The organism is Micromonospora tulbaghiae (assembly GCF_900091605.1).
Lineage (GTDB): Bacteria > Actinomycetota > Actinomycetes > Mycobacteriales > Micromonosporaceae > Micromonospora > Micromonospora tulbaghiae.
The window spans coordinates 1-191,736 of the sequence record NZ_FMCQ01000011.1 but is presented as its reverse complement, the minus strand read 5'-3'; the positions used below and the strand labels follow the sequence as shown (position 1 = coordinate 191,736).

Annotated in this window: 184 protein-coding genes and 2 pseudogenes; 102 read left to right on the top strand and 84 right to left on the bottom strand. The window is 73.8% G+C overall.

Annotation, left to right across the window (positions count from 1 at the left end):
- A pseudogene (locus GA0070562_RS27545) lies at positions 1–777 on the bottom strand (hypothetical protein); the annotation flags it as partial.
- Positions 778–974: 197 nt separating this feature from the next.
- Between GA0070562_RS27545 and GA0070562_RS27540 the strand changes: the two are divergent.
- Positions 975–2,795 carry an acyl-CoA dehydrogenase gene (locus tag GA0070562_RS27540; RefSeq protein ID WP_091427344.1) on the top strand — a complete coding sequence of 607 codons (1,821 nt, stop codon included), beginning with the start codon at positions 975–977 and terminating at the stop codon, positions 2,793–2,795.
- Positions 2,796–2,974: 179 nt separating this feature from the next.
- On the opposite strand, the gene GA0070562_RS27535 is transcribed toward GA0070562_RS27540, so the two are convergent.
- On the bottom strand, positions 2,975–4,033 hold the full coding sequence (locus GA0070562_RS27535; RefSeq protein ID WP_091427342.1) for an aldo/keto reductase: 1,059 nt from the start codon (positions 4,031–4,033) through the stop codon (positions 2,975–2,977).
- Between the two features lie 88 nt (positions 4,034–4,121).
- Between GA0070562_RS27535 and GA0070562_RS27530 the strand changes: the two genes are divergently transcribed.
- From GA0070562_RS27530 to GA0070562_RS27520, 3 genes are all read left to right on the top strand, one after another.
- Positions 4,122–4,727 (top strand): TetR/AcrR family transcriptional regulator, encoded by a 606-nt coding sequence (locus tag GA0070562_RS27530; RefSeq protein WP_091427339.1) that lies wholly within the window; start codon positions 4,122–4,124, stop codon positions 4,725–4,727.
- A gap of 76 nt (positions 4,728–4,803) precedes the next feature.
- Entirely contained in the window at positions 4,804–5,430 is a 627-nt protein-coding gene (locus GA0070562_RS27525; RefSeq protein ID WP_091427337.1) for a VOC family protein, read from the top strand.
- 39 nt (positions 5,431–5,469) lie between these two features.
- Positions 5,470–5,955 (top strand): GNAT family N-acetyltransferase, encoded by a 486-nt coding sequence (locus GA0070562_RS27520; RefSeq protein WP_091427333.1) that lies wholly within the window; start codon positions 5,470–5,472, stop codon positions 5,953–5,955.
- 153 nt (positions 5,956–6,108) lie between these two features.
- Here the strand turns inward: GA0070562_RS27520 and GA0070562_RS27515 are convergent, their stop codons facing one another.
- Complete coding sequence (locus GA0070562_RS27515) at positions 6,109–6,684, bottom strand: HD domain-containing protein (RefSeq protein ID WP_091427330.1); 576 nt, start codon at positions 6,682–6,684, stop codon at positions 6,109–6,111.
- 57 nt (positions 6,685–6,741) lie between these two features.
- On the bottom strand, positions 6,742–7,488 hold the full coding sequence (locus GA0070562_RS27510) for a GntR family transcriptional regulator (RefSeq protein WP_091427328.1): 747 nt from the start codon (positions 7,486–7,488) through the stop codon (positions 6,742–6,744).
- Positions 7,489–7,664: 176 nt separating this feature from the next.
- Here GA0070562_RS27510 and GA0070562_RS27505 point away from each other — a divergent pair, with 176 nt between their 5' ends.
- From GA0070562_RS27505 to pyrE, 4 genes are all read left to right on the top strand, one after another.
- Positions 7,665–8,855 carry a helix-turn-helix domain-containing protein gene (locus tag GA0070562_RS27505; protein WP_091427326.1) on the top strand — a complete coding sequence of 397 codons (1,191 nt, stop codon included), beginning with the start codon at positions 7,665–7,667 and terminating at the stop codon, positions 8,853–8,855.
- Positions 8,856–9,078: 223 nt separating this feature from the next.
- The gene (locus GA0070562_RS31010) at positions 9,079–9,519 is read left to right on the top strand and encodes a hypothetical protein (protein ID WP_393353410.1); all 441 of its coding nucleotides are present in this window, start codon (positions 9,079–9,081) and stop codon (positions 9,517–9,519) included.
- A gap of 94 nt (positions 9,520–9,613) precedes the next feature.
- Complete coding sequence (locus tag GA0070562_RS30410) at positions 9,614–9,787, top strand: hypothetical protein (protein WP_166456489.1); 174 nt, start codon at positions 9,614–9,616, stop codon at positions 9,785–9,787.
- Positions 9,788–9,813: 26 nt separating this feature from the next.
- Positions 9,814–10,338, top strand: a complete 525-nt coding sequence (gene pyrE / locus GA0070562_RS27495) for an orotate phosphoribosyltransferase (RefSeq protein WP_091427325.1) — start codon at positions 9,814–9,816, stop codon at positions 10,336–10,338.
- 14 nt (positions 10,339–10,352) lie between these two features.
- Here pyrE and GA0070562_RS27490 read toward each other — a convergent pair whose 3' ends face one another.
- Positions 10,353–10,943: a GIY-YIG nuclease family protein gene (locus GA0070562_RS27490; RefSeq protein WP_091427322.1), complete on the bottom strand. Its 591-nt coding sequence runs from the start codon at positions 10,941–10,943 to the stop codon at positions 10,353–10,355.
- Between the two features lie 115 nt (positions 10,944–11,058).
- Here GA0070562_RS27490 and GA0070562_RS27485 point away from each other — a divergent pair, with 115 nt between their 5' ends.
- Entirely contained in the window at positions 11,059–11,487 is a 429-nt protein-coding gene (locus GA0070562_RS27485) for a YunG family protein (RefSeq protein WP_225853098.1), read from the top strand.
- Between the two features lie 348 nt (positions 11,488–11,835).
- Complete coding sequence (locus tag GA0070562_RS27475; protein WP_091427320.1) at positions 11,836–12,804, top strand: AEC family transporter; 969 nt, start codon at positions 11,836–11,838, stop codon at positions 12,802–12,804.
- 14 nt (positions 12,805–12,818) lie between these two features.
- Here the strand turns inward: GA0070562_RS27475 and GA0070562_RS27470 are convergent, their stop codons facing one another.
- The 3 genes from GA0070562_RS27470 to GA0070562_RS27460 all read right to left on the bottom strand — a co-directional run bounded on the left by GA0070562_RS27470 (position 12,819) and on the right by GA0070562_RS27460 (position 14,673).
- The gene (locus tag GA0070562_RS27470; RefSeq protein WP_091427318.1) at positions 12,819–13,472 is read right to left on the bottom strand and encodes a Type 1 glutamine amidotransferase-like domain-containing protein; all 654 of its coding nucleotides are present in this window, start codon (positions 13,470–13,472) and stop codon (positions 12,819–12,821) included.
- Positions 13,473–13,604: 132 nt separating this feature from the next.
- Complete coding sequence (locus tag GA0070562_RS27465; protein WP_091427316.1) at positions 13,605–13,967, bottom strand: nuclear transport factor 2 family protein; 363 nt, start codon at positions 13,965–13,967, stop codon at positions 13,605–13,607.
- A gap of 112 nt (positions 13,968–14,079) precedes the next feature.
- A complete protein-coding gene (locus GA0070562_RS27460; RefSeq protein WP_175438894.1) occupies positions 14,080–14,673 on the bottom strand; it encodes a CGNR zinc finger domain-containing protein in 594 nt (197 codons plus the stop codon).
- A 132-nt stretch (positions 14,674–14,805) separates the two neighbouring features.
- On the opposite strand from GA0070562_RS27460, the gene GA0070562_RS27455 reads away from it, so the two are divergent.
- From GA0070562_RS27455 to GA0070562_RS30090, 4 genes are all read left to right on the top strand, one after another.
- Positions 14,806–16,002 carry an MFS transporter gene (locus GA0070562_RS27455; protein WP_175438893.1) on the top strand — a complete coding sequence of 399 codons (1,197 nt, stop codon included), beginning with the start codon at positions 14,806–14,808 and terminating at the stop codon, positions 16,000–16,002.
- A 154-nt stretch (positions 16,003–16,156) separates the two neighbouring features.
- A complete protein-coding gene (locus tag GA0070562_RS27450) occupies positions 16,157–16,996 on the top strand; it encodes a helix-turn-helix domain-containing protein (protein ID WP_254663878.1) in 840 nt (279 codons plus the stop codon).
- A gap of 66 nt (positions 16,997–17,062) precedes the next feature.
- Positions 17,063–17,674 carry a dihydrofolate reductase family protein gene (locus GA0070562_RS27445; protein WP_091427310.1) on the top strand — a complete coding sequence of 204 codons (612 nt, stop codon included), beginning with the start codon at positions 17,063–17,065 and terminating at the stop codon, positions 17,672–17,674.
- Positions 17,675–17,719: 45 nt separating this feature from the next.
- Positions 17,720–18,331 (top strand): DUF6000 family protein, encoded by a 612-nt coding sequence (locus GA0070562_RS30090; RefSeq protein ID WP_139135504.1) that lies wholly within the window; start codon positions 17,720–17,722, stop codon positions 18,329–18,331.
- Positions 18,332–18,358: 27 nt separating this feature from the next.
- Here the strand turns inward: GA0070562_RS30090 and GA0070562_RS27430 are convergent, their stop codons facing one another.
- Positions 18,359–19,339, bottom strand: coding sequence for a hypothetical protein (locus GA0070562_RS27430; RefSeq protein WP_091427304.1), 981 nt, complete (start codon positions 19,337–19,339; stop codon positions 18,359–18,361).
- 85 nt (positions 19,340–19,424) lie between these two features.
- On the bottom strand, positions 19,425–19,913 hold the full coding sequence (locus GA0070562_RS27425; protein WP_091427387.1) for a DinB family protein: 489 nt from the start codon (positions 19,911–19,913) through the stop codon (positions 19,425–19,427).
- A 340-nt stretch (positions 19,914–20,253) separates the two neighbouring features.
- Here GA0070562_RS27425 and GA0070562_RS27420 point away from each other — a divergent pair, with 340 nt between their 5' ends.
- The 4 genes from GA0070562_RS27420 (at position 20,254) to GA0070562_RS27405 (ending at position 23,253) form a co-directional block, all read left to right on the top strand.
- Entirely contained in the window at positions 20,254–21,006 is a 753-nt protein-coding gene (locus GA0070562_RS27420) for a GNAT family N-acetyltransferase (RefSeq protein ID WP_091427301.1), read from the top strand.
- Positions 21,007–21,172: 166 nt separating this feature from the next.
- On the top strand, positions 21,173–21,859 hold the full coding sequence (locus tag GA0070562_RS27415; RefSeq protein ID WP_225853100.1) for a hypothetical protein: 687 nt from the start codon (positions 21,173–21,175) through the stop codon (positions 21,857–21,859).
- Between the two features lie 113 nt (positions 21,860–21,972).
- Entirely contained in the window at positions 21,973–22,716 is a 744-nt protein-coding gene (locus tag GA0070562_RS27410; RefSeq protein ID WP_091427299.1) for an SDR family NAD(P)-dependent oxidoreductase, read from the top strand.
- Between the two features lie 159 nt (positions 22,717–22,875).
- Positions 22,876–23,253: an MmcQ/YjbR family DNA-binding protein gene (locus GA0070562_RS27405; protein ID WP_175438892.1), complete on the top strand. Its 378-nt coding sequence runs from the start codon at positions 22,876–22,878 to the stop codon at positions 23,251–23,253.
- A 38-nt stretch (positions 23,254–23,291) separates the two neighbouring features.
- Here GA0070562_RS27405 and GA0070562_RS27400 read toward each other — a convergent pair whose 3' ends face one another.
- Positions 23,292–23,789, bottom strand: a complete 498-nt coding sequence (locus tag GA0070562_RS27400) for a DinB family protein (RefSeq protein ID WP_091427295.1) — start codon at positions 23,787–23,789, stop codon at positions 23,292–23,294.
- A 96-nt stretch (positions 23,790–23,885) separates the two neighbouring features.
- Entirely contained in the window at positions 23,886–24,290 is a 405-nt protein-coding gene (locus GA0070562_RS27395; protein WP_091427294.1) for a winged helix-turn-helix transcriptional regulator, read from the bottom strand.
- A gap of 78 nt (positions 24,291–24,368) precedes the next feature.
- Between GA0070562_RS27395 and GA0070562_RS27390 the strand changes: the two genes are divergently transcribed.
- Positions 24,369–25,166: an SDR family NAD(P)-dependent oxidoreductase gene (locus tag GA0070562_RS27390; RefSeq protein ID WP_225853101.1), complete on the top strand. Its 798-nt coding sequence runs from the start codon at positions 24,369–24,371 to the stop codon at positions 25,164–25,166.
- Positions 25,167–25,192: 26 nt separating this feature from the next.
- On the opposite strand, the gene GA0070562_RS27385 is transcribed toward GA0070562_RS27390, so the two are convergent.
- Complete coding sequence (locus tag GA0070562_RS27385; RefSeq protein ID WP_091427292.1) at positions 25,193–25,660, bottom strand: SAM-dependent methyltransferase; 468 nt, start codon at positions 25,658–25,660, stop codon at positions 25,193–25,195.
- 29 nt (positions 25,661–25,689) lie between these two features.
- Positions 25,690–26,067, bottom strand: coding sequence for a DUF4267 domain-containing protein (locus GA0070562_RS27380; RefSeq protein ID WP_091427290.1), 378 nt, complete (start codon positions 26,065–26,067; stop codon positions 25,690–25,692).
- A 105-nt stretch (positions 26,068–26,172) separates the two neighbouring features.
- Between GA0070562_RS27380 and GA0070562_RS27375 the strand changes: the two genes are divergently transcribed.
- The 4 genes from GA0070562_RS27375 to GA0070562_RS30405 all read left to right on the top strand — a co-directional run bounded on the left by GA0070562_RS27375 (position 26,173) and on the right by GA0070562_RS30405 (position 28,678).
- On the top strand, positions 26,173–26,772 hold the full coding sequence (locus tag GA0070562_RS27375) for a TetR/AcrR family transcriptional regulator (protein WP_091427289.1): 600 nt from the start codon (positions 26,173–26,175) through the stop codon (positions 26,770–26,772).
- A gap of 2 nt (positions 26,773–26,774) precedes the next feature.
- A complete protein-coding gene (locus GA0070562_RS27370) occupies positions 26,775–27,632 on the top strand; it encodes a PhzF family phenazine biosynthesis protein (protein ID WP_091427287.1) in 858 nt (285 codons plus the stop codon).
- A 133-nt stretch (positions 27,633–27,765) separates the two neighbouring features.
- Positions 27,766–28,134: a YciI family protein gene (locus GA0070562_RS27365; RefSeq protein ID WP_091427285.1), complete on the top strand. Its 369-nt coding sequence runs from the start codon at positions 27,766–27,768 to the stop codon at positions 28,132–28,134.
- Positions 28,135–28,216: 82 nt separating this feature from the next.
- Positions 28,217–28,678 (top strand): hypothetical protein, encoded by a 462-nt coding sequence (locus tag GA0070562_RS30405; RefSeq protein ID WP_091427283.1) that lies wholly within the window; start codon positions 28,217–28,219, stop codon positions 28,676–28,678.
- Positions 28,679–28,714: 36 nt separating this feature from the next.
- Here the strand turns inward: GA0070562_RS30405 and GA0070562_RS27355 are convergent, their stop codons facing one another.
- Positions 28,715–29,119, bottom strand: coding sequence for a nuclear transport factor 2 family protein (locus GA0070562_RS27355; protein ID WP_091427281.1), 405 nt, complete (start codon positions 29,117–29,119; stop codon positions 28,715–28,717).
- Positions 29,120–29,202: 83 nt separating this feature from the next.
- On the opposite strand from GA0070562_RS27355, the gene GA0070562_RS27350 reads away from it, so the two are divergent.
- The 3 genes from GA0070562_RS27350 (at position 29,203) to GA0070562_RS27340 (ending at position 31,127) form a co-directional block, all read left to right on the top strand.
- Complete coding sequence (locus GA0070562_RS27350) at positions 29,203–29,721, top strand: TetR/AcrR family transcriptional regulator (RefSeq protein ID WP_244253853.1); 519 nt, start codon at positions 29,203–29,205, stop codon at positions 29,719–29,721.
- Between the two features lie 225 nt (positions 29,722–29,946).
- Positions 29,947–30,678 carry an alpha/beta hydrolase gene (locus GA0070562_RS27345; RefSeq protein WP_091427279.1) on the top strand — a complete coding sequence of 244 codons (732 nt, stop codon included), beginning with the start codon at positions 29,947–29,949 and terminating at the stop codon, positions 30,676–30,678.
- Between the two features lie 50 nt (positions 30,679–30,728).
- Complete coding sequence (locus GA0070562_RS27340; RefSeq protein WP_091427278.1) at positions 30,729–31,127, top strand: VOC family protein; 399 nt, start codon at positions 30,729–30,731, stop codon at positions 31,125–31,127.
- A 22-nt stretch (positions 31,128–31,149) separates the two neighbouring features.
- On the opposite strand, the gene GA0070562_RS27335 is transcribed toward GA0070562_RS27340, so the two are convergent.
- Entirely contained in the window at positions 31,150–31,539 is a 390-nt protein-coding gene (locus GA0070562_RS27335; RefSeq protein ID WP_091427276.1) for a VOC family protein, read from the bottom strand.
- A gap of 4 nt (positions 31,540–31,543) precedes the next feature.
- Positions 31,544–31,738, bottom strand: coding sequence for a helix-hairpin-helix domain-containing protein (locus tag GA0070562_RS27330; RefSeq protein WP_091427275.1), 195 nt, complete (start codon positions 31,736–31,738; stop codon positions 31,544–31,546).
- Positions 31,739–31,938: 200 nt separating this feature from the next.
- Between GA0070562_RS27330 and GA0070562_RS27325 the strand changes: the two genes are divergently transcribed.
- Positions 31,939–33,345 (top strand): alpha/beta hydrolase, encoded by a 1,407-nt coding sequence (locus GA0070562_RS27325; protein WP_091427273.1) that lies wholly within the window; start codon positions 31,939–31,941, stop codon positions 33,343–33,345.
- A 12-nt stretch (positions 33,346–33,357) separates the two neighbouring features.
- Here GA0070562_RS27325 and GA0070562_RS27320 read toward each other — a convergent pair whose 3' ends face one another.
- The 4 genes from GA0070562_RS27320 to GA0070562_RS27305 are packed head-to-tail and all read right to left on the bottom strand — an operon-like array spanning position 33,358 to position 36,119.
- Positions 33,358–34,425, bottom strand: coding sequence for a hypothetical protein (locus GA0070562_RS27320; protein ID WP_091427272.1), 1,068 nt, complete (start codon positions 34,423–34,425; stop codon positions 33,358–33,360).
- Between the two features lie 33 nt (positions 34,426–34,458).
- Positions 34,459–34,779 (bottom strand): PadR family transcriptional regulator, encoded by a 321-nt coding sequence (locus GA0070562_RS27315; protein ID WP_091427270.1) that lies wholly within the window; start codon positions 34,777–34,779, stop codon positions 34,459–34,461.
- A gap of 41 nt (positions 34,780–34,820) precedes the next feature.
- Positions 34,821–35,318 carry a YcxB family protein gene (locus GA0070562_RS27310; protein ID WP_091427268.1) on the bottom strand — a complete coding sequence of 166 codons (498 nt, stop codon included), beginning with the start codon at positions 35,316–35,318 and terminating at the stop codon, positions 34,821–34,823.
- Positions 35,319–35,375: 57 nt separating this feature from the next.
- Positions 35,376–36,119, bottom strand: coding sequence for an SAM-dependent methyltransferase (locus tag GA0070562_RS27305; RefSeq protein WP_091427267.1), 744 nt, complete (start codon positions 36,117–36,119; stop codon positions 35,376–35,378).
- Between the two features lie 92 nt (positions 36,120–36,211).
- Between GA0070562_RS27305 and GA0070562_RS27300 the strand changes: the two genes are divergently transcribed.
- Entirely contained in the window at positions 36,212–36,715 is a 504-nt protein-coding gene (locus GA0070562_RS27300) for a ribonuclease FAU-1 family protein (RefSeq protein WP_091427265.1), read from the top strand.
- 47 nt (positions 36,716–36,762) lie between these two features.
- On the opposite strand, the gene GA0070562_RS27295 is transcribed toward GA0070562_RS27300, so the two are convergent.
- Positions 36,763–37,539, bottom strand: a complete 777-nt coding sequence (locus GA0070562_RS27295; RefSeq protein WP_244253854.1) for a hypothetical protein — start codon at positions 37,537–37,539, stop codon at positions 36,763–36,765.
- Positions 37,540–37,652: 113 nt separating this feature from the next.
- Between GA0070562_RS27295 and GA0070562_RS27290 the strand changes: the two genes are divergently transcribed.
- Positions 37,653–38,117, top strand: a complete 465-nt coding sequence (locus GA0070562_RS27290) for a MarR family winged helix-turn-helix transcriptional regulator (protein WP_091427263.1) — start codon at positions 37,653–37,655, stop codon at positions 38,115–38,117.
- A gap of 14 nt (positions 38,118–38,131) precedes the next feature.
- On the opposite strand, the gene GA0070562_RS27285 is transcribed toward GA0070562_RS27290, so the two are convergent.
- Positions 38,132–38,356 (bottom strand): hypothetical protein, encoded by a 225-nt coding sequence (locus tag GA0070562_RS27285; protein WP_091427261.1) that lies wholly within the window; start codon positions 38,354–38,356, stop codon positions 38,132–38,134.
- A 116-nt stretch (positions 38,357–38,472) separates the two neighbouring features.
- Here GA0070562_RS27285 and GA0070562_RS27280 point away from each other — a divergent pair, with 116 nt between their 5' ends.
- Entirely contained in the window at positions 38,473–39,348 is an 876-nt protein-coding gene (locus tag GA0070562_RS27280) for an alpha/beta fold hydrolase (RefSeq protein WP_091427259.1), read from the top strand.
- Between the two features lie 62 nt (positions 39,349–39,410).
- Positions 39,411–40,649, top strand: a complete 1,239-nt coding sequence (locus tag GA0070562_RS27275) for a low temperature requirement protein A (protein WP_208576360.1) — start codon at positions 39,411–39,413, stop codon at positions 40,647–40,649.
- 2 nt (positions 40,650–40,651) lie between these two features.
- Here GA0070562_RS27275 and GA0070562_RS27270 read toward each other — a convergent pair whose 3' ends face one another.
- Genes GA0070562_RS27270 through GA0070562_RS27260 form a run of 3 tightly spaced genes read right to left on the bottom strand, consistent with a single transcriptional unit; the run spans position 40,652 to position 42,152 of the window.
- Positions 40,652–41,257, bottom strand: a complete 606-nt coding sequence (locus GA0070562_RS27270) for a YdeI/OmpD-associated family protein (protein ID WP_091427257.1) — start codon at positions 41,255–41,257, stop codon at positions 40,652–40,654.
- Positions 41,258–41,286: 29 nt separating this feature from the next.
- Positions 41,287–41,787 (bottom strand): diguanylate cyclase, encoded by a 501-nt coding sequence (locus GA0070562_RS27265; protein WP_254663877.1) that lies wholly within the window; start codon positions 41,785–41,787, stop codon positions 41,287–41,289.
- Positions 41,784–42,152: a winged helix-turn-helix transcriptional regulator gene (locus GA0070562_RS27260; protein WP_307800035.1), complete on the bottom strand. Its 369-nt coding sequence runs from the start codon at positions 42,150–42,152 to the stop codon at positions 41,784–41,786. The genes GA0070562_RS27265 and GA0070562_RS27260 overlap by 4 nt, the downstream gene beginning before the upstream one ends.
- A gap of 61 nt (positions 42,153–42,213) precedes the next feature.
- On the opposite strand from GA0070562_RS27260, the gene GA0070562_RS27255 reads away from it, so the two are divergent.
- Positions 42,214–42,867: an NAD(P)-dependent oxidoreductase gene (locus GA0070562_RS27255; protein ID WP_091427255.1), complete on the top strand. Its 654-nt coding sequence runs from the start codon at positions 42,214–42,216 to the stop codon at positions 42,865–42,867.
- Here the strand turns inward: GA0070562_RS27255 and GA0070562_RS27250 are convergent, their stop codons facing one another.
- A complete protein-coding gene (locus GA0070562_RS27250) occupies positions 42,868–43,524 on the bottom strand; it encodes an HAD family hydrolase (RefSeq protein WP_091427254.1) in 657 nt (218 codons plus the stop codon). It abuts the gene before it with no gap.
- 62 nt (positions 43,525–43,586) lie between these two features.
- On the opposite strand from GA0070562_RS27250, the gene GA0070562_RS27245 reads away from it, so the two are divergent.
- The 3 genes from GA0070562_RS27245 (at position 43,587) to GA0070562_RS27235 (ending at position 45,899) form a co-directional block, all read left to right on the top strand.
- Positions 43,587–44,168 carry a carboxymuconolactone decarboxylase family protein gene (locus GA0070562_RS27245; protein ID WP_244253855.1) on the top strand — a complete coding sequence of 194 codons (582 nt, stop codon included), beginning with the start codon at positions 43,587–43,589 and terminating at the stop codon, positions 44,166–44,168.
- A 73-nt stretch (positions 44,169–44,241) separates the two neighbouring features.
- Positions 44,242–45,216 carry a DUF1152 domain-containing protein gene (locus tag GA0070562_RS27240; protein WP_091427252.1) on the top strand — a complete coding sequence of 325 codons (975 nt, stop codon included), beginning with the start codon at positions 44,242–44,244 and terminating at the stop codon, positions 45,214–45,216.
- A gap of 38 nt (positions 45,217–45,254) precedes the next feature.
- Positions 45,255–45,899, top strand: coding sequence for an alpha/beta fold hydrolase (locus GA0070562_RS27235; protein WP_091427375.1), 645 nt, complete (start codon positions 45,255–45,257; stop codon positions 45,897–45,899).
- Here the strand turns inward: GA0070562_RS27235 and GA0070562_RS27230 are convergent.
- A complete protein-coding gene (locus GA0070562_RS27230) occupies positions 45,884–47,155 on the bottom strand; it encodes an MFS transporter (RefSeq protein ID WP_091427250.1) in 1,272 nt (423 codons plus the stop codon). The genes GA0070562_RS27235 and GA0070562_RS27230 overlap by 16 nt on opposite strands.
- A 114-nt stretch (positions 47,156–47,269) precedes the next feature.
- Here GA0070562_RS27230 and GA0070562_RS27225 point away from each other — a divergent pair, with 114 nt between their 5' ends.
- Positions 47,270–48,196, top strand: a complete 927-nt coding sequence (locus GA0070562_RS27225) for a LysR family transcriptional regulator (protein ID WP_175438891.1) — start codon at positions 47,270–47,272, stop codon at positions 48,194–48,196.
- Here the strand turns inward: GA0070562_RS27225 and GA0070562_RS27220 are convergent, their stop codons facing one another.
- The 3 genes from GA0070562_RS27220 to GA0070562_RS27210 are packed head-to-tail and all read right to left on the bottom strand — an operon-like array spanning position 48,197 to position 50,319.
- On the bottom strand, positions 48,197–48,964 hold the full coding sequence (locus GA0070562_RS27220) for a class I SAM-dependent methyltransferase (protein WP_091427249.1): 768 nt from the start codon (positions 48,962–48,964) through the stop codon (positions 48,197–48,199). It abuts the gene before it with no gap.
- 33 nt (positions 48,965–48,997) lie between these two features.
- Positions 48,998–49,768, bottom strand: coding sequence for a maleylpyruvate isomerase N-terminal domain-containing protein (locus tag GA0070562_RS27215; protein ID WP_091427246.1), 771 nt, complete (start codon positions 49,766–49,768; stop codon positions 48,998–49,000).
- On the bottom strand, positions 49,765–50,319 hold the full coding sequence (locus GA0070562_RS27210) for a P-loop nucleotide/nucleoside kinase family protein (RefSeq protein ID WP_091427244.1): 555 nt from the start codon (positions 50,317–50,319) through the stop codon (positions 49,765–49,767). The genes GA0070562_RS27215 and GA0070562_RS27210 overlap by 4 nt, the downstream gene beginning before the upstream one ends.
- A 37-nt stretch (positions 50,320–50,356) precedes the next feature.
- On the opposite strand from GA0070562_RS27210, the gene GA0070562_RS27205 reads away from it, so the two are divergent.
- A complete protein-coding gene (locus GA0070562_RS27205) occupies positions 50,357–51,121 on the top strand; it encodes a class I SAM-dependent methyltransferase (protein ID WP_091427241.1) in 765 nt (254 codons plus the stop codon).
- 4 nt (positions 51,122–51,125) lie between these two features.
- On the opposite strand, the gene GA0070562_RS27200 is transcribed toward GA0070562_RS27205, so the two are convergent.
- The 10 genes from GA0070562_RS27200 to GA0070562_RS27155 form a co-directional block, all read right to left on the bottom strand.
- Complete coding sequence (locus GA0070562_RS27200) at positions 51,126–52,217, bottom strand: winged helix DNA-binding domain-containing protein (RefSeq protein WP_091427371.1); 1,092 nt, start codon at positions 52,215–52,217, stop codon at positions 51,126–51,128.
- 84 nt (positions 52,218–52,301) lie between these two features.
- Complete coding sequence (locus GA0070562_RS27195) at positions 52,302–52,520, bottom strand: hypothetical protein (RefSeq protein ID WP_139135502.1); 219 nt, start codon at positions 52,518–52,520, stop codon at positions 52,302–52,304.
- A gap of 48 nt (positions 52,521–52,568) precedes the next feature.
- Positions 52,569–54,248, bottom strand: coding sequence for a long-chain-fatty-acid--CoA ligase (locus GA0070562_RS27190; RefSeq protein ID WP_091427236.1), 1,680 nt, complete (start codon positions 54,246–54,248; stop codon positions 52,569–52,571).
- Between the two features lie 101 nt (positions 54,249–54,349).
- Positions 54,350–54,529: a hypothetical protein gene (locus GA0070562_RS27185; protein ID WP_091427234.1), complete on the bottom strand. Its 180-nt coding sequence runs from the start codon at positions 54,527–54,529 to the stop codon at positions 54,350–54,352.
- Positions 54,530–54,601: 72 nt separating this feature from the next.
- Positions 54,602–55,312 (bottom strand): polyamine aminopropyltransferase, encoded by a 711-nt coding sequence (locus tag GA0070562_RS27180; protein ID WP_091427232.1) that lies wholly within the window; start codon positions 55,310–55,312, stop codon positions 54,602–54,604.
- 81 nt (positions 55,313–55,393) lie between these two features.
- Positions 55,394–56,002, bottom strand: a complete 609-nt coding sequence (locus GA0070562_RS27175) for a class I SAM-dependent methyltransferase (RefSeq protein ID WP_091427230.1) — start codon at positions 56,000–56,002, stop codon at positions 55,394–55,396.
- Positions 55,941–56,837 carry a sulfite exporter TauE/SafE family protein gene (locus GA0070562_RS27170; RefSeq protein WP_091427228.1) on the bottom strand — a complete coding sequence of 299 codons (897 nt, stop codon included), beginning with the start codon at positions 56,835–56,837 and terminating at the stop codon, positions 55,941–55,943. The genes GA0070562_RS27175 and GA0070562_RS27170 overlap by 62 nt, the downstream gene beginning before the upstream one ends.
- Positions 56,834–57,418 (bottom strand): rhodanese-like domain-containing protein, encoded by a 585-nt coding sequence (locus GA0070562_RS27165; RefSeq protein ID WP_091427226.1) that lies wholly within the window; start codon positions 57,416–57,418, stop codon positions 56,834–56,836. Before GA0070562_RS27165 ends, GA0070562_RS27170 begins: the two co-directional genes overlap by 4 nt.
- Before the next feature lie 81 nt (positions 57,419–57,499).
- The gene (locus tag GA0070562_RS27160) at positions 57,500–58,900 is read right to left on the bottom strand and encodes an MBL fold metallo-hydrolase (protein WP_091427224.1); all 1,401 of its coding nucleotides are present in this window, start codon (positions 58,898–58,900) and stop codon (positions 57,500–57,502) included.
- A gap of 138 nt (positions 58,901–59,038) precedes the next feature.
- On the bottom strand, positions 59,039–59,308 hold the full coding sequence (locus GA0070562_RS27155) for a metal-sensitive transcriptional regulator (protein ID WP_091427369.1): 270 nt from the start codon (positions 59,306–59,308) through the stop codon (positions 59,039–59,041).
- Positions 59,309–59,542: 234 nt separating this feature from the next.
- On the opposite strand from GA0070562_RS27155, the gene eccB reads away from it, so the two are divergent.
- Entirely contained in the window at positions 59,543–60,952 is a 1,410-nt protein-coding gene (gene eccB, locus GA0070562_RS27150) for a type VII secretion protein EccB (protein WP_091427222.1), read from the top strand.
- Positions 60,953–60,974: 22 nt separating this feature from the next.
- Here eccB and GA0070562_RS27145 read toward each other — a convergent pair whose 3' ends face one another.
- Genes GA0070562_RS27145 through GA0070562_RS27125 form a run of 5 tightly spaced genes read right to left on the bottom strand, consistent with a single transcriptional unit; the run spans position 60,975 to position 65,451 of the window.
- Positions 60,975–61,580 carry a class I SAM-dependent methyltransferase gene (locus GA0070562_RS27145; protein WP_091427220.1) on the bottom strand — a complete coding sequence of 202 codons (606 nt, stop codon included), beginning with the start codon at positions 61,578–61,580 and terminating at the stop codon, positions 60,975–60,977.
- A 32-nt stretch (positions 61,581–61,612) separates the two neighbouring features.
- A complete protein-coding gene (locus GA0070562_RS27140; RefSeq protein WP_091427217.1) occupies positions 61,613–62,215 on the bottom strand; it encodes a phosphatase PAP2 family protein in 603 nt (200 codons plus the stop codon).
- Between the two features lie 22 nt (positions 62,216–62,237).
- Positions 62,238–63,104: a carbohydrate ABC transporter permease gene (locus tag GA0070562_RS27135; RefSeq protein WP_091427216.1), complete on the bottom strand. Its 867-nt coding sequence runs from the start codon at positions 63,102–63,104 to the stop codon at positions 62,238–62,240.
- The gene (locus GA0070562_RS27130; RefSeq protein WP_091427214.1) at positions 63,104–64,063 is read right to left on the bottom strand and encodes a carbohydrate ABC transporter permease; all 960 of its coding nucleotides are present in this window, start codon (positions 64,061–64,063) and stop codon (positions 63,104–63,106) included. Before GA0070562_RS27130 ends, GA0070562_RS27135 begins: the two co-directional genes overlap by 1 nt.
- Positions 64,060–65,451, bottom strand: coding sequence for an ABC transporter substrate-binding protein (locus tag GA0070562_RS27125; protein ID WP_091427212.1), 1,392 nt, complete (start codon positions 65,449–65,451; stop codon positions 64,060–64,062). Before GA0070562_RS27125 ends, GA0070562_RS27130 begins: the two co-directional genes overlap by 4 nt.
- 121 nt (positions 65,452–65,572) lie before the next feature.
- On the opposite strand from GA0070562_RS27125, the gene GA0070562_RS27120 reads away from it, so the two are divergent.
- Genes GA0070562_RS27120 through GA0070562_RS27110 form a run of 3 tightly spaced genes read left to right on the top strand, consistent with a single transcriptional unit; the run spans position 65,573 to position 68,762 of the window.
- Positions 65,573–66,610 carry a zinc-binding dehydrogenase gene (locus tag GA0070562_RS27120; protein ID WP_091427210.1) on the top strand — a complete coding sequence of 346 codons (1,038 nt, stop codon included), beginning with the start codon at positions 65,573–65,575 and terminating at the stop codon, positions 66,608–66,610.
- Positions 66,610–67,428, top strand: a complete 819-nt coding sequence (locus tag GA0070562_RS27115; RefSeq protein WP_091427208.1) for a sugar phosphate isomerase/epimerase family protein — start codon at positions 66,610–66,612, stop codon at positions 67,426–67,428. Before GA0070562_RS27120 ends, GA0070562_RS27115 begins: the two co-directional genes overlap by 1 nt.
- Positions 67,425–68,762 carry an MGH1-like glycoside hydrolase domain-containing protein gene (locus tag GA0070562_RS27110; RefSeq protein WP_091427206.1) on the top strand — a complete coding sequence of 446 codons (1,338 nt, stop codon included), beginning with the start codon at positions 67,425–67,427 and terminating at the stop codon, positions 68,760–68,762. The genes GA0070562_RS27115 and GA0070562_RS27110 overlap by 4 nt, the downstream gene beginning before the upstream one ends.
- Before the next feature lie 47 nt (positions 68,763–68,809).
- On the opposite strand, the gene GA0070562_RS27105 is transcribed toward GA0070562_RS27110, so the two are convergent.
- Together GA0070562_RS27105 and GA0070562_RS27100 are read right to left on the bottom strand one after the other, a co-directional pair.
- A complete protein-coding gene (locus GA0070562_RS27105; protein WP_091427204.1) occupies positions 68,810–69,514 on the bottom strand; it encodes a CBS domain-containing protein in 705 nt (234 codons plus the stop codon).
- 95 nt (positions 69,515–69,609) lie between these two features.
- A complete protein-coding gene (locus GA0070562_RS27100) occupies positions 69,610–71,724 on the bottom strand; it encodes a molybdopterin-containing oxidoreductase family protein (protein ID WP_091427202.1) in 2,115 nt (704 codons plus the stop codon).
- Positions 71,725–71,869: 145 nt separating this feature from the next.
- On the opposite strand from GA0070562_RS27100, the gene GA0070562_RS27095 reads away from it, so the two are divergent.
- From GA0070562_RS27095 to GA0070562_RS27050, 10 genes are all read left to right on the top strand, one after another.
- A complete protein-coding gene (locus GA0070562_RS27095; RefSeq protein ID WP_091427199.1) occupies positions 71,870–72,262 on the top strand; it encodes a DUF2267 domain-containing protein in 393 nt (130 codons plus the stop codon).
- Positions 72,263–72,591: 329 nt separating this feature from the next.
- Positions 72,592–76,053 carry an AMP-binding protein gene (locus GA0070562_RS27090; protein ID WP_091427197.1) on the top strand — a complete coding sequence of 1,154 codons (3,462 nt, stop codon included), beginning with the start codon at positions 72,592–72,594 and terminating at the stop codon, positions 76,051–76,053.
- Positions 76,050–79,160, top strand: coding sequence for a thioesterase domain-containing protein (locus GA0070562_RS27085; protein WP_091427195.1), 3,111 nt, complete (start codon positions 76,050–76,052; stop codon positions 79,158–79,160). The genes GA0070562_RS27090 and GA0070562_RS27085 overlap by 4 nt, the downstream gene beginning before the upstream one ends.
- Positions 79,157–81,463, top strand: coding sequence for a lantibiotic dehydratase (locus GA0070562_RS27080; RefSeq protein WP_091427192.1), 2,307 nt, complete (start codon positions 79,157–79,159; stop codon positions 81,461–81,463). Before GA0070562_RS27085 ends, GA0070562_RS27080 begins: the two co-directional genes overlap by 4 nt.
- Positions 81,460–84,963, top strand: a complete 3,504-nt coding sequence (locus GA0070562_RS27075) for a non-ribosomal peptide synthetase (RefSeq protein WP_091427190.1) — start codon at positions 81,460–81,462, stop codon at positions 84,961–84,963. The genes GA0070562_RS27080 and GA0070562_RS27075 overlap by 4 nt, the downstream gene beginning before the upstream one ends.
- A gap of 29 nt (positions 84,964–84,992) precedes the next feature.
- Complete coding sequence (locus tag GA0070562_RS27070; protein WP_091427187.1) at positions 84,993–90,443, top strand: type I polyketide synthase; 5,451 nt, start codon at positions 84,993–84,995, stop codon at positions 90,441–90,443.
- 31 nt (positions 90,444–90,474) lie between these two features.
- The gene (locus GA0070562_RS27065) at positions 90,475–91,428 is read left to right on the top strand and encodes a TauD/TfdA family dioxygenase (protein WP_091427185.1); all 954 of its coding nucleotides are present in this window, start codon (positions 90,475–90,477) and stop codon (positions 91,426–91,428) included.
- 1 nt (position 91,429) lies between these two features.
- Positions 91,430–91,618 (top strand): MbtH family protein, encoded by a 189-nt coding sequence (locus GA0070562_RS27060; protein ID WP_013285950.1) that lies wholly within the window; start codon positions 91,430–91,432, stop codon positions 91,616–91,618.
- On the top strand, positions 91,615–94,740 hold the full coding sequence (locus GA0070562_RS27055; protein ID WP_091427183.1) for a non-ribosomal peptide synthetase: 3,126 nt from the start codon (positions 91,615–91,617) through the stop codon (positions 94,738–94,740). Before GA0070562_RS27060 ends, GA0070562_RS27055 begins: the two co-directional genes overlap by 4 nt.
- Complete coding sequence (locus tag GA0070562_RS27050; protein WP_091427181.1) at positions 94,740–100,226, top strand: non-ribosomal peptide synthetase/MFS transporter; 5,487 nt, start codon at positions 94,740–94,742, stop codon at positions 100,224–100,226. The genes GA0070562_RS27055 and GA0070562_RS27050 overlap by 1 nt, the downstream gene beginning before the upstream one ends.
- Positions 100,227–100,285: 59 nt before the next feature.
- On the opposite strand, the gene GA0070562_RS27045 is transcribed toward GA0070562_RS27050, so the two are convergent.
- Positions 100,286–100,735 (bottom strand): hypothetical protein, encoded by a 450-nt coding sequence (locus GA0070562_RS27045; RefSeq protein ID WP_139135501.1) that lies wholly within the window; start codon positions 100,733–100,735, stop codon positions 100,286–100,288.
- A gap of 48 nt (positions 100,736–100,783) precedes the next feature.
- Between GA0070562_RS27045 and GA0070562_RS27040 the strand changes: the two genes are divergently transcribed.
- Positions 100,784–102,433 carry a DUF885 domain-containing protein gene (locus GA0070562_RS27040; protein WP_091427179.1) on the top strand — a complete coding sequence of 550 codons (1,650 nt, stop codon included), beginning with the start codon at positions 100,784–100,786 and terminating at the stop codon, positions 102,431–102,433.
- Here the strand turns inward: GA0070562_RS27040 and GA0070562_RS27035 are convergent.
- Positions 102,379–103,593, bottom strand: coding sequence for a hypothetical protein (locus GA0070562_RS27035; RefSeq protein WP_091427177.1), 1,215 nt, complete (start codon positions 103,591–103,593; stop codon positions 102,379–102,381). The two genes, GA0070562_RS27040 and GA0070562_RS27035, sit on opposite strands and share 55 nt — an antisense overlap.
- A 43-nt stretch (positions 103,594–103,636) precedes the next feature.
- The gene (locus tag GA0070562_RS27030) at positions 103,637–104,149 is read right to left on the bottom strand and encodes an NUDIX hydrolase (protein WP_091427175.1); all 513 of its coding nucleotides are present in this window, start codon (positions 104,147–104,149) and stop codon (positions 103,637–103,639) included.
- Positions 104,150–104,218: 69 nt separating this feature from the next.
- Here GA0070562_RS27030 and GA0070562_RS27025 point away from each other — a divergent pair, with 69 nt between their 5' ends.
- Positions 104,219–104,713: a type II toxin-antitoxin system PemK/MazF family toxin gene (locus GA0070562_RS27025; protein ID WP_091427174.1), complete on the top strand. Its 495-nt coding sequence runs from the start codon at positions 104,219–104,221 to the stop codon at positions 104,711–104,713.
- Positions 104,714–104,795: 82 nt separating this feature from the next.
- Here the strand turns inward: GA0070562_RS27025 and GA0070562_RS27020 are convergent, their stop codons facing one another.
- Positions 104,796–105,431 carry a GGDEF domain-containing protein gene (locus GA0070562_RS27020; protein ID WP_091427173.1) on the bottom strand — a complete coding sequence of 212 codons (636 nt, stop codon included), beginning with the start codon at positions 105,429–105,431 and terminating at the stop codon, positions 104,796–104,798.
- Between the two features lie 226 nt (positions 105,432–105,657).
- Here GA0070562_RS27020 and GA0070562_RS27015 point away from each other — a divergent pair, with 226 nt between their 5' ends.
- The 4 genes from GA0070562_RS27015 to GA0070562_RS27000 all read left to right on the top strand — a co-directional run bounded on the left by GA0070562_RS27015 (position 105,658) and on the right by GA0070562_RS27000 (position 109,335).
- The gene (locus tag GA0070562_RS27015) at positions 105,658–105,912 is read left to right on the top strand and encodes a DUF397 domain-containing protein (RefSeq protein ID WP_091427172.1); all 255 of its coding nucleotides are present in this window, start codon (positions 105,658–105,660) and stop codon (positions 105,910–105,912) included.
- A 105-nt stretch (positions 105,913–106,017) separates the two neighbouring features.
- Complete coding sequence (locus GA0070562_RS27010) at positions 106,018–106,905, top strand: helix-turn-helix domain-containing protein (protein WP_091427171.1); 888 nt, start codon at positions 106,018–106,020, stop codon at positions 106,903–106,905.
- A gap of 76 nt (positions 106,906–106,981) precedes the next feature.
- Entirely contained in the window at positions 106,982–107,830 is an 849-nt protein-coding gene (locus tag GA0070562_RS27005) for an SAM-dependent methyltransferase (protein WP_091427364.1), read from the top strand.
- 62 nt (positions 107,831–107,892) lie between these two features.
- Positions 107,893–109,335, top strand: a complete 1,443-nt coding sequence (locus GA0070562_RS27000; RefSeq protein WP_091427170.1) for a serine/threonine-protein kinase — start codon at positions 107,893–107,895, stop codon at positions 109,333–109,335.
- Positions 109,336–109,338: 3 nt separating this feature from the next.
- On the opposite strand, the gene GA0070562_RS26995 is transcribed toward GA0070562_RS27000, so the two are convergent.
- A complete protein-coding gene (locus GA0070562_RS26995) occupies positions 109,339–110,031 on the bottom strand; it encodes a carbon-nitrogen hydrolase family protein (RefSeq protein ID WP_091427169.1) in 693 nt (230 codons plus the stop codon).
- Between the two features lie 66 nt (positions 110,032–110,097).
- On the opposite strand from GA0070562_RS26995, the gene GA0070562_RS26990 reads away from it, so the two are divergent.
- Complete coding sequence (locus tag GA0070562_RS26990; protein ID WP_091427168.1) at positions 110,098–110,877, top strand: DedA family protein; 780 nt, start codon at positions 110,098–110,100, stop codon at positions 110,875–110,877.
- Between the two features lie 8 nt (positions 110,878–110,885).
- Here GA0070562_RS26990 and GA0070562_RS26985 read toward each other — a convergent pair whose 3' ends face one another.
- A complete protein-coding gene (locus tag GA0070562_RS26985; protein WP_091427167.1) occupies positions 110,886–112,244 on the bottom strand; it encodes a hypothetical protein in 1,359 nt (452 codons plus the stop codon).
- A gap of 151 nt (positions 112,245–112,395) precedes the next feature.
- Complete coding sequence (gene gdhA, locus GA0070562_RS26980; RefSeq protein ID WP_091427362.1) at positions 112,396–113,727, bottom strand: NADP-specific glutamate dehydrogenase; 1,332 nt, start codon at positions 113,725–113,727, stop codon at positions 112,396–112,398.
- A 92-nt stretch (positions 113,728–113,819) separates the two neighbouring features.
- On the opposite strand from gdhA, the gene GA0070562_RS26975 reads away from it, so the two are divergent.
- From GA0070562_RS26975 to GA0070562_RS26960, 4 genes are read left to right on the top strand one after another with little or no spacing between them, the layout of a single operon-like run.
- The gene (locus tag GA0070562_RS26975; protein ID WP_091427166.1) at positions 113,820–114,161 is read left to right on the top strand and encodes a MazG-like family protein; all 342 of its coding nucleotides are present in this window, start codon (positions 113,820–113,822) and stop codon (positions 114,159–114,161) included.
- A gap of 30 nt (positions 114,162–114,191) precedes the next feature.
- Positions 114,192–115,028, top strand: coding sequence for a hypothetical protein (locus GA0070562_RS26970; RefSeq protein WP_091427165.1), 837 nt, complete (start codon positions 114,192–114,194; stop codon positions 115,026–115,028).
- 15 nt (positions 115,029–115,043) lie between these two features.
- Positions 115,044–116,015 carry a pirin family protein gene (locus GA0070562_RS26965; RefSeq protein WP_091427164.1) on the top strand — a complete coding sequence of 324 codons (972 nt, stop codon included), beginning with the start codon at positions 115,044–115,046 and terminating at the stop codon, positions 116,013–116,015.
- A gap of 44 nt (positions 116,016–116,059) precedes the next feature.
- Positions 116,060–116,728, top strand: coding sequence for a hypothetical protein (locus GA0070562_RS26960; RefSeq protein WP_091427163.1), 669 nt, complete (start codon positions 116,060–116,062; stop codon positions 116,726–116,728).
- A gap of 332 nt (positions 116,729–117,060) precedes the next feature.
- On the opposite strand, the gene GA0070562_RS26955 is transcribed toward GA0070562_RS26960, so the two are convergent.
- Complete coding sequence (locus tag GA0070562_RS26955) at positions 117,061–117,330, bottom strand: DUF2795 domain-containing protein (protein WP_091427162.1); 270 nt, start codon at positions 117,328–117,330, stop codon at positions 117,061–117,063.
- Between the two features lie 177 nt (positions 117,331–117,507).
- On the opposite strand from GA0070562_RS26955, the gene GA0070562_RS26950 reads away from it, so the two are divergent.
- Complete coding sequence (locus GA0070562_RS26950; RefSeq protein WP_091427161.1) at positions 117,508–117,915, top strand: DUF2267 domain-containing protein; 408 nt, start codon at positions 117,508–117,510, stop codon at positions 117,913–117,915.
- Positions 117,916–117,931: 16 nt separating this feature from the next.
- On the opposite strand, the gene GA0070562_RS26945 is transcribed toward GA0070562_RS26950, so the two are convergent.
- The gene (locus GA0070562_RS26945; protein WP_091427160.1) at positions 117,932–119,119 is read right to left on the bottom strand and encodes a CaiB/BaiF CoA transferase family protein; all 1,188 of its coding nucleotides are present in this window, start codon (positions 119,117–119,119) and stop codon (positions 117,932–117,934) included.
- A gap of 244 nt (positions 119,120–119,363) precedes the next feature.
- Here GA0070562_RS26945 and GA0070562_RS26940 point away from each other — a divergent pair, with 244 nt between their 5' ends.
- The 4 genes and pseudogenes from GA0070562_RS26940 to GA0070562_RS30815 all read left to right on the top strand — a co-directional run.
- Positions 119,364–120,398, top strand: a complete 1,035-nt coding sequence (locus tag GA0070562_RS26940) for a TerC/Alx family metal homeostasis membrane protein (RefSeq protein ID WP_091427159.1) — start codon at positions 119,364–119,366, stop codon at positions 120,396–120,398.
- A gap of 50 nt (positions 120,399–120,448) precedes the next feature.
- On the top strand, positions 120,449–121,048 hold the full coding sequence (locus GA0070562_RS26935) for a sulfite oxidase-like oxidoreductase (protein WP_091427158.1): 600 nt from the start codon (positions 120,449–120,451) through the stop codon (positions 121,046–121,048).
- Positions 121,049–121,088: 40 nt separating this feature from the next.
- Positions 121,089–121,808, top strand: a complete 720-nt coding sequence (locus tag GA0070562_RS26930; protein ID WP_175438896.1) for a ferredoxin reductase — start codon at positions 121,089–121,091, stop codon at positions 121,806–121,808.
- A 16-nt stretch (positions 121,809–121,824) separates the two neighbouring features.
- Positions 121,825–122,025: pseudogene (locus GA0070562_RS30815) on the top strand (DUF6510 family protein); the annotation flags it as partial.
- Here the strand turns inward: GA0070562_RS30815 and GA0070562_RS26925 are convergent.
- A complete protein-coding gene (locus GA0070562_RS26925; protein ID WP_091427156.1) occupies positions 121,951–123,759 on the bottom strand; it encodes a glycosyltransferase family 2 protein in 1,809 nt (602 codons plus the stop codon). The pseudogene GA0070562_RS30815 and the gene GA0070562_RS26925 sit on opposite strands and share 75 nt — an antisense overlap.
- A 207-nt stretch (positions 123,760–123,966) precedes the next feature.
- Positions 123,967–124,623 carry a C39 family peptidase gene (locus GA0070562_RS26920; RefSeq protein ID WP_091427155.1) on the bottom strand — a complete coding sequence of 219 codons (657 nt, stop codon included), beginning with the start codon at positions 124,621–124,623 and terminating at the stop codon, positions 123,967–123,969.
- A gap of 590 nt (positions 124,624–125,213) precedes the next feature.
- On the opposite strand from GA0070562_RS26920, the gene GA0070562_RS26915 reads away from it, so the two are divergent.
- Positions 125,214–125,777 (top strand): GNAT family N-acetyltransferase, encoded by a 564-nt coding sequence (locus GA0070562_RS26915; protein WP_091427360.1) that lies wholly within the window; start codon positions 125,214–125,216, stop codon positions 125,775–125,777.
- Between the two features lie 10 nt (positions 125,778–125,787).
- On the opposite strand, the gene GA0070562_RS26910 is transcribed toward GA0070562_RS26915, so the two are convergent.
- Positions 125,788–127,233 (bottom strand): M20/M25/M40 family metallo-hydrolase, encoded by a 1,446-nt coding sequence (locus tag GA0070562_RS26910; RefSeq protein ID WP_091427154.1) that lies wholly within the window; start codon positions 127,231–127,233, stop codon positions 125,788–125,790.
- 100 nt (positions 127,234–127,333) lie between these two features.
- Here GA0070562_RS26910 and GA0070562_RS26905 point away from each other — a divergent pair, with 100 nt between their 5' ends.
- Entirely contained in the window at positions 127,334–128,632 is a 1,299-nt protein-coding gene (locus tag GA0070562_RS26905; RefSeq protein WP_091427153.1) for an NAD(P)/FAD-dependent oxidoreductase, read from the top strand.
- A 27-nt stretch (positions 128,633–128,659) separates the two neighbouring features.
- Here GA0070562_RS26905 and GA0070562_RS26900 read toward each other — a convergent pair whose 3' ends face one another.
- From GA0070562_RS26900 to GA0070562_RS26890, 3 genes are all read right to left on the bottom strand, one after another.
- Positions 128,660–129,823, bottom strand: a complete 1,164-nt coding sequence (locus tag GA0070562_RS26900; RefSeq protein WP_225853363.1) for an AI-2E family transporter — start codon at positions 129,821–129,823, stop codon at positions 128,660–128,662.
- A 41-nt stretch (positions 129,824–129,864) separates the two neighbouring features.
- Positions 129,865–130,653: a spermidine synthase gene (locus GA0070562_RS26895; protein WP_175438889.1), complete on the bottom strand. Its 789-nt coding sequence runs from the start codon at positions 130,651–130,653 to the stop codon at positions 129,865–129,867.
- 71 nt (positions 130,654–130,724) lie between these two features.
- Positions 130,725–131,696 carry a DUF2267 domain-containing protein gene (locus GA0070562_RS26890; RefSeq protein ID WP_091427151.1) on the bottom strand — a complete coding sequence of 324 codons (972 nt, stop codon included), beginning with the start codon at positions 131,694–131,696 and terminating at the stop codon, positions 130,725–130,727.
- A gap of 183 nt (positions 131,697–131,879) precedes the next feature.
- Between GA0070562_RS26890 and GA0070562_RS26885 the strand changes: the two genes are divergently transcribed.
- Complete coding sequence (locus GA0070562_RS26885) at positions 131,880–132,194, top strand: hypothetical protein (protein ID WP_091427150.1); 315 nt, start codon at positions 131,880–131,882, stop codon at positions 132,192–132,194.
- A 95-nt stretch (positions 132,195–132,289) separates the two neighbouring features.
- Here the strand turns inward: GA0070562_RS26885 and GA0070562_RS26880 are convergent, their stop codons facing one another.
- Positions 132,290–132,637 carry an STAS domain-containing protein gene (locus GA0070562_RS26880; protein ID WP_225853364.1) on the bottom strand — a complete coding sequence of 116 codons (348 nt, stop codon included), beginning with the start codon at positions 132,635–132,637 and terminating at the stop codon, positions 132,290–132,292.
- A gap of 43 nt (positions 132,638–132,680) precedes the next feature.
- Positions 132,681–133,016: an STAS domain-containing protein gene (locus GA0070562_RS26875; protein WP_091427148.1), complete on the bottom strand. Its 336-nt coding sequence runs from the start codon at positions 133,014–133,016 to the stop codon at positions 132,681–132,683.
- A gap of 253 nt (positions 133,017–133,269) precedes the next feature.
- Between GA0070562_RS26875 and GA0070562_RS26870 the strand changes: the two genes are divergently transcribed.
- The 5 genes from GA0070562_RS26870 (at position 133,270) to GA0070562_RS26850 (ending at position 137,619) form a co-directional block, all read left to right on the top strand.
- Positions 133,270–135,030 (top strand): PP2C family protein-serine/threonine phosphatase, encoded by a 1,761-nt coding sequence (locus GA0070562_RS26870; protein ID WP_091427147.1) that lies wholly within the window; start codon positions 133,270–133,272, stop codon positions 135,028–135,030.
- Positions 135,027–136,073 (top strand): cobalamin B12-binding domain-containing protein, encoded by a 1,047-nt coding sequence (locus GA0070562_RS26865; protein ID WP_091427146.1) that lies wholly within the window; start codon positions 135,027–135,029, stop codon positions 136,071–136,073. The genes GA0070562_RS26870 and GA0070562_RS26865 overlap by 4 nt, the downstream gene beginning before the upstream one ends.
- A 76-nt stretch (positions 136,074–136,149) precedes the next feature.
- Positions 136,150–136,497 (top strand): STAS domain-containing protein, encoded by a 348-nt coding sequence (locus GA0070562_RS26860; protein WP_091427145.1) that lies wholly within the window; start codon positions 136,150–136,152, stop codon positions 136,495–136,497.
- A 71-nt stretch (positions 136,498–136,568) separates the two neighbouring features.
- Entirely contained in the window at positions 136,569–137,015 is a 447-nt protein-coding gene (locus GA0070562_RS26855) for a response regulator (protein ID WP_013285990.1), read from the top strand.
- Positions 137,016–137,133: 118 nt separating this feature from the next.
- Entirely contained in the window at positions 137,134–137,619 is a 486-nt protein-coding gene (locus GA0070562_RS26850; RefSeq protein ID WP_091427144.1) for an ATPase, read from the top strand.
- 11 nt (positions 137,620–137,630) lie between these two features.
- Here GA0070562_RS26850 and GA0070562_RS26845 read toward each other — a convergent pair whose 3' ends face one another.
- On the bottom strand, positions 137,631–138,467 hold the full coding sequence (locus GA0070562_RS26845; RefSeq protein ID WP_208577141.1) for a hypothetical protein: 837 nt from the start codon (positions 138,465–138,467) through the stop codon (positions 137,631–137,633).
- A gap of 363 nt (positions 138,468–138,830) precedes the next feature.
- Between GA0070562_RS26845 and GA0070562_RS26840 the strand changes: the two genes are divergently transcribed.
- Positions 138,831–139,769, top strand: a complete 939-nt coding sequence (locus GA0070562_RS26840) for an endonuclease/exonuclease/phosphatase family protein (protein ID WP_225853365.1) — start codon at positions 138,831–138,833, stop codon at positions 139,767–139,769.
- A gap of 4 nt (positions 139,770–139,773) precedes the next feature.
- On the opposite strand, the gene GA0070562_RS26835 is transcribed toward GA0070562_RS26840, so the two are convergent.
- Together GA0070562_RS26835 and GA0070562_RS26830 are read right to left on the bottom strand one after the other, a co-directional pair.
- Positions 139,774–140,202, bottom strand: a complete 429-nt coding sequence (locus GA0070562_RS26835; RefSeq protein ID WP_013285994.1) for an OsmC family protein — start codon at positions 140,200–140,202, stop codon at positions 139,774–139,776.
- An 80-nt stretch (positions 140,203–140,282) separates the two neighbouring features.
- Complete coding sequence (locus GA0070562_RS26830; protein ID WP_091427142.1) at positions 140,283–141,233, bottom strand: serine/threonine-protein kinase; 951 nt, start codon at positions 141,231–141,233, stop codon at positions 140,283–140,285.
- Between the two features lie 128 nt (positions 141,234–141,361).
- Between GA0070562_RS26830 and GA0070562_RS26825 the strand changes: the two genes are divergently transcribed.
- On the top strand, positions 141,362–141,586 hold the full coding sequence (locus tag GA0070562_RS26825; RefSeq protein ID WP_091427141.1) for a hypothetical protein: 225 nt from the start codon (positions 141,362–141,364) through the stop codon (positions 141,584–141,586).
- Between the two features lie 27 nt (positions 141,587–141,613).
- Here the strand turns inward: GA0070562_RS26825 and GA0070562_RS26820 are convergent, their stop codons facing one another.
- A complete protein-coding gene (locus tag GA0070562_RS26820; RefSeq protein ID WP_091427140.1) occupies positions 141,614–142,411 on the bottom strand; it encodes an alpha/beta fold hydrolase in 798 nt (265 codons plus the stop codon).
- Positions 142,408–143,301, bottom strand: a complete 894-nt coding sequence (locus GA0070562_RS26815) for an SDR family oxidoreductase (protein WP_091427139.1) — start codon at positions 143,299–143,301, stop codon at positions 142,408–142,410. The genes GA0070562_RS26820 and GA0070562_RS26815 overlap by 4 nt, the downstream gene beginning before the upstream one ends.
- 136 nt (positions 143,302–143,437) lie before the next feature.
- Here GA0070562_RS26815 and GA0070562_RS26810 point away from each other — a divergent pair, with 136 nt between their 5' ends.
- The 5 genes from GA0070562_RS26810 to GA0070562_RS26790 all read left to right on the top strand — a co-directional run bounded on the left by GA0070562_RS26810 (position 143,438) and on the right by GA0070562_RS26790 (position 150,198).
- Complete coding sequence (locus GA0070562_RS26810) at positions 143,438–144,184, top strand: response regulator transcription factor (protein ID WP_393353362.1); 747 nt, start codon at positions 143,438–143,440, stop codon at positions 144,182–144,184.
- Positions 144,162–145,694, top strand: a complete 1,533-nt coding sequence (locus tag GA0070562_RS26805; RefSeq protein WP_091427138.1) for a sensor histidine kinase — start codon at positions 144,162–144,164, stop codon at positions 145,692–145,694. The genes GA0070562_RS26810 and GA0070562_RS26805 overlap by 23 nt, the downstream gene beginning before the upstream one ends.
- Positions 145,695–145,739: 45 nt before the next feature.
- Positions 145,740–148,097 carry an ArnT family glycosyltransferase gene (locus GA0070562_RS26800; RefSeq protein ID WP_091427137.1) on the top strand — a complete coding sequence of 786 codons (2,358 nt, stop codon included), beginning with the start codon at positions 145,740–145,742 and terminating at the stop codon, positions 148,095–148,097.
- A 3-nt stretch (positions 148,098–148,100) separates the two neighbouring features.
- Entirely contained in the window at positions 148,101–149,324 is a 1,224-nt protein-coding gene (locus GA0070562_RS26795) for a dolichyl-phosphate beta-glucosyltransferase (RefSeq protein ID WP_091427136.1), read from the top strand.
- Positions 149,325–149,451: 127 nt separating this feature from the next.
- Entirely contained in the window at positions 149,452–150,198 is a 747-nt protein-coding gene (locus GA0070562_RS26790; RefSeq protein ID WP_393353365.1) for a helix-turn-helix domain-containing protein, read from the top strand.
- A 34-nt stretch (positions 150,199–150,232) separates the two neighbouring features.
- Here GA0070562_RS26790 and GA0070562_RS26785 read toward each other — a convergent pair whose 3' ends face one another.
- On the bottom strand, positions 150,233–150,634 hold the full coding sequence (locus tag GA0070562_RS26785; protein ID WP_091427134.1) for a VOC family protein: 402 nt from the start codon (positions 150,632–150,634) through the stop codon (positions 150,233–150,235).
- Between the two features lie 181 nt (positions 150,635–150,815).
- Here GA0070562_RS26785 and GA0070562_RS30400 point away from each other — a divergent pair, with 181 nt between their 5' ends.
- The 4 genes from GA0070562_RS30400 (at position 150,816) to GA0070562_RS26770 (ending at position 155,902) form a co-directional block, all read left to right on the top strand.
- The gene (locus GA0070562_RS30400) at positions 150,816–150,974 is read left to right on the top strand and encodes a hypothetical protein (RefSeq protein ID WP_018787270.1); all 159 of its coding nucleotides are present in this window, start codon (positions 150,816–150,818) and stop codon (positions 150,972–150,974) included.
- Positions 150,971–152,386 (top strand): methyltransferase domain-containing protein, encoded by a 1,416-nt coding sequence (locus GA0070562_RS26780; protein WP_091427133.1) that lies wholly within the window; start codon positions 150,971–150,973, stop codon positions 152,384–152,386. Before GA0070562_RS30400 ends, GA0070562_RS26780 begins: the two co-directional genes overlap by 4 nt.
- The gene (locus GA0070562_RS26775; RefSeq protein ID WP_091427132.1) at positions 152,379–154,442 is read left to right on the top strand and encodes a sulfatase-like hydrolase/transferase; all 2,064 of its coding nucleotides are present in this window, start codon (positions 152,379–152,381) and stop codon (positions 154,440–154,442) included. The genes GA0070562_RS26780 and GA0070562_RS26775 overlap by 8 nt, the downstream gene beginning before the upstream one ends.
- A gap of 176 nt (positions 154,443–154,618) precedes the next feature.
- Positions 154,619–155,902, top strand: a complete 1,284-nt coding sequence (locus tag GA0070562_RS26770) for a citrate synthase (protein ID WP_091427131.1) — start codon at positions 154,619–154,621, stop codon at positions 155,900–155,902.
- Positions 155,903–156,117: 215 nt separating this feature from the next.
- Here the strand turns inward: GA0070562_RS26770 and GA0070562_RS26765 are convergent, their stop codons facing one another.
- On the bottom strand, positions 156,118–157,515 hold the full coding sequence (locus GA0070562_RS26765) for a glycosyltransferase family 4 protein (RefSeq protein WP_091427130.1): 1,398 nt from the start codon (positions 157,513–157,515) through the stop codon (positions 156,118–156,120).
- 315 nt (positions 157,516–157,830) lie between these two features.
- Between GA0070562_RS26765 and glgX the strand changes: the two genes are divergently transcribed.
- Genes glgX through treZ form a run of 3 tightly spaced genes read left to right on the top strand, consistent with a single transcriptional unit; the run spans position 157,831 to position 163,985 of the window.
- On the top strand, positions 157,831–159,951 hold the full coding sequence (gene glgX, locus GA0070562_RS26760; RefSeq protein WP_091427129.1) for a glycogen debranching protein GlgX: 2,121 nt from the start codon (positions 157,831–157,833) through the stop codon (positions 159,949–159,951).
- Between the two features lie 3 nt (positions 159,952–159,954).
- The gene (gene treY / locus GA0070562_RS26755) at positions 159,955–162,255 is read left to right on the top strand and encodes a malto-oligosyltrehalose synthase (RefSeq protein ID WP_091427128.1); all 2,301 of its coding nucleotides are present in this window, start codon (positions 159,955–159,957) and stop codon (positions 162,253–162,255) included.
- Complete coding sequence (gene treZ, locus GA0070562_RS26750; protein WP_091427127.1) at positions 162,252–163,985, top strand: malto-oligosyltrehalose trehalohydrolase; 1,734 nt, start codon at positions 162,252–162,254, stop codon at positions 163,983–163,985. Before treY ends, treZ begins: the two co-directional genes overlap by 4 nt.
- Before the next feature lie 5 nt (positions 163,986–163,990).
- On the opposite strand, the gene GA0070562_RS26745 is transcribed toward treZ, so the two are convergent.
- Entirely contained in the window at positions 163,991–166,813 is a 2,823-nt protein-coding gene (locus tag GA0070562_RS26745; protein ID WP_091427126.1) for an AfsR/SARP family transcriptional regulator, read from the bottom strand.
- Positions 166,814–166,936: 123 nt separating this feature from the next.
- A complete protein-coding gene (locus GA0070562_RS26740) occupies positions 166,937–167,560 on the bottom strand; it encodes a calcium-binding protein (protein ID WP_091427125.1) in 624 nt (207 codons plus the stop codon).
- A 237-nt stretch (positions 167,561–167,797) separates the two neighbouring features.
- Between GA0070562_RS26740 and GA0070562_RS26735 the strand changes: the two genes are divergently transcribed.
- Positions 167,798–168,445, top strand: coding sequence for a maleylpyruvate isomerase family mycothiol-dependent enzyme (locus tag GA0070562_RS26735; protein WP_091427124.1), 648 nt, complete (start codon positions 167,798–167,800; stop codon positions 168,443–168,445).
- A 54-nt stretch (positions 168,446–168,499) separates the two neighbouring features.
- Here GA0070562_RS26735 and map read toward each other — a convergent pair whose 3' ends face one another.
- Complete coding sequence (gene map, locus GA0070562_RS26730; protein WP_091427123.1) at positions 168,500–169,273, bottom strand: type I methionyl aminopeptidase; 774 nt, start codon at positions 169,271–169,273, stop codon at positions 168,500–168,502.
- A 66-nt stretch (positions 169,274–169,339) separates the two neighbouring features.
- On the opposite strand from map, the gene GA0070562_RS26725 reads away from it, so the two are divergent.
- The 3 genes from GA0070562_RS26725 (at position 169,340) to bla (ending at position 171,399) form a co-directional block, all read left to right on the top strand.
- Positions 169,340–169,630 (top strand): helix-turn-helix domain-containing protein, encoded by a 291-nt coding sequence (locus GA0070562_RS26725; protein WP_091427122.1) that lies wholly within the window; start codon positions 169,340–169,342, stop codon positions 169,628–169,630.
- A gap of 49 nt (positions 169,631–169,679) precedes the next feature.
- The gene (locus GA0070562_RS26720; RefSeq protein WP_091427121.1) at positions 169,680–170,288 is read left to right on the top strand and encodes a DUF6518 family protein; all 609 of its coding nucleotides are present in this window, start codon (positions 169,680–169,682) and stop codon (positions 170,286–170,288) included.
- A 184-nt stretch (positions 170,289–170,472) separates the two neighbouring features.
- Positions 170,473–171,399, top strand: a complete 927-nt coding sequence (gene bla, locus GA0070562_RS26715; RefSeq protein WP_091427120.1) for a class A beta-lactamase — start codon at positions 170,473–170,475, stop codon at positions 171,397–171,399.
- A 13-nt stretch (positions 171,400–171,412) separates the two neighbouring features.
- Here bla and GA0070562_RS26710 read toward each other — a convergent pair whose 3' ends face one another.
- Entirely contained in the window at positions 171,413–172,891 is a 1,479-nt protein-coding gene (locus tag GA0070562_RS26710; RefSeq protein WP_091427119.1) for a glutamate-cysteine ligase family protein, read from the bottom strand.
- A gap of 156 nt (positions 172,892–173,047) precedes the next feature.
- Here GA0070562_RS26710 and GA0070562_RS26705 point away from each other — a divergent pair, with 156 nt between their 5' ends.
- The gene (locus tag GA0070562_RS26705; RefSeq protein WP_091427118.1) at positions 173,048–173,419 is read left to right on the top strand and encodes a DUF3817 domain-containing protein; all 372 of its coding nucleotides are present in this window, start codon (positions 173,048–173,050) and stop codon (positions 173,417–173,419) included.
- Here GA0070562_RS26705 and GA0070562_RS26700 read toward each other — a convergent pair.
- Together GA0070562_RS26700 and GA0070562_RS26695 are read right to left on the bottom strand one after the other, a co-directional pair.
- Complete coding sequence (locus GA0070562_RS26700; protein ID WP_091427117.1) at positions 173,400–174,290, bottom strand: alpha/beta fold hydrolase; 891 nt, start codon at positions 174,288–174,290, stop codon at positions 173,400–173,402. The two genes, GA0070562_RS26705 and GA0070562_RS26700, sit on opposite strands and share 20 nt — an antisense overlap.
- A 36-nt stretch (positions 174,291–174,326) precedes the next feature.
- A complete protein-coding gene (locus GA0070562_RS26695) occupies positions 174,327–174,866 on the bottom strand; it encodes a hypothetical protein (protein WP_091427353.1) in 540 nt (179 codons plus the stop codon).
- Positions 174,867–175,017: 151 nt separating this feature from the next.
- Between GA0070562_RS26695 and GA0070562_RS26690 the strand changes: the two genes are divergently transcribed.
- Genes GA0070562_RS26690 through GA0070562_RS26680 form a run of 3 tightly spaced genes read left to right on the top strand, consistent with a single transcriptional unit; the run spans position 175,018 to position 178,981 of the window.
- On the top strand, positions 175,018–176,142 hold the full coding sequence (locus tag GA0070562_RS26690) for a baeRF2 domain-containing protein (RefSeq protein ID WP_091427116.1): 1,125 nt from the start codon (positions 175,018–175,020) through the stop codon (positions 176,140–176,142).
- On the top strand, positions 176,135–177,883 hold the full coding sequence (locus GA0070562_RS26685; protein WP_091427115.1) for a thiamine pyrophosphate-binding protein: 1,749 nt from the start codon (positions 176,135–176,137) through the stop codon (positions 177,881–177,883). Before GA0070562_RS26690 ends, GA0070562_RS26685 begins: the two co-directional genes overlap by 8 nt.
- A 51-nt stretch (positions 177,884–177,934) precedes the next feature.
- Positions 177,935–178,981 (top strand): iron-containing redox enzyme family protein, encoded by a 1,047-nt coding sequence (locus GA0070562_RS26680; RefSeq protein WP_091427114.1) that lies wholly within the window; start codon positions 177,935–177,937, stop codon positions 178,979–178,981.
- A 105-nt stretch (positions 178,982–179,086) separates the two neighbouring features.
- Here GA0070562_RS26680 and GA0070562_RS26675 read toward each other — a convergent pair whose 3' ends face one another.
- Positions 179,087–179,311: a CDGSH iron-sulfur domain-containing protein gene (locus GA0070562_RS26675; RefSeq protein ID WP_091427113.1), complete on the bottom strand. Its 225-nt coding sequence runs from the start codon at positions 179,309–179,311 to the stop codon at positions 179,087–179,089.
- Positions 179,312–179,499: 188 nt separating this feature from the next.
- On the opposite strand from GA0070562_RS26675, the gene GA0070562_RS26670 reads away from it, so the two are divergent.
- Positions 179,500–180,915 (top strand): hypothetical protein, encoded by a 1,416-nt coding sequence (locus GA0070562_RS26670; protein ID WP_091427112.1) that lies wholly within the window; start codon positions 179,500–179,502, stop codon positions 180,913–180,915.
- A gap of 244 nt (positions 180,916–181,159) precedes the next feature.
- Positions 181,160–182,293 carry a SigB/SigF/SigG family RNA polymerase sigma factor gene (locus GA0070562_RS26665; protein WP_091427111.1) on the top strand — a complete coding sequence of 378 codons (1,134 nt, stop codon included), beginning with the start codon at positions 181,160–181,162 and terminating at the stop codon, positions 182,291–182,293.
- 97 nt (positions 182,294–182,390) lie between these two features.
- Here GA0070562_RS26665 and ctaD read toward each other — a convergent pair whose 3' ends face one another.
- The 5 genes from ctaD to GA0070562_RS26640 form a co-directional block, all read right to left on the bottom strand.
- On the bottom strand, positions 182,391–184,394 hold the full coding sequence (gene ctaD / locus GA0070562_RS26660; RefSeq protein WP_091427110.1) for an aa3-type cytochrome oxidase subunit I: 2,004 nt from the start codon (positions 184,392–184,394) through the stop codon (positions 182,391–182,393).
- A gap of 87 nt (positions 184,395–184,481) precedes the next feature.
- Positions 184,482–185,213 (bottom strand): ATP-binding protein, encoded by a 732-nt coding sequence (locus GA0070562_RS26655; RefSeq protein ID WP_091427109.1) that lies wholly within the window; start codon positions 185,211–185,213, stop codon positions 184,482–184,484.
- Between the two features lie 135 nt (positions 185,214–185,348).
- Positions 185,349–185,801, bottom strand: a complete 453-nt coding sequence (locus tag GA0070562_RS26650) for a DUF4383 domain-containing protein (protein ID WP_091427350.1) — start codon at positions 185,799–185,801, stop codon at positions 185,349–185,351.
- A gap of 107 nt (positions 185,802–185,908) precedes the next feature.
- Positions 185,909–187,063 carry a glycosyltransferase gene (locus tag GA0070562_RS26645; protein WP_091427108.1) on the bottom strand — a complete coding sequence of 385 codons (1,155 nt, stop codon included), beginning with the start codon at positions 187,061–187,063 and terminating at the stop codon, positions 185,909–185,911.
- 28 nt (positions 187,064–187,091) lie between these two features.
- Entirely contained in the window at positions 187,092–188,120 is a 1,029-nt protein-coding gene (locus tag GA0070562_RS26640) for a glucosyl-3-phosphoglycerate synthase (protein WP_175438886.1), read from the bottom strand.
- A gap of 202 nt (positions 188,121–188,322) precedes the next feature.
- On the opposite strand from GA0070562_RS26640, the gene GA0070562_RS26635 reads away from it, so the two are divergent.
- From GA0070562_RS26635 to GA0070562_RS26625, 3 genes are all read left to right on the top strand, one after another.
- A complete protein-coding gene (locus tag GA0070562_RS26635) occupies positions 188,323–189,345 on the top strand; it encodes a Gfo/Idh/MocA family protein (RefSeq protein ID WP_091427107.1) in 1,023 nt (340 codons plus the stop codon).
- Positions 189,338–190,426 carry a zinc-dependent alcohol dehydrogenase gene (locus tag GA0070562_RS26630; protein WP_091427106.1) on the top strand — a complete coding sequence of 363 codons (1,089 nt, stop codon included), beginning with the start codon at positions 189,338–189,340 and terminating at the stop codon, positions 190,424–190,426. Before GA0070562_RS26635 ends, GA0070562_RS26630 begins: the two co-directional genes overlap by 8 nt.
- Positions 190,427–190,661: 235 nt before the next feature.
- A complete protein-coding gene (locus GA0070562_RS26625) occupies positions 190,662–191,717 on the top strand; it encodes an IS110 family RNA-guided transposase (protein ID WP_091415896.1) in 1,056 nt (351 codons plus the stop codon).
- The last annotated feature ends 19 nt before the right edge of the window (positions 191,718–191,736 follow it).

Here is a 191,736-nt window from a genome sequence, read left to right as displayed (position 1 = left end):
GTCGCGGAGGTAGAAGGTGGAGTTGCTGGGTCGGAAGACGCCGACGGTGTCGATGCCGTCGTTGTTCCAGTCACCCGAGATCGGCACATCCTCCGAGCGAGGGCCGGCGGAGTTCCAGAGCGAATCGACGATGATCTGCGCGTCCGCCGCCTGGGCCTGGTAACGGTCGGGGTAGGCCGACACCTGCACCGCCTGGCAGACGTCGCCGATCGGGGCGTTGGCCCAGCTGCCGTTGGGATACTTCCTCACCATCGCGTCGAGGAAGGCGTTCGTCGCGTAGGCCGGGTTGAGCCGCTCCGCCCGGGTGCCCCACCACTCCTGCTGCTGGAACAGGCCGAGGCTGGTGTGGTCCACCTCCTCGCTGATGTTCTGCAGGTGGGTCTCGACGATCACCGTGGTGATCGCGATGACCGCAGCGCGCGAAGCGAGGCCTCGTGCCCGCACCGCCTCGACCACCTCTCGCGCGCAGGACACGCGGTACGCCGTCATGTAGCCCCGCATGTCCGAGTTCAGCCGCGAGTTCAGTTGGGTGGCGAGGGTCGCGTCACTCCCGGTGGGCCCGGCGGGGTCGCACGCGACCGTCTGGTAGAGCGCGGTCATCGGAGCGAGGGCCGGCGGCAGGTCCGAGCCCGGCTCCGCGGCCAGGGCGGGGGACGCCCCGAGCAGCGCGGTCGTGGCCAGCGTGACCGTGACGCCGAGGGTTACCGCCTTGGAGGAGAGGTCTTTCACCAGTGACAATCCAATCGCCGAGGTACTCGATGACATGCCCGGCTCCATCGGCCGGGCTTGTTCCCAGAGATTCGCGTATGCCGCTGGCCGAACGCTGACGCGTCGCTGTCAGGACCGAACCTGTACCTGGCCGGCGTCCGGGGGTTCCGGAGGTGGCGGAGGGTGCGCCCGCGGCCCGGATCGGTCAGGATGACCACGGGAGGCCGTCGCCGGGTTGCGCCGCGGCTGACCGGAAGGAGTCCACGTTGTCCTCGTCCGATCTGCTGCTGTCCCGTCGTGACCTCGCGTTCCTGCTGCACGACTGGCTGGACGTGACCCGGCTGACCGAGCGGTCCCGCTACGCCGAGCACTCCCGGGAGACATTCGACGCGGTGCTGGACCTCGCCGCCCAGGTCGCCGCCGAACGGTTCGCTCCGCACAACCGGGCCGCCGACACCGGCGAGCCCACGTTCGACGGGCAGCGCGTGCGGACCATCCCGCAGGTCAAGGCCGCCCTGGAGACGTTCGCCGGCACCGGGCTGCTCGCCGCCACCATGGACGAGTCGGTCGGCGGCATGCAGCTCCCGCACGCCGTGGCCGCCGCCGCCTTCACCTGGTTCCAGGCCGCGAACGTGGGCACGGCGGCGTACCCGATGCTCACCCTCGGCAACGCCAACCTGCTGCTCGCGCACGGCAGCGCCGAGCAGATCGACACCTGGGTCCGCCCGATGGTCGAAGGGCGGTTCTTCGGCACCATGTGCCTGTCCGAACCGCAGGCGGGCAGCTCACTGACCGACCTCACGACCCGCGCCGAGCCGCAGGACGACGGCACCTACCGGATCGTCGGCACCAAGATGTGGATCTCCGGTGGTGACCACGAACTGGCCGAGAACATCGTCCACCTGGTCCTCGCCCGCATCCCCGGCGCGCCGCCCGGCGTGAAGGGCCTGTCGCTGTTCATCGTGCCCAAGGTGCTGCTCGACGACGACGGGAGGCCCGGGCCGCGCAACGACGTGGTGCTGGTCGGGCTCAACCACAAGCTCGGCTACCGGGGCGCCACCAACACGCTGCTCAACTTCGGCGAGGGCGTGCACCGGCCGTACGGGCGGGCCGGGGCGGTCGGCTACCTGGTGGGACAGCCGCACCGGGGACTCGCGGTCATGTTCCACATGATGAACGAGGCGCGCATCGGCATCGGGGCCGGCGCCACAGCGCTCGGCTACACCGCGTACCTGAAGTCCGTCGCATATGCCCGGCAGCGCCCGCAGGGCCGGCCGGTCGCCGACAAGGACCCCACCACGCCGCAGGTGCCGATCGTGGCCCACCCCGACGTACGCCGGATGCTGCTGGCCCAGAAGAGCTACGTGGAGGGCGCGCTCGCGCTGGTGCTCTACTGCGGACGGCTGCTGGACGAGCAGAAGACCGCGCCCGCCGAGGCCGACCGCGAGCGGGCGCACCTGCTGCTGGACCTGCTCACCCCGATCACCAAGAGCTGGCCGGCGCAGTGGTGCCTGGCCGCGAACGACCTGGCCATCCAGGTGCACGGCGGGTACGGCTACACCCGCGACTACGACGTCGAGCAGCACTGGCGCGACAACCGGCTCAACGCCATCCACGAGGGCACCCACGGCATCCAGGCGCTCGACCTGCTCGGCCGCAAGGTCACCATGCGCGACGGCGCCGCGCTGGAACTGCTGCTGGACACCATCCGAGGCACCGTCACCCGGGCCTGGAAGGCGGAGGGGTTCGCCTCGGAGCTGGCCGGTCAGCTCGGCGCGGCGGTGGACCGGATCGCCGTGGTGACGCGGCGGTTGTGGGCTCCGGGTGATCCGGAGCTGGCGCTGGCGAACGCCTCGGTGTACCTGGAGGCGGTCGGGCACGTGGTGATCGCGTGGATGTGGCTGGAACAGGTCCTGGTGGTGGAGGCGCTGGGGACGCCGGAGGGAGCCGAGGGGGAGTTCCTGGCGGGGAAGAGGCAGGCGGCGCGGTACTTCTACCGGTGGGAGCTGCCGAAGGTGGCGGCGCAGTTCGACCTGCTGGAAGGGCTGGACCGGACCACGCTGGACATGCGTGAGAGCTGGTTCTGAACTGCTAGGGGTTGCGTGAGGCGGACGGGTGCCGTCACCACTAGAGCCACTGCCACATACCTCAGCGAGCCGTGGATCTTGTTAAGGACCCGTCCAATCTGCGTGCCGGGTTACGCGGGGGTGCCGGGTTACGCGATCGTCACCGCGGTCGACGCACAGTTCGCTGGTCTCGTGGTCGATCAGGCGGCGCCACGCTCGCTGACCGGCCGGCGGCGCAGGTTCGGGTTCAGCAGGGCCGGGGGCAGGTAGGCCTGGTCGAGCCGGGTGACATCGGTGCCGGGCGCGACGATCTCGTCGATCCGGTCGAGGATCTCGTCGGTGAGGGTCACGTCGACGCCGGCGAGCAGGTCGTCGAGGTGCTCCATCGTGCGCGGGCCCAGGATCGCGCTGGTCACGCCGGGGTGTGCGACGGCGAATGCCATGGCGAGGTGGGTCAACGGCATGCCTGCCTCGTCGGCGAGCGGGACGAGTTGTTCGACGACGTCGATCCGGCGCTCGTCGGTGAGGTGCTTGGAGAAGCGGGCGCGGCGCAGGTCGTTCTGCTCGCCCTTGCGGACCCGGCCGGTGAGCATTCCCTGCCCGAGCGGGCCCCACACCAGCGTGCCCATCCCGTAGCGCTGTGCGGCCGGCAGCACCTCGCTCTCGATGCTGCGGTTGAGGATCGAGTAGGGCGGCTGCTCGGTGTGGAAGCGTTCCAGCCCGCGTCGTTCGGCGACCCACTGCGCCTCGATCATGTCGGATGCGGGCATCGTGGACGACCCGATCGCCCGGACCTTGCCACTGCGGATCAGGTCGGAGAGCGCGGAGAGGGTTTCCTCGATGTCGGTGTCGGGGTCCGGACGCTGGATCTGGTAGAGGTCGATGTGGTCGGTCTGCAGGCGGCGCAGCGAGCTCTCGACCGCGGTCATGATCCAGCGGCGGGATGCGCCTCGCTGGTTGGGGTCGGTGGCCGCGGTTGCGCCCGGCGTCCGGGGCAGCGTGTTCAGCCTCGGAAGGCCCACCTTGGTCGCGAGGACGACGTTGTCCCGGCGCCCCTTGAGGGCCCGGCCCACGATCTCCTCCGAGTCGCCGTACGCATCGGCGGTGTCGACGAGGTTGATCCCCGCGTCCAGCGCCTTGTGAATGACCTTGATCGAGTCGTCAGGATCGGGGTTCCCGATCACCGTGGCGAACATCAGCGTGCCGAGCGCGTACGGGCTGACCTTCATGCCCGTCCGGCCCAGGGTGCGGTACTGCATGCGCGTCTCCCTGCGGTATCGTCGTATGCGGAATCTCTTTCCGGAACTATACGGAAAGCCTTTCCGGAAAAGCAAGGGAGGCGTAGCTGTGTCCGACGACACATCAGACTTCGTTGTTCGCGAACGCGCCCCGCGTCGGAAGCGCACTGACGCACGCCGCAACATCGAGTCCCTGCTCGAAGCGGCGAAGACGGTCTTCAGCACCGTCGGCGTCGACGCCCCCGCCAAAGAGATCACCGATCTGGCCGGCGTCGGCGTCGGCACGCTCTACCGGCACTTCCCGCAGCGCTCGGACCTGATCAAGGCCGTCATCGAACGCGAGATCGACGCCTGCGCCGACGCGGCCCCGGCGCTGGCCGCCGAGCACGAGCCGGGGGTCGCCCTCGCGAAGTGGCTCGATCGGTTCACCGCGTTCGTCGCGACCAAACGCGGCTTCGCCGCGGCCCTGCACTCCGGCGATCCGGCGTTCGACGGCCTGCCCGGCTATCTCATGCAGAAGCTGGGACCGGCCCTCGAGTCCTTGCTCAAAGCCGCGACGGCCAGCGGCGAGATCCAGGCCCGGATCACTGCCCAGGACCTGCTGTACGCCGTGGCGAAACTCTGCGCGCCCATGCCGAACGAGGACCCCGACTACGGCCGGCGCATGGTCGCACTCCTCGTCGACGGACTACGGTCCGGCGAATCCCCGCACTGACGTATTCACCGTCGGCCGGCCATGCGTGAAGCGCCACGGTGCGCTCCGTCGCGCAGCCGATGCTAGGTTCGCCGGCATGACGGGGCAGATCACGGCCGGGCAGTTCCACGAGGCCGACGGTGTCGAGGACTGGCGCTGCCTCTACCACGTGGTCTCGGCGTATTTCCGCACCGCCTCGCTGGCCAAGGGCATAGCGTTCGTCGATGAGGTCGGTCGGCTCGCCGGTGGCGCGGAGCAGCAGTACGTCAGCATCGATCTGCGTCATGCCGGCGTCACGGTGTCCCTGTTGTCGCGCGACGTGGCGCTGGCCCGGCGGATCTCGGCTGCCGCCAGGGAGCTGGACATCCCCGCCGATCCGACCGCCGTGCAGCTCGTCAACGTCACCCTCGACGCCCTGGTCGGCGCGGACGTGCTGCCGTTCTGGCGCGCGCTGCTGGGTTACCGCCAGATCGATGACGACTATCTGGCCGACCCGGCGCGCAGGGGTCCGGGCTTCGGGGTGCAGCCTATGGATGCCCGGCGTCCACAACGCAACCGCATGCACCTTGATGTCGCCGTCCCACATGACCAGGCAGAGGCCCGCATCGCCGCCGCATTGGCTGCGGGTGGCCAGCTGGTCTCGGATGCGCACGCACCGAAGTGGTGGATCTTGGCCGACGCCGAGGGCAACGAGGCGTGCGTCGCCACGTGGGTCGGCCGATGACAGCGGCCCAATGGCTCGACCGTCGGCCACACTTACGGCATGACAACGACGATCGTGCCGGTAGCCCCCGCCCACCCGGCGTTCGATCAGGTAGCTGCTCTGTTCGACGACTACCGGGCGCACTACGGCCAACCGTCAACCCCGGAGATCACCCGCTCCTGGCTGCACGACCAGATCGCACAACACCGGATCTGCGTCGCTGCCGCCATCCGAGCTGACCGCGTCCGCGGCTTCATCACGGTCACGGTCACGCCGGCATCGCTCAGGCTGGGCACCTCATGGTCGATCCGCGACCTCTACGTGGCCCCGCACCATCGCCGAAGCGGTATCGCGAACGCCCTGCTCCAGCACGTCATCCGCAACGCCCGTGCCGCCGGTGCGCATCGCGTCTCACTCCAGACCGAGACCGACAACATCCCCGCCCTGACGCTCTACACCGAGATCGGCTTCCAACCCGTCACCGGCCTGGAACTACTCAACCTCACCTTCGATCCCACCCACCAGAATCCAGGAGACACGGCCTGACTGTTCCACCGCCCGGCCTCGATCGAGGACGTACAGGGATGCGGTCGCAGACACCTACCTCGGAGCCCTCCCATCGCGGTCCGCGACGACAGCATGTAACGCACGCTCATCGGCAGGTGTGAAAGCTGGCGAGGGCTGGGCGGCATCCGGCGTCTATGCCGGGGCGGGCGGGCTCAGCCACGCCATCGGTGCGCCGGTGAGGGCGGCGTCGGCGAGGCGGTGAGCGGAAGCGGTCTTGAGCGCCGCCCGCGAGCTGTCGATCCAGCGCTGAACGTCCGCGACTCCCTGATGCCGGTACTCGACCGCTTGGACGAGGCACTCCAGCTTGTCCGCGTCCCGGGCCACGACCGCTTCCAGAGTTTCGCCGGCCTCGTACTCGGCGACGGCAGCGTTGATCACGTCGGCAACGGCGGGCGGGCAGGCGGCGACCTGGTCGGCGGTGACGGCGGTATTGGGTGCGGCCGTGAGATAGCGCTTGGCGATGTGGGGGATGTCGGTGATCCGGGTCTCCTGCGTGTCGTGCAGGACGCACAACATCGAGACGCGAGCCGGATCGGCGCCCTCCATGGCCGCGAGCATCATGCCGATGAGCGCCGTGCGGAACGAGTGCTCGGCGATCGACTCGGGGTGCTTCACACCGGCGAACCACCATCCGGTACGGGCGGCGCGCTTGAGCACGCCTGCCTCGAAGATGAAGCTCATGGCTCCTGCATGAGGATCGTTGCCCATCGGAAGTGTCCTCTCATCCGGCAAGCTTGTCGACAGCGCATCGCTCGTGCCGACTCGTCAGTCGATGGGAAGGCGGTAGACGAGTTCGTACCGGCCGCCTGGTAGCACGATGTCGGCGGTCTCCACCGGCGTACCGCCCGCCGTGTAGGTCCGCTCGATGGTGTGCACGAACGTGCGGGCCGGCAGGTGGAGCGCCTCGACCTCGTCGGCCGTCGCTGATCGAAGGCTGACGCGCTCCACGACCTCGTCGACCCGTATGCCGATGGCGTCCATGCGTGCGAGGACGCCCTTCACGTCGCTGTCCTCCGGCCACTCGATCGGAGTGCCCCTGGTGAGGGCAAGCGGCTCGTACGACACGGAGAGCTGTATCGGCTCGCCGTCGGAGAGGAAGCGGTACGACGTCCGCATCACCGGCGCTCCCGGTTCGACGCCGAACCGGGCGGCAATCCGCTCATCGGCCTGCTCGCGTCGGCTGTCGTGCTCCCAGGTGCCCTGCTGCCTGGCACCGGCTGCGTCGCGGGCGAACGGAGAAGTCGGGCCGTCGGCGGAGGGGACGTCGCGGCCTCGGGCGTGACGGACCAGCCGGGTGGCGTCCCGGACGTACACGCCGGATCCGGCGCGACCCTCCACGATGCCCTCGCCCTTGAGGACGGCGATCGCCCATTTGGCGACGGTCCGGCTCACCTCGTACTGGCGCATCAGGCCGGACTCGGACGGCAACTTGGCTCCAGCGGGGAGTTCTCCGGACAGGATCGCGGCGCGTAGGTCGGCGGCGATAGCCAAGTAGGCAGGCGGCGTTGGCATGTCGGCGGCACCTCCGGTCAGCCCAACCAGTCGATCACAGAGTGCGGGGGAGCGGCAGGGAGCAACCGCCTCGACGTCAATACAAGAGCAGCGATCCACGTACACTGGCGAACGGGCATGCCGACTCACCGGCCGATGCCGCAGTCCCAGCCCTCGTCCTGGGAGGCAGGCGAGACATGGCGAGCAAGGCCGACACGATCGGCGCCCGGATCCGCTACTGGCGGATGCGCCGTGGCGGAATGAGCCAGGCCGTCCTCGCCGGGCTCGCCGGAGTCAGCCAGTCCTACATCTCCCAGGTCGAGTCCGGTCGCAAGACGATCGACAGGCGCTCCACCCTGGTCGCCGTCGCCGCCGCGTTGCAGATCACGGTCGCGGACCTGCTCGGTCAGGGCACCGAGACGGGCGATCCGGCGCGTGAGCGTGCGGCCGAGTGCGTGCCGGCGATCTGGTCCGCGCTGATCGAGATCGAGGACGGCGAGCGGCGGCCATCGATCCTCACCCGGGAGGAGTTGGCAGCGGGTATCGCGCGCAGTGAGCAGCTTCGCCACCGCTCGAACTTCCCGGCCATGGCCCAGATGCTGCCCGGCCTGCTGCTGGAGGCTGCTGCGGCGAGCGGACCGGCGCTCGCTCAGGTGGCGTACCAGGCGTCGGCCTGCCTGCGGCACCTCGGGTACCGCCACCTGGCGTTGAACGCGGCGCGGGTCGCGGTCGCGGCGGCCGAGGACGTGGAGGAAGCGGCGTGGCTTGGCGCGACCCGTTTCGCGTACGCGCAGAGCCTGCCGATCGAGTCCGCTCCGCTCGCCGCGCGGGCGGCTGACCGCTCCCTTGCAGAGCTGCAGTCCGCCGCCTCCGACGAGCGGGTCCGGCAGATGCTCGGTCAGTTGCACCTGTCGGCGGCTCTCGCCTCGACAGTCAGCGGGCGCCCGGACGTCGCGCGTGACCATCTGACCGAGGCTGCCCGGGAAGCGGCGACCCTCGGCGACCCGGCGGACGGCATGGGATTCAACGGCTGCGGGTTCGGGCCGACGAACGTGACGCTGTGGGAGATGTCCATCGCCGCCGAGTCCGGCGAGCCCGGCCGGGTGATCGAGCTGTCCCGCACGGTGCGGCCGCAGGTGTTGGCGGCGTCGATCCGGCAGATGTCGTACTGGCTCGACCTCGGACGGGCGCTGGCCGATTCCGGTCGCCGGGACAACGAGGCGATCGCGGCGTTCGTACGCGCGGAGCAGGCTGCCCCGGTGCCGTTCTCCCTCAACCCGCTCGCCCAGGACGCGGTCGTCGCGATGGCGCAGCGGGCCAAGCGCCGGGCCGTGCCCAACGAACTGCGCCTGCTGGCCGGGCGGCTGGGCATAAGCCTGGCGGCATAACCAGCGGTAATTTCTCCATCACCAGGCGGCCCTAGTGTCCGTTTTCGGGTGAGGAGACGCCTCATCCTGCCGGCGCGACGTCGCACTCCCTTGTGAAGTGATCCGTCGCGCCGGAGCGGACGGAGGTGGTGATGGGCGGTCGGAACGGCTGGCGCCGAACAGGCCAGGAGGCACAGAGGGCCGAATGGGAGGCGGCGAAGCGGCGGATCCTCGCGCTGGCTGAATCGGATCACGCGCAGGCAGCGCCCGGCGAGTCGACAGCGGGCCAAGCGCCGCACCGGGACGCCGACGTCGTCGCACCCGCCGAGCGGCGCCTGCCGTACGAGGGCTACCTCCTCGCCGTCGCGTCGACGCTCGTACGCCGGCATCGCCCGGCCTGGTCGTGGCGGAAGTGGCGGTGGGTGTGCCGCTGCGGTGCGGACCTGCCGTGCCGGAACCGCCACCGCGTACCGATCAATCGCGGTCACTGGCCGCCGCAGGAGGACCAGTGAGTACTGCGGAGCAGGCGATTCTGGCGGTGCACGTACGGGGTCTGGACGGGATGTGCGTGGGTTGTCGGCTGTGGTGGGCGCGGCTGACTCCGTACCCCTGCTGGCAGGTCGCGTGGGCGACCAGCAGGCAGGCGCGCGCGAGCGTCGCCCGCTTCCTGGGGGTGCGCGGGTGAGCACCCACGGGCCGATGCTGCCGGTCTGGTCGTGCGGTGGGTGCGGTGCGCCCTGGCCGTGCGCGTTGCACCGGCGGTTCCTGGGGTGGCTGCGGTGAGCGTGCTGCGGGCCGGCGACGAGAAGTTCCACTACAGCGACGGGTCGCACCGGTGGACGGCGCCGGATCCGGAGTACGACCAGGAGGTGTGGGAGGAGCAGGTCCGCCAGCACAAGCTGGGTCACCTGCGCAACGAGCGCCCGAGGGTACGCATCCGGCGGATCGGGTGACGCCGGCCTGGTGCGAGACTGGGCCGGTGACTCACCTGCTCGCGCGCCGTGTCTATGACACCTGCCACCTCACCGGAGAGTTCCGTCTCAGGTCGGGGCAGGTCAGCGACGAGTACTTCGACAAGTACCTGTTCGAGGGGAAGCCGGAGCTGTTGCGCGACGTCGCCGAGGCGATGGTGGCTCTGTTGCCGGAGTGCGACGTGCTGGCGGGGATGGAGATGGGCGGCATCCCGCTCGCCACGGTGATGTCGCAGCTGACGGGTCTGCCGACGGTCTTCGTGCGCAAGCAGGCCAAGGAGTACGGCACCGCGAAGGTGGCCGAGGGCGGGCCGGTGAACTATCTGCGGGTCGTGGTGATCGAGGACGTCGTGACCACGGGAGGCGCGCTCCTGGCCTCGTGCGGACACCTGCGGTCCGTCGGCGCGCAGGTCGAGACGGTGGTCTGCGCCATCGACCGCGAGCAGGGCGGCCGGGAGAACCTGGCGGCCGAAGGGCTGCACCTCCGCTCCGCCCTCACCCGCCGGGATCTGGACGCCTCACTGGTGGCGTGAGGCTCGCACCCCACCTACAGCTGGGGCTGCGCCGGGCCGCTGCTGATGTTGTACGAGTTCTTGGCGGCGACCACGGCCGCCTGGATGTGCTCGGGGTCGACGCCGTGGACGTTGAGCGGCGGGTGCAGACGCCGGACGAGTTCGGCCTCGATGTCCGCCGGCTCGGGGTCCTCCGCCCAGGTCAGGCGCAGGTGTTCGTGCATCCAGGCGGTCAGCCGCGTCTCGTCCTCGGGGATGAGGACGACGCGGTCGGTCCAGGTCGTCCGATAGCCCTCGGACACGAGGAGACCGGCCAGCGTGCGGCGCAGCGTCGAGCTGCCCGACCGTCGCAGGTGGTTGCGCAGGATCCGGCCCCGCAGACTGGTCGCCCGGCCGAGATAGAGCATCCGCCGCGACGGGTCGCTGTCGTTCGGTGGCCCGGGGAGGTCGGGGAGGACCGAGGGTGGGGCCCACCAGGCGTAGACGCCGCTGCCACGGGCGAGGCGCTTGACGGCGACGTCGAGCGCGACCGGCGGGCCGGAGAGCAACCGCAGGGCCTCGTCGACCCGTTCTTCGTCGGTCGGGACGTCGGCGGATCGCCGTTCGGGGAAGGTCACCGGGACCATCCTAGGCGCTTGGCGGGTCGAGGCCGGAGGCTCTCCCCGCAAGGCCCCGTCATGCAGCGGCAGATGGACACGCCCGACTTGACTCTCGACCCGGTCGAGGGCCGACCCTTCCCGGGTGACATATGAGGAGCGCGACAAACGATCAGTCCCTCTCTCGATCGACCTGGAGATGCTGCGGCCGGTGCTGCGCGCCGGCTGGGGAGCGGACACCTGCGACCCGCACGATGTGCAGGATTGGCATGCCGGCAACGCAGCCCGTGGTCAGTGCGGGGTGACCGCACTGATCATCCAGGATCTGCTCGGCGGGGAGCTGATCCTCGGCGAGGTCCACGCCGGAGACGCCAAGGTCGGCTACCACTACTGGAATCGACTGGCCGACGGCCGCGAGGTGGACCTGACGGCTGACCAGTTCCAGCCACCGGAAGTCGTCGTCGGCGGTCAGGTTCAGCAACGCCCGCCGGGCCCACCTGTGCGATGCCGCCGGCAGTACGAGATCCTGCGGGACCGCGTCTTCGCAGCTCTCTACGGCGGGAGGTCAAGGTAACTGATCTGATCTCAACCGCGGTTGAGGTTGCAGGAAGCAAGGCCGAAGCGCGCATGAGCGGTGTTCCCACCTGCACCGTCGTCCGCGAGGTCGGTCCCGGACCACAGCGTCTCGACGCCTGACCAGGAGGTGTGGCGCCGGGACCAGGAACAGCAGGGCCCGCTCGGCGGCCCTCGCCGTGCGAGGCTGAACGTGTGGCTTCCCGATCGGCGTGCGCGTGGAAAGCCCGGTTGTCCGGCGGCTCGGTACGCGCCTCGGGCGCGTCGCTGCATCTGAAGACCGGCGAGAGCGCGGTGACTGGTATGCCCCAGTCCCTCAGTCGGCGCGGCGCCTGCCGGTGACGCCCGGATGAGCCTGGCGTCGGCGTTCGTACCGATCTGGATCCTCACCGCGGTCGGCTACGCGGCCTGCCGCTGGGGCCTGCTGGGCGAGGCGGCGGCGTCGGTGCTCGGCCGGTTCGTGTTCCACCTCGCGATGCCGGCCGCCCTGTTCCTGGCCCTGTCCCGGATGCCGCTGTCCGCGTTCGCCGGCCGTTCGCTGCTCGCCTTCGGGGTGAGCACCGCAGCGGTGGTCGGGTTCGGGTGGGCCGGCGCGAGCCGGCTGTTCGGTCGCGAGCCCGGCGAACGGCCGATCTGGGGCATGGCCGCCGGGTACGTGAACTCGGCGAACCTCGGCATCCCGATCGCGACGCAGGTTCTCGGCAGCGTGTCGTTCCTGGCCGAGGTGGTGCTGCTGCACGTGCTGGTGGTGACGCCGGTGATCCTGGTCGCGCTGGACCGGCACCGCGACCCGCACGGGCGGGTGAGGGTGCGCCGGATCGCCTCCCTGCCGGTACGCAATCCGGTGATCCTGGCGTCGCTGCTCGGTGTCGCGTGCTCGGCTGCCGGCCTGCAACCACCGTCGGCGGTCGCCGCGCCGCTCACCCTGCTGGCGGGCGCCGCGGTCCCGGCCGCGCTGGTCGCGCTCGGCGCGTCGCTGCACCACACGGCGCCGTCGCGGGCAGAACCGGCAGAGCCAGCAGAGCCAGCAGAGCCAGCAGAGCCAGCAGAGCCGGCCGGGCCGGCCGAGCTGGCCGCGATCAGCGCGCTGAAGCTCGTCGCGCAGCCGGTCATCGCGTACGCGGCCGGGCTGGCCCTGCACCTGTCCGCGCCGCAGTTGCTCGCCGTGGTGGTGTGCGCGGGCCTGCCGACAGCGCAGAACACGTTCATCTACGCCCAGGAGTACGGCGTCGCCGAGGCGGTGGCCAACCGTGCGGTGGTGGTGACCACGACGCTGTCGCTGGCCACAGTGGCCGCGGCGGCGACGCTGCTCGGGTAGCCCGGCGATCACCGCTACGAGGGGAACCGCCTCCAGTGCCCCTCGGAGACGACCTCGACGGCGCCGTCGGTCACCTTGATGGCCGTCTGGTCGTCGATCGCGTACGCCGGACCGGCGATCTCGGCTGCCCATCTCTCGGCATGAGCCATGGTGTTGTCCGGCTCGAGGCCCAGATGCGGGAAGATCGAGAAGTCGACGAGCCCCAGCGTGCGGTCGTCGGGCGCGGACTGCCATTCGACGAATCCCTTGCCGACCCGTGGGGTCAGCACCATGCTGCCGGCACTCAACCCCACCCAGACGGTGTCGCGAAGCGACGGCAGGAGGTCCGCCAGCCCGGACTGCCGCATCCAGTGGCACAGGTACGTCGCATCGCCGCCGTGCACGAGCATGACGTCGGCCTCGCGGACCCAGGGGACCCACCGCTCCTCGCCGATGCTCGGCAGCGCCGTCAGCTCGAGGACGCCCAGCGACTTCCAGCCCAGCCCGCTCATGGGTAGCGGCGTCTGACCGGTGATGAAGCGCCAGGCCGAGGCCGGTCCGCCCATCGGGTAGGCCGCGGTCGGGACGCACAGGGCGCTGGAGTCGGCGATCGGCTTGCCCAGCAGATCGACCAGCGCATCCTGGATGCTCGGATTCTGGACGCCCGCGGATGTGAGAAGAAGCTTCACGCTTGCCTCCTGTACGTGGCGGTCATGACGCTCTCCCGGGAGTCGGGGGATCGGGTGCACGGCAATACAGACCGGAAGCCGTAACGAAACTCATCGCCGTTGCGACCCCTCAGGCCCTCCGAGGACGTGGCGTCACTCGCGGATCTCCATCTCTGCGACCAAGCCGTCGTCGAGGCGGTAGACGTGCGTGACGACGTGGTCGGCGATTTTCGCTCCGGCTTTGTCGTGGACGACCTGATGAACGGTGACGGCGATGCGGCCGTCGGCCTCCGTGCCGAACGCGGTCGGCGTGACGACGGGCTCGAGCTGGTCCCACTGCCGGCGCCAGTAGGCACTCACCTGGTCGCGGCCGCGAACGACACCTCCCTCCCAGCCGTTGGGCCACGAGACATCCGGCGTCATGGCGGCCAGCAGCGTGGGGATGTCACGCCTGTTGAACGCCGCGTAGAGGTTCGTGAGCAGGGCCTGGGAGGTAGGGCGTCCCGGTGAATCCACCGAGCCAGCATGGCCGGTGGACGAGGGCGCATGAAGACCTCTTCGCGGTCAGCAGAACGCGAGCAGCGCCGGACGGTAGGGGGAGCGGTGTCGTCGACGTGGCCACGTGTGCTCACCGTTTTGTGCGAATGCGTCGTACCTCGACGTAGCGGCGGATCTTCTCTGCGGTTCCGCAGTCGTCCATGCTGCACCAACGACGGCTGCGGTTCTTGCTCTCGTCGATGAACAGGAAGCGGCAGCCCGCGCATCGCTTGATCCGGTCGAGCGCACCCGTGGTGAGAAGCTGGACCGCCGCATGGACCACCGGACGTAAGGGCCGGGCAAGCGTGTGGTCGTCTCGCCAGGACCATGCGAATGTCTTCCCGCGCATGAGCTGTGCGTGGGCGAGCGCGTCGGCTTCGTCGTCGCGCAGCCGGGTCAGCGCCGCGACGCCCGGGTCCTCGCCGGCGGCCAGTGGCCGGAACACCTCGTCCAGGTAGTCACGGGTGCGCAGTGCTTGTGCGAAGGCGGTGTCGGTGCTGTCCGGACTGCCGCGGGACAGCCGGCGCAACGCCGCCGCTTGCGTTTCGGTGAGGGTGCCCGCGTACACGCTCCAGGCGATCAGCTCGGTGTAACCGGTGAGCACGTCGTCGTCCGGAGGCCCGACGGGTGGGCCGGCGCGGGTGTTGAGGAAGTCCAGCGCGAGGTCGCCGCCGACCAGGCGCATCCGCGTGACCCCTGCTGTTTCCATCAAAGTCCACTTTACCAGTTGCCCCGCGACAGGAACGTTCCTAGAGTGTTTCCGTCATAGCCGGTTTAGGGGGTAACGATGGGTCAGGCGCATGCACACCGGCGGGCAGTGGGAGCGCTGATCGGCCTCGCCGGCGGAACGTTCCTCTACACCGCGGCCGAGGCGCTGCCGATCGGGCTGCTGTTGCCGATGGCCGTGGACCTGGCCGTGTCGCCGTCCCAAGTGGGCATGCTCGTCACCGTGTACGGCGCAGTGGTGATGGTCGCCTCGGTCCCGTTGACGGCGCTGGTGCGCAGAATCCCTCGCCGGCGGTTGCTGTCGGTGCTCCTGGCGGGCTTCGTCGTGAGCAACGCGATCACGGTGTTCGCGAGCACGTTCACCATGCTGATGGCAGCCAGGATCGCCACTGCGGCCACTCATGCGTTGTTCTGGGCGGTCGTTGTGCCGACCGCGGCTGAGCTGTTCCGGCCCGGGCTGCAAGGACGGGTGGTCGCGGTCGTGTTCGCCGGCGGCAACGTCGCTCTGGTCCTGGGCGTGCCCGCGGGCACCTGGCTGGGTGAACGTGCCGGCTGGCGGGCATCGTTCCTGGCGGTGGCCGGGCTCGGTGCGCTCGTCCTCGCCGTGGTGGCCTGGTTGCTGCCGTCGACGGGGCCGGCGCAGGAGCACGCCGGCCGGGGCAGAACCCCCGACTCCCGCCGATTCTGGCTCTTGGTCGTCGTGGCCGTCCTGTCGACCGCCGGTGCCATCGCCGCCTACACCTACATCGCCCTGTTCGTCACCGAGGTCACCGGATTGCCTGCCGCGTCGATCGCGACCATCCTGCTGGCGCGCGGCGTCGCCAGTGTCCTCGGCATCCTCGCCGCCGGACCGATCGTCGACCGCAGCCCGTGGTCCGCCCTGGTCGCGACGGTCGCACTGCAGTGCGTGGCGCTGCTCGGACTGTACGCGTTCGGCCACCACCCGGCGGTCGCCGTCGTCCTGATCGCAATCGCCGGACTGGGGTTCGCCGCGTTCACCGCGGCGCTCGGCGGCCTCGTCCTCCAGGTAGCGCCCGGCCGCTCCGACATCGCCGCCGCGACGCTGTCCGCCGCCGTCAACGTCGGCATCACCGGCGGCGCCTTCTTCGGGGCCCTCATGCTGGAGAGCCACGGTGCCGCCAGCACGATGTTGATCGGCGCCCTGCTCGGCGCTGTCGCCCTAGCACTTGCCCTCGGCGAACGACTCATTCCGCCGCCGCACAACAAGGGCGGCGCGGCGACGCCCGCGTCCGTGGCCGCGCCTCCCGACCCGCGTCCTGCCCAATAGGTGAGGACGTCAACTGATCGCGGGCGTGAGCGTGCCGGCAGCGCAAGCCACCCATGCCGACCTGGTGATCGGTTCCGCCCGCGGCGCCGCCTTTCGCGAGTCGATCCCGGCGGGGCGCCGGCGGTGACGGCGGGGCGTCCGCGATGCTGTGGGCGTGGAGTACGTCTCCAGAGTGCCTCGACCGCCGCTGGACGGGCTCGTCGACGACCTCTACTACCTGGCGGGCACACCGCCGTACGCCCGGCTGACGCTGCCGCCGATGCCGGCTGCGCTGCTCGTCGTCAACCTCGGGGCGCCGTTCCGCATCCGCGGCGGCACCGACATCCAGACGGCCGAGTACGCCGACGGCTGCGTGATCACCACACCCACCCGCGCGTTCGAGTTCGGCTACCCACGCCCCACCCGGTCTGTCGGCGTGCACGTCAAGCCGTGGGGCCTGGCGCCGTTCCTGCCGATGCCCGCGGCCGAGTTGTGTGACCGGCCGGTGACACTGGAGCAGGTCTGGGGCCGGCCCGCAGTCGCCGAGCTGCGCGACCGGCTGGCCACGGCGGACGGACCGCACGAGATGCTGACGCTGCTCGAGGAGGAGCTGATGCGACGGCTGCGCGAAACCGCGGGCCTGCGGCTGATCCGCCATACGAGCGGCGTCATCGCGGCGACCAGCGGTGCGGTGGCGATCGGCGACCTGAGGACGGCAGCCGGCGTCAGCAGCACCCATCTGGCGCAGCGGTTCAAGGAGCTCGTCGGCGTCACGCCGAAGCGGATGGCCCGCACCTATCGCTTCGCGGCCGCCGTGTTCGCGATCGACCCCGCCGGCCCTGTCGACTGGGGCCGGCTCGCCATTGGGGCGGGCTACTTCGACCAGGCCCACTTCGGCCACGAGTTCCGGGCGTTCACCGGGCTCACACCGACCCGGTACGTCGAGGTCCGGCGGCGGTTCCTGCGCGAACACCCCGGCCACGCGATGGACGGCTGGCCGCTGCCGGCCGATTGATTTCATACAAGAACGGCAGCTCACGGGACGCTAGCTTGGGGGCACCCAAGACAGAGGAGAGCCGGTGTGGGCACTGTGGTCCTGTACAGCTCGGTGTCGGTGGACGGCTTCGTCGCGGACGGGAACGACCAGCCCGGACCGCTGTTCGACTGGTTGACAAGCGGTGACGTCCCGTTGGACGACAGCGGCGCGTTGAAGGTGTCGCAGACGTCCTACGACTACATCCGGCCGTACTGGGACCGGATCGCTGTGACAGTCGTCGGCCGGCACGTCTTCGACCTGACCGACGGCTGGGACGGGACGCCGCCGAGCGGGATCGACCACGTGGTCGTCGTGACGCACCGGCCCGCGCCCGAGGGCTGGGACGCCGAGGCGCCGTTCCACTTCGTCGAGGGCGTCGAGGCAGCCGTGGCCAAGGCGCAGGAACTCGCGGGGGACCGCGTCGTCGAGGTCGCCGCCGGCGACGTCGGAGGCCAGGTGCTCGCCGCGGGCCTGGTCGACGAGGTACGCATGGACGTCGTACCCGTGGTGTTCGGGTCCGGGAAGCGCTACTTCGGCTCGGTCGACGCGCAGCATCTGCTGGAGGATCCGGACGTGGTGCTCCAGGGCGATCGGGTGCTGCACCTGCGCTACCGGGTGCGCCACGGTGTTCGCGCTGCGGGCGACAGATCCGGATGACCGTCGGGCTGCCGGGTAGTGTGTCGAGGCGGGGATGATGTCGGCGTGGACTATCCGCCGCCGCTACCGGATCCAGCCGACGGCACCATCCGCCGCTACGTCATCGTCGCGGCAGAGCCGGAAGGCCCTCGCTACCTGCATCTCCTTCACGGCGGAATCGGCCGGCCGGACGCGCAGCAGAACGTCCCGGTTGTGCAGGCCCTGCGCCAGGATTCTCGACGCATCAGCGATGAGGAACTTGTCTTCCTGCTCCAACCGGGCAGGATGCCGAACTGGCGATCGCGGTTGGTCGCCGCCTATCTCATCGGGATCGATAGACGTACCCGGTTCCGGGAGACCGTCGGCCACCTGCTCCTGTCGAGCGAGGTCTGCTTCAGCGGGCAGGCCTACTGTTTCGCCCTCGCCGCCTTCGGTGACCACCACGACGCCGAGATGCTGACCGCCTACCTCGACCGCTACCTGCCCAGACTCGACCTCCGCTACGACCAGCACTGGGCGCTGGGTGCCCTGCAGTACATCGACCTGCGACTCGGGACGAGCCACGCCGACCGCTACCTCGCCCCGGACGGCATGTGGGAACGCTGGGCCGGCGCTGTCTCCCACCCACCGGCCGTCGACAACTGCCGAGACCTGATCGTCAACCTGTGCGCCCTGTGAGCATGCGCGATGCCATGACCGACGCGGTCAGAGCAGTGCGAGTTGGCCCGGCATCGGCTCGTCGTCGAGGCGGGCGTCGAGCTGCCACAGCCGGAGCTGATCGTCCTCGTGATGACGGGTGAGCCATCGGCCTGGCTGGTACGACGGGTGGACAGCGCCGGATTCGTCCTGGTGCGGGTAGCGCACCTGGGATCGGCACCGGAGGCTGAGCGCCGACAGCAGTAGATGGCCCTCGGCGTCGTCCGGCAGGTCTGCGGCGTTCACGGCGACGAGGATCAGTCCCTCGCTCAGGAACACGGCACGGTCCACGTGTCGGCAGCCCGCGAGGCCTGACGGCGCGCCTGGCAGATCTTCGAGGTGTCGTGCCGTGATCACGGCGTCGGAGGCGACGTCGCGGACGGACAGGAACCCGTCGAGCGTCAGTGTCAGGTAGCGGCCGCCTGCCGGGCTGAAACCGGCAAGATCGCCACCGGCCAACGGTCGCAACACGATGTGCTCGGCGTCAAGCCTGATGAGCAAGGCGCGAACCTGGTCAGGATCGGCCAGCGTCAAGCCGGTCCAGACGCCTTCGGGTGTGTGCAGGAACCAGGCGGTCTCGGGACCGGGCAGCGGCACGCGACGGATCTCCGCGCCGCTCGCACCGTTGACGGCGACAAGTTCCTCGTTATCGGCCAGACGGATCCAGAGGACGCGGTCACCGTCGAGGTGGAAGTCGGCGCCTGCGCCCCCGCCGAGCCGACCCCAGCTGGTGCGCCATCGAACCACGCCGTCGTGGTCGAGCACGACGATCTGATGCTCGTCGCCCGCCGCGACGAGTCGACGGGTGGCGCTGACCTTCATCTGCGGGCCGTCGAGAGGCGCCGCAAGTCGCGCCACGCGACGTAGTTCGTGGTCGAACAGGTTCACAGCGGGACGGTCTTGTTCAGTGACCACCCAGCCGAGACCGGTTGCCTGCGCGACATGGCGAATGCCGGGAAGCCGCACCTGGTTGATCAAGCGGGGTCGCATCGCGGCAGCATAGAGCCACCTCGGCGAGCCCGTCGGGCCGCCTGCGCGGCCGCCCCTGCCGTATGGCGCATCCGTCGGACTCGGTTCAGCGTGGTCCGAGCCCGGTGCGCCCGTCGATCAGCTCGCGCACGGCGTCCAGGTGACCGGCGTGCCGAGCGGTCTCCTCGATGACGTGCAGAATGATCCGTCGCAGGTCGGTGGTCTGCGACGCCAGCGTCTCGTCGGGATGCCGGCCGGCGGGTGTCGCCGACAACGGGGCCGCGGCGATGATCGCGTCGGAGATGTCGCACTGGTCGCGATAGAAGCCGAAGACCTGAGACGGCGATCGAGTCGTGCGGAGTGGTGTGTTCTCGTCCGGCCAGGGCAACGGCTCTACGGAACCGCGAAAGACCTCCTGGAACCAGTGGCGTTCCGCATGCCCGAGGTGCTCCACCAGCCCGAGCGGCGACCACCCGGAGGGCAGGACAGGCGCGCGCAGCGAGGCCACGTCCAGACCCGCCAGGATGGCTCGGACGCTGACACGCTGGTATTCGAGGAACTCACACAGCGTGGCCTTCTCCAGATCGACCTTCATCACGCCCGCAGGCTAGCGGCCGGCACCGACAGTTCCGCTGCCCTCACCTCAGTCGATCGACGAGCCGGCAAGCACACGCTCAGTCCGCTTACGTTCTCGACGCCCGGTCGTATGCGATTGACACGTCCAGGTCGGCAAGGGCAAGGTTGCGGTCGGCCACGCGCACCGCGTGGGCACTCTGCATGAGGGAATGACGCCTGTGATCCGGGTAGGCCGAGCGGCCGCCTGAGTGTCGACCACGCGACGGATGACCGTCGCGTGCCTGCGACACGGCGGGGCGGCCCGACGTTTTCCTCCGCCCGTCGCAGCTTCTCTCATGCATCGAGGTTTCCCGTTGAACATGGATGCCCGCATCCAACAGTCCGTCGTCGCCAACCTGTCGCGCCGGCCCGCGCCCGTCGAGGTGGGGCCGTTCGTGATCGGGCTGGACCCGACGACGACCAGCCCATACGTCAACTACGCCACGCCGCGTCCCGGCGCCGCCGTCACCGCGGCCGACGTCGCCGCCCTGGTCGCGGCGTTCCACGCCGCCGACCGCAAGCCCCGCCTGGAGTACGTCACCAGTTGCACCCCCGGCCTGGAGGCGCTGCTGAAGGCGGCAGGCTTCACTGTGGAAGCCCGGCACACCTACCTGGTCTGCGTACCGGGCACGCTGGCGTCCCCACCCGTGCCGCACCACCTGAGGCTGTGCGAACCGCGTGGTGATTCCCAGCGAGCCGTGCTGATCAGCGTGCAGAACGAGGCGTTCGGCGGCGATCCGGTCGCCTCCGAGGCCGACGTGGCTCGCCTGCAGCGCCAGCAGGACGCCGGCGGCGTGGTCGTCATGGCCGTCACCGAGGACGGTGGCTGCGCGGGCGGCGGCGGTGCGGCTGCGCCTGTCGGCGCGGTCAGCGAGGTGGCCGGCATCGCCGTTCGCGTGCCCTACCGCCGCCGGGGACTGGCGTCTGCGATCACCGCCGACGTCACCCGGCGGCTGTTCAGCGCCGGCACGGAGGTCGCCTGGCTGGAGGCCGGCGGCGAGGATTCGTGGCGGGTCTACGAGCGCGTCGGCTACCGGCCCGCCGGTCAGCGGCTCTACATCGCGATGAACTGAGCCCAGGCGAGGTGCCCGGGCTGAGGTTCGACGACCGAGGCCCGGGCCACGGCGGCAAGCCGACCTTCGGACCCTGCGCCGGTTTCTGCTCCCGATCGCGGCCACCGGGACCGGCCGGTACGGTGCGCCGTCGCGTCTCCCCGGTCACCGCGAAGATGTGCAGCTCGTGCTGCTCGGGCGGGTCGTGGCCGGTGCGTACCGAATCGTGGCGGCGGCCGGAGCGAACGGTGCCCCGCTGCGCGGCCGGCTCGGGAGCCCTTATCGGCTGGCGGCCGCCGCGCGCTCCGGGTACACCTGGTCGGTGATCCTCATTCAGCGGGTCCGCGTCCGGTGGACCGCCGCTGCCCGCGGTGCGCCCGCGGCGAACGCCCGCCGCGGCCTCGTCCGGGCGATGCCGCCGCCCCGGTCGCTGCCGGACGCCGAGGTGGTCGTCCACGACGTGCTCGCCGACCAGGAGGCCGGCTACGAACACCGAGACGGGGTACGCGCCGGAGGCGTCGCGCTGGCCCGCGAGGTCGGACTGTGGCTCGGGCACGATCGGGTGTCGGTCGTCGTGGACCGGCTACCCGGGTCCGCGGCGTATCCGCGTGCGCCGGCCTCGGCGCGGCTGTTCACGCTCGCACCGGGGCAGGTCGGCCGCTACCGGGCCAACTTCCGGTTCACCGGATGCGCGTGCAACCCGAGCTGGTACTACGAGGAATGGCTGGTGCACGTGTGTCACGGCACGGGGGCGGCTTTCGGGTACGGCGAGCCGGACCGCGACGTCGACCACCGCGTCCGGCTGTACGGGGGTGCGATCGCGCGGCTGCGAGACCCTCCGGGTGACTCACCCCGCGCACGCCGGAGTGAGTGAGCGGTGATCAAGCGGTCCGCTGGTTCGGCCGCTCGCGACTTCCCTGCGGTGTCACGAACGCGGCGTCCGATCCCCGCCGGACAACCGGTCCATCTTTGACCAGGCTTTCCACCATGAACAACGCACTTGACGGCAAGGTAGCTCTGGTCACCGGTGGTGGCCGTGGCATCGGCGCGGCGGTGGCCCTGCGCCTGGCCGAGGACGGCGCCGATGTGGCGCTGACGTTCCAGCAGAATCAGCGTCGCGCCGACGACGTGGTGGAGCAGATCGAGGCTGTGGGACGGCGCGCGATCGCCGTGCGGGCCGACAGCGCCGATTCGGCAGCGGTGGTCGCGGCGGTGGACCGGGCAGCCGGTGAGCTGGGCCGGTTGGACATCCTGGTCAACAACGCGGGCGCGTTCCTGCTCGGGCCGCTGGAGCAGTTGAGTCTCGACGAGTTCGAGCAGACAGTCGCGGTGAACGTCCGGGCGCCGTTCGTCGCCTCGCAGGCAGCGGTGCGCCACATGTCCGCGGGCGGACGGATCGTCAACATCGGCAGCAACACGGCCGAGCGGGCGGTCTTCCCGGGCTTCTCGCTCTACGCGATGAGCAAGACCGCCCTGATCGGTCTGACCAAGGCGCTCGGGCGCGAACTCGGCGGTCGGGCGATCACGGTGAACCTGGTGAACCCCGGTGCCACGGACACCGAGCTGAACCCGGCCGACGGGCCGAACGCGGACGCGATCAACGGGTTCACCGCCCTCGGCCACTACGCGCAGCCGGCCGACGTGGCCGCGGCGGTGGCGTTCCTGGCCGGCCCGGGCGGGCGTTACGTCACGGGCGCGACGGTGAACGTCGACGGCGGATTCACCATCTGACCGGCTCCCTTCCTGGCACACGGCCGCGGCCCGTCCCCACCCGCTTCACCGGGGACGGGCCGCACCCCGTGCAGGCGCGAGTCGGGCACCGTCACCACCACCCACCAGGCGGCAGCTAGGCTGTGCCGGTGCGGAAGGCGGTGTACCGGGATGACCGCCATGGCTGACGCGGACGACGTCCGCCGGGTGGCGCTGTCGCTGCCGCACGTGGTCGAGATCGACAGTGACGGCTTCGACTTCCGGGTCGCCGGCAAGGGGTTCGTCTGGTCGTATCCCGAGCGCACGCCCGGCAGGCCGCGGCGCATCCGCACCGACATCGCCGTGCTGTACGTGGGCGACGAGGCGGAGAAGCAGGCGTTGCTCCTCGGCGAGCCCGACCTGTTCTTCACCACGCCCGCGTACGACGGGTCACCCCTGGTCATGCTGCGGCTGGCGCACGTCGGCGTCGAGCGCCTGACGGAACTGGTCACCGACGCGTGGCGGATGCGTGCCCCCGATTCGCTGATCGGTGACCCCGAGGAGGGCGCCGGCGCGTGACGTCGGCCGTCTCGACGACGGGCCACGCCGGCCGCTCGCTATCCGTCGAGGATCTGCTCCCGCAGGATGTCCGCGTGCCCGCAGTGCTGGGCGAGTTCGCGCAGGACGTGGAGATACACCCAGCGCAGCGGAAGCGGGCCCCGTCGGTGCCCGGTGAGGATGTCGTCCAGACCTCGCGTGGAGGTCGCCCGGCGTGACGCGTCGCGGGCGTCGCGGTAGGCCCGCCGGACGCCGGCGATCGTGTCGCCGTCGTCGAGGAGGAACGAGTCCTCCGACCGCTCGGGGATGCCGATCTCGGCACGCGACCGGCCCGTGACGGCCTCGTCGAACCAGACCTTCTCGACGAAGGTCGCGTGCTTCACCAGACCCAGCAGCGTGGTCCGGGAGGCCACCAGTGACTGGCGTGCCTGCTCCTCGGTCAGCCCGTCCAGGCAGCGGTCGAGCGCGTCGCGGTGTTCATCGAGAAACGCTTCGAACTGGGGCTGCGCCGGCTGCGCGACGACCTCGGCGGAGAAGGTGGGCGGGAAGGAAGGCATGGGCGAAGCATTCCAGATCGACGCCCGCCGCCCGGCGGACAGACGCCGGGCCGGTGTCGCGGGTGCCCCCGTGCGTCCGGACGAGCGCGGGGCGTCTCAAGCGGTCCGCTGACGTACCGCGACGATCTCGGCGTGGTGAGCGACCGCCCATTCGGCCAGCGCGGAAAGCGGCTCCAGAAGGCTGGCACCGAGTGGCGTCAGCCGGTACTCCACGCTCGGCGGCAACGTCGGAAACACCTCACGTTCGACCAGGCCGTCGCTCTCCAGCACACGCAATGTCCGGGTGAGCATGCGCGGGCTGAGGCCCTCCACGGCCCGGTGCAACTCGTTGAACCGGTGCGGATGTCGGCCGAGCAGGGTGATCAGTAACAGCGTCCACTTGTCGCTCACCCGCCGCAGCACGTCGGTGACCGGACAGCGATCGTACTCGCCGACCGGAACCGGCATCGGTAGCCGATGATCGTGCAGCGAGGCACTCACACCGGTGTCACCTGTGGACATGAAAGTGCCTTCTTTCGCCTCCGCCGACCCGCTGCCCAGGATGAGGCAGGTCGATGAGCAAACGATAAGGGGGGCGACGTGGGCGTCGTGGTGGTCAGTGGCGGTACGAACGGGATGGGACGTGCGTTCGCCCTGGGGCGGGCCGAACGTGGCGACCGCGTCCTGGTGCTCGGCCGCAACCGTGAACGTGGCGAGGCGATGGCCGGCGGCCTGATCGCCTTCCTTCCCGTCGATCTGTCCAGCATGGCCGAGACGCGGCAGGCCATCGAGCACATCCTCGGCGAGCACCAGGTCGTGGACGCGTTGGCGCTGTTCGCCAATGCCGTGGCGCCGCGTCGCATCGTGACGGGGGAGGGACTGGAGCGCACGTTCGCGCTCTACTACGTCAGTCGCTACCTGCTCAGTTTCGGTCTGCGTCCGGCGCTGGACCGGGCGGCTGCGCCGGTGATCGTGAACGTCGCCGGTGTCGGGGTCACGAAAGGCGGGGTGAGATGGGCCGATCCACAGATGACGGCGGGCTGGTCGGCCGTCGCCGCGCAGTTGCAGGCCGGTAGGGCCAACGACCTGCTCGGCGTGGGCTTCGCCCGGCGGTCCGGTAGCCGTGCCCGATACGTGCTCTACCATCCCGGGTTCACCAGGAGCGGTGACCGTAGCGCGCTCCCGTTCGTGGTGCGGGGGCTGCTCGCGGTGGCGGCGGCGGTCGCAGCCCGGTCCGTCGCGGACGCGGTGGCGCCGATTCACCGGTTCCTGGACGCGCCGCCGACCACGCCGGTGACCGCCGTCGACCGGGGGAAGCCACTTCCGCTCGATTTCCCGACCCTCGACCCCCATGACGCCGAGCGGTTGATGGACCTCACGGAGAGGCTCCTGCGGTGAGCGCATGCACGCGCGGCGCGCCGACGCTACGGCTGGAAGTACTCGGACATCATGTCGCCGACCCATTCCGGCTGCCGGACGTCAGCGGGGACGAACTCCTTCAGCACCGGCTTCAGGTCGATGACGGGCGTGCCCGACACCGCGTCGAGGCCCACCACCGTCAGCTCGCGGCCGTCGACGGACTCGATCCGGCAGCAGGTCACGCCGATGCGGTTCGGCCGGCGGGGGCCACGACCGGCGAACACGCCCATCGGCGGGAGGTCGGTCCGGCCCCGGTAGGGGCGGGGCTCCCGGAAGTCACCGCCGTCCGGGAACCGGTCGAAGACGAAGAAGACCTCCACGTGGGAGAACTCCTCCAGGCCCTGGAGGCACGCCTCGCCGAAGCGCTCGTCGACGACGATCGTGCTGCGGACGGCGCCCCAGTTGTCGCTGTGCTGGATGTCCGTCCGGTCGTTGCGGACGGTCCCGATGGAAGTGATCTCGAAGCTGCGCATGATCGGATTCTCCGTTCCGTGGTGGCCGGTCAGGCGGCGAGCAGGAGGGCGCTGATCACCAGCATCACCAGGGCGGTGGCGCCGTGAACGCCGTAGACGGCGGTCGCGGGGCCGTTGCTGCGGCGCACGATCAGCGCGTCTCCGACGGGTATGCCGGTGGCGGCGAGCATGAACCAGCCCAGCAGATGGGGTGTCGCGCCGGCCACCAGGATGAGGAGGAAGACGCCCGAGGCGATGTCGCGTACGGCCTTGACGGTCAGCCAGGCCCGGAAGGTGGGGTCCTCGGTCGGCGTGTCGGGAATGCCGAAGCCGGCGGCAGCCTGCGGCGCCCGGAAGGCGAGCAGTCCCATGAGGACGCAGCCTGCGCCGATCAGTCCGGCGAGCACCGTGGCGACTGTGGTGAGCATGGATGGCATCCCTTCGGTGACGGCGGCGGTCTGCTAGCGGCGCTAGCAGTGAGAGCGACGATAGATTGCCGTCGACAGGATGTCTAGCGCTGCTAGGATCCGGTCATGTCCGCAATCAGCGAGCGCCGCGAACGTGAACGGGCGCAGCGTCATCGACTGATCGTCGCCACCGCGCGCGAACTGGCCGAGACCGAGGGCTGGGAGGCGGTCACCACCAGGCGGCTGGCGGAGCGGGTCGAGTACAGCCAGCCTGTGCTCTACAGCCACTTCGACGGCAAGGATGCCATCGTCGCCGCCGTCGCCCTGGACGGGTTCACCGAACTCGCCGGCCATCTGAGCCGCGCACGGCAGGCCGCGCCCGATCCCGGGCAGTCCCTACGCGCCGTCTGCCACGCCTACCTGGACTTCGCGACCGAGCGACCGGCCCTGTACGACGCCATGTTCGTCCTGCCCACCGAGCTGCGGTTCGCCAGCGCCGAGACCCCGCCGCCGCTGCGAGCCTGTTTCGACGAGTTCGTCAGCTGCTTCGACCCCGGAGACGAGCGGCGGGAGTTGTCCGCGGAGGTCATCTGGAGCGCGCTGCACGGCATCACGGTGCTGTCCCGCAGTGGCCGCATCCCGGTGGGCGGGCAGGAGGAGCGACTCGACTTCCTCGTCGCCCGCTTCGGGACAGCCGAGAACGGGCCCGCTGACCTAGGATCGTGATCATGGACGTTCTCCGATACGCGGCGTTCACCGCCGATCCCACCGGTGGCAACCCGGCCGGTGTCGTCCTGGACGCCACCGGGGCGGGCGACGCGGAGATGCAGCAGGTGGCGGCGCAGGTCGGTTACTCCGAGACGGCGTTCCTCGTGCCCTCGGGCGGGGGTGGGCGGTTCACCGTGCGCTACTTCAGCCCGAAGGCGGAGGTACCGTTCTGCGGCCACGCGACGATCGCGTCGGCGGTCGCCTACGCGGAGCGGCACGGCCCCGGTGTGCTGCACCTGGACACGCGCGCCGGTCTGGTCGAGGTTGCCACGAGCGTGCCGGCCGACGGCACCACGACCGCCACGCTGACCAGCGTCGCGCCGCGCACCGTACCTCTGCGCGCCGGCGACCTGGCGGCGCTGCTCGCCGCGCTGCGCTGGTCGCCGGACGATCTCGACGCGACGCTGCCGCCGCGTGTCGCGTACGCCGGGGCCTGGCATCCGATCGTGGCCGCCGCGACCCGGCAGCGCCTGGCGGACCTGGACTACGACATGGCGGCGCTGAGCGCGCTGATGGCCGAGCGGGACTGGACGACGATCGACCTGGTGCACCGGGAGTCTCCGCTGGTGTACCACGCGCGCAACCCGTTCCCGCCCGGCGGCGTGGTCGAGGACGCCGCGACCGGGGCGGCGGCCGCCGCGTTCGGCGGTTACCTGCGCGAGCTGGGCCTGGTGCAGCCGCCTGCGACGGTCACCGTGCGGCAGGGCGAGGACATGGGCCGTCCGAGCCTGCTCACGGTCGGCATCCCCGCCGGACCAGGCGCCGGGATCGCGGTGACCGGCACCGCCGTGCCCATCCCGGAGGAGGGCGTGCGGTGACGGGCAGCGGGCCACGCGCACATGACGAAGGCGTTCACCGACGCGGGCTGCCGCCTGTCGGATCCGCGGCGGCTCGTTCGTAGTACGGGTGAGAGGCGGCCGGACCGGGCCGCCCGGACAAGGGAGTCATGGCATGCCGCGGTACCTGATCTCGTTCAACGACGGCGCGATGGACCACATCCCCGCCGAGGAGATCCCCCAGGTGGGCAAGGATGCGCACGCGGTCATCCAGGAGGCCGTGAACGCGGGCGTGTTCGTGTACGGCACCGGGCTCGAACGCCAGCAGGCGAGCATCGTGGGTACGGACGGGGTGGTCACCGACGGGCCGTTCCCGGAGACCAAGGAGGTCATCGGCGGGTTCGTGGTCCTCGACGTGTCCTCACGCGACGAGGCGCTGAAGTGGGCCGCCAAGATCGCCGTCTCGTGCCGCTGCGCCCAGGAGGTCCGGGAGATCATGCCCGACCCCGAGACGGAGGCGATGCTCCGCGCGGCCGGCCGGTGACGGGTCCGACGTCGACGCGATGACGAGGTGGGCGTGGCACCCGGACGGCAGCCACGCCCACCATGATCGTTAGCCTCGTGCGGTGAAACGTGAACTCGCCGCACTGTCCCTGCTGTTCGTCTCCGCGTGTGCACCGGCGGAGCCCGCGCCGTCGTCGTCCGCCGCGCCGTCGTCGTCCTCCGCCGCGGCGGCGTCGGCCGCTCCGCAGGCCGGCTCGACCGCGCCCGCGGACAAGGTCGCGACCGGGGCGTGCAACATGGTGGCCCGGGTGATCGAGCAGCAGGACGTCCGCTTCACCTCGAACTCGCCGATCGCCCTGCGGGCCCGCAGGGCGGCCGACCCGGGCGTCCGGGAGGCCGGCGAGCGACTGGCGGTGGTGACGAAGGAATCCGGAGACATGTTCGTCCGGAACGACCCCAACGAGGACACCGGCCCGGTCGACGCGCGCATGGCCGAGGCGCAGCGCGGGCTCCTCACCGCGTGTACGGCGCTGTTCGGCCCGCAGCCGTGGCCGTTCGCCCCGTCGCCGACGGCGACCAACTGAGCCGGGTGCTGCGCGGCGCTCCGTGGTGACGCGGGTTCAAGCCTGGCCGGCGGCCTGAGCGACGACGAGGGTGTGCTGGTATTCGCGCCAGTGGGCCAGCTTGCCGTGCCGGGTGCGCAACACCCCGATGAACGGCGCGGAGGCGGTCACCCCGGTCGTCGTGTGCGTGCCGACGAGTTCGTACTCCACCACTATCACCTCGGGATCGGCGGTCTGGTGTACGACCACGCCGCGGCAGTCGTCGAATCGCACCGGGAACGACGCCCGGCCCGCTTGCGTGAACTGGAGAACGGCTTGTTTTCCCTCGGTGCGCGTCGGATGGCCGGGTGCGGCGAAGGGCGTCTCGATCACCACGTCGTCTGCGAGCGAATCCGCCTCGAAGGTGGGAAGGTTCGCCAGCCACCGGGCGCACATGCCGTCGAAGATCTCCTGTGGTGTCATGCCGACCTCCGAGATAATGAGTGATGACTCGACTTGTCATCGAGGATAATGAGTGGAGGCTCATTTTGGTAGAGGGTCCGCCCTTGCGCGCCGACGCGCAGCGCAACCGGGCACGCATCCTGGACGCCGCCGAGGCGGTCTTCGCCGAGTTCGGCACACGCGCCTCCACCGAGGAGGTGGCCCGCCGGGCCGGCGTCGCCATCGGCACGGTCTTCCGTCATTTCCCCACCAAGGAGGACCTGCTCGTCGCGCTCATGAAGCGACTGCTCGCGCAGCTCGTCGAGGAGGCGGGAAGGCACGACCTCTTCGGGTTCTTCAGGCACACGGTGGCGCAGGCCGCCGCGAAGAAGACCGCTGTCGACCTGCTCGCCGGATCCGGCTTGGACATCCGGCTTCCGGACGCGGTGGGCCACCTGGAGGAGGCGGTGGGCAGGCTGCTGGAACAGGCCCAGGCCGCCGGCGCCGTCGCCGACTCCGTACGGCTACCCGAGGTGATGGCGCTGCTCGCCGGCATGTGCCAGGGCGCCCTGCACGGTGGATGGGACGAGCACCTGCAGACCCGCACGCTCGCGGTCGTCTTCGCCGGCTTCGAGCACGGCTGACGATCCGGCGTGGAGCACCCGGCACCGGCAGGCCGCGGCCGCCACGGTGAACCGCGAAAACCGGTTGGCGGCCCCCGCGAGCGCTGTTAGCTTTCCGGTGGCCGTGCCGGAGGACGAGGGAGGTGGTACCCGTGACCGCAGTAACGACATGGGTGCTCCCCTCGGGGGTCACGGCCGGGCGATAGGTCGTCCGGGAGCGCCGTCGCACTCCCGAAAGGCACGACCATGCGATTCACCTCCGAACAGCGCCTCGCCGACGGCGTCCGCGAGCGCACGTTCACCCTCGGCGAGATCCCCGGCCTCCTGTGGACGCCCACATCCACGTCCGCGCCGGCCCCGCTGATCCTGCTCGGTCACCCGGGCGGCCTGCGCCGGATGTATCCGCGCCTGGTGGCCCGGGCGGAGGGCTGCGTCGCGCAGGGCTTCGCGGCCGCCACCATCGAGCTTCCCGGTAGCGGCGACCGGCCCGCGTCCGCCGCCGCCGAGCAGGCCCGCGCCGACCTGCGCCGCTCGCTGGCAGCCGGTGAGCCGGTAGCCGACGAGGTCGTCGACCGGCTCGTCCTGCCGCTGGTCGACAAGGCGGTCCCGGAGTGGCGGGCCGCGCTCGACGCCCTCCTCGCGCTGCCCGAGGTCGGAGGCCCGGTCGGGTACGCCGGCGGGGTGATCTCGATCGGCGTACGGCTGGCGTTGGTCGAACCGCGCATCGTGGCCGCGCTCCTGTTCGCCGGGAGCTTCGTGCCGCGCACCATCGTCGAGGAAGCGCGGCGAGTCACCGTCCCGCTGCACGTCCTGCTGCAATGGGACGACGAGGGCAACGACCGGCAGATGGCGCTGGACCTGTTCGACGCCTTCGGCTCGGCGGAGAAGACGCTGCACGCCAACATGGGCGGGCACACGGGCGTACCGCACTTCGAGGGGGAGCCCGCGAACCGGTTCTTCGCCCGGCACCTGCGGTAGCGGCGCGCAAGCGCCTGAACCCGGCGGGGCCCGCCGATAGGGTGGGACGCATGGCGCCCGTTACCGGACTCGACCATGTCGTCATCGCCGTGTCCGACTGGCGGGCCGCCACCGGCTTCTATCGCGACGTCGTCGGCGCCGAGGTGATCGGCGTCGGCGGCGACCGCGTCGCCTTCCGGATCGGCCCCCAGCAGTTGAGCGTGCACGGGCCGGGTCTCGACCTCGGCGGCAACGTCGCCCGCGTCCCGGTGCGCCCGGGCAACAGCGACGTCTGCTTCGTCTGGGCGGGGCCGATCGAGGAGGCGGTGGCGCACCTGCGGCGGCACGGCGTCGAGGTGGAGACGGGACCGGTCCGGCGGGTGGGTGCCGGTGGCACCGGGACCAGCGTCTACTTCCGCGACCCGGACGGAAGCCTGCTGGAGTTCATCTCCTACGAGGAGACGCCGTAACGGTGGCCGGTCAGAGCGGGATTCACATCGGCCCGCCCACCGGCGACGCCCAGGTGGGGCGCCGGATCAGGCAGAACGGGTGGCCCGCGGGGTCGGCGTACACGTGGTCGCCCGGCAACCGCCGCGCGCCCAGCGCGAGTACCGCCGCGCCCGCCGCGTCCTGGTCGTCGACCATCACGTCCAGGTGCATCTGCTGCGGCACCGCCGGATCCGGCCACGTCGGCGGCGTCAGCCCGGAGGCGCGCTGGAACGCCAGCCCGGACGCCGCCGTACTCGTCGACACGACGGCGAAGTCGTCGTCCGCGTAGGTGATCGGGTCGCCGAGGACCGCGCTCCAGAACCGTGCCTCGGTCATCGGATCCGGGCAGTCGACGATCAGGTGGTGGAGCCTGCCGAGCGGCACCGCGATCACCTCGTCAGCTCAGCCGCAGGTCGTGCTCGTCGAGGGCGGCCTCGATGACGTCCAGCGCCTTCGGCCCCATGCCGTGCAGGCGGGCCAGCTCCGCGCGCGGCACCCCGGCGAGCCGGCGCAGCGTGGTGTAGCCGGCGGCGGTCAGCGCTCTCGTGGCCGGTGCGCTGATCTTCGGCAGGCGGTCCAGGGACGACGTCATCGCCCGATGCTAGACCGCTAGGACCAGGCCCGATGTCCCTCCGAGCGCCCGGCCGCCCCGGACGCGAACTCGTCGCCTTCATGTGGCCCTCAGGGCGGACTCGGGGAGAAGGCCCGATGGGCGTATCGGGGCGTTTCCGTATAGGACTCGGGTGGGACGCCGCTGAAGAATCGACGAGTATCCACACACCGGGAGGTGCCGTGTTCCGACGTACCGTGGCCGTCGCTCTGGCCGCGCTCACCGTCCTGGCGGGACTGCCCGGCGTGGCGCGCGCCGATGGTCCGCCGCAGCGGCTCGTCTGGGGCGAGTGCGCCGACGACCTGCCGAACGTCCCGCCGGACGAGCGCGTGCGATGCGCCCGGCTCCGCGTGCCGGTGGACTGGGCCCGGCCGAACGGCCCGACGTTCGAACTCGCCGTGGCACGTCGGCTCGCGCGAGCGCCGGAGCGGCGGGTGGGCACGCTGGTCTTCGGGCCGGGCGGCCCCGGCGACTCGGGGGTGGAGCGCATCCGCAAGGGCGACCGGTTCAGCGGCGAGCTGCTGGACCGGTTCGACCTGGTCAGCTTCGACCCGCGCGCCGTGGCCCGCACCGCCGCGCCCGTCTGCACGCCGGATCCGGTGCTGCGCAAGCCGCCCGTCCCGCTGACCGGTCAGGCCGACTTCGACGCCGCGGTGGCCTACAACAGGGCCCTGTGGAGCAGGTGCCGCCCGACCAGCCCGGTGTTCGACCACGCCGACACGCTCAGCACCGTCCGTGACCTCGACGCGTTGCGGCGGGCGCTGGGGGAGCGGCGGCTGTCCTTCCACGGAAGCTCGTACGGCACACTGCTGGGCCAGCAGTACGCCGAGCGGTACCCCGGCCACGTGCGGGCCGTCGTGCTGGAAGGCGTGTTCGACCACAGTCTCGACGTGCGGTCCTTCGTGCGGACACAGGCCGCCGCGTTGCAGGACTCGTTCGACGAGTTCGTGTCCTGGTGCGACAGGTCGGCGGACTGTGTGCTCCACGAACGGGACGTGCGGTCGGTGTGGGCGCGGGTGCTGGCCCGCGCGGACCGTGGCGGGTACGCGCCCCGTACCGCCTTCGACGTCACCGCCGTGGCACTCGGCCTGCTCGCCGGCCCGCGCTGGCCGCAACTGGCCGCAACCGTGCGGGACATGGACGCCGGCACGCCGCCACCGGAGGTGAACCTCCCGCTCTCGGTCGCGGCGTTCTGCGCGGACCGGCCGGCGCGGGTGCGCGACTACACCGACTACGCCGGCCTGGTCCGGGACGCCGTGGCCGTCGCCCCGGACGTCCGGTACGGCGCCGGTCTGCTGGCCGTGCAGACCTGCCTGGGCTGGCCGTCCCCGGTCCGCAACCCGCCGCGCGCGCTGAACGTGCACACCCGCACGCCGCTGCTGCTGCTCAACGCGCGGCACGATCCGCGCACCGGCTACGCCTGGGCGGAGAACGTCGCCCGGCAGTTGGGCCGGCACGGACGTCTGGTCACCTACGAGGGCTGGGGCCACGGCACCTACCAGCGCACCGCCTGCACGGAGGCGGTGGTGGACAGGTACCTCGTCGACCTGACGGTGCCCGCCCCCGGCACGCGATGCCCGGCGAGCTGACCCGGCGCGCCGCTAGAGCGCCGGTCCCGGGTCCGACGCGCCGGCGAGCGTACGGGCCGCCGGGCGCCGGTGCGGCAGCGCCGCCAGGCCCAGCACGAGCAGCAGCAGGACTGTGCCGACCAGGAACGGCAGTGACAAGGCGGGCTGGCCGAGCCACTCCCACGGCACGTGCCAGCGCGGGTGCGGCTCGTCGAGGTGGTGCGTCAGCATCAGCGGCGCGCCGAGCAGGATCGGCGCGGCCCAGAACACCATCGCGACGCCGTACAGGATCTTCGCGGGCCCCTGCACCAGCGGGCGCCGTCCCTCGGTGCGCCGGCTGGCCCAGCCGAACAGCACCCAGCCGCCGGCAAGGCCCAGCACGAAGCCGAGCAGCCCGGCGGGGTAGGCGGTGCCGGGGGTGGCGCGACTGAGGGTGACGTTCGTCGAGCCGTCGGCGGTGAGTTCCACGGCGAGGATGTGGTCGCCGCGTTCGGCGTACACGGTGATGTCGGAGGGGATGGACGCCGGGTCGCATTGCGGGGTGTCGGGCACGCAGTCGTAGGCGTTGGCGTAGAAGGGCTCGTGGCGCTTCCACCCGGCGGCGTCCAGGCGTTTCCGCAGGTCGGTGAGGCCACCGGCCGGCGTCTGGTCGAACGACGCGGTCAGCTCCGCCAGTGCGTACTCGCCGCCGTCGCCGAGCAGCAGCTCGGACAGGAGATCCTCGCCGAGCGGGTGCCCGTAGATGAGGAACACGGCGGGCGGGTCGTCCTGGTCGATGTGGCCGGCCTGCCGGTCCGGATAGAGCTGTCCCACCACGGCGGCCAGGTCCCGGTGGTCGAGCGGACGGGAGCCGAGCCAGGCGAGCCAGGTGCCGAACGACGCGGCGAACAAACCGCAGACCACCGCGAAGACCGACGCCCAGGCCACGACGGTACGGCTCGCCGGTCGTCCCAGCCGGGCGCGCAGACCATGGCGTACGAGATTCGCCGCCATCCGGCTGCGCCGGTGGGCCGGGCCGACGTCCCGTACCGTCTCCAGGATCTCGGCCCCGCGCGTGCGGCGGTAGTCACGGGGGTAGGCCAGCAGCAGCCAGCGGTGCACGGGTTTCTCCCTACGAGGCCGTGACGGTGGGGGTCAGGCGGTGCGGGGCCGCAGGGCGCGCAGCCGGGTCTCGGCGGCGGACGCGAGCTGCCGCAGCCGCTCGGTCTGGCGTGCCAGCTCGGCCTGCCCGTCGGCGCGCAGCCGGTAGTAGCGGCGCAGCCTGCCGTCGACCACCTCTTCGTGGCTGGGTTCGACGAGGCCCTGCACGACCAGGCGGTCCAGGGCGGCGTAGAGCGTGCCCGGCAGCAGGTTGACGCGACCGCCGGACAGGCCGGCGACGTCCTGGATGATCCCGTAGCCGTGGCGCGGCTCGTCGGCCAACGCGGTCAGGATCAGGAAGGTCGCCTCGCGCATCTCACTCACCGAGGCAACATATACAGTCAATCAATACATCGTCAACGGTCGTCGAGCAGTTGCCGCTCCGCCAGGAAGGCGCGCAGCGTCCCGGCTTCCTCGGCGGACATCAGCCAGCGGGGGATCACAGTGGCCGGCATCCGTCCCACGTACACGATCCAGAAGTCCGTGGTCTCGGTGACCCGCGTGACGCCGTCCCAGGCGATGCCGCCGGACTCCGAGCCGCTGCGCATCATGATGTTGCGGTCGTCGATGTCGTAGCCGCCCTCGACGGCGTAGCCGCCGGAGCGGCGCCGGGCCCGCCACCGCACCCACGGCGCGTACAGCATCGACAGCACGCCGGCCACGACGAGCGCGGTCCACAGCGACGCGAAGCGTTCACCCCGCTCCGACGCCTGCGAGGTGACCCACCCGATCACGCCGATCGCGGCGAGGGCCGCGCCGATGTAGCCGAACCGGCGCAGCCGGGCGGCGGCCAGCGCGGCGGCCACACGGGCCGGATAGGCAGGATCGGCCGGTACGGCGAAACGGATCTGCACGCCCGAACGATAGTGCCCCGCCCGCCTGTCCCGGACTGGACCCGCGTGGCGCGCCGGTCAGATCCGGCGCAGCACCAGCGTCACGAACCCCAGCACGCCGCGGTATCCGCGCAGCCACTGGTCGCGGTGCTCCCGGGCGGCGGCCAGCGCGCCGGCGGCATCCGGGTGACCCGGGTTGTCCAGCGCCCACTCGGTCAGCGAACCGGTCCACGACCACTCGTAGTCGTCCCACTCGGCGGCGTCGCTGACGTGCGCGTACACCGGGGTCCAGCCGGCCTGCTCCGCGGCCGTGACCAGACCGGCGAGGTCGGTGTGGTCCTCGGGCTTCGCGCCCAGCGCCGCGAGTGCCTCCGGCGTCGGCGGCACCTGCCAGAAGCCGTCGCCCACCATCAGGATGCCGTCGGCGTTCACGTGCCGGCCGGCCAGTTCCAGCGTCCCGCCGAACCCGTCGAACGCGTGCGTCGACCCGACGCAGAGCACCAGGTCGTAGTCGCCGTCCGGCACGTACGACCGGGCGTCGCGTTCGTGCAGCGTGAGCCGGTCGGCGAGACCGCGCACGGCGGCGGCATCGGTGGCGCGTTCGAGCGCGTGCGGGTTGAGGTCCACGCCGTCGGCGTGCCCGTCCGGGTGGTGCGCGAGTGCCTGCAACGCCCAGGCGGCCTCGCCGCAGCCCAGGTCGAGGATCCGGGCCGCCGGCCGGCGACCGGCCCGGCGCAGCAGCCGGTTGACGTTGACGCCGGAGAGCGGGGCCGCGATCGGGTGGTGCGAGTGCGCGATGCTGCTCAGCCGTTGACGGTCCATCGTCGCAGTCAACACGAGGGCGCCCCGCCCGCGCACCCCGGTTGCCGTGGCGGGGGAAGCCGGGCTGCCCGGCGTGCCCCTAGGGTGACGGCATGGGCGGGAGCGGAGAGACCGTGCGTCTGCAGAAGATCAAACGCCCTGGTGGGGGGTTCTGGTTCGACCTTCGTCAGGTCGGGCAGGACGACGACGGGACGTGGCTGCACGGGCCCGTGGGTTCACCATGGGGCGCTCCGCACGAGTGCGGCGTCCTGGCCGTACCGGTCGTGGTGTTGCTCTCGGCAGGCCGTCCGTGGGCGACATGGTGGGTCGGCGACCCCGCCGACGAACGGATCGAGATCGACGTCTGCCTCCCGCCCGAGGTCGTCGGCACCGGCTGGCGGTACGTCGATCTGGAACTGGACCCGGTGCGCCACGAGCGCGACGGCCGGGTCGAGATCGAGGACTGGGACGAATACGACGAGGCGTGCCGCGACGGCTGGATGACAGCGGACGAGGCGGATCTCGCACGGACCACCGCGGAGCGCTGCGCGGAGGACCTCCGTCGCGGGCAGCCGTTGCTGTCGCGCGGATGGCAGCGTCTTCGGCGGCCGGACTGACACCGGGCGCCGCCTCTCGACGTTCCCGTCCACAGTGACGGCGACAATCAGGTGCGGCTGATGACCGTCGCGTCGTCGGTGGCCACGCCCTCGCGTGCCTCCGCCTCGCGCACCCGGCGGACCACCTCGGCAGGGCCGTCGGCCTCCAGCAGGCGCAGCAGCCCCGGCCAGCCGGTCAGGCCGAACGTGTCGACGAGGCGGCTCGCGCCGTTGCTGAGCAGCGCCGCCGTGCGTACGTCGTCGGCCGGGCACTCGCCGGTGACGGCCTCGTCCACCACCCGGGGGTCGTCCTTGGCGACCCAGAACCCGCCGGGGCTGTTCCGCCGGGCCCGCAACTCCATGAACAGCCGCCGGTACTCGTCGCCGCCCTCGGGCACGTCCCTCAGCCGCTCCTCGAAGGACCGGGCGATCACCACCTCCCGCGGATCGTGGGCGACGACGGGCTCGCCCACCGCCCGGCCGACCACCGCGACCGCGTCGCCGAGGACCAGGTGCTCGACGGTCCCGCCGGAGAACCGGAGCATCGCCACCGCGGCGAACGGGCTGATCGGGTGGGTGACGTCGCAGGTGTCGCGGTGCTGGTCGGTGACCCGCTCGATGCCCTCGGCCAGCACGCCGCGCAGGCTCCGATCCTCGGACAGCGCCCCGAGCAGCGCGCCGCCGAGCCGGGTCGCGTACCAGGCGATGCCGTGGTGGCAGACCTCGTCCGCGCCGGAGATGCCACCGGCGCCGTCGACCAGCACCATGCCGCAGGGGACGGCGCCGGCGAAATCCTCATTGGTACGGCCGGGATGCCCCGCGTCGGTCGCCATCGCTACCCGCATGCTCCCCATCATGCCTGCGTCGGCGGCCATGCGGTGCCCCGCGAGGCTTGACCTCAAGCGCGGTTGAGGTCCTAGCGTCGTGCTCACCCGACCACTGCCGGAGGTAGACCACCATGACGACGCCGCACCTGTCCGACGCCGAACTCGCGGGCCAGCCGGCCGCCTACTGGACGGGCGTCGCGTACGAGTCGCTGATCGCCTTCACCCGCGCCCGGCAGGCCGAACACGGCTTCACCCAGCCCCAGTTCTGGCTCCTGCGCAACCTTTCCCCGAACGACCTGCTGCCCGGCGGCGGCGGGCTGACCGTCCCCGAGCTGCGGCAGGCGATGGCCTCGTATCTGCGGGCCGAGGACGACCTGGACGCCGAGGCGGAGGTGCTGCGCGAACGCGGCTGGCTCAGCCGCGACGCCGACGGCCGGCTGCGGATCACCGAGGCGGGGGAGGCCGCCCGGGACCGCCTCAAGCAGCACGCGCCGGCGATCCGCGCCCGGATCCACGACGGCGTCGACGACGCCGACTACGTCACCACGCTCAAGGTGCTCCGGCAGATGATCCGCAACACCGGCGGCACCGGGTAGCGAACCGGCCCGACTCAGGACGCCCGTAGCCGCCGGACGGCCCGGCGCACTCCCTGATGGAGCAGCACGCCGGCGCCGGTGTTGACGACCGCGAGCACCGCCGCGCCGAGCAGTCCGGCGCCGACGGCCATCACGTCGGCCGCGACCAGCACGGCCGGCCAGCCCAACGCGGCGGCGGCGAGCGACGACCGCCACCAGCGCCCGAGGAGAACCCCGAACAGAATCAGCACCGGGATCATCGCGGACGACCTCCCACCGTCGGCTCGTTCGAGCGTACGCCCAGGCCATCCCCCGTCGGTCGTCGCGACTGCCGGAATCGGCCGTACGGGCACGCCCGGGCCGCCAGGATGAGGTGATGCGCGCCAGTCAGAAGATCCGCCACCGGCACGCCGACGTCGACGGCCTGGAGGTGTTCCTCCGCGAGGCCGGACGCCCCGGCGACCCGGCGGTGCTGCTGCTGCACGGATTTCCCAGCTCGTCGCACACGTTCCGCGAGGTCATGCCCGCGCTCGCCGAGGTCGCGTACGTGCTCGCGCCCGACCTGCCCGGCTTCGGGATGTCCTCGTCGCCCACCGTCGCCGAGTACGACTACACGTTCGAGAACCTGTCGTGGACGGTCGAGCGCCTCCTCGGCCGGCTCGACGTGGACCGCTTCTTCGTCTACCTGCACGACTTCGGCGCGCCGGTCGGATACCACCTGGCCACCCGCGCCCCGGAACGGATCCGCGGCCTCGTCGTGCAGAGCGGCAACGCGCACGCCGACGGGCTCGGCGCGCAGTGGGACACCGCGCGGGCGTACTGGGCGGACCCGGGCGAGGCCACCCGCGCCGCGCTGCCGGACTGGCTGACCTTCGCCGGCACCCGGGACCAGTACCTTGCGGGGCTGCCCGACCACGTACGCCGGTTGCAGGCGCCCGAGGCGTGGCACCTGGACTGGGCGCGGATGACCCGGCCCGGCAACGTCGAGGCGCAGTTCGCGCTGTTCACCGACTACGCGAACCACGTCGCCCGGTTCGGCGAGATCGCCGCGTACCACAGCGCCCACCAGCCGCCGGCGCTCGTGCTGTGGGGCCGGCACGACGCGTACTTCGACGTGGACGAGGTGCTCGCGTACCACCGCGCGCTGGACCGGATGGACGCGCACATCTACGACGGCGGCCACCTGCTGCTGGAGACCCACGCGGCCGAGTGCGCCGCGCTCATGCGCGCGTTCGTGCGGGACAACTCGTGAGCGGGGAACCCGCCGAGCTGGCCCCGCGGCTGAGACACGAGCTGTACCACAGGCTGCGGCCGATGACCGGTCGTGACCCCGGTGAGAAGGGCCGGTCCACCACGCCGCTGGAGCTGCTGTACGACCTGACGTATGTCGTCGCGTTCGGCGCCGCCGCCGACCAGCTCGCCCACGGCATCGGCGACGGGCACGTGGGAGCGGCGCTCGGCGCCTACGCGTTCGCGATCTTCGCGGTGACGTGGGCATGGATCAACTTCACCTGGTTCTCCTCGGCGTACGACAACGACGACGCGTTGTTCCGCGGCGCGACGCTCGTCCAGATGCTCGGCGTCGTCATCCTCATCTTCGGGCTGCCGGTGAGCTTCGACGACACCGCCGAGGGCGGCAGCCCGAACAACCTTCTGCTGGTCGTCGGCTACATCGTCATGCGCGTACCCATCATCGGGCTGTGGCTGCGCGCCGCCCGCCAGGACCCGACGCACCGCCGGACCACCGTCGCGTACGCGGTCACCATCGCCGTCGCGCAGGTCGGGTGGTTGCTGTCCGCGATCCTCCCGCTGCCGGTCGGCGTCGTCGTCGCCGCGCTCGTGCTGCTGGCCCTGGCCGAGATGGTCCTGCCTGTGGTGACGGAACGGCGGCTCGGCAGCCCACCGTGGAACGCCGGTCACCTGGCCGAACGGTTCAGCCTCCTGACGCTGATCACGCTCGGGGAGGTGGTCGCGGCCACGACCGCCGCCGTCGGGGCGCTGATCCGGGAACAGGGGTGGAGCGTCGCCGCCGTCGTGATCATCGCGTCCGGGCTCGTCCTCGCCGCCACGCTCTGGTGGGCGTACTTCCTCGTGCCCTCCCGGCCCGTCCTGGAACGGCGGCCTGCTCGCGCGTTCGCGTGGCGCTACGCGCACCTGCCCGTCTTCGGCGCCATCGCCGCGGTGGGCGCCGGGCTGCGCGTCGCCACCAGCGCGGTCGAGGAGGAGAAACTCTCCGTCCTCCAGGTGGCGCTCTCGCTCGCGGTGCCGACGGCCGCGCTGCTCGTCATGATCTTCGTGACGTGGAGCGTGCTCCTGCACTCCTACGATCTGACGCACGTGCCGCTGCTGGTGGCGTCGCTCGTACCGCTCGCGGCGGCCGTCGCCGTCCCGTCCGTGCTGGGCGCCACCGGGCCGGTCCATCCGGACGACCGGGCCAGCCTGACCGCGCTCGTCGCCGCGATCGCGTTGGTCGCGCTGTCGGGGATCGTCGAGGTGGTCGGGCACGAGACGGTCGGCTACCGGCACACGATGCGGGCGCTGGACCGGGGCTGACGTCACGACGTGCGCGAGGGCTTCGCCTTCTGCGGGTGGATCGTCTCATGGCGGGCCAGCATGGCGACGAACTCCCCGATCTTGCGCTGCCGGGTCTCCGCGCGCTTGACCGCGTTGAGCCGGTGGATGAGCGCGAACCTGTTGGCGCTGGTGAGCACGTCGAACATGGCCTGGGCGGCGGGCTCGACGGCGATGGCGGCGAGCAGGTCGGCGGGCACCTCGGCCTCCGACGGCGGCGCGTAGGCCGCCGCCCACCGGCCGTCCGCCTTCGCCGCCTCCACCGCGGCCCGGCCCGCGGGCGTCATCCGCCCCTCCGACTCCAGCCGGGCCACGTGCGCGACGTTGCGCTGCGACCAGGCGCTGCGCGCCCGGCGCGGGGTGTACCGGATCCAGGAGCTCTCGTGGTCGCGCTTGCGGGCCTGCCCGTCGATCCAGCCGAAGCACAGTGCCTCGTCGACCGCCTGCTGCCAGGTCAGCGTCGTGATCGTGCCGCCCTTGCGGCCCAGCGCCAGCCAGACACCGGGCGACGTGTCGTGGTTGGCGGACAGCCACGCGCGCAGCGCGTCCGCGTCGGGCACGATCAGCTCGTCCAACTCCTCGCTCGCCATGGCCGGAAGGCTATGCCAGGGGTACGACGCTACGGCCGGGCCCGCAGCTCAGCCGCCCGCTGGTCGCCCTCGGGCGACGAATCGCCCGCCCGCTGCTCGCCGTCGGTCGAGGGGTCGGCCGCCCGTCGCAGCCGCCGTCCGGCGACCAGCATCGCCACGCCGGCGCCGGCGAGCCCCGCGCCGAGCAGCCCGCCCGCGACCCCCGCCGCCGGATCGCGCTCCCGGAACGCGTACGTGACGGCCGACGTGAGGATCGGCGCACCGAGGGCGATGGCCATCCAGCCGCCGAGGATGTCCTCCTTGTCGGCGAAGGCGTTCGTGGTGATGAGGAAGAGCAGCACCATGGCTGCGGCGAGGCCGACGAGGAACAACGCCGCGAGGACCAGCGCGGGGTCGCGGGGGAGCAGCCCGGCGGCCGCGGCGAGCACGTAGATGATCGCCGCCGCGATGAGGTTCGCGAGGACGTTCGTCATCACGTTCGCGATGAACCTTCGCAGGCCGCCGCGCCCGGCGCCGGTCGGTGTCGTCACGACGTCCGCGAATCGTTCGACCGGCGGGCGGCCAGCAACTCGTCCAGGTGCCGCTCGCTCCATGACCGGGCCGCCGCGACGAGCGTCAGCAGGCTGCGGCCCAGCGGCGTCAGCGCGTACTCCACGCGCGGCGGGTTCTCGTCGTAGGCCGTGCGTGTGACCAGCCCGTCGCGTTCCATCGCCCGCAACGTCTCGGCAAGCACCTTCGGCGTGATCGTGCGCAGCGGCACCCGCAGCTCGGTGAACCGGCGCGGCCCGTGCTCCAGGCACAGCACCACCATCGCGGTCCACTTGTCGCCGATCCGCAGCGGCATCACCCGCGACGGGCACGCGGGATCGAACATGTCCGGATCGAGCGGCGTCACCGTCAAAGCGTAACGCCGGTACCGTTGCGGTAACCGGCACCCGGCGCTCTAGCGTCGCGCCATGACCAGCATCGCCGTCCTCGGCGCGGGCGGCCGCGCCGGCCGTGCCGTCACCGCCGAGGCAAACCGCCGCGGCCACCGCGTCACCCCGGTGGTCCGCGACCCCGCCCGCCACCCCGACCTCACCTCCGCGGTACGCGGCGACGTCACCGACCCGGAGGCGGTCGCCTCCATCGGGTACGGGCACGACGCCGTCGTCCACGCGGTCAGCCCGGCCTCCGGGCCGGAGGCGCTCGCCGCCGCCGGCCTCGATCCGGAGTTCTTCGTCCGCGCGGCCGACGCGCTGCTGCACGGCCTGGCCCGCTCAGGTGTGCCGCGGCTCGTGGCGATCGGGCTGTTCGCCACGCTCACCGACGCGCACGGCCGGCCCCTCTACGACGACCCGGCCGCCCTGCCCGCCGAGTTGCGGCCGTTCGCGCTCAGCCACGCCGCCGGCCTGGACCGGCTCCGTGCGGCGGACACCACAGTCGACTGGCTGGTGCTCACCCCGCCCGCCGCGCTCGACGTGGACGGCGCTCGCACCGGCCGTTACCGGCTCGGCGGCGAGCAGGCCCCGGCGTCGGCGCACCTGTCGTACGCCGACCTGGCGGTCGCGGTGGTCGACGAGATCGAGTCGCCGCGCCACCACCGCACCCGGGTCTCCGTGTTCGGCTAGCTAGCCGCCCGCGCCGTTGTGCCGCGCGACCAGGTCCGGCAGCTCGTCCAGCGAGTCGATGCGGAACAGGCACCGGTCGGCCACGCCCGGCAGGTCGAGGATGTGACCCCACGGGCCACGCCGGATCAGGCACGCCGCCATGCCGGCGGCAATCGCCGGCGCGGCGTCGTTGTCCGGCCGGTCACCGACGTACAGGATCGCCGACGCGTCGCCGCCGCCCTCGCGGACGACCCGGGCGAAGAACTCCGGCGCCGGTTTCGCCACGCCCCAGGCCGCCGACGTGCCGATCACGTCCACCGGCAGGTCCAGTGCCCGCAGCGTTGCCTCGGCGTGCTCCGGCTGGTTGCCGGCCAAGCCGACGCGCAGTCCCTGCTCCCGCAGGGCGGCCAGGCACGCCCGCGCGTCCGGGTAGAGATCGTCGGCGCCGAACGACTCCGGGTCACCGGCCGCGACCCGGCGCGCGAGTTCGGCGGTGAGATCGAAGTCGGGCCGGAAGGCCCGGAACACCTCCTGGTAGTCCAGGCCACGGGCGATTACCGCGCCGAAGACGGCGGAGAACGTGTGCCGTGGAACGCCCAGCCAGTCCGCCCAGGTCGCGAACTCGCGCGTCTCGTCGAGAACCGTCCCGCCCACGTCGAAGAAGACCGCCCGGATCATCAGCGGATCGTACTGTCGTTGATCAGCCAGTGGGGGACGCCCGGGTGGCGCAGACTGCCCGCATGAACCCCGCCTTCCTCCCCGAACCGCCGCAGAGCCCGGCGGCGAAAGCCGCGTACGAGGACGACCTCGCCGCCGACGGCTACGTCAACAACCTCACCCGCGTCTGGTGCTGGCGTCCGGACGTGCTGATGTCGTTCCAGAACACGCGCACCGAGTTGCTGTCCGAGTCCACGTTGTCCTCACGGGAGGTGGCAGTGCTGGTCGCCGCCACGGCCGCCGCCCGCGGCGACTCGTACTGCGCGCTGGCCTGGGGCGCGCGGCTGGCCGGGATGAGCGACGAGACGACCGCTGCCGCGGTGCTGCGCGGCGACGAGGCGGACCTGTCCGAGCGGGAGACGGCGCTCGCCGACTGGGCCCGCCGGGTCGTGACGGACCCGAACGCCACCATCGAGGCCGACACGCAACGCCTGCGCGACGCCGGCCTGAGCGACCGGGAGATCTTCGAGGCGACCACGCTCATCGCGTTCCGGCTGGCGTTCTCCACCGTCAACGACGCGCTCGGCGCGCGACCGGACGCGCAACTGGCGGAGAAGGCGCCACGGCTCGTCCGGGAGGCGGTCACCTTCGGCCGCCCGGTCTGAACGAGCGGGCCCCGACCATCGGCCGGGTGGCCACGGGACAGCGGCCCGTCAGGCGACCGGAGATCATCATCTGGTGACCGACACCGCCGCGTACACCTTGGCCGTTCCGCCGCTGTTCGCCGCACTGGCCCCGGCACGTGACGTCCTGATCGCCGGCGCCGGTGGCGGCTTCGACGTGTACGCCGGCCTGCCGCTGGCGCTGGCGCTGTGGCAGGCCGGCAGGCGGGTGCACCTGGCCAGTCTCTCCTTCTCGGAGCTGGAACTGCTCGACCGGCAGGTGTGGGTGGACGAGCACGTCGCGGCGATCCGGCCGGACACCCTCAGCCCCGACTGGTACTTCCCGGAGGCGCACCTGGCCCGCTGGCTGGCGGGCCGGGACCTGCCGTCGACCGTATACGCCTTCCCGCCGCTGGGCGTGCAGCCGCTGCGCGAGGCGTACCGGCACCTGGTCGACCGGCTCGACGTCGACGCGATCGTGCTCGTGGACGGCGGCACCGACATCCTGCTGCGCGGCGACGAGAGCGGCCTGGGCACACCGGTGGAGGACATCACCAGCCTGGCCGCCGTGGCCGGGCTGGACGTGCCGGTCCGGTTGGTGAGCAGCCTCGGGTTCGGCATCGACGCGCACGACGGCGTCAACCACGTCGAGGTGCTGGAGAACCTGGCCGCGCTCGACCGGGAGGGCGGCTACCTCGGCGCGCTGTCCATTCCGGGCTCCAGCCGTGAGGCGGTGCTCTACCGCGAGGCGGTCGCGCAGGCCCAGGCCGCCACCCCGCACCGGCCGAGCATCGTCCAGGGGCAGATCGCCGCCGCCACCGGCGGCGCGTGCGGAGACGTACGGTTCAGCCGGCGCACCGGCCACGGCGACCTGTTCGTCAACCCCCTCATGGCGATCTACTTCTCCGTCGACCTGCCCCGGCTCGCCGCCCGCTGCCTCTACCTCGACCGGATCGAGAACACGATCGGGCGGCGTCAGGTCGTCACCCGCATCGAGGCGTTCCGCGACGAGCTGCGGGCCACCCGGATCCCGCGGGCGTATCCGCACTGATGGCCACGCATGTCGTACCGGTGTGGGAGGGTCCGGGCATGACGACGTTCGTGCTCATCCACGGTGGCGGGGGCAGCGCGTGGGACTGGCATCGGCTGGTTCCCGAGCTGGCCGCCCGGGGTCACGACACGGTGGTGCCGGAGCTGCCGATCGGGGACCGGTCGGCGGGGTTCGCCGACTTCCGCCAGGCGGTGATCGACGCCGTCGGCAATCGCGACGACCTCGTGGTGGTCGGGCACTCGTACGGCGCGTTCACCGCGCCGCTGGTCGCCGACCGGCTGCCGGTGCGGCTGCTGGTCCTGCTCACCCCGATGATCCCGCGGCCCGGTGAGAAGCCGGGGGAGTGGTGGGGCAACACCGGCTACCGCGAGCCGGAAGGGGTCAGCGAGGAGCAGCAGTTCTACAACGGCGTGCCGGCCGAGATCGTCGCCGAGGCGCCGGCGCACGGCCGGCAGCAGGTCAGCGCGGAGTGGGACGAGCCGTGGCCGTCGGCCACCTGGCCGGCCGTGCCGACGAGGGTGCTCATCGGCCGCGACGACCGGTTCTTCCCCGCCGACTTCCAACGCCGGGTCGCCGCCGACCGGCTCGGCGTGGTTCCGGACGAGATCGACGGCGGCCATGCGGTCGCGCTCAGTCATCCGGGCCCGCTCGCCGACCGGCTGACCGCCTACCTGGCGGTCTGACCGTCCGGCCGCCGGGTTCGGGAGACCGCAGCGGCCGGGCGTGCGGGCTCCGGGTCGCGCGTGTGCCGACGGGTCGGCAGCAGCAGCGGCGTGGCGAGCAGCAGCACCCCGGACGCGGTGATCGCGGCGAGTGGGCCGACAACAGTGGCGAGGACGCCCCACGCGGTCATCAGCGCGGCCTGGGTGAGCCGGCCGGTGACGCTCCACGCGGTCAGGACCTGTGCGGTGTGCGCCTGCGGGGTCCGGCGCAGGCGCTCGGTCGCGTAGATCGGGTTGAACACGCCCATGCACGTGATGAGCGCCGACTCGACGGCGATCACGGTCAGCAGTCCGGTGGTCCCCGGGTGGGTGAACGCGAGACCGAGCGGAACGATCGACCGCAGCCAGCCGGCCACCGTCATCACCCGCCGCCGCCCGTACCGCCGCACGAGGCGCGGGCTCAGTCGTGCGCCGAGCACCCCGCCGAGCGCGGAGACGCCGAAGACCAGCCCGTACTGCCAGGCCGCCACCCGGTACTCACCCAGCAGGAGCACCGCCAGCAACGGCGCGGTCGCCATGATCAGGCCGCCGACCAGCACCGAGTTGAGGAACAGCCGCCACAGCACCGGGTCGTGGCGCACGAACCGCCAGCCCGCGCCCAGGTCGGCGGCCCGCGAGCCGCTCGCCGGGACGCGGGACGCCGCCGTGTCGCCGCCGCGAATCCGCCGCACCGCGAACGCCGACAGCAGATGGCTCACGGCGTCGGCGGTGATGGTGACGACCGGGCCGAGCAGCCCGACGAGCGCGCCCCCGAGCGGCGGCCCGGCCGCCGTCGCGGCCCAGCTCGTCGCCTCGAACCGCCCGTTCGCCGCCAGCAGCCCGTCACCACGGACCAGGCTCTTCAGGTACGCCCCGGACGCGGCGGTGAACGTGATGCCGGCCGTCCCGCAGACCACCGCGACGACGAGCAACTGGCCGTAGGACAACACCCCGAGCGCGTGCGCGGCCGGCACGCTCGCCAGCGCCGCGAACCGGACCAGATCCGTCGCGACCATCACCGGCAGCTTGGGCCGGTGGGCCACCCACGGGCCGAGCGGGACCGCCAGCACCGCCGCCACGGCGAGCCCGGCCGCCTCCAGGAGCGACACCGCGAACGCCGACGAATCCAGCACCCGCACCGCGATCAGCGGAAACGCGCCGAACGCCAGCCAGGTGCCGTACGTGCTCGCCGCGTAGGCCGACCACAGCCACCCGAAATCCGATCCCAGTCTCCGCACGCCCCGCCCCCGTCACCGATGCCCCGCGCATCAGACCGGCCGCGCTGGTGCCGCAGCAAACAACCGCCGCCCGGCGCGCCACAACCGTCGGCTGGGGCCGCCTACTGTGGGCCGGTGGACAGCGAGGCGGTGCGGTCGTTCGTGCGGGCGGCCGAACTCGGGCAGTTCCGGCACGCCGCCGACGAGCTGGGCGTCACCCAGCAGGCCGTGTCGAAGCGGATCGCCGCGCTGGAGCGGGAGCTGGGGGTGCGCCTGTTCACCCGTACACCCCGGGGGGTCGAGCTGACAGGCGACGGCCTGGCGTTCCTCCCGCACGCCCGGGGCGTCGTGGCCGGCGCGGACCGCGCGGTCGCCGCGGTCCGGCCCGGCGCGCGGGCGCCCCGCATCGACGTGCTCGGCCTGCGCAGCGCGCAGGCCGTCCTGCTGCACGACTACTGGCGTTCGCACCCGGGCGTGGACCTGGACGTGGTGACGCTGCGGGTCGACGACCCCCGGCAGGTCGCCGCAGCGGTTCGGGCCGGCGACGTGGACGCCGCGTTCCGCACCGTCACCGACCCGGCCGCGCTGCCGCCCGAGGTACGGATGGTCCGCGCGTTCGACTCGCCGCTGCAACTGCTCGCCGGGCCCCGGCATCCGCTCGCGTCCGCGCGCACGCTCACGCCGTCCCAGCTGCGCGGACACCGGCTCCGGGTGCCGGGCATCGTGCCGGGCAGCGAGTGGGGCGAGTTCTACGAGCAGCTCGCCGACGCCTTCGACCTGTGGGTGGACGCGACCGGGCCGAACTTCGGCACCGAGGTGCTCCTCGACACGCTCGCGGACTCGGCGGACGTGGCGACGCTCGTCGGCGCCCGGGACCGCTACCTCTGGCCCGCCGGCCACGACCTGCGCCGCATCCCGATCGCGGGTCCGGTGCTCGCGTACCCGATCAACCTCATGCTGCCCCGGACCGGCCCGCACCCGGGGCTGCGGCCGGTGATCCGCCACTTCGCGGGCCTGCCGGCGCTGACCGGGCCGGTCTGGCGGCCCTCGTGGGCCGGATGATCAGGACCGCGGCAGCCGTCGCGCCAGGTGGACCGTGACGTCGGCGGTGACCTCGACCGTGCCGGGCAGGGCGTCCCGGACGCGGCGGAACACCTGCTCGCGTACCTGCGGCGGCAGTTCGAGATAGGCCGAGACGGTCGACAGGAGACCGACGTAGTCGTCGGCGCTGATCGTGATCCGCCGCTCGATCTCCGACTGGCGCACGTCGGCGAACCACTCGGACGCGCGCAGCTCGGTGCCGGGCCACTGCATGCCTGCCGACGGCGGCGTCCCGTCCGGCGACGGGATCTCGTCGTCGGCGAGGAACTCGGACCGGGCCGCGGCCACCGCGTCGCGCAGCGCCGGGTCGGCCAGCCGCAGCGGGCCGCCGAACGAGGCGAACACGCCACCGGGCGTGAGCAGCCCGGCGATCCGCTCCCACCGCCGGTCCGGGTCCGTCCAGTGCAGGGCCGCCGCCGCGTACACCAGGTCGTGGCGCTCGTCGGCGCGCAACTGCTCGAACGCGGCCTGCCGGACCCGGACGTCCGCGGACACGTGCCGGCGCAGCTCGGCGAGCATCGCGGCGTCCGGGTCGGTGGCGGTGACCGCGATGCCGCGCCGGGCGAACAGCCGGGTGGCCTTGCCGGTCCCGGCCCCGATCTCCAGGGCGGTCCGGACGGGCCGGTCCGCGTACGCCAGCACCAGGTCGGCCAGTTCCTCGGGATAGCCGGGGCGGAAACGCTCGTACGCCTGCGCGGCCGCTCCGAAGCTCAACGCACGACCCGGCATGCCGGCCATCCTCCCACGATCAGGCCGTCGCCCCTACGCGTCCGGGTCCCACGCCGCGATCCGGTCGATTACCCGCCGGTCGCCCTCGAGGCTGAGCGCGTCCAGCGGTGTCCGGCCGTAGAAGGCCAGGACCAGATCACCGGCGCTGGAACTGGCGGCGGTGTCGGCCGGACCCGCATCGGCTCCGGCGGGCAGGCTGGTGACCCGTACGCCGTCGGGGGAGAGCCGCACGCGCCACCATCCGCCCTCGGTGACGTGGTAGTCGAGGACGGCAGGCTCGTACGGCCACGGCACAGTGGTCGCGCAGCAGGTGGACAGGAAGTCCTCCACGCCGTCGAGGGCCACCTCGACCGGCACCGGCTGCGGCGCGCCCACGGTGAGCTGGGCGTCGTAGGTGTGCACCGCGATCTCCTGGAGCTGGTGCCGGGCGACGGCGCCGCAGTTCTGCGGCGACTGCGACGTGTCCCACCACGTCCAGCAACCGCGATCGGGGCCGGCGTCGCGCAGCGCGACCAGCAGCCGCTCGGTGGACTCGGCCAGCCAGTCCCGCAGCGCCGTGCGCTCCCGGGGCGCGCCCGGCCCGTCCGGCGTGGCCCGTCCGGACGCCTCCGGTCCGGCCGCGACGGTGGCCGCCCACGAGCGGCGTCCCTCGCCGATGTGCCGGGCCAGGTCGAACAGCGTCCACTCGGGGCAGGTCGGCACCGGCGCGTCGAGGTCCGGCGCGGCGGCGACCGCGTCCCGGAACGCGGCCGCCCGGTCGTCGATCAGCCGCAGCCGATCGGCAAACGTCAGGGGTTCGGTCACCCCGGCTGTCTACCACCGTGCCCGGAGGCCCGACAGCGAGTTTCGGCGCGCACGTGCGCGGCGACGGCGTCGGCCACCTGCTCCGGCGGGGCGGAGGCGTCGATCCGACGGGCGTCGGTCACCGACGCGAACGTGGCGAGCGCCCGGGCGACGTGGTCGTGCCGCCAGGCGCGCGCGCCGACCTCGACCTGGTCGGTGTCGATGCGGGCCCGCAACCGGTCCTCGGGGAGCGTGAGCACGACCTCCCGGACGTCGACGCCTGCGGCGCGGATGCCGCCGAGGATCTCCGCGCGGTACGCCGGGTCGAGCAGGCTCATCGGCACGATCCAGACGCCCGCGTGGTGCCGGTCCAGCCCGGTGACCGTCTGCACGACGAGGTGACGCCACAGCGGCAGGTCCTGGAAGTCTCCGGTGGGGGAGGTGACGAACGCGGTGAGCATCGAGCCGAGGAACTCCGGGTCGAACAGCCGCGCGTCCGGCAGCGCGTTCGTGAGCAGCCGCGCGGTGGTCGTCTTGCCGACACCGAACGCACCGTTGATCCAGACAATCATGACGGTGATCGTGCCAGTGGGCGGCTAGCCTGACGCGGTGGGATTCGATGTCGGCGCGGACGCGTACGGCCGCTTCATGGGCCGCTTCGCCGAGCCGCTGGCGGTGCGCTTCGCCGACGTGGCGGGCGTCGTGCCGGGGCTGCGGGCGCTCGATGTCGGCTGCGGCACCGGAGCGCTGACGGCGGAGCTGGCCGCCCGGCTGGGGCCCGCCGCGGTGTCGGCTGTGGACCCGTCGGCGCCGTTCGTCGCGGCGGCCCGGGAACGGCTGCCCCAGGTCGACATCCGGCGGGCGTCGGCGGAGCTGCTGCCGTTCCCCGACGGCGGCTTCGACGTCACCCTCGCCCAGCTCGTCGTGCACTTCATGACGGACCCGGTCGCCGGCCTGCGGGAGATGGCCCGCGTGACCCGTCCCGGCGGCGTGGTGGCGGCCTGCGTGTGGGACCACGCCGGTGGGCGTGGGCCGCTGACCGTGTTCTGGCAGGCGGTCCGGTCGCTCGACCCGGACGCGCACGACGAGTCGGGGCTCGCCGGGGCGCGGGAGGGCCACCTCGCCGCACTGTTCGCCGCCGCCGGCCTGCGGGACGTGCGGTCGTCCATGCTCACCGTCGAGGTGAGCTTCGCGAGCTTCGACCAGTGGTGGGAGCCGTACACGCTCGGGGTGGGCCCGGCCGGGGACCACGTCCAGCGGCTCGACGCGGCCGGCCGCGCGACGTTGCGCGACCGGTGCGCGTCACTACTCGGCGAGCGGTGGCCGGTGGAGGTCAGCGCCTCGGCCTGGACGGCGATCGGCCGGACGCCGTAGACGGTCAGCCGGCGAAGTCGACGCCGGCCAGCGGCACCCCCCGGTACGCGGCGAGGCGCTCGGCCTCCGCCACCACCGCGTCGCGTGCGCTGCCGGTGAGCTTGCGCCACTGCTGAACGGCGACGGTGAAGGTCCGGCCGGACTTGCGGGGCCGCCACGTGCCGGCCAGCTCCCCGTCGGCCAGCACCGCGCCGGGGCGGCCCAGTACCGGCCACAGCTCCTTGACGCGAGTCGCGTCCGGCACCAGCGTCGCCCGGTCCTTCGCCTGGAGGAACAGGTCGAACGGGCCGAGCAGGCGCGTCGTCGTGGTCTCGGCCGACGCCAGCGCGGCCTCGTCGGCGGCGAGCAGCCAGCGCGTCTCGCCGTCGACGCTCACCTCGACCGTGTCGCGCGGCCAGCGGGCCTTGACCTCCTTGACCGGGGCGTCGAGGTAGTCGGCCACGTGCTTCGGGGTGGCCGGGCCGAGCAGCCGCAGGTAGGCGCGGACGAGGTCGAACCGGTCGCCGGGCGCGGCGGCCGGACGGAAGGCGCGGATGCGTTCCAGGACCGGCGGCGACGTGTCGAGCCGCAGTTCCAGGCCGGCGCGTACGGCGGCCAGCCGGAACGGCATCTCGTAGAGGTGGGTCGCGTTGCACGGCCGGCAGAACCGCAGGTAGGGCTTCGGCATCACCTCGGCGAGCCGCCCGGAGACCTCGCCCTTGACCGTCGGCTTGCGGACGACCTCCCGCATCCGCGCGGCCACCTCGTCCAGCGCGTCGAGGATGCCGATGCCGGCGGCCTTCAACGGCTTCGCCGCGTCGTAGATGCGCTTGCCCGCGTCGGCGTCGGAGAACGGCTCGACCGCGGCGGCCACCGCGCCCACGTCGGCGCGGCGGTAGAGGTGCGGGGCGCCGCGTACGGTCCAGAGCATGACCACGTCGTCGCCGGTCAGCGGAGCCACGTCGACACCGCGCGCGGCGAGCGCCCACCGGCCGCCGTCGGGGCCGGTGTCCTGCACGCCGATGTCGAGCACGGCGGTGTCGGCCAGCGAGCCCTCGGCCCGGTCGAGCTGCTGGGCGCGCACGCGGAAGGCCATCACCTGACGTCTGTCGACCATCGCCACAGCGTAGGCGCCGGCACCGACACGTCCGGCGCACCGACACGTCCGGCGCTGCGCGCGGACCGGCGTGGCCGGGTGCTGTCAGCGCGCGGCGCGCGGCACGGAGTCCGCCCGCTTGTCCGGGCCGGAGCGCTTGAGCAGGAACACCCCGCCGCCGATGAACACGACGCTGAGCACGATCCCGACCAGGTTGCCGTCGGCGAGCGTGGCGAAGATGCCGAGCAGGCCGAAGATGACGGCCACGCCGCCGACCAGGCGCATGAGGTAACGACCGACTGACTTGCCCCGTGAGTCCACCATGGATTCTCGTCTACCCCCGCCGCCGCGCCGGCAAACGGGCGGCCCGCGTCAGCGGTCGGCGAGCAGCCGTTCGCGGACCTCGCGGCGCAGGATCTTGCCGATCTGGGAGTACGGCAGCTCGTCGACGATCACGACCCGGCGCGGCACCTTGTACCCAGCCAGGTGGGTGCGGCACGAGGTCCGGATCGCCTCCGGGTCGCCGGCCACCGCCGGGTCGACCACCACCGCGGCGACGACCTCCTCACCGTCGTCGGTGGGCATCCCCACGGCGGCGGCCTCGCGTACGCCGGGAACGCGGCGCAGCGCCTCCTCCACCTCGGACGGGTAGACGTTGAAGCCGCCGGTGATGATCAGTTCCTTGATCCGGTCGACCACCGTCACGAAGCCGTCGGCGTCCATGGTGACGATGTCGCCGGTACGCATCCAGCCGCCCGGCAGCAGCACCTTGGCGGTCTCCTCGGGCCGGTGCCAGTAGCCGGAGAACACCTGCGGGCCGTGGACCAGCAGCTCACCGGCCTCGCCGGGCGCGCGGTCGCGGCTCGGGTCCTCCGGGTCGACGATGCGCACGTCGGTGGAGGGGAACGGCACGCCCACGGTGCCGGGGCGGCGTGTCGGCGCGACCGGGTTGCCGACGGTGATCGGTGACGTCTCGGTCATCCCGTACCCCTCGACCAGCAGGCCGCCGGTCACCTGCTCCCACAGCTCCACAGTGGCCGGTGGCAGCGACATCGCGCCGGAGAGCGCGTACCGGATGGAGGTGAGGTCGACGCCGCGTTCGCGGGCGGCGGTGGCGAGCTTCGCGTAGACCGGCGGCACCGCCGGCAGGAACGTCGGCGGGCGGCGGCGGACCGCGTCGAGCACCTGGTCGGCGTCGAAGCGGGGGAACAGCACCAGTGTGGCCCCGATGCTCACGGCGAAGGTGAGGCAGAGCGTCAGCCCGTAGGCGTGGAACAGCGGCAGCACCGCGTACACCGTCTCCGCGCCGTCGCGCAGGCCCGGCACCCAGGCCCGGCCCTGCGCGGCGTTGGCGCGCAGGTTGCGGTGGGTCAGCACGGCGCCCTTGGGCTCGCCGGTGGTGCCGCCGGTGTACTGCAGCAGCGCCACGTCACCGGCCTCCGGCGCGGGATGCCCGGCGGGCAGCGGCCCGGCGGCGGCGACCAGGTCCGACCAGGCCAGCGCGCCGGGCGCGGGGGCGGTCATCGCGGCGCGGGCGGCGCGGACCTTCGGCAGCGGCACCCGCAGCGCCCACCGCTTGAGCCGCGGCAGCGCCGCGGTCAGATCGACCGCCACCACGGTACGCACGGCGCCGCGTCCCGCCACCAGCGGCGCGATCTTGTCCCACGCGATCGCGACCGTCGCACCGTGGTCGGTGAGCTGCCGGTCCAGCTCGTCGGCGGTGTAGAGCGGGTTGTGCTCGACGACCACCGCGCCGAGGCGCAGCACGGCGTAGAACGCGACCACGTGCTGCGGGCAGTTCGGCAGCACCAGAGCCACCCGGTCGCCCGGGCCGACGCCGAGCCGGCGCAGCGCCTCGGCGGCGCGGGCCACCTGGTCGGCCAGCTCGGTGAACGTGGTGGTGGCGCCGTAGAAGTCGAGCGCGACCCGGGGACCGAACCGCCCGGCCGCCTCGGTGAGCAGGTCGACGAGTGAGCCGTCCGGCTCGGCGATCTCGGCCGGCACGCCGGGTGCGTAGCTACGGGTCCAGGGTCGCTGGGCGGTCGCGTCCATCGCCGTTACTCCTCGTCGCGCGGATGACGCCCCCAGCCTAACTTAACCGCCGGGTAACCTACGCTTACGTAGGTTGCCGGGTGGGTCACACTCTCCGCAGGTCAGCGTCGGCGGGTTGAATGCTGATGCACCACCTGCCGACCCTTCACGATCGCGAAGATGATCACCGCGGCGAGCGCGATCACGCCGATGATGACGAGCCAGCGGACCGCTTCCAGCAGCAGCCCGAGCAGGATGAGCACACCGGCGACCACGCCGACCACCCAGAGCAACGCGCGCATGTCCCAGCCTCCCGTCGTACGGTGGGCCGTGCGCTTTCCCGCTGGTCGGGCGGCCATGCGCCGCCGGGTGGATCAGTGCCGGGCCACGTACACGGTGTTCGCCGCCTCCCGCCCCTGCAACGGGTTCGGGAACCGGACGACGTGCGCCACCGAGGTGGGGAACACCTCGGTGAGCGTGCGCTGGAACGCCGTGTCGGGCGGGTCGTTCGACCAGAGCGCGAAGACGCCCTCCGGATGCAGCAGCGCGGCCAGCCGGCGCAGCCCGTCGACCGTGTAGAACGGGGCGTGGCTGGGGTGCAGCACCTGGCGGGGGGAGTGGTCCACGTCCAGCAGCACCGCGTGGAAGCGGCGCCCTGGCTCGTCGGGGTCGAGGCCGCCGCCGGCGACCGCGGCGAAGAAGTCCGCCCGGACGAACCGGGTACGCGGATCGGTGGCCAGACCGGCGGCGAACGGCAGCAGGTCCCGCCGGTGCCAGTCGATCACGTCCTCGATCGCCTCGACCACCACCAGCGACCGCACCCGCGGATCCTCCAGCGCAGTACGCGCGGTGTAGCCGAGGCCGAGCCCGCCGACCACCACGTCCAGCGCGTCACCGGTCAGCGGAGCCAGCCCGAGCCGGGCCAGTTCGATCTCCGCGACCGGGAAGGCGCTGGACATGAGGTACTCGTCGTCGAGCTTCACCTCGTACACCTCGGCGTCCAGCGCCGGGTCACGGCGCCGCCGCAGGCTGATCTCGCCGATCGGCGTCTCACGCCAGGCCAGTTCCTCGAAACGCGCGCCCACCCGGTGTCCTCTCCGCCGATCCGTCCCCGGATGCTACCGGCCGGTCCCGGCCCGGCCCGGCGGAACCGCGGCGGACGGCGGTCAGTCGGCGGGGCGGGTGGCCACCACGACGGTGTCCAGCGCGTCGACGGTGCCGCCGTCGGTGGCCGGCACCGGCCGGCGGGCCGTCTCGGCCCGCTGCACACGCAGCCCGGCCAGCCCGTCGACCACCGACTCCGGCGTGAGCAGCACGTCCGGGTCCTGCGGGCCGCCGATGCCGCCGGAGAGGTTGGCCAGGTCGTGGCCCACCACCACGAGCGTGCCGCCGGGGCGCAGCGCGGACTTCGCCGCGGCGAGCACCCCGGCGAACGCCGGCGCGGTCAGGTGCAGGTAGCTGATCAGCACCAGGTCGTAGCTGTTCGGCACCGGCCGGTACGCGGTCACGTCCGCCACCCGCCAGTCGACCGTCACGCCCCGCGCGGCGGCCAGCTCCCGCCCCCGGTCCACGGCCACCGCGGAGAAGTCCACCGCGTTCACCCGCCAGCCCTGACCGGCCAGCCAGACCGCGTTGCGTCCCTCGCCGGCGGCGATGTCCAGCGCTGAGCCGGGGGTCAGCCCGGTGACCGACTCGACCACGAAACGGTTGGGCTCAGCGCTCCACACCAGTCCGGGCGTGTCGGCATACCGGCTGTCCCAGGCGCTGCTGTCCACTGTGTTCCCTCCTTCGGCGGCCCCACACCGCCAAGGTGACCGTACCGGCCACGGCAAGCGCTCCCACGGCGAGTCCCCAGACCGGCGGCAACTGCTGCGCGAGCACGAACACGCCCATCACCACGACGAACCAGCCGAATCCCCGGCGCAGCAGGTCGGCCGGGATCCGGCCGGCGAGCCGACCGCCGAGCAGGCTGCCGACGACGGCGGCGGCGGTGACCCCGGCGGCCAGCCCCCAGTGGATCTGCACGCTGGACAGGTAGCCGGCCAGACCGGCGAAGGACTTCATCGCGATGACGACCAGCGAGGTGCCGACCGCGACCGGCATCGGCAACCCGCCCAGCAGGGCCAGAGCGGGTACGACCAGGAAGCCGCCGCCCGCGCCGACCAGACCGGTGACCAGACCGACCACCACACCGTCGACGATCACCCGCAGCATCGGCAGCTCGCACGGCGCCGGGCGGCCCTCGGCGGACCGGCGGCCCCGGAGCATCGCGACCGCGGTGGCGAGCATCATCAGGGCGAACGCGGTGAGCAGGACGCCCGCCGGGACGAACTCGGCCAGTCGGCCGCCCGCGTACGCGCCGGTCATGCCGGCCACGCCGAAGACGAGCCCGGTACGCCAGCGGACCCGGTTCGCGCGGGCGTGCGGCAGCACGGCGACGGCGCTGGTCACGCCGACGACGAGCAGCGAGGTGGCGATCGCCTCCTTGGCGGGCAGGTCGGCGACGTAGACCAGCAGCGGCACGGCGAGGATCGACCCGCCGCCGCCGAGCAGGCCCAGCGTCACACCGATCAGCACCGCGCCGGCCAGCGTCAGCGCCAGCGTCGTCACCTGCGGCTCCCGTCGCGCAACTGCCCCACGATCGTGTCGAGGTCGCAGCTCGCACCGCGGTTGTACGGCAGCTTGCTCAGCAGCATGCCCATGGCGCAGGTGTTGGTGAGCGCGGCGAACGTGAGACCCGCGCCGATGAACGCGGCGACCCACTTCAGGCCCGGCACGAACACCGACGCGACGATCGCGGCGAGCACGATCGAGCCGGCGACGAGGCGTACCTGGCGCTCCAGGTCCCACCGGGCCCGGCCCTGGTTGACCGGGGCGTTCGTGGCCTGCCAGGCCAGCATGCCGCCGTCGAGCACCTTGACGTTGGGCAGGCCGACGGTGCCGAGCGCCTGGCCAGCCTGGCTCGCCCGGACGCCGGAGCGGCAGATCAGCACCACGTCCTCGTCCAGGTGGCCGCGCAGCTCCGCGCGATGCTCCCGGAGCAGGTCCAGCGGCACGTTGTACGCGCCGGGGATGTGCGCCGCCTCGAACTCACCGGGCGTGCGCACGTCGAGCATCCGGGGCGTACGGCCGGCGGCGATCAGCTCGCGCAGGGTCGCCGCGTCGATGGTGGTGGGGGTGGTCGTGGTCATGCTCTGTCTCCTTGACTGTTTTCGGGCAGGGTCCGGCGCCGGCCGGCGTGGGGACACGCCGGCCGGACGCTCGGGGAGAGGTCAGGCGGTGGGCGCCATGCGTACGCCGGCCTCTTCGGCCCGCGCGTACGCGTCGTCGATCAGCACCACGTCCCGGCCGGCGTTGGCGAGCAGGGACGCGGCGGCGGTGGCCCGGTAGCCGGAGCCGCAGTGCACCCAGATCGTTCCGGCGGGGATGTCGGCGAGCCGCTTCGGCACGTCCGGCAGCGGCACGTGCACCGCGCCGTCGATGTGCCCGGCCTTCCACTCGTTGGTCATCCGCACGTCGAGGACGACCTGCGGCTCGGGCAGCCCGGCCGGGGTGTTCCCGGCCTGCGCGGCGGCGAGCGCGCCGAAGTCGGCCACCGCCAGCTCACGTAGCTGCGACGGGTCGGCGGTCCACTGCTCGGGCTCGCCGGTGGCCTGGGCGGCCGGACGGTCGATGCCGATGCGGACCAGTTCCCGCTGGGCGTCGGCGACCTGCTCCGGCGTCTGCGCCAGGAACGTGATCGGCACGCCCCAGTCGATCAGCCAGCCGAGCCACGTCGACATCGGCCCGTCCAGGCCGAGGCTGACGGTGCCGGCCAGGTGCGAGGCCGCGTACGCCTTGCGGTGGCGCAGGTCGACCACCCACTCACCGGCGGCGATGCGACGGCGCAGCTCGCCGGCGTCGGCGCGGGACACCGGCGTGAGGTCGACCGGGGCCGGACCGGCGGCGTTGGCGACGCCCATGTGGGCGTAGTACGCCGGGTAGGCGTCCAGACCGGCCAGCGTCTCGGTGACGAACTGGTCGGCGGCCAGCCGCAGCACCGGGTTGGCCTCCTTCTCCCGGCCGATCGTCGACTCGGGCGCGTCGGCCTGGCTGGCCGAGCAGAAGCTGCCGAAGCCGTGCGTGGGCCACACCTGTGCGCCGTCGGGCAGCAGGTCGGCCAGCTTGCGCGCCGAGGCGTGCTGGTGGTGTGCCAGCTCGTGGGCGTACTGCTGGCCGAGCAGGTCGGTGCGGCCGGTGGTGCCGAACAGCAGCGAGCCGCCGGTGAACACGCCGGCCGGCGTCCAGCCGCCGTCGGTGGCCTCGTCGATCGCGTACGACAGGTGGTGGAACGTGTGGCCGGGGGTGCCGATCACCCGCAGCCGCATGGTGTCCGACACCGGCACGGTGTCGCCGTCGGACACCGGGGTCCGGTCGAACTCGACCGTGTCGGCGGCGGCCACCAGGTACTGCGCGCCGGTGATCCGGGCCAGTTCCAGGCCGCCGGAGACGTAGTCGTTGTGGATGTGCGTCTCGACCACGTGGGTGATCCGCACGCCCTCGGCGCCGGCCAGGTACAGGATGCGGTCGATGTCGCGCTGCGGGTCGACCACGATCGCGACCCGGCCGTCAGAGGCGAGGTAGCTGCGGTCGCCGAGCGAGGAGGTCGCGATGACGGACACGTCGAGGGTCATGCCGGTTCCTCTCATTGCCTACATACCCCGGGGGGTATGTGCGGGACAGTCTGCGGCCTGGGGTCTCCAGGCAGGTGTTTACCCACCCGCGTCGCGATCACGCGACCCGGGCGGGACTCAGTCGGTCAGCGGACGCCGTCAGGCGAGGGACAGGAAGAGCTTCTCCAGCTCCTCCTCGGTCATCTCCGGCTCCTCGCCGGCCTGGCGGGCGGCGTCGCAGTAGCGCATGCCGGAGGCGATGATCTTGAAGCCGGCCCGGTCGATGGCCTTGGAGACCGCGGCGAGCTGGGTCAGCGCGGCGCGGCAGTCCTCGCCGTTCTCCATCATCTCGATGACGGCGTTGAGCTGCCCCCGGGCCCGCTTGAGCCGGGTCAGCGCCTCACCTGTCATCTCAGGTCGAAGCTTCACGTCCACCTCCTGCCCGTAAACATACCCCAGGGGGTACCCCGTCCGCCACTACTCCCGCCCCGCCTCGCCGATCTTGCACTTGGTGCCCGCGGTGTGCCCGTTGTGACCGGTTTGCCGGGGCGGTGAGTGCAAGATCGCGAGGGAGGGATGGGGCGAGAGAGGACACGCAGGGTCGCCGGGGCATCGACGGAGCGCTTATCCTGTGCGCCGACCATCCCGGCGGGAAGGGATCAGATGGCGTCGCGGCAGGACCAGCTGCACTCGTACCAGTTCACCGTCCAGCGGGCGGTCGCCGCGCTCGTCATGCGGGAGACGGACCCGCCGCAGTCGCCGTTCCGCCGGCTGGCCGGAGCGGGTCTGGCGAGCGTCCTGGTCGCGGCGATCGCGCTCGGCGGCGTCGCGCTCTACGGCCTGTTCACCGGCGGCGGTGACTCGTGGCGCGAGACCGGCGCGGTGATCGTGGAGAAGGAGTCGGGTGCGCGGTTCGTCTACCGCGACGACAGGCTGCACCCCGTCCTCAACTACGCCTCCGCCCTGCTGATCATCGGCGCGGAGCGCCCGAAGACGGTGCTGGTCAGCCGCCGCGCCATCGACGGGGTGCCGCGCGGCCTGCCGCTCGGCATCGCCGACGCGCCGGACTCGCTGCCCGCGTCGAACCGGCTCGTCCGCGAAGCCTGGACGCTCTGCTCGGTGACCGGCGACGAGGCCGGGCGCGCGGAGACCGGGCGGCCGGCGGCGGGGCGCGGCGAGGCCCGCTCGGTGCTGCTGATCGGGCGGGAGGTCACCGGCGGCCGGGCGCTCGGCGACCAGGGCCTGCTCGCCCGGCATCCGGACGGCGGCCTGCACCTGCTCTGGCACGACCGGCGCTACCTGCTGCGCGACACCGACCGGGTGCTCGCCGCGCTCGCCGCCACCCGGGAACGGGCGGTGCCGGTGGCGGCGGCGCTGCTGAACACGCTCCCGGCCGGCGCCGACCTGGCCCCGCCGCCGGTGGACGACCTCGGTGAGCCGTCCGAGCGGGTCACCGGCGCGGCGGTGGGCGACGTCTACCTGGTGCGCAACTCCGGTGGCGGACGGCAGTACGCGGTGGCGCAGCGGGGCGGGCTGGCGGCGATCACCGAGTTGCAGGCCGCGTTGCTGCTGGCCCGCACCGGCCAGCGGGATCCGGAACCGATCACGCTCGGCCGGTTCGCCGCGCTGCCCAAGCTGCCCGGTCTGGTGCCCGGCGGGCCGACCGCGCCGCCGGCCGTACCGCCCCGGCTGGCCGCCGCGGAGGGAGCGCTCTGCGCGCGGGCCGGCGACGACACCGGCGTACGCGAGCTCCGCCTCGGCGTCACCGCGCCGGACCAGTCCGCCGCCGCGCGCACACCGGGCGGCCGGGCCGGGCTCGCCGACGAGGTGGTGGTCGAGCCGGGACGCGGCGCGCTGGTGGAGGCGGTACCCGCGCCGGGCGCGACCGGCGGCGCGATCTGCGTGGTCACCGACCTGGGCCGGCGGTACGCGCTGACCGGTGCCGAGGTGCCCGGCATGCTCGGGTACCCGGGCGTGCGCCCGGCGCGGCTGCCGGCGGGCCTGGTGGACCTGCTGCCGGCCGGCAGCCCGCTCGACCCGGAGGCCGCCCGCACGGTCGCCGCGCCCGCGTGAGCCCTGGTCGGCAGGAGAAGGGTCAGCCGGCGGGGCGGCGCAGCACCGTCACCGCGAAGTCGGCGTCGTCCCGCCAGGGCCGCAGGTCCCAGGTGGCGAAGCGGTGCTCGGGGCGCAGCCCGGCGGCGACCGCGTCGGCGTCCAGGTCGGCCACCGGGTAGCCGCGGTCGGTGCCGAAGCCGACCACCACCAGGCCGTCCGGGCGTACGTGCGCGGCGACGCGGCCCAGCACGTCGCGTTCGGTGCCGGGGGCGACGAAGACCATCACGTTGCCGGCCAGCACCGCGGCGTCGAACGGCTCCGCCTCGCCCTGCGCGGCCAGGTCCAGCTCGGCCAGGTCGGCGACCAGGAAGCGGGGGCCGGGGTGGTCGGCGCGGGCCGCCTCGACCAGCGCCGGGTCGGCGTCCACGCCCACCACGTCGTGCCCGCGTGCGGCGAGCGCGCCGGCGACCCGGCCGGTGCCGCAGCCGGCGTCCAGGACGCGCGCGCCCGGCGGCACGAGCGCGTCCAGCAGCCGCGCCTCACCGGCCAGGTCGGCGCCCTCGGCGGCGAGCTGGCGGAAGCGGTCCACGTACCACTGCGAGTGGCCGGGCTTCGTGTCGGTCACCCAGCGGGTCGGCTTGCCCATGAGGCCACCGTAGCTGATCTTGCGCCAGCGGGTCAGGCGAGCGCCAGGAACGTGCCGGCGGCGAGCGGCCCGCCCAGCGCGACGCCGGCCAGCACCTGCGGCCAGGTGTGGTCACCGAGCCGTACCCGGGACCAGCCGACGGCCGCGACGAGCGCCCAGCCGAGGTTCGCGGCCGGGCCGGCCAGCGGCACCAGCACGGCGACGGTGGCGGCGGCCACCGCCGCGTGGATGCTCAGCTTCCACCAGTGGTTCACCAGCGCGCAGGCCGCGCCGACCACGAAGACCACCACGATAACGGCGAACAGCTCGGCGGGCGCGCGTACCGCCGCCAGCAGCAGCAACCCGGCCGCCACCGAGGCCAGCCCGATCGACAGCGGCCGGGCCCGCTGCGTGCGGTCGCCGACGTGCCGGTCGGTGAGCCGCCCCCGGCGTACGCCGTGCACGAGCACGCCGATCGGGATGACGGCGCAGAACGTCAGCGCGATGCCGCCCCAGAGCACGAACTGACCCGCCGAGCGGCTGACCCGGGCGGCGGCGATCAGCGGCAGCGCCGTGACCAGGACGGTCGGGGCGAGCGCCTCGGTGAGCAGCCGGGCCGCCCGCGCACCGGCCCGGTCCTCCCGTGATGCTCGCACCCGATCATCCTGGCACGGACGCTCACCCCTTCTCGGCTCCGCTGGTGAGTCCCTCGGTGAGCAGGCGTTCCCCGGCGAAGAACAGCACCACGATCGGCAGCGTGAGGATGACCGAGCCGGCCATCAGCACGGTCTTGGGCACCTCGACGCCGTCGGCGAGCAGCGACAGCCCCAGCGACACGGTCCACCGGTCCGGCCGGTCGACCAGGAACAGCAGCGCGAACAGGTACTCGTTCCAGGCGATCATGAAGTCGTACAGCGCGACCGCCATCACCGACGGCGCGGCCAGCGGCAGGCTGACCCGGCGGATGATGCCGAGCCGGCCGGCGCCGTCGATCGCCGCGGACTCCTCCAGGCTGATCGGGATGGTCTCGAAGTAGTTCTTCAGCATGTAGACCGACACCGGCAGCGTCTGCGAGATGTAGACGAGCACCAGCCCGGTCAGCGACCCGCGCAGCCCGGCCCGGGTGAAGACCACGAACAGCGGGATCGCGATGACGATCGACGGGAACAGGTAGACCGCCAGGAACAGCGCGCTCACCTGCCGACGGCCGAAGAACCGCAGGCGGGACACCGCGTACGCGCCGGGAATGGCGATCACCAGGGTGAGCGCGGTGGCGGCCAGCGCCACCAGGCCGCTGTTGCGGATGAACGTGAGGAAGCCCTGGCCGCCGTCGGAGACGGACTTCAGCACCTCCGCGTACGTGGCGACGGTCAGCTCGCCGAACGGCACCCAGAGCGAGCCGGGTTCCAGCAGCAGGCGTTCGATCGGGCGTACCGACAGCACCAGCATGTACCAGAACGGCAGCAGCGTGACCACCAGGAACCCGGCGATCACCAGCCGGCGCAGCCAGCGCAGGCTGACCGTCTCGATCCGGTCCCTGTCCATCACGCCTCCCGTCGCGCGCCGAAGAAGCGCAGGTAGATCGCCACGAACACGAGCAGCACCACGGCCAGGACGACCGCCTGGGCGGCGGCCGCGCCGATGTCGGTACGGGCGGTGAGGAACTGGTAGACCCGGACGCTCACCACCTCGGTGCCGGCCGCGCCGCCGGTGAGCAAATAGACGTCGTCGAACTTGTTGAACGTCATGATGAACCGCAGCACGCCGATCAGCGCGATCACCGGCATGAGCTGCGGCAGCAGGATGTGCCGGAACCGCTGGGTGGGTGTCGCCCCGTCGACCCGGGCGGCCTCCTCCAGCTCACCGGGCACCGCCTGGAGCCGGGCCAGCAGGAACAGGAACGCGAACGGGAAGTAGCGCCAGGCCTCGAACGCGATCACCGTCCACAGCGCGGTGGACTCCTGGGACAGGAACGGCACCGGCTGATCCCAGCCGAGGAAGCGCTTCCCCCAGTCGTTGACGATGCCGAGCTGCGGGTCGAGCATGACCTGCCAGACGAACGTCATGGCGACCACCGGCGCCACGTACGGCAGCAGCATCGACGCGCGTACGAGAGTGCGGCCCCGGAACGGCCCGCGTACGGCGAGCGCCGCCGCGAGGCCCACCACTATCGAGCCGGCGGTGCCGCCGACGCTGTAGAGCACCGTGGTCCAGAGTGTGTCGGCGAACCCGGGCGTGTGCAGCACCCGATCGATGTTGTCCAGGGTCAGCTCGCCGAACAGGCCGGTCTTGCGCAGTGTCGCCAGGCGTACCCGTTGGAAGGCCAGCACCACGGTCCAGACGATGGGTATGCCGATCACCGCGACCACGACGAGCAGGGTCGGGGTGACCAGCGCGAGCCCGGCGCGGGACTCGCGGCGGCGCAGGGTCAGCGGGCGTCGGCCGGGTCGGCGGGGTCGCTCCGGTGCGGGGGAGCGGCCGGCCTCCGGCGCGGTGGTGGTCAATTGACGCCCTTGGCTATCGCCTCGACGTCCTTGCGGGCGCGTTCGGCGGCGGCGCGGGCGTCGGACTTGCCGCCGACGACGTCGGCGAGCGCCTTGGGTACGGGCAGCTCACCGAGGATCGCGCCGACGAGCTTGCCCTGGTTCTCGGTCAGGCCCCAGCGCTGGAACGTGTCCGGACTCTTCCGGAGCGTGGCGAGCACGTCCTCGCCGTAGACCTCCGACAGCGGCTTCTTGGTGTCCACGCCGGCCGGGCTGGTGTTCCAGGCGGTCCGGAACTTCTGCTTGTCCTCCGGAGTGCCGGTGCGCACCGGGAAGCGCCCCTCGGGGGACATGCCGAACCAGCGCGGGTAGCCGTCGGAGAGCATGTACTCCACGAACGACTTCGCCGGGTCGGCCGCGCCGTCGAGCACGGCCCAGGAGCTGACCTCGCCGTACTGGGCCGGTTCGGTGCCGTTCGGGCCCTTGATCGCGGTGACGAAGCCGCTGTTCTTGGCGAGCCAGGCCGGGTCGGACTGGCACTGCGGGCAGGTCGGCCGGGCGTCGGCGCGCAGCCCGGCCAGCTCGTCGAGGATGAACGGCGACCAGATCAGCATGGCCGCCTTGCCGGCGAAGTAGGTGGCCCGGGTGGTGTCGACATCCTGGGCGCCCTTGACCGAGTTGTTGCGCATCAGGTCGCCGTAGAAGCGGAACGCCTCGACGCACTCGGGGGAGTCGAGCGTGACCTTGCCGGAGTCGTCGGTGAGCCGGCAGTTGTTCGCCAGCGCCAGGTGCTCGAACGTCTGCTGGGTGAACACGTCGCCGGGGGAGGTGGCCGCGGTGATGCCGGCGACGCCGCCGGTGTTCAGCTTCGCCGCCGCGGCGGCGATCTTCTCGTACGTGTCGGGCACCGGCAGGCCGGCGGCGTCGAACAGGTCCTTGCGGTAGACCAGCAGCTGGCCCCACCCGTCGCTCGGCACGGCGAGCTGCTTGCCGCCGTCGCCGGTGAGTTCCAGCGCGCGGGGCGTGAACGTGTCCCGGCCGAGCCGGTCGACGACGGCGGCGTTGGCGTCGGCGTCGAGGAGTTCGTTCGCGGACAGCGTGCGCACCCCGGCCAGGGAGACCGAGCCGACCACGTCGGGCAGGTCACCGGCGGCGGCGCTGGAGGCGATCAGGGACGGGAACTGGTCCTCGTTGACGGTGACCAGGTTGACCTTGACGCCGGTCTTGGCGGTGTAGTCGGCGATGATCGCCTTGGTGGCGGCGACGCGGTCCGCCACGTCTTCCAGACTCCAGACGGTGATCTGCGAACTGTCGGATTTCTGCCCGTCGTCGCTGCATGCGGCCATGCCGGTCCCGGCCAGTGCCAGGATCAGGCTGATTGCGAGCCGCCGCGTGGAGGGTGATGACATCGGTGGCACTCCTCTCGAAAGAGCACGGCCTGTCGCTAATACCCATCGATTCATCGATCTAATCAGATATGCCCATTTTTTGGGTTAGAATCGAGGTCGGCACTTCTCTCGGAGCGACGCCATGAGCAACTGGGTTGTCTCTCTGGCCGGGCCCCGGCACGTACGCCTGGAGCCCTGCCCCACGGACCGGCTCGGTCCGGGCCAGGTCCGCGTCCGCACCCGCTACTCGGGCATCTCCGCCGGCACCGAGCTGACGCTCTACCGGGGCAGCAATCCGCGCCTGCGCAAGGACTGGGACGCCGGCTCCCGCATGTTCGTGCCCCGCCAGGCCGCGCCCGCGTACCCGGTGGTGGGTTTCGGCTACGAGGAGGTCGGCGAGATCGTCGAGGTCGCCCCCGACGTCGCCGACCATCGAGCCGGCCAGCTCGTCTGGGGCATCTGGGGGCACCGCGCCGAAGCGGTGCTCCCCGCGACGGCGGCGCATCCGCTGCCACCCGGCCTCGACCCGCTCGCCGCCGTGTTCGCCCGGCCCGGCGCCATCGCGCTGACCGCCGTGCTCGCCGGTGACCTGCACCTGGGCGACTGGGTGGGCGTGTTCGGGCAGGGCGTGATCGGGCTGCTCGGCACGCGCCTGGCCGCGCTCTCCGGCGCCCGTGTGGTGGCCGTCGACCGGATGCCCGGCCGGCTCGCGTACGCCACCCGGCTCGGCGCCCGCCGGGTGGTCGACGTCGCCGTCGAGTCGCCCGCCGCCGCGCTGCGGGCCGCCACCGACGGCCGGGGCGCCGACGTCTGCCTGGAGCTGTCCGGGTCGTACCCGGCGCTGCACGAGGCGATCCGGGCCACCGCGCACGCCGGCCGCGTCGTCGCCGCCGGCTTCTACCAGGGGTACGCCCACGGGCTGGAACTCGGCGAGGAGTTCCACCACAACCGGATCCAGCTCGTGGCCGCCCAGGTCTCCGGGCCGGACCCGGCACCCGGCACGGCCGGCCGGTGGTCCGGGACGCGGATCGCACACACCTTCATGGACCTGGTGGCCGAGGGCAGCGTGGACCCGCTGCCGCTGGTGAGCCACGTCGTCGACGCGGGCGCGGTGGCCGACGCCCTGACGTTGCTCGACCGCGGTGACGGTGACGTCCTCCAAGTGGTGCTGAGGTTCTGATGGACATTCCGCTTGCCTGCCAGGAACAACTGCTTCCCGGCGCCGACCTGACCCGGAAGTACGCCCTCGCCGTCTCCCTCGGCTACCAGGGCGTCGAGCTGCGCGGACGGGGAGACCTTGCCCTGGCCCGGCGGCTGCCGGAACTGCGCCGCGCCCGCGCCGCCGGAGTGGTGATGCCGACCGTCTGCGTCGAGATGGACCACTTCATCGGCGACTTCGACCCGGACCGCTCCCGCGACGCGGTGGACAACCTGCGCTCCCAGCTCTCGGTGATCGCCGAGCTGGGCGGCGTCGGCGCGATGACCCCGGCGGCGTGGGGCATGTTCTCCCGCCGGCTGCCGCCGTTCGAGCCGCCCCGGTCACCCGACGGCGACCGGCAGGTGCTCGTCGACGCCCTGGGCACGCTGGGCGAGCACGCCCGGGCCGAGGGGGTCACCGTGTTCCTGGAACCGCTCAACCGGTACGAGGACCACATGGTCAACCGGCTCGACCAGGCGGTCGAGCTGTGCCGCGCGGTCGGGTCACCGGCGGTCCGGGTGGCCGCCGACACCTACCACATGAACATCGAGGAGGACGACCCGCACGCCGCGCTGCGCGCCGCCGCGCCGTACCTCGGGCACGTGCAGGTCAGCGACTCCAACCGGCACCAGCCCGGCGCCGGGCACCTGGACTGGGGCGCGCTGCTGGCCACACTCGACGCGATCGGCTACACCGGCTGGCTGGCGCTGGAGTGCCGGCTGCGCGGCGAGCCGGTCGCCGCGCTGCGCCAGGCCGCCACCGCGCTGGCCCAGGCCCGTCCCCGGCGGGCCGCCGCATGACGCTGACCACCGGGGTACGCGCCGACGCCGACCGGCACGCCCGGCTGCGCCGCATCGCGCTGGCCACCCTGGACGCCAACTGGGAACACGACCACACGGTGCCGTCGCGCACGCTCTACCCGCACCAGTGGAGCTGGGACTCGGCGTTCATCGCGATCGGCCTGGCCCACGTACGCCCCGACCGGGCCTGGCGGGAGCTGCGCACGCTGTTCGCCGCGCAGTGGGTCGACGGGCGGGTGCCGCACATCGTGTTCAACCCGGCCTCGCGCGCCGGGCCGTACTTCCCCGGGCCGCAGTTCTGGGACTCGGCGCGCGCCGACGGAGCACCGACCCGGGCCACCTCCGGGATCGTCCAGCCGCCGGTGCACGCCCCGGCCGCCTGGCTGGTGCACCGCCGCGCGCCCGGCGAGGCGTCGGTGGCCGCGCTGCGCCGGCTCTACCCGAGGCTCGTCGCGCAGCAGCGCTACCTGACCGGGCGACGCGACGCCGGGGGCGGCGGGCTGGCGTCGATCGTGCACCCGTGGGAGTCCGGTCTGGACAACAGCCCCGCCTGGGACGCGCCGCTGGCCGCGGTGCCGGCCGACGAGGCGGTGATGCGCGCGTACCGCCGGCACGACACCGCGCACGCCGACGCGGCGCAGCGCCCCACCGACCTGGACTACGCGCGCTACGTCGCGCTGGTGGAGAGCTACCGGGCCGGCCGCTACCGGGACGAGGGACTGCTCGGGCGGCACCCGTTCCTGGTGGAGTGCCCACTGGTGAACGCCGCGCTCGGCGTCTCCGAGTACGCGCTGGCCCGCATCGCCACCGTCATCGGCGCCGACCCGGGACCGCACCGCGACCGGGGCGCCCGGATCACCGAGGCGCTCGTCACCCGGCTCTGGGATCCGGTCACCGGCACGTTCCGTCCCCGCGACGTCCGCGCGGACCGGCTCGTGCCGTCCCGGACCGTGCTCGGGCTGATGCCGCTGGCGCTGCCGGAGCTGCCCGCGGCGCAGGTGTCCGCGCTGCTGGCCGAGGCGTGTTCGCCGCGCTTCGGGCTGGCCGCCCGGATGGACCGGCCGCTGCCCACGTACGACCGCACCGCGCCGGACTTCGAGCCGCTGCGCTACTGGCGCGGCCCGAGCTGGATCAACACCGGCTGGCTGCTCTGGCAGGGCCTGCGTACCCACCGCCGCGCCGACCTGGCCACCGGGCTGCGCGAGTCGCTGCTCGACCTGGTCGACCGGGCCGGCTGCCACGAGTACTTCCACCCGGACACCGGCACCGGACTCGGTTCACCTGCGTTCAGCTGGACCGCCGCGCTGGTGCTGGACGCGCTCGCCCAGGAGTGACACCGGTGGACGCCGGGTACGCCGGCGCCCACCGGGCCCGTCCGGGCTCAGGCAACTCCGGCCGGGGTGCCGCCGCCGATACGCAGGGCCGCCATCGGCGCGTCGTCGGTCGCCCAGCCGAGCGCGTCGACCACCTCGACCACGCCGCTGACCTGCCGGGTCAGGCGCACCGCGAGCTGCGCGGTGGACCGGCGCTCCACCTGGCCGGTGAGCGTCACCACGCCCCTGTCGACTGTCACGTCCACCACGCCGTCGCGGACGCCGAGGCTGCGCCACAGCACCTCCTCGACCACGTCGCGCCGGATGCCGGCGTCCGGACGCAGGTGCACCTTGAGCAGGTCGCCGCGGGTGACGATGCCGACCAGCCGGCCGAGGTCGTTCACCACCGGCAGGCGTTTCACGCCGCGCGCGTCCATCAGCCGGGCCGCCTCGACGATCGTCGCGTCCGGCGTGACGGTGACCGCGGGAGCGGTCATCAGATCGGCGGCGAGCGTCGCGCCGGCCTTCGCCCGCGCCTCACGGCGGTGCCGGTCCGGCAGGATCCGCCGCTCCCGGGGCTGGCCCAGGAACTCCACCTTGTACATCAAGTCCGCCTCGGACACCACGCCCAGCACCCGGCGGGTCTCGTCCACCACCGGCGCCGCCGTGACGTGTCGTCCGGTCAGCACGTCGACGATCTCCCGGTACGCCGTGCCCTCCCGTACCGACGCCACGTCCCTGGTCATCACGTCCTGCACCTGCCACGTACGCATGGCGAACCTCCCTGTTGTCCGCCTCCGACGCTAGGCGGCGGAGCAGGGCCGGAGCAGGGGCGCAAAGACCAGGTGAGGGGGCCGGAGGTCCCGAATCACCCGGCCGCGACGGGCTCGGCGACCTTGTCGGCGGGCGGCTCGGCGGTCAGCAGCGCGGCCGGCACCGGCTCGACCTCCACCCGGCAGTCGTGGAACGTGGGCGCCTCGCCCAGGTCGGTGTCCCGGACGCCGGTGACCGCGTTGACGGTGGACCGCCCCGGGCTGCGCCGCGCCCAGTACGCCTTGTACGTGAACGCCAGGCCCGGACGGGCCGCCTCGTCGACGGCCACCGCGGCGAGGAACGCGCCCCTGTCGTTGTGCACGCGTACCGCGTCGCCGTCGGCGAGACCGCGTGCCGCCGCGTCGGCCGGGTGCAGGTGCACCCGGGGCGGCCCGGCGCGGCGGATGTGCCACGGCAGCGAGGCGAACGTGGAGTTCATCAGGTAGCGGTTGGCCGGGGTGAGCAGCGTCAGCGGGAACCGGCGGGCAAGTTCCGCGTCGGCCGCCTCGGCCGGTGGTGTGTATCCGGGCAGCGGGTCCACCCCGAGCGCGGCCAGCGCCGGGTCGTGCAGCCGGGCCCGCCCGTCGGCCGTCGGGAAACCGCCCTCGGCGTACGGCGCGGAACCCACCGGCACGCCGGTGAGCCGGGCGTACGTGCGCTCGCGCAGCTCCTCGTACGTGATCGGGGCGCCGGCCAGCAACTGCCGGGCCAGGTCCTCGTCGCTGTCCCGGAACGCGGGGTGGTCGATCCCGAGCGCGGCGGCGATCCGCCGGAAGATCTCGGTGTTCGGCAGCGCCTCGCCGGGCGCGCGGGTCACCGGCAGGTTCAGCGTCGTGTAGTGGTGCCCGTAGGACGTCTGGAGGTCCAGGTGCTCGGGCTGCATCGTCGCCGGGAGCACCACGTCGGCGTAGTCGCAGGTGTCGGTCCAGCGCTGCTCCAGCACGACCGTGAACAGGTCGGCGCGGCCGAGCCCGGTCAGCAGCCGGGCCTGGTCCGGGGCGGTCGCCGCCGGGTTGGCGTCGAACACCACGAGCGAGGTGACCGGCGGGTCGGCCTCCCCGGTGAGCACGGCGGCCAGCCGGCTCATGTTCAGCGACCGGGCCGCCGGGGCGGGCATGCCGGCCGGCCGGATCACCGGGCCGTTGTCCACCGGGTGGTGACCGCTGGTGGTCACCAGCGCCCCGCCGCCGGGGTACCGGAAGTCGCCGGTGACCAGCGGCAGCGCGCAGATGGCCCGGATCGCCTGCCCGGCGCCGCGGTGCCGTTGCAGACCCAGCCCGACCCGTACCGCCGTCGGGCGGGTGGTGGCGATCCGGTCGCCGAGGCGGCGTACCGTCTCGACCGGCAGGCCGCACTCGGCGGCGGCCCGCTGCACCGGCCAGTCGTCGAGCCGGGCGGCCAGATCCGGCCAGCCGGTGGTGTGCGCGGCCAGCCACGCCTCGTCGGCCGCCCCGGCGTCGCGGACGTGCCGCATCAGCCCGAGCGCGAGCGCCGCGTCGGTGCCGGGCAGCGGCGCGACGTGCTCGTCGCTGCGGGCCGCCGTGTCGGTACGCAGCGGGTCGATCGTCACCACGTACGCCCCGCGCTCGCGGGCCTGCTGCACGAACGGCCACAGGTGCAGGTTGGTGACGAGCGGGTTGGCGCCCCAGAGGACGACCAGTTTCGCCTCGACGATCGACTCCGGCTCGAAGCCGACCGAGGCGCCGTAGAGCGAGCGCAGCGCCGCCCGCGCCGCCGCCGTGCAGATGGTGGTGTCCAGCCGGGACGCGCCCAGGTGGGCGAAGAGCCGGGGCCCCATGCTCCAGCCCTGGACCAGGCCCATGGTGCCGGCGAAGTAGTAGGGCAGCACCGACTCCGGGCCGTCCCGTTCGATGCTCGTCCGCAGCCCGGCGGCCACCCGGTCGAGGGCCTCGTCCCAGCTCGCCGGCCGGTACGCGACCCGGCCGGCGCCCTTCGGGCCGGTGCGGACCCAGGGCGTGGTGAGCCGGTCCGGTCCGTTGACCGCGTCCAGGTAGCGGTTCACCTTGCCGCAGAGCGCGCCCCTGGTGAACGGGTGGTCGCGGTCGCCGCGCAGCGCGACCGCCCGGCCGTCGTCGACGGTGAGCTGCCAGACGCAGGTGTCCGGGCAGTCCAGGGGGCAGGCGCCGGGGTGGGTGGTGACGGGTCCCATGCGCGGATGCTACCGACGCGACCGGCCACTGCCCTCCGGCTTTTCCGCCTCCCGGTGGGTGGGGCGTTTGACCGGCGTGGGTGCGGGTACCCGCCGGGGCCGACCGCGTGGCGTGGTGCCCGCCGGCGGCGAGGGGAGGGGTGGGATGCGGTTCCCCCTGTTCGTCGAGGCGGTGGCGCGGCGGGCCGAGTTGCCCACTGATGAGGCCGCGACCGTCTCCCGTGCGGTGTTGCAGACCCTCGCCGACCGGATCACCGCGGACGAGGCGACGGATCTGGCCGCGCAGTTGCCGGACGACGTGGGCGGCTATCTGGAGCCCGGCGGCACGGCCACCACCGGTGGCGCGGTGGACTTCCTGTACCGCGTGGCCGAACGCGCGGCGGTGGACCCGGCGGTCGCCGAGGTGGGCGCCGTGGCGGTGCTAGCCACGTTGCGCGACACGGTGACGGTGGGGGAGTTCCACGACCTCGTCGCGCAGCTCCCGAAGGGCTTCGACGCCATGGTGGACCCCATTCCGCGCCCGCCGTACGATGTCTGAGCAGGCTCCCCGCGAACCGGGTCGAGCTGCGGCACCGAGGCCGTCTGCGGCGAAGATTCCACGGCCTGGAAGTATTTTCACCGTAAAATAACTCGTGGATGTCCACGTACGCTGAAAATCGTCTACGCGCTAGAGGGATGATCGGACGATTTCCTCCGTCCGAGGTTCCAAGGTGCCGTCCCCTCTTCGGCTCAAGCCTCATCGCCGCTCTTCCGGCGCAGGGATCGAGCCATATTCTGCTTCCAATGTGAAGTCCTGGGGGGGATCAATGATCACATTCGTCGATTGCTGCCTGCCTGCCCTCTGTGGAGCGCAACCCGCTTCCTGACATGGCGGAGACGATGATCATCAATCGTTTCGGCGCGATCTCGGCGGTACACGGCGGACGTCCGGCACTGCTCGGTGAGACCTACGAGGTCACCTACACCGAGCTGGCCGGGGCGGCCGGCGGGCACGCTGCCGTGTTCGCCGCCGCGGGCCTGCGCGCCGGAGACCGGATCGCGCTGCTCACCGCGCACGGTGCGCCCACCGTGGCGGCGCTGCTCGGCGCCCTCGCCGCCGGGTGCGCGTACGTGCCGCTGGACCCGGGCTTCCCGGTCACCCGGCTGCGCCACATGGTCGACGCCGCCGGCGTCACCGCCGTGGCCTGCGCCGCCGAGCACCGCGACCTGGCGTCCACGCTGGCCGGTGAGCGCCCGGTCGTCGCGCTGGACGAGGTGCCGTCGGCCCCGCTGCACCCGGTCGCGGCCGACCCGGACGCGCCGGCGTACGTGCTGTTCACCTCCGGCTCCACCGGCGTGCCCAAGGCGGTCGGGCAGACCCACCGCAACCTCGCCCACGTCGTCGGCAACCAGATCGCCGCGCTCGGCGTCGGCCCGGACGACCGGCTCAGCCTGCTCGCGTCGTTCAGCTTCGACGCCGCCATCCCCGACCTCTACCCGGCGCTGCTCACCGGCGCCGCCGTCGTCCCGGTCGACCTGCGCCGCCAGGGACTCGCGCACGCCGTCGACCAGCTCGACCGGCACCGCGCCACGGTGCTGCACTGCACGCCCACCGTCTACCGCTTCCTGCTCGACACGCTCGGCTCGCGCCGGTTGCCCACCGTGCGGGCGGTGCTGCTCGGCGGCGAGCAGGCCACCTGGGCCGACGCGGCCCGCGGCCGGGACCGGTTCGCCCCCGACTGCGTGCTCGTCAACGGCTACGGCGCCACCGAGATGACGTTCGCCGCCCGGCACGTGCAGCGGCTGTCCGAGGTGGACCCGGACGCCCGCGGGCCGCTGCCGGTGGGCGTCGCGTTCCCCGGCTACCGGCTTGACCTCGCACCGGACACCGGCGAGATCGTGGTCCGCAGCCGCCACCTCGCTCCCGGGTACCTCAACCAGGACAGCGACCGGTTCGGCGCCGACGCCGACGGGGTGCCGTCGTACCGCACCGGTGACCTGGGCCGGCTGCTGCCCGGCGGGGAGCTGGTCTGCCTCGGCCGGCTCGACCGGCAGGTCAAGGTGCGTGGGCACCGGGTCGAGCTGACCGAGATCGAGGCCGTGCTGTCCGCCCAGCCCGGCGTCGCGGGCGTCCGCGCCGTCGTCCGCGACGGCGAACTGCTCGCGTACGTCCGGCCGTCCAGCGCCCGCCCGGACCCGGTGGCGCTGCGCGCGGCGCTGGCCGCCGTGCTGCCCGGCTACGCGGTGCCCCGCGCGGTGGTGGTGGTCGACGAGTTCCCGCTCACCGTCACCGGCAAGGTCGACGAGCGGGCGCTGCCCGACCCGGTCACCGAGGTGCCGGCCGAGGAGGCCCCGGCCACCGAGACCGAGCGCGCCGTGCACGACATCTGGTGCGCGGTGCTGGGCCGCGACGCGGTCGCCCGCACCGCCAGCTTCTTCGACGTGGGCGGGCAGTCGCTGCTGCTGGGCCAGGTGCAGCAGCGCCTCGCCGAGCGGTTCGGCGTGCGGCTGCCGATGCTGCGCCTGTTCGACCACCCGAGCGTCGCCGCCCAGGCGGCGCTGCTGGACGCCCCGCCCGAGGCGGTTCGCGCCCCGGTGCTGCCCGCCCCGGCCGCGCCGGTCCGCGCCGCCCGCGAGTACACCGGCGACGAGATCGCCGTGGTCGGCGTCGCCGGGCGGTTCCCCGGGGCATCCGACGTGGCCACGTTCTGGTGGAACCTGTGCACCGGCGTCGACTCGGTGCACGACCACACCGACGAGGAGCTGGCCGCGCTCGGCGTCGGCCCCGGCCTGCGCGCCGACCCCCGGCACGTGCGCGCCACCGGCCGGCTCGACGGGGTGGCCGACTTCGACGCCGAGTTCTTCGGCTTCGGCGCCGACGAGGCGGCCCGTACCGACCCGCAGCACCGGTTGTTCCTGGAGACCGCCTGGGAGGCGCTGGAGGACGCCGGGCACGACCCGGCACGCTTCCCCGGCCTGGTCGGCGTCTACGCCGCCACCTCGGCCAACCGCTACTTCCTGTTCCACCTGATGGACAACCCGGCGGTGGTCGGCGACGTCGACCCGGACGACTGGGAGGCCCGGCTCGTCGGCCGCCAGTCCACCGATCACCTGCCCGGTCAGGTGGCCTACCGGCTCGGCCTGACCGGCCCGGCGATGGCCGTGCAGAGCGCCTGCTCCAGCTCGCTCGTCGCGGTCTGCGTGGCCGCGCAGAGTCTCGCCGACTACCAGTGCGACCTGGCGCTGGCCGGCGGCTCCACGGTGATGTGGCCCCGGCACCGCTCGGGCGGGCTCGCCTCGCCCGACGGCCGGTGCCGCGCCTTCGACGAGGCCGCCGCCGGCTCCGGCTTCGGTTCCGGCGCGGGCGTGGTGGCGTTGCGCCGGCTCGCCGACGCGCAGGCCGACGGCGACCGCATCTACGCGATCCTGCCGGGCTGGGCGGTCACAAACGACGGCCCGGACCGGGCCGGCTTCGCCGTGCCCGGTCCGGCCGGACAGGCCGCCGCCGTCGCGACCGCGCTGGCCACCGCCGAGGTCGCACCCGGCGAGGTCCGCTTCGTCGAGGGCCACGGCAGCGGTACGCCGCTCGGCGACGCCATCGAGGTCTCCGCGCTGCACGAGGTGTACGCGGGCGCCGCGCCCGCCGACTCCACAGCGCTCGGCTCGGTGAAGACGAACATCGGTCACCTCGACGCCGCCGCCGGCATCGCCGGGCTGATCAAGACGGTGCTGGCCGTCCGGCACGGGGTGATCCCGCCGAACCTGCACTTCACCCGCCCGCACCCGGAGATCGACCTGGCCGCCGGACCCTTCTACGTGCCCACCAAGGCGCGGGACTGGCCGGACGACGCACGCCGGGTCGCCGGGGTGAGCGCGTTCGGCCTGGGCGGCACCAACGCGCACGTCGTGGTGGAACAGCCGCCGCCCGCCGAGCCGGCCGACCCGCCCGGCGAGGGGCCGTGGCTGCTGCCGGTCTCCGCGCGTACCCCGGCGGCGCTGCGGTCCGCGCTGGAACGCCTGCGGACCCACCTGACCGGGGCCGCCCCGGCGCTGCCCGACGTGGCCGCCACGCTGGCGCTGGGCCGGCGGGCGTTCGCCCACCGGGCGGCGGTGGTCGCCGCCGACCTGCCGGGCGCGCTGTCCGCGCTGGACGTACTGCTGGACACCGACGTCCGCATCGCCGGTGACGGTGGCCCGTTGCGCGAGACGGCCGCCGATTGGGTCGCCGGGCGCGACGTCGACTGGCACGCGCTGCACCCCGAGGGCACGGTCCGGCGCACCGGACTGCCCACCTACCCGTTCCAGCGCCGCCGGCACTGGATCGACCCCGTGCAGAAAGGTCCGCGGTGAACTGGTTCGTCTCCGCCGGAAGCCGACCCGAGGCGCCGGTGCGTTTGTTCTGCCTGCCCTACGCCGGAGCGGGCGCCAGCGCGTTCCGGCGCTGGGCGGCCGAGTTCGGCGCCGGCGTCGACGTGGTGCCGGTGCAACTGCCCGGCCGGGAGAACCGGATCACCGAGGACCCGCGCTTCAGCGTCGCCGACGTGGCCGACGCCGTCGCCTCCCGCGCCGACCGCCCGTACGCGATCTACGGCCACTCGATGGGCGGACGGCTCGGCTTCGACGTGGTCCGCGAGCTGCGGCGTACCGGCCGCCCGCTGCCACTGCGGCTCTACGTCGGCGGCGCCCGCGCCCCGCATGCCGACGGGCCCGGCCCGTTCGACGGGCTGTCCCGGGCGAGCGACGAGGAGCTGCTGCGCCGCCTCGGCGACGGCGGCGGCCTTCCCGCCGACCTGCTCGACCACCCCGAGCTGGTGGAACTGCTGCTGCCGCTGCTGCGCGCCGACTTCGACCGGGTCGACAGCTACCGCCACGTGCCGGGCGAGCCGCTGCCGGTGCCGATCGTCGTGTTCGCCGGCCGTAGCGACCGGGCGGTCAGCCGGGAGCAGAGCGCGGCCTGGGCCGAGCACACCGCCGCCGGGTTCACCCTGCACGAACTGGACGGCGGGCACTTCTTCCTGCACGACCGGCTGCCCGAACTGGCCGCGCTGATCCGGGCCGACCTGACCGCCGCGTCCACGAACACCCGCGCCGGCACGCCGGACGCGGGTCCGGACCCGGTGCGCGCCGCCGGTCGCGGGACCGCCGGCGCCGCGCACCGGGTCCCCCTGGGCGACACCGGCTGGTCGGTGTGGCGCGACGCGGTGCTGCGGACCACCGGCTTCCCGGCCGACGGGCTGGATCTGTTCACCGCGCCCCGGGCCGCCGCGGCGGCCGACGAGCTGCTCGCCACCGGCGCCGGTGAGGACCAGTTCGACAAGGAGTTCGAGGAGGCGCTGCGCGCCGGGGCGCGGCGGCTCACCGACCTGGCCGCCGACCCGCTGCTGCGCGAGGCGGTCACCTGGCAGAACCGGGGCGCGCTCGTCGCGTTCGACGGCCTGGTGCGCGGCGGCGCCGACGCGGCCCGCAACGTGCGCCGCCGCGACCGGGAACGGGCACTGCTGAAGTACTGGCAGCGCTACTGCGGAAAGAACGAGACGGTCGGCTTCTTCGGCCCCGGCTGCTGGGTCACAGTCGATCCGGCGCACCCGGAAGTTGCCCGGGTCAACCCAGGCGACGGGTTGACCCGGCGGCGCCGGGTGTGGTTCGAGTCGTGGGCGCTGTCCGCGTACGCCGAACGGATCGGCGCGGACCTGACGGTGCGACGGTGGTGGCCGCCGATGCTCCGGGCCCACCTGGCCGTCCGGGACCGGGACGTGCTGCGGCCCGGCCGCCCGCCGCTGACGCTGACCCCGGTCGAGGCGGCGCTGCTGCGCGCCGCCGACGGCCGGCGTCCCGCCGCCGATCTGGTCGCCGACCCGGCGATCGGGCTGCGCCGCCCCGAGGACGGCTACGCGCTGCTCGACCGGCTGGTCGAGCGGGAACTGATCACCTGGGACGCCGGCCTGCCGGTGAGCCCGGACGTCGAGCGGGTGCTCGCCGAGCGGATCGACGCGATCGGCGACGAGCCGGCCCGCGCCGCCGCCCGTGCCGGGTTCGACCGGCTGCGCGCCGCCCGCGACGTGGTGGCCGCCGCGGCAGGTGACGCGGACGGGCTGCGCACCGCCCTGGACACCCTGGACGCCACGTTCACCGAGCTGACCGGCGTGCCGGCGGCACGCCGGGCGGGACAGATGTACGCCGGGCGGACGGTCTGCTACGAGGACAGCGCCCGGGACCTGGACGTGGTGTTCGGCGCGCCGCTGCTGGCCGAGCTGGCCGCCCCGCTGGACGTGCTGCTGCGCGCCGCCCGCTGGCTGGCCAACGCGCTCGCCCGCGCCTACCTGGACGTGCTGCGCGGCCTGTACGAGGAGCTGCGCGCCGATTCCGGCGCCCCGGTGCCGCTGGCCGACCTGTGGTTCCTGGCCCAGGGCATGTTCTGGGGCGACGGGGAACGGCCGGTCGACGCCGTCGCGGCGGACTTCGCGGCCCGCTGGGCCGGGCTGTTCGGCCTGGACGCGCTGCCCGCCGGCACCACCGACGTACGGCTGCGCGCGGCCGACCTCGCCGGCCGCGTCGACGCGGTGTTCCCCGGCGACGGCCCGGAGTGGTCCAACGCCGCCGTGCACAGCCCCGACCTGCAGATCTGCGCCACCGACGCGGACGCGCTGCGGCGCGGCGACTACACGGTGGTGCTCGGTGAGCTGCACGCCGCCTGGTCGTCCTTCGACTGCGCCGTGTTCACCCTGGCGCACCCGGACGTGGAACGGCTGCGCGACGCGCTCGCCGCGGACCTCGGTCAGCGGCGGGTCCGGCTGCTGTTCCCGGCCGACTGGCCCCGGCGGACCAGCCGTACCGCCGAGTCGCTGACCGGCCCGACCGACCGGCACCTGGCGTTCCTCGACGCCCCGGGCGCCGACCCGGCCCGCGTGCTGCCCACCGTCGACCTGGTCGTCGACGAGGTGGACGGCGAGCTGGTCGCCACCGCCCCGGACGGGCAGCGCTGGCCGCTCGTCGAGGTCTTCGCCCAGCCGCTCAGCGCGCACGCCGTGGACGGCTTCAAGCTGGTCGCCGCCGCGCCGTACACGCCCCGGATCACGGTGGACCGGCTGGTGCTGGCCCGGCAGACGTGGCGGACCACTGTCGGCGAGAGCGGCCTGGCCACCGCCACCGGCGAGCGGAACCGGTTCCTCGCCGTCCGGGACTGGCGCCGCCGGCTCGGCCTGCCCGAGCAGGTGTACGTCAAGCTCGGCACCGAGACCAAGCCGTGCTTCGTGGACCTGGCCGCGCCCGGGTTCGCGGTCATGCTCTGCGCGATGGTGCGCGCCGCCTGGGTCCACGGCGGCGACGACGTGTCGTTCACGGTCAGCGAGATGCTGCCCACGCCGCAGCAGGCGTGGGTGCCCGACGGCGTGGGCCGCCGCTACTTCAGCGAGCTGCGCCTGCACATCACCGACGCCCGGCGGGAGGACCACCGGTGAGCCACCTGCTGCCCCTGGGCGACACCGGCTGGTCGGTGTGGCGGGACGTGGTCCTGCGTACCGCCGGTTTCCCGGCCGCCGGGCTGGACCGGTTCGCCGCGCCGGACTGCGCCGCCGCCGCGGACGCGCTGCTCGCCGGCGACACCGGCACCGAGGTGTTCGACAAGGCGCTGGCCGAGGCGTTCGCCGAGTCCTCGGCGGTGGCCGGCGAGCTGGCCGCCGACCCGCTGCTGCGCGAGGCGGTGACCTGGCAGAACCCGGACATGCTCATCGCGCTGGACGGGCTGCTGCGCACCGACCCGCAGGTCCGCAACGTCCGCCGGCGCAAGCGCGAGCTGAGCCTGCTGCGCTACTGGCAGCGCTACTGCGGCAAGGCCGAGACCATCGGCTTCTTCGGCCCGGTCTGCTGGGGCACGTTCGACACCACCCGGCCCGGCGTGCACGCCGGGCCCGGTGACGCGCTGGTGCACCGGCGGCGGGTCTACTTCGAGGCCTGGGCGCTCATCGCGTACGCCGACCGGCTCGCCGACGACCTCGCGGTGCGCCGCTGGTGGGCGCCCGCCCTGCAACCGCACCTGACCGTCACCGGCCGGGAACTGCGCTGGCCGCTGCACCCGCCGATCGCGCTCACCCCGGTCGAGGCGCTGGTGCTCGGCGCCTGTGACGGGCGTACGCCCGCGGTGGAGCTGGCGGAGCGGCTGTGCGGCGCCGGCGAGGTGCACAGCGCCGACGACGTCTACCTGCTGCTGGACCGCTGGGTCGAGCGCGGCCAGGTCAACTGGGGCGCCAACCTGCCGATCGCGCCGGACGCCGAACGGGTGCTCGCCGCGCGGATCGCCGCGATCGGCGACGAGCCGGTCCGCGCCGCGACGGCGGCCGAGTTCGGCCGGCTGCGCGCCGCCCGCGACGAGGTGGCCGCCGCGGCCGGCGACCCGGACCGGCTCGGCGCCGCGCTCGCCGCGCTCAATGCCGGGTTCACCGCCGTCACCGGCCGCCCGGCCACCCGGCACAGCGGACAGATGTACGCCGGCCGCACCGTCTGCTACGAGGAGACCGCCCGCGACCTGGAGTTCCGGATCGGGTCGGCGGTCATCGACGCGCTCGCCGAGCCGATGGCGGTGGTGCTGCGTACCGCCCGGTGGTTCACAGGCGAGGTGGCCGCGCGCTGCGGCGACCTCTTCACCGAGCTGCACGAGGAACTGGCCGCCGATGGCGAACCGGTGCGGCTGGCCGACCTGTGGCTGCTGGCCCAGGGCACGCTCGTCGCCCCGGACGGCCCGATCGGCCGGGCCGGCGCCACGCTCACCGCACGCTGGGCCGAACTGTTCGGCCTGGCCGACCTGCCCGAGGGGCAGGCGGAACTGCGGCTGCGCGCCGCCGAACTGACCGACCGGGCCCGGGAGCTGTTCCCGGCGACGCGGCCCGGCTGGCCGTCGGCCCGGCTGCACAACCCGGACGTGCAGCTCAGCGCCGCCTCGCCGGAGGCCGTCGAGCGGGGCGACTTCCTGCTGGTGCTCGGTGAACTGCACCCGGCCTCGGTCGCGTTCGACAGCGCGGTGCTCAGCCCGTTCCACCCGGACCCGGCCGCGCTGCGCGCCGACCTCGACGCCGACCTGGGCCCGGTCCGGCTGCGGGTGCTCTGGCCGGACAGCTTCCCCCGCCGCACCACCCGCACCACGTACGCGCTGACCGGCCCCGCGGACCGCCAGCTCGGCATCGACACCGCGCACGGCGCCGACGTCGACCGGCTGGTCCCGGCCACCACGGTGCTCGTGGAGCGCACCGGCGACACGCTCACCGCCGTCTTTCCCGACGGCGCCCGCTGGCCGCTGATGGAGGTGTTCGCCACGCTGCTCGGCTCGCTGCTGCTGGACGCGTTCAAGCTGCTCGGCGCCGCCGCGTACACGCCCCGCATCACCATCGACCGGCTGGTCGTGGCCCGGCGCACCTGGCGCACCACGGCCGGGGCGTGCGGGCTGGGCGGCCACTCCGACGAGACCGCCCGCTACCTGGCGGTACGCCGCTGGCGCGCCGAGACGGGCCTGCCCGAGCGGGTCTTCGTCAAGGTCGGCACCGAGATCAAACCCTGCTACGTGGACCTGACCGGCCCGCTGTACGCGCAGTCGCTGTGCGCGATGGTCGACGCCGCGCTGCGTACCGGGCCGGACGTGCCGGTGGTGGTCTCCGAACTTCTGCCCGCACCCACCGAGGCCTGGGTGCCCGACGCCCGGGGCCGCGGCTACGTCAGCGAACTGCGCCTCCAGATCACCGACCCGGCCGAGCACCTTGGAGCACTCCGGTGACCGACACCCTGACCGTCAGCGCCGTCCACGGCCCGGACCTGCTCTGGCCGGACGCCACCCTGGCCGACCTGATCACCGCGCAGGCGGCCCGCACCCCGGACGCGGTGGCGGTGCGCCAGTGGGACACCCGGCTCACCTATCGGCAGCTTGTCGACCGGGCCGCCGGGGTGGCCGCCGCGCTGCGCGAGCACGGCGCCGGCCGGGGCGACCGGGTCGGCGTGTGCGGCGCGCGTACCCCCGACCTGGTGGTCGCTGTGGTCGGCGTGCTGCTCGCCGGCGCCGCGTACGTGCCGCTGGAGCCGGGCGGCCCCCGGGCCCGGCTGCGCGGGATCGCCCGCGACGCGGGCGTGCGGGTGGTGGTCGGTGACGGCGCGGCGGCCGAGTTCGGCGACGAGCCCGGTGTGACGGCGCTCGGCCTGCCCGGCCCGGCCCTGCTCGCACCCTGCCCGGCCCGCCCCGGCGACCCGGCGTACGTACTGTTCACCTCCGGCTCCACCGGCCGCCCGAAGGGCGTGCTGACCACCCACCGCAACGCGGTCGAGTTCGTCACCGGCGTCAGCGCGCTGACCGGCGCCGACGCCTCGGTACGCAGCCTCGGCATCGCCTCACTCGGCTTCGACGCGGCCACCATGGACCTGTTCGTGCCGCTCACGCTCGGCGGCGCGGTGCAGCTGCTGGGCGCCGACGACCGGGCCGACCCGGTACGGCTGGCCCGGTTCGTCGCCGAGCACGAGGTGACCTGGGGCTTCATCACCCCGACCGTGCTGGCGCTGCTGGACCCGGCCGGGCTCCCGTCGTGGCGGGTGCTGCTCTGCGGCGGCGAGGCGGTCCCGGCCGAGCTGGCCGCCCGCTGGGCGCCGGGCCGGCGGTTCCTCAACGGCTACGGCCCGACCGAGACCACAGTGCTGGCGGTCACCTGCGACCTCACCCCGGCCGACACCGACCCGATGCCGATCGGCCGGCCGCTGCCCAACCACCGGGCGTACGTGGTCGACGCCGACCTGCGTCCGGTGCCGGCGGGGGAGACCGGCGAGCTGCTGATCGGCGGGCCGGGACTGGCCGACGGCTACCTGAACCGGCCCGGCCTGACCGCCGAGCGGTTCGTGCCCGACCCGTTCGGCGACGTCCCCGGCGAGCGGCTCTACCGCACCGGCGACCTGGTCCGGCAGGGCCCGGACGGCCGGATCGTCTACCTCGGCCGCGCCGACCGGCAGGTGAAGGTACGCGGCCAGCGCATCGAGCTGGGCGAGATCGAGGCCGTGCTCGCCGCCTGCCCGGGCGTCGAGCGCGTCGCGGTGGAGGCGGTACCCGGCCCGGCCGGCGCCGAGCTGGTCGCGTTCCTCACCCCGGCCGGCGCCCCGGACGACGACGGGCTGCGGGCGTACGCGGCGTCGCGGCTGACCACCGCGATGCTGCCGGCCCGGACGGTGCGGCTGGACGCGCTGCCGGTCAGCGCGACCACCGGCAAGCTGGACCGGCCGGCGCTGCGCGAGCTGGCCGCCGCGACCCCGGCCACGGTGGACGACGTACCGGCTGACGACGACCGGGTGACCGGGGCGGTCCGGCGGATCTGGACGCGGCTGCTCGGCACGGCGCCCGCCCCGGACAGCGACTTCCTCGCCGCCGGTGGCAACTCCGTCGCCGCGATGCGGCTGGTCGCCGCGCTGCGCGCCGAGCTGGGCCGGCAGGTGGACACGGGGGTGCTGTTCGCCGACCGCACGTTCGCCGCGCTCGTGGACCGGGTCCGTGCCGCCGACCCCGCCGACGCCGACGGGCTGACCACCGGCAACCCCCCGACGCTGTCCCCGCCGCAGCGGCGGCTGTGGTTCATGGACCAGCTCGCCCCGTCCAGCGCGCCGTACAACATCGCCGTCGCGCACCGGCTGCGCGGGCCGCTGGACGTCACCGCGCTCGGCGCCGCGCTGCGGGCCGTCGCCGAACGGCACGACGTGCTGCGCTGGCGCATCCCGTGCAACGGCGGCGTGCCGTACGCGGTCCGCGAGGAACCCACCGACGTGGCGGTGCCGGTGATCGACCTGACCGGCGCCGCCGACCCGGACGGCGAGCTGGCCGGCATGCTCGCGGCCGGCGCCGGGCACGCGTTCGACCTGGCCACCGGCCCGCCCTGGCAGGTGACCGTGTACCGGCTCGCCGCGCAGGAGCACGTGCTCGCGGTGACGCTGCACCACGCGGTCTTCGACGGCTGGTCCGAGGCGCTGCTCTACGACGAGCTGGCGCTCGCGTACGCCCGCGCGCTCGGCCGGTCCGTGCCGGGCCGCCCGCCGCTACCCGCCACGTACGCCGACTACGCGGTGTGGCGCGCCGACCGGGACCGGCGCCGGGGCGAGACCGACCTGGCCTGGTGGACCGCGCACCTGGCCGGCGCGCCCACGGCGCTGGACCTGCCCCGCGACCGTCCCCGCCCGGCCGTGCAGACGTACGCCGGCGCGGAGGCCGCGGTACGGCTGGACGAGACCGCCGACCGGGCCGTACGCGACCTGGCCACCCGGCGCGGCACCACAGTCGCGGCGGTGCTGCTGGCCGCGTTCGGCGAACTGCTGCGCCGCGTCACCGGCGGCGACGAGCACGTGCTCGGCGCGATCGTCGCCGACCGGCGGCTGGCCGCGTTCGACGAGGTGATCGGGTTCTTCATCGACACCGTGCCGGTACGGGTCCGCTCCGGCGGCGCGAGCTTCGCCGAGCAGGTCGACCGGGCCGCCGCCGAGCTGCACGACGTCACCGCCCACCCGGGCGCGCCACTGGAACGCATCGTCGAGGCGCTCGGCGTGGGCCGGGACACCTCCCGGGCCCCGCTGGTGCAGGTGCTGTTCAACGTGCTCAACTTCGTCGCGCCCCGGCTGACGCTGACCGGCCTGGCCGCCGAGCCGGTGCCGGTGCCCAAGCCCGGCTCGCCGTTCGACCTGACCGTCTACGTGGTGGAGCGCGACGGGCGGGCCGGCGTCGAGGTGGTGCACAACCCGGACCTGTTCACCGGCGAGCGGATCACCGCGCTCCTGGCCGACCTGGCCGACCTGGTCGGCGCGCTCGCCGCCGACCCGGACGCGCCGGCCGCCGAGGTCGCGCCCGAGCTGCCCCGCCCGGCGGTACGGGTCGCGGCGCTCGGCGCGATGAGCGTCGCCACTGCCGAACCGGCCCGCGCGCCGCTGCCCGCCGGCTCGGACGCGCTCACCGCGACCGAGGAGCTGATCGCCGGGATCTGGCGGGACGTGCTCGGCCGCGACGCGGTGGGCGTGAGCGACAACTTCTTCGACATCGGCGGCCACTCGATGGCCCTGGCCGCCGTGCACGCCCGGCTCACCGAGGCCACCGGCCGCTCGATCACCATGCTCGACCTGTTCCGCCACCCGACCGTGCGGGCGCTCGCCGCCAGCCTCGACGGGGCCGCCGACCGGCCGGAACTGGCCCGCGCCGCGATGCGCGCCGCCGCCCGGCGGGGCCGCGCCCGCCGTACCCCGCCACCTCGCCGACCTCACCCGTGACGCGATCCCTTGTGAATGAAGGAACCCCCATGCAGAACGACATTCCGGCCGACGACGGCGTCGAGCCCATCGCCATCGTCGGGCTCGCCGCCCGCCTGCCCGGCGCGGCCGACGTCGACGAGTTCTGGCGCAACCTGGTCGACGGCGTGGAGTCGACGACCGAACTGACCCGCGAGGAGCAGCTCGCCCGCGGCGCCCAGCCGCAGGAGGTCGACGACCCGGGCTGGGTCAACCGCGCCCCGCTGGTGGACGGCTACGACGAGTTCGACGCCGGCCTGTTCGGGATGACCGCCCGCGAGGCCGAGATCACCGACCCGCAGCACCGGCTGTTCCTGGAGACCTGCTACACCGCGTTGCAGGACGCCGGCTACGACCCGGGCCGCTACGACGGCGCGGTCGGCGTGTACGCCGGCACCGGCGGCAACACGTATCTGCACCGCAACGTGCTGCGCAACAAGCGGGTCGGCGGCAACCCGCACAGCATTGTCTCGCTGGCCACCGGCAACTCGCCGAACTACGTGGCCACCAACGTGTCGTACCGGCTGGACCTGCGTGGGCCCAGCATGACCGTGCACACCGCCTGCTCCACCTCCCTCGTGGCGTTCCACCTGGCCTGCGAGGCGCTGCGCAACGGCGAGTGCGACATGGCCCTGGCCGGCGGCGTCAACATCGAGCTGCCGCACGTCGGCTACCTCGGCATGGACGGCTTCACCTCGCCGGACGGGCGGTGCCGGCCGTTCGACGCCGGAGCGAACGGCACGGTGTGGGGCAGCGGCGTCGGCGTGACGCTGCTCAAGCGGCTCTCCGACGCGATCGCCGACGGCGACACCATCCGCGCGGTCGTGCTCGGCAACGCGATCAACAACGACGGCGCCGGGAAGGTCGGCTTCACCGCCCCCAGCATCGACGGGCAGATGGAGGCCGTCGCCCAGGCCGTCGAGTTGGCCGGCGTCGACCCGCGCAGCATCAGCTACGTCGAGGCGCACGGCACCGGCACCGCGCTCGGCGACCCGATCGAGATCGCCGCGCTGTCCGCCGTCTACACCAAGGACACCGACGAGCGCGGCTGGTGCGGCATCGGCTCGGTGAAGTCCAACATCGGCCACCTCAGCCAGCCCTCCGGCATCGTCAGCGTGATCAAGACGGTGCTGGCGATGGAACACGGCCTGATCCCGCCGACCATCAACTACGAGACGCCGAACCCGGCCGTCGACTTCGCCGACACCCCGTTCTACGTGGCGAACACGCTGACCAAGTGGGACACCGACGGCGGCCCGCGCCGGGCCGGCGTCAGCTCCTTCGGTATCGGCGGCACCAACGCGCACGTCGTGCTGGAGGAGGCCCCGGCCGCGGGCCGGCACCAGCCGTCCGCCCGCCCGGCGCACCTGCTCCAGGTGTCGGCGAAGACCCCGACCGCGCTGGACACCGCCGTCCGGCGGCTCGCCGACCACCTGGAGAGCGGCAGCGACGTGGCGCTGGCCGACGTGGCGCACACGCTGCGCGTCGGCCGCCAGGTGTACGCCCACCGGGCCGCTGTGGTCGCCGGCGACCCGGCGTCCGCCGCCGCCGCGCTGCGCGAGCGGCGCAAGGGTCACCGGGGCGCCGCCGAGGGGCCTGCGCCCCGGGTGGCGTTCCTGTTCAGCGGCCAGGGCTCGCAGTACGCCGGGATGGGCGCCGAACTGTACGCGCAGGACAGCGCGTACGCCGCCGCCGTCGACGAGTGCGCCGAGCTGCTCCGCCCCGAGCTGGGCCTGGACATCCGCGACCTGATCCTGGGCCGCGACCCGGAGGCGGCGGACAAGCTCACGCAGACCTGCTGGACCCAGCCCGCCCTGTTCACAGTCGAGTACGCCCTCGCCGCCGCCTGGCGGGCCGCCGGCGCCACCCCGGCCGCGATGATCGGCCACTCCATCGGCGAGTACGTGGCCGCGACGGTCGCCGGGGTGCTCGACCTCGCCGACGCGCTGCGCGTGGTGGCAGCCCGGGGCCGGCTCATGCACTCGCTGCCGGCCGGCTCGATGCTGGCGGTCACGCTGGACGAGTCGGAGGTGGCCGGCCGGCTGCCCGAGGGCCTGTCGGTGGCCACAGTCAACGGCCCCGGCACCTGCGTGGTCGCCGGTGAGACCGCGCTCGTGGAGGAGTTCGCGGCGAGCCTCGGCGGTAAGAACAAGTCGAAGCTGCTGCGCACCTCGCACGCGTTCCACTCGCCGATGACGGACCCGATCCTGGACGACTTCACCGCGCTGATGGCGACGGTGCCGCTGCGCGCCCCGGCGGTGCCGTTCGTGTCGAACGTGACCGGCACCTGGATCACCGACGCGGAGGCCACCGACCCGGCGTACTGGGCCGCGCACCTGCGCCGCCCGGTCCGCTTCGGCGCGTGCGTGGCGACGCTGCTCGCCGAGGGCACCTGGGCGCTCGTCGAGTGCGGTCCCGGCCGGCAGCTGGCCAACCTGGCCCGGATGCAGGTCGCCAAGGCCGGCGAGGCGCAGCGCGCACTGACGCCGCTGGGCAGCCTGCCCGGCCCCGGCGAGCAGACCGGTGACGTGGCCGCGCTGCTCGGCACGGCCGGCGCGCTCTGGTGTGCGGGCGTGCCAGTCGGACTCCCGACCGACCCGCACGCGCGGCGGGTGCCGCTGCCCACGTACCCGTTCGAGCGGCGCCGCTACTGGATCGACCCGGACCCGGAGCAGGAACTGACCGCGGCGCCCGCCGAGACCGGCCCTCGCCCGCTGCCGGAGTGGTTCGCGGTGCCGGCGTGGCGGCAGGCCCCGCCGGTCCGTACGGCCGAGCCGCTGGGCCGCTGCCTGGTGCTGGCCGACGGCCCGCGCGGCGAGGCGCTCGTGGCCGCGTTGCGCGCCGCCGGTGACGACCCGGTCGAGGTACGCGCCGGCGAGGCGTTCACCGCCACCGCGAGCGGCTTCCGGCTGCGTCCCGGCGTACGCGCCGACGCCGAGGAACTGGTCGCCGCGCTCGGCGCCGACCTGCCCCGCCGGATCGTGCACGCGTTCGCGCTCGACGGCGAGCCGGCCGGCATCGACCCGGCGGCCGCCTGGGCGGCGCAGGAGCGCGGCTTCTTCGGCGCGCTGCACCTGGTGCAGGCCCTCGCCGGCGCCGGTGTCACGGCCGACGAGGCGGGCGTACGGCTGGACCTGGTCACCGCCGGCATCGGTGACGTACGCGGCGACGACCTGGTCCGCGCCGAGCACGCCACGCTGGCCGGTCTGGCCCGGGTGCTCCCGGCCGAGCTGCCCGGCCTGACCGTGCGGCTGCTCGACACCGACCCGGCCGCGCGCGGCGTCGCCGCCCTGGTGGCCGAGCTGCGCAGCCCGGTCGACGCCGAGCACCCGGAGGTGGCGCTACGCGGCGACCGCCGCTGGCTGGCCGGCTACGAGCAGGTCACCGTGGCCGCCGAGGACGAGCCGGGCGTGCTGCGCGAGGAGGGCCGCTACCTGATCACCGGCGGTCTCGGCGGCATCGGCGTCACCCTGGCCGAGGACTTCGCCCGCCGGGTCCGCGCCAAGCTGGTGCTGCTGGCCCGGTCCGGGCTGCCCGAGCGGGCCGACTGGGACGCGCACCTGGCGGTGCACGGCGGCGCCGACCGGGCCGGGCGGGCCGTCGCGGCGATCCGCCGGATGGAGGCCGCGGGCGCCGAGGTGTTGGTGCTCGCCGCCGACGTCACCGACCCGGACGACCTGCGCCGGGTCCGCGACGAGGCGGAGCGCCGGTTCGGCGGGCTGGACGGCATCGTGCACGCCGCCGGTCTGCCCGGCGGCGGCATGGCCGAGGTGAAGGAACGCGACGAGGCGCGGCGCGTGCTGGCCCCGAAGCTGGCCGGCACCCTGGCGCTGGCCCGGGTCTTCGGTGACCTGCCGCTGGACTTCGTCGCGCTCTGCTCCTCGATCACCGCGGTGATCGGCGGGTTCGGCCAGGTCGACTACTGCGCCGCGAACAACTTCCTGGACGCCTTCGCGCGCTCCGGCACCGGGTTCCGCGCGCCGGTGGTGTCGCAGAACTGGGGCGGCTGGGCCGAGGTCGGCATGGCGGTGGAGACCGCCGCGCCGGCCGCGTTCCGGGCCGCCGGGCGGGACACCGTCACCACCGCGGTGACGCATCCGGTGCTCACCACGATGGTCGCCGGTCCGGACGGCACGGTCCTGCACGGGCTGGTCTCGGCGGACACCCACTGGCTGCTCGACGAGCACCGGATCGGCGGGGTGCCGGTGGTGCCGGGCACCGCCCACCTGGAGTCGGTGCGTGCCGCCGTGGTGGCCGCGCTGCCCGCGCCGGGGCCGGACGCCGCGGTGGAGTTGCGTGACGTGGTGTTCCTGGAGCCGTTCCCGGTGCCGGACGGCACGGTGGCCCAGTACCGGGTCGAGCTGACCCCGACCGAGGACGGCACCGACTTCACGGTCGCCAGCCTCGCCGCCGGCCAGGCGCGCACCCACGTACGCGGCACCGCCGGGTGGACCACCGACGCGGCCCCGCCGGCCGCCGTGCCGGCGGTGGCCGGGCGGCGGGTCGACGACGATGCCTCGTTCGGCCGGGGACGCACCAGCATGCTCACGTTCGGGCCGCGCTGGGCGGCACTGGCCGAGCACCACCTCGCCGACGGCGAGGAGCTGGCCCGGGTGCAGGCACCCGCCGCCGCGCTCGGCGACCTGCCCTCCTGGGGCATGCACCCGGCGATGCTGGACGTGGCCACCGCGTTCGGCCGCGGGCAGGGCTCGGGCACCTACCTGCCGCTGTCGTACGGCCGGATCGTGGTGCGCGGCCCGCTGCCGGCGACGTTCCACAGTCACCTGCGGCACCGGCCCGCCGCCACCGACGAGGTGGTCGCCGCCGACCTGTCGCTGCGCGACCCGGACGGCCGGGAGCTGGTCGCGATCAGCGACTTCGTGCTGCGCCGGGTCGACCAGGACGCGGTCACCGGCAACCTGGCCGAGTCCCCGGCGGCGGACGCGGACGCCCCGGCGCCGGTCACCGAGGACATCCGCCCGGTCGACGGCGCGGAGGCGTTCCGCCGCAGCCTCGCCGCCGGTCTCGGCGCCCAGGTGGTGATCACCACCCGCACCGTGGCCGACATCCGGCACCGGGCGGCCCGGGTCACCACCGACAGCCTCGAAGTGGAGACCGACGCGCCGACCGGCCCGGCGGCCGCCACCGGCGGCGGCTCGGCGGCGCCCGGCACCGAGCTGGAGAAGACGATCGCCCAGGTGTGGCGCGACGGCCTCGGCGTCACCGACGTCGGCGTGGACGACGACTTCTTCGCCCTCGGCGGCAACTCGCTGGTCGCCGTGCAGCTCATCGCCTCCATGCGCAAGGCGACCGGCGTGCGGCTGCCGATGCGCAGCCTCTTCGAGACCCCCACGGTGGCCGGACTGGCCGCCCGGATCGAGGAGCTGCGCGCCGAGGCGCCCGCCGGCGCACCGGCCGCCCCGGCGGCGATCCCGGCCATCCCGCGGCTGCCCCGCGGCTGACATCCCGACGCACACAAGGAGACACCGCACCATGAGCGAGACAACCGCGACGCTGCCGGTGGTCGTCGAGAGCGACGGCCGGGCGCTGACCGACGTGATCACGGCCCGGCGCGCCGAGCTGCGGGACACCCTCGTCGCCAGCGGAGGGCTGCTGTTCCGCGGCTTCGACGTGGGCGGCGTGGACGGCTTCGACCAGGCCGTACGCGCGCTCGCCGGCGAGCCGCTCACCTACACCGAGCGCTCCTCGCCCCGGCACTCCATCAAGGGCCGGGTCTACACCTCGACCGACTACCCGCCGGACGAGGAGATCTTCCTGCACAACGAGAACTCGTACCAGGCGCGATGGCCGCTGACGCTGTTCTTCTACTGCGTCACGCCGCCGCAGACCCGGGGCGCCACGCCGCTGGCCGACGTGCGCCGGGTCTACGAGCTGATCGACCCGGCGGTCCGCGAGGAGTTCGTCAGCCGCCGGTGGATGCTCGTGCGCAACTTCCACGGCGACTTCGGCACCCGCTGGCAGGAGGTCTTCAACACCGAGAGCCGCGCCGAGGTCGAGGCGTACGCGGCGGACAACGGGATCACCGTGGAATGGGTCGGCAAGGACGGCCTGCGTACCCGCGCGGTCCGCGACGTGGTGCACCACCGGCCCGGTTCGGACACCCCGCGCTGGTTCAACCACGCCACCTTCTTCCACCTCAGCACCCTGCCGAAGGACTACCAGGAGGGGCTGCTGGCCATGTTCGGCGCCGACGGGCTGCCGTCGAACACCTACTACGGCGACGGCGGCGAGATCCCCGCCGACGTCATGGACCACCTGCGCGCCGCCTACCGGGCGGCCACCGTCCGCTTCGACTACCAGCGCGACGACGTGCTGGTGGTGGACAACATGACCGCCGCGCACGGCCGGGAGCCGTTCACCGGTCCCCGCAAGATCGCCGTCGCGATGGCCGAGCCGCACACCCCCGAGAACGCAGGAGCGAACTGACATGGCCGAACCCCGATTCCTGGTCGTCCGCAACGACGAGGAGCAGTACTCGATCTGGTCGGCCGACCGGGACCTGCCCGCCGGCTGGCACGACACCGGCTTCGCCGGCAGCCGCGAGGAGTGCCTGGCCCACGTGGACGAGGTCTGGACCGACATGCGTCCCCGCTCCGTGCGCGAGGCCCTCTCATGAGCACGAGCCAGGAGTGGACCTTCCCGGCCTCCTACGCCCAGGAGCGGGTGTGGATGGCCAACCAGCTCGACGCCGGCTCGCCGGTGTTCAACGTGTCCTTCCCGTGGCTGTTCCCGGCCGGCGTGGACGCCGACACGGCCAGCGACGTGGTAAACCGGGTGGTCGCCCGGCACGAGGCGCTGCGTACCCACCTGCGGACCGACGACGGCGCGCTGGTGCAGGTCGTACGCGCCCACGATCCGGCGCCGCTGCCCGTCACCGACGTCACCCACCTGCCCGCCGGTGAGCAGCGGGCCGAGTTCGAGCGGATCCGCGGCGAGATGGCGCGGCTGCCGGTCCCGCTGGACGCGGCGCCGCTGTGGCGGGCCCGCCTGATCCGCATGGAGGAGGGCTTGGCGCTGGCGTTCGTGGTGCACCACGCCGTCTTCGACAGTCACTCGGCGGTGCTGTTCCACACCGAGCTGCTCGCGTTCTGCGAGGCCGCGCGCACCGGCGCCGAGCCCGCCGTGCCGGAGCTGCCCGTCCAGTACGCCGACTTCGCGGTCTGGCAGCGCCAGCAGCTCACCGGCGAGGAGCTGGACCGGCAGCTCGCGTTCTGGACCGGTCACCTGGCCGGCGCGCCGCCGGTCACCGGCCTGCCGCTGGACCGGCCCCGCCCGGCCCAGCTCGGGTTCGCCGGTGACGAGGTGCGCTTCAGGCTGCCCGACGGGCTGCTGGACCGCGTCGGCGCGCTGGCCACCGGCGCGCAGGCCACCCCGTACATGGTGCTGCTGGCGGGTTTCGCGGCGCTGCTGTCGCGGATCTCCGGCGACGCCGACGTGGTGGTCGGCGTCTCCACCGCGGGCCGGGACAGCCCGGAGCTGACGCCGCTGATCGGCATGTTCGTCAACCCGGTGGCGCTGCGCTGCGACGTCTCCGGCGACCCGACGTTCGCGGCGCTGCTCGGCCGCGTCCGCAACGGACTGATCGACGCCATGGAGCACGGGCAGACGCCGTTCCAGAAGATCGTCGAGGCGGTCGATCCGCAGCGTGACCCGTCGGTGCAGCCGATCTTCCAGACCGCGCTGAACTGGATCCCGGACTCCGGCCTCGACCCGGTGGAGCTGGGCACCACGAAGGACGACCTGGCCTTCGACATCACCACCGGCGACTGCCGCCTGGTCTACCGCACCGACCTGTTCGACCGGGCCACGGCCGAGACGGTGGTCGACCGCTACGTACGGCTGCTCGCTGCCGCCGTCGCCGGGCCGGAGCGTACGGTCGGCGCGTTGCCGCTGCTCACCGACGCCGAGCGGGACCGGGTGCTCGGCGCCTGGAACGACACCGCCTGCGACGTGCCGGTGACCACCGTGGTCGACGAGGTGCAGCGGCAGGCCGCCGCCACCCCGGACGCGGCGGCGCTGGTGTGCGACGGCGTGACGCTCGGCTACGGCGAGCTGAACACCGCCGCGAACCGGCTGGCCCGGCTGCTGGTGGCCCGTGGCGCAGGCCCGGAGACCCGGGTCGCGCTGGCGCTGCCCCGCTCCTGCGACCTGGTCGTGGCGATGCTGGCGGTGCTCAAGGCGGGCGCCGCGTACGTGCCGGTGGACACCGCGTACCCGGCCGGGCGCATCGCGTACCTGCTGGAGGACGCCGCGCCGGCGCTGGTGGTGACCACGCCGGACACCGCCGCCCTGGTGCCCGGCGACGCGCTGGTGCTCGACGGCGAGGTCGGCTCGGACCAGTCCGGCGACGACCTCACCGACGCCGACCGGGTCGCGCCGCTGCGCCCGGAGCACCCGGCGTACGTGCTCTACACCTCCGGCTCCACCGGCCGCCCGAAGGGCGTGGTGGTCGAGCACCGGGCGGTGACCGCGTACCTGGCGTGGGCCCGCGCGACCTACCCGGGGCTGGCCGGGGTGGCGCTGCTGCACTCGCCGGTGTCGTTCGACCTCACCGTCACCGGTCTGCTCGGCACGCTCACCGCCGGCGGCACGGTACGGCTCGCCGGGATCGACGACCCGGCCGCCCGCGCCGGTGGCCGGCCGGCCTTCCTCAAGGTCACGCCGAGCCACCTGCCTCTGCTCGACGGCGAGCTGTCGCCGACGGCCGACCTGGTGATCGGCGGCGAGGCGCTGGCCGGGGAGCAGCTCGCCGCCTGGCGGGCCGCGCACCCCGACGTGGCGGTGATCAACGAGTACGGCCCGACGGAGGCCACGGTGGGCTGCGTCGCGGCCCGGATCGCCCCCGGCGAGCCGGTCCCGGCCGGTCCGGTGCCGATCGGCACGCCCACCTGGAACACCCGGGCGCTGCTGCTCGACGCCGCCCTGCGGCCGGTGCCCCCGGGCGTGGTGGGGGAGCTGTACGTCACCGGCACCCAGCTCGCGCGCGGCTACCACGACCGGCCCGGCCTGACCGCCGAGCGGTTCCTGCCCTGCCCGTACGGCCCGCCCGGCGCCCGGATGTACGCCACGGGCGACCTGGCCCGCTGGCGTGCCGACGGCGCGCTGGACTACCTGGGCCGCCGCGACGACCAGGTCAAGGTGCGCGGCATACGCATCGAGCTGGGCGAGGTCGAAGCCGCGCTGCTGGCCCACCCGGACGTGCGCGCCGCCGCCGCGGCGGTACGCACCGAAGGCGGCGAGCCGACGCTCGTCGGCTACCTGGTGGGCCCGGCCCACGAGGACTCGGTCCGCGCCGAGCTGGCCCGTGAGCTGCCCGCGCACCTGGTGCCGGCCGCGCTGGTCCGGCTGGACGCGCTGCCGCTGACGCCCAACGGCAAGCTGGACCGCGCCGCGCTGCCCGCCCCGGCGGCGGCCGAGCCGGAACAGGACAGCTACGTCGCGCCCCGCACCGACGCCGAGGGCCTGGTCGCCGAGGTGTACGCCGAGATCCTCCAGGTGGAGAAGGTCGGCGCCCTGGACGACTTCTTCGCCCTCGGCGGCAACTCGCTGCGTGGCATGCGGGCGATGGCCCGGATCCGCGCCGAGGTGGACGTCGACCTGCCCATGCGGGCGCTGTTCGGCAGCCCCGTGGTGGCGGACCTGGCCGCCCAGATCGAACAGCGGATCGCCGCCGAACTCGACGGGCTCTCCGACACCGAGGTCGCCGCGCTGCTCGCGGCGGAAGAGGGAACCAACTGATGACCGACCTGAAGGATCCGGCCCGCGAGGCGGCCCGGCAGGCGCTGATCGCCCGACGGCTACGCGCCCGCCAGACCGCCCCCGCGGCCCGGATCACCCCCCGCCCGGCCGGCGCGGAGGTGCCGCTGTCCTACGCCCAGGAGCGGGTCTGGTTCATGGACCAGCTCGCCCCGGGCGAGGCGGCATACCACATCGCGGTGCCGCTGCGGGTACGCGGACCACTGGACGTGGACGCGCTGCGCGCCGCGCTGACCGCGCTGGCCGACCGGCACGAGTCGCAGCGCACCCGCTTCCCGGCCGACGCCGACGGCCGTCCCACAGTCGTCGTCGCGGACACCGCCGAGGTGCCGCTCACAGTGGTGGACGCGCCGGACGAGGCCGCCGCGCAGGCGCTCGTCGACGCGGCGGCGGCCGAGCCGTTCGACCTCGCGAGCGGTCCGCTGCTGCGGGCCCTGCTGATCCGGCTGACCGCCGACGACCACGTGCTGTTCCTCGCCCAGCACCACATCGTCGGCGACGGCTGGTCGGTGGACGTGCTGCTGCGCGACCTGATCACGCTCTACCGGGGCGGCGAGCCGCCCGCCCTGCCGATCCAGTACGGCGACTTCGCCGTCTGGGAGGCCCGGGAGCTGGACGGGCCGCAGGCGCGGGCGCACGTGGACTACTGGAAGCAGCGGCTGGCCGGCGTCACCCCGCTGGAACTGCCGCTGGACCGGCCGCGCCCGGCCACCCAGACGTACCGGGGCGACTTCGTCGAGTTCCAGCTCGACCCGGCCGCCACCGAGGCGCTCAGCGCGCTCACCCGGGACAGCGGCGGCACGCTGTTCATGACGCTGCTCGCCGCGTACCAGGTCCTGCTGGCCCGGCACGCCGGCCAGGACGACTTCGCGATCGGCGCCTCGGTGGCCGGCCGGTCCGCACCGGAGCTGGAGAACCTCGTCGGCATGTTCATCAACATGCTGCCGCTGCGCGCCGACCTGGCCGGCGACCCGACGTTCACCGAGCTGCTGGAGCGCACCCGCCGTACCGTGCTCGACGGTTTCGAGCACGCCGAGGTGCCGTTCGCCAAGGTGGTGCACGAGCTGGGCCTGCCGCGCGACGTCAGCCGCTCCCCGGTGTTCCAGGCCATGTTCGTGCTCCAGAACTACGAGATGGGCCGGTTCACCGGTGTGTCCCGCACCGACGAGGTCACGTTCTCCTGGACCCCGATGGAGTTGCAGGCCACCCGGTTCGACTTCGAGCTGCACGCGGTGGAGACCGTCGACGGGCTCTGGGGCAAGCTGGTCTTCAACACCGACCTGTTCGACCGGGCCACTGTGGAGCGGATGGCGCAGCGGTGGACCGCCCTGCTGGACGCCGTCGTCGCCGCGCCGGACACCCCGGTGTCCCGGCTGCCGCTGCTGCCGGCCGCCGAGCGGGAGCTGCTGGCCGCCTGGAACGACACCACGGCCGACTTCCCGCACGCCGAGACGCTGCACGGCCCGGTCGAGGAGCGCGCCGCGGCCACCCCGGACGCCGTCGCGGTCACCATCGACGGGCAAAGCCGCACGTACGCCGAGCTGAACGCGCAGGCCAACCGCGTCGCGCACCGGCTGCGCGCGGCGGGCGTCGGCCCGGAGACCCTCGTCGGGGTCTGCGCGGAACGCTCCGTGGAACTGGTCGCCGGGCTGCTCGGCGTGCTCAAGGCCGGCGGCGCGTACCTGCCGCTGGACCCGGAGTACCCGGCCGACCGGCTCGCGTTCATGGTCGGCGACGCGGACGCGCCGGTGGTGCTGGTCCAGTCGCACCTGCGCGACGTGCTGCCCGACACCGGCGCCACCGTGCTGGAACTGGACGACGCCGCGGTCTGGGCCGACCGGCCCGACACCGACCCGGCGCCCGTCGCCGGGCCGGAGCACCTGGCGTACGTCATCTACACCTCCGGGTCCACCGGCCGCCCGAAGGGCGTGCCGAACACGCACCGCGGCATCGTCAACCGGCTCGACTGGATGCAGAAGACGTACGGCCTCGGCGCCGACGACGCGGTGCTGCAGAAGACCCCGGCCAGCTTCGACGTGTCGGTGTGGGAGTTCTTCTGGCCGCTGCGCACCGGCGCCCGCCTGGTGCTGGCCAGGCCCGGCGGCCACAAGGACGCCGGCTACCTGCGCGACCTGCTGGTGTCCGAGCGGATCACCACCGCCCACTTCGTACCGTCGATGCTCACCGTCTTCCTCGCCGAGGACGGTGTCGAGGCGGCCACCGCGCTGCGCCGCGTGATCTGCTCCGGTGAGGAGCTGCCGCTGGCGTCGGCGGCCGACTTCACCGCCCGGCTGCCCTGGTGCGGCCTGCACAACCTGTACGGCCCGACCGAGGCGGCCATCGACGTGACCGCCTGGGCGTGCGAGCCGGACCGGCTCGCCGGGGTGACGAGCGTGCCGATCGGCGCGCCGATCGCCAACCTGCGGCTGCACGTGCTGGACCCGTCCGGCGCGCAGTGCCCGGTCGGGGTGGCCGGTGAGCTGCACATCGGCGGCGTCGGCCTGGCCCGCGGCTACCACCGCCGGCCGGCGCTGACCGCGGAGAAGTTCGTCCCCGACCCGTTCTCCTTCGAGCCGGGCGCCCGCCTCTACCGCACCGGCGACCTGGCCCGCTGGGTCGTCGGCCCGGACGGCGCCGGGGTGATCGAGTTCCTGGGCCGCATCGACCACCAGGTCAAGTTGCGCGGCCTGCGCATCGAGCTGGGCGAGATCGAGAGCGCGCTGCGCGAGCAGCCGGGCGTCACCGAGGCCACGGTGATCGTCCGCGAGGACAGCCCGGGCGACAAGCGGCTCACCGCGTACCTGGTGGGGGAGGCCGAGCACGCCGCGCTGAAGGTGGCGCTGAAGGACACGCTGCCGGAGTACATGGTGCCGGCCGCGTTCGTCACGCTCGACGCGCTGCCGCTGACGCCCAACGGCAAGCTGGACCGCAAGGCGCTGCCCGCGCCGGTGGTCACCCGCGAGGCGTCGGTGGCGCTGGTGGAGCCGCGCGACGACACCGAGCGGGCGCTCGCCGCGATCTGGTCCGAGGTGCTGGGCGTGGACACGCTCGGCATCGACGACGACTTCTTCGACCTGGGCGGGCACTCGATGCTCGCCACCCAGGTGGTCGCCAAGATCCGCAAGGCGGAGCTGGGCGGCCGGGCGGTCGGCGTGATGGACCTGTTCCAGCAGCGCACCATCCGCGACCTCGCCGCGTTCATCTCCGGCGACGCCGCGCAGCAGGGGCCGCGCCGGCTGCTCTACGAGCTGACCAAGCCGATCCCCGCCGGCAAGCGGGTGCTGACGTACGTCTGCGTCCCGTACGGCGGCGGCAGCGCCATCGTCTATCAGCCGCTGGCCGACGCGTTGCCGGCCGGGTACGGGCTGTGGTCGCTGGCGATCCCCGGCCACGACGTGGGTCTCAGCGAGGACGCGCTGCCGTTCGACGAGCTGACCAGCCGGGTGGCCGACGAGATCCTGGGGCGGGTCGAGGGGCCGGTCGCCCTGTACGGCCACTGCGGCGTGGGCAGCGCCATCCTCGCCGACGTGGCCCGCAAGGTCGAGGCGGCCGGCCGGAACCTGGAGGCCGTCTACATCGGCGCCATGTTCCCGTTCGCCCGCCCGAAGGGCGTCATCGCGGCGCTCCGCGACCGCCTCGAACGGCTCAGCAGCAACAGGCACTCCGCGAGCTGGCTCAAGTCGATGGGTGTGGACACCGACGAGCTGGACCCGGAGCAGGCCGACCGGATCATCAGCAACATGCGGGCCGACTCCCGCGCCTCGGAGGAGTACTTCACCCGGCTGCTGGACCAGCAGGCGACGAAGCTGCGCGCGCCGATCATCTCGGTGGTCGGCTCCGAGGACCCGGTGACCGACTACTACCGCGAGCGGTACGCCGAGTGGCAGTTCCTCAGCGACACGCTCGGCCTCGTGGTCCTCGACCAGGCCGGGCACTTCTTCCTCAAGTACCGGGCCGAGGAACTGGCCGAGATCGTCACGCGGGTGCACCCGGCGGTGTCGGCCGGTGACGTCGGCGCGCTGACGCCGGAGGCCCGGGGTGAGGACGCCGGCTGGGTGGTGGCCGACACGCTGCGGGTGGGGGAGACCCGCAAGCCAACCACGACCGTGAAGCCGAGCATGGGCCGGTTCATGGCCATCACGACCGGGCAGCTCATCTCCAGCACCGGTTCCGCGCTGACCGCGTTCGCGCTGCCGATCTGGCTGTTCAACCGCACCGGCTCGGTGGCGAACCTCGGCCTGCTCTGGGCGCTCGCGCTGATCTGCGGTGTGCTCATGCTGCCGGTGGCCGGCGCTCTGGTCGACCGGGTCAGCCGGCGGCGGATCATGATGACGGCGAGCTGCTTCGCCGGTTCCGTCCAGCTCGTGCTGGCCGCCCTGCTGTGGACCGACAGCCTGATGCTCTGGCACATCTACATGCTGGTGGCGCTGAGTTCGGTGGCCGGTTCGTTCCAGCGGATCGCGTTCCAGTCGGCGGTGCCGCAGCTGGTGCCCAAGCGCTACCTCGGGCACGCCATGGGCATCACCCAGCTCTCCACCGGTGTGGCCACGCTGCTCATGCCGGCGTTCGCGGCCGGCCTGCTCGCCACCATCGAGCTGAAGGGCATCCTGCTGGTCGACGTGGCCAGCTACGTGTTCGCGGTGCTCACCCTCGCCGTGGTCCGCTTCCCGGACGCGCTGGGCTGGCGGCCCCGGGAACGGCTGCTGGTGGCCATCGCGAACGGCATGCGCTACTCCTGGCGGCACCGCGGGTTCCGGCTGATGCTCGGCTACTTCGCGCTGGGCAACATCTTCCTGGCGCCCGCGCTGGTGCTCATCACGCCGCTGGTGCTGTCGTTCGGCAGCCCGACGCAGGTGGCGCAGGTGGCGCTGGCCGAGGCGGTCGGCGCGGTGCTCGGCGGCGTGCTCATGTCGCTGTGGGGCGGTCCGCGCAAGCGCCGCATGATCGGCGTGCTGGTCGGCAACCTGGGCACCGCGATCGGCTGCGTGCTGATCGGTCTGGACGCGTCGGTGGCGATGATCTGTGTCGGCTTCTGCTGGCTGGCCATGTCGATGACCACCGCGCAGTCGATCTACGCGACGATCGTCCAGGTGAAGGTGCCGCAGCGCTTCCACGGCCGGGTGTTCAGCCTCAACCAGACCATCTCCTGGTCGACGCTGCCGATCGGCTTCGCGCTGCTCGCGCCGGGCGCCACCGCCCTGTTCGAGCCGATGCTCGCCCCGGGCGGGGCGCTGGCCGGTTCGGTGGGCGCGGTGATCGGCACCGGTCCGGGGCGGGGCATCGGTTTCGCGTACATCTGCTTCGGCGTGGCGCTGATCCTGATCACGCTGGGCGGTTTCGCGATCCGGTTGCTGCGCCGCTTCGACATCGAGGTGGAGGACTCCCTGCCGGACGACCTGATCGGCGCCCAGGAGCGGGAGAAGCGCCTGGCCGCCAAGGCCGAGAAGAAGGAGCTCGTCTCGGTCTGACCGTGTCGATCACGGAGTTCGCGTCGGTTTCGGGCACCCGGCCGACGCGAACTCCGTGGTCACCGGGCGGGGGCCCGGTCGGCCATCCCGTGCGAACGCCGGGGCTGCACGATGAGCAGCACCACCAGCAGATGGGTGACTGCTACCGGCATTGTCGCCTTCGCACCGGCCACGCCGAACGCGAGCAGCGGGAACGGCACGGCGACGAGCAGGACCGCGGCCAGCCGGAACCGGTACCACCGGGCGTCGGCCAGCAGGCGCAGCAGTCCCAGGCTGCCGGCGGCCAGGGCGCTCACGATCAGCCCGCCCCGGCTGACGATCACGGACGACACCTCGGTGAGGGCCCGGCCGGAGACCTCGACGAGTCCGCCGGCCGGGGTCAGCTGCCACAGCACCGGGACCGCGATGGCGATGCCGAGGTAGAGCAGCAGGTGGATGCTCAACCAGGGCAGGGCGGGTAGGGCCGCGACAGCCTGGATCGGGCGCCGGCGAGGCACATCGACGTTCATGGCGGGAGCGTATCGAGAACCCGCCGACGTGCGACTAGCCTCGATGCCGTGATCGACGACATCACCGAAGGGCTGCTGCGGGAGGTGGCCCGCCTCGATCCGTGTGCGGCCGTGGTCGAGGCCGGTGAGCAGGACGTCGACGGGCTCACCGACTACAGCCCGGAGGGTCACCAGGCCCGCGCCGATCTCGCCGCGCACGCCCTGCGCCGGCTCGGGACGCTGCCCGCGACCCCGCTGCACGAGCACCTCGCCGAACGGCTGCGCGCCCGGCTCGCCTTCCACGAGGCCGGGGAGGACCTGCGGGAACTGCACGCCGCGGCAACCGGCCCGCTCCAGCTCGTCCGCCAGTGCGTCGAGTCGGCGGTGCCGGGCCGCGACGCCGGAGGCGCGGCCCACGAGGACGGCTGGGCCCGCGTCGGCGCGCGCCAGGCCGCGATCCCGGCCGCGCTCGACGGGTACGCCCGCAGCCTCCTGCTCGCCGCCGGGCGCGGTCACCTGCCGGCCCGGCGCCAGGTGGAGCTGGTGACGCAGCGCTGCCGCGCCTGGATCGACGACGACATGACCCTGGTGGACCGGTACGGCGACGGCCCGCAGCAGCGGTCGTTGCAGGCGGCGGCGCGCGATGCCCAGGCGGCCTACCGCAGGTTCGCCGCGACGATCACCGCGGACCTCGCGCCGCGGGCGCACGACGACGAGGCGTTCGGCCCGGCGCGGTACGCGCTCTGGGTGCGGGCCTTCCTCGGCGCGGAACCGGACCTGCGCGAGCTGTACGAGTGGGGCTGGGACGAGTTCACCACGCTCGAGGCGGAAGTCGTCGCCGAGACGAAGGCCCTCGGGGGCACCGTGCCCGAGGTACTGGACCGGCTCGACCGCCCCGACGCACCCGGCGTCCTGCACGGCCGGGACGCGTTCGGCGCCTGGCTCCAGGAGCTGCTGGAGGCCACCACCGAGCGGCTGCACGGCACCCACTTCGACATCCCCGCGCCGCTGCGGCGCATCGAGTCACGGGTCACCGCGTCGGGCGGCACCGCCTACATCGGTCCGTCGCGGGACCTGACGCGGCCGGGCCGGGTCTCGTGGCTGCTGCCCGAGGGCCGGGAGTACTTCCCCACCTGGTGGGCGTACAGCACCGCGTACCACGAGGGCGTCCCCGGCCACCACCTGCACCTCGGCTCCGAGGCGTGCCGGGGCGGCCCCGGGCAGCGGCTGAACCTGCTCGGCGGGCTCTCCGGCGCCCAGGAGGGCTGGGCCCTGTACGCCGAGCGGTTCATGGACGAGCTCGGACTCTACGAGCAGCCGGGCGCCCGGCTGGGACACCTGTTCATGCAACTGCTGCGGGCGGCCCGGGTGGTGCTCGACATCGGCCTGCACCTGCGACTGCCGATGCCCTCCGGCGGCGGCGCGCCGTGGACGCCGGGCGCCGCGCTGGACCTGCTGCGCGACCGCTGCCACCAGGGGCAGTACGCGCCACTGGAACTGGCCCGGTACCTCGGCCGGCCCGGGCAGGCGCTCACCTACAAGGTGGGAGAGCGGGTGTGGCGCGACGGCCGCGCGGCGTTCCCCGGCGATCGGCGGGCGTTCCACAACCGGGCGCTGGAACTCGGCTCGCTGGGACTGGACCAGCTCGCGAGCGCGCTCGCCGCCTATCCGGCCTCGTCGGCGGGCAGCTCCTCCGGGTCGGCCACCCAGGCGGAGTAGACGGGCAGCGCGTGCCACGGGCCGCCGGCCGGGTCGGTGGTCACCGCTACCACCGCGTACGGGTGACCGAACCGCAGCTCGGCGATGCGGGCGACGCCCTCCGGCGGCAGCGCGGTCGCCCGGCCGAACGCGGTCACCGCGGCCGCCTCGAAGCCGTAGCGGCCGAACCGGGCCACCGCCGACTGCGCGGCGTCGAACTCCGGCCCGGTCAGGCCCAGCAGCTCGCCGAGCGCCCGAGCCGCCGCGTCGAAGCCGAACCCGGGCGCGGTGAGGTCGTGGCGGCTCTGCGCCGACCAGCACGGCAGCACCGCCGTGGCGCGTTCCTCCCGGCCGTCGGCCGCGTACGTCCGGGTCGGCTCCTCCCGTAGCGCCCACAGTGGCGTCTCGCCCAGCGGCAGGTCGAACAGCGACCGGTGACCCGGTACGGCGTCGGGGGCGAACGCGGCGGCGCTCGCCAGCTCCTGAGCGGCGGCCAGCACGTCGGCGGCCGGCACCTCGGCCGCGGCGGCCACCGACACCACGAGCATCCCGGCGCCGTCGTCGCCCGTGCCGGCCGGAACCGCGTGCACCACCACGTCCCCGGCCCGGCCGGTGGCCGAGACCCAGCAGCGGTGCCCGAACGACGGCGTACGCAGCACCTGCCGCAGGCGGCTCGACCAGGCGCTGCCGGCGCCCAGTTCCGCGCCCGGCGCCGTGTCGAACGGGTCGGCCCACGACACCCGGGTCGCGAGCGCACTGGCCAGGAGCAGCAGGGTGTCCGGGGCGACGTCGACCGGGAAGCGTTCGATCAGCCCGCCGGTACGCTCCCGGGCCCAGGCGTCGAGCGCCGCCTGGTCGGGCAGCGCACCGCGCTCGGTGTCCTCCGGGAGGGCGGCCCGCCAGGCGGCCAGCTCCGCCGCAGGGGTGCGCTCCCACAGCGCGGTGGCGGCGGCGACCATCGGGTGCGGCGCGGCGAGCAGCGCCCGGGCCTCGGCCGCGGCGTCGTCCGGGTCGGCGCCGAGCGCCTCGGCCAGCGCCGCCCGGGCGTCGCCGGTCGCGGTCGGGCCGGTCAGCGCCAGCAGCAGCCAGGCGCCCAGCGGGGAGGCGACGTGGTGGGTGTCACCGGCGGCGCGGTGCAGCCGCTCGGCGTAACGGGCCAGGGGTGCGCGCAGAGGAGTCACGGCTCCACTCTGCCCGGTGAGGCGCCCGGCGGCACGCCGCAGGTCAGGACCACAGCTCGAACGGCTCGTCGATCTCCTCCCCGGCCAGGAACGCCGGCAGCAGCTCCGGCAGCCGCCCGGGATAGCAGCGCGGCCGTTCGGCGAGCACCTCGGCCAGCGGCCACCAGCGGAAACCGAAGTAGTCCTCCACCTCGTAGTCCAGCCGCAGCGCCTCGTCCACGTCCGGCCCGGGGCCGGGCAGCCGTACTGTCACCACCACCTCGTCCTGGAGGTGGCGGCGCTGCCGGTGCCGGAAGCTGGCCCGCCGCCGCCACGTCGGCGCGCCCACCTCGTCCGGGCCGATCACGATGCCGGTCTCCTCGCGCAGCTCGCGTACCGCCGCCTCCCGGTACGTCTCACCGGGGTCCAGCCCGCCGCCGGGCAGCTCCCACCACACGCCGAGGTCCGGGTGGTCCGGGTCCCGGGTGTGGAACAGCAGCAGGCGGTCGGCGGCGTCGAGCACCACCAGCCGCACCGCGCTGCGCTCGAACAGCGGCAGATCGTCGGGTAACTCCACGCTCCCAGCCTAGGGAAGGGGGCCGCGCCGCCTCGCGACCGCCGGGCACCGCCGACTAGGCTGCCCGCCGTGGCAGGTCTGTTGAAGAACGTGGCGTCCCGGCTCGGCCGGATCACCCGGGGCGTGCCCGCCCCGGCCCGCACCGGCGGGCCGATCCCGGCCCAGGTCGCGCGCCGCCGTCAGGTCAGCGCGTTGCAGCGCCGCGAGCTGTCGTACGCCCCGGAGCCGGACGGCCAGGCCGACCCGGGCGAGATCGTCTGGACCTGGGTGCCCTACGAGGACGACCCGCGTCAGGGCAAGGACCGCCCGGTGCTGGTGGTCGGCCGGCACAGCCGCACGCTGTTCGGGCTGATGCTGTCCAGTCAGAGCGACCGGGACGGTCAGCGGCACTGGCTGGCGCTCGGCCCGGGGGAGTGGGACCGGGACAACCGGCCGAGCTGGGTACGCCTGGACCGGGTGCTCACCATGCGCGAGGACAGCATCCGCCGCGAGGGCGCGGTGCTGGACCGGCCTCGGTTCGACCGGGTCGGGCAGGCGTTGCGCGCCGGCTACGGCTGGCGCTGACCGGCCGGACCGAGCCCGGCCGGCACCGCGACGAGCCGGCGGACCCGGCTCAGCGCCGCGCGACGAGCCTGGCTCAGCCTGTTCAGCACTCCGCGACGAGCTGGCGGGCCGGGCGGGCGGGGCCGAGCGTCTTCGCCTCGTACATGGCCGCGTCGGCGCGGCAGAGCGCGTCGGTGAGCTGGGTGGGGCAGTGCACCGGCGCGAGCCCGACCGAGGCGGTGACCTGGATGCTGCGCGTGCCCAGCGGGATCGGCGCGGCGAGCGCCTCGCAGAGCCGCCGGGTGGCGTGCTCGATCCACCGGCGGTCCGCCGTGGGGCTGGCCAGCAGGCCGGCGAACTCGTCGCCGCCGAGCCGGGCGACCAGGTTGGGGCCGGCGAACGCGGCGAGCCGCTGCGCCACGCTGACCAGCACCTGGTCCCCGGCGGCGTGCCCGTAGCGGTCGTTGACCTGCTTGAAGTTGTCCAGGTCGAGCACGACCGCGACGAGTGGCTGACCGGCGGGGTCGGTGAGCAGGGCGGCGGCCAGCCGGAAGAACGCGCGTCGGTTGGGCAGCCCGGTGAGCGGGTCGTGGCTGGCGGCGTGCCGCTCGGCGGCCAGCTCGGCCTGGAGCAGCTCGATCTCGGCCTCGGCGCGCAGCGCGCGGCGGCGTAACTGCCAGGCGGAGACGAGCGCGCCCGCCGCGGAGATGCCGGAGGCGATGGTCATCGGATCCGCCAACGCGCGTCCTCCTCACCGCAGTCCCGAAGCCGCGTAGAGCGGCGTCCCGGGGCCGGGCTCGGGTCACCGTGCGTGAACGAACCGGCACACCGTATTTCGGTTATCATGCTCTCTGTCCATTGCAGATGCAATAGCAGATGCACGTGCATCTCACTCCTCAGTCGACAGACGTCGCCACCCACCGCTCCTCCCCGCGGCCTCGGCTGGCTCATCCCGAAGGACGCCCATGCAGCAACCCCCGAACGGCGTGCCCGCGACCGAGTTGCCACCGATGCGCTGGCTGAAGAGCCGCCGTAGCAACCCCAGCGGCAACTGCGTCGAACTGGCCGAGTTGCCCGGCGGCGGCATCGCGGTCCGCAACTCCCGGCATCCCGAGGGCCCGGCGCTGATCTACACAGTGGACGAGATCGCCGCGTTCGTGCTCGGCGCCCGGGACGGCGACTTCGACCACCTGATCCCGCCGTCCCGTACACGGGACTGACTCCGTCCGTCCGGAGGAGTTCACCTCACTGTCGGTTCATGGCATGCTTACTCGTCGGTCCGGGAGGGTGCCCGGCCGGGGCGGTCGGGATGCGAGGGCGGTCAGGTGGCGACGGTGCCCGTCGAGGGTGGTCCGACAAGCGGGCCGACAGTGCTGCGCATGCTCCTCGGCGGGCAGCTGCGCCGGCTGCGGGAGAGCGCCGGGGTCAGCCGTGAGACCGCCGGCTGGGAGATCCGCTCGTCGGAGTCGAAGATCAGCCGGATGGAGCTGGGCCGGGTCGGCTTCAAGGAGCGCGACGTGGCCGACCTGCTCACGCTCTACGGCGTCACCACGCCGGAGGACCGCGACGCGCTGCTCAAGCTGGCCCGGGACGCGAACAGCCCGGGCTGGTGGCACCGCTACGGCGACGTGCTCCCCGCCTGGTTCCAGTCGTACCTGGGCCTGGAGGCGGCCGCCGCGCTGATCCGCACCTACGAGGTGCAGTTCGTACCCGGCCTGTTGCAGACCGCCGCGTACGCCCGGCAGGTGATCCTGCTCGGCCACCGCGGCGCGTCGGCGGCGGAGCTGGACCGGCGGGTGGAGCTGCGGATGCAGCGCAAGGAGCTGCTGCGGCGGGCGAACCCGCCGCAGCTGTGGGCGGTGCTCGACGAGGCGGTGCTGCGCCGCCCGATCGGCGGCGCCGCGGTGATGCGGGAGCAGATGGACGCGCTGATCGAGGCGACCTCCGGCCCGCACGTACGGTTGCAGATCGTCCCGTTCGCCGCCGGTGGGCACGCCGCGGCCAGCGGCGCGTTCAGCATCCTGCGCTTCGGTGACGCCGACCTGCCGGACATCGTCTACATCGAGCAGCTGACCAGCGCCATCTACCTCGACAAGCGCGACGACCTCGACTTCTACGCCGAGGCGATGGAACGGCTGTGCGTGGAGGCCGCGCCGCCGGAGCGGACCCCCGAGCTGCTGGCCCGCATGCGCGACGAGCTGTACCCGGTCTGACCGGCGCGGTGGCGGGCAGTAGCATGACCGCCGATCGGAGACAGTGGACGGTGGCACGCGAGTCGTGGAGGCGGCCTTGACCAGCGACGCACCAGGTACGGCACCCGATTCCGGGCCACTCGCCGGCCGGATCGACACCACGGTGGCGCATCCCGCCCGCCGGTACAACTACTGGCTCGGCGGCAAGGACAACTTCCAGGCCGACCGCGACTCCGGCGACGCGATGGCCGCGCGGTTCCCGACCATCCGGATCAGCGCCCTGGAGAACCGGCGGTTCCTGCGCCGCGCGGTGCGCCATCTGGCCGGCGAGGCGGGCATCCGGCAGTTCCTGGACATCGGCACGGGCATCCCCACCGCCGACAACACGCACGAGGTGGCGCAGGCGACCGACCCGCGCGCCCGGGTGGTCTACGTCGACAACGACCCGATCGTGCTGGCCCACGCCCGCGCGCTGCTCACCAGCTCCGCCGAGGGCGCCACCGCCTACCTCGACGCGGACCTGCGTGACCCGGAGGGCATCCTCGCCCACCCCGACCTGCGCCGCACGCTGGACTTCTCCCAGCCGGTGGCGTTGATGCTGCTGGCGGTGCTGCACTTCGTGCCCGACGGCGAAGACCCGTACGCGATCGTCGGCCGGCTGCTGGACGCCCTGCCCGACGGCAGCTACCTGGCCGCCTCGCACGCCACCCACGACTACCTGCCGGCCGAGGTGGCCGCCGAGGCGAAGGCGGCGGCCCGCGGCGGCGGCCCGCACGGCGTGATCAACTTGCGCAGCCGGGAGGAGGTCGTGCGCTTCTTCGACGGGCTGGAGCTGGTCGAGCCGGGCGTCTGCTCGGTCGCCGAGTGGCGCGCCGACGGCGAGCCCGAGCCGCGCCCGTCGGTGATCGAGGTCAGCATGTACGGCGGGGTCGCCCGCAAGCCCTGACCCGGGCACCCCCGCCGGACGGTTGACGGGCACGGGGCCCGGACGGGCAGACTGGAGGCATCATGTCGCCGTTCACGTCCGCCCTGCGCCTGCACGACCGATACGTCCTGCGCGAACGCATCGGTCTCGGCGGGATGTCCGAGGTGTGGCGCGCCGACGACGAGGTGCTGCACCGGCCCGTCGCGGTCAAGGCCCTCGCCGGGCAGCTCGCCGCCGACCCGCAACTGCGGGCGGTCATCCAGCGCGAGGCCCGCGCGGCGGCGCGGCTCACCCACCCGCACGTCACCCAGGTGTACGACTACGGCGAGGCGACGCTGGACAGCGGCGTCGTGGTCCCGTACCTGGTGATGGAGCTGGTGGAGGGCCAGACGCTCGCCGACCGGCTGGCCGGCGGGCCGCTGGCCTGGCCGGATGCGGTCCGCACGGCCGGGCAGGTCGCCGGGGCGCTGGCCGCGGCGCACCGGATCGGCGTGGTGCACCGCGACGTCAAGCCGGCCAACGTGATGCTCACCGAGACCGGCGCGAAAGTGCTCGACTTCGGCATCGCCGCGCCCGCCGGCCCGCACCCGGTCACCGGGCAGCCCGGCGCGCTGCTGATGGGCACCCCCGCCTACTTCGCCCCGGAACGCCTCGACCCCGGCCCCGCGAACCCGGCCGGCGACGTGTACGCGCTCGGCGTACTGCTGTACCGCAGCCTCACCGGCCGGGCGCCGCTGCCGGTGCGCAGCTGGGACGACGTGCTGGACGTGCGGCGCAACCGGCCGGCGGTGCCGCCGCTGCGGGTGCCCGGCCTGCCGCCGGAGGTCGCCGACCTGGTCCTGGCCTGCCTCGCGATGGACCCGGAGCGGCGGCCCACAGCGGCCCGGCTCGCCGAGCGGCTCGGCGCGGGCCGTCCGGTGGATCCGCCGACCGCGGTCCTGCCCACCGTGGCGCCGGTGGCGCACCCGCCCACCCTCGTCGAGCGGTCCCCGGCCGCCGCGTCCCGCCCGGTCCCGCCGGCACGTCCCGTCGCGCCGTCGCGCCCGGCGGTCTCGTCGAACCGGCTGTTCGGGCTGCTCGTCGCCGGTGCCGTGGTGCTGCTGCTCGCCGTGGTCGGCTCGCTGGTGTGGGGCGACGGCTCCGGCACCCCGCCGGCCGCCGCGCCCACCGCCGGCCCGTCGACCGGCGCCGCCGAACCGCCCGTCCCCGAACCCAGCAGCGCCGCCCCGCCGTCGACGGCATCCGAACCGGTGACGCTGCGTCAGCTCGGCGACCGGTTCGGTGAGCTGCTCGACCGGGCCGAGGCGATCGGGCTGGTCGACCGCAAGACGGCTGACGACCTGCGGAAGAAGGCCGCCGAGCTGGAGCGGGGCAAGCCGAAGGACCGGGACAAGCGGGTCGAGGACCTGCGCGAGAAGATCGAGGACGCGGCCGAGGACGACAAGATCGACCCGGTCACCGCCGCAGCGTTGCGGAAGCTGATCGACGGCTACGAGCGGCTGCGCGGCGGCGCCGACGAGGGTTGAGCGTCACCGCAGCGTGGCGGTGACCACCTCGCCGACTCCCGTGCCGGCCCGGACCACCGGCTCGCCGTCCGGCGACCAGATCCCCGAACCGCCGGCGGCCCGCGCGTACCCGCCACCGGTCGAGCCGGCGAAACTCGCCGTCACCACCCACACCCCGTGCGCGGCGGCGACGCGGCGGGCGCGTTCGTCCGGCACCGCCGCGTCCTCGGCCGACTCCAGCACCCCCGCCAGGTAGGCGTCCGCGCCGAGTGCCACCGTCGCCGCCGCGTGCTCCGGCATCCCGGTGTCCTTGCACACCGCCAGGCCCAGCCGCCAGCCGTCCACATCGAGCACCGCCGGCTCCGGGCCCGGTCGCATGTGCCGCGGCTCCGCGCCACCCAGACACATCTTCCGGTACGCGACCCGCACGCCGTCGGCGTCGACCGCGAGCACCCCGATGTGCGGCCCGGGCACCGGCGCCCCGGCCAGCGCCAGCGTCCCGGTGTCGGCGCAGGCCGCACGCAGCGGCGCGAGCCTCGGGTCGGCCGGGTCCAGCGGCGCGGCGGTCAGCTCGTACCCGGTCAGCGACATCTCCGGGAACACCACCACGCGGGCCGAGGCGGCGCGCACCGCGTCGGCGTGCCGGTCGGCGTTGCCCTCGACGTCGAGGGAGCGGGTCAACGGCTGGGCGACGGCGATCCGCAACGGCGTACGCATGGCCTACACGATAATGGTTTCCATGACGCGTGGTCGTCCGCGGCTTCGCCCCGTAACGTTGGTCCGATGATCGGAAACGCACAGCTGCTCGCCGTCCCCCGGGTGAGCACCTCGCGGGCCGCGGAACCGACCGGCGACGGAGTGGCCGGCTGGGTCACCGGCCTGATGGAACGGCTCGGTGGTCCGGGCGCCGGCCTCGCGGTGGCCCTGGAGAACCTGTTCCCGCCCATCCCCAGCGAGGTGATCCTGCCGCTTGCCGGCTTCACCGCGAGCCAGGGCAGGATGAGCCTGGCCGGCGCCATCTTCTGGACCACGCTCGGGTCGATCGTCGGCGCGCTGGCGCTCTACTACATCGGCGCGGCCCTCGGGCGGGACCGGATGCGTGCCCTGGCCGCGCGGCTGCCGCTGATCAAGCTGGAGGACGTGGACCGCACCGAGGCGTGGTTCCTGCGCCACGGCGTCAAGGCGGTGTTCTTCGGCCGGATGATTCCGATCTTCCGCAGTCTCATCTCCATCCCGGCCGGGGTGGAACGGATGCCGGTGCCGGTCTTCCTGCTCTACACCGCGCTGGGCAGCCTGATCTGGAACACCACGTTCGTGCTCGCCGGTTACCTGCTGGGCGAGCAGTGGCACGTGGTCGAGGCGTACGCGGGCACGTTCCAGAAGGTCGTCATCGTGGCCGTGGCGGCCGGTGTCTGCTGGTTCGTGGTCAGCCGGGTCCGCCGCTCCCGCCGCACCGCCGGCGACGTGCCGCAGCAGCCGGAGCCGCAGCTGGAGCCGGAGCCGCAGGCGGCCCCGCAGGGCACCGTCTACCGGGGTGGCTGGTACGGCCGGGCGGAGGACTGAGGGCAGGCTCAGCAGGGCGGGTAGAGCAGGCGGGTGCCGGCGCCGGCGGCCCGGGCGGCGTGGTCGCTGAACCGGCAGCCGAAGTCCGGCGCCGCCACCGCGCGCCGGTCGGTGACCGCGTCACCGGCCGGGCGCTTGCCGGTGCGGACCCAGCGAGCCAGGTCGTCCCACGCGGCGCCGGCCTCGGCCGGGCTGAACTCGCAGTGCTGCGCGGTGCGCACCGCCCGCTGCACCAGCAGCCGGGACCGGCCGTGCCTGGCCACGTCCCGGGCGTACGCCTGCTCCATCCCGAACGGCACGAACAGGTCGCCGAGCCCGTGCAGGCTGAGCACCGGCGCGGTGGGCCGCCCCGCGATCCGGGGCACCTCGGTCAGGCCGGGCGAGAGCCGCTGGCGCAGGTTCTCCGGCGCGACCCGCTGCACCGTGGCGTCGAGGTTCACCGGCTGGTTCGGCGCGTACCGGGTGAACAGGTTCGTGGCGAGCTGACCGGGACGGCGGGCGGGGGAGCCGTCCGCCTCGCTGACGGCGATGCCGAACAGGAAGTCCTTCCACACCGCGAACGCGGAGTCCGCGCCCGGCCGCGGCCCGCCGGAGCGCTCCACTGTGACCGCGCGCAGTTGCTTGCCCAGGTCGTTGGTGGTGTCCGGGCCGCCCGGCGTCAGCCCGGCCAGGCCGAGCGTGACCTGGATCCGGGGCACCGCCGAGGTCAGGTAGTCGGCCGGCGTCGGGTACGCGCGCACCCCGGCCAGCGCCTGCGCGACCAGGTTGTAGTCCAGGAAGAAGTCGAACAGCTCCTGGTCGCCGAGCACCCCGCACATCGGCAGCGCCCCGGCGTAGTAGCCCGGGTACTGCTCCAGCGACCGGCCGATGACGTGGCCGCCCATCGAAACACCGGCGACGAGCACCCGGTGCGGGCGCCGGACGGTACGGCTGAACAGATCGGCCAGGGCGCGGGTGCCGCGTACGCCGGAGCGCACGTCGTAGCCGTTGCGGTCGTACGACGACGACGCCCACGCGTACCCCTGCGCGATCAGGCGCTGCCGCAGCTCGAAGGCGGGCGGCTCCGGCGACAGCTCGGTGCCCTGGCCGCGGTAACCGTGCGCCCACATGACCAGGTCGCCGTTCCAGCGCGCCGGGATCTCGATGATGTACCCGGCGTTCGCGTGCACGCCCTGCCGCACGGTGGTGGCGGCCCCGCCGACGACGAGCGGCGGCAGCGGCGGGTTGACGATGGTGTAGCCGGGCAGCGGGCCGCTGCCGTCGTCACGGCCGCCGGCGGCGGCGGGTGCCGCGCCGGTCAGGCCGAGCGCCAGCGCGAGGACCGTACCGACGGCGAGCAGCCGGCGGCGGACGGGTGAGGGCTGCATCGCTGCTCCCCGGGGACGGGTGCCACCCCGGGACGGGGGTGACGACGCGGGACGGATGCCTACCGGCCGGTAGCGCCCTGAACGTAGGCCGGGCGTCGAAAGCTGTCAATCGCTGACCGACCGCTCCGTCAGCGTCCGTCCCGCCGTCCGCTCACACCAGCCCGTGTGCCAGCATCGCCTCGGCCACCCGCCGGAACCCCTGGATGTTCGCCCCGGCCACGTAGTCGCCGGGCAGCCCGAACTCCTCCGCGGTCGCCCAGCACCTGTCGTGCACGTCCCGCATGATCTCGCGCAGCCGCTGCTCCGACTCGCCGAACGTCCACGTGTCGCGGCTGGCGTTCTGCTGCATCTCCAGCCCGCTCACCGCCACCCCGCCGGCGTTGGCGGCCTTGCCCGGGGCGAACCGCACCCCGGCCCGGCCGAGGATCCGCACCGCCTCCGGCGTGGTGGGCATGTTCGCCCCCTCCACCACCGCGACGCAGCCGCCGGCCACCAGCGCGGCCGCCTCCGCGCCGCCGATCTCGTTCTGCGTGGCGCAGGGCAGCGCCAGGTCGCAGGGCACCTCCCACACGTTGCGGTCCGGGACCGCCACCGCGTTGCGCGCGTGCTCCGCGTACTCGGCCAGCCGGCCCCGGCGCTGCTCCTTCAGCTCGCGCAGCAACGGCAGGTCGATGCCCTTCTCGTCGACCACGTAGCCGCCGGAGTCCGAGCACGCCACCACGGTGCCGCCGAGCTGGTGCACCTTCTCGATCGCGTAGATGGCCACGTTGCCGGAGCCGGACACCACCACCCGCTTGCCCTCCAGGCTGTCACCGGCCTGCCGGAGCATCTCGTCGGCGAAGAACACCGCCCCGTACCCGGTCGCCTCCCGGCGTACCTGCGCGCCCCCGTACGCCAGCCCCTTGCCGGTGAGCACGCCCGCGTCGTACCGGTTGGTGATCCGCTTGTACTGCCCGAACAGGTAGCCGATCTCCCGGCCGCCCACCCCGATGTCACCGGCCGGTACGTCGGTCTGCGGGCCGATGTGCCGGTACAGCTCGGTCATGAAGCTCTGGCAGAACCGCATCACCTCGCGGTCGGAGCGGCCCTTCGGATCGAAGTCGGCGCCGCCCTTGCCGCCGCCGATCGCGAGACCGGTCAGCGCGTTCTTGAAGATCTGCTCGAACCCGAGGAACTTCACGATGCCCAGGTAGACCGACGGGTGGAAGCGCAGGCCGCCCTTGAACGGGCCGAGCGCGCTGTTGAACTCCACCCGGAAGCCGCGGTTCACCCGCACCCGGCCCTGGTCGTCCTCCCACGGCACGCGGAAGATGACCTGCCGCTCCGGCTCGCAGACCCGCTCGACCACCTCGGCGTACTCCGGATGCCGGGCCAGGGCCGGACCGATGCTCTCCAGCACCTCGCGGACCGCCTGGTGGAACTCGGGCTCTCCCGGGTTCCGGGCGACCACGCCGGCGAACACCGACTCGACGGTCTCCGGCATCACGGGCACCTCCTCTCGCCTGGGACGCAGGCCACCTGGCCTGCGTCGCCCCAGGATACGAACGGTCCGTGGGGTGGGGTTCACTGGTCCGCGTGGACGCCACCATCTGGACGACGGCGCGGGACGCGCGCGCCTGGCTCGACGCCGCGAACGGCCGCGGCGACACCGAACTGACCTGTCGCATCCTCAAGATCGGCGAGGAGGCCGGCGAGGTCGCCGCGGCCTGGATCGGCCTGCTCGGGCAGAACCCGCGCAAGGGCGTGACGCACACCCGTGAGGAGGTCGCCGCCGAACTGGCCGACGTGGCGTTCACCGCCCTGGTCGCCATCGAGAGCCTCGGCCTGGACGCGCACGCCGTGCTGACCGCGTGCGCCGACAAGGTGCGTTCGCGTACCGGAGCGGGAATGAACCGGGACGCCGACGCGGACGTATGACCCGGTGGGGACCGGCGAGAGGGGACGACCATGACCGCATCCGAGGACGACCCCGACCTGGCCCGGCCCCGCTGGTCCGGCGGAGCCCGGCTGCTGGCCGCCGCCGCGGTGCTGGTGGTGGTGCTCGGCGTCGTGGCGGTGGCGGTGACGCTGTCCAACCCGGCCCGCCTCGGCGTGGTCTTCTCCGGCGGCGCGCCGGCGTCACCGGTCACCGGGAACGGCGGCTCCGGCGCGGCGGGCGCCGCCGAGGTGGCCGGCGCCGAGACCGTCGCCGCGCCCCGCGGCGACCGGCAGCGCGCCCAGTTCGAGCTGGTCGACGGGCTGACCCGGTTCACGCTGCGGGCCACCGACCTCGGCGACGACCTCTACCGGATCGGCGCGCCGGACGGCTCGGGTGTGACCCCGCGCCCGCAGCTCGTGGGCGACCGGGTCCGGCTGCGGGTGGAGGAGAACGGCCGCCCCGGCCCGTCCGCCGTCGAGGTGGTGCTCAACTCCCGGGTCACCTGGCGGCTGCGGCTGATCGGCGGGGTCAGCGAGCAGCGCCTCGACCTGGGTGAGGCCCGGCTCGCCGGGGTCGACCTGGTCGGCGGCGCGTCGCGTACCCGGCTGCTGCTGCCGCGGCTCGACGGCTCGCTCACCGTCCGGATGACCGGCGGGGTCAGCGAACTCACCGTCACCGTGCCCGGCGGGCCGCCGGCCCGGGTGCGGGTGGCCTCCGGCGCCGGCTCCCTGACCCTGTACGACGAGCGGCGCGGCGGGATCGCCGCCGGGGACCTGGTCAGCTCGCCGGGCTGGGACCGGGCCGCCGACCGGCTCTACCTCGACCTGGTCGGGGGCGCGAACGCGGTGAGCGTCACCGCGGAGTGAGCGTACAGTCGGGCGGTGGACCGCACCGAATCCCTGCCCGCGCAGACGCTCCCGCCGGGCGTCGGCCCGACCGATCCGGGCAGCGTGCTGCTGCCCGGCCACGACGTCCCGCTCGGCCGCTACACCACGGTGCGGCGGCTGCTGCCGCAGCGGCAGCGCCGGATGGTCGGCGCCTGGTGCTTCGTCGACCACTTCGGGCCCGACGACGTGGCCGACCGGCCCGGCATGGAGGTGCCGCCGCATCCGCACACCGGGCTCCAGACCGTCACCTGGCTGCTCGACGGGGAGATCCTGCACCGCGACAGCCTCGGCAACGTGCAGCCCATCCGCCCGGGCCAGCTCAACGTGATGACCTCCGGGCGCGGCATCGCCCACTCCGAGCGCTCCCCGCTGGTGCACCCGCCGCTGATGCACGGCGTGCAGCTGTGGGTGGCGCTGCCCGACCCGGCCCGGGCCGGTGACCCGGACTTCGCCCACCACGCCGGCCTGCCCCGCCTCCGCGACGGCGACCTGGACGTCACGCTGCTCGTCGGCGACCTCGGCGGGGAACGCTCGCCCGCGGTCGTGCACACCCCGCTGGTCGGCGCGCAGATCGAGGTCCGCGGCCCGGCGCCGGCCACGCTGGCGCTGCGTCCGGACTTCGAGTACGGGCTGCTGGCCATGTCCGGCGCCGCCGAGTGCGACGGCACGGCGCTGGCCCCCGGCGCACTGCTCTACCTGGGCCTCGGGCGGAACGCGCTGACCCTGCGCGCCGAGCCGGGCACGCGTCTGCTGCTGCTCGGCGGCACCCCGTTCGAGGAGCCGCTGGTGATGTGGTGGAACTTCGTCGGCCGCTCGCACGAGGAGGTGGTGGCCGCCCGGGAGGACTGGATGGCCGGCCGCCGCTTCGGCGTGGTCGCCGACGACGCGGCGCCACCGCTGCCCGCGCCAGCGCTGCCCACCACCCGGCTCAAGGCCCGCGACCGCGGCGGCGACGTACGCGGCTGACCGCCGTACCCGAATGCCGCGCCGTCGCTGGGGTAGTCGGCGGCATGCCGACAAAGACCGCCCCGCGCGACGTCGCGGACAAGAAGCGGCTAGCCCGCCGGCTCGCCGGAGACGGCCGCGGGTTCGCCGAGTGCTTCGGGTTCCGGGTGACCAACAATCCGGCCCAGTTGTTCCAGGTGCTGTACCTGGCCGTCCTGCTGGCCCGCCGGGGCGACTTCCACCGGGCCGTCGACGCGGCGACAGCGCTGCGCGACGCCGGCTGGGACACCGCGGCCCGGATGGCCCGTTCCCGGCACGAGGACCGGGTACGCGTGCTGCGCGCCGCCGGGCTGCGCGGTGACCTGGCCGGGATCGCCGACACCCTCGGCGACCTGGCCCGCACGGTCGTCGAGACGTACCGGGGTGACCTGCGGCGGCTGCGGACCGCCGCGCATCAGGACCCGGGCGAGGAACGGCGGCTGCTGACCGCGCTGCCCGGAGTGGACGACGAGGTGTGCGACCTGTTCCTGCGCGAGGCGCAGGCGCTGTGGCGCGAGGCGGCACCGGTGGCCGACCGGCGGGCGCTCGCGGCGGCCCGGCGGCTCGGGCTGGGCCGCACCGCCCGCGACCTCGCCGGACTGACCGGCAACGACGGGTCGGAGCAACTGTCGTGGCTGGTCGGAGCGCTGGCGCGAGTGGACCTGGAGCGGCGGTACGCCGAGGTGACCGCCTGAGCGTGTGCGTGCGCCCGGACACACTTCCGCGATTCTCACCCGTTCGGCTGATGCCGCGTCGTATGATGATCGTGGCAGCGATGCCAGCCCGGTTCGGGCGAACATCTCACCGCTGCGCGGTCGCGACCCGGTTCGGGCGTGAACCGCGCAGGACAGGTGCTGCGTGGCGCCCCAGGTCGCGGTTCGTGACCCGGGGCGCTCGCCTGTCCAGGGCGTGCCGACCGCCCACACGGGAGTACGCACGACCGCCCACCCGCGACTGTCGCACGCCGGGCTTGCCTGAGCGCGCGCAGAGGCCGGCGGCCGTGTCGCCCGCCGGCCCGCCGCCGTGCTCAGATGCCGCGCAGGTGCTGCGACACGCGCGGGTGGTCGACCCGGGCCTGCGCCGCGCGCTGCGACGGGCTCACCTCGGGAGCCGCGTCGATGCCGGCCGAGCGGGCCACCTCGGTGCCGTTGGCGTAGTCCACCGGGGGCAGCGCGCGCAGCGCCCGCAACACGTCCGGCGGCGCGCCCTCCCGTTCCGCCTCGCGGATGACGTCGTCCTTGCCGGCCGGGTAGTCCAGCGCGGACAGGTACTCAAGGACATCCGTGTAACTCGCCATGGGTCGGGCTCCTCGTGGCAGTAGTCGCGGTCATGACCGGGCGGCGGTTACCCGTAGCGCCGCCGCTCACGCCCGCAGGCGCGCAAATCCCGCCGCGTAATCGCGCCGGTGAGCGGCGCCGTTTCCGGCGCGCTGTCGCGGGTAGCCGCGGTGGGCGCACCGAAGGGGGTACCACGGATGCACTACCTGACCTTCGTGAGCCGGGTCGCCCGGCTCACCGGCACCAGCGAGGACCGGGCCGCCACGCTCACCGGGGCCACGCTGGAGACGTTCGCCGAGCGGCTGACCGGCGGCGAGGTGCTGGACCTGGCCGCGCAGCTGCCCAGGCCACTGCAGGGGCTGCTCAGTCCGTATCCGCGGGACGAGGCGGCCGAACGCTTCGGCGCGGCGGAGTTCGTCGCCCGGGTCGCCCGGCGGGCGGACTGCGACGAGAACACCGCCCGGGACGCGGTCCGCGCGGTGTTCGTCACGATGCGCGAGGCGATCCGGGGCGGGGAGTTCCAGGAGGTGGTGGTCCAGTTCCCGCGCGACTACCGGGACATGGTGGAACCGGCGCTGGCTCCGGCCGCCGCGAACCGCCGCTGAGCCGGTTCGCGGGCGGTCAGCCGATCACACCGGCGGCGCGCAGCGCGGCGATGCGGCCGGCGTCGATCCCGGCGTCGGCGAGCACCTCGTCGGTGTGCTCGCCCGGCGAGGGCGGAGGACGCCGCACCGAGGTCGGGGTCGCCGAGAAGCGCGGCGCCGGAGCGGGCTGGGTGACGCCGTCCGGCGCCACGAAGACGTCCCGGGCGCGCAGGTGCGGATGCGCCGGCGCCTCGGCCCAGTCGAGCACCGGCGCGGCGCAGGCGTCGGTGCCGGCCAGCAGGTCCGTCCACTCGTCCCGGGTCCGGGTGCGGAACAGCCGCGCCCAGGCTGCCCGCAGCGCCGGCCAGTTCGCCGGGTCGTCCCGGTCCAGCGCGTCGTCGGCGGCGCTGCCGTCCGCCGCGCCGTCCTCGCCGTCGAGCGGGAAGCCGGTGAGGCGGACCAGTTCGGCGTAGAACTGCGGCTCCAGCGCGCCCACCGCGACGTACCGCCCGTCGGCGCACTCGTACGTGTCGTAGAAGGGAGCGCCGCCGTCGAGCAGGTTCACCCCGCGCGGGTCCTGCCACAGGCCGATGCCGCGCAGCGCGTGGATCTGGGTGGCCAGCACCGACACGCCGTCCACGATGGCCGCGTCGACCACCTGGCCGGGCGCGCCGCCACGCACCGCGTACAGCGCCGCGACCACGCCGAGCGCCAGCATCATGCCCCCGCCGCCGTAGTCGCCGAGCAGGTTCAACGGCGGCACCGGGCGTTCCCCGGCCCGGCCCACGCCGTGCAGCGCGCCGGTCAGCGCCAGGTAGTCGATGTCGTGCCCGGCGCGCTGCGCCAGTGGCCCGTCCTGCCCCCAGCCGGTCATCCGCCCGTACACCAGGCGGGGGTTGGCGGTGAGGCAGTCGTCCGGGCCGAGGCCGAGTCGCTCGGTCACCCCGGGCCGGAAGCCCTCGACCAGCGCGTCCGCGCCGGCGACCAGGGCGAGCACCAGGTCACGCCCGTCGGGCTGCTTCAGGTCCACCGCGATCGAGCGGCGGTTGCGGTTCAGCAGGTCGCCGGGAAAGGCGCCGAACCCACCGCCGCCGGGCCGGTCGACGCGCACCACGTCGGCCCCGAGGTCGGCCAGCATCATCGACGCGAACGGACCGGGGCCGATGCCGGCCAGCTCGATCACCCGTACGCCGGTCAGTGGTCCCTGGTTGGTCACCCGCGTCACCCTAGGGGCCGGGGTGACCCGGCGCCATGCCCGCTGCCGCCGTACAGCGGTTGACCAGGGCAATCAACCGTGTCCGACTTGGCGTCAGGTCCGGCGGTGACCTAGCCTTGTCCAGGCGAGGGGAGTACTTCCCACGAATCATTCCGGTCAGTACGGCAAGCCGCCGAGGCGAGCCCCGGGTGGTTGCCCACGAAAACGTGGGTGAAGGAGACCTCGAACATGACACGGTGTTCGAGGAGGCCCCATGCCCGAATTGTCGCCCCTGGCCGCGGGCGGGTTGTCGTCGGTCGGCACGCCCACGTTGTGGGCCGTGACGATCGTCGGTGTGCTCGTCCTGCTGGTGCTCGACTTCCTGGTCACCAGAAAGCCGCACGAGGTCTCGATGCGCGAGGCGCTCGGCTGGTCGGCCTTCTACATCGCCCTGCCGCTGGCCTTCGGCGCGTGGATCTGGTCCCGCTACGGCAGCCAACAGGGCATCGAGTACCTCACCGGTTACCTGGTCGAGAAGTCCCTCTCGGTCGACAACCTGTTCGTCTTCATGCTGCTGCTGGCCGCGTTCGCGGTGCCCGCGGTGCTCGCCCAGCGGGTGCTGCTCTACGGCATCGCGGGCGCACTCGTGCTGCGCGGCGTGTTCATCGCGCTCGGCGCCGCCGCGCTCCAGACGCTCGACTTCGCCTTCCTGCTGTTCGCGCTCATCCTGATCGCCACCGCGGTCAAGCTGCTGCGCGACGCCCTCTCCGGGCACGAGCAGGAGGTCGACATCAACAAGATGCGGTCGGTACGGCTGCTCCGCAAGATCATGCCGGTGGTCGACGACTACCACGGCACCCGGATGACGATCCGGCAGGCCGGCCGGCGGGCGCTCACGCCGTTCGCGCTCGTCGTGGTCGCGGTGCTGGCCACGGACATCGTGTTCGCCGTCGACTCGGTGCCCGCCGTCTACGGGATCACCGAGGACCCGTACCTGGTCTTCGCCACCAACGCCTTCGCGCTGCTGGGCCTGCGGGCACTCTACTTCGTGCTGCACGCCGCGCTGAGCCGGCTCGTACACCTCAGCTACGGCCTGGCCGCCATCCTGGCGTTCATCGGCGTCAAGCTCGGCCTGCACTGGGCGCACGGCATCTGGAAGGGCGTGCCGGAGATCCCGACGCTCGCCTCGCTCGGCGTGATCATCGGTGTCCTGGTGATCGTCACCATCACCAGCCTGCGGGCCACCCGCAACAGCGGCGACGGCAAGCGCACCGTCGTGCACGAGGTGCAGGGCGGAGGTTCCGCCTGACTCGGTGGGAACCCGTGCCCCGGCGCGACCGGCGGTGGTACGACTGACGGGTGGGAATCGTCTCGCCCGGCTTCCAGGGCCGGCCCCGTTCGTCCGCGCCCGACCTGCCGCCGGGGCAGTACCTCACCGAGGACTTCCCGGTGCTCTCCGCCGGCCCGACGCCACGTGTCTCCCTCGACACCTGGGAGTTCGTGCTGACCGGCGAGACCGGCGCGGAGTACCGCTGGTCCTGGGACGAGCTGATGGGCCTGCCGCAGGACACCCCGACGGTGGACCTGCACTGCGTCACCCGCTGGTCCAAGCTCGGCACCACCTGGCAGGGCGTCTCCCTGGACACGCTGCTCGACGGCGTCGACACCGGAGCCCGGTACGCGCTGGCGCACTCCTACGGCGGGTACACCACGAACCTGCCGCTGGACGACCTGCGCGGCGGGCGGGCCTGGGTGGTGCACACGTACGACGGGGGGCCGCTGCCGGCCGAGCACGGCGGCCCGGCGCGGCTGCTCGTACCGCACCTGTACCTGTGGAAGTCGGCGAAGTGGGTGCACGGCATCCGGCTGCTCGCCGACGACCGGCCCGGCTTCTGGGAGACCGCCGGCTACCACGACTACGGCGACCCGTGGCGCGAGCAGCGCTACCAGGGCGACTGAGGTGACGGCGCAGGCGCAGGGCCGCCGCGTCGCGCCGCTGATGTGGCGGGTCGCCCGGCTGGTCGAACGACGGATCGAGACGCCCACCGCGCAGACGCTGGTGCTGGACGTGCCCGGCTGGCCCGGGCAGCTGCCCGGACAGCACGTCGACCTGCGCCTGACCGCCGAGGACGGCTACCAGGCCGCCCGGTCGTACTCGCTCGCCGGCCCCGCCGACGGCGAGCGGATCGAGGTGACGGTGCAGCGGGTGCCCGACGGTGAGGTGTCGCCGTACCTGACCGACACCTACGCCGAGGGCGACCCGCTGGAGGTGCGCGGCCCGGTCGGCGGCTGGTTCGTCTGGCGTACCGACGACACCGCGCCGGTCCTGCTGGTCGGCGGCGGATCCGGCGTGGTGCCGCTGATGGCGATGATCCGCGCACGCCGGGCCGCCGGCAGCCGCACGCCGTTCCGGCTCGTCTACTCGGTGCGCACCCCCGACGACGTCATCTACGCCGACGAGCTGCGCCGCCGCGCCCGCGACGACCAGGGCCTCGACGTCGCGTACGTCTACACCCGGTCCGCGCCCGAGGGCTGGCGCGGCGAGCCGCACCGGATCGGCCTGGCCGACGTGAACAGTCACGGCTGGCCGCCCGACCTGGAGCCGCTCTGTTACGTGTGCGGCCCCACCGGATTCGTGGAGACCGTGGCCGACCTGCTGGTGGGGCTGGGTCACCCGACCCGGCGCGTGCGGACCGAACGGTTCGGCCCGACCGGCTGAGACCCGAGGAGGGCGTATGACCGACCTGTCGTACCTGGACGGCAACATGCTCGACGGGCCGCTACGCGAGTTGTTCGCCGTCGACCTGAGCGCCACCACCGGCCGCTGCGACACCTGCGGGACGACCGGCCCGATGGCCGGGCTACACGTCTACTCGCACGCCCCGGGCCTGGTCGGGCGCTGCCCCGCCTGCTCCGGGGTGATGGTGCGGCTGGTCCGCGCGCCGCAGCGGGCCTGGCTGGACCTGCGCGGCACCACGTACCTCCAGGTGCCCATGCCGGCCGAGCAGGGCTTCCGCGCCGCGCCCTGAGGCCTGCGCCCCGGCCGGGCCGCGCTCTGACGTCTGTGCCGTGGCCGGGCCGCGCCGCCCGCGCCGGCGCAGCCGCCCGACGAGCTGACCCACTGTCACCGGCACCACCGACAGCACGAGCTGACCGTTGCGCGGGTCGACGGTCGCCGCCACCCCGTACAGCCGGGCGCCGTGCCGCAGCAGCCGCGGCCGCCCGGCGGCGAGCCGCGGCGCGCGCACCACGGCGCCGCCGCGCCCGTGCCCGCCGTCCACCTCGGCGCGCACCGGATGGCGTTGCCCGCCGGCGGCCAGGAGCCGGTCGAGCGCGAAGTCCGTGCGGAACGTGCGGCCGGCCGGATCGCCGGCGTCCATCCGGGTGGCGCCCACGACCGGACCGGCCAGCATCCGCATCGGCCCGGCCTCCGTGGCGAACCGAGGGTACGGGCTGCGCGTGGTCACCGTCAGCGTGTGCCCGTCGGCCCAGCTCACGTCGACGGTGTCCAGCCGCGCCAGCCAGTCGGCGCGCACGTCGGTGACGTCGGTCCACCGCGCCGGGGCGCCCGGATAGCCCGCGTGCCAGCGGCCACCGGCGAACACAGTCGCCGGTACGCCCCGGCCGCTGTCCTGCTCGATGACCGCCAGCAGATCGTCGACCCCGCCCGCGGTCACCGCGCCCAGGCGCAGCCGGGCCTCGATGCCGAGCCGGTCCCGCACGCCGTCGGTGACGTGCCGCCGCACCAGCCGCGCGACTGTCGCGTGCACCCGCTCCTGCGCGGCCCGGTCCAGGTGCCGGAAGTCGTCGCCGACCAGGTTCGCCAGTTCCAGCCCGACGTGGCGGCGCAGCACCGCGTCCCGGCGAGCTCCGGCGGGGATCAGGTCGGCCACGTACGCGAACAGCCGCTCCACGCTGACCAGGCGCTGCTCGATCCGGCTGCGGTACGTGATGTTGCGGGCGTCCAGCCGGCGTACCGCGTGGTAGTAGTCGTAGTCGGCGAGCACCGAGATGCGCCGGGCGTGGTAGCAGGCGGCGAGCGTGAACGGCTGGTCGCTGAGCACCGGCATGTCCTCCGGGAACCGCAGCCCGAGCCGGTCCACGAGGTCGCGCCGGAACAGCTTCGTGTTCGCCAGCGACCACGGCAGCGCCGAGTCGAACAGGCTCACGTCGACCGCGTTGCCGCAGGCGAACACGTCCGAGAAGACGTGCCGGCCGTTGACGCCGACCACCTTGCCGAGCACCACGTCCGAGCCGTACCGGTCGGCGGCGGCGACCAGACGTTCCAGGGCCTCCGGGCCGAGCCGGTCGTCCGAGCCGAGGAAGAAGACGTACCGGCCGGTGGCCAGGTCCAGGCCCCGGTTGCAGGGCGCTGCCGGGCCACCGGAGTTGGCCTGGTGGACCACCCGCACCGTGCCGGGATGCTTGGCGGCGTACCGGTCCAGCAGCCGGCCGCTGCCGTCGGTGGACCCGTCGTCCACCGCCACGATCTCCATCCGGTGCGGCCCGATGGTCTGCCGCAGCACGGAGTCGAGGCAGGACCGCAGGTAGCGCAGCGTGTTGTAGACCGGCACGACGACGCTCACGTCGGGGCGGCTCGTCGCGGGTGGGCGTTGCGCGGTCGGTAGGCGGTGGGTCGGTGGGCGGTGCGTCGCCTCCTCGGCTGCCACTGCTGCTCCTTCGCGGTCGCCCCGGACGATCCGGCGCGACCCAGCGTGGTGGAGCGAGCCGTCCGGGTGACGACACCGGCGTGACGGCGAGGTGACCGGCAGGCAGCCGTTGGACATGCACGACAGGGCCCGACCCCTGTGGTGGGGTCGGGCCCTGTCGCGTGCTCTTGCTCTTGCTGTGCAGTCGTGTGTGCGGCGGGGTGGTGGTCAGCTGGTGCTGTAGCCGCGGGTGGCGATCCAGTCGGCGAGGTTGTCGATGTTCATGCGGTAGGTGGCGGTGTTGGGGTTGGCGCTGTCGGCGATGGTGACGGTGTGGCCGTTGTCGCGGTAGCCGATGACGCTGATGTAGTGGCCGCCTTCGAAGGAGTGGGTGGTGCCGTCGGTGTCGGTGGCGGTGCCGGCGATGTTGGCGACCACGGCCCGGCCGGCGTCGACGGTCTTGACGACGTCGGCGCGTAGGGCGTCGGTCTGCTTGTCGTCGGCCTTGGGGGTGCTGATCTCGACGGACTTGTAGGCGTTGCTGGCGCCGGTTTCCTTGTTCAGTACGGGGGTGATGTCGTTGATGCTGTTGGTGCCGGCTTCGGTGGTGCCCATCTCGCGGGCCATGGCGTGGACGTCGATGTTCTTGCCCTGCACGCTCAGGGCGTTGCGGGCGGCGGCGGGGCCGCAGAAGTAGAAGTTGGGCTGGGCCTCGTAGCGCACGTCGAGTTCCCGCTCGCCGTGGCCCTTGCGGTCGGCGACAGCGGTGGTGGTGTTGCCGGTGGGGGTGGCGTGGGCGGCGATCGCGGGGCCGGCGATGCCTGCGGTGGTGGCGGCGATACCGGCAGCGGTCAGAACGGTCTTGCGCAGCAGAGTGGTAGCCATGATGGTTGCCTCCCTGGAGTGGGGGATGACCGCGGCGGGGGTGCCGCGGAGAGGGAAAGTCTTCGGGGGTGCCCGTCAAAGAGCGGGCTGTGGTGGCGCGGGCGGCCCGAGGGGGCCTGCTCCGCGGCTCGGGGGTGTAACGACGTGCGGGCCGGGGCCATTCCCGGGGACGGCGGGGTGCCCGTCGCTCGGGATGTAACGACGACCGGGCCGGGCCGATTCCCCGACCTGCCGCGGCTGCCGGGGCGGGCCGGGTGTTCGGCGCTCGGCCCTGGTGCCGGGGCGGTCAGCCATGTACAACGCCCCGCGCCCGCCGCCGATTCCACCCTCACGATGGCACCGACCACACCCACGCGCCCGCACCGAACCGGACACAGCTCACCAAACCCGTCACGCCATCGCCCGGGCCGGGCTGCACCACCACGCGATCTTGCACTTTGCTCCCCGGCGAGCCCCCGCAAAGCGGACATCTCGCGGGCATCGAGTGCAAGATCGCGCGAGCCGCGGATGTTGGCCGCGGGCGATCTGCGAAGGGCTTGGGTGGGGTGGCGGCGAGGGAGTGCACCCCCGGGTGGGGCGTGGTGGGGGCGGTGTCCGAGAGTGGAGCCGTGCGATATCTGCGCAGTGACGGACGTGTCGCCATCCGCCGTCCCCGTCCGGCCGACGAGGCGGAGTTCGTCGCCGCCGCCCGGCGCAGCCGCGACCTGCACCACCCGTGGCTGTCCGCGCCCGATGACGCGCAGCGGTACTCGGCGCACCTGCGCAAGATCCGGGCGCGGGACAGCTCCGGGTTCCTGTTCTGCGACCGGGAGACCGGCGAGATCGCCGGATACGCGAACATCAGCGGCATCGTGCTCGGCGCGCTGCGCGGCGGCTACCTCGGATACGCCGCGTTCCGCCCGTACGCGGGCACCGGGCACGCCTCGGCCGGGGTGCGGCTGGTGATCGACTACGCGTTCGGGCCGCTCGGTCTGCACCGGCTGGAGGCCAACATCCAACCCGGCAACGAGCCGTCGAAGCGGCTGGTGCGCCGGCTCGGCTTCCGGCTGGAGGGGTTCTCGCCGGACTACCTGTTCGTCGACGGCGCGTGGCGCGACCACGAACGCTGGGCGATCACCGCCCCGGACGGGGTGGACCCGACGCCGGGGCGGTGACCGACCGGCCTCAGCTACCGGGCTTCGGGAAGGCGACCGGGCTGCGGTGCCCGTCACGGTCCACCGCTCGCACGCCGAAGAACACGTTGTCCTTGGACAGGTCGATCGTCACCTCGGTGACGTCGCCGACCGGCAGCACCTTCTGCCACTGGTCGGCGGTGGTCTCCCGCCACACCACCTCGTACCCGGCCAGGTCCGGCTCGGGGCCGCGCTGCCACCGCAGGGTGGTGTCGTTGGTCAGGTTCGTGGTCACCACCGTGACGCCCTTGGGTGTGCCCGGCGCCTGGGCCAGCGACCACAGCGTCGCGGCGTTCACCCGCGCCACGCGGGTGATGTAGCCGAAGTCGCAGAACTCCGGCAGGTCGCCGTACTGCACCCCGTCGACGACGCGTACGTCCTGGTGCTGGTGGGCGAAGTCCTCGTTGGGCTCGGTGAACCGGCCGGCCGGCCACCCCTCGCGCAGGAACGAGATGTGGTCGCTGCCACGCAGGTAGCGGTCCCGCCGGTAGATCACGCGCACGTCCATGCCGGTGGCGGAGTTCTCCGCCACGTCGGTGACGAACCGGGCGAGCTGCCGCGACGGCGAGTCGTTCTCGCCGCCGACGGACTGCCGCACGCTCGCCTCGGCCGGGGTCTCGGCGGTCGGCACGCCCTCGGCGAACAACCGCACGGTACGCGGGTCGCGGGTGCCGTCGTCGGCGGTGCTGGACCCGACGATGTCGTTGCTGAACATGGCCTGCACGTCCGCGCCGGCCGCCTTCAGCTGCGACGCCAGGTACGCCGAGCCGTACAGTCCCTGCTCCTCGGCGGCCACGGCGGCGAGCACGATGGTGGCCTCGGTGCGGCGGGTCGACAGCACCCGGGCCAGTTCCATCACCACCGCCACGCCGGAGGCGTCGTCGTCGGCACCGGGCGCGTCGCTGACCGCGTCCATCACGTCGGTCGCCCGGGAGTCGTAGTGGCCGGTGATGACGTACACCCGCTCGGGCGTGACGTCGCCGCGCAGGGTCGCCACCACGTTGGTGATGGTGGTCGGGACGGGGATGCGGGAGGCGGGCTGCTGCACGTACGACTGGAGTTCGACGCTCATCCGGCCGCCGGACGCGGCCGCGTACCCGGAGAGCTGGGCGTGGATCCAGTCGCGGGCGGCGCCGATGCCGCGTACCGGATCGGTCTGGCTGGACAGGGTGTGGCGGGTGCCGAACGCGGCGAGGCGGCGCACGACGGCCTCGATCCGGCGGCTGTCAATCTCGCGCAGCAGCGCGGTCAGCTCGCGGTCGGGCCGCTGCGGCCGGGCCGGACGGCCCGGGCCCGGGGGCGCGCCGGTCGCGGCGGCGGCCGGGGCGGCGGCGAGCGGGGTGGCGACGGCGGCGGCGGTGGCCGCGGCGGAGGCGGTGAGGAAGGTACGCCGGCTGGACCTCGTGGGTCGACCCTCGGCGGTCTCGTGGTTTCCCATCCCGGCATCCTCGCGCCGATCACGAGGAATGTCCATATAGCCGTCGATGGATGGATCATGGGTACGTTTGTCGCAGGTCTGCCCGGGAACGGCAGCAGGCATGACGAAACCACGGGTGGTGATCGTGGGGGCCGGGTTCGCCGGGTACCACGCGGCCAAGACGTTGCGCCGGCTGGCCCGCGACCGGGCCGAGATCGTCCTGCTGAACACGACCGACTACTTCCTCTACCTGCCGCTGCTGCCCGAGGTGGCGGCCGGCGTGGTGGAGCCGACCCGGATCGCGGTGCCGCTCGCCGGCACGCTCGACGGTGTCCGCGTGGTGGTCGGCGAGGCCGACCGGGTCGACCTGCAGAACCGGTGGGTCGGCTACCGCTCCGTCGAGGGCGAGCACGGGCAGCTCGCGTACGACCGGCTGGTGCTCAGCGTCGGCAGCGTCAACAAGCTGCTGCCGATCCCCGGCGTGACCGAGTACGCACACGGCTTCCGTGGCCTGCCCGAGGCGCTGTTCCTGCACGACCACGTGGTCCGGCAGGTGGAGCTGGCCGAGCTGACCGAGGATCAGGCCGAGCAGCGGGCCCGCTCCACGTTCGTCGTGGTCGGCGCCGGCTACACCGGCACCGAGGTGGCCGCGCACGGGCAGCTGTTCACCGACCGGCTGATGGCCCAGCGCCCGCACCTGTTGGTCCGGCCGCGCTGGATGCTGCTGGACGTGGCGCCCCGGGTGCTGCCCGAACTGGACCGGCGGATGTCGGTCACCGCCGACCGGGTGCTGCGCAAACGCGGCGTGGACGTGCGGATGGGCACCTCGGTCGCCGAGGCCACCCCGGACGGGGTGATGCTCACCGACGGCGAGTACGTCCCGACGTGCAGCCTGATCTGGTGCGTCGGCGTACGCCCCGACCCGTTCGTGGCCGAACTGGGGCTGCGCACCGAGAAGGGCCGGCTCGTGGTCGACGAGTTCCTCAACGTGCCCGGCTACCCGGAGGTGTTCGCCTGCGGCGACGCCGCCGCCGTGCCCGACCCGACCCGCCCCGGGCAGGTGTGCGCGATGACCGCGCAGCACGCCCAGCGGCAGGGCAAGCTGGCCGCGCACAACATCGCCGCCTCGTACGGGCAGGGCGTGCGTAAGTCGTACAAGCACCACGACCTGGGCTGGGTGGTGGACCTGGGAGGCAAGGACGCGGCGGCGAACCCGCTGAAGGTGCCGCTGGCCGGGCTGCCGGCCAAAGCCGTCACGCGGGGCTACCACCTCCTCGCGATGCCCGGTAACCGTCCCCGGGTCGCGGCGGACTGGGCGCTGGACGCGACGCTGCCCCGGCCCGCCGTGCAGCTCGGCCTGGTTCCGGCCAATGCGGTGCCGCTGGAGAGCGAGTCACCGGAGCTGGCCCGCCGCCGCTGAGCGGCGCACGCACCCGCCGGCCGGCCCTCACCCGCCGGCCGGCGGCCGTTCCGGCGCTCCCGGGCCGGCCTCCGGCCGTTCCGGCGCGATCGCACCGGCAGCCGGACCGGTGTCAGGCGGACCCGCCGGTTCCGCCGGTCCGCCGTCGGCGGGCTGCGGCAGGGCCTGGCGCCCGGCCGGCACGTACTCGCGCAGCAGCACCTGCGCGATGCCGGCCGCCGGGATCGCCAGCAGCGCGCCCACCAGCCCGGCCAGCTCGACCGACAGCAGCACACTGACCAGCACCGTCAACGGGTTCAGGCGGACCGCGCGGGCCATGATGACCGGTTGCAGCAGATGGTTCTCCACCTGCTGGTAGACCACGAAGAAGACCAGCACCACGATGCCGGCGGTGGGGGAGTGCAGGAACGCCGCGCCGGCCGCGGCGATCGCCCCGAGCGTGGCCCCGACGAGCGGGATCAGGTCGAACACGGCGACCGTCAGCGCGATCACCGCGGCGAACGGCACACCGAGCAGGAACAGCACGACGAACGTCAGACCGCCGCAGATCACGCTGATCAGCAGGTTGCCGGTCAGGTAGCCGGTGACGATCCGGGACGAGTCACGCCCGATGCGCCGCAGCCGCGCCGCCGGGCCGTCGCCGGTCAGCCGCAGCGCGGCGGCGACGATCTTCGGCGCCTCCAGGACCATCAGGTACGCCAGCACCACCACTGTGACCAGGGCGGCGACCGCCTGGGCGACGCTGCGGACCACCCCGACTGTCGGGTCGCCGAGCCGGGCGCCGAACCGGCGGAGCTGGCCGGGTTCGGCGTACCGGAGCAGGTGGAAGCGCTCCAGCAGCCGTCCGAGCGGTCCCTGCCCGGCCTGGGCCTCGCGCACCAGCTCCGGCGCCCGGTCGGCGAAGCGGCCCACCTCGTCCACCAGCGGCACCACGATCAGCGCCCCGACGGCGGCGAACAGCGCGAACGCGGCCAGGAACACCAGCAGCGTGGCGAGCGCGCGGCGGCGTACCCGACGTTCGAGACGGTCCACGAGTGGTTTCAGGGCGACCGCGAAGAACACCGCCACCAGCGCCCACACCAGCACCCGCCGGGTGGCCCAGACCAGCGCCAGGCCGACCACTGTGGCGAGGACCAGACCGATCACGATCAGCGTCCGGCGCGCGGTGGACCGGTCCGAGGCGGCGCTCATCCGGCGCGGCTACCCGCGACGCCGGTGCGGAAACCCGGCGCTCAGCCCAGGTCGGCGTCGGTGACCGGGAGCGCGCCGGCGGCGAACGCGTCGAGCGTCGCGGCGTGCAGCACGGTTCCGGGCACCGGGTCGGCGGCGACGCGGGTGGCGAGCCGAACCACCGGCAGCCGCCCGGCGACGGGCGAGGCGGCCAGCACCACGTTGCCGTACCGGCGCCCGCGCAGCATCCGCCGGTCGGCGACCAGGCACACGTCGGCGAAGACCGCGCGCAGCGTGGCCACCTGCGCCCGGGTGTGCGCCAGCGGCGGCAGGTCGGTGAGGTTGATCAGATAGAGGCCGTCCGGGCGCAGCACCCGGGCCACCTGCGCCGCGAACTCGAGCGCCGCCACGTGCGGCGGCATCCGGGCCGCCCGGTACACGTCGGCCACCACCACGTCGTACGCCCCGGACGGCTCCCCGGCGAGCGCCTCCCGGGCGTCGCCGAGCGCCACCACCACCTCCGGCGGCAGCGGTGGCAGCTTCCGCCCGACCAGCTCGACCACGGCCGGATCGCGCTCGACCACCCGCTGCGCCGAACCGGGCCGGGTGCGCGCGAGCCAGCGCGGCAGCGTGAGCGCGCCGCCGCCGAGGTGCAGCGCGGTCAGCGCCGCGCCCCGCGGGGCGGCCACGTCGATCGCGGCGGCGATCCGCCGCACGTACTCGAAGTGCAGGTACCGGGCGTCGGCCACGTCCACGTACGACTGCTCGACCCCGTCGGCCAGCAGCGTGCGCCCGGACGGGCGGGCCGGGTCCACCACGATCTCCAGGGTCTCGGCGTCGTCGTGATCCACGGCGGAACACGGTACCGCGCGGCCACGGGCGGCCCCGGCCCGCGGGGGACCGGAGCCGTCCCGCCGCCGGCTCAGCCGGCCGCCATCCCGGCGCCGGCCTCGTCGACCGCCGCGTCCACCCGGTGCGCGAGGTCGACGTCCGCCGCCGTCACGCCGTCGACCTGCTGGGTCCGGACCGTCAGCACGGCGTTGTCCGGGTCCGGCCGCCCGATCTGCGGCGACCGTCCGACGTCGGACTTGAGCCGGTCCAACCGGTCGAGCACCCGGTCCAGGTTGCCGCCGGGCAGCTCGATCGTCCGCACGAGCGACCGCCGGTCGCTGGACCAGTAGGGCAGCGTCGCGAGCGCGTCGCGCAGCTCCGCCTCGGTCAGCGGCGCGGTGGCCGAGGACGCGCCCACCAGGCCGCCGCCGAAGTCGGTCGGCCCGAGCAGGTCACGCAACTCGTCCGGTACGCGCAGCGACTCGACCAGATCCGCGTCGGCCGCGGCGAGCGCGGCGAGCGTCGCCTCGGCCTGGTAGCGCGCCTGCTCCGGGGTGAGGCGGCTGTACCGGCCCACCTCGGCCAGGAAGCCGGGCAGGTCGCGGCGGCGTTCCAGCCCGTACACCGGCACCACGTCGTGCAGGGTCAGCGGCACCGCCTCCAGCAGCCGCTCCCGTTCCGCCTCGTCCAGCGCCCGGGCCAGGGCCAGCACGGTGCCCTCCGCCGCGACCTTGGCCGTGGTGAAGTCCACCCCGGCGCGCCGGCTCACGTCGTCGACGAGATCCCGGTAGCCCATCGAGACCCCGGGTGACGGCGTCGGGTCCGGCAGCGGGCGCTGCTGCTCCGCGACTGCGACCGGCGGCGGCGCGGGGCCACCCCGGGTGGTGTCCGGCTTGTGCCGTCCGGCCGGCGGCGGGCCGGACCGGTCGTGCTGGTCCAGCGAGGTGACCTGCTTGGACGCGCTCAGGCTGGCGCCGATCTGGCTCGGCCGCAGCCCTCGCTCGCGGGCCTCGCGGGCCAGGGTCCGGCGGCGCTGGTTGTCGCCCTCCATCTGCTTGCGCATCGTCGCACCTCGTTCCTGGGTCGGTTGCGCTTGCGTCGACCGCGTTCCCGGCGCTGCCGGGAAGGTAACGGCGGACGGCCCGGCGGACGCTTCATTCGCTGCGGGTGAGGAGCGCTCACCCCGGCGGGCGGCAGGCTCGGACGGACCGGACAACTTCCGACGCACGCGGAAGGGCAGGTCGACATGAAACGGATCGTGGAGATCGTCCCCGCCCGTCCCGGCTGGTACGCCCGATGGCGGATCGGCCCGGACGCCACCCGCTCCTACCCGGTGACCCTGTGGGCCCTGCTGGAGCACCACGACGGCAGCGGACGCGAGGTGATCGGCGTCGACTGTGTCGGGCAGTGGCCCGGGGCGGACGACGACGACATGAGCGGGGACTTCGTCCGTTATCTGTTCCAGACGCCCGATTCCGGCGCGCCGGAGGACGTCGAGCCTCCGCTCGCGGGGCAGTCGCGCGACGAGGCGCCGCACCGGCAGGCCGCGCCCGCCGCCTGAGCCATCCTCCCGGCCCCCGGCCCCTGGTCCCAGGGTCGGGGGCCACCCCTGTCCGCCGGCCGCTCAGCCCGCGTAGCGGGCGCCGCGGTGGACGGTCAGACCACCTCGCGGGCCTCGCCGGTCAGGTCGCGCGGCGGGGCGGCCAGCAGCTCGGCCAGGCCGGTGCGGTCCAGCAGGTGCCGCACCTGCGGGTTCAGGTTCAGCAGGCGGATCGCCCCGGTGCCGGCCCGGTGGATCACCACGAGGGCGCTCAGGCCGGAGGAGTCGCAGAGGTGCACCCCGGCGAAGTCGAGTTCCAGCTCCTGGTGACCGTCGCGGCGCAGGTCGGCCACGGCGGCGACGAGCTCCGGCGCGGTGTCGAAGTCCAGCTCCCCGGCCAGCCGCATCCGGGCGGAACCGGCGTCGAGCCGGTCCACCTCGATGGTCAACATCTGGGAGGGCACGCACCCATGTTCCCAGCCGGGGGCGGCCGGGAAACCCCCGGGGTCACGCGGACGCGACCGAGCCCGGCGCGGGCCGGTCGTCGACAGGCGCGCGCTCGAGCAGGCCGGTGACGCCGGTCAGGTCGAGGATCGTCTCGAGGAAACGCGGGACCGCGCGCAGCTCGATGACGGTGCCGGCCTGCTGGCCCTCCCGCCAGGCGTGCACGATCACGGACAGGCCGGTGCTGTCCATGAACTCCAGGCCGCCGAAGTCGAACACCAGCGTCCTCGGGCGTCCGGCGAGCAGCCTGTCGATCTCGGCGCGTAGCGGGGAGGCCGTGGCGTACGCCAGGTCGCCGCCGACCACGACCACCGGGACGGCCGGGTCGGAGCCATCCACGGAGATGCTCAGCGGGCTCGCCTCGGGCCTTCTCCGTTGAGGAACCACGTCACGCCTTTCCGCGGGCTGCCGGCCGGGCCGGGATTGACAGGATCGTAACAACGGCGGCACGGCTTCGCTGGACGCGCGAGCCGGCCGGCAGCGCTGTGGGGTGGCGGTACGGGCATACCGGCGTAGGGTGGGCGAGGAGACGTGACCACAGGCGCCGTGTCCGGCGCCCCGGGGCGCCGACGAGGAGAGTGGGGCTCAGCTGGTGACTGCTGCCGACGTCAGGGGTGCCGACCCGGGCGACGGACGGTTCTCCACGCCGAGTGCCGCACGGGCTCGGGCGTGGTCCGCCGCCGCGCCGGTGCCGTCCGCCCTGCCGTGGCTGGCAGCCGACCGCGACCTCACCGTCCCGAACTGGTCCGAGGTTGTCGAGTACTTCCGCGAGGGCCTGGTCGTCTGCGACGCCGACGGTGTCGTCCAGCACGTGAGCCCGGTCGCGGAGCGGCTGATCCCCGAGGTGACGCCCGGCGAGCTGCTGGCCGCCGCCGGCCCGGCACCGCTGCGCGGCGACGGCCCGGCCGAGTTCACCCACCACGGGCGGCGGCTGCGCGTACGCCCGGTCGCGTTGTCCCACCGCCGGCGCTGCTGGTACGTCGACGACGTCACCGAGAGCGTGAGCCGGGCCGACGCACTGCTCGCCGAGCGGGCCCGCTCGGCGTTCCTCGCCGTGGTCGGCGAGAAGCTCGGCAACCCGCTGCACCCGGACCGGGCCGCCGCCGCCGTGGTCCGCCTGGCCGTGCCCACGGCGGCCGACGTGGCGGTCCTGGTGCTCGCTCCCCGCTCCGGCCGCGCCCGTTGGTGGCGCGCGGTACGCGCGGACGACCGGGCACCGGTGGTGGACAGCGGGGTGCTGCCCGCCCCGGCGCTCCCGGCGGCCATCGAGGCGGGCCTGTCCGGCACCGAGCCGCACGAGCTGGACTGGCTGGTCGAGCAGGCCGCCGAGGCGGGCTGGCTGCCCGGCCTCGACGCCTCCGGTGCCACCGCCCGGGTGGTGCCGCTGCCCGGCCGGGAGGCGCCGGCCGGGGCGCTGCTGGTGGTCCGGCGGGCCGACCGCTGGTACGACGAGGCCGACGTGGACCTGGTCCGCGCGTTCGCGGCCCGGGCCGGTGCGGCGCTGACCACCGCCATGCTCTACCGCGACCAGGCCGAGGTCGCCGACACGTTGCAGGCCAGCCTGCTGCCGGTCGAGCCGGCTCCCGCGTCCGGCGTGCAGTGGGGCACCGCGTACCGGCCGGCGCAGGCGGGTCTGCGCATCGGCGGTGACTTCTACGGGTCGCACCGGCTCGCCGACGGAGGCTCGGTCTTCTTCCTCGGCGACGTGTCGGGCAAGGGCGTGGAGGCGGCCGTGTTCACCGGCCAGCTGCGCCAGTGCCTCCAGGCGCTGCACCGGGTCGAGAGCCAGCCGGGGCGGCTGCTGAAGCTGCTCAACGACGCGCTGCTGGAGACCACGCAGGCGCACGGGCAGGGCCGGTTCGCCACCATGGTGCTCGGCGTGGCCCGGCCGGACCGCGACGGCGGCCTGACGCTGACCCTGGCCGGCGGTGGGCACCTGCCGCCGCTGGTGCTGCGGGAGTCCGGCGAGATCGAGGTGGTGCCGCTGCGCGGCATGCTGATCGGCGTGGTGCCCGATCCCCGCATCGGTGAGGTGACGGTGCAGCTGGCGCCGGGGGAGACCTGCCTGTTCTACAGCGACGGGGTGACCGAGGCCCGGGGCGGCCGGCACGGCGAAGAGCAGTTCGGCGCCGAGCGGCTGCTCAACGCGGTGACCGGCTGCCACCGGATGCCCGCACCGGCGCTCGCCGAGCGGGTCGAGCAGGTGACCTGCGACTGGCTCGCACACGGCGACCACGACGACATCGCGGTGCTCGCGTTGCGGGCCACCGGCCCGGCCGGGCGGGCGCCGCGGCACCTGCACGCGGTTCCGGACCTGGCCGGGACCGAACAAACGAGGGAGTCGTCCGCGTGACCGTGCCGACCGTCGAGGCCGACCCGGGCCACGCCTTCGCCCGCTATCTGGAGTGCCTGGCCGACGCCGACGAGTCCGCCGCCGTGGCGGTGGCCCGCGGGCTGCTGGAGGCGGGCGTGCCGGCCGAGCGGGTGCTCCTGGACCTGGTCGCCCCGGCCCAGGCCGAGGTGGGCGACCGCTGGGCCCGCAACGAGTGGAGCGTCGCCCAGGAGCACGCCGCCACCCACATCAGCGAGCGGGTGGTCGCCGCGGTGGCCGCGTACGCCGATCCCCGGCCCACCCGTGGGCGGATCGTGATGGCCTGCATGGACGGTGAGTGGCACGCGCTGCCGGCCCGGCTGGTGGCCGAGGTGCTGCGGCTGCGCGGCTGGCAGGTCGTCTTTCTCGGCGCCAGCGTCCCGGCCGCGCACCTGGTGTCCTACCTGCACCGCTACGACGCGGAGGCGGTGGCGCTGGCCTGCGCCCTGCCGATGCGGCTGCCGCACGCCCATCGGATGGTGGAGGCGTGCCGCCGCTCCGACGTGCCGGTGGTGGTCGGTGGCCGGGGCTTCGGCGACGACGGCCGCTGGGCGCGCGTGCTCGGTGTGCCGTGGGCGCCGGACGCGCCGTCCGCAGCGGACCTGGTGGCCGACGAGCGGGCATTGCGTGAGGCGCCGCCCGCGCGGCTGGAGCACCTGGCCGACGACGAGTACGCCAGTCTGGTCAAGCGGCGCGGCGAACTGATCGACAGCGCGCTTGCCGACCTGCGGGAGCGGGTGCCGTCGACGGCCGACTACACCCCCGCGCAGCTCGACTCCACGATCAGCGACCTCGGCTACATCGTGGACTTCCTGGCCGCCGCGCTCTACGTGGACGACGCCACGCTGTTCACCGCGTTCGTCGAGTGGCTGGTGGAGATCCTGGTCAGCCGCGGGGTGCCGGCGGGCGCGGTGGGGCTGACGCTGGAGCACTATGGACAGCAGCTGCGCGACTTCCCCCGCGCGGCCGCCTTCCTCGACCGGGGCCGCGCACTGGTGGGCGGGTTGTCGGCGGCGGGCCGCTGACGGGCGCCGGGGCGGCCGTCCCATATACTTGCACCACTGCAAGGGTTTTTCTGTGGTGGGAGCGAGGGGGGCCACTGTGACGTTCACCGTCACGTACGCCCAGCGGGACGGGGGCGGCGTCTGCCTCCGGCTGGCCGGCGAGCTCGACCTCGCCACGGCCGGAGAGTTGAACTCGGCGATCGACCGGCTGGTCGCCGAGGGGCACCGCGAGCTGCTGCTCGATCTCACCGAACTGACGTTCTGCGACTCCACCGGCATCGCGGCCTTCGTCCGTGGCGACAATCTCGTCGCCGCCGACGGCGGCTGCCTGCGGCTCACCGGGGCGACCGGCCGGGTGGACCGGGTGCTCCAGGTGACCGGGCTGGCCGAGGTGCTCCACCACGGCCGACACGCCGCCGACCCGACCGCGCCCGCCGCCTCCTGATCCGGTACATTTCCCCGCCAGCAGCCGGCCGCGCGGCCGGACGCCCTCCTCACCGAGAAGCAGGTAAACCGATGGGTCAGACCAGTCCCAGCCCCGTTCGCATCCTGGTGGTGGACGACGACCCGGGCGACGTCCTGATGATCGAGGAGGCGCTCGCCGACTCCGACGTCGACAAGGTCATCGACGTGGTCGCCGACGGTCAGGAGGCGATGGAGTTCCTCCGCCGCGAGGGCCGCCACACCGAGGCGCAGCGCCCGGACGTGATCCTGCTCGACCTGAACATGCCCCGGATGGACGGGCGGCAGGTGCTCGGCGAGGTCAAGGGTGACGAGAGCCTGCGGACCATCCCGATCGTCGTGCTCACCACCTCCAACGCCGACACCGACGTGGTCAGCAGCTACACGTTGCAGGCCAACGCGTACGTGACCAAGCCGATCGACCTGGACGACTTCAACGACGTGGTGCGCCGGATCGACGAGTTCTTCGGACGGGTGGTCGTGCTCCCGAAGCACCCGTAGGGGCGGGAAGTCCGGGCCACCGCATCCTGAACATTTTGTGGGAACGGCCGCGCCCGGGAGCGCTGGGACCGCAGGATCGGCAGGTGGGGACGCACACCGGCTGCCTGGGGGGCGACGCATGAGGTTCTCGGTGGTGGAGACCGGCTACGACAGACGTCAGGTCGACGCCTGCCTGGACGAGCTGAGCCTGCGTCTGGGGCGGCTGGCGGCGCGAGCGGAGGGCGCCGCCGGGGCCGGCCGGGAGTGGGACCAGATCCGGTCGGACGCTCTGCACCTGTGCGACTTCCTGCATCGCCGTACCGCCCCGGTCGAGGGGAGCGCGTTCCGGCCGTCGGCCGCCGAACGGGAGGCCGCGGAACTGCTGGCGCAGGCCCGCGCCGAGCTGGAGGCCGCACGCGAGGAGGCCCGCCGGTTGCGGGAGGAGGCGTACGCCGAGGCCGTGCGGGCGCGCCGCGAGTTCGAGGCGGCCCTGCTGGCGCGTCGCCGCCGGGAGTCCCGGGTCGACGAGATCCTGGCCGGGGCGCGGGGCGAGCGGGTGGCGGTGGACACCCCCACCGCCGCGGCGAGCGTACGACCCGGTGGCGCCGGGCGCAGCGCCGCCTGATTCGCGCCGGGTCAGACCAGCGCCGCCACCACAGTCGTGGCGCGCTTCTCGTGCCGGGCGTACGCGTCGGGGTAGGCGGACACCTGCACCGCCTGGGCGGCTGCGGTGACGCTCATGTCCTCCCAGCCCTGTACCTCGCGCAGCGCGGCGTAGAAGGCCCGGGCCGCGTACGCCGGCCGCATGAGCTGGGCGACGGTGCCCCAGCCGCTGCTGGGGCGCTGCTGGAAGAGCCCGACCGAGTCGTGGTCCGAGCCGCTGCCCTGGTGCGGGTGGTCGAAGGACTCCGGCAGCACGTCACTGGCCAGGTTGTAGAGGTTGCTCTCCTGCATGGCGGTGGCCACCGCGACGACCAGGGCCCGGCGGGGCATCTTCATCTCCCGCCCGACGTCGACGATGGCCTTGGCGTTGTCCATCTGCCGCTGGTCCAGGCCGGCGACCGGCCGCGGGCGCTGTGGACGCACGGGCTTGCGCGGCGGCTTCTTCGTCGCCGGGGTGGCGCTGGGCGTGGGAGCCGGCGGCGGCAGGGCCGCGGCGGCCGGTGGCGGCGCGACCCGGGTGAAGTCGCGGGAGGCGCGCAGGTCGGCGGCGGCCCGGTCGGCGACCGCCTCGCGAACCTCCAGGTGTGCCGGGCCCGTCTCGCCGACGGCTGCCACGCCGATCAGGCCGAGGCAGCAGGTGACGCCCGTGGCCACCGCGATCCGGCCGGGCACGGACCGGGCGGGTCCGCGCCGTGGCGGTTCCGGGGCGCGATGACGTCCCACCCTCCGTTCGGCTGATGCCGGGTCAATCGTTCGGCGAACCGGGCGGTTGGCGGGCAACGGCTGATGATCGGGGTGGTCGGGATGCACCCGCCGAGGCTAGAAAGCTTCCGGCGCTTTGCCATCGGGGTGATTGGTGGCATGCGCCACAATCTGCCGGATTCGCGGGTGCCATTCAGGGCGACGGATCATGAAAACCGCCAACCTCGCGTACCCGAAGGAACTTCTATGTCGGTTTCGGCGGTGCGAAACGGGCGTCGGGCGAAGCTAAGGGCGGCGTCCGCCCGGCTCCTCCGTTCGGCGGAGGATGCCCTGGTCGGACGGCCTGCCTCTGGCAGCGCTCCGCCGACCGCCGGGATCGACTGCTCGCTATCCGACGTCTCCCGGCCCGCCGGCTGTGGATCATGGTGAGGCCGCCGCGCGGCGGCCCGGGCGCTCGATACGATTCCGACGGTGACGGAGCGGATGGTCGACGAGCGCCCGCCCGGCCCCCGCAGCCGGCGCGGCACGCTCCTCGTGGTGTGCGCCGTGCTGCTCGCGCTGCTGCTGGCCGGGCACCGGGCGGTGCCGAACGTCCACGGCCTGGGCAGCCTGCTGGACAGCGTCACCCCGCTGCTCGGGATCGCCGTACCGCTGCTCGCGCTCGCGGCGCTGCTGCGCCGCTCCCGGCCGGCGCTGCTGGCGGTGCTGCTGCCGGCCCTGGTCTGGGGCACGCTCTACGGCCGCGCGTGGCTGCCCCCGGCCGCGGGCGCGGACGGCGCCGCGGTCCGCGTGGTCAGCCAGAACCTGCGTGTGGGCAACCCCGACCCGGCCGCCACGGTCGGCGCGCTCACCGGCGACGCCCCGGACCTGATCGGGCTCCAGGAGGTCGCCGACGGCGACCGGGTGGCGCCCGTGCTGGCCGAGCGCTACCCGCACCGGGCGGTGGTGTCGACGGTCGCGCTGTGGAGCCGATGGCCGATCCGGGAGGCGCACGGCGTCGACACCGGCCTGGGCTGGGACCGCGCGCTGCGGGCCGTGGTCGCCGCACCCAGGGGCGACCTGACCGTGTACGTGGTCCACCTCGGCTCCGCACGGGCCGGGCACACCGCCACCCGGGACCAGACCGTCGCCGCGCTCGCCGACGCCGTGCGCGCCGACCCGGCCGACCGGCTGGTCGTGCTCGGCGACCTGAACACCGCCACCACCGACCGGGTCTTCGACCCGCTGACCCGGCTGCTCGGCGACGCCCAGGCCGAGGCCGGGCAGGGATTCGGGTTCACCTGGCCGGCGGAGCTACCCGTCACCCGGCCGGACCACGTCCTCTACCGGGGACTCACGCCGACCGCCGCCGGGGTGCTGCGCACCCCGGACAGCGACCACCGCGCGGTGACCGCCGGCTTCCGCTGGTGACCTCTCAGTGCCGGCCGTTCTCGGCCGGGGTCACCGTGAGCCGGTGCCGGCTCGGGTCGCCGCTGGAGAACGGCCAGAGCCGGTCGGCGTACGCGACCAGGTCGGCCAGCTGGTCCCGGGTCAGTCCCGCCGAGGAGATCTCGGCGTGCACGTCGGCCCGGTAACGGCCGTCGTCGTCGCGGCCCAGCTTCGCCTCGGCGGTCACCTGCACGGTGTGCGCCTCGTCGGTGATCTCCCCGGCCGCCTCTACCGCCGCGTGGTGCAGGCAGGAGGCGAACGCCGCGGCCAGGAGCTGCTCCGGCGTCAGGCCGGTGCAGTGCGGCGCCAGCGGGGACGCCAGGGCGGAGGAGAGCCCGCCGTCGTCGGTGCGTACGTGACCGCCCGCTGCGGTCGCCGTGGCCGTCTCGGCCAGCCAGGAACTCGGATCCGGCATCGCGTTCCTCCCGTCACTCACCGGACCGCGTTCCCGGACCCCGAGCGGCGAAACCGCGCCCGGGCAGGCAGTAGGAGCGCTCAGCCGACCCGGCCGCTCGGCGCGGCGTCGACGGCCATCGCCTCGGTGGCCTCGGCGGCGGCCCGGCTGGTCCACGGCGACACCTGCGGCGCGCGCTGCCGGGGCAGCACCGCGGTCATCGGCACGTAGATCCGGGCGTCCACGGCCTCGGCCAGCAGCAACGCGGCCATCGGGCTGGTCGGCCGGGCGCACGGGTCGGTGTCGAGGCAGCGCCGGCACAGCTCGGCCACCTCGCCCGGCAGGCCGGGAACCTCGGGCAGCGGGCGGGGCGGGCGGCGACGGCGGCGCGACCCGAGCAGCTGGGTGGTGCTGCCCGCCTCGTACGGCAGCACGCCCGTGAGGCAGTAGTACAGCAGCACGCCGAGGGCGTACATGTCGGCGGCCGGGGTGGCGGGCTGCCGGTCGAACTGTTCCGGCGCCAGGTACGCCGGGGTGCCCACCACCACGTCGTCCGGTGTGTGGTCGGTCGCGCCGGCGGGGGTGGCGATGCCGAAGTCGAGCACCTTCACCCCGCACGGGGTGAGGATCACGTTCGCGGGCTTCACGTCCCGGTGCACGATGCCGTGCGCGTGCGCGGCGGCGAGCGCGGCGCACACCTCGGCGCAGACCCGTACCGCGATCCGCCAGTCCAGCGGCCCGTTGCGCAGGTGCGCGGCGAGCGTCTCGCCCTCGGCCAGTTCCATCACGATGTACGGCACCGGCCGCCCGTCCGGCAGCGTCGCGGTGCCGAAGTCGTGGACGCTCGCGACGTTCGGGTGCACCAGCCGGGCCGCCGAACGCGCCTCGGCCCGGATGCGTTCCACCGAGCCGGCGTCGCCGTCCAGCGTGGGCGAGATGAGCTTCACCGCGACGGTCCGGTCCAGCACGCGGTCGTGCGCGCGCCACACCTCCGACATGCCACCCAGGCCGGCCCGCTGTTCGAGCTCGTACCGCCCGCCCAGCGTCCTCATCGCCCACTCCTCGCCTCGTCCGGTGCCCCCCGGTCCCGCTACCCGGCCCCGGAGCTGTGCAAACCGCCGAGGGTGCGCGCCGCGGCGGGGTAGCTTCGCGGCGAGGGCGTCGACGGACGGAGGCAGCGGTGGCCGTGGTGCGCGTACGGTTCGTCGGCGGGCCGGCCGACGAGCTGACCCGGGACCTTCCCGCCGGGCCGGACGGCGCGCCGCCGCCCCGGTGGGTCCTGCGTCATCCGGAGGAACCGGCCGATGGGGTGGCCGACCACCTCTACGAGCGCGACGACCACGCCTCGCCGGGTGGCTGGACGATGCGGTACGTGCACACGTTCCCGTTCGGCGCGACCGAGTGAGGGCGCGCAACGGTGGGACGCGAGGCGTCAGGCCGGCCGGACACCTGTGGTGCCGAGGATGACCGAGGCGACCAGCTCGGGGTCGTCGTGCATCGGCACGTGCCCGCAGCCGGGCAGGTCCAGGTGCCGCGCGGCGGGCAGCCGGGTACGCGCCAGCGCCGCCTGCCGGTACGGCAGGATCCGGTCCCGCGTACCCCACGCGACCGTCACCGGCACGGTCGGGGCGCCCGCGTAGGCGTACCCCCTTCCGGCGCGCGCGACGGCGCGGAACGCCCGCGCCTGGCGCAGCGCGCGGGCGTCGGCGACCGCGTCGTCGAGCGCCATCCGGTTGGGCCGGGCCAGGATCATGCCCATCGCCAGCATCCGCAGCGCGGGCGCGGCGAACAGGCGGCGCAGCACCGGTTCGGGCAGCCGGGCCGCGTTGCGGTGCAGGGAGAGCACGGTCAGCGCCCAGCGCAGTTCGCGCGCGGTGCAGAACCCGGCCGGCGACAGCGCGGTGGCCGAGGAGACGGCGCCGAGCGCGGCCAGTTCCAGCGCGATCGCGCCGCCGAGGCTGTTGCCCGCGACGTGCGGGCGTTCCAGCCCGAACGCGCCGAACAGCTCGACCATGGCCGCGGCCAGCCCGGGCATGTCGGCGGGCAGCCCGGCGGCGGGCACCGGGGAGCGGCCGAAGCCCGGCATGTCGACGGCGATCACGTCGTGCGCCTCGGCGAGGCGGTCCAGCACCGGCCGCCAGGCGGCCCAGTGGTGACCGATGCCGTGCAGCAGCACCAGCGCGGGCCCGGCGCCGCGCCGCTCGTAGACGACCTCCACCGCCGTGGTCACGGCCGCCCCTGCGGCGTGCTGGCGCCGAAGCCCCGGCCCAGCGCCCGGGACTGCTCCTCGATCAGCGGCACGGTGGCCCGGGCGGTCCGGCCCACCAGCCGGTCGGCCAGCGGGCTGACCAGCACCGATCGCATCGCCTGCACGCCGGCCACGGCGCGCGGCACGTACACCCGGCGGCTGCGGCGCTCGATCGCCCGGACGAACGCCTCGGCGCACTCGGCCACCGTGGTGGTGCGCCGCAGCGGCCAGGGCAGCTTCGCCAGCGCCGCCTCGAAGGCCGGCAGGTCGGCGCGCGCCTCGCGGACCAGGTCGGTGTCCACCCACGACGGATGGGCGGTGCCCACCGCCACGCCCCGGTGCGCCAGTTCGAGGCGGACCGCGTTGCCGAACTGCTCGACGCCGGCCTTGGAGGCGCAGTAGGCGGCCATGCCGGGCAGCGCGGCGAACGCCGCGGCCGAGGAGACGATCAGCAGGTAGCCGCCCCGGTCGACGAGCGCGGGAACGGTCGCCGCCGCGGTGCGCATCACCCCGATCAGGTTGACCTCGACGGTACGCACCAGCGCCTCGACGTCGCCGACGGCGATCGTGCCGCGGTTGGCCACACCGGCGTTCGCGACCACCGCGTCGATCCCGCCCAGCGCCGCCAGTGTGCCGCCCACCGCCGCCGCGAGGGCGTCCTGGTCGGTGACGTCGGCGGCGAACCAGGCGTGCCCCGGGCCCAGTTCGGCGGCGAGCGCGGCGAGCCGGTCGGGTTCCAGCCCCACGAGGGACAACCGGGCGCCGCGGGCCGCGGCGAGGCGGGCGGTGTGCTCGCCGATGCCCCGGGCCGCGCCGGTCACCAGCACCACCTTGCCGGCCAACCGGCCGGAAACACGACCATCGATGGACATGCCGGGAAGTTACCACCGGGTAGCCCCGTTGCGGAAGACCCGTCCGGACCTGCCCGGATCGCCACCGTACGGCGCGCACAGCTGGTACACAGGATCGGGACAGCCCGGCGACAGCGGGTCGGCCCACGATGGGGGCATGGTCATGAACGCGCAGGCCGCGCAGGGTCGCATCGAGCTGCGCCGACCGGACGGCGAACCGGTGCGGGTGCTCGTCGTCGACGACGAGCCGACGCTCACCGACCTGCTCTCGATGGCCCTGCGGTACGAGGGCTGGCAGGTCGCCACCGCCTTGAGCGGCATGGCGGCGGTCACCACCGCCCGCCAGTTCCGCCCGGACGCCGTGGTGCTCGACGTGATGCTGCCCGACCTGGACGGCTTCCAGGTGCTGCGCCGCCTGCGCGAGCAGTTCCCGAGCGTGCCGGTGCTGTTCCTCACCGCCCGCGACGCGGTGGAGGAACGCGTCGCCGGGCTCACCGTCGGCGGCGACGACTACGTCACCAAGCCGTTCAGCCTGGAGGAGGTGATCGCCCGGCTGCGCGCGCTGCTGCGTCGCTCCGGCTTCGCGGTCGCCGCCCGCCAGGAGGCGGTGCTCACCGTCGGCGACCTCACCCTCGACGAGGACAGCCACGAGGTACGCCGCGGCGACGACCTGATCACGCTCACCGCCACCGAGTTCGAGCTGCTGCGCTACCTCATGCGCAACCCGCGCCGCGTGCTCAGCAAGGCGCAGATCCTCGACCGGGTGTGGAACTACGACTTCGGTGGCCAGGCCAACGTGGTCGAGCTGTACATCTCGTACCTGCGCAAGAAGATCGACGCGGGCCGAGCGCCCATGATCCACACCCTGCGCGGGGCGGGCTATGTCCTCAAGCCCGCCGAGTGACAGGCGCGGCCGGCTGCGGCGCCGCCTGGCCGGCTGGTCGCTGCGCCGCCGGCTGGTGCTCTCCGTGGTGGCGCTGCTCGCGCTGGTGAGCGTCGGCATCGGCGGCCTGACCACTGTGGCGCTGCGACACTTCCTGGTCGACCAGATCGACAACCAGCTCACCTTCGGCGACCGGCGGCCCGCCGACTTCGAACGCTGGGCCCGCCGCGGCACCGACCCGCCGCGCCCGGACCAGCGGCCCACCCCGCCGGACCCCGACGAGGTGGCGCCGGACCCCCCGGGCGGCTTCCCGCCCGGCTCGATCGCGGTCCGGGTGCCCGCCGCCGCCGAACCCGCCGGCCGGGTCCGCTCCGAGAGCGGCGGCAGCGAGGAGGTGCCCGCCGCCGACCTGACCGCGCTGGCCCGCGTACCCGTCGGTGACCGCCCGCACACAGTCGTCGTCGGCGACCGCGGGGACTACCGCGCGATCGCGCTGCCGTCGCCGCGCGGCGACGGCGACGTGCTGGTCCTCGCGATCCCGCTGGCCCAGGTCGACGACACCGTCATGTGGATGCTCGTCGCGCAGGCCGGGGTGATCGGCGCCGGGCTGGTCATCGCCGGCGCCCTCGGCATGCTCATCGTCCGTGTCACGCTGCGGCCGCTCAACCGCGTCGCCGCCACCGCCGCCCGGGTCACCGAACTGCCGCTGGACCGCGGCGAGGTCGCCCTGTCCGTGCGGGTACCGGCCGCCGACACCGACCCCCGCACCGAGGTCGGGCAGGTCGGCGGCGCGCTCAACCGGATGCTCGGCCACGTCGCCGCCGCGCTCGCCGCCCGGCAGGCCAGCGAGACCCGGGTACGCCAGTTCGTCGCCGACGCCAGCCACGAGCTGCGCACCCCGCTGGCCGCCATTCGCGGGTACGCCGAGGTGGCCCGCCGGGGCCGCCAGGAGGTGCCGCCCGACGTGGCGCACGCGCTGCGCCGCGTCGAGTCGGAGAGCACCCGGATGACGAGTCTCGTCGACGACCTGCTGCTGCTGGCCCGGCTGGACTCCGGACGCCCGCTCGCCGCCGAGCCGGTCGACCTGACCGCCATGGCGGTGAACGCGGTCAGCGACGCGCACGTCGCCGGGCCCGGCCACCGCTGGCAACTCGACCTGCCCGACGAGCCGCTCACCGTCACCGGCGACGCCCACCGGCTGCACCAGGTGCTGGCGAACCTGCTGGCGAACGCGCGCGTGCACACCCCGGCCGGCACCACCGTCACCGTCCGGCTCGCGCCCGCGCCCGGCGGCGTCGAGCTGCGCGTCACCGACGACGGGCCGGGCATCCCGGAGCAGTTGCAGCCGGAGGTCTTCGAGCGGTTCGCGCGCGGCGACAGTTCCCGCTCCCGCGCGCAGGGCAGCACCGGCCTGGGCCTGGCCATCGTCGCCGCCGTGGTGGAGGCGCACCACGGCCGGGTCGACGTGGTCAGCCGGCCCGGCCACACCGCGTTCACGGTCTGGCTGCCGGGATCCACAGCCGACGCATAGGCCGCTCATGGGAGCGGGCCAGCGGACCCGCCGAGGCTTGCCGGCATGGACAGAACCGAGAGCCTGCCGACCGCGCCCGCGGCCGCACCACCCGGTGCCGAGCCGGCCCCCGTGGCCGCACCCCCGGAGACCCGCAGCGGCCCCGATCCGCGCTGGGCCCGGCCCGCTCTGGTCGGCCTGCTGGTCGTGACCGCGCTGCTCTACCTGTGGGGACTGGGCGCCTCCGGGTGGGCCAACGCGTTCTACTCGGCCGCCGTGCAGGCCGGCTCGCAGAACTGGACGGCGTTCCTCTACGGCTCGTCCGACGCGGCCAACTCGATCACCGTGGACAAGACTCCGGCGTCGCTCTGGCTGATGGCGCTCTCGGTGCGGATCTTCGGTCTGAGCGGCTGGTCGATCCTGGTGCCGCAGGCGCTGCTCGGCGTCGCCTCGGTCGGCGTGCTGTACGCGACCGTCCGCCGCTGGTACGGCCCCGCCGCCGGACTGCTCGCCGGCGCGGTGCTCGCGCTCACCCCGGTGGCGACGCTGATGTTCCGGTTCAACAACCCGGACGCGCTGCTGGTGTTCCTGCTGGTCGCCGCCGCGTACGCGACGGTGCGGGCGGTCGAGACGGGGAGCACCCGGTGGATCGCGCTGACCGGCGTGCTCGTCGGCTTCGGCTTCCTCACCAAGATGCTCCAGGCGTTCCTGGTGATCCCGGTCTTCGCCGGGGTCTACCTGCTGGCCGCGCCGACCGGCCTCGGACGGCGGATCCGCCGGCTCCTGCTCGCCGGGCTGGCCGTGGTCGTCTCCGCCGGCTGGTGGGTGGCGATCGTCGAGCTCATGCCGGTGAGCGCCCGCCCCTACATCGGCGGCTCGCAGAACAACAGCATCCTGGAGCTGACGCTCGGCTACAACGGCCTGGGCCGCATCACCGGCGACGAGGTGGGCAGCGTCGGCGGTGGCGGACGGCCCGGCGGCGGACCGTTCTCCGGTCAGGCGGGGCTGCTGCGGATGTTCGACACCGAGGTCGGCGGGCAGATCTCCTGGCTGCTGCCGGCCGCGCTGATCCTGCTGGTCGCGGGGCTGTGGCTGGCCGGCCGGGCGCCGCGTACCGACCGCACCCGGGCCGGCCTGCTGCTGTGGGGCGGCTGGCTGCTGGTCACCGGCCTGATCTTCAGCTTCATGTCCGGGATCTTCCACGCCTACTACACGGTCGCCCTGGCCCCGGCGGTCGGCGCGCTGGTCGGCATCGGGACCACCCTGCTGTGGCGGGCCCGCTCCGCGCCGGTCCGGTGGCGCCGGTTCGCCGCCACGCTGGTCCTGGCCGGCACGCTGGCGGTCACCGCCTGGTGGTCCTGGCATCTCCTCGGCCGCACCCCCGACTGGCACCCCTGGCTGCGCCCCACGGTGCTGGCCCTCGGCCTGACCACAGCCGCCCTCCTGGCCGTCTCGGCGTTCCTCACCCACCGGACCGTCCCGCCCTCCCCGTCTGCCCCGGTGATCAAGGAGTTTGTGTCCGGAAGCGGCGTTCAGGGTGACGCAAACTCCTTGGTCAACTCCGAGGCGGGGGCGACGGCGGGGCGCAGGGCCGGGTTTGCCGGGCGGGTTGTGCGGTGGGTCGTGCCGGTGGTGTCCGTCGCCGGGATCGCGGTGGCGCTGGCCGGGCCGGCCGCGTACGCGATGCAGACGGCTGTCACCCCGCACTCCGGCTCGATCCCGAGCGCCGGGCCGGCCGGAGCGGGCGGCTTCGGCGGCCCCGGTGGACCGGGCGGGCGGATGCCGGGCGGTCGCGCGAACGGACAGTTCCCCGGTGGTCCGGGCGGCGGGCAGTTCCCGGGCTTCCCGGGTGGCCCGAACGGCACCGGCCAGAACGGCGGGGCGAACGCCGGTGGGTTCCCCGGATTCCCTGTTGGTGGTTCGGCTCCGGGCGCGCCCGGCGGCACCGGCCAGGACGGCGGCACCGTGCCGGGCGGCGCGCCGGGTCAGGACGGCTTCCCCGGCCAGGACGGCGGCACCTGGCAGGAGGGCCGGGGGCAGCGCGGCGGGAGCATGGGCGGGCTGCTCGACGCCCGCGAGCCGAGCGCCGAGATGACCGCGCTGCTCACCGCCGACGCCGACGACTACACCTGGGTCGCCGCCACGGTCGGCTCGAACAACGCCTCCGGCTACCAGCTGGCCACCGGCCGGCCGGTCATGCCGATCGGCGGTTTCAACGGCAGCGACCCGTCGCCGACGCTCGCCCAGTTCCAGCGGCACGTCGCCGACGGGCGGATCCACTACTTCCTCGGCGGCGGCGGGTTCCGGGCCAACGGCGGCAGCAACGCCTCGGCCGAGATCGCCGCGTGGGTCGCCGCGAACTTCACCGCGACCACCGTCGACGGCGTGACCGTGTACGACCTGAGCAGCGGAAAGCAGGGCTGAGCGATGACCGGCACGTACGCGCCCCGGGCCGCCGTGCAGGCCCGGCCCGCCGCCGGCAGCGCGGTCCTCGACGTGGTGGTCCCGGTCTACAACGAGGAGGTCGACCTCGGGCCCTGCGTCCGGCGGCTGCACGCGCACCTGACCGCGCACTTCCCGTACCCGTTCCGGATCACGGTGGCCGACAACGCCAGCGTGGACGGCACGCCGGCGGTGGCGCGGGCGCTCGCCGACGAGCTGCCCGAGGTGGGGGTGCTGCGCCTGGACGAGAAGGGACGCGGGCGAGCGCTGCGCGCCGCGTGGTCGGCCTCGCCGGCGCCGGTGCTCGCGTACATGGACGTGGACCTGTCCACCGACCTGGCCGCGCTGCTGCCGCTGGTCGCGCCGCTCATCTCCGGGCACTCGGACCTGGCCATCGGCACCCGGCTGGCCCGGACCAGCCGGGTGGTCCGGGGCGCCAAGCGGGAGGTCATCTCGCGGGGCTACAACCTGCTGCTGCGCGGCGCGCTCGCGGCGCGTTTCTCCGACGCGCAGTGCGGGTTCAAGGCGATCCGCGCCGACGTGGCGGCCGAGCTGCTGCCGCTGGTACGCGACACCGGCTGGTTCTTCGACACCGAGCTGCTGGTCCTGGCGCAGCGGGCCGGGCTGCGCATCCACGAGGTGCCGGTGGACTGGGTGGACGACCCGGACAGCCGCGTCGACATCGTCGCCACCGCGCTCGCCGACCTGCGCGGCATCGGCCGGCTGGGCCGGGCGCTGGTCACCGGGGCGCTGCCACTGGCGCGGTTGCGCGCCCAGCTCGGGCGCGGACCGCTGCCGGCACCCCCGGCGCAGGTGCCGGCCGGGTTGCCGCGGCAGCTCGCCCGGTTCGCCGCGGTGGGCGTGGCGAGCACACTCGCGTACCTGCTGTTGTTCCTGCTGGCCCGCGGCCCGCTCGGGGCGCAGCCGGCGAACCTGCTGGCGCTGCTGCTCACCGCGGTGGCCAACACGGCGGCCAACCGGCGGCTCACGTTCGGGGTGACCGGCCGCCGGCACGCCGGCCGCCACCACCTCCAGGGGCTGCTGGCGTTCGCGCTCGGCCTGGCCCTGACCAGCGGCTCCCTGGCCGTGCTGCACGCCACCACACCCCCGAGTCGAGGCTGGGAGCTGACCGTCCTGGTGGCCGCCAACCTGGCCGCCGCGGCCCTGCGCTTCCTCCTTCTCCGCCTGGCCATGCACCACCGCCCCTGACCCTCCCACCCCCCCGGAACATCCCGTCGATCATGAGGTTGGCGGCGCGACACGCCGGGCGCCGGTGCCGTCAACTTCATGATCGACGGGGAGGTGGCAGGGTTGGGGTGTGTACCGGGAGTGGGCAGTGGCGGGGATTCCCGGCGGGGTGCTGTGGAGCAGCGTCTCCGGTGGGGGCGAGACGCGCGTGCTGCCGGACGGGTGCCTGGACCTGCTCTGGTCCAGCCGGTCCGGGCTGCTGGTCGCCGGCCCGGACCGCACCGCGCACCTGTCGCGGTCCGCGCCGGGGGACCGGTGGGTCGGGCTGCGCCTGCCGCCGGGGACCGGCCCGGCCGTGTTCGGGGTGCCGGCCGAGGAGCTGCGGGACCGCCGCGTACCGCTGGCCGACCTGTGGGGCCGCGCCGCCGCCGAGGTGACCGAGCGGGTCGAGACGGCGCTGGCCGCGCCGATCCGCAACGACGGACCCGACGCCGTCAGCGCTGCCGACGCCCCCGCCGCCGCCTCGGTGCTCACCCGGGTCGCCCGCGACCGGCTGCGCGCGGCCGGCGGCCCCGACCCGGTCGGCGCGCGGGTCGCCGCCCGCCTGGCCGCCGGGGCCACGGTCGCCGCGACCGCCGCCGAGGTCGGCCTCGGCGAGCGTGCCCTGCACCGGCGCAGCCGGGCCCTGTTCGGGTACGGCCCGAAGACGCTGGCCCGCATCCTGCGGATGCGCCGCGCGCTGGACCTGGCCCGCACCGGTGCGCCGCTCGCCGAGGTGGCGGTGCGCAGCGGGTACGCCGACCAGGCCCACCTGACCCGCGAGGTGCGGGAGCTGGCCGGAGTGCCGCCGACCCGGCTGCTCGCCCCGGCCCGGAGCCGCCCGCAGGCGAGCTGACCGGTCCGGAAGCCGCCCGCGAGCCGGCTCGCGTCTACTCGGCCGCGGGCAGCGGGGCGAACAGGTCCACGCCGTTGCCGTCCGGGTCGTGCAGGACCGCGTACCGCTGGCCCCAGAACGCGTCCCACGGCGGCATCTCGCCGTGGTGTCCGGCGCCGGTCAGCTCGGCGTACCAGCGGTCCACCTCGGCCGGGTCGGCGCACCGGAAGGCCAGGCTCATCCGGTTGTTGCCGCCGGACGGGTCGAACTCGGGATGAAAACTGCGGATCACCTCGACCGTGTCCCAGGCCAGCCGTACGCCGTTCGGCAGGGTGACCTCGACGTGCCCTTCGGTCTCGGCGCCGGCCGGGATCGGCAGCCCCAGCCGCCGGTAGAAGTCGAGCGTGCGGGCCATGTCGGTGACCACGGTCCCGACCAGATCGAACTGCGGTGTCATGCGGCCACCGTAGGCGTGACCGCCCCGGCCCGTCTTGAACGGATCGGACGGGGGACGAGTGGCCGGTGTGGCCGCGTACCCGGTGGCCGAGACGTTACGGTGAGGGACAAGTCCGGCTTCGAGCAGCAAAGCTCGCATTCCGGGCATGCTCCGATGACCGGCGAGGGAAGGAAAAGCAGCCGTGACGCATCTGGCCTACCTGGACGCGGGATCCGGCAGTCTCATCGTGCAGGCGGTGGTCGGCGGGGTGGCCGGGGTGGCCGTGGCCGCCAAGCTCTACTGGCGCCGCCTGGTGTCCCGGTTCCGCCGTCAGCCCACCGACCAGGGCCCGGCGGCGTGACGATCCCCGACACCGGCGTACGCGTCGAACCCGGCTCCTTCCGCGACCCCGGCAACCGGGTGTTCCACCGGGGCGAGGAGGTGCTGCGCGGGCTCGACGAGCGCTCCGCCCGGGACTGGCGGGCGCTGTCGGTCACCGACTTCTTCCGGCAGGCCACTGCCCGGGGGCAGATCGTCGGCACCGAGGAGCTGACCCCGACCCCGGTCGACGCGCCCTGGACGGCGGTGCTGCGGCACGAGCGGATCCCGTTCGTCTCGCACCCCTACGAGTGGTCGTCCGCGATGCTGCGCGACGCGGCGCTGCTGCACCTGGACGTGCTGCGGGCCGCCCTGGAGGCCGGCTTCACCACCAAGGACGGCTCGGCCTACAACGTGCAGTGGCGCGGCGCCCGGCCCGTCTTCATCGACGTCGGCTCGTTCGAGGCGCTGCGCGACGGCGAACCCTGGGCCGGCTACCGGCAGTTCTGCCAGACGCTGCTCTACCCGCTGCTGATCCAGACCCACCTCGGGCTGGACTTCCAGCCGTTCCTGCGCGCCCGCGTCGACGGCGTCGAGCCGGACCAGATGCGGCGGCTGTTCGGCGGCGCCCGGCGCTGGCGGGCCGGCGTGCCCACCCACGTGCACCTGCACGGCGCCATGCAGGCCCGCAACTCCGCCGCGAGCACCACCGACGTCCGCGCCCAGCTGCGCGCCGCCGGGTTCTCCCGCGAGCTGGCGCTGGCCACGGTACGCGGACTGGCGAAGCTGGTCCGCCGGCTCGACCACCGGCCCGGCGACAGCCACTGGTCGGACTACCAGCGCACCTGCGCGTACTCGGTGCCGGACCGGCAGGCCAAGGAGGAGTTCGTCGACCGGGCGGTGGCCGCCACCGGGCCCGGTTCGGCGCTGGACCTGGGCGCCAACGACGGCCGGTACGCCCGCATCGCCGCCCGGCACGCCGCGCACGTCGTCGCCGTCGAGCAGGACCCGGCGGTGGTCGACACGCTCTACCGCGCGCTGCGCGACGAGGGCGAGACACGGATCCTGCCGCTGGTGATGGACCTGGCCGACCCGTCACCCGGCGGCGGCTGGCGCGGCGTCGAACGGGCCGCGTTCGCCGACCGGGCCCGCGCCGACACCGTCCTCGCCCTGGCCGTGGTGCACCACCTGGCGATCGGGCGCAACGTGCCGCTGCCCGAGGTGCTCGACCAGCTCACCGCGCTCACCGCCACCGGCGGCAGCCTGGTGGTGGAGTTCGTCCACCCGGACGACCCGATGGCCCGCCGGCTGCTGGCGAACAGGCCGGACGGCCTGTTCCCGGACTACCGGCGGGACGCCTTCGAGGCGCTGCTGGCCCGCCGGGGCCGGGTGGTCGCCCGGACCGAGCTGCCGTCCGGCACCCGCACGCTCTACCAGGTGGTGGTGGGTGGCTGAGGACACCCTCGCACCACCCCGGGACCACGCGGCCCGCCCGGACCGCCGGGAGAGCCGGCCCTGGTGGCGGGCCGAGGCGTCCCGGCTGGCCGAGGTCGCCGCGCTGGTCGGGCTGGTGGTCACCCAGCCGCTGCTCGACGTGCTCGGCCGCAGCCCCGACTTCTTCCTGTTCCACCGCGCCTCCCGGGTCGACGTGCTGCTCCTGGTCGCCCTGATCGCGCTCGCGCCGACAGCGCTGTTCGCGCTACTGGGCGCGGTTGCGCTGCTCGGCGCGCTCACGCTGCCCGCCGGACGCCTCACCCGGGCCGCCGTGCACACCGCGATCGTGGGCCTGCTGCTCGCCGCGCTGGCGGTCCAGGTCGGCCGGCACGCCACGCCGCTTCGGGGCGTACCCCTGCTTGTCGTCGCCGGTGTGGCCGGAGCCGCCGGAGCGGCCGCGCACCGGCGGTGGCGGGCGCCCCGGCGGGTGCTGCGGGTGGCGGCCGCCGGGCCGCTGGTGTTCGTCGGGTTGTTCCTGTTCGCCTCGCCGGCCTCGGCGGTGGTGCTGCCGCGCGGCGAGGGCGGCGCGGCCGGTGTGGCCGGCGCGGGCGCGCACCCGCCGGTGGTCATGATCGTGCTGGACGAGTTGCCGCTGGTGTCCCTGCTCGGCCCGGACGGCCGGATCGACGCCGAGCGCTATCCGAACTTCGCGGCGCTGGCCGGCGGGTCGACGTGGTACCGCAACGCCACCGGCGTGAGCGGCTGGACGCCCTACGCGCTGCCCGCGATGCTCACCGGGCGCTACCCGGAGCGGGGGGCGGCGCCGCACTACTCGCAGTACCCGGACAACCTGTTCACCGCGCTCGGCGGCCTCTACCGGATCAAGGCCGAGGAGAGCATCACCCGGCTCTGCCCGCCGAGCCGCTGCGAGCAGGCAACCACACCGGAACAGGGACTCGGCGTGCTGGTCCGGGAGAGCGGCAAGCTGATGGGCCGGATCGCCGCGCCGGTGGACAGCCGCGTCGACCCGGAGGACTCCTACCGCGAGCGGACCGCCGCCGAAGCGGGCCTGGACGCCGCCGAGCCGGTGCCGGCCGACCCGAAGTTCCGCTGGGACACCCTGGACGACAACCAGCCGGCCCGGTTCACCTCGTTCCTGGCCGGGCTGCGCCCCGACCCCCGGCCCACGCTGCACTTCCTGCACCTGCTGATGCCGCACTCGCCGTGGGCGTACCTGCCGTCCGGGGCGCACTACGCCGCGCCCGAGGACCTGCCGAACGACGGGCCCGGCTGGGTCGACCTGGCCCGCGCCCGGCACCTGGCCCAGCTCGGCTACACCGACCGGCTGATCGGCGAGACGCTGCGGACGCTGCGCGCCACCGGCCTCTACGACAAGGCGCTGGTGGTGGTCACCGCCGACCACGGGGTGAGCTTCCGCCGCGACTGGCAGGGCCGGGGGATGGACGCCATCGACCACGCCGCGAACGAGGTGGCCTGGGTGCCAATGTTCGTCAAGGAGCCCGGCCAGCGCGCCGGACGGGTGGACGACCGCAACTGGGAGCACGTCGACCTGCTGCCCACGATCGCCGACGAGACGCACATGAAGGTGCCCTGGCGGATGGACGGCCGGTCGGCGAAGGCGGCGCCGCGCGAGCGGGCGGACAAACGCTTCTACGACCGCCCCGGCCAGCCGGTCACCGTCACCGGCGGCGTGCCCGCCCCACTTTCGCCGGTTCCGGTCGACCCGCTCGTCGGCACCCGGGTGGGTGACGTGCCGGCAGGCGGGTCGGCCATGGTGGCGAACCGGGACGCGTTCGACGCGGTCGACCCGGCCGGCGGCGGACTGCCGGCGCTGGTCTGGGGCACCGTGCCGGACGACGTGCCCGACGGCACCCGGCTCGCCGTGGCGGTCAACGGGACGGTCGGCGCGGTGGTGCCCGTCGTGCCGCCGGACGTCGGTGGACGGCGCTTCGCGGCGCTGCTCGCCGACGACCGGCTGTTCGCCGCCGGGGCCAACCGGCTCGACCTCTACCGGGTCGGTGACGACGGGACGCTGCGGCGGCTCACGCTGTCGTGACCGACCTCCCGAACGTGCCCATGGCCGCGCTCCCATCCGGTTTCCGGACCGGCTGGCCGGGAAACAGGTGACGCACACCTCACCCTCAAACCATGACGAGCGGTGTTCTCCGCGCCGTGATTACGGTAGAAGCGAAGGCAATTCAACGAAGATCTTGCCGGCGAAGCGAGGAACAGATGACGGAAGTCAAGCTCGACCACCCCGGTGGGCAGCTGTCGATGCCGGTGCAGTCCGCGGTTGAGGGCCCCGCCGGGATCGGGGTGAGCAAGCTGCTCAAGGAAACCGGGATGACCACCTACGACCCCGGTTTCGTGAACACCGCGTCCTGCTCGTCCGCCATCACCTACATCGACGGTGATGCCGGCATCCTGCGGTACCGCGGCTACCCGATCGACCAGCTGGCCGAGAAGTCCTCCTTCCTGGAGGTCTCCTACCTGCTGATCTACGGCGAGCTGCCGTCCCAGACGCAGCTGACGGAGTTCAGCGAGCGGATCCGGCGGCACTCGCTGCTGCACGAGGAGATGCGCCGCTTCTTCGACGGGTTCCCCCGCGACGCGCACCCGATGGCCGTGCTCTCCTCGGCCGTCAGCGCCATCTCGACCTTCTACCAGGACAGCCTGGACCCGTTCGACTCCGAGCACGTGGAGATGTCCACGGTGCGGCTGATGGCGAAGGTCCCCACCATCGCCTCGTACGCGTACAAGAAGTCGATCGGCCAGCCGCTGCTGTACCCGGACAACTCGCTCGGCTACGTCGAGAACTTCCTGCGGATGAACTTCGGCGTGCCGGCCGAGCCGTACGAGGTCGACCCGGTGATCGCCCGGGTGCTGGACATGCTGTTCGTCCTGCACGCCGACCACGAGCAGAACTGCTCCACGTCGACCGTGCGGCTGGTCGGCTCCAGCAACGCCAACCTGTTCGCCTCGGTCTCGGCCGGCGTGAACGCGCTGTTCGGCCCGCTGCACGGCGGCGCCAACCAGGCCGTCCTGGAGATGCTCCAGAAGATCCACGCCGACGGCGGCGACGTCCGCTCCTTCGTGCAGAAGGTGAAGGACAAGCAGGACGGCGTGAAGCTGATGGGCTTCGGGCACCGGGTCTACAAGAACTACGACCCGCGCGCCGCCATCGTGAAGAAGGCCGCCCAGGACGTGCTCGGCCGGATGGCCAAGCCGGACCCGCTGCTGGACCTCGCGGTGCAGCTGGAGGAGATCGCGCTCGCCGACGACTTCTTCGTGTCCCGGCGGCTCTACCCGAACGTGGACTTCTACACCGGCCTTATCTACAAGGCCATGGGCTTCCCGACGAAGATGTTCACGGTGCTGTTCGCGCTCGGCCGGCTGCCCGGCTGGATCGCGCAGTGGCGCGAGATGATCAACGACCCGGAGACCAAGATCGGTCGTCCGCGGCAGATCTACACCGGCGCCACCGAGCGGGACTACGTCCCCGCCGAGCAGCGCTGACCCAACCCCGGCGAAAGGCCGCCGCCCCCTCCCGGGGCCGGCGGCCTTTCCCGTCCAGGCGTCCCGCCCTTCGCTCCCGCCCTCCCCAGCTCCCGCCCTCCCCAGCTCCCGTTGATCTTGCATTCAGTGCCCCGGCATTTCGGGCATTGCGGTCCGCCTGCGGGCGCCAAGTGCAAGATCGCGGGGGAGAGGCGGGGGCGGGGGGTGGGGGAGGGCTAGCGGAGGCCAGCGGCGGTCAGGAGGTTGCCCTCGGGGACTCGCGGGGTGGCTCGGCCGTGTTCCATGCGGTGCTTGGCGCGGGCGGCGGTGAACGCCGGGTCACCGGCGACGGCGGCGGCGTACGCGGCGGCGGTGCGGGACGCGATGGCGGCCCACCCGTACCTGTCGTGCACCATGGCGCGGGCCCGCCGGGCGAGCGCACGTGCCCGGTCCCGGTCGGACAGCAGCGTGTGCACCGCCTCGGCCAGCCCGTCCGGGTCGTGCGGGGCGAACGTCATCCCGGTGACGCCCGGCTCGACGATCTCGGCCAGCCCGCCGGTACGGGCCACTGCGAGCGGCGCGCCCGCGGCTGCCCCCTCCAGCGCCACCATGCCGAACGGCTCGTAGATGCTCGGCACCGCGAAGCAGTCCGAGGCGGCCATCACGGCGGGCAAATCGGTGCCGCCGAGGAACCCGGGCATGCTGACAGTCGAGCCCAGCCCGAGGCGGTGCACCTCGGCCTCCAGGTCCGCCTTGTACGGCCCGTCGCCGACGATCACCGCGCGCAGCCCGGGGTGCCGCTCGCGCAGCCGGGGCAGCCCGGCCAGCAGGTGCTGCACACCCTTCTCGTACACCAGGCGGCCGGCGAACGTGATCAGCGGACCGTCGGCGGCGAACCGGGCCCGGGCGGCGGCGACCGCCGAGGCGGGCACCCGCCAGCGGTGCGGGTCGACGCCGTTGGCAACCACGTCCACGCGCGCCGCGTCCACGCCGAACAGCGCGCCCACCTCGTCGCGCATGTAGCCGGAGCAGACGATCACCCGGCCGGACTCGCCGGCCAGCCAGTGCTCGACGCCGTGGATGGTGCGGTTCATCTCCTCGGGCAGCCAGCCCTGGTGCCGGCCGGCTTCGGTGGCGTGGATGGTGGTGACCAGCGGTACGTCCAGGTGCTCGCGCAGCGTCATCGCGGTGTGCGCGACGAGCCAGTCGTGGGCGTGGACGACGTCGTAGGCGCCGGATTCGGTGGCGCGTAGCGCGGCTCGGGTGAGGGTGTGGTTGAAGGCCATGGTCCAGGCCAGCAGCGAGCCGGTGGCGAGGGGGAACGTGACGGGGTCCTCGGCGGCGCGGACGATGCGGACGCCGTCGGCGTACTCCTCCAGCGGGGCGCCCTCGGCGTGGCGGGTGACGACCGTGACCTCGTGCCCGGCGGCGGCGAGTGCGACGGAGAGCGCGTGGACGTGGCGGCCGAGGCCACCGACGAGCACCGGCGGGTACTCCCACGACAGCATCAGGATGCGCCGGGTCCGGGGCCCCGCCCCGGCCGGCGACGGCGGGGCCGGGCGGGAGGTGAGGGTGGGCCGGTGGAGCCGGTCCGTCGCGGTGGCGGGCTGAGCGCCGACCCGCAGAGTGGTCACGTCGATCTCCGTCCATGCATGGTGAGGCACGCCGGCATCGGTGGCGGCGACGAGCGGTGGTGAGGGGTGGCCGAACGGCCGGGCGGGCCCGCGCGCGTGGGTCCGGATCCAGGAAAGTCCATCTGCCGCCGGTCCGCATCTCCAAAAGGACGATCGTGACGGATGACACCCGAACGTCTGCCCGGCCTCAGGAGGGCGGATTCGGTTACGGTCCGAACGGGTGGATTGACGGGGGGTACGACTGGGCATCACCGGCGTGCGCATCGGCGGTGCCCCCTGTCCGGTGCGCTCACGATCATGGGCCGAAGGAGCGACATGCAGGTCTGGCCGGGCGAGAGCTACCCCCTCGGCGCCACGTACGACGGGATGGGCACCAACTTCGCGATCTTCTCCGAGGTGGCCGAGAAGATCGAGCTGTGCCTGTTCGACGAGTGGGACATCGGCACCGAGCGCCGGGTGGAGCTGCGCGAGGTCGATGCGTACGTGTGGCACGCCTACATCCCCGGAGTCGAGCCCGGCCAGCGCTACGGCTACCGGGTGCACGGGCCGTGGAACCCGGCCGACGGGCTGCGCTGCAACCCGCACAAGCTGCTGCTCGACCCGTACGCGAAGGCGGTCGACGGGGAGGTCACCTGGCACCCGTCGGTCTACGACTACGAGGTCGGCGGCGACCCGGACCGGATGAACACCGAGGACTCGGCGCCGTACATGCCGAAGTCGGTGGTGGTGAACCCGTACTTCGACTGGGGCAACGACCGGCCGCCGCGCACCCCGTACCACCACTCGGTGATCTACGAGGCGCACGTGCGCGGGCTGACGATGCGTCACCCGGGCATCCCGGAGGAGTTGCGCGGCACGTACGCGGCGATCGCCTCCCCGGTGATGATCGAGCACTTCAAGCGGCTCGGCGTCACGGCGGTGGAGCTGATGCCGGTGCACGAGTTCGTGCACGACCACCGCCTGGCCGACCTGGGGCTGCGCAACTACTGGGGCTACAACACGATCGGCTTCTTCGCCCCGCACCACGGCTACTCCGCGCTGGGCCGCCTGGGCCAGCAGGTGCAGGAGTTCCGGGGCATGGTCAAGGCGCTGCACGCGGCCGGCATCGAGGTCATCCTCGACGTGGTCTACAACCACACCGCCGAGGGCAACCACCTCGGGCCGTCGCTGAGCTTCAAGGGCATCGACACGCCGAGCTACTACCGGCTCTCCGAGGAAGACCGGCGCTACTTCGTCGACTACACCGGCACCGGCAACAGCCTCAACGTGCGCAGCCCGCACTCACTGCAACTGATCATGGATTCGCTGCGCTACTGGGTGACCGAGATGCACGTCGACGGCTTCCGGTTCGACCTGGCCGCCACGCTGGCCCGCGAGTTCTACGAGGTGGACCGCCTGTCCACGTTCTTCGAGGTGGTGCAGCAGGACCCGGTGGTCGGCCGGGTCAAGCTCATCGCCGAGCCGTGGGACGTCGGGCCCGGCGGCTACCAGGTCGGCAACTTCCCGCCGCAGTGGACCGAGTGGAACGGCAAGTACCGCGACACCGTACGCGACTTCTGGCGCGGCGAGCCGGCCACGCTCGCCGAGTTCGCCTCCCGCATCTCCGGGTCCGCCGACCTCTACCAGGACGACGGCCGCCGCCCGTTCCACAGCATCAACTTCGTCACCTGCCACGACGGGTTCACGCTCGCCGACCTGGTCTCCTACAACGACAAGCACAACGACGCGAACGGCGAGGACAACCGGGACGGGGAGAGCCACAACCGGTCCTGGAACTGCGGCGTCGAGGGGGAGACCGACGACCCCGGCGTACGCGCGCTGCGCGCGCGGCAGCGGCGCAACTTCCTGGCCACGTTGATCCTGTCCCAGGGCGTGCCGATGCTGGGCCACGGCGACGAGCTGGGCCGCACCCAGCGCGGCAACAACAACGCCTACTGCCAGGACAGCGAGCTCGCCTGGGTCGACTGGGACCGGGCCGACACCGAGCTGCTGGACTTCGTCCGCCGGCTCACCGACTTCCGCAACCGGCACCAGGTGTTCCGCCGCCGCCGGTTCTTCACCGGTCTGCCGGTGGGCGGCCGGGCCGCCGGCTCCGGGCTGCCGGACCTGGCCTGGTACACCCCGGACGGCCGGGAGATGACCGGCGAGGACTGGGGCAACGACTTCGGCCGCTCGGTGGCCCTGTTCGTCAACGGCGACGGCATCGGCGAGCGCGGCCAGTACGGCCAGCGCCACCGGGACGACTCGTTCCTGCTGCTGTTCAACGCGCACGACGCGCCGCTGGACTTCACGCTGCCCGGCGAGGAGTTCGGCACCCGGTGGGAGCTGGTGATCAGCACCGCGGAACCCGATCCGGAGAAGACGACGCTCGTCGAGGCGGGCGGCACGGTCTGCGTGCCGGACCGCTCGCTGCTGGTCCTGGAGAGGACGGCCTGAGCCATGCCCGACACCCCCCGCTCGACCTACCGGGTCCAGGTGCGGCCCGGCTTCGACCTGGACGCCACGGCCGAGCTGGCGGGCTACCTCGCCGCGCTCGGCGTCACCCACCTCTACACCGCGCCCCTGCTCACCGCCACCCCCGGCTCCACGCACGGCTACGACGTGGCCGACCACCGTGCGGTCAACCCGCAGCTCGGCGGCGAGGCCGCCCGGGCGCGGCTGGTCCGGGCGTTGCGCGCGGCCGGGCTGGGCCTGGTCGTGGACATCGTGCCCAACCACGCCGGGGTGGCCCGGCCCGAGGCCAACCCGGCCTGGTGGGACGTGCTGCGGCGGGGACGCGACTCGGCGTACGCGCGCTGGTTCGACATCGACTGGGACCGCGGGCGGCTGCTGCTGCCGGTGCTCGCCGACACCGCCGACGCGCTCGACGACCTGAAGCTCGTCGACGGGGAGCTGCGCTACCACGAGCACCGCTTCCCGGTCGCCGACGGCACCGGCGACGGGACGCCCCGCCAGGTGCACGACCGGCAGCACTACGAGCTGGTGAACTGGCGGCGCGGCGACGCCGAGCTGACGTACCGCCGGTTCTTCGCCGTGTCCGACCTGGCCGGCCTGCGGGTGGAGGACCCGGAGGTGTTCGACGCCACCCACGCGGAGGTCCTGCGCTGGGTCGACGCCGGGGAGGTCGACGGCATCCGCGTCGACCACCCGGACGGGCTGCGCGACCCGGCCGGCTACCTGGCCCGGTTGCGCGCCGCCGCCCCGGAGCGTTGGCTGGTGGTGGAGAAGATCCTGGAGTACGGCGAGGACCTGCCGGACTGGCCGGTCGACGGCACCACCGGCTACGACGCGCTGGCCGCCGTGTCCGGGCTGTTCGTCGACCCGGACGCCGAACCGGAGTTCACCACGCTCGACGGCCGGCTGACCGGGCGGCACACCTCCTGGCCGGACCTGACGCACGCCACCAAGCTGGAGGCCGCCACCCGGCTGCTCGCCGCCGAGCTGACCCGGCTGGCCGCGCTCGTGCCGGAGCTGCCGGGCGAGCAGGTCCGGGCCGCTCTGGCCGAGCTGGCCGCCTGTTTCCCGGTCTACCGCGGCTACCCGCCCGAGGGCGCCCGGCACCTGGCCGCCGCCCGCAGCGAGGCCGGCCGCCGCCGACCCGACCTGACCGGCGTGCTGGACGCGGTCACCGCCCGGCTGCGCGACCCCGGCCACGAGCTGGCCGCCCGGTTCCCGCAGTTCACCGGCGCGGTGATGGCCAAGGGCGTGGAGGACACCGCGTACTACCGGTGGAGCCGGTTCGTCGCCCTCAACGAGGTCGGCGGCAGCCCGGCCCACTTCGGCGTGCCCCCGGCCGAACTGCACCGGTTCGCCGCCAGCCGGCACGTGCGCTGGCCGGCGAGCATGACCGCGCTGTCCACCCACGACACCAAGCGCGGCGAGGACGTCCGCGCCCGCCTCGCGGTGCTGTCCGAGCTGCCCGGCCGCTGGGCCGAGCGGGTCGCCGACTGGATGTCGCGCGCGCCACTGGCCGACCCCGCGCTGGCCCACCTGCTCTGGCAGACCGCCGTCGGGGCGTGGCCGATCGAACGGGAACGACTGCACGGGTACGCCGAGAAGGCCGCCCGGGAGGCGTCGGTCACCACCAGCTGGGCCGACCCGGACCCGGCCTTCGAGCACGAGATGCACGCCCTGGTCGACCGGATGTACGACGACCCGGAACTGCACGCGCAGATCACCGCGTTCGCCGCCGAGATCACCCCGCCCGGCTGGTCGAACGCGCTCGGGCAGAAGCTGGTGCAGCTCGCCATGCCCGGTGTGCCCGACGTCTACCAGGGCACCGAGCTGTGGGAGAACTCGCTCGTCGACCCGGACAACCGGCGGCCCGTCGACTTCGCCGTACGCCGGGACGTGCTGGCCCGGCTCGACGCCGGCTGGCGGCCCGCGGTGGCCGGCGACGGGGCGGCCAAGCTGCTCGTGGTGTCACGGACGCTGCGGTTGCGCCGCGACCGCCCGGACCTGTTCGGCGGCTACCGGCCGGTGCCGGCGCGCGGCCCGGCCGCCGCGCACGCGGTGGCCTTCGACCGGGGTGGCGCGGTCGCGGTGGCGACCCGGCTGCCGCTGCGGCTGGCCCGCTCCGGCGGCTGGCGGGACACGACCGTGTCACTTCCCGTTCATCAGTGCACCGACTTGTTCACCGGGCGGGTCTACAGTGGTTCTGAGCTGCTCCTCGATGATCTGCTGAGCACCTATCCCGTCGCCCTCCTCGCACCCACCGACTCTGTGGAGGCCGCCGCATGACCGAGTTCACGGTGTGGGCGCCCGAGGCCGCCCGGGTGCGGCTGCGCCTGCCCGGCGTCGCCGACCACGCGATGCGTCAGGGGCCGGACGGCTGGTGGCGGGTCGAGGTGCCCGGCACCGGGCCGGGCACCGACTACGCGTTCCTGCTCGACGACGACGCCCAGGCGCTGCCCGACCCCCGCTCGGCCTGGCAGCCGGCCGGGGTGCACGGCCCCAGCCGGCTCTACGACCACGCGGCGTTCGGCTGGACCGACGCCGCCTGGACCGGCCGGCAGCTGCCCGGCAGCGTGCTGTACGAGCTGCACATCGGCACCTTCACCCCGGAAGGCACGTTCGACGCGGCGATCGCCAAGCTCGACCACCTGGTCGACCTCGGCGTCGACATGGTCGAGCTGCTGCCCGTCAACGCGTTCAACGGCGAGCACAACTGGGGCTACGACGGCGTCTGCTGGTACGCCCCGCACGAGCCGTACGGCGGCCCGGACGGCCTGAAACGGTTCGTCGACGCCGCCCACGCCAAGGGCCTGGGGGTGATCCTCGACGTCGTCTACAACCATTTCGGGCCCTCCGGGGCCTACGCGCCGCGGTTCGCGCCGTACCTCACCGAGCAGAGCAACACCTGGGGCCGCACCGTCAACCTGGACGGCCCGCACTCCGACGGGGTACGCCGCTACATCGCCGACAGCGTGCTGACCTGGCTGCGCGACTACCACGTCGACGGGCTGCGGCTGGACGCCGTGCACGCCATGCCCGACGGCCGGGCCGTGCACTGGCTGGAGGAGGTCGCCGCCGAGGTGGAGGCGCTGTCGACGCACCTCGGGCGGCCACTGTCGCTGATCGCCGAGAGCGACCTCAACGACCCGCGCCTGATCACGCCCCGCGAGTTGGGCGGGTACGGCCTGCACGCCCAGTGGAACGACGACGCCCACCACGCGCTGCACACACTGCTCACCGGGGAGCGGCAGGGCTACTACGGCGACTTCGGCTCCCTCGAATGCCTCACCGACGTGCTGACCGGCGGGTTCTTCCACGCCGGCACCTGGTCCAGTTTCCGGGGCCGCAGCCACGGCCGTCCGGTCGACCGGCAGCGCACGCCCGGCCACCGTTTCGTGGCGTACCTGCAGAACCACGACCAGATCGGCAACCGGGCCACCGGCGACCGGATCTCCGCCGCGCTGTCGCCCGGGCTGCTGCGCGTCGGCGCGACACTGCTGATGACCGCGCCGTTCACGCCGATGCTGTTCATGGGGGAGGAGTGGGCGGCCTCCACGCCGTGGCAGTTCTTCACCAGCCACCCGGAGCCGGAACTGGCGACGGCCGTCGCCACCGGCCGCAGGCGGGAGTTCGCCACCCACGGCTGGGCCACCGAAGACGTGCCCGATCCGCAGGACCCGCAGACGTTCCTGCGGTCCCGGCTCGACTGGGCCGAGCTGGACAAGCCGGAGCACCGCGAGACGTACGACCTGTACCGGCGGCTGATCGCGCTGCGCCGCTCCCGGGCCGACCTGTCCGACCCCCGGCTGGACCGGGTCGACGTACGCCATGGCGACCGGTTCCTGGTGATGCGGCGCGGCGACACGCTCGTGGTGGCGAACCTGGCCGGCCGGGCGCAGCGGATCAACCTGCCCGGGGTGGTGCGCCGCGTGCTGCTCGCCACGTCCGAAGGCGTCACCGTCATGCGCGACGGCATCGAGCTGCCGCCGGAGAGCGCCGCGATCGTGGCGCTCTGACCGTCTCACCGGTGAAGTTTGCGCCGTACCGCCTCGGCGTCGGCGTGACCGAGTTCCTCGTACAGCGCGAGTGACCGCCGCCAGGCGTCCCGGGCCGCGTCCGTTCGCCCGGCCGCGGCCCACGTGTCGCCGAGGTGGTCCAGCACGATGCCCTCGGCATGCCGGTCGCCGATCTCGGCGAACAGGGTGAGGGACTGCTGGAAACACTCGACCGCCTGCGCGTACTCGCCCAGGTGGTGGTGGGCGAAGCCGATGCTGTCCCACGTGTTCGCCTGCCCGTACGCGCTCCCGGCCTGCTCGGAGAGGGCGAGCGCGCGGCGGCAGAACGTGATCGCGTCGTGGTGCTCGCCGAGCTGCGAGTGGTACCAGCCGATCGCGTTGAGCGCGACCGCCTGCTTGAGCGGGCTCCCGACCCGTTCGTAGAGGGCGAGGCTCCGCCGGGCGTGCGGCAGCGCCTCGCGGGGTTGCCGCTGCCGGTCGTGGAGCATGCTGAGGTCGAAGTGGGTGTGCGCCCGCCCCTCGTCGTCGCTCAGCGCGGCGAACAGGTCCAGCGCGGCGAGCAGGTTGCGCTGCGCCTCGGCGTACCGGCCCAGGTTGGAGCAGGCCCCGGCCAGGAGCCGGTGCGCCTGGGCCTGCGCCGGGCGGTCACCCGAGCGCCCGGTCGCCTCGACCGCTCGGCGGGCCACCGCGGCCCAGTCGTGCCAGTGGCCCTGCCTGTCGAAGTACGTGGCCAGGGTCCACGAGAGCTGCCCGGCCGCGGCGTCGAGGCCGTTGCCGGCGGCGTACTCGATGATCGCGAGGAGCACCTGGTGCTCGCGGGTGAACCAGGCCAGCGCCGCCGCCAGGTCGTCGAGCCGTTCGACGGTCACCCCCGGCGCGGCGGGGGTGAGGGTCAGCGGGTCGCGCTGCGGGGACAGCAGCAGCGCGGCCGCGTGCGCGGTGTGCAGATGGTGGTCGACCAGCCGGCGCAGCGCGGACCGGGAACCGGCCTCGTCCCCGGCCGCCCGTTCGACAGCGAACGTCCGGACCAGGTCGTGCATGCGGTACCGGCCCGCGACGTGTTCCTGCACGAGGTGCGCGTCGACGAGCTCGCGCAGCGGCCGGCGCAGCTCGTCCGGCGTACGGGCGGTCAGGCCGGCCGCCGCGGCCCGGCTGATGTCCGGCCCCGGGGCGAGGCCGAGCAGCGTGAACACCTCCGCCGCGGCCGGCGTGAGCGCCGCCAGCGATCGGGACAGCACCACCCGCAGGTTCGTGGTCACCTCGTCGCCGGCCAGCGCGTCCAGCGGGCTCGCCGCCGTGGTCAGCTCCGCCGCGACCGACGACAGCGGGAGATCGGGGTGGAGTGCCGCACGGGCCGCCACGATCCCGAGCGCCAGTGGCAGACCCCCGCAGAACCGCACGATGCCGGCGACGGCGTCCGGCTGTTCCGCCACCCGCGCGGCGCCCACCTGTCGCACGATCAGCTCGCGGGCCTCGTCGTCGGGCAGCACGTCCAGCGGCAGCGGTCGCGCGCCGTGGGTGACGACGAGGCCGGCCAGCTGCCGGCGGCTGGTCACCAGGACCGCGCTCGTGGGGGTGCCGGGCAGCAGCGGGATCACCGTGGCGGCGTCGCGGGCGTCGTCGAGGACGACCAGCAGCCGGCGGCCGGCGACGAGCGTCCGGTACAGCGACGCCTGGGCCTGCGGATCGGCCGGGACGCGTGCCGGTTCGACACCGAGCGCTTCGAGGAAGCCGCGCACCGCCACCGGCCATCCGACCGGGTCGCCGGTCGGGTCGAAGCCGCGCAGGTTGACGTAGAGCTGCCCGTCGGGGAAGCGATCGGCGTTGGCGTGCGCCCAGCGCAGGGCCAGCCAGGTCTTGCCGACGCCACCGCCGCCACCGATGGACGAGATCACGACCGGCGACCCGGCGCCGTCCGGGCGTCCGACGTCTGCGAGTTGTTCGTCGAGGCGCGCGAGCTGGGCGGTCCGGCCGGCGAAGACCCCTGGTGACGCGGGTAGCTGCCGGGGCACGCCCGCATCCCGCGCCGCGCCGGGCCCGCCGGTTGCCGTCGCGGTCGGTTCGCCGCCTCCCACAGGGTCCGGCGGCGCGATCGCCGCGTCGGCGGTGAGGATCTGCTGGTAGAGCTGCGCCAGCGGCGGGCTGGGGTCGGTGCCGATCTCGGCGGCCAGCCGGTGGCGCATCCGGTGGAAGTGCTCAAGGGCGTCGGCCTGCCGTCCGCACCGGTACAGGGCGAGCATCGCCTGCGCCGCGAGGCGCTCGTCCCACGGGTACCGGCTGCTCAGTGCCAGGACGTCGGGGAGAAGACGGGCGTGCCGGCCGCGACGCAGGGCGATGTCGTTGCGGTCCAGCGCGGCGGCGAGCCGCTGCCGGTCGAGGGTCTGCCGGTAGGCCACCAGCCACGGGGTGGTCAGCCCGTGGAACGCCTCGCCGCGCCACAGCCCCAGCGCCCGCTCGAGGCAGCTGATCGCCGTGGCGTCGTCCCCGGCGCGCCGGGCCTGCTCGGTCAGTTCGCGGAAGCGGTGCAGGTCGACGCGGTCCGGGTCGACGGCGAGCAGGTAGCCGGGATGGCGCCGGACGATGCGGACCTCGTCGGCGCAGGCCAGCGCCTGGCGGAGCCGGGACAGGTAGCCACGCAGGGTGGCGGCGGCGCCGTCCGGCACCTCGTCGCCCCAGACCCGGCTGATGAGCTGTCCGGTCGCGACGACACGGTTGGGCTCGACCAGCAGGGCGGCGAGGACGCACTGTTGGCGGGCGTGACCGATCCGGACCGCCCGGCCGTCGATCCGGACGTCCAGGTCGCCGAGCACCCGGAACTCCACCGCCACGGACTGTCACGCTAGCCGCAGGCGGTGGCGGTCGGACCGGGCCTGACGACGATCCGACAGGCGACGGCGCACCGGTGCGCGGGGCCCGTTGTCCGAGCCCCGCGGACCGCCGTGCCGACGGGGTCACGGGCAGTTGGTCACGGTCTCGACGCTGGCCCGGCAGTCGTCGGCCACCACGTCCGGGCCACCGTCACCGTCGTCCACGCCGGGGCCGCCGACCAGGGTGTCCACGCCCTTGTCGCCGAAGAGGTGGTCGTCGTTGCTGCCGCCGTCCACGCGGTCGTTGCCGTCCAGGGCGCTGGGTCCGATGAAGCGGTCACCGTGGATGGTGTCGGCGCCGCCGTCGCCGTGGAGGTTGTCGTTGCCCAGGTCACCCCAGATGTCGTCGCCGTTCAGCCCGCCGTAGACGATGTCGTCGCCGGTGTTGGCCTTGATGTCGTCGTTGCCGGCGAGGCCGCAGATGATGTCGTCGTTGACGCTTCCGACGATGACGTCGCGAGCGGTCGTGCCGATGATGAACTCCGGGCCGTTGGCGTTGTTGCTGACGTAGCGCCCGCCCAGCGGCACGTACTCCGGGCTGTATCCGGCCGGCACCGGCGCGCCGGAGTAGGGGCCGCAGTCGGCGGGGACGATGTAGGCCGCGGACGCCGGGGCGGCGCCGCCGGTCAGGCCCGCGACGGCCAGGACGAGTGCCCCGACCGCCGAGGCTGCGCCGGTACGGGGGGTGGAGAGGTAACCGTGTGACATGACGCTTCTCCCTTGCGGTTGATGTGTGCGAGAAGCGTCACCGACGACCGTTGGACGGACGTGCGGCAAACGTTGAACCCGGCCCGCCCTCGGCGCCGATCTTGGAGTTGCGGCGCCTCGAAGGTCGCACATGTCCGGTTCGCGAACCACCGCAACTCCAAGATCGACGGGGCGGGGAGCGGTGAGTTCGTCGAGAGGGGGCGGTCCAACCTCTGACGGCACGACTCTGGAGGTTCCATGTCCGACACGCTGACCCGCCGCGAGCTGTGGGGGCTCGCGCACGCCGAACGCGCCGCCCTCGCCGACGATCTCGCCGGACTCGACGCGGCGCAGTGGGCGCGGCGCTCGCTGTGCGGCCGGTGGACGGTGGAGGAGACGCTCGCGCACATGACGGCGGCGGCGAGCGTCGGCCGCGCCCGCTGGGTCGCCAGCGTGCTCGGCGCCCGGTTCGACTTCGACCTGCACAACGACCGCCGGCTGGCCGAGCACCGGGGCGCCGACCCGGGGGAGACGCTCGACCGGTTCCGCCGGATCATCGGCAGCACCACGTCGACGTTCGGGCCGACCGAGGCGTGGCTCGGTGAGGTGGTCGTGCACGCCCAGGACATCCGGCGTCCACTCGGCCTGACACGGACGCCGTCGGTCGAGGCCGTCACGCCTGTCGCCCGGTTCTTCGCGGGGCGGGACTTCACGGTGGCCGGGCGCAGCGCGATCAACGGCCTGCGGGTGGAGGCCACCGACGGGCCGTTCACCGCCGGCGCCGGCCCGCTGGTCAGCGGCACCACTGTCGCGCTGATGATGGCGATGGCCGGGCGGGCCGCCTACTGCGACGACCTCACCGGGCCCGGCGTGCAGACGCTGCGGGAGCGCTGCACGGCCGCCTGAGGACGCCGGGCGGCGGGAACGCGGGAGAGCTGCGGACGCCTGCCGCAGCGACGTTCACGGCTTCGGCAGCGTCAGGATCTCCGCGCCGTCGTCGGTGATGGCGATGGTGTGCTCGCTGTGCGCGGTGCGGCAGCCGGTCGCGCTGCGCAGCGTCCACCCGTCGGCGTCGGTGACCAACGTGGCGGTGTCCGCCATGACCCACGGCTCCAGCGCCAGAAGCAGTCCGGGACGCAGCGTGTAGCCGCGCCCGGGTCGCCCGGTGTTCGACACGTGCGGGTCCTGGTGCATCGTCGACCCGACGCCGTGGCCGCCGAACTCGGTGTTCACCGAGTATCCGGCTTCGGTGAGGACCGAGCCGATGGCGTGCGAGAGGTCGCCGACGCGGGCGCCGGGACGGGCTGCCGCGATTCCGGCGCGCAACGCCCGTTCGGTCGCGTCGATGAGCGCGACGCTCTCCGCGGGCCGGGCGTCGCCGACGAGGAAGCTGATCGCGGAGTCGGCCACCACCCCGCCCAGCGAGACGGCCAGGTCGAGGCTCAGCAGGTCGCCGTCGGCGAGCGCGTAGTCGTGCGGCAGCCCGTGCAGCACCGCGTCGTTGACCGAGGTGCAGATGTAGTGGCCGAACGGCCCGCGCCCGAACGACGGCTCGTAGTCGACGTAGCAGGATTGCGCCCCGGCCTCGACGATCATGCGCTGCGCCTGCCTGTCGATGTCGAGCAGGTTGGTGCCGACAGTGGTGCTGCTGCGCAGCGTCCGCAGGATGTGGGCGACCAGGGCGCCGGTGTCCCGCGCCCGCCGTACGTCCGTGGGGCTCAGGATCTCGATCATGCGGGCGCCTTTCTCGCGGAACCAATAAGTATCCCGGTCATGTTATCCCGGTATTAGAATCCTGGCATGGTCCGGTTGCCCCTCACCCCCGCCGAGGTCGAGCGCGGGCAGCGCCTCGGCGCGCTCCTGCGGCGTGCCCGGGGTGAGCGTTCGATGCTGCTCACCGCGCTCGACGCGGGCGTCTCCCCGGAGACGCTCCGGAAGATCGAGTCCGGCCGGGTCGCCACGCCGGCGTTCCCCACCATCGCGGCCATCGCCGACGTCCTCGGCCTCTCCCTCGACGAGGTGTGGTCGGAGATCAACCGATCCGAGGCGGCGGTGCGTCTCGCGCCGTCCGAGCGGCGCCTGGCCTCGTAGGGCCGCCCTGTCGGCGAGGAGAGCATACCGAGTATGTAAGCTCCGACGCATGCCACCCACGCGTCGCGCCGTCGCCCTCGTCGTCCCCGTCGCCGGCTTCCTGCTCGGCTTCCTGGACTTCGTCTGGATCAAGTGGGTGCCGTTCCCGTTCGCCGAACTCGGCAACTCCACCGCCACCTGGGCGGTCGCCGCGTTCGCGCTGGGCTGGTGGATCCGGACGGGCGCGGTGCGCGCCGCCGTGGCCGCCAGCGTCCTGCTGATCGTCGCCGTGCCCAGCTACTACCTGGCGGCGACGCTGCTCCAGGGCGACGACCTCGCCGTGATCTGGGCGCTCACCTCGATCGTCTGGATGGCGTTCGGCGTGGTGGCGGGCGTGGTGTTCGGCGTCGCCGGCATCTGGGCGCGGACCGAGGGATGGCGGCGCGTCGTGGGGACCGCGCTTCCGGTGGCCGTGTTCGTCGAGGAGGCGCTGCGGTTCGCGCTGAAGTCGCGGTCCGGCTATCCCGGCGCCTGGTGGAACGTGGCCATCGACCTCGGGCTCGCCGTGCTGCTGGTGGTGCTGATCGGCCGGTCCGCCCGGGTACGGCTGCTGGCCGCCGCGGTGGCGCTGCCGCTGGCCGCGGCGGGCGCGGTCGCGTTCTCCGCCGTCGCGGGCTGACCTGCCCCGTCGGCCGACGGGCCATCGCCGGCCGAGGATGCGAGCCGGTCGAGGCAGCGAGCGGCAGGGCCGGCCAAAGGCTGCGGGCCACCGGGCCGGCCGAGGCGGCAGGCCCGGTGGCCCGACCGGGATCGGCGACAATGATCCGAGAGCGGCGTGGTCAGGACGACGGGGGAGGAAACGGATGATCCGACGGCAGGTGTTCGCGGCGGCGATGCTCACGGCAACGGCTCTGGTGGCCGGCTGCACGACGGACCGGCCCGAAGCCGCACCGCCCACCAGCGCCCCGGCCGCATCCACGCCGAACGCCACACCGAGCGCCGAGTCGGTGCCCCCGCCTGCGGAACTGGCCGCCCTGGAGCGGCGTTCCGGTGCCCGGATCGGCGTCTTCGCCGTCGACACCGGCACCGGCCGCACCCTCGCACACCGCGCCGACGAGCGGTTCGCGTACGCCTCGACGTGCAAGGCGCTCGCGGCCGGCGCGATGCTGGCCGCCACGTCCGACGCCGAGCGGGACCGGGTGGTCCGCTACCGGCGCGTGGACCTGGTGGCGCACTCCCCGGTGACCGAACGGCACGTGGAGACCGGGATGACGCTGCGGGACGCCGCCGAGGCGGCGGTGCGGTACAGCGACAACACCGCCGGCAACCTGCTGTTCGACGCGCTCGGCGGCCCGGCCGGCTTCGAGCGGGCGCTCCGGGAGGCCGGCGACCGGGTCACCCGGCCCGCCCGTGCCGAACCGGAGCTCAACGCGGCCACGCCCGGCGACGAGCGCGACACCAGCACGCCCCGCGCGATGGCCGGCTCGCTGCGGGCGTACGCGCTGGGTGAGGCCCTGCCGCCCGCGGACCGCGACCTGCTGCTGGGCTGGATGCGGGCCAGCACCACCGGGAGCGGGCTGGTCCGGGCCGGCGTGCCGGCCGGCTGGCAGGTGGCTGACAAGTCCGGCACCGGCGGGTACGGCACCCGTAACGACATCGCCGTGGTGTGGCCGCCGGACCGGGCGCCGATCGTGCTGGCGGTCATGACCAGTCGCGACAGCCGCGACGCGGAGCCCGACGACGCCCTGGTCGCCCAGGCAGCGCGGGCGACAGTGACCGCGTTGCGCTGACGGGAGGCCCGGCTCAGGGGATCGGCCACTCGTGCACGGGCCGGTTGCTGTGCATCAGGTCGACGTAGTGGCGGACCACCTCGCGCAGCGCCGCCGGCCGGTCCATGTGGTCGGCCGACTCCAGCCGGTGCAGCGTCTCCACCTGCCAGGTCGCGCCGTTGCGGCCGGTCAGGCAGCGCTGCTCGACGATGCCGAGCAGCCGGTCCCGTTCCGCCGGGTCCAGGCCCCACCGGTCCAGTCCGTGGTGGGCCATCGGCAGCAGCCGGCGCAGCACCAGCTCGGTCACCGGCAGGTAACCGAGCCCGGGCCAGTACACCTGGGCGTCGATGCCGTGCCGGGCGCAGGCGTTGAAGTTCTCCTCGGCCGCGCTGAACGACATCTGCGACCACAGCGGGCGGTCGGACTCGGCGAGCGCCCGCACCAGGCCGAAGTAGAACGCGCCGTTGGCGACCGTGTCCAGCACCGTCGGCCCGGCCGGCAGCACCCGGTTCTCCACCCGCAGGTGCGGCCGGCCCTTGAGCACGTCGTAGACCGGCCGGTTCCACCGGTAGACGGTGCCGTTGTGCAGGCGCAGCTCGGCCAGCTTCGGCACTCCGCCGCTGTGCAGCGTCGCCGCCGGGTCCTCCGGGTCGCAGACCGGCAGCAGCGCCGGAAAGTAGCGCACGTTCTCCTCGAACAGGTCGAACACCGAGGTGATCCAGCGTTCGCCGAACCACACCCGGGGGCGTACGCCCTGGGCCTTGATCTCCTCCGCCCGGGTGTCGGTGGCCTGCTGGAACAGCGGCACCCGGGTCTCGCGCCACAGCTCCCGGCCGAAGAACAGCGGTGAGTTCGCGCCGACCGCCACCTGGACGCCGGCGACGGCCTGGGCCGCGTTCCAGTAGTCGGCAAACTGCGCCGGGCTGACCTGGAGGTGGAACTGGGTGCTGGTGCACGCCGCCTCCGGCGTGATCGTGTCGGCCGTGGTGGCCAGCCGCTCCACTCCGCTGATCGCGATCGGCAGGTCCTCGCCGCGGGCGGCGAAGATCTGCTCGTTGAGCAGCGCGTACCGGGGGTTCGCCGACAGCGTCTCGGCGGTCAGGTGCTCCGGGCGCAGCGTCGGCAGGATCCCCACCATCACCATGTGCGCGCCCACCGTGCGGGCCTTCTCCTCAGCGGCGTTCAGGCTGGCCCGGACGTGCTCCTCGAACGCCGCGGTGCCGGTGCCGGCGAGCCGCCGCGGCTCGACGTTGATCTCCACGTTGAACTGGCCCAGCTCCGTCTGGAACGCCGGGTCGGCGATCGCCTCCAGCACGTCGGCGTTGCGCATGGCCGGGTCGAAACCGTCGTCGACCAGGTTCAGCTCGATCTCCAGGCCGGTCATCGGCCGCTCCACGTCGAACCGGGACTCGCGCAGCATCTCGGCGAACACGTCCAGGCACCGCCGGACCTTGTCGCGATAGCGGGCCCGGTCCTCCCGGCTGAAGGTACGCACGCCGACGTCCTCGCCCATGGTCACCACCCTGTCACCGTTGGTTCTCCCCAACCTCGCACGGAGTGACGGGTCAGGAAAGGCCCGGAGGCCCTTTTCTCTACCCCGTGGCGGCCCCGGTGATCCCCGTCGCGGGGCAGCGGGTTCCGTCCGGGCGGCCCGGCCCGGGCGGCTAGCATGGCCGCCGACGGCGAAGGGGAGTGGCTGATGCGCGACGGGTGGATCCGGGCGTTCGTGGTGGCGGCGTTCGCCGAGGGATGCTCGTGGGCGGCGCTGCTGGCCGGCATGGCGGTCAAGTACGGCCCGCCCGGCAACGAGATCGGCGTGAAGATCTTCGGCCCGATCCACGGCGCGCTGTTCGTGGTCTACGGCGTGCTGACGCTCGTGGTGGCCCTACGGCGCCGCTGGACGCTCGTGCAGACCGGGCTGGCCCTGGCCAGCGCGGTGCCCCCGTTCGCCACGGTGCTGTTCGAGCGCTGGGCGAGCCGCCGGGGCCTGCTCGACGCGCCGGCTCCGGTGGAGCAGCCGCTCACCCCCGCGGGTCGCTGACCGCGGCGACCTCCTCCGCGAGGAAGCCGGCCAGCACGTCGGTCAGCTCCCGCGGCGCCTCCTCGGCCATGTGGTGCCCGGACGGGATCGACGCGGTCCGCACGTCGTCGGCCCAGTCGCGCCAGATGGCGGCCGGGTCGCCGTAGAGGTCGACCATGTCGTCGCGCTCGGACCAGGCGAACAGCACCGGGCAGGCGATCCGGCGCCCGGCGGCCCGGTCCGCGTCGTCGGCCGCCCGGTCCGGGCCGAGCCCGGCACGGTAGTCCTCGCACATGGCGTGCACAGTCGCCGGATCACCGATGGCGCGCCGGTAGTCGGCGTACGCCTGCTCGCCCATCTCCTCCGGTGATCCGCCGTACCAGGCGTCCGGATCGGCGTTGATCACCCGCTCGGCCGGCTTGGCGAGCTGACCGAGGAAGAACCAGTGCCACCAGCGGGCGGCGAACCGGGCGTCGCAGCGGGCCAGCGCCTCGCCGATCGGCACCCCGTCGAGCACGCCGAGGCGGCTCACCCGGTCCGGGTGGTCCAGGGCGGTCCGCATGGCCACGTAGGCGCCGCGGTCGTGACCGATCACCGCGGCCCGGCGGTGCCCGAGCGCGTCGAGCAGGCCCACCACGTCCGCGGCCATCGCCCGCTTGGAGTAGACCGTGTGCTCCGGGTCGCTCGGCGGCTTCGACGAGCCGCCGTAGCCGCGCAGGTCCGGGCAGATCACCGTGTGCCGCGCGGCCAGCCGCGGCGCCACCCGGTGCCAGGTCGCATGGGTACGCGGGTGCCCGTGCAACAGCACCACGGGCGGCCCGGAGCCGCCGTGGCGTACGCGCAGGCGGACCGCGCCGACGTCGATCTCGGTGAGCGTGAAGCCGGGGAACATGGCCGCAGCGGTGCCCGCCACCGGCGACGGGGAAACCTATGTCAGCGCTGAGCAGGCGGCCACGCCGAACAGCAGCACGGCGCCGAGCATCGCCTGCAGGAGCAGCGCCGGCCCCAGGTGCGACCAGAGCGTGGCGGTACGCGGCGTCAGCAGTTGGCCGGTGGTCAGGTTGACGATCCGTTCGATCCGCGGCGGCAGGTCCTCGTCGCGTTGCGCCCGCAGCGTGAGCTGGACGTGGTCGCCGGGGTGCAGCGCGCTCTGCGGCAGGTGGCCGTGCAGCTCGACCTCGACCAGCCGGCCGGTGGCGTCGCGTACCCGCACCGGGGTGACCAGGAACTCCGGCCCCTTCTTCAGCTCCTTGAAGCTGCGCCGCGCCCCGCCGCCGCCGCTGCTGAGCAACGCGCGCACCACCTTCAGCAGCAGCCCCACCACCCCCGCGGCGGTGAGCACCGCGACCAGCGCGGGCTGCCCGACCCGTACCTCCCGGGCGTAGCCCTCCATCAACCGGACCAGACGCCCGGTGACGACGCGTTCCGTCGGGCGGACGACGCGTCGGGTGTACAGCTCCGTGTCCATGTTCACCACCGAGAGTCCCGTTCCGTGCACAGATGGTATCGGCCCTTCGGGTTGAACGACGTGAATGAACGGTGGTCACGCCCGGGGAGCCGGCAGGTGAACTCCGCCGGGGCGCGGGTATGCGTGCGGCCGAGCCGGAAAGGGGTCGAGCATGCAGCTGTCCTTCCTGCGCCCGCTCTACGACCGTCCCGGGCCGTGGTGCTCGGTGTACATGGACGCCTCCCGCGACACCCAGGACGCGCGAGCGCAGGTCGACCTGCGCTGGCGGGCCCTCAAGGGCGATCTGCTGGGGCAGGGCGCCGACCCGGTCACCGTCGAGGCGGTGGAGGAGGTCGTCCGCCGGCACCAGCCGATGCCCGGCGACTACGGCATCGCCGTGTTCGCCAGCCGGGGCCGCGTGGTGCTCACCGAGTACCTCTCCGCGCCGCCGCTGCGCGACCTGGCGAGCTGGTCGGCGCTGCCGCACACCATGCCGCTCGTGGCCCAGCGCGGCGAGCAGGTGGCCTGGGTGCGGGTACTGGCCGACCGTACCGGCGCGGACGCCGTGGCGGTCAGCGCCGGCGGGGTGCCCCGGCGGGCCCAGGTGCAGGGCGGGCAGAGCCGCCAGCTGCGCCGGGTGCAGCCGGGCGGCTGGTCGCAGTCCCGCTACCAGCGCGCCGCCATGGAGGCGTGGCATCAGAACGCCGGTGACGCCGCGGCGGCCACCGCCGACCTGGCCGAGCGGGTCGGCGCGGACGTCGTGGTGGTGGCCGGGGACGTCCGTGCCACCGGCATGATCGCCGCCCAGCTCCCCGCGCGCTGGCAGGACGTGCTGGTGCGCACCGACGCCGGCGCACGTGACGTGGGCGCCGACGACACGCTGATGGACGACATCACGGTGCAGACCGTCGCCGAGGTCGCCGACCGGCGGATCGCCGCCGCGCTGGACCGCTTCGGCGTCCAGGAGGACGTCGGCGCCGGACTCGACGCCGTGGTCTCCGCGTTGCAACGCAACCAGGTCGACACCATGCTCATCGTGGACGACCCGTCGGCCGACGGCGAGCTGTGGGTGGGCCCCGAGCCGACCGAGATCGCCACCGACCCGGCGCAGCTGGCCGGCATGTCGGTGGCCGACCCGCAGCGGGTACGCGCCGACGCGGCGTTGCTGCGCGCGCTGATCGGCACCGACGCGGACCTCACGGTGCTCGCGCCCGAGGAGGCGCCGGAGCTGACCGACGGGGTCGGCGCGGTGCTGCGCTACGTCGACGCGAGCACGCCGGGGCGGGGCAATGGCTGAGCGCATCGTCGCCGACCTGGTGGTCGAACGCCTGCGGGCCTGGCGGGTGCCGCGGGTCTTCGGCTGTCCGGGCGCGGCGATCGCCCCGCTCGTGGGCGCGCTCGACGACGCGGGCGGGGACCCGGCTTTCGTTCCCGCCCGGCACGAGGAGACCGCCTCGTACATGGCCACCGGGCACGCGAAGTTCACCGGCGGCGTCGGGGTGTGCCTGGCGACCCAGGGCCCGAGCGCGGTGCACCTGCTCAACGGGCTCTACGACGCCAAGCTCGACAGCAAGCCGGTGGTCGCGATCATCGGCGAGGACGTCACCGGCCCGCTCGGCGGCGCGCACGAGGAGATCGGGCTGAGCCGGCTGTTCGGCGACGTGTGCAACCAGTTCGTCCGCTACGGCCGCAGCCCGGAACAGGTGCCGACGCTGCTGGACCAGGCGTTCCGTACCGCCGCGGCGACCCGCAGCCCGACCTGCGTGGTGCTGCCGCGCGCGTTGCAGGTCACCGCCGTACCGGACCTGCTGCCGCAGACCGCCGGGGTGGTCACCGCGACGCCCGGCGAGCCGCTGGCCCGGGTGCTGCCGCACGACGCCGACCTGGACGCCGCCGCGTCGCTGCTCGGCAACGGGCGGCGGGTGGCGATGCTCGTCGGCCAGGGCGCGCACGGCGCGGCCGAGGAGATCGTCGCGCTCGCCGACCGGCTCGGCGCGGGCGTCGCCACGTCGCTGCTGGGCAAGCCGGTGCTCGACGAGCGGCTGCCGTTCCACACCGGCGTGCTCGGCGAGGTCGGCACCACCGCCGCCGCGCAGCTCATGGGCTCCTGCGACACGCTGCTGATGATCGGCACCAACGACCCGTGGACCGACTGGTTCCCGATGCCGGGCCAGGTACGCACCATCCAGATCGACATCGACGGCCGGCGCATCGGCACCCGCTACCCGGTGGACGTGCCGCTCGTCGGCGACGCCGCCGAGACGCTGCGGGCGCTGCTGACCCGGGTGCCGGAGAATCCCCACCGCGAGTGGCGCGGCATGGTGGAGAAGATGGTGGACCGGTGGCGGGAGACCGCGGCCGAGCGCGCCGCCGCCCCGGCCGAGCCGGTCAACCCGCAGCTCGTGCTCCGCGAGCTGTCCGCACGGCTGCCCCGGCACGCCGGCGTCGCCGTCGACGTCGGCTCGGTCATCTACTGGTACGCCCGGCACCTGGAGCTGCCGCCGGGGGTGCGGGCGCAGTTGTGCGGCACGCTCGGCTCGACGGGCTGCGCCCTGCCGTACGCGGTCGCGGCCAAGCTGGCCCGCCCGGACGAGCCGGTGCTCGCGCTGCTCGGCGACGGCGCGATGCAGCTCAACGGCCTGGCCGAGCTGATCACTGTGGCCCACCACTGGACGCGGTGGCGCGATCCCCGCCTGATCGTGCTGGTGCTGAACAACCGGGACCAGTCCGGCGTGGGCGGCGGGCGGACGCCCGGGGGGCGGCGCTCCGACGTGCCGTACGCCGGGTGGGCCCGCCTGCTCGGGCTGCACGGCGTCCGGGTGGACCGGCCGGACCTGGTCGGACCCGCCTGGGACGAGGTGCTCGCGGCCGACCGGCCGGCCGTCCTGGAGGCGGTGGTGGACCCGGCCGTGCCGCTGGACGCGCCCGAACCGGCGCTGGCCGACCTGCGCGGCCTGGTGACCGACGGGGACGCCGCCCGCCGGGTGCGGGAGCGGGTGATCCAGACCGAGGCCATCGCGGCGGACGAGGTCGTTTAGCCGGATCACTCCGGGGCACTGCGACCAGGCACAACCGTCCCGGGAGGTTCCATGTCCGTCGCCGCCGACCGTCGTTACGGCCCCGCCCCGCTACCCACGGCGCGCGGGCCGGTCTCCGCCGCGCTGCTGGCCGCGCTGCGCGACGCTCCCCGGGAGCTGCCGGCCGGGCTGGGCGCCGCATTCGACGCGGTGGCCGCGCCGCTGACCGACGAGGATCTCCAGCTCACCCTGTTCCTCTGCTACGAGCTGCACTACCGGGGCTGGTCCGGCGTCGACGAGGCGTGGGAGTGGGAGCCGTCGCTGCTGGCGCTGCGCGCCCGCGCCGAGCGGCCGTTCGAGGCGGCGCTGCGCGAGCTGGCCGGCCCGTCGCCGGCGGTGCTGCCGGCCGCCGTGCCGGGCGCGCTGGCCGACCTGGTGGCCGCCGACGACGGCCCGCCGCTCGCCGCCGCGCTGCAACGCCGCGCCGACCTCGGCCGGTTCCGCGAGTTCGTCACCCACCGCTCGATCTACCACCTGCGCGAGGCCGACCCGCACAGCTGGGCGCTGCCCCGCCTCGGCGGGCCGGCGAAGGCCGCCCTCGTGGAGATCCAGACCGACGAGTACGGCAACGGCCGGCTGGACCGGATGCACGCCGAGCTGTTCCGCACCACGATGGACCGGCTCGGCCTGGACACCGGCTACGCCGCCCACCTGGACCGGGTGCCGGCGGTGACGCTGGCGACCAACAACCTGATGTCGCTGTTCGGCCTGCACCGGCGGCTGCGCGGGGCACTGCTCGGGCACCTGGCCGCGTACGAGATGACCTCGTCGCTGCCGAACCGCCGCTACGGCAACGGGCTGCGCCGGCTCGGCTTCGACGCGGTGGCCACGCGCTTCTACGACGAGCACGTCGAGGCCGACGCCGTGCACGAGCAGGTCGCCGCGTACGACATGTGCGGCGGGCTGGTCCGGGCCGAGCCGGCGCTCGTGTCCGACGTGCTGTTCGGCGCCGCCGCCGCGCTGGCCGTGGACGCCCTGTTCGCCGCGCACCTGCTCGACGCCTGGTCGGCCGGGGAGTCCTCGCTGCGCCCGCCCGCCGAGGTCCTCGCCGCAGCCTGACCCACCCCGTTCCCCGCGATCTTGCGGTTGTGGCCCCCGTGGTGCCCGGTTCGCGAGGATTGCCGGGTGCCCAAGTGCAAGATCGCGGGGGAGGGGCGGTGGGAGTCAGCCCTCGCGGTCGCTGTCGGCGCGGAAGCCCGCCACCTTGTGCGTGCCGTCGCAGAACGGCTTGATCGCGCTCTTGCCGCACCGGCACAGCGCGACGGTGCCCCGGCGCGTCTCGATCGGCGTGCCCTCGGGCGTGACCAGCGCGAAGTCGCCGCGTACCAGCAGTGGTCCGTCCCGGTACGGGGTGATGGTCGCCGCCGGGGTGCTCTCGTCGTCGGGCATGCGCGGTGCAGTGCCCGTCCCGGTCCGGCCCAAACCCGCACCCGAGCGCTGTTGCGCCCGCGACGGCGGGCACGCGGCGCGACGGCGTACCTGGGTGTCGCGGGCGGTGCCGTTACCGGGCGGGCCTTGGTCCTGACCCGTGGGGAGATGCCCCGTTTAGACCCCAGAGGGACGGGAAGCCGGGCCGCGTGGTGAGCGAACGAGTCGAACGGACGCCGGTCAGCGGCGCGGGGCTGCCCGTGGAGCGGGTGGTGGTGCCCGGCAGCGCCGCCCGGGTCCTGGTCGCCGCGACCGCCCGGGCGCTGCGCGGCGACGACTGCGGCGACCTCGGCCATCCGGGCGCGCTGTCCCGCCTCACCGGGGCGCCCGAGCCGGTACGCCGTGCCGCCGCCGTCCGGGCCGCCGGGCGGGCGGCGCTCACCGCCGACCAGATCGCCGCGGTGGACGCCGAGCGGGTGGCCGGGTGGTTCGCCGGACAGTACCCGGACCGGCGCTGGCCGGGTGTGGTGCTCGGCTCGCCGCACGGCGCGGCCGCCCACCTCGCGGTGGCGCTCGGCGTGCCCTGGCTACCGGCCGGGTTCGAGGTCGCCGGGCAGTGGAGCCGAGGCGCGGTGGACCGCCCGGACGCCGCGTTCGCGCACGGGGCCACGCTGGCCGCCCGGCTGCTCGACCGCAACCCGCGCGTACACGTACGCCAGGTGCACTGCCCGGCCAGCCGAGGTGCGGCGGCCGGCGCGGCGGTGACGTTCGCGGTGCGCTGGCGCACGCTGCCGAAGGCGTACGCGCACTTCCTGGCCGACCGGCTCGAACCGGCCGCGCCGGTGCTGCTGCTGCACGACGCCCGCACCTGGCCGGTACGCGACTGCGGCGACGGGCACAGCTTCCAGGCCGGCTGCCCGGCCGGCGGCCTGGACCCGGTCGACTTCCACCCGGACGCCCGCGCCCTCGGCCAGGTCCTGCGCGCCGCCGGCGGGGACGAGACGCGCTGGGAGGCGCCGGAGGTCACGGTGGCGGGCGCGTTCGCCGAACACGGCGTGGAGCCCGGTTTCGAGCACGACGCCCGCTCCTGGGGCGACCGGCACGGCCATCCGCTGCACCGGGTGGTCGTGCCGCAGCCGGACGCGCTGAGCGCGGTGACCGCCGACCTGTACCGGCGCTGGCTGCGGCGGGCCGGCAAGACCGGGAACCGGCTGGTGGTGGAGTGCGGCCGGCTGCTCGACCCGGCGCAGGTGCTGCGAGCCGGCCTGGTGCCCTACTGGTGCGAGAACGCCACCGCGCGCCGGGTGGCCGGCGTCGAGTGGTGGCTGGCCGGCAGCGAGCCGTTCAGCTCGGTGGACGTGCTGCCGGAGCCGCCGGGCCTGCGCTCGCCCGCGTACGCGGGGCTGCCCCAGTGGCTGGCGGTGGCCGGCTTCGGGCGCCGCAGGCGGGCCCTGGACCGGGGTGCCGCCCGCGGCTACCCGGTGGCCTCGGTACCCACCCGACGTGCCACGGAGGTGTTGCGCAACCAGCCCTGCGACCTGCCCGCGCCGCTGCCGCTGCGGATGGCCGAGGCCCTCACCGCGCTACGTGACGCGGGTGCCCACCAGGGCCTGCTGGTCTGCTGACCGGCCGCCGGGAACGGCTCTACGGCCAACCTGGCGAAACTTCCTCGCGATCCTGCGGTCCGTGATTGAGTACCTACGGAGCGGGAAGACCGCTCGCCGCGAAACGGCCCACGACGCCGTGCGGCGGGCAGCCACCGCTTTCGACGTATCCGTCACGTAACCCAACTTCCTCACCCGGTGCGTGGTCCGACCACGCGCACGACCGGTTCCGACCGGGCGGGGGCTCTTCGGCGAGGGGGCGCGGATGTTCGGACAGACCACCACACCCACACCACCGACCACCGACCGGGGTCTGGAGGACCTGGACGCGGCGGCGCTCGCGTACGCGGCCCGGATCGAGGGACTGCCACCGGAGCGGCGGCAGGAGGCGCGGGACGACCTGGTCCGGTTCGCGCTGCCGTTCGCCGGCCGGCTCGCCCGCCGCTACCGCGGGCGCGGTGAGCCGCTGGAGGACCTGGAGCAGGTGGCCCGTCTCGGCCTGGTCAACGCCGTCGACAGGTACGACCCGGAACGCGGTTCGTTCACCGCGTACGCGGCCATCACCATCGTCGGCGAGATCAAACGGCACTTCCGCGACCGCACCTGGGGTGTGCACGTGCCGCGCCGGCTGCGGGACCTGATCCTCGAGGTGGGCCAGGCGACGGCGACGCTGACCAGCGAGCTGTCCCGCGCCCCCACGGTGGCCGAGCTTTCGGCCCGGCTGGAGACGCCGGAGGAGGAGATCCTCGCCGCGCTGGAGTCGGCCGCCGGCTACAGCCCGGCCTCGCTCAACGCGCCGGTGGGCGGGGAGAGCTCGGCCGAGTTCGGCGACCTGGTCGGCGAGTCCGACCACGCGCTGGAGTCGGTGGACGACCGGGTCACCGTCAGCGGCCTGCTGCACCGGCTGCCGTGGCGGGAGCGCCGCATCCTGGCGATGCGCTTCTACGGCAACCAGACCCAGGCGGAGATCGCCGCCCGGTTCGGCATCTCGCAGATGCACGTGTCCCGGCTGCTGTCGCGGGCGCTGACCTGGCTGCGTCAGGCGATGCTCGCCGACGCGCCGCCGCCCTGGCAGAACGGCGCGGCCGAGGCCGAACCGGGCAGGGCACGCATCTCGGTGAAGCAGAACGGCGACCGGGTGGTCGTCGAGGTCGGCGGCGAGGTGGACCGGGCCGGCGCGGACCAGTTGCGCCGGGCGGTGCTCCAGGCGGTCACCGGGCAACCCCGCGAGGTGGTGGTCGACCTGGTCGGCGCCGGTGGCTTCGACGCCGGCGGGATCGCCGCGCTGATGGCCGGCCGGGAGGCCGCCGCGCGTACCGGGGTGCCGCTGCGGCTGACCCGGGTGCAGCCGGCGGTGCGCCGCTCGCTCACCGCGGCCGGACTGCCGGCCGCCGACTGATCCACCGCACGTACCGCGCCGGCTCCCGCCACGGGAGCCGGCGCGCGGCGTACGACGAGAGGGCCGGCGCCCGACGGCGCCGGCCCTCGTCCGGATCTCAGTTCTCCGGGGTGTCCTCGTGCCCGCGCGGGTGCCGCCACCTGTCGTTCGGCTGCTCGTCGCGCTCGGCGTTGAGCGCGCTGCCCTCCGGCTCGTCGGTCTCCTCGAAGCTGGGCCGGCGCACCTCCTCCGGCGCCGGCACCTCCACCGGGCGGGCGCCGGACTGCGGCGCGGGCTGGTAGTCCACCGCCTCGGGCGCGCCGTACGCGCCGCCGGCCGACGGCGACTCCGGCTCGTGCCGCTCGTGGTGCATCTCCTCGCGGAAGGTCTGCGGCGGCTTCGTGGTGCGCTGCGGCAGGTCCCGGCCCAGGTCGGCGACCAGCGGGCCGTACTTGAGGTCGAACGCCGGCCGCTCCGAGCGGATGCGCGGCATCCGGTCGAAGTTGCGCAGCGGCGGCGGGCAGGTGGTGGCCCACTCCAGCGAGTTGCCGAAGCCCCACGGGTCGTCCACTGTGACCATCGCGCCGTACCGCCAGGACTTCCAGATGTTCCAGATCACGAACAGGGTGGACGCGCCGAGCACGAACGAGCCGATGCTGGAGATCATGTTCAGCGTGGTGAAGCCGTCGCCGGGCAGGTAGTCGGCGTAGCGGCGGGGCATGCCCTCGTTGCCCAGCCAGTGCTGCACCAGGAACGTCGCGTGGAAGCCGATGAACATGGTCCAGAAGTGCATCTTCCCCAGCCGTTCGTCGAGCATCCGCCCGGTCATCTTCGGGAACCAGAAGTAGAGGCCGCCGAACGCGGCGAACACGATGGTGCCGAAGAGCACGTAGTGGAAGTGCGCCACCACGAAATAGGTGTCGTGCACGTGGAAGTCCACCGGCGGGCTGGCCAGCAGCACCCCGGTCAGGCCGCCGAGCAGGAACGTCACCAGGAAGCCGATGGCGAACAGCATCGGCGTCTCGAACGTGAGCTGCCCCTTCCACAGGGTGCCGATCCAGTTGAAGAACTTCACCCCCGTGGGCACCGCGATCAGGTAGCTCAGGATGCTGAAGAACGGCAGCAGCACCTGCCCGGTGGCGAACATGTGGTGCGCCCAGACCGTCATCGACAGCACCGTGATGGCGACGGTGGCCAGCACCAGGCCGGTGTAGCCGAAGATCGGCTTACGGGAGAACACCGGGATGATCTCGGTGATGATGCCGAAGAACGGCAGCGCGATGATGTAGACCTCGGGGTGGCCGAAGAACCAGAACAGGTGCTGCCAGAGCATCGGCCCGCCGGTGGTGGGGTCGTACACGTGCGAGTGCAGCAGCCGGTCCGAGGCGAGCGCCATCAGCGCGGCGGCCAGCAGCGGGAACACGAAGATCACCAGGACGCTGGTGAGCAGCGCGTTCCAGGTGAAGATCGGCATCCGGAACATGGTCATGCCGGGCGCGCGTAACGTCACGATCGTGGTGATCAGGTTTACCGCGCCGAGGATCGTGCCCAGGCCGGACACGGCCAGGCCGACCACCCACAGGTTCCCGCCGACGCCGGGGGAGTGCTGCGCGGTGCTCAACGGCGTGTACGCGGTCCAGCCGAAGTCCGCCGCCCCGGCCGGGGTGGCGAACCCGCCCATCACCATCAGCGCGCCGAGGAAGTAGAGCCAGTACGCGAACGCGTTGAGCCGGGGGAACGCCACATCGGCGGCGCCGATCTGCAGCGGTACCAGATAGTTCGCGAACCCGAAGAACATCGGTGTCGCGAACAGCAGCAGCATGATCGTGCCGTGCATGGTGAACATCTGGTTGTACTGCTCGGGGGAGACGAGCTGCATCCCCGGCCGGGCCAGCTCCACCCGGATGACCATCGCCAGGATCCCGCCGACGATGAAGTACAGGAACGACGTGACCAGATAGAGCAGGCCGATCTGCTTGGCGTCGGTGGTCCGCAGCAACCGCCACAGCGCGTTGCCCTTCACCGCTTCCCGTACGGGCCCGGGGTAGCCCCCGAATCGGGCCGGCGCGAGGATCGCGGGCCCCCGGTCTCGTGCCGGTTCCGTGACTACCCGCTTGGGCATGGCATCTCACCCCGTGTGACGACAGACAGGACGGGCGGGCGTACCCGGCCCTCTGTCCATGTAACCAGGCGAGAGCGGAGAATTCGGTCAGTTCGCCGGGAGCATGGCCCAGACGACCTTGCCGGCGCCGACCGGAGTGCTGCCCCAGCGCTGGGTCAGCTCGCGCACCAGCATCAGCCCGCGGCCGCCCTCGGCACGCGGATCGCGGCTGCTCGCGGCGCGGGCGTCGGCCGGGCTGCCGTCCATCACCGCCACCCGCAGGTACGGCCGGCGCAGCGTCAGCGTCACCTGCATCGGGGTGCCGGCGTGCCGCACCACGTTGCCGACCAGCTCACTGAGCACCAGCGAGGCCGGGCCGGCCAGCTCCGGCACGTTCCACTTACCGCACGCCTCGGTGACCAGCTCCCGGGCCCGCCGGCAGGCGCCGGCGACCGGCTCCAGCCGGACCCGCAGCCGAGGCGCGGCCGACGCGCCGGCCAGCGCCGTCGCCTCGGCGCAGTCCCGGCGTACCGGCACCACCCGGCAGGCGGTGGTCTCGTTCAGCCAGGCCGCCGTCTCGGCGCAGGGAGCGGCGAGCACCATCGGCACCGCCGGCCAGTCGGCGGCGCGCCGCGCGGCGGCGGCGAAGACGGACAGCGCCAGCGGCTCGCCGACCTCGATCTCCTCCAGGTCGACGACCAGGGCGTCCGGCTGCGCGGCGAGGCAGCGGTCGAGCACCTCGTGCACCGCGCGCATCGTGTGCAGGTCGAGCGCTCCGGCCAGCCTTACGACAGTGACCGGCGACTCGTCGCGGACCTCGCACCTGATCCGGGTCACCATCGCCGCCTCGTTTCCATCTCGTCGGGGAGGGTCGCCCGGCCGGGGCGCTTCGCCCGCCTCCCGCAGCCGGAGGACTACGGACGTACCCGCGCCCCGGGCCGGCGAAACCGGGCATCCGGGCCGCCGGGGCGCAGGTCAGCGGCGGTCCCCGCGCCGCGCCGCGACCAGCCCCGACGCCAGCATGGCGGCGCCCAGCAGCAGGTGCAGCCACGAGTCCGCGGAATTGACCGCGAGCACGTTCGCCGCGTCGCGTCCGTCGATCGCCAGCCCGGCCAGCCAGAGCACCAGATAGACCGCGCCGGCGCCGACCAGGAACGTGCGGGCGCCGGCGACGGTACGGGCCAGCACCAGCCCAGCCACCCCCAGCACCAGATGCACCAGGTTGTGCACGGCCGAGACCTGGAACACACCGAACAGCCGGGCGCCGGAGCCCGGCCCGGCGAAGCGAAGATCCGCGTAGTCGCCGGTGACGCCCGGCACGAAGCCCAGCGCGCCGAGCAGCAGCAGGAGCACGGCGAACCCGGAGGCGATCCGGCGTACCGGCGCCCGCCCGTCGGCCGGGTTGCGCCGTGCCCGGGAGTGCGCCATCGAGTTCGTCACGCCGGCCTCCTCGCCACCGCGGGAAGCGCCGGATTCCCGCGGCCGCCGGGGGCAAACGCCGGCCCGGCCGCGCGGGGCGGCCGGGCCGGCGACGCTCAGGCGGGCTGCAACGGCTTCGCCGCGCCCGTCCGGACCCGGTCGTACAGCTCCACGTACCGCTGCGCCATCCGGGCCGGGGTGAACCGCCGGGCCGCCTCCCGCCGGCACTCGGCCGGCTCCAGCCCGCCGGCGGCGAGCACCAGGTCACCCAGCTCCTGCTCGTCGCCGGTGAGCAGGCCGGTGCGGCCGTGCTCGATCAGCTCCGGCAGGCAGCCCCGGGCGGTGGCCACCACCGGCGTGCCGAGCGACAGCGACTCGACCACCGCGGTGCCGCCCGGCTCCTCCCAGCGCAGCGGGAACAGCGACGCCCGCGCCGAGGCGACCAGATCGTCGCGCTCCCGCCCGGCCACCGTGCCGACCCAGCGCACCCGGTCGCCGTCGACGTAGGGCGCCACCTGCTCGTAGAAGAAACGCACGTCCGGGTTCTGCCGGGCCTCGTCGCCGGCCGCGGCCAGATCCTCCGGCCGGTGGTACGGGCCGACCGGCCCGGCCAGCACCAGCCGGAACCCGGCCTCCTGCGCCAGTCGGGCGCCCAGGTCCTGCCCCTTGCCCGGGTTGATCCGGCCGAGAATCACCACGTGGTCGCCCTTCGCCACCGGCGCGTGCCGGTCGGCGTCGACAGCGAGCGGGGTGGACAGGTGCACGTGCCCCACCGAGTGCGCACGCAGCGCCTGCGGCGCGCGTGCCAGCTGCGACGCGGACACCCCGTTGACCCGTACCCGGTCGCCACCGTCGAGGTTGCCGTACAGCTCCGGGTGCTTGGCCAGGTCCCAGTGCAGCGTGTGCAGCACCGGCGGGGCGTCCGGGCCCATCGCGGCGAGCGTGGCCAGCCCGACCGCCTCCACGTGGTCGTGCACCAGGTCGATGTCGTCGCGGGCGTGCAGCGCCCGCACCACCCCGGACAGGTGCGCCTGGGAGACGCCGCAGACCTGGTTGTACGGCCGCTGCAACGCGTGGAACTGGCCGTCCGGGAAGACCGTGATCTTCTCGTCGACCGGCAGCGTGCTGCTCTCCACCGAGGCGAGCACCACCCGTACGCCCAGCCGGCGCAGCTCCGGCACCAGCGTGGCGATCACGTTCTCGATGCCGCCGTAGCCCGGCGGCGGCACGGACAGCCACGGCCCGGCGTTCATCAGCACGGTGAGCGTCATGCGCTGTCCTCTCTCCGGGTTTCCCCGCTCACGCGGCCGCCACCCGGCGGCGGGGGAGACGGTGGCGCAACTGCGCCAGCGGCGGGCGTTCCTGCACCGACACGTCGTTGACCACGATCTCGCGGTCCAAGTTGGGCAGCGTCTCCGAGCCGCCCCGGCGGAACTGGGTCAGCAGCGCGGTCGGCGCCACCCCCGGGGCCGCCCATCCGCGTCGTTGCAGCCGCGACCAGGCGGTCAGCATGATCTGCGCGGACATCCGGCCCAGCGCGGCGGTGTCCTGGTGCCGGTGCTTGCGCTCACCCAGGTCGACCTGGGCCAGCGCGTCCAGCCCGACCAGTTCCAGCAGGTCGATCAACATGGCCGTCTCGACGCCGTACCCGGTGACGAACGGCACCCGCTCCAGCACCTCACGGCGGCCGGCGTACTCGCCCGCGAGCGGTTGCACGAAACCGGCCAGCTCCGGCCAGAACAGGTTGAGCAGCGGCCGGGCCATCAGCTCCGTCACCCGTCCGCCACCGTCGGGTTCCACACTCGTCGCACCGACCAGCGGCCGGTGGTAGAAGCCCTTCACGAACTCCACGCTCGGGTCCGTCAGCAACGGTCCGAGCAGCCCGGTCACGAAGTGCGGGCGGAACTCGCGCAGGTCGGCGTCGACGAACGCGACCACGTCCCCCTCGGCCGCGGCCAGCCCGGCCCAGAGCGCGTCGCCCTTGCCGGTCAGCCGGGGCAGCCCGCGCGTCATCGCGTCCTGGCTGACCACCTCGGCGCCGGCCGCGCGCGCCACCTGCGCGGTCCGGTCGGTGGAGCGGGAGTCCACCACGATCAGCTCGTCGACGAGCGGTACGCGGTCCATCAGGTGTTCCCGGACGGTCGACACGATCGCGCCGACAGTCGCCTCCTCGTTGCGGGCCGGCAGCACCACGCTGACCCGGCTCGCGCCCTTGGCCCGTACCAGCCGTCGCGCCGGCCAGTCGGCGGCGGTGCTGGTGCGGTACGTGGCCCACGCCTCCACCACTGGTGAGACGGTCGAATCTGATTCCCGCACGGGCACCCCCATAGATGGTGGAATCGCGGACCATGGTTTTCCCAATCCCGCATCCGCGCTAACCGGATCTTGCCCATCATCCTGATCACCTGGCGCGTACCGGGAGGTTCCGGGCGGATGAACGTTGCGTTGCACACGTCGGCGGAGTTTGGCGCGACGCCGCCGGGGGGAGTGGTGTCCGCAGTCTTTCCAGTCGTGCGAGAGGTTGTGGTCCATGCGTACCTGCCGGGTGGGACTTGTCGGGGCCGGCGGGGTGGCGCAACGCCACGCCCGGGTGCTCACCGGCTTCGCGGACGTGGAGCTGCTCGGCGTGACGGACGTCGCGCCGGAGGCGGCGGGTGCGCTCGCCGGCACGTACGGCGGCCGGGTGTTCCGCGACGTGGACGAGCTGCTCGCGGCCGGCCCGGACGCGGTGTACGTCTGCGTGCCGCCGTTCGCGCACGGCCCGGCCGAGGAGGCGGTGGTCGCCGCCGGGGTGCCGATGTTCGTGGAGAAGCCGGTGGCGCTGGACCTGGACACCGCCGAGCGGGTCGCGGCGCTGGTGCAGCAGCGAGGGCTGCTCACCGGCGTCGGGCACCACTGGCGCTACCTGCACGTGGTGGAGGAGGCCCGGCGCCTGCTCGCCGACCGGCCGGTGCGCATGGTCAACGGCGCCTGGCTGGACAAGGTGCCGCCGGTGGCCTGGTGGGCGCGGCGGGACCGCTCCGGCGGCCCGGTGGTCGAGCAGGCCGCGCACGTGCTGGACCTGGTCCGGTTGCTGGCCGGCGAGGCGGTCGAGGTGACCGCGTACGGCGACGGCAGTCCGCCGCCGGTCGACGGCGCCGACATCGACTCGGTCACCGCGGCCACGCTGCGCTTCGGCTCCGGCGCGGTCGGCACGCTCGCCGCGTCCTGCGTGCTGGGCTGGAAGCACCGGGCCGGCGTGGAGATCCTCGCCGACGGGCTGGCGCTGTGGCTGGCCGAGGACGGCCTGACCGTCCGCGACGCCGACGGCGAGCGCCACCTGCCCGCCGACCCGGACAGCGCGCGGGTCGCAGTGGACCGGGCCTTCGTCGACGCGGTGTGCGGCCTCGGTGACGACGTCCGGGTGCCGTACGCCGAGGCGCTGCGCACCCACCGGCTCGCGCTCGCGGTGGCCGAGTCGGCGCGTACCGGACGGCCGGTGGCGCTGCCGACCGGCCCGGCGTCCCGGCTCACCGCGCCGGCCGCGGACGCGGGGGTGAGCGTCGATGCGTGACCGGGTGGTGGTGGTCGGCGGCCCCGGCCGGGTCGAGCTGGCCGAACTGGACGCGCCGGAGCTGCGCGGGGGCACGTTCCGGGTGGAGACGCTCTACAGCGGCGTGTCGGCCGGCACCGAACTGAGCTTCGTCAAGGGCACCAACCCCTACCTGAACGTCACCTGGGACGCCGGGCTGGGGCTGTTCCGGCCCGGCGAGGCGAGCACGCCGTACCCGGTGACCCGGCTCGGCTACATGCAGGTCGGGCGCGTGGTGGAGAGCCGCACCCCGGCCGTCGCGGTGGGTGAGGTCGGCGCCATGACGTACGGCCACCGCAGCGGCTGGGTCGCCGACCCGCTCACCGAGCGGTTCGTGCCGCTGCCCGACGACCTGGACCCGCTGCTCGGCGTGTACGTCGCGCACATGGGCCCGATCTGCGCCAACGGGCTGCTGCACGCCGCCGCCGACCTGTGCGGCGCCGACGTGCGCACGCTCGGCGACGGCGTACGCGGGCGCCGGGTGGCGGTGGTCGGCAGCGGCGTGGTGGCGCTGCTGACCGCCCTGTTCGCCCGCCGCCACGGCGCCGCCTCGGTGGTCGTGGTCGACCCGACACCGGCGCGGCGGCAGGTCGCCGAGGCGCTCGGCCTGGACACGCTCGACCCGGACGCGGACGACCCGGCCGTGGTGCTGAAGACGCGGTGGAACCACGCCGCCGGGGACCGGGGCGCGGACGTGGTCTTCCAGTGCCGCGGCCAGGACTGGGCGTTGCAGCTCGCGCTGCGCCTGCTGCGCCCGCAGGGCACGGTGATCGACCTGGCGTTCTACCAGGCCGGCGCGGACGCGGTCCGGCTCGGTGAGGAGTTCCACCACAACGGGCTGTCGCTGCGCTGCGCGCAGATCGGCCGGGTGCCGCGCGGGCTGGCCCCGACCTGGGACCGGGAGCGGCTGTCCGCCGAGACGGTGGAGCTGCTGCGCCAGTACGGGGACGTGATCCGCAAGCACCTGATCTCGGCCGTGGTCCCCCTGGACGAGGCCCCCACCCTGCTGACCGACCTGGCCGAACGCCGCCGCACAGAACTCCAGGTAGTCCTGACCCCCTGACAGTGATGATGTGGGAGCGGGTCACCCGGCCGGTCTGACTCACCCTCTGACTGACCTTGGGTGTCTTCTAGGGGATTCGTCGGCTTGTCCGGGTGACCCGTTCCTGCACTCACCTGCTGGGCGTTCGTGACCTGATAGGAGCCTGTGCAAGAGGTCCCGTCACTGTCCTGTCCGTCCGTCCCGGCGGTGCGTGCCGACCCTGTTCGGTGCAAGCGAAAGGGACGACGGTTTCAGCATGGCAGCCAAGAAGCGTCAGGTCACAGGCGGCGTCGACACTCACGGCAAAACTCATCACGCCGCCGCCATCGATGGTGCCGGCCGGGTACTGGGCGACCAGGAATTTCCCGCTTCGGCGTCGGGCTACCGGCAACTCCTGGCCTGGCTACGCCGGTTCGGTCAGGTGATCAAGGTCGGGGTGGAGGGCACCGGCACCTACGGCGCGGGCTTGGCCCGCCATCTCACCGCGCAGAGCGTCATGGTGGTCGAGGTCGACCGCCCGGACCGGCGCGCCCGCCGCGCCAAGGGCAAGTCCGATCCTCTCGACGCGCTTGCCGCGGCCAGGGCGGCCCTGTCCGGACAGGCCAGCGGCACCCCGAAGACCCGCACTGGCCCGGTCGAGGCCATCCGCGCTCTGCGGGTGGCCCGCCGCGGCGCGATGAAGGCCCGCACCGCCGCGCTCAACCAGCTCCACGGTCTGCTCGCCTCCGCGCCGGAGTCTCTGCGCCACGACCTCAGCCACCCGCAAGCACCACTGGTCGACCGGTGCGCCGCGTTGCCGGTCGACGAGACCCGACTCACCGATCCCGTCGAGGCCACCAAAGCCGCCCTGGCCGCCATCGCCGCCCGGATCCAGGCCCTGACCGCCGAGATCACCCACGCCGACCGGCGACTACGACCCGCCGTCGCCCGCACCGCCCCACACCTGAACGCCGTCCACGGCGTCGGCACCGACGTCGCTGGTCAACTCCTGACCACCGCCGGCGACAACCCCGACCGGCTGCGCTCCGAAGCCGCCCTGGCCCACCTCTGCGGCGCCGCACCCATCCCCGCCAGCTCCGGACGCACCGACCGACACCGCCTCAACCGAGGCGGCGACAGAGCCGCCAACTCAGCCCTGCACACCATCGCCCTGGTCCGCATGCGCCACGACCCCCGCACCCGCGCCTACGTCGACAAACGCACCAAACAAGGACTCAACAAGAAAGAAATCATGCGCTGCCTCAAGCGCTACATCGTCCGCGAGATCCACACCGCCCTCCTCGCCGACTTCACCACCCTCAACACCGCTTGACTTCTATAGGAGCATCCCC

Bases quoted from the DNA above. Each gene is read 5' to 3' on its own strand.
- GA0070562_RS26990 (WP_091427168.1), top strand. From the start codon at position 110,098: ATGATCGGAAACGCACAGCTGCTCGCCGTCCCCCGGGTGAGCACCTCG.
- GA0070562_RS26995 (WP_091427169.1), bottom strand. From the start codon at position 110,031: ATGCGTACGCCGTTGCGGATCGCCGTCGCCCAGCCGTTGACCCGCTCC.
- GA0070562_RS26985 (WP_091427167.1), bottom strand. From the start codon at position 112,244: ATGCAGCCCTCACCCGTCCGCCGCCGGCTGCTCGCCGTCGGTACGGTC.
- treY (WP_091427128.1), top strand. From the start codon at position 159,955: ATGCCCGACACCCCCCGCTCGACCTACCGGGTCCAGGTGCGGCCCGGC.
- GA0070562_RS27475 (WP_091427320.1), top strand. From the start codon at position 11,836: ATGAGCCTGGCGTCGGCGTTCGTACCGATCTGGATCCTCACCGCGGTC.
- GA0070562_RS26800 (WP_091427137.1), top strand. From the start codon at position 145,740: ATGGACAGAACCGAGAGCCTGCCGACCGCGCCCGCGGCCGCACCACCC.
- GA0070562_RS27160 (WP_091427224.1), bottom strand. From the start codon at position 58,900: ATGACCCTCGACGTGTCCGTCATCGCGACCTCCTCGCTCGGCGACCGC.
- GA0070562_RS26890 (WP_091427151.1), bottom strand. From the start codon at position 131,696: ATGCGCAAGCAGATGGAGGGCGACAACCAGCGCCGCCGGACCCTGGCC.
- GA0070562_RS27125 (WP_091427212.1), bottom strand. From the start codon at position 65,451: ATGTCATCACCCTCCACGCGGCGGCTCGCAATCAGCCTGATCCTGGCA.
- GA0070562_RS27250 (WP_091427254.1), bottom strand. From the start codon at position 43,524: ATGATCCGGGCGGTCTTCTTCGACGTGGGCGGGACGGTTCTCGACGAG.
- GA0070562_RS26695 (WP_091427353.1), bottom strand. From the start codon at position 174,866: ATGGACACGGAGCTGTACACCCGACGCGTCGTCCGCCCGACGGAACGC.
- GA0070562_RS27235 (WP_091427375.1), top strand. From the start codon at position 45,255: ATGACGACGTTCGTGCTCATCCACGGTGGCGGGGGCAGCGCGTGGGAC.
- GA0070562_RS26740 (WP_091427125.1), bottom strand. From the start codon at position 167,560: ATGTCACACGGTTACCTCTCCACCCCCCGTACCGGCGCAGCCTCGGCG.
- GA0070562_RS26815 (WP_091427139.1), bottom strand. From the start codon at position 143,301: ATGTCCATCGATGGTCGTGTTTCCGGCCGGTTGGCCGGCAAGGTGGTG.
- GA0070562_RS27285 (WP_091427261.1), bottom strand. From the start codon at position 38,356: ATGATCCCGGTGCTGATTCTGTTCGGGGTTCTCCTCGGGCGCTGGTGG.
- ctaD (WP_091427110.1), bottom strand. From the start codon at position 184,394: ATGCCCAAGCGGGTAGTCACGGAACCGGCACGAGACCGGGGGCCCGCG.
- GA0070562_RS26650 (WP_091427350.1), bottom strand. From the start codon at position 185,801: ATGGCGCACTCCCGGGCACGGCGCAACCCGGCCGACGGGCGGGCGCCG.
- GA0070562_RS26940 (WP_091427159.1), top strand. From the start codon at position 119,364: ATGCCCGAATTGTCGCCCCTGGCCGCGGGCGGGTTGTCGTCGGTCGGC.
- GA0070562_RS27365 (WP_091427285.1), top strand. From the start codon at position 27,766: ATGCCGCGGTACCTGATCTCGTTCAACGACGGCGCGATGGACCACATC.
- GA0070562_RS27095 (WP_091427199.1), top strand. From the start codon at position 71,870: ATGCGGTTCCCCCTGTTCGTCGAGGCGGTGGCGCGGCGGGCCGAGTTG.
- GA0070562_RS26905 (WP_091427153.1), top strand. From the start codon at position 127,334: ATGACGAAACCACGGGTGGTGATCGTGGGGGCCGGGTTCGCCGGGTAC.
- GA0070562_RS26655 (WP_091427109.1), bottom strand. From the start codon at position 185,213: ATGGTGACCCGGATCAGGTGCGAGGTCCGCGACGAGTCGCCGGTCACT.
- GA0070562_RS26785 (WP_091427134.1), bottom strand. From the start codon at position 150,634: ATGACACCGCAGTTCGATCTGGTCGGGACCGTGGTCACCGACATGGCC.
- GA0070562_RS27275 (WP_208576360.1), top strand. From the start codon at position 39,411: ATGACCGGTCGTGACCCCGGTGAGAAGGGCCGGTCCACCACGCCGCTG.
- GA0070562_RS27280 (WP_091427259.1), top strand. From the start codon at position 38,473: ATGCGCGCCAGTCAGAAGATCCGCCACCGGCACGCCGACGTCGACGGC.
- GA0070562_RS27405 (WP_175438892.1), top strand. From the start codon at position 22,876: ATGGCTGACGCGGACGACGTCCGCCGGGTGGCGCTGTCGCTGCCGCAC.
- GA0070562_RS27200 (WP_091427371.1), bottom strand. From the start codon at position 52,217: ATGGTCGACAGACGTCAGGTGATGGCCTTCCGCGTGCGCGCCCAGCAG.
- GA0070562_RS26770 (WP_091427131.1), top strand. From the start codon at position 154,619: ATGACGGAAGTCAAGCTCGACCACCCCGGTGGGCAGCTGTCGATGCCG.
- GA0070562_RS27515 (WP_091427330.1), bottom strand. From the start codon at position 6,684: ATGGGCAACGATCCTCATGCAGGAGCCATGAGCTTCATCTTCGAGGCA.
- GA0070562_RS27115 (WP_091427208.1), top strand. From the start codon at position 66,610: ATGGACATTCCGCTTGCCTGCCAGGAACAACTGCTTCCCGGCGCCGAC.
- GA0070562_RS27380 (WP_091427290.1), bottom strand. From the start codon at position 26,067: ATGCTCACCACAGTCGCCACGGTGCTCGCCGGACTGATCGGCGCAGGC.
- GA0070562_RS26950 (WP_091427161.1), top strand. From the start codon at position 117,508: ATGCACTACCTGACCTTCGTGAGCCGGGTCGCCCGGCTCACCGGCACC.
- GA0070562_RS26735 (WP_091427124.1), top strand. From the start codon at position 167,798: ATGTCCGACACGCTGACCCGCCGCGAGCTGTGGGGGCTCGCGCACGCC.
- GA0070562_RS27210 (WP_091427244.1), bottom strand. From the start codon at position 50,319: ATGATTGTCTGGATCAACGGTGCGTTCGGTGTCGGCAAGACGACCACC.
- GA0070562_RS26805 (WP_091427138.1), top strand. From the start codon at position 144,162: ATGTCCTCAAGCCCGCCGAGTGACAGGCGCGGCCGGCTGCGGCGCCGC.
- GA0070562_RS27045 (WP_139135501.1), bottom strand. From the start codon at position 100,735: ATGAACGTCGATGTGCCTCGCCGGCGCCCGATCCAGGCTGTCGCGGCC.
- GA0070562_RS27340 (WP_091427278.1), top strand. From the start codon at position 30,729: ATGGCGCCCGTTACCGGACTCGACCATGTCGTCATCGCCGTGTCCGAC.
- GA0070562_RS27315 (WP_091427270.1), bottom strand. From the start codon at position 34,779: ATGCGCGAGGCGACCTTCCTGATCCTGACCGCGTTGGCCGACGAGCCG.
- map (WP_091427123.1), bottom strand. From the start codon at position 169,273: ATGATCGAGATCCTGAGCCCCACGGACGTACGGCGGGCGCGGGACACC.
- GA0070562_RS27060 (WP_013285950.1), top strand. From the start codon at position 91,430: ATGGCCGAACCCCGATTCCTGGTCGTCCGCAACGACGAGGAGCAGTAC.
- GA0070562_RS26720 (WP_091427121.1), top strand. From the start codon at position 169,680: ATGCCACCCACGCGTCGCGCCGTCGCCCTCGTCGTCCCCGTCGCCGGC.
- eccB (WP_091427222.1), top strand. From the start codon at position 59,543: ATGGCGTCGCGGCAGGACCAGCTGCACTCGTACCAGTTCACCGTCCAG.
- GA0070562_RS27460 (WP_175438894.1), bottom strand. From the start codon at position 14,673: ATGCGCCTGGTCGGCGGCGACCTCGCGCTGGACTTCCTCAACACCCGC.
- GA0070562_RS27375 (WP_091427289.1), top strand. From the start codon at position 26,173: ATGTCCGCAATCAGCGAGCGCCGCGAACGTGAACGGGCGCAGCGTCAT.
- GA0070562_RS27305 (WP_091427267.1), bottom strand. From the start codon at position 36,119: ATGGACCGTCAACGGCTGAGCAGCATCGCGCACTCGCACCACCCGATC.
- GA0070562_RS26705 (WP_091427118.1), top strand. From the start codon at position 173,048: ATGGCCGCCGACGGCGAAGGGGAGTGGCTGATGCGCGACGGGTGGATC.
- GA0070562_RS27330 (WP_091427275.1), bottom strand. From the start codon at position 31,738: ATGACGTCGTCCCTGGACCGCCTGCCGAAGATCAGCGCACCGGCCACG.
- GA0070562_RS27510 (WP_091427328.1), bottom strand. From the start codon at position 7,488: ATGCCAACGCCGCCTGCCTACTTGGCTATCGCCGCCGACCTACGCGCC.
- GA0070562_RS27110 (WP_091427206.1), top strand. From the start codon at position 67,425: ATGACGCTGACCACCGGGGTACGCGCCGACGCCGACCGGCACGCCCGG.
- treZ (WP_091427127.1), top strand. From the start codon at position 162,252: ATGACCGAGTTCACGGTGTGGGCGCCCGAGGCCGCCCGGGTGCGGCTG.
- GA0070562_RS26725 (WP_091427122.1), top strand. From the start codon at position 169,340: ATGGTCCGGTTGCCCCTCACCCCCGCCGAGGTCGAGCGCGGGCAGCGC.
- GA0070562_RS27430 (WP_091427304.1), bottom strand. From the start codon at position 19,339: ATGCGACCCCGCTTGATCAACCAGGTGCGGCTTCCCGGCATTCGCCAT.
- GA0070562_RS27270 (WP_091427257.1), bottom strand. From the start codon at position 41,257: ATGGCGAGCGAGGAGTTGGACGAGCTGATCGTGCCCGACGCGGACGCG.
- GA0070562_RS27100 (WP_091427202.1), bottom strand. From the start codon at position 71,724: ATGGGACCCGTCACCACCCACCCCGGCGCCTGCCCCCTGGACTGCCCG.
- GA0070562_RS27245 (WP_244253855.1), top strand. From the start codon at position 43,587: ATGAACCCCGCCTTCCTCCCCGAACCGCCGCAGAGCCCGGCGGCGAAA.
- GA0070562_RS27490 (WP_091427322.1), bottom strand. From the start codon at position 10,943: ATGGTCCCGGTGACCTTCCCCGAACGGCGATCCGCCGACGTCCCGACC.
- GA0070562_RS27015 (WP_091427172.1), top strand. From the start codon at position 105,658: ATGCAGCAACCCCCGAACGGCGTGCCCGCGACCGAGTTGCCACCGATG.
- GA0070562_RS26920 (WP_091427155.1), bottom strand. From the start codon at position 124,623: ATGGCTACCACTCTGCTGCGCAAGACCGTTCTGACCGCTGCCGGTATC.
- GA0070562_RS26685 (WP_091427115.1), top strand. From the start codon at position 176,135: ATGGCTGAGCGCATCGTCGCCGACCTGGTGGTCGAACGCCTGCGGGCC.
- GA0070562_RS27410 (WP_091427299.1), top strand. From the start codon at position 21,973: ATGAACAACGCACTTGACGGCAAGGTAGCTCTGGTCACCGGTGGTGGC.
- GA0070562_RS26690 (WP_091427116.1), top strand. From the start codon at position 175,018: ATGCAGCTGTCCTTCCTGCGCCCGCTCTACGACCGTCCCGGGCCGTGG.
- GA0070562_RS26635 (WP_091427107.1), top strand. From the start codon at position 188,323: ATGCGTACCTGCCGGGTGGGACTTGTCGGGGCCGGCGGGGTGGCGCAA.
- GA0070562_RS26630 (WP_091427106.1), top strand. From the start codon at position 189,338: ATGCGTGACCGGGTGGTGGTGGTCGGCGGCCCCGGCCGGGTCGAGCTG.
- GA0070562_RS26885 (WP_091427150.1), top strand. From the start codon at position 131,880: ATGAAACGGATCGTGGAGATCGTCCCCGCCCGTCCCGGCTGGTACGCC.
- GA0070562_RS27220 (WP_091427249.1), bottom strand. From the start codon at position 48,964: ATGCCGGGTCGTGCGTTGAGCTTCGGAGCGGCCGCGCAGGCGTACGAG.
- GA0070562_RS26665 (WP_091427111.1), top strand. From the start codon at position 181,160: ATGTTCGGACAGACCACCACACCCACACCACCGACCACCGACCGGGGT.
- glgX (WP_091427129.1), top strand. From the start codon at position 157,831: ATGCAGGTCTGGCCGGGCGAGAGCTACCCCCTCGGCGCCACGTACGAC.
- GA0070562_RS27300 (WP_091427265.1), top strand. From the start codon at position 36,212: ATGGGCGGGAGCGGAGAGACCGTGCGTCTGCAGAAGATCAAACGCCCT.
- GA0070562_RS27385 (WP_091427292.1), bottom strand. From the start codon at position 25,660: ATGCGCAGCTTCGAGATCACTTCCATCGGGACCGTCCGCAACGACCGG.
- GA0070562_RS27090 (WP_091427197.1), top strand. From the start codon at position 72,592: ATGGCGGAGACGATGATCATCAATCGTTTCGGCGCGATCTCGGCGGTA.
- gdhA (WP_091427362.1), bottom strand. From the start codon at position 113,727: ATGCCGGAGACCGTCGAGTCGGTGTTCGCCGGCGTGGTCGCCCGGAAC.
- GA0070562_RS26855 (WP_013285990.1), top strand. From the start codon at position 136,569: ATGGGTCAGACCAGTCCCAGCCCCGTTCGCATCCTGGTGGTGGACGAC.
- GA0070562_RS26810 (WP_393353362.1), top strand. From the start codon at position 143,438: ATGGTCATGAACGCGCAGGCCGCGCAGGGTCGCATCGAGCTGCGCCGA.
- GA0070562_RS26900 (WP_225853363.1), bottom strand. From the start codon at position 129,823: ATGAGCGCCGCCTCGGACCGGTCCACCGCGCGCCGGACGCTGATCGTG.
- GA0070562_RS27370 (WP_091427287.1), top strand. From the start codon at position 26,775: ATGGACGTTCTCCGATACGCGGCGTTCACCGCCGATCCCACCGGTGGC.
- GA0070562_RS27145 (WP_091427220.1), bottom strand. From the start codon at position 61,580: ATGGGCAAGCCGACCCGCTGGGTGACCGACACGAAGCCCGGCCACTCG.
- GA0070562_RS26700 (WP_091427117.1), bottom strand. From the start codon at position 174,290: ATGTTCCCCGGCTTCACGCTCACCGAGATCGACGTCGGCGCGGTCCGC.
- GA0070562_RS27520 (WP_091427333.1), top strand. From the start codon at position 5,470: ATGACAACGACGATCGTGCCGGTAGCCCCCGCCCACCCGGCGTTCGAT.
- GA0070562_RS26645 (WP_091427108.1), bottom strand. From the start codon at position 187,063: ATGACGCTCACCGTGCTGATGAACGCCGGGCCGTGGCTGTCCGTGCCG.
- GA0070562_RS26830 (WP_091427142.1), bottom strand. From the start codon at position 141,233: ATGAGGACGCTGGGCGGGCGGTACGAGCTCGAACAGCGGGCCGGCCTG.
- GA0070562_RS27505 (WP_091427326.1), top strand. From the start codon at position 7,665: ATGGCGAGCAAGGCCGACACGATCGGCGCCCGGATCCGCTACTGGCGG.
- GA0070562_RS27195 (WP_139135502.1), bottom strand. From the start codon at position 52,520: ATGGTGGACTCACGGGGCAAGTCAGTCGGTCGTTACCTCATGCGCCTG.
- GA0070562_RS27355 (WP_091427281.1), bottom strand. From the start codon at position 29,119: ATGACACCACAGGAGATCTTCGACGGCATGTGCGCCCGGTGGCTGGCG.
- GA0070562_RS27070 (WP_091427187.1), top strand. From the start codon at position 84,993: ATGCAGAACGACATTCCGGCCGACGACGGCGTCGAGCCCATCGCCATC.
- GA0070562_RS27000 (WP_091427170.1), top strand. From the start codon at position 107,893: ATGTCGCCGTTCACGTCCGCCCTGCGCCTGCACGACCGATACGTCCTG.
- GA0070562_RS27255 (WP_091427255.1), top strand. From the start codon at position 42,214: ATGACCAGCATCGCCGTCCTCGGCGCGGGCGGCCGCGCCGGCCGTGCC.
- GA0070562_RS27050 (WP_091427181.1), top strand. From the start codon at position 94,740: ATGACCGACCTGAAGGATCCGGCCCGCGAGGCGGCCCGGCAGGCGCTG.
- GA0070562_RS27395 (WP_091427294.1), bottom strand. From the start codon at position 24,290: ATGTCCACAGGTGACACCGGTGTGAGTGCCTCGCTGCACGATCATCGG.
- GA0070562_RS27295 (WP_244253854.1), bottom strand. From the start codon at position 37,539: ATGCGGGTAGCGATGGCGACCGACGCGGGGCATCCCGGCCGTACCAAT.
- GA0070562_RS26680 (WP_091427114.1), top strand. From the start codon at position 177,935: ATGTCCGTCGCCGCCGACCGTCGTTACGGCCCCGCCCCGCTACCCACG.
- bla (WP_091427120.1), top strand. From the start codon at position 170,473: ATGATCCGACGGCAGGTGTTCGCGGCGGCGATGCTCACGGCAACGGCT.
- GA0070562_RS26930 (WP_175438896.1), top strand. From the start codon at position 121,089: ATGTGGCGGGTCGCCCGGCTGGTCGAACGACGGATCGAGACGCCCACC.
- GA0070562_RS26710 (WP_091427119.1), bottom strand. From the start codon at position 172,891: ATGGGCGAGGACGTCGGCGTGCGTACCTTCAGCCGGGAGGACCGGGCC.
- GA0070562_RS27420 (WP_091427301.1), top strand. From the start codon at position 20,254: ATGGATGCCCGCATCCAACAGTCCGTCGTCGCCAACCTGTCGCGCCGG.
- GA0070562_RS27345 (WP_091427279.1), top strand. From the start codon at position 29,947: ATGCGATTCACCTCCGAACAGCGCCTCGCCGACGGCGTCCGCGAGCGC.
- GA0070562_RS27525 (WP_091427337.1), top strand. From the start codon at position 4,804: ATGACGGGGCAGATCACGGCCGGGCAGTTCCACGAGGCCGACGGTGTC.
- GA0070562_RS27135 (WP_091427216.1), bottom strand. From the start codon at position 63,104: ATGGACAGGGACCGGATCGAGACGGTCAGCCTGCGCTGGCTGCGCCGG.
- GA0070562_RS27105 (WP_091427204.1), bottom strand. From the start codon at position 69,514: ATGCGTACGTGGCAGGTGCAGGACGTGATGACCAGGGACGTGGCGTCG.
- GA0070562_RS27425 (WP_091427387.1), bottom strand. From the start codon at position 19,913: ATGAAGGTCGATCTGGAGAAGGCCACGCTGTGTGAGTTCCTCGAATAC.
- GA0070562_RS27120 (WP_091427210.1), top strand. From the start codon at position 65,573: ATGAGCAACTGGGTTGTCTCTCTGGCCGGGCCCCGGCACGTACGCCTG.
- GA0070562_RS26835 (WP_013285994.1), bottom strand. From the start codon at position 140,202: ATGCCGGATCCGAGTTCCTGGCTGGCCGAGACGGCCACGGCGACCGCA.
- GA0070562_RS27400 (WP_091427295.1), bottom strand. From the start codon at position 23,789: ATGCCTTCCTTCCCGCCCACCTTCTCCGCCGAGGTCGTCGCGCAGCCG.
- GA0070562_RS26640 (WP_175438886.1), bottom strand. From the start codon at position 188,120: ATGGGGGTGCCCGTGCGGGAATCAGATTCGACCGTCTCACCAGTGGTG.
- GA0070562_RS26850 (WP_091427144.1), top strand. From the start codon at position 137,134: ATGAGGTTCTCGGTGGTGGAGACCGGCTACGACAGACGTCAGGTCGAC.
- GA0070562_RS27165 (WP_091427226.1), bottom strand. From the start codon at position 57,418: ATGACCACGACCACCCCCACCACCATCGACGCGGCGACCCTGCGCGAG.
- GA0070562_RS26960 (WP_091427163.1), top strand. From the start codon at position 116,060: ATGCCGACAAAGACCGCCCCGCGCGACGTCGCGGACAAGAAGCGGCTA.
- GA0070562_RS27190 (WP_091427236.1), bottom strand. From the start codon at position 54,248: ATGGACGCGACCGCCCAGCGACCCTGGACCCGTAGCTACGCACCCGGC.
- GA0070562_RS26625 (WP_091415896.1), top strand. From the start codon at position 190,662: ATGGCAGCCAAGAAGCGTCAGGTCACAGGCGGCGTCGACACTCACGGC.
- GA0070562_RS27185 (WP_091427234.1), bottom strand. From the start codon at position 54,529: ATGCGCGCGTTGCTCTGGGTGGTCGGCGTGGTCGCCGGTGTGCTCATC.
- GA0070562_RS26795 (WP_091427136.1), top strand. From the start codon at position 148,101: ATGACCGGCACGTACGCGCCCCGGGCCGCCGTGCAGGCCCGGCCCGCC.
- GA0070562_RS26970 (WP_091427165.1), top strand. From the start codon at position 114,192: ATGACCGCATCCGAGGACGACCCCGACCTGGCCCGGCCCCGCTGGTCC.
- GA0070562_RS27290 (WP_091427263.1), top strand. From the start codon at position 37,653: ATGACGACGCCGCACCTGTCCGACGCCGAACTCGCGGGCCAGCCGGCC.
- GA0070562_RS26675 (WP_091427113.1), bottom strand. From the start codon at position 179,311: ATGCCCGACGACGAGAGCACCCCGGCGGCGACCATCACCCCGTACCGG.
- GA0070562_RS26955 (WP_091427162.1), bottom strand. From the start codon at position 117,330: ATGGCGAGTTACACGGATGTCCTTGAGTACCTGTCCGCGCTGGACTAC.
- GA0070562_RS26910 (WP_091427154.1), bottom strand. From the start codon at position 127,233: ATGGGAAACCACGAGACCGCCGAGGGTCGACCCACGAGGTCCAGCCGG.
- GA0070562_RS27065 (WP_091427185.1), top strand. From the start codon at position 90,475: ATGAGCGAGACAACCGCGACGCTGCCGGTGGTCGTCGAGAGCGACGGC.
- GA0070562_RS27535 (WP_091427342.1), bottom strand. From the start codon at position 4,033: ATGCAGTACCGCACCCTGGGCCGGACGGGCATGAAGGTCAGCCCGTAC.
- GA0070562_RS27055 (WP_091427183.1), top strand. From the start codon at position 91,615: ATGAGCACGAGCCAGGAGTGGACCTTCCCGGCCTCCTACGCCCAGGAG.